202 protein-coding genes, 10 tRNA genes, 1 other RNA gene, 5 pseudogenes and 1 riboswitch (1 of these 219 running past the window's edge) are annotated in these 230,686 nt (G+C 71.1%); of the genes and pseudogenes, 76 read left to right on the forward strand and 142 right to left on the reverse strand.

Translation table 11 applies throughout. The annotated features are described in order from the left end of the window. The 5 genes and pseudogenes from L8M95_RS14125 to merA form a co-directional block, all read right to left on the reverse strand. A pseudogene (locus L8M95_RS14125) lies at nt 1–191 on the reverse strand (cytochrome c oxidase assembly protein); the annotation flags it as partial. Next, nucleotides 157–570 (reverse strand): recombinase family protein, encoded by a 414-nt coding sequence (locus L8M95_RS14130; RefSeq protein ID WP_394344343.1) that lies wholly within the window; start codon nt 568–570, stop codon nt 157–159. The gene L8M95_RS14130 and the pseudogene L8M95_RS14125, both read right to left, overlap by 35 nt. A 344-nt stretch (nt 571–914) precedes the next feature. Next, the gene (locus tag L8M95_RS14135; protein ID WP_017838449.1) at nt 915–1,511 is read right to left on the reverse strand and encodes a cadmium resistance transporter; all 597 of its coding nucleotides are present in this window, start codon (nt 1,509–1,511) and stop codon (nt 915–917) included. Then, on the reverse strand, nt 1,508–1,867 hold the full coding sequence (locus L8M95_RS14140) for a helix-turn-helix transcriptional regulator (RefSeq protein ID WP_031265333.1): 360 nt from the start codon (nt 1,865–1,867) through the stop codon (nt 1,508–1,510). Before L8M95_RS14140 ends, L8M95_RS14135 begins: the two co-directional genes overlap by 4 nt. Before the next feature lie 511 nt (nt 1,868–2,378). Beyond that, nucleotides 2,379–3,779, reverse strand: coding sequence for a mercury(II) reductase (gene merA, locus L8M95_RS14145; protein WP_017838447.1), 1,401 nt, complete (start codon nt 3,777–3,779; stop codon nt 2,379–2,381). Nucleotides 3,780–3,884: 105 nt separating this feature from the next. Between merA and L8M95_RS14150 the strand changes: the two genes are divergently transcribed. Next, nucleotides 3,885–4,274, forward strand: coding sequence for a heavy metal-responsive transcriptional regulator (locus L8M95_RS14150; protein ID WP_007928756.1), 390 nt, complete (start codon nt 3,885–3,887; stop codon nt 4,272–4,274). Nucleotides 4,275–4,607: 333 nt separating this feature from the next. Here L8M95_RS14150 and L8M95_RS14155 read toward each other — a convergent pair whose 3' ends face one another. Next, entirely contained in the window at nt 4,608–5,366 is a 759-nt protein-coding gene (locus tag L8M95_RS14155; RefSeq protein ID WP_260486739.1) for a cobalt-precorrin-4/precorrin-4 C(11)-methyltransferase, read from the reverse strand. Further along, the gene (cbiE, locus tag L8M95_RS14160; protein WP_260486740.1) at nt 5,363–6,607 is read right to left on the reverse strand and encodes a precorrin-6y C5,15-methyltransferase (decarboxylating) subunit CbiE; all 1,245 of its coding nucleotides are present in this window, start codon (nt 6,605–6,607) and stop codon (nt 5,363–5,365) included. Before cbiE ends, L8M95_RS14155 begins: the two co-directional genes overlap by 4 nt. 75 nt (nt 6,608–6,682) lie before the next feature. Then, nucleotides 6,683–6,867: riboswitch (cobalamin riboswitch) on the forward strand. A gap of 21 nt (nt 6,868–6,888) precedes the next feature. Between cbiE and L8M95_RS14165 the strand changes: the two genes are divergently transcribed. Genes L8M95_RS14165 through L8M95_RS14180 form a run of 4 tightly spaced genes read left to right on the forward strand, consistent with a single transcriptional unit; the run spans nt 6,889 to nt 11,551 of the window. Then, nucleotides 6,889–9,153, forward strand: coding sequence for a VWA domain-containing protein (locus tag L8M95_RS14165; RefSeq protein ID WP_260486741.1), 2,265 nt, complete (start codon nt 6,889–6,891; stop codon nt 9,151–9,153). Next, nucleotides 9,153–9,767, forward strand: coding sequence for a cob(I)yrinic acid a,c-diamide adenosyltransferase (gene cobO / locus L8M95_RS14170; protein ID WP_260486742.1), 615 nt, complete (start codon nt 9,153–9,155; stop codon nt 9,765–9,767). Before L8M95_RS14165 ends, cobO begins: the two co-directional genes overlap by 1 nt. Next, nucleotides 9,761–11,275, forward strand: a complete 1,515-nt coding sequence (locus L8M95_RS14175; protein WP_260486743.1) for a cobyrinate a,c-diamide synthase — start codon at nt 9,761–9,763, stop codon at nt 11,273–11,275. Before cobO ends, L8M95_RS14175 begins: the two co-directional genes overlap by 7 nt. Before the next feature lie 9 nt (nt 11,276–11,284). Next, the gene (locus tag L8M95_RS14180; RefSeq protein ID WP_260486744.1) at nt 11,285–11,551 is read left to right on the forward strand and encodes a hypothetical protein; all 267 of its coding nucleotides are present in this window, start codon (nt 11,285–11,287) and stop codon (nt 11,549–11,551) included. A 26-nt stretch (nt 11,552–11,577) separates the two neighbouring features. On the opposite strand, the gene L8M95_RS14185 is transcribed toward L8M95_RS14180, so the two are convergent. The 4 genes from L8M95_RS14185 to L8M95_RS14200 all read right to left on the reverse strand — a co-directional run bounded on the left by L8M95_RS14185 (nt 11,578) and on the right by L8M95_RS14200 (nt 15,492). Beyond that, the gene (locus tag L8M95_RS14185) at nt 11,578–12,318 is read right to left on the reverse strand and encodes a cobalt-precorrin-6A reductase (protein WP_260486745.1); all 741 of its coding nucleotides are present in this window, start codon (nt 12,316–12,318) and stop codon (nt 11,578–11,580) included. After that, nucleotides 12,315–13,865: a cobyric acid synthase gene (locus L8M95_RS14190; protein ID WP_260486746.1), complete on the reverse strand. Its 1,551-nt coding sequence runs from the start codon at nt 13,863–13,865 to the stop codon at nt 12,315–12,317. The genes L8M95_RS14185 and L8M95_RS14190 overlap by 4 nt, the downstream gene beginning before the upstream one ends. Nucleotides 13,866–13,974: 109 nt before the next feature. Beyond that, nucleotides 13,975–14,051: transfer RNA gene (locus L8M95_RS14195), tRNA-Ile, on the reverse strand. Nucleotides 14,052–14,103: 52 nt separating this feature from the next. Further along, on the reverse strand, nt 14,104–15,492 hold the full coding sequence (locus tag L8M95_RS14200) for a carboxylesterase/lipase family protein (protein WP_260486747.1): 1,389 nt from the start codon (nt 15,490–15,492) through the stop codon (nt 14,104–14,106). 59 nt (nt 15,493–15,551) lie between these two features. On the opposite strand from L8M95_RS14200, the gene L8M95_RS14205 reads away from it, so the two are divergent. The 3 genes and pseudogenes from L8M95_RS14205 to L8M95_RS14215 all read left to right on the forward strand — a co-directional run bounded on the left by L8M95_RS14205 (nt 15,552) and on the right by L8M95_RS14215 (nt 18,033). Beyond that, a complete protein-coding gene (locus L8M95_RS14205; RefSeq protein ID WP_260486748.1) occupies nt 15,552–15,974 on the forward strand; it encodes a nuclear transport factor 2 family protein in 423 nt (140 codons plus the stop codon). A 49-nt stretch (nt 15,975–16,023) separates the two neighbouring features. Beyond that, nucleotides 16,024–16,369: pseudogene (locus L8M95_RS14210) on the forward strand (dihydrofolate reductase family protein); the annotation flags it as partial. Between the two features lie 107 nt (nt 16,370–16,476). Next, nucleotides 16,477–18,033: an HNH endonuclease signature motif containing protein gene (locus tag L8M95_RS14215; RefSeq protein ID WP_260486749.1), complete on the forward strand. Its 1,557-nt coding sequence runs from the start codon at nt 16,477–16,479 to the stop codon at nt 18,031–18,033. A gap of 5 nt (nt 18,034–18,038) precedes the next feature. Here the strand turns inward: L8M95_RS14215 and L8M95_RS14220 are convergent. Next, nucleotides 18,039–18,353, reverse strand: a pseudogene (locus L8M95_RS14220) (molybdenum cofactor biosynthesis protein MoaE); the annotation flags it as partial. Between L8M95_RS14220 and L8M95_RS17615 the strand changes: the two are divergent. Beyond that, a pseudogene (locus L8M95_RS17615) lies at nt 18,328–18,423 on the forward strand (deaminase); the annotation flags it as partial. The pseudogenes L8M95_RS14220 and L8M95_RS17615 overlap by 26 nt on opposite strands. A gap of 56 nt (nt 18,424–18,479) precedes the next feature. Here the strand turns inward: L8M95_RS17615 and L8M95_RS14225 are convergent. Continuing rightward, nucleotides 18,480–18,552, reverse strand: a tRNA-Asn gene (locus L8M95_RS14225). Between the two features lie 81 nt (nt 18,553–18,633). Then, nucleotides 18,634–20,664: a DNA primase gene (gene dnaG / locus L8M95_RS14230; protein ID WP_260486750.1), complete on the reverse strand. Its 2,031-nt coding sequence runs from the start codon at nt 20,662–20,664 to the stop codon at nt 18,634–18,636. A gap of 68 nt (nt 20,665–20,732) precedes the next feature. Here dnaG and L8M95_RS14235 point away from each other — a divergent pair, with 68 nt between their 5' ends. Beyond that, complete coding sequence (locus tag L8M95_RS14235) at nt 20,733–22,796, forward strand: TPM domain-containing protein (protein WP_260486751.1); 2,064 nt, start codon at nt 20,733–20,735, stop codon at nt 22,794–22,796. Between the two features lie 4 nt (nt 22,797–22,800). Then, nucleotides 22,801–24,141 (forward strand): serine hydrolase, encoded by a 1,341-nt coding sequence (locus L8M95_RS14240; RefSeq protein WP_260486752.1) that lies wholly within the window; start codon nt 22,801–22,803, stop codon nt 24,139–24,141. Nucleotides 24,142–24,202: 61 nt separating this feature from the next. On the opposite strand, the gene L8M95_RS14245 is transcribed toward L8M95_RS14240, so the two are convergent. The 3 genes from L8M95_RS14245 to L8M95_RS14255 all read right to left on the reverse strand — a co-directional run bounded on the left by L8M95_RS14245 (nt 24,203) and on the right by L8M95_RS14255 (nt 27,608). Then, nucleotides 24,203–25,465, reverse strand: a complete 1,263-nt coding sequence (locus L8M95_RS14245) for a deoxyguanosinetriphosphate triphosphohydrolase (RefSeq protein ID WP_260486753.1) — start codon at nt 25,463–25,465, stop codon at nt 24,203–24,205. 75 nt (nt 25,466–25,540) lie between these two features. Beyond that, a complete protein-coding gene (locus L8M95_RS14250) occupies nt 25,541–26,158 on the reverse strand; it encodes a YdcF family protein (protein WP_260489268.1) in 618 nt (205 codons plus the stop codon). 55 nt (nt 26,159–26,213) lie between these two features. Next, nucleotides 26,214–27,608 (reverse strand): glycine--tRNA ligase, encoded by a 1,395-nt coding sequence (locus L8M95_RS14255; RefSeq protein WP_260486754.1) that lies wholly within the window; start codon nt 27,606–27,608, stop codon nt 26,214–26,216. A gap of 188 nt (nt 27,609–27,796) precedes the next feature. Between L8M95_RS14255 and L8M95_RS14260 the strand changes: the two genes are divergently transcribed. Both L8M95_RS14260 and L8M95_RS14265 read left to right on the forward strand, forming a co-directional pair. Next, nucleotides 27,797–28,165 (forward strand): helix-turn-helix transcriptional regulator, encoded by a 369-nt coding sequence (locus L8M95_RS14260; RefSeq protein WP_260486755.1) that lies wholly within the window; start codon nt 27,797–27,799, stop codon nt 28,163–28,165. A gap of 4 nt (nt 28,166–28,169) precedes the next feature. Next, nucleotides 28,170–28,604 (forward strand): Fur family transcriptional regulator, encoded by a 435-nt coding sequence (locus tag L8M95_RS14265; RefSeq protein ID WP_119192832.1) that lies wholly within the window; start codon nt 28,170–28,172, stop codon nt 28,602–28,604. A gap of 15 nt (nt 28,605–28,619) precedes the next feature. On the opposite strand, the gene L8M95_RS14270 is transcribed toward L8M95_RS14265, so the two are convergent. The 14 genes and pseudogenes from L8M95_RS14270 to L8M95_RS14335 form a co-directional block, all read right to left on the reverse strand. Continuing rightward, nucleotides 28,620–29,432, reverse strand: a complete 813-nt coding sequence (locus L8M95_RS14270; RefSeq protein WP_260486756.1) for an isoprenyl transferase — start codon at nt 29,430–29,432, stop codon at nt 28,620–28,622. Then, nucleotides 29,407–30,204: a DNA repair protein RecO gene (gene recO / locus L8M95_RS14275; RefSeq protein ID WP_260486757.1), complete on the reverse strand. Its 798-nt coding sequence runs from the start codon at nt 30,202–30,204 to the stop codon at nt 29,407–29,409. Before recO ends, L8M95_RS14270 begins: the two co-directional genes overlap by 26 nt. 99 nt (nt 30,205–30,303) lie before the next feature. Then, entirely contained in the window at nt 30,304–31,212 is a 909-nt protein-coding gene (era, locus tag L8M95_RS14280) for a GTPase Era (protein ID WP_260486758.1), read from the reverse strand. Then, nucleotides 31,209–32,528: a hemolysin family protein gene (locus L8M95_RS14285; RefSeq protein WP_260486759.1), complete on the reverse strand. Its 1,320-nt coding sequence runs from the start codon at nt 32,526–32,528 to the stop codon at nt 31,209–31,211. The genes era and L8M95_RS14285 overlap by 4 nt, the downstream gene beginning before the upstream one ends. A gap of 3 nt (nt 32,529–32,531) precedes the next feature. Continuing rightward, the gene (gene ybeY / locus L8M95_RS14290; RefSeq protein WP_260486760.1) at nt 32,532–33,014 is read right to left on the reverse strand and encodes an rRNA maturation RNase YbeY; all 483 of its coding nucleotides are present in this window, start codon (nt 33,012–33,014) and stop codon (nt 32,532–32,534) included. Further along, nucleotides 33,011–34,117, reverse strand: a complete 1,107-nt coding sequence (locus L8M95_RS14295) for a PhoH family protein (protein ID WP_396118937.1) — start codon at nt 34,115–34,117, stop codon at nt 33,011–33,013. Before L8M95_RS14295 ends, ybeY begins: the two co-directional genes overlap by 4 nt. Further along, nucleotides 34,063–34,860, reverse strand: a complete 798-nt coding sequence (locus L8M95_RS14300; protein WP_260486762.1) for a 16S rRNA (uracil(1498)-N(3))-methyltransferase — start codon at nt 34,858–34,860, stop codon at nt 34,063–34,065. Before L8M95_RS14300 ends, L8M95_RS14295 begins: the two co-directional genes overlap by 55 nt. A gap of 7 nt (nt 34,861–34,867) precedes the next feature. Continuing rightward, nucleotides 34,868–36,028 (reverse strand): molecular chaperone DnaJ, encoded by a 1,161-nt coding sequence (gene dnaJ / locus L8M95_RS14305; protein WP_260486763.1) that lies wholly within the window; start codon nt 36,026–36,028, stop codon nt 34,868–34,870. A gap of 53 nt (nt 36,029–36,081) precedes the next feature. Next, nucleotides 36,082–37,122 (reverse strand): heat-inducible transcriptional repressor HrcA, encoded by a 1,041-nt coding sequence (gene hrcA, locus L8M95_RS14310; protein WP_260486764.1) that lies wholly within the window; start codon nt 37,120–37,122, stop codon nt 36,082–36,084. 63 nt (nt 37,123–37,185) lie between these two features. After that, on the reverse strand, nt 37,186–38,373 hold the full coding sequence (gene hemW, locus L8M95_RS14315; protein ID WP_260489269.1) for a radical SAM family heme chaperone HemW: 1,188 nt from the start codon (nt 38,371–38,373) through the stop codon (nt 37,186–37,188). A 677-nt stretch (nt 38,374–39,050) separates the two neighbouring features. After that, nucleotides 39,051–40,439, reverse strand: a pseudogene (locus L8M95_RS14320) (wax ester/triacylglycerol synthase family O-acyltransferase); the annotation flags it as partial. 170 nt (nt 40,440–40,609) lie between these two features. Next, nucleotides 40,610–40,819 (reverse strand): hypothetical protein, encoded by a 210-nt coding sequence (locus L8M95_RS14325; protein WP_260486765.1) that lies wholly within the window; start codon nt 40,817–40,819, stop codon nt 40,610–40,612. A 9-nt stretch (nt 40,820–40,828) separates the two neighbouring features. After that, the gene (locus L8M95_RS14330) at nt 40,829–42,937 is read right to left on the reverse strand and encodes a M3 family metallopeptidase (RefSeq protein WP_260486766.1); all 2,109 of its coding nucleotides are present in this window, start codon (nt 42,935–42,937) and stop codon (nt 40,829–40,831) included. Between the two features lie 56 nt (nt 42,938–42,993). Next, the gene (locus L8M95_RS14335; RefSeq protein WP_260486767.1) at nt 42,994–43,815 is read right to left on the reverse strand and encodes a TSUP family transporter; all 822 of its coding nucleotides are present in this window, start codon (nt 43,813–43,815) and stop codon (nt 42,994–42,996) included. A 26-nt stretch (nt 43,816–43,841) separates the two neighbouring features. Between L8M95_RS14335 and L8M95_RS14340 the strand changes: the two genes are divergently transcribed. Continuing rightward, the gene (locus L8M95_RS14340; protein WP_260486768.1) at nt 43,842–44,354 is read left to right on the forward strand and encodes a CGNR zinc finger domain-containing protein; all 513 of its coding nucleotides are present in this window, start codon (nt 43,842–43,844) and stop codon (nt 44,352–44,354) included. Nucleotides 44,355–44,397: 43 nt separating this feature from the next. On the opposite strand, the gene lepA is transcribed toward L8M95_RS14340, so the two are convergent. After that, complete coding sequence (lepA, locus tag L8M95_RS14345) at nt 44,398–46,257, reverse strand: translation elongation factor 4 (protein WP_260486769.1); 1,860 nt, start codon at nt 46,255–46,257, stop codon at nt 44,398–44,400. Between the two features lie 57 nt (nt 46,258–46,314). Then, complete coding sequence (locus L8M95_RS14350) at nt 46,315–47,037, reverse strand: hypothetical protein (RefSeq protein WP_260486770.1); 723 nt, start codon at nt 47,035–47,037, stop codon at nt 46,315–46,317. A gap of 53 nt (nt 47,038–47,090) precedes the next feature. Between L8M95_RS14350 and L8M95_RS14355 the strand changes: the two genes are divergently transcribed. Further along, on the forward strand, nt 47,091–47,636 hold the full coding sequence (locus tag L8M95_RS14355) for a type II toxin-antitoxin system PemK/MazF family toxin (protein ID WP_260486771.1): 546 nt from the start codon (nt 47,091–47,093) through the stop codon (nt 47,634–47,636). Nucleotides 47,637–47,667: 31 nt separating this feature from the next. Here L8M95_RS14355 and L8M95_RS14360 read toward each other — a convergent pair whose 3' ends face one another. Beyond that, nucleotides 47,668–48,456: a helix-turn-helix domain-containing protein gene (locus L8M95_RS14360; protein WP_260486772.1), complete on the reverse strand. Its 789-nt coding sequence runs from the start codon at nt 48,454–48,456 to the stop codon at nt 47,668–47,670. A gap of 80 nt (nt 48,457–48,536) precedes the next feature. Between L8M95_RS14360 and L8M95_RS14365 the strand changes: the two genes are divergently transcribed. Next, on the forward strand, nt 48,537–49,037 hold the full coding sequence (locus L8M95_RS14365) for a glyoxalase/bleomycin resistance/extradiol dioxygenase family protein (RefSeq protein WP_260486773.1): 501 nt from the start codon (nt 48,537–48,539) through the stop codon (nt 49,035–49,037). Between the two features lie 171 nt (nt 49,038–49,208). After that, nucleotides 49,209–49,469, forward strand: coding sequence for a 30S ribosomal protein S20 (gene rpsT / locus L8M95_RS14370; RefSeq protein ID WP_260486774.1), 261 nt, complete (start codon nt 49,209–49,211; stop codon nt 49,467–49,469). 171 nt (nt 49,470–49,640) lie between these two features. Here the strand turns inward: rpsT and holA are convergent, their stop codons facing one another. Next, nucleotides 49,641–50,618, reverse strand: a complete 978-nt coding sequence (gene holA / locus L8M95_RS14375) for a DNA polymerase III subunit delta (protein WP_260486775.1) — start codon at nt 50,616–50,618, stop codon at nt 49,641–49,643. A 199-nt stretch (nt 50,619–50,817) separates the two neighbouring features. Here holA and L8M95_RS14380 point away from each other — a divergent pair, with 199 nt between their 5' ends. From L8M95_RS14380 to L8M95_RS14390, 3 genes are all read left to right on the forward strand, one after another. Continuing rightward, entirely contained in the window at nt 50,818–51,741 is a 924-nt protein-coding gene (locus tag L8M95_RS14380; RefSeq protein ID WP_260486776.1) for an SDR family oxidoreductase, read from the forward strand. Between the two features lie 115 nt (nt 51,742–51,856). Next, nucleotides 51,857–52,414, forward strand: a complete 558-nt coding sequence (locus L8M95_RS14385) for an NTP transferase domain-containing protein (protein WP_260486777.1) — start codon at nt 51,857–51,859, stop codon at nt 52,412–52,414. 132 nt (nt 52,415–52,546) lie between these two features. Continuing rightward, on the forward strand, nt 52,547–54,202 hold the full coding sequence (locus L8M95_RS14390; protein ID WP_260486778.1) for a RecQ family ATP-dependent DNA helicase: 1,656 nt from the start codon (nt 52,547–52,549) through the stop codon (nt 54,200–54,202). Here the strand turns inward: L8M95_RS14390 and L8M95_RS14395 are convergent. From L8M95_RS14395 to L8M95_RS14445, 11 genes are all read right to left on the reverse strand, one after another. Further along, nucleotides 54,189–55,634: a ComEC/Rec2 family competence protein gene (locus tag L8M95_RS14395; RefSeq protein ID WP_260486779.1), complete on the reverse strand. Its 1,446-nt coding sequence runs from the start codon at nt 55,632–55,634 to the stop codon at nt 54,189–54,191. The two genes, L8M95_RS14390 and L8M95_RS14395, sit on opposite strands and share 14 nt — an antisense overlap. Next, nucleotides 55,631–56,677, reverse strand: a complete 1,047-nt coding sequence (locus L8M95_RS14400; RefSeq protein WP_260486780.1) for a helix-hairpin-helix domain-containing protein — start codon at nt 56,675–56,677, stop codon at nt 55,631–55,633. The genes L8M95_RS14395 and L8M95_RS14400 overlap by 4 nt, the downstream gene beginning before the upstream one ends. A 50-nt stretch (nt 56,678–56,727) precedes the next feature. Then, nucleotides 56,728–57,558: a DegV family protein gene (locus L8M95_RS14405; protein ID WP_260486781.1), complete on the reverse strand. Its 831-nt coding sequence runs from the start codon at nt 57,556–57,558 to the stop codon at nt 56,728–56,730. Next, nucleotides 57,555–58,253: a histidine phosphatase family protein gene (locus tag L8M95_RS14410; RefSeq protein ID WP_260486782.1), complete on the reverse strand. Its 699-nt coding sequence runs from the start codon at nt 58,251–58,253 to the stop codon at nt 57,555–57,557. Before L8M95_RS14410 ends, L8M95_RS14405 begins: the two co-directional genes overlap by 4 nt. Before the next feature lie 8 nt (nt 58,254–58,261). Beyond that, complete coding sequence (gene rsfS / locus L8M95_RS14415) at nt 58,262–58,705, reverse strand: ribosome silencing factor (protein WP_260486783.1); 444 nt, start codon at nt 58,703–58,705, stop codon at nt 58,262–58,264. Further along, nucleotides 58,702–59,418 (reverse strand): nicotinate-nucleotide adenylyltransferase, encoded by a 717-nt coding sequence (gene nadD / locus L8M95_RS14420; RefSeq protein ID WP_260486784.1) that lies wholly within the window; start codon nt 59,416–59,418, stop codon nt 58,702–58,704. The genes rsfS and nadD overlap by 4 nt, the downstream gene beginning before the upstream one ends. A gap of 65 nt (nt 59,419–59,483) precedes the next feature. Next, nucleotides 59,484–60,938: a VWA domain-containing protein gene (locus L8M95_RS14425; RefSeq protein WP_396118946.1), complete on the reverse strand. Its 1,455-nt coding sequence runs from the start codon at nt 60,936–60,938 to the stop codon at nt 59,484–59,486. 3 nt (nt 60,939–60,941) lie between these two features. Next, the gene (locus tag L8M95_RS14430) at nt 60,942–61,823 is read right to left on the reverse strand and encodes a MoxR family ATPase (RefSeq protein ID WP_260486785.1); all 882 of its coding nucleotides are present in this window, start codon (nt 61,821–61,823) and stop codon (nt 60,942–60,944) included. A 64-nt stretch (nt 61,824–61,887) separates the two neighbouring features. Further along, nucleotides 61,888–63,192 (reverse strand): glutamate-5-semialdehyde dehydrogenase, encoded by a 1,305-nt coding sequence (locus tag L8M95_RS14435; protein ID WP_260486786.1) that lies wholly within the window; start codon nt 63,190–63,192, stop codon nt 61,888–61,890. Between the two features lie 45 nt (nt 63,193–63,237). Further along, nucleotides 63,238–64,122 carry an SDR family NAD(P)-dependent oxidoreductase gene (locus L8M95_RS14440; protein ID WP_260486787.1) on the reverse strand — a complete coding sequence of 295 codons (885 nt, stop codon included), beginning with the start codon at nt 64,120–64,122 and terminating at the stop codon, nt 63,238–63,240. After that, entirely contained in the window at nt 64,119–64,745 is a 627-nt protein-coding gene (locus tag L8M95_RS14445) for a class I SAM-dependent methyltransferase (RefSeq protein WP_260486788.1), read from the reverse strand. Before L8M95_RS14445 ends, L8M95_RS14440 begins: the two co-directional genes overlap by 4 nt. Before the next feature lie 128 nt (nt 64,746–64,873). On the opposite strand from L8M95_RS14445, the gene L8M95_RS14450 reads away from it, so the two are divergent. The 3 genes from L8M95_RS14450 to L8M95_RS14460 all read left to right on the forward strand — a co-directional run bounded on the left by L8M95_RS14450 (nt 64,874) and on the right by L8M95_RS14460 (nt 68,745). Continuing rightward, entirely contained in the window at nt 64,874–67,015 is a 2,142-nt protein-coding gene (locus L8M95_RS14450) for a RecQ family ATP-dependent DNA helicase (protein ID WP_260486789.1), read from the forward strand. A gap of 135 nt (nt 67,016–67,150) precedes the next feature. Beyond that, on the forward strand, nt 67,151–67,531 hold the full coding sequence (locus tag L8M95_RS14455; protein ID WP_260486790.1) for a YciI family protein: 381 nt from the start codon (nt 67,151–67,153) through the stop codon (nt 67,529–67,531). Continuing rightward, a complete protein-coding gene (locus L8M95_RS14460) occupies nt 67,516–68,745 on the forward strand; it encodes an RNA polymerase sigma factor (protein ID WP_260486791.1) in 1,230 nt (409 codons plus the stop codon). Before L8M95_RS14455 ends, L8M95_RS14460 begins: the two co-directional genes overlap by 16 nt. Before the next feature lie 38 nt (nt 68,746–68,783). On the opposite strand, the gene L8M95_RS14465 is transcribed toward L8M95_RS14460, so the two are convergent. Continuing rightward, complete coding sequence (locus L8M95_RS14465) at nt 68,784–70,604, reverse strand: FAD-binding dehydrogenase (protein WP_260486792.1); 1,821 nt, start codon at nt 70,602–70,604, stop codon at nt 68,784–68,786. A 20-nt stretch (nt 70,605–70,624) separates the two neighbouring features. Continuing rightward, complete coding sequence (locus L8M95_RS14470; RefSeq protein ID WP_260486793.1) at nt 70,625–71,380, reverse strand: AAA family ATPase; 756 nt, start codon at nt 71,378–71,380, stop codon at nt 70,625–70,627. A 37-nt stretch (nt 71,381–71,417) separates the two neighbouring features. On the opposite strand from L8M95_RS14470, the gene L8M95_RS14475 reads away from it, so the two are divergent. From L8M95_RS14475 to L8M95_RS14485, 3 genes are read left to right on the forward strand one after another with little or no spacing between them, the layout of a single operon-like run. Further along, nucleotides 71,418–72,194: an MBL fold metallo-hydrolase gene (locus tag L8M95_RS14475; RefSeq protein WP_260486794.1), complete on the forward strand. Its 777-nt coding sequence runs from the start codon at nt 71,418–71,420 to the stop codon at nt 72,192–72,194. Further along, the gene (locus tag L8M95_RS14480) at nt 72,195–73,088 is read left to right on the forward strand and encodes a Sir2 family NAD-dependent protein deacetylase (protein WP_260486795.1); all 894 of its coding nucleotides are present in this window, start codon (nt 72,195–72,197) and stop codon (nt 73,086–73,088) included. Between the two features lie 23 nt (nt 73,089–73,111). Continuing rightward, on the forward strand, nt 73,112–73,735 hold the full coding sequence (locus L8M95_RS14485; protein ID WP_132062032.1) for a carbonic anhydrase: 624 nt from the start codon (nt 73,112–73,114) through the stop codon (nt 73,733–73,735). Nucleotides 73,736–73,775: 40 nt separating this feature from the next. Here L8M95_RS14485 and proB read toward each other — a convergent pair whose 3' ends face one another. From proB to L8M95_RS14545, 12 genes are all read right to left on the reverse strand, one after another. Continuing rightward, nucleotides 73,776–74,891 carry a glutamate 5-kinase gene (gene proB / locus L8M95_RS14490; protein WP_260486796.1) on the reverse strand — a complete coding sequence of 372 codons (1,116 nt, stop codon included), beginning with the start codon at nt 74,889–74,891 and terminating at the stop codon, nt 73,776–73,778. Beyond that, nucleotides 74,888–76,348, reverse strand: a complete 1,461-nt coding sequence (gene obgE / locus L8M95_RS14495) for a GTPase ObgE (protein WP_260486798.1) — start codon at nt 76,346–76,348, stop codon at nt 74,888–74,890. Before obgE ends, proB begins: the two co-directional genes overlap by 4 nt. A gap of 131 nt (nt 76,349–76,479) precedes the next feature. Continuing rightward, nucleotides 76,480–76,743: a 50S ribosomal protein L27 gene (gene rpmA / locus L8M95_RS14500; RefSeq protein ID WP_007626965.1), complete on the reverse strand. Its 264-nt coding sequence runs from the start codon at nt 76,741–76,743 to the stop codon at nt 76,480–76,482. Nucleotides 76,744–76,812: 69 nt separating this feature from the next. Further along, entirely contained in the window at nt 76,813–77,118 is a 306-nt protein-coding gene (gene rplU, locus L8M95_RS14505; RefSeq protein WP_067719729.1) for a 50S ribosomal protein L21, read from the reverse strand. Between the two features lie 242 nt (nt 77,119–77,360). Then, nucleotides 77,361–81,152, reverse strand: coding sequence for an Rne/Rng family ribonuclease (locus tag L8M95_RS14510; RefSeq protein ID WP_260486799.1), 3,792 nt, complete (start codon nt 81,150–81,152; stop codon nt 77,361–77,363). A 328-nt stretch (nt 81,153–81,480) separates the two neighbouring features. Then, nucleotides 81,481–81,891 (reverse strand): nucleoside-diphosphate kinase, encoded by a 411-nt coding sequence (gene ndk / locus L8M95_RS14515; RefSeq protein WP_260486800.1) that lies wholly within the window; start codon nt 81,889–81,891, stop codon nt 81,481–81,483. A gap of 52 nt (nt 81,892–81,943) precedes the next feature. After that, nucleotides 81,944–82,357: a DUF4233 domain-containing protein gene (locus L8M95_RS14520; RefSeq protein WP_260486801.1), complete on the reverse strand. Its 414-nt coding sequence runs from the start codon at nt 82,355–82,357 to the stop codon at nt 81,944–81,946. Further along, a complete protein-coding gene (locus L8M95_RS14525) occupies nt 82,354–83,952 on the reverse strand; it encodes a folylpolyglutamate synthase/dihydrofolate synthase family protein (RefSeq protein ID WP_260486802.1) in 1,599 nt (532 codons plus the stop codon). The genes L8M95_RS14520 and L8M95_RS14525 overlap by 4 nt, the downstream gene beginning before the upstream one ends. Continuing rightward, a complete protein-coding gene (locus L8M95_RS14530) occupies nt 83,949–86,660 on the reverse strand; it encodes a valine--tRNA ligase (RefSeq protein WP_260486803.1) in 2,712 nt (903 codons plus the stop codon). Before L8M95_RS14530 ends, L8M95_RS14525 begins: the two co-directional genes overlap by 4 nt. Before the next feature lie 64 nt (nt 86,661–86,724). Next, entirely contained in the window at nt 86,725–87,717 is a 993-nt protein-coding gene (locus L8M95_RS14535) for a malate dehydrogenase (RefSeq protein WP_260486804.1), read from the reverse strand. A 112-nt stretch (nt 87,718–87,829) separates the two neighbouring features. Further along, nucleotides 87,830–88,459: a 3-oxoacid CoA-transferase subunit B gene (locus tag L8M95_RS14540; RefSeq protein WP_260486805.1), complete on the reverse strand. Its 630-nt coding sequence runs from the start codon at nt 88,457–88,459 to the stop codon at nt 87,830–87,832. Further along, entirely contained in the window at nt 88,456–89,223 is a 768-nt protein-coding gene (locus L8M95_RS14545) for a CoA transferase subunit A (protein ID WP_260486806.1), read from the reverse strand. Before L8M95_RS14545 ends, L8M95_RS14540 begins: the two co-directional genes overlap by 4 nt. Before the next feature lie 141 nt (nt 89,224–89,364). Between L8M95_RS14545 and pcaD the strand changes: the two genes are divergently transcribed. The 3 genes from pcaD to L8M95_RS14560 are packed head-to-tail and all read left to right on the forward strand — an operon-like array spanning nt 89,365 to nt 92,211. Beyond that, entirely contained in the window at nt 89,365–90,156 is a 792-nt protein-coding gene (gene pcaD, locus L8M95_RS14550; RefSeq protein ID WP_260486807.1) for a 3-oxoadipate enol-lactonase, read from the forward strand. After that, entirely contained in the window at nt 90,153–90,980 is an 828-nt protein-coding gene (locus L8M95_RS14555) for an IclR family transcriptional regulator (protein WP_260486808.1), read from the forward strand. Before pcaD ends, L8M95_RS14555 begins: the two co-directional genes overlap by 4 nt. Before the next feature lie 19 nt (nt 90,981–90,999). Continuing rightward, nucleotides 91,000–92,211: an acetyl-CoA C-acetyltransferase gene (locus tag L8M95_RS14560; protein ID WP_260486809.1), complete on the forward strand. Its 1,212-nt coding sequence runs from the start codon at nt 91,000–91,002 to the stop codon at nt 92,209–92,211. Nucleotides 92,212–92,282: 71 nt separating this feature from the next. Here the strand turns inward: L8M95_RS14560 and catC are convergent, their stop codons facing one another. From catC to catA, 3 genes are all read right to left on the reverse strand, one after another. Next, nucleotides 92,283–92,564, reverse strand: a complete 282-nt coding sequence (gene catC, locus L8M95_RS14565) for a muconolactone Delta-isomerase (RefSeq protein ID WP_260486810.1) — start codon at nt 92,562–92,564, stop codon at nt 92,283–92,285. 35 nt (nt 92,565–92,599) lie between these two features. Continuing rightward, nucleotides 92,600–93,721 (reverse strand): muconate/chloromuconate family cycloisomerase, encoded by a 1,122-nt coding sequence (locus tag L8M95_RS14570; RefSeq protein WP_260486811.1) that lies wholly within the window; start codon nt 93,719–93,721, stop codon nt 92,600–92,602. Nucleotides 93,722–93,824: 103 nt separating this feature from the next. After that, a complete protein-coding gene (catA, locus tag L8M95_RS14575; protein ID WP_260486812.1) occupies nt 93,825–94,691 on the reverse strand; it encodes a catechol 1,2-dioxygenase in 867 nt (288 codons plus the stop codon). Between the two features lie 327 nt (nt 94,692–95,018). On the opposite strand from catA, the gene benA reads away from it, so the two are divergent. From benA to L8M95_RS14610, 7 genes are all read left to right on the forward strand, one after another. Next, nucleotides 95,019–96,449 (forward strand): benzoate 1,2-dioxygenase large subunit, encoded by a 1,431-nt coding sequence (gene benA, locus L8M95_RS14580; protein WP_260486813.1) that lies wholly within the window; start codon nt 95,019–95,021, stop codon nt 96,447–96,449. 51 nt (nt 96,450–96,500) lie between these two features. Continuing rightward, entirely contained in the window at nt 96,501–97,010 is a 510-nt protein-coding gene (gene benB, locus L8M95_RS14585) for a benzoate 1,2-dioxygenase small subunit (protein WP_260486814.1), read from the forward strand. Nucleotides 97,011–97,102: 92 nt separating this feature from the next. Further along, nucleotides 97,103–99,172 (forward strand): benzoate 1,2-dioxygenase electron transfer component BenC, encoded by a 2,070-nt coding sequence (gene benC, locus L8M95_RS14590; protein WP_260486815.1) that lies wholly within the window; start codon nt 97,103–97,105, stop codon nt 99,170–99,172. Next, on the forward strand, nt 99,169–100,002 hold the full coding sequence (locus L8M95_RS14595) for a 1,6-dihydroxycyclohexa-2,4-diene-1-carboxylate dehydrogenase (RefSeq protein WP_260486817.1): 834 nt from the start codon (nt 99,169–99,171) through the stop codon (nt 100,000–100,002). Before benC ends, L8M95_RS14595 begins: the two co-directional genes overlap by 4 nt. A gap of 104 nt (nt 100,003–100,106) precedes the next feature. Next, nucleotides 100,107–101,624, forward strand: coding sequence for an MFS transporter (locus L8M95_RS14600; RefSeq protein WP_396119804.1), 1,518 nt, complete (start codon nt 100,107–100,109; stop codon nt 101,622–101,624). Between the two features lie 4 nt (nt 101,625–101,628). Continuing rightward, nucleotides 101,629–104,496: a helix-turn-helix transcriptional regulator gene (locus tag L8M95_RS14605; protein ID WP_260486819.1), complete on the forward strand. Its 2,868-nt coding sequence runs from the start codon at nt 101,629–101,631 to the stop codon at nt 104,494–104,496. Continuing rightward, complete coding sequence (locus tag L8M95_RS14610) at nt 104,493–105,764, forward strand: benzoate/H(+) symporter BenE family transporter (protein WP_260486820.1); 1,272 nt, start codon at nt 104,493–104,495, stop codon at nt 105,762–105,764. Before L8M95_RS14605 ends, L8M95_RS14610 begins: the two co-directional genes overlap by 4 nt. A 176-nt stretch (nt 105,765–105,940) precedes the next feature. Here L8M95_RS14610 and clpX read toward each other — a convergent pair whose 3' ends face one another. From clpX to L8M95_RS14635, 5 genes are all read right to left on the reverse strand, one after another. After that, complete coding sequence (gene clpX, locus L8M95_RS14615) at nt 105,941–107,209, reverse strand: ATP-dependent Clp protease ATP-binding subunit ClpX (RefSeq protein ID WP_260486821.1); 1,269 nt, start codon at nt 107,207–107,209, stop codon at nt 105,941–105,943. Nucleotides 107,210–107,356: 147 nt separating this feature from the next. After that, nucleotides 107,357–107,980 carry an ATP-dependent Clp protease proteolytic subunit gene (locus L8M95_RS14620; protein WP_260486822.1) on the reverse strand — a complete coding sequence of 208 codons (624 nt, stop codon included), beginning with the start codon at nt 107,978–107,980 and terminating at the stop codon, nt 107,357–107,359. A gap of 68 nt (nt 107,981–108,048) precedes the next feature. Then, nucleotides 108,049–108,711, reverse strand: a complete 663-nt coding sequence (locus L8M95_RS14625) for an ATP-dependent Clp protease proteolytic subunit (protein ID WP_260486823.1) — start codon at nt 108,709–108,711, stop codon at nt 108,049–108,051. A gap of 207 nt (nt 108,712–108,918) precedes the next feature. Continuing rightward, complete coding sequence (tig, locus tag L8M95_RS14630) at nt 108,919–110,322, reverse strand: trigger factor (RefSeq protein WP_260486824.1); 1,404 nt, start codon at nt 110,320–110,322, stop codon at nt 108,919–108,921. A gap of 50 nt (nt 110,323–110,372) precedes the next feature. Next, nucleotides 110,373–110,449, reverse strand: a tRNA-Pro gene (locus L8M95_RS14635). A gap of 201 nt (nt 110,450–110,650) precedes the next feature. On the opposite strand from L8M95_RS14635, the gene L8M95_RS14640 reads away from it, so the two are divergent. Then, a tRNA-Gly gene (locus tag L8M95_RS14640) sits at nt 110,651–110,724 on the forward strand. Nucleotides 110,725–110,972: 248 nt separating this feature from the next. Here the strand turns inward: L8M95_RS14640 and L8M95_RS14645 are convergent. From L8M95_RS14645 to L8M95_RS14655, 3 genes are read right to left on the reverse strand one after another with little or no spacing between them, the layout of a single operon-like run. After that, nucleotides 110,973–111,839: an Fpg/Nei family DNA glycosylase gene (locus tag L8M95_RS14645; RefSeq protein WP_260486825.1), complete on the reverse strand. Its 867-nt coding sequence runs from the start codon at nt 111,837–111,839 to the stop codon at nt 110,973–110,975. 39 nt (nt 111,840–111,878) lie between these two features. Beyond that, nucleotides 111,879–112,352: a ribose-5-phosphate isomerase gene (locus tag L8M95_RS14650; protein WP_260486826.1), complete on the reverse strand. Its 474-nt coding sequence runs from the start codon at nt 112,350–112,352 to the stop codon at nt 111,879–111,881. Between the two features lie 44 nt (nt 112,353–112,396). Further along, nucleotides 112,397–113,023, reverse strand: a complete 627-nt coding sequence (locus L8M95_RS14655) for a DsbA family protein (RefSeq protein WP_260486827.1) — start codon at nt 113,021–113,023, stop codon at nt 112,397–112,399. Nucleotides 113,024–113,134: 111 nt separating this feature from the next. Between L8M95_RS14655 and pepN the strand changes: the two genes are divergently transcribed. Continuing rightward, nucleotides 113,135–115,738 (forward strand): aminopeptidase N, encoded by a 2,604-nt coding sequence (gene pepN / locus L8M95_RS14660; RefSeq protein ID WP_260486828.1) that lies wholly within the window; start codon nt 113,135–113,137, stop codon nt 115,736–115,738. Nucleotides 115,739–115,864: 126 nt separating this feature from the next. Beyond that, nucleotides 115,865–117,301 (forward strand): hypothetical protein, encoded by a 1,437-nt coding sequence (locus L8M95_RS14665; RefSeq protein WP_260486829.1) that lies wholly within the window; start codon nt 115,865–115,867, stop codon nt 117,299–117,301. A 49-nt stretch (nt 117,302–117,350) separates the two neighbouring features. Here the strand turns inward: L8M95_RS14665 and L8M95_RS14670 are convergent, their stop codons facing one another. Continuing rightward, nucleotides 117,351–117,962 (reverse strand): HNH endonuclease, encoded by a 612-nt coding sequence (locus L8M95_RS14670; protein WP_260486830.1) that lies wholly within the window; start codon nt 117,960–117,962, stop codon nt 117,351–117,353. A gap of 350 nt (nt 117,963–118,312) precedes the next feature. On the opposite strand from L8M95_RS14670, the gene L8M95_RS14675 reads away from it, so the two are divergent. The 3 genes from L8M95_RS14675 to L8M95_RS14685 are packed head-to-tail and all read left to right on the forward strand — an operon-like array spanning nt 118,313 to nt 121,052. After that, nucleotides 118,313–118,708 (forward strand): globin, encoded by a 396-nt coding sequence (locus tag L8M95_RS14675; RefSeq protein WP_260486831.1) that lies wholly within the window; start codon nt 118,313–118,315, stop codon nt 118,706–118,708. Between the two features lie 35 nt (nt 118,709–118,743). After that, nucleotides 118,744–120,297: a glycoside hydrolase family 13 protein gene (locus L8M95_RS14680; protein WP_260489271.1), complete on the forward strand. Its 1,554-nt coding sequence runs from the start codon at nt 118,744–118,746 to the stop codon at nt 120,295–120,297. 11 nt (nt 120,298–120,308) lie between these two features. After that, complete coding sequence (locus tag L8M95_RS14685; protein ID WP_260489272.1) at nt 120,309–121,052, forward strand: SDR family NAD(P)-dependent oxidoreductase; 744 nt, start codon at nt 120,309–120,311, stop codon at nt 121,050–121,052. Here the strand turns inward: L8M95_RS14685 and L8M95_RS14690 are convergent. The 8 genes from L8M95_RS14690 to L8M95_RS14725 form a co-directional block, all read right to left on the reverse strand. Further along, complete coding sequence (locus L8M95_RS14690; RefSeq protein ID WP_260486832.1) at nt 121,049–122,299, reverse strand: site-specific DNA-methyltransferase; 1,251 nt, start codon at nt 122,297–122,299, stop codon at nt 121,049–121,051. The two genes, L8M95_RS14685 and L8M95_RS14690, sit on opposite strands and share 4 nt — an antisense overlap. Beyond that, nucleotides 122,296–122,952 carry a hypothetical protein gene (locus tag L8M95_RS14695; protein WP_260486833.1) on the reverse strand — a complete coding sequence of 219 codons (657 nt, stop codon included), beginning with the start codon at nt 122,950–122,952 and terminating at the stop codon, nt 122,296–122,298. Before L8M95_RS14695 ends, L8M95_RS14690 begins: the two co-directional genes overlap by 4 nt. Before the next feature lie 23 nt (nt 122,953–122,975). Beyond that, on the reverse strand, nt 122,976–123,461 hold the full coding sequence (locus L8M95_RS14700; protein WP_260486834.1) for a thioesterase family protein: 486 nt from the start codon (nt 123,459–123,461) through the stop codon (nt 122,976–122,978). Next, on the reverse strand, nt 123,458–123,919 hold the full coding sequence (locus tag L8M95_RS14705; protein WP_260486835.1) for a thioesterase family protein: 462 nt from the start codon (nt 123,917–123,919) through the stop codon (nt 123,458–123,460). The genes L8M95_RS14700 and L8M95_RS14705 overlap by 4 nt, the downstream gene beginning before the upstream one ends. Further along, on the reverse strand, nt 123,916–124,398 hold the full coding sequence (locus tag L8M95_RS14710) for a thioesterase family protein (RefSeq protein ID WP_260486836.1): 483 nt from the start codon (nt 124,396–124,398) through the stop codon (nt 123,916–123,918). Before L8M95_RS14710 ends, L8M95_RS14705 begins: the two co-directional genes overlap by 4 nt. Nucleotides 124,399–124,404: 6 nt before the next feature. Beyond that, nucleotides 124,405–126,078, reverse strand: coding sequence for an energy-dependent translational throttle protein EttA (gene ettA / locus L8M95_RS14715; RefSeq protein ID WP_260486837.1), 1,674 nt, complete (start codon nt 126,076–126,078; stop codon nt 124,405–124,407). Nucleotides 126,079–126,203: 125 nt separating this feature from the next. Beyond that, the gene (locus tag L8M95_RS14720; RefSeq protein WP_260486838.1) at nt 126,204–126,725 is read right to left on the reverse strand and encodes a single-stranded DNA-binding protein; all 522 of its coding nucleotides are present in this window, start codon (nt 126,723–126,725) and stop codon (nt 126,204–126,206) included. A gap of 169 nt (nt 126,726–126,894) precedes the next feature. Continuing rightward, nucleotides 126,895–128,925 (reverse strand): cytochrome c oxidase assembly protein, encoded by a 2,031-nt coding sequence (locus tag L8M95_RS14725; protein WP_260486839.1) that lies wholly within the window; start codon nt 128,923–128,925, stop codon nt 126,895–126,897. 108 nt (nt 128,926–129,033) lie between these two features. Between L8M95_RS14725 and L8M95_RS14730 the strand changes: the two genes are divergently transcribed. After that, nucleotides 129,034–129,106 (forward strand) — tRNA-Arg (locus tag L8M95_RS14730). Between the two features lie 11 nt (nt 129,107–129,117). Here L8M95_RS14730 and L8M95_RS14735 read toward each other — a convergent pair. After that, a complete protein-coding gene (locus L8M95_RS14735) occupies nt 129,118–130,107 on the reverse strand; it encodes a TIGR03557 family F420-dependent LLM class oxidoreductase (protein ID WP_260486840.1) in 990 nt (329 codons plus the stop codon). A gap of 129 nt (nt 130,108–130,236) precedes the next feature. On the opposite strand from L8M95_RS14735, the gene L8M95_RS14740 reads away from it, so the two are divergent. Further along, entirely contained in the window at nt 130,237–130,914 is a 678-nt protein-coding gene (locus tag L8M95_RS14740) for an HAD family hydrolase (RefSeq protein ID WP_260486841.1), read from the forward strand. Nucleotides 130,915–131,088: 174 nt separating this feature from the next. Here the strand turns inward: L8M95_RS14740 and L8M95_RS14745 are convergent, their stop codons facing one another. After that, the gene (locus L8M95_RS14745) at nt 131,089–132,459 is read right to left on the reverse strand and encodes an MFS transporter (protein ID WP_260489273.1); all 1,371 of its coding nucleotides are present in this window, start codon (nt 132,457–132,459) and stop codon (nt 131,089–131,091) included. A 150-nt stretch (nt 132,460–132,609) separates the two neighbouring features. Here L8M95_RS14745 and cmrA point away from each other — a divergent pair, with 150 nt between their 5' ends. From cmrA to L8M95_RS14760, 3 genes are all read left to right on the forward strand, one after another. After that, on the forward strand, nt 132,610–133,431 hold the full coding sequence (gene cmrA, locus L8M95_RS14750) for a mycolate reductase (protein WP_260486842.1): 822 nt from the start codon (nt 132,610–132,612) through the stop codon (nt 133,429–133,431). 45 nt (nt 133,432–133,476) lie between these two features. Next, nucleotides 133,477–134,145: an oligoribonuclease gene (orn, locus tag L8M95_RS14755; RefSeq protein ID WP_260486843.1), complete on the forward strand. Its 669-nt coding sequence runs from the start codon at nt 133,477–133,479 to the stop codon at nt 134,143–134,145. 97 nt (nt 134,146–134,242) lie between these two features. After that, a tRNA-His gene (locus L8M95_RS14760) sits at nt 134,243–134,315 on the forward strand. An 89-nt stretch (nt 134,316–134,404) separates the two neighbouring features. Here L8M95_RS14760 and L8M95_RS14765 read toward each other — a convergent pair. Beyond that, nucleotides 134,405–135,391: a DUF2804 domain-containing protein gene (locus tag L8M95_RS14765; protein WP_260486844.1), complete on the reverse strand. Its 987-nt coding sequence runs from the start codon at nt 135,389–135,391 to the stop codon at nt 134,405–134,407. Between the two features lie 125 nt (nt 135,392–135,516). On the opposite strand from L8M95_RS14765, the gene L8M95_RS14770 reads away from it, so the two are divergent. Next, nucleotides 135,517–136,767 (forward strand): cation:proton antiporter, encoded by a 1,251-nt coding sequence (locus L8M95_RS14770; RefSeq protein WP_260486845.1) that lies wholly within the window; start codon nt 135,517–135,519, stop codon nt 136,765–136,767. A 58-nt stretch (nt 136,768–136,825) separates the two neighbouring features. Here the strand turns inward: L8M95_RS14770 and L8M95_RS14775 are convergent, their stop codons facing one another. Then, nucleotides 136,826–137,038, reverse strand: coding sequence for a hypothetical protein (locus tag L8M95_RS14775; protein WP_260486847.1), 213 nt, complete (start codon nt 137,036–137,038; stop codon nt 136,826–136,828). Nucleotides 137,039–137,042: 4 nt separating this feature from the next. Further along, nucleotides 137,043–138,275 carry an Ig-like domain-containing protein gene (locus tag L8M95_RS14780; RefSeq protein WP_260486848.1) on the reverse strand — a complete coding sequence of 411 codons (1,233 nt, stop codon included), beginning with the start codon at nt 138,273–138,275 and terminating at the stop codon, nt 137,043–137,045. A gap of 202 nt (nt 138,276–138,477) precedes the next feature. Between L8M95_RS14780 and L8M95_RS14785 the strand changes: the two genes are divergently transcribed. After that, a tRNA-Lys gene (locus L8M95_RS14785) sits at nt 138,478–138,550 on the forward strand. A gap of 206 nt (nt 138,551–138,756) precedes the next feature. Here L8M95_RS14785 and L8M95_RS14790 read toward each other — a convergent pair. Continuing rightward, complete coding sequence (locus L8M95_RS14790) at nt 138,757–139,032, reverse strand: DUF3618 domain-containing protein (protein ID WP_260486849.1); 276 nt, start codon at nt 139,030–139,032, stop codon at nt 138,757–138,759. 152 nt (nt 139,033–139,184) lie between these two features. Between L8M95_RS14790 and L8M95_RS14795 the strand changes: the two genes are divergently transcribed. Both L8M95_RS14795 and L8M95_RS14800 read left to right on the forward strand, forming a co-directional pair. Continuing rightward, nucleotides 139,185–139,691: a peroxiredoxin gene (locus L8M95_RS14795; RefSeq protein ID WP_260486850.1), complete on the forward strand. Its 507-nt coding sequence runs from the start codon at nt 139,185–139,187 to the stop codon at nt 139,689–139,691. Between the two features lie 7 nt (nt 139,692–139,698). Beyond that, on the forward strand, nt 139,699–140,499 hold the full coding sequence (locus L8M95_RS14800; protein ID WP_260486851.1) for a TetR/AcrR family transcriptional regulator: 801 nt from the start codon (nt 139,699–139,701) through the stop codon (nt 140,497–140,499). Between the two features lie 36 nt (nt 140,500–140,535). Here the strand turns inward: L8M95_RS14800 and L8M95_RS14805 are convergent, their stop codons facing one another. The 4 genes from L8M95_RS14805 to L8M95_RS14820 form a co-directional block, all read right to left on the reverse strand. Next, on the reverse strand, nt 140,536–141,468 hold the full coding sequence (locus L8M95_RS14805; protein WP_260486852.1) for an endonuclease domain-containing protein: 933 nt from the start codon (nt 141,466–141,468) through the stop codon (nt 140,536–140,538). Nucleotides 141,469–141,979: 511 nt separating this feature from the next. Continuing rightward, nucleotides 141,980–142,543 (reverse strand): holo-ACP synthase, encoded by a 564-nt coding sequence (locus L8M95_RS14810; RefSeq protein WP_312027419.1) that lies wholly within the window; start codon nt 142,541–142,543, stop codon nt 141,980–141,982. Continuing rightward, complete coding sequence (locus tag L8M95_RS14815) at nt 142,540–152,022, reverse strand: type I polyketide synthase (protein ID WP_260486853.1); 9,483 nt, start codon at nt 152,020–152,022, stop codon at nt 142,540–142,542. The genes L8M95_RS14810 and L8M95_RS14815 overlap by 4 nt, the downstream gene beginning before the upstream one ends. Before the next feature lie 327 nt (nt 152,023–152,349). After that, nucleotides 152,350–152,901 carry a hypothetical protein gene (locus tag L8M95_RS14820; RefSeq protein WP_260486854.1) on the reverse strand — a complete coding sequence of 184 codons (552 nt, stop codon included), beginning with the start codon at nt 152,899–152,901 and terminating at the stop codon, nt 152,350–152,352. A 170-nt stretch (nt 152,902–153,071) separates the two neighbouring features. Here L8M95_RS14820 and L8M95_RS14825 point away from each other — a divergent pair, with 170 nt between their 5' ends. The 4 genes from L8M95_RS14825 (at nt 153,072) to L8M95_RS14840 (ending at nt 156,454) form a co-directional block, all read left to right on the forward strand. Beyond that, complete coding sequence (locus L8M95_RS14825) at nt 153,072–154,706, forward strand: sodium-dependent transporter (protein WP_260486855.1); 1,635 nt, start codon at nt 153,072–153,074, stop codon at nt 154,704–154,706. 3 nt (nt 154,707–154,709) lie between these two features. Beyond that, nucleotides 154,710–154,856: a methionine/alanine import family NSS transporter small subunit gene (locus L8M95_RS14830; RefSeq protein WP_260486856.1), complete on the forward strand. Its 147-nt coding sequence runs from the start codon at nt 154,710–154,712 to the stop codon at nt 154,854–154,856. 172 nt (nt 154,857–155,028) lie between these two features. Next, nucleotides 155,029–155,904, forward strand: coding sequence for a maleylpyruvate isomerase family mycothiol-dependent enzyme (locus L8M95_RS14835; RefSeq protein ID WP_260486857.1), 876 nt, complete (start codon nt 155,029–155,031; stop codon nt 155,902–155,904). Nucleotides 155,905–155,917: 13 nt separating this feature from the next. Then, nucleotides 155,918–156,454, forward strand: coding sequence for a gluconokinase (locus L8M95_RS14840; RefSeq protein ID WP_260486858.1), 537 nt, complete (start codon nt 155,918–155,920; stop codon nt 156,452–156,454). Here the strand turns inward: L8M95_RS14840 and L8M95_RS14845 are convergent. Beyond that, a tRNA-Leu gene (locus L8M95_RS14845) sits at nt 156,433–156,517 on the reverse strand. The genes L8M95_RS14840 and L8M95_RS14845 overlap by 22 nt on opposite strands. 59 nt (nt 156,518–156,576) lie before the next feature. Here L8M95_RS14845 and L8M95_RS14850 point away from each other — a divergent pair. Both L8M95_RS14850 and L8M95_RS14855 read left to right on the forward strand, forming a co-directional pair. Further along, on the forward strand, nt 156,577–157,137 hold the full coding sequence (locus L8M95_RS14850) for a hypothetical protein (RefSeq protein WP_260486859.1): 561 nt from the start codon (nt 156,577–156,579) through the stop codon (nt 157,135–157,137). Then, nucleotides 157,134–157,508 carry a DUF3817 domain-containing protein gene (locus L8M95_RS14855; protein ID WP_260486860.1) on the forward strand — a complete coding sequence of 125 codons (375 nt, stop codon included), beginning with the start codon at nt 157,134–157,136 and terminating at the stop codon, nt 157,506–157,508. Before L8M95_RS14850 ends, L8M95_RS14855 begins: the two co-directional genes overlap by 4 nt. 142 nt (nt 157,509–157,650) lie before the next feature. On the opposite strand, the gene L8M95_RS14860 is transcribed toward L8M95_RS14855, so the two are convergent. The 7 genes from L8M95_RS14860 to clpS all read right to left on the reverse strand — a co-directional run bounded on the left by L8M95_RS14860 (nt 157,651) and on the right by clpS (nt 162,484). Then, the gene (locus L8M95_RS14860; RefSeq protein WP_260486861.1) at nt 157,651–158,268 is read right to left on the reverse strand and encodes a non-canonical purine NTP pyrophosphatase; all 618 of its coding nucleotides are present in this window, start codon (nt 158,266–158,268) and stop codon (nt 157,651–157,653) included. A 2-nt stretch (nt 158,269–158,270) separates the two neighbouring features. After that, a complete protein-coding gene (rph, locus tag L8M95_RS14865) occupies nt 158,271–159,056 on the reverse strand; it encodes a ribonuclease PH (RefSeq protein ID WP_260486862.1) in 786 nt (261 codons plus the stop codon). A gap of 42 nt (nt 159,057–159,098) precedes the next feature. Continuing rightward, nucleotides 159,099–159,878 (reverse strand): MBL fold metallo-hydrolase, encoded by a 780-nt coding sequence (locus L8M95_RS14870; RefSeq protein WP_260486863.1) that lies wholly within the window; start codon nt 159,876–159,878, stop codon nt 159,099–159,101. A gap of 73 nt (nt 159,879–159,951) precedes the next feature. Then, on the reverse strand, nt 159,952–160,767 hold the full coding sequence (gene murI / locus L8M95_RS14875) for a glutamate racemase (protein ID WP_260486864.1): 816 nt from the start codon (nt 160,765–160,767) through the stop codon (nt 159,952–159,954). Next, the gene (locus L8M95_RS14880) at nt 160,764–161,447 is read right to left on the reverse strand and encodes a rhomboid family intramembrane serine protease (protein WP_260486865.1); all 684 of its coding nucleotides are present in this window, start codon (nt 161,445–161,447) and stop codon (nt 160,764–160,766) included. The genes murI and L8M95_RS14880 overlap by 4 nt, the downstream gene beginning before the upstream one ends. 70 nt (nt 161,448–161,517) lie before the next feature. Next, nucleotides 161,518–162,135, reverse strand: coding sequence for a DUF2017 domain-containing protein (locus L8M95_RS14885; protein WP_260486866.1), 618 nt, complete (start codon nt 162,133–162,135; stop codon nt 161,518–161,520). Between the two features lie 4 nt (nt 162,136–162,139). Continuing rightward, complete coding sequence (gene clpS, locus L8M95_RS14890; RefSeq protein WP_396118975.1) at nt 162,140–162,484, reverse strand: ATP-dependent Clp protease adapter ClpS; 345 nt, start codon at nt 162,482–162,484, stop codon at nt 162,140–162,142. Between the two features lie 53 nt (nt 162,485–162,537). Between clpS and L8M95_RS14895 the strand changes: the two genes are divergently transcribed. Together L8M95_RS14895 and L8M95_RS14900 are read left to right on the forward strand one after the other, a co-directional pair. After that, a complete protein-coding gene (locus tag L8M95_RS14895; protein ID WP_260486867.1) occupies nt 162,538–163,887 on the forward strand; it encodes a nicotinate phosphoribosyltransferase in 1,350 nt (449 codons plus the stop codon). 93 nt (nt 163,888–163,980) lie between these two features. Next, nucleotides 163,981–166,089, forward strand: coding sequence for an ATP-dependent DNA helicase (locus L8M95_RS14900; protein ID WP_260486868.1), 2,109 nt, complete (start codon nt 163,981–163,983; stop codon nt 166,087–166,089). Between the two features lie 24 nt (nt 166,090–166,113). Here the strand turns inward: L8M95_RS14900 and L8M95_RS14905 are convergent, their stop codons facing one another. The 3 genes from L8M95_RS14905 to ctaD all read right to left on the reverse strand — a co-directional run bounded on the left by L8M95_RS14905 (nt 166,114) and on the right by ctaD (nt 170,062). After that, on the reverse strand, nt 166,114–166,941 hold the full coding sequence (locus L8M95_RS14905; RefSeq protein ID WP_260486869.1) for a peptidyl-tRNA hydrolase: 828 nt from the start codon (nt 166,939–166,941) through the stop codon (nt 166,114–166,116). After that, nucleotides 166,938–168,167 carry a phosphoserine phosphatase SerB gene (serB, locus tag L8M95_RS14910; protein ID WP_260486870.1) on the reverse strand — a complete coding sequence of 410 codons (1,230 nt, stop codon included), beginning with the start codon at nt 168,165–168,167 and terminating at the stop codon, nt 166,938–166,940. The genes L8M95_RS14905 and serB overlap by 4 nt, the downstream gene beginning before the upstream one ends. A 134-nt stretch (nt 168,168–168,301) precedes the next feature. Further along, nucleotides 168,302–170,062, reverse strand: coding sequence for a cytochrome c oxidase subunit I (gene ctaD / locus L8M95_RS14915; RefSeq protein ID WP_260486871.1), 1,761 nt, complete (start codon nt 170,060–170,062; stop codon nt 168,302–168,304). A 254-nt stretch (nt 170,063–170,316) separates the two neighbouring features. Between ctaD and L8M95_RS14920 the strand changes: the two genes are divergently transcribed. After that, entirely contained in the window at nt 170,317–171,453 is a 1,137-nt protein-coding gene (locus L8M95_RS14920) for an ABC transporter substrate-binding protein (RefSeq protein ID WP_260486872.1), read from the forward strand. A 134-nt stretch (nt 171,454–171,587) separates the two neighbouring features. Here L8M95_RS14920 and nrdF read toward each other — a convergent pair whose 3' ends face one another. The 5 genes from nrdF to ykgO all read right to left on the reverse strand — a co-directional run bounded on the left by nrdF (nt 171,588) and on the right by ykgO (nt 176,268). Next, entirely contained in the window at nt 171,588–172,604 is a 1,017-nt protein-coding gene (nrdF, locus tag L8M95_RS14925) for a class 1b ribonucleoside-diphosphate reductase subunit beta (protein WP_260486873.1), read from the reverse strand. 55 nt (nt 172,605–172,659) lie between these two features. Continuing rightward, nucleotides 172,660–174,741 (reverse strand): class 1b ribonucleoside-diphosphate reductase subunit alpha, encoded by a 2,082-nt coding sequence (gene nrdE / locus L8M95_RS14930; RefSeq protein ID WP_260489276.1) that lies wholly within the window; start codon nt 174,739–174,741, stop codon nt 172,660–172,662. A gap of 68 nt (nt 174,742–174,809) precedes the next feature. Next, on the reverse strand, nt 174,810–175,256 hold the full coding sequence (gene nrdI / locus L8M95_RS14935) for a class Ib ribonucleoside-diphosphate reductase assembly flavoprotein NrdI (protein WP_260486874.1): 447 nt from the start codon (nt 175,254–175,256) through the stop codon (nt 174,810–174,812). A 41-nt stretch (nt 175,257–175,297) separates the two neighbouring features. Then, nucleotides 175,298–175,528: a redoxin NrdH gene (locus L8M95_RS14940; protein WP_067712419.1), complete on the reverse strand. Its 231-nt coding sequence runs from the start codon at nt 175,526–175,528 to the stop codon at nt 175,298–175,300. 617 nt (nt 175,529–176,145) lie between these two features. After that, nucleotides 176,146–176,268, reverse strand: a complete 123-nt coding sequence (gene ykgO / locus L8M95_RS14945; protein WP_010541956.1) for a type B 50S ribosomal protein L36 — start codon at nt 176,266–176,268, stop codon at nt 176,146–176,148. 275 nt (nt 176,269–176,543) lie between these two features. Between ykgO and nadE the strand changes: the two genes are divergently transcribed. After that, complete coding sequence (nadE, locus tag L8M95_RS14950; protein WP_260486875.1) at nt 176,544–177,410, forward strand: ammonia-dependent NAD(+) synthetase; 867 nt, start codon at nt 176,544–176,546, stop codon at nt 177,408–177,410. Between the two features lie 22 nt (nt 177,411–177,432). On the opposite strand, the gene L8M95_RS14955 is transcribed toward nadE, so the two are convergent. The 11 genes from L8M95_RS14955 to prfB form a co-directional block, all read right to left on the reverse strand. Next, nucleotides 177,433–178,536, reverse strand: coding sequence for a serine hydrolase (locus L8M95_RS14955; RefSeq protein ID WP_260486876.1), 1,104 nt, complete (start codon nt 178,534–178,536; stop codon nt 177,433–177,435). Nucleotides 178,537–178,630: 94 nt separating this feature from the next. Further along, nucleotides 178,631–178,703: transfer RNA gene (locus L8M95_RS14960), tRNA-Ala, on the reverse strand. A gap of 157 nt (nt 178,704–178,860) precedes the next feature. Continuing rightward, the gene (locus L8M95_RS14965) at nt 178,861–179,598 is read right to left on the reverse strand and encodes a DsbA family protein (RefSeq protein ID WP_260486877.1); all 738 of its coding nucleotides are present in this window, start codon (nt 179,596–179,598) and stop codon (nt 178,861–178,863) included. A 189-nt stretch (nt 179,599–179,787) separates the two neighbouring features. Next, nucleotides 179,788–180,161: a transfer-messenger RNA gene (ssrA, locus tag L8M95_RS14970) on the reverse strand. An 85-nt stretch (nt 180,162–180,246) separates the two neighbouring features. Next, nucleotides 180,247–181,095 carry an EamA family transporter gene (locus L8M95_RS14975; RefSeq protein WP_260486878.1) on the reverse strand — a complete coding sequence of 283 codons (849 nt, stop codon included), beginning with the start codon at nt 181,093–181,095 and terminating at the stop codon, nt 180,247–180,249. Beyond that, nucleotides 181,092–181,601 carry an SsrA-binding protein SmpB gene (gene smpB / locus L8M95_RS14980; RefSeq protein ID WP_260486879.1) on the reverse strand — a complete coding sequence of 170 codons (510 nt, stop codon included), beginning with the start codon at nt 181,599–181,601 and terminating at the stop codon, nt 181,092–181,094. The genes L8M95_RS14975 and smpB overlap by 4 nt, the downstream gene beginning before the upstream one ends. A gap of 72 nt (nt 181,602–181,673) precedes the next feature. Next, entirely contained in the window at nt 181,674–182,576 is a 903-nt protein-coding gene (gene ftsX, locus L8M95_RS14985) for a permease-like cell division protein FtsX (protein ID WP_260486881.1), read from the reverse strand. Then, nucleotides 182,576–183,265, reverse strand: a complete 690-nt coding sequence (gene ftsE / locus L8M95_RS14990; protein WP_260486882.1) for a cell division ATP-binding protein FtsE — start codon at nt 183,263–183,265, stop codon at nt 182,576–182,578. The genes ftsX and ftsE overlap by 1 nt, the downstream gene beginning before the upstream one ends. Before the next feature lie 85 nt (nt 183,266–183,350). After that, a complete protein-coding gene (locus L8M95_RS14995; protein ID WP_260486883.1) occupies nt 183,351–183,995 on the reverse strand; it encodes a hypothetical protein in 645 nt (214 codons plus the stop codon). Beyond that, a complete protein-coding gene (locus tag L8M95_RS15000) occupies nt 183,995–184,891 on the reverse strand; it encodes a mechanosensitive ion channel family protein (RefSeq protein ID WP_260486884.1) in 897 nt (298 codons plus the stop codon). The genes L8M95_RS14995 and L8M95_RS15000 overlap by 1 nt, the downstream gene beginning before the upstream one ends. Continuing rightward, nucleotides 184,888–185,997 carry a peptide chain release factor 2 gene (prfB, locus tag L8M95_RS15005; protein WP_260486885.1) on the reverse strand — a complete coding sequence of 370 codons (1,110 nt, stop codon included), beginning with the start codon at nt 185,995–185,997 and terminating at the stop codon, nt 184,888–184,890. The genes L8M95_RS15000 and prfB overlap by 4 nt, the downstream gene beginning before the upstream one ends. A gap of 172 nt (nt 185,998–186,169) precedes the next feature. Here prfB and L8M95_RS15010 point away from each other — a divergent pair, with 172 nt between their 5' ends. From L8M95_RS15010 to L8M95_RS15020, 3 genes are all read left to right on the forward strand, one after another. Beyond that, entirely contained in the window at nt 186,170–186,973 is an 804-nt protein-coding gene (locus tag L8M95_RS15010; RefSeq protein ID WP_260486886.1) for an inositol monophosphatase, read from the forward strand. A 116-nt stretch (nt 186,974–187,089) separates the two neighbouring features. Continuing rightward, nucleotides 187,090–188,496 (forward strand): acyl-CoA dehydrogenase family protein, encoded by a 1,407-nt coding sequence (locus L8M95_RS15015; RefSeq protein WP_260486887.1) that lies wholly within the window; start codon nt 187,090–187,092, stop codon nt 188,494–188,496. A gap of 49 nt (nt 188,497–188,545) precedes the next feature. Then, the gene (locus L8M95_RS15020) at nt 188,546–189,751 is read left to right on the forward strand and encodes an acyl-CoA dehydrogenase family protein (RefSeq protein WP_260486888.1); all 1,206 of its coding nucleotides are present in this window, start codon (nt 188,546–188,548) and stop codon (nt 189,749–189,751) included. A 72-nt stretch (nt 189,752–189,823) separates the two neighbouring features. Here L8M95_RS15020 and L8M95_RS15025 read toward each other — a convergent pair whose 3' ends face one another. From L8M95_RS15025 to L8M95_RS15035, 3 genes are all read right to left on the reverse strand, one after another. Continuing rightward, nucleotides 189,824–190,003: a hypothetical protein gene (locus tag L8M95_RS15025; protein ID WP_260486889.1), complete on the reverse strand. Its 180-nt coding sequence runs from the start codon at nt 190,001–190,003 to the stop codon at nt 189,824–189,826. Between the two features lie 156 nt (nt 190,004–190,159). Further along, on the reverse strand, nt 190,160–190,870 hold the full coding sequence (locus L8M95_RS15030; protein ID WP_260486890.1) for a S1 family peptidase: 711 nt from the start codon (nt 190,868–190,870) through the stop codon (nt 190,160–190,162). A gap of 142 nt (nt 190,871–191,012) precedes the next feature. Continuing rightward, nucleotides 191,013–191,627: a TetR/AcrR family transcriptional regulator gene (locus L8M95_RS15035; RefSeq protein WP_396118985.1), complete on the reverse strand. Its 615-nt coding sequence runs from the start codon at nt 191,625–191,627 to the stop codon at nt 191,013–191,015. 144 nt (nt 191,628–191,771) lie between these two features. Here L8M95_RS15035 and L8M95_RS15040 point away from each other — a divergent pair, with 144 nt between their 5' ends. After that, nucleotides 191,772–192,932, forward strand: a complete 1,161-nt coding sequence (locus tag L8M95_RS15040) for an acyl-CoA dehydrogenase family protein (protein WP_260486892.1) — start codon at nt 191,772–191,774, stop codon at nt 192,930–192,932. On the opposite strand, the gene L8M95_RS15045 is transcribed toward L8M95_RS15040, so the two are convergent. Together L8M95_RS15045 and L8M95_RS15050 are read right to left on the reverse strand one after the other, a co-directional pair. Continuing rightward, nucleotides 192,901–194,070: an NAD(P)/FAD-dependent oxidoreductase gene (locus L8M95_RS15045; protein ID WP_260486893.1), complete on the reverse strand. Its 1,170-nt coding sequence runs from the start codon at nt 194,068–194,070 to the stop codon at nt 192,901–192,903. The genes L8M95_RS15040 and L8M95_RS15045 overlap by 32 nt on opposite strands. A gap of 87 nt (nt 194,071–194,157) precedes the next feature. Further along, a complete protein-coding gene (locus L8M95_RS15050) occupies nt 194,158–194,850 on the reverse strand; it encodes a helix-turn-helix domain-containing protein (protein ID WP_260489277.1) in 693 nt (230 codons plus the stop codon). A gap of 195 nt (nt 194,851–195,045) precedes the next feature. On the opposite strand from L8M95_RS15050, the gene L8M95_RS15055 reads away from it, so the two are divergent. After that, nucleotides 195,046–195,876 (forward strand): class I SAM-dependent methyltransferase, encoded by an 831-nt coding sequence (locus L8M95_RS15055; protein ID WP_260486894.1) that lies wholly within the window; start codon nt 195,046–195,048, stop codon nt 195,874–195,876. A 21-nt stretch (nt 195,877–195,897) separates the two neighbouring features. On the opposite strand, the gene L8M95_RS15060 is transcribed toward L8M95_RS15055, so the two are convergent. The 5 genes from L8M95_RS15060 to L8M95_RS15080 form a co-directional block, all read right to left on the reverse strand. After that, entirely contained in the window at nt 195,898–196,704 is an 807-nt protein-coding gene (locus L8M95_RS15060) for an enoyl-CoA hydratase/isomerase family protein (RefSeq protein ID WP_260486895.1), read from the reverse strand. Nucleotides 196,705–196,706: 2 nt separating this feature from the next. After that, a complete protein-coding gene (locus L8M95_RS15065; protein WP_260486896.1) occupies nt 196,707–198,161 on the reverse strand; it encodes an aldehyde dehydrogenase in 1,455 nt (484 codons plus the stop codon). A gap of 237 nt (nt 198,162–198,398) precedes the next feature. Further along, nucleotides 198,399–198,475, reverse strand: a tRNA-Met gene (locus L8M95_RS15070). Between the two features lie 113 nt (nt 198,476–198,588). Beyond that, entirely contained in the window at nt 198,589–201,639 is a 3,051-nt protein-coding gene (locus L8M95_RS15075; RefSeq protein ID WP_260486897.1) for a UPF0182 family protein, read from the reverse strand. A gap of 66 nt (nt 201,640–201,705) precedes the next feature. Beyond that, nucleotides 201,706–202,767 carry a PDZ domain-containing protein gene (locus tag L8M95_RS15080; protein WP_260486898.1) on the reverse strand — a complete coding sequence of 354 codons (1,062 nt, stop codon included), beginning with the start codon at nt 202,765–202,767 and terminating at the stop codon, nt 201,706–201,708. Nucleotides 202,768–202,846: 79 nt separating this feature from the next. Between L8M95_RS15080 and L8M95_RS15085 the strand changes: the two genes are divergently transcribed. After that, complete coding sequence (locus L8M95_RS15085) at nt 202,847–204,220, forward strand: zinc-dependent metalloprotease (protein WP_260486899.1); 1,374 nt, start codon at nt 202,847–202,849, stop codon at nt 204,218–204,220. A 29-nt stretch (nt 204,221–204,249) separates the two neighbouring features. Here L8M95_RS15085 and L8M95_RS15090 read toward each other — a convergent pair whose 3' ends face one another. Further along, nucleotides 204,250–204,948 carry a M48 family metallopeptidase gene (locus L8M95_RS15090; protein ID WP_260486900.1) on the reverse strand — a complete coding sequence of 233 codons (699 nt, stop codon included), beginning with the start codon at nt 204,946–204,948 and terminating at the stop codon, nt 204,250–204,252. Between the two features lie 122 nt (nt 204,949–205,070). Between L8M95_RS15090 and L8M95_RS17540 the strand changes: the two genes are divergently transcribed. Next, nucleotides 205,071–206,177, forward strand: a complete 1,107-nt coding sequence (locus L8M95_RS17540; RefSeq protein WP_312027420.1) for a hypothetical protein — start codon at nt 205,071–205,073, stop codon at nt 206,175–206,177. Between the two features lie 8 nt (nt 206,178–206,185). After that, nucleotides 206,186–207,502: an AarF/ABC1/UbiB kinase family protein gene (locus L8M95_RS15100; protein ID WP_260486901.1), complete on the forward strand. Its 1,317-nt coding sequence runs from the start codon at nt 206,186–206,188 to the stop codon at nt 207,500–207,502. A gap of 41 nt (nt 207,503–207,543) precedes the next feature. Here the strand turns inward: L8M95_RS15100 and L8M95_RS15105 are convergent, their stop codons facing one another. Continuing rightward, nucleotides 207,544–209,631 (reverse strand): ATP-dependent DNA helicase UvrD2, encoded by a 2,088-nt coding sequence (locus L8M95_RS15105; protein ID WP_260489278.1) that lies wholly within the window; start codon nt 209,629–209,631, stop codon nt 207,544–207,546. Nucleotides 209,632–209,846: 215 nt separating this feature from the next. Here L8M95_RS15105 and L8M95_RS15110 point away from each other — a divergent pair, with 215 nt between their 5' ends. Continuing rightward, on the forward strand, nt 209,847–210,125 hold the full coding sequence (locus L8M95_RS15110; RefSeq protein WP_260486902.1) for a mycoredoxin: 279 nt from the start codon (nt 209,847–209,849) through the stop codon (nt 210,123–210,125). 54 nt (nt 210,126–210,179) lie between these two features. On the opposite strand, the gene nudC is transcribed toward L8M95_RS15110, so the two are convergent. The 8 genes from nudC to L8M95_RS15150 all read right to left on the reverse strand — a co-directional run bounded on the left by nudC (nt 210,180) and on the right by L8M95_RS15150 (nt 223,393). Further along, nucleotides 210,180–211,106, reverse strand: coding sequence for an NAD(+) diphosphatase (gene nudC, locus L8M95_RS15115; RefSeq protein ID WP_260486903.1), 927 nt, complete (start codon nt 211,104–211,106; stop codon nt 210,180–210,182). A gap of 83 nt (nt 211,107–211,189) precedes the next feature. After that, nucleotides 211,190–212,269: a TrkA family potassium uptake protein gene (locus tag L8M95_RS15120; protein ID WP_260486904.1), complete on the reverse strand. Its 1,080-nt coding sequence runs from the start codon at nt 212,267–212,269 to the stop codon at nt 211,190–211,192. Nucleotides 212,270–212,331: 62 nt separating this feature from the next. Further along, on the reverse strand, nt 212,332–215,667 hold the full coding sequence (locus L8M95_RS15125; RefSeq protein ID WP_260486905.1) for a DEAD/DEAH box helicase: 3,336 nt from the start codon (nt 215,665–215,667) through the stop codon (nt 212,332–212,334). Next, nucleotides 215,664–218,963 carry a UrvD/REP family ATP-dependent DNA helicase gene (locus L8M95_RS15130; protein ID WP_260486906.1) on the reverse strand — a complete coding sequence of 1,100 codons (3,300 nt, stop codon included), beginning with the start codon at nt 218,961–218,963 and terminating at the stop codon, nt 215,664–215,666. The genes L8M95_RS15125 and L8M95_RS15130 overlap by 4 nt, the downstream gene beginning before the upstream one ends. Nucleotides 218,964–219,008: 45 nt before the next feature. After that, nucleotides 219,009–220,235, reverse strand: a complete 1,227-nt coding sequence (locus L8M95_RS15135) for an MFS transporter (RefSeq protein WP_260486907.1) — start codon at nt 220,233–220,235, stop codon at nt 219,009–219,011. Next, nucleotides 220,232–221,122 (reverse strand): TIGR02569 family protein, encoded by an 891-nt coding sequence (locus L8M95_RS15140; protein ID WP_260486908.1) that lies wholly within the window; start codon nt 221,120–221,122, stop codon nt 220,232–220,234. The genes L8M95_RS15135 and L8M95_RS15140 overlap by 4 nt, the downstream gene beginning before the upstream one ends. A 43-nt stretch (nt 221,123–221,165) precedes the next feature. Then, nucleotides 221,166–222,386 (reverse strand): ThiF family adenylyltransferase, encoded by a 1,221-nt coding sequence (locus L8M95_RS15145; RefSeq protein ID WP_260486909.1) that lies wholly within the window; start codon nt 222,384–222,386, stop codon nt 221,166–221,168. Then, nucleotides 222,383–223,393 (reverse strand): DUF3152 domain-containing protein, encoded by a 1,011-nt coding sequence (locus L8M95_RS15150; RefSeq protein ID WP_260486910.1) that lies wholly within the window; start codon nt 223,391–223,393, stop codon nt 222,383–222,385. Before L8M95_RS15150 ends, L8M95_RS15145 begins: the two co-directional genes overlap by 4 nt. Nucleotides 223,394–223,543: 150 nt before the next feature. On the opposite strand from L8M95_RS15150, the gene L8M95_RS15155 reads away from it, so the two are divergent. After that, entirely contained in the window at nt 223,544–224,212 is a 669-nt protein-coding gene (locus tag L8M95_RS15155) for a TetR/AcrR family transcriptional regulator (RefSeq protein ID WP_260486911.1), read from the forward strand. A gap of 92 nt (nt 224,213–224,304) precedes the next feature. Here L8M95_RS15155 and L8M95_RS15160 read toward each other — a convergent pair whose 3' ends face one another. Further along, complete coding sequence (locus tag L8M95_RS15160; protein ID WP_260486912.1) at nt 224,305–224,532, reverse strand: DUF3107 domain-containing protein; 228 nt, start codon at nt 224,530–224,532, stop codon at nt 224,305–224,307. Nucleotides 224,533–224,751: 219 nt separating this feature from the next. Between L8M95_RS15160 and L8M95_RS15165 the strand changes: the two genes are divergently transcribed. Continuing rightward, nucleotides 224,752–226,365: a DEAD/DEAH box helicase gene (locus L8M95_RS15165; protein ID WP_396119808.1), complete on the forward strand. Its 1,614-nt coding sequence runs from the start codon at nt 224,752–224,754 to the stop codon at nt 226,363–226,365. 29 nt (nt 226,366–226,394) lie between these two features. Next, nucleotides 226,395–227,690, forward strand: coding sequence for a PQQ-like beta-propeller repeat protein (locus tag L8M95_RS15170; protein ID WP_260486914.1), 1,296 nt, complete (start codon nt 226,395–226,397; stop codon nt 227,688–227,690). Between the two features lie 45 nt (nt 227,691–227,735). On the opposite strand, the gene L8M95_RS15175 is transcribed toward L8M95_RS15170, so the two are convergent. Further along, a complete protein-coding gene (locus L8M95_RS15175; RefSeq protein WP_260486915.1) occupies nt 227,736–228,164 on the reverse strand; it encodes a hypothetical protein in 429 nt (142 codons plus the stop codon). Between the two features lie 388 nt (nt 228,165–228,552). Here L8M95_RS15175 and L8M95_RS15180 point away from each other — a divergent pair, with 388 nt between their 5' ends. After that, a complete protein-coding gene (locus L8M95_RS15180; RefSeq protein WP_067712327.1) occupies nt 228,553–228,801 on the forward strand; it encodes a WhiB family transcriptional regulator in 249 nt (82 codons plus the stop codon). 114 nt (nt 228,802–228,915) lie between these two features. Here L8M95_RS15180 and L8M95_RS15185 read toward each other — a convergent pair whose 3' ends face one another. Beyond that, nucleotides 228,916–229,131: a biotin/lipoyl-binding carrier protein gene (locus L8M95_RS15185; protein ID WP_260486916.1), complete on the reverse strand. Its 216-nt coding sequence runs from the start codon at nt 229,129–229,131 to the stop codon at nt 228,916–228,918. A 104-nt stretch (nt 229,132–229,235) separates the two neighbouring features. Here L8M95_RS15185 and L8M95_RS17620 point away from each other — a divergent pair, with 104 nt between their 5' ends. Continuing rightward, nucleotides 229,236–229,310, forward strand: a complete 75-nt coding sequence (locus L8M95_RS17620) for a 50S ribosomal protein bL37 (RefSeq protein WP_370452405.1) — start codon at nt 229,236–229,238, stop codon at nt 229,308–229,310. 79 nt (nt 229,311–229,389) lie between these two features. Here the strand turns inward: L8M95_RS17620 and L8M95_RS15190 are convergent, their stop codons facing one another. Beyond that, nucleotides 229,390–229,716, reverse strand: a complete 327-nt coding sequence (locus L8M95_RS15190) for a zf-HC2 domain-containing protein (protein ID WP_260486917.1) — start codon at nt 229,714–229,716, stop codon at nt 229,390–229,392. Next, complete coding sequence (locus L8M95_RS15195; RefSeq protein WP_260486918.1) at nt 229,716–230,393, reverse strand: sigma-70 family RNA polymerase sigma factor; 678 nt, start codon at nt 230,391–230,393, stop codon at nt 229,716–229,718. Before L8M95_RS15195 ends, L8M95_RS15190 begins: the two co-directional genes overlap by 1 nt. Before the next feature lie 106 nt (nt 230,394–230,499). On the opposite strand from L8M95_RS15195, the gene L8M95_RS15200 reads away from it, so the two are divergent. Then, nucleotides 230,500–230,686, forward strand: partial view of an aminoacyl-tRNA deacylase gene (locus L8M95_RS15200; RefSeq protein WP_260486919.1) — the 5' end (the start) only. It continues 347 nt past the right edge of the window; the window shows 187 of its 534 coding nt (coding positions 1–187); it begins with the start codon at nt 230,500–230,502; its stop codon lies off the right edge, out of view.

A 230,686-nucleotide genomic window follows, 5' to 3' on the forward strand; every position in this document is an offset into this window, starting at 1 on the left:
AGTAGCCCGCGTTGAGGGCTCGCTCGCGGATACCAGCCACTGAACAGCAGGATGAGCAGAGCCAAGTCGATGACCTCGCCGCCGTAGAACATCAGTTGCGCGCCAATCCGCGCGCTGGCCGGATCCACGCCGGTCGGCGGGTGTCCGTATAGCCACCTACCGAGCATCGAGTGAGCGGCGATGAACAGCACCAGCACCACCGCCGGCGGCGTAGGTGGCCCGTTCGTGGACGAACTCCACGCTCGCGCCCTTGGCGGTGATCTCACCCACGATCTGCTTGAGGTCGACCAAGGAGCGAGCGAGTCGGTCCATCGAAGCAACAACAAGCTCGTCACCGTCTCGCAGGTACCCGATGCACTCAGCGAGCTTCTCTCGGCCAGTACGCGATCGCCCCGACTCCTTTTCTACATAAATCCGGTCGCACTCCCCCACCGCTTGGAGCTGGCGAGCTTCGTTCTGGTCGGCGGCGGACACTCGCACGTACGCCACCCGCTGTCCGCGTGGCCGTGACGATCGGCGGGCCGGCTTCTGTTTCCCCTCGACGATGTTCTCCGAGTCCGTCGTCTCCACGCGCAAGCCCCAGTCCAACTCGTCTCGGCGACGGAACCGTGTCTGGACCTTCCCGCGGCTGACGATGAGGACCTCTTCGCCACCGTCACCCGACCGCCCCCGCAGCGTCCCAATCCGCTCCGCTATCAAAAGGCCCCTCCGCCGAGTCTGTGTATCAATAGACTCTAGATTGTACGGGACCGCGTGTCATAATTAGGCATACCTGTGGACTTGATCGCTTTGTGGCGGTCTTCTGTGGTTACTTCTTGGCGGCGACGTACGACGTACCAATCGGGCGTTCTGGCCGAAAGGGTTAGAGCGAGTCGGCGGCTCACGGGTGGGCGGCCGGGTTTGCGTCTGTTTTGTCAGAGTCCGAATGCTCCGCCGCTGATCAGAATGAAGGCGCCTAGGCCGATCAGGACAATCGGGAACAGGATGTGTTCCCAGCGCTCCAGGACTTCGGCGATCGGTCGGCGGGTGGCGACGAACCTTGCCAGGCCCACCAGTCCCGCCACCAGCACCAGGAACACGATGCAGTAGGCGACCACGGCTCCCGGGCCCACGTTGAGAAAGACGGGGACGTAAACGCCGATGTTGTCTCCACCGTTGGCGAAGGTTACGCCGGCCACGGTCCACACGGCGACGTTCTTGCCCTCGACCTTTGCATCGTCGTCATCATCGTCCCCGCGCCAGGCCTGCCACGCGGCCCACAGTCCCAAGCCCAGTGGGATCAGCCCGAAGTAAGGGATGGCCTGCGGGGGCAGGAAGACTCCCGCGCCCAGGGAGACGAGCACAGCCACGCCGAGGATGCCGGCGAACCCGAGATACTGGCCGGCCAGAATGCGTGCGGTGGTTCCGCGTTGGCCTGCTCCGCGGGCGAAAAACAGCGACAGGACGATGATGTCGTCGATATTGGTGGCAATGAACAGGCCGATCGCCTGCAGGGCCGAGGACAGGATCACGCCTGCACCTCCGTGGCGTGACAACCCGGCACTGAGCAGTCGGGCTCCAAGCAGGAGGCGTTTTCGTTGACCGCGAGGGTGATCTCGACCAAGGAAGATAGCGACCGGGCCAAGTGCGGGTCTGCGATCTCATACCGGGTCTGGCGACCTTCGGGCACTGCGACAACGATCCCGCAGTCGCGCAGGCATGCCAGATGGTTCGACACGTTCGACCGTGTCAGCTCCAGATCCCGGGCCAGCTCCGCCGGGTAGGCCGGCTGCTCCAGCAAGGTCAGCAGTATTCGGGACCGTGTCGGGTCGGCCATCGCCCGCCCTAACCGGTTCATCACATCGACACGAGAAGCAATAGTCAGCACTTGCTGAACTATACAGCGTCTGCTGAACTGTTGTGACAACGCCCTAAAAACCTAAAGGTTGTCAAGACACTTAATCTCGTCCAGGACTACGGCCAGTTTTGAACAGGTTTCCTGGCGCTACAGGCACCCACCGGAGTCTCACTAAGTCGTCTTGACGTAATTTGTTTCAGAGCCGGCTTCGGTAGGGATTTGTGGGGCAGAATCGGGCTATGAGGCATCTGGGGTACACCCGCGTCAGCACTGCGAGTCAGGACGCGCAGTGCTCACGCGGGTGTACCCCAAGAGCCTCATGACATGATTATGACTCACAAACCCCTACCGAGCACCACCCTGCGACAGTTCACGGTGAGACGACTTCGCGAGAGGCAGAAGGTGCCCATCGGCCCATGAAGCGGTCTCGGCGTCCGGTCCCCGCCTGGTGTCTCATAAGACTGTAGGTTTTTAAGGCACATTCACGGCGCCAGGCGGGCCGCCGCGGGAGCCCTCGTCCACCCCGCTGGGGCCGCGGGTTTCAGGCGCAGCATGACGTCGGCATCTGGTTTCGGAAGAGGCCGGCCACGATGCGCAGGCTTTCGCTCATGGTCAGGTACGGCGCCCAGGTGTCGGCCAGATCGTCGACGGTCATGCCGCTTTTGATGGCGTAGGTGGCCGCCAGCATGATCTCCCCGGCCCCGTCCGCCAGAGCGTGCACGCCCAGAACCTTGCCGCTCACGGCGTCGGCGACGAGCTTCACCGCCCCGCGGGTGTCGTGCTGGACGAGCGCCCGGGGGACATCGGACAGGTCCAGGACGCGGCAGTCGCACGCGTGCCCTCGGGTGAGGGCCTCGTCCTCGGTCAACCCCGCCGAGGCCAGCTGGGGCCGGGTGAACACGACCGCAGGAAAGCCGGCGTAGTCGACCCGAGCTGCCGGCGGGTACCTGTCCTCGGTCAGGGCGTTGAGCGCGGCGGCCCGACCGCCGGCGGCGGCGGCGTAGACGTACTGGGGAGCCCCCGAGACGTCACCGGCGGCCCAGACGCGCGGGTTGGAGGTGCGCTGGGTCTGGTCGACCACGACGAAGCCGCGCTCGTCCACGTCCACACCGGCAGCGGCCAGGTTCAGGCCGTCGGTGCGGGGCAGGCGTCCGGTGGCCACCAGGACCTGCGCGCCGCGCACCTGTTCGCCCGAGTCCGTGGTCACCACCACCTCTCCTGCGGGGCCTGGTTCGCGGGCCACAGTGGTCGCGCGCTCTTCGACCACGGTGATGCCGTCGTCGGTGAAGACTTCCCGAAGTCTCTGGGCCAGCTCCGGCTCGGCGTGCGGCGCCAGACGCCCGACCACAGAGACCCGGGTGCCGAGGTGAGCGAACAGCTGGGCCTGCTCCATCCCGACGTACCCGCCACCGATAACGACCAGGGACTCAGGCAGCTCGGTCAGCTGCATCGCGGTGGTGGACGTCAGCCGGTCCACAGAGTCGAGACCGACCACCTCCGGGATGGCGGGGGTGGCACCGGTGGCGACCAGATAGGCCCGGGCCCGCAGCGCCTGGCCGTCGACGGCCAGGGTGTCCCCGTCCAGGAAGCTGGCCTGACCTGGGCGGACCTGGAAGCCGTAGGCAGCGGCCACATCGGCGTACTTCGCATCACGCAGGCGCTCGATGAGTGCGTCCTTCTGGGCCACCAGATCGCCGAGGTTCACCGGTGCGGCTGACGTTGGGGCACCTTTGAAGGGATTGGTGAGCGCGGCGTGCCGGGCCCCGGCGGCCGCCAGGAGCGTCTTGGACGGCACGCAGCCGATGTTCACGCACGTCCCGCCCAGAACACCGCGCTCAACCAGCACGACGCTCTTACCGGCCTGGCTGGCCGCGATGGCGGCGGACATCGCCGCGCCTCCTGAGCCGATCACGGCCAGATCGACGTCGTAGTCCACACCCATTTGCCCACCTTCCTTCGCGTGACCCCTCTTCAGCGTCCATAGTGGACGTTCCAGCGCAGGGGAAGGTCAAGGCGAACATGGACGAGAGCCGAGAAAGGGGCCACTGTGCGCATCGGTGAGTTGGCCGTGGCCAGCGGCACCACAACCAAGACGCTGCGCTTCTACGAAGAAGCCGGCCTACTACCTGCGCCTGAGCGCACCGCCAACGGATACCGCGACTACACCCCTGCGGCCCTGGCGCGCCTGGACTTCGTTCGCCGCGGCCGCACCGCTGGGCTCACCCTGGCCCAGATTCGCGAGATCCTCGACATCCGCGACGCCGGAGTCGCACCCTGCCAGCACGTGCACGCCCTGCTCGAAGCCCACCTGGGCGACCTGGACCGCCAAATCGCCGACCTGCAAGCACTGCGACACACCGTCGCGCACCTTCACCACAGTGCCACCACCAGCGACCCCACCAAATGCGACACCACGACCGTCTGCCGCTATCTGTGACCAGACCGGTGCTCGCGTGTATCGCCATGAGCAGATGCCGCCACAGAGCGTCGACAGAACCCCGCCATATAACGGCGAAAGCCACAGGCATACCCACCCTGCGACACAGCGTCAATGCCCAATCCTCGACCGTATCGTAAGGGTGTACCCCACAGGGGACGTGACTACGCCTCGATGCTGGCGAGCGCAGCTGAAGCCTCTCCGATCCTCACGGGTCTCGCAGCTGGCGTTCCTGGCGAGCCACGCGGCCCTTCGCCGATACCGTTGCGTCGGTTCGGGCTTCCTGGCGGCCGGAGGACACTGTCTGTTGCCCGCTGCCTTCGGCCTATCCGTTCAGCCCCGCCGCTTCGACTCTCGCTCCGGGCTCGACGCGTACAACCACGATTCCGCTTCGCCCGGCCGCACCAGCGCCGGTCCCACGAGGATCACCGCTGCCTGGCGCAGGCCAGCCGCCTCCACCTCTGCCGCGATGTCAGCGAGAGTGCCGCGCAGCTCCACGCGGTGCGAGCGGCTCGCGTTGGCCACCACCGCCACCGGGCAGTCGGCACCGTGCGTGGGCACCAGACGCTCGGCCAGCTCACGGATCCGGGTGATCGCCAGGTGCAGCACCAGCGTGGCGCCGGTGGCGGCGAAGTTCTCCAGTGACTCCGTCGACGGCATCGCCGTCGACCGAGCCTGAACGCGGGTGAGCACCACCGACTGCACCACCTCGGGAACCGTGAGCTCCACCCCCAGCTCGGCGGCGGCCGCCGCATAGGCCGGAACACCAGGAACGACGTCCCACGGCACGCCAGCCGAGTCGAGCCGGCGAGTTTGCTCGGCGAGAGCCGAGTACAGCGACGGGTCACCCGAACACAGCCGAACCACCTCGAGCCCATCGGCGTGAGCGGCGACGATCTCGCCGATGATCCCGTCGAGGTCCAGATGCTGGGTGTCCACCAGCCGGGCCTCGGGTCGGCAGTGGTCGAGCACACCGTCGTCGAGGTACGTCCCCGCGTACAGGCAGACGTCGGCCTCGCGCAGGGACGCAGCCGCGCGCAGCGTCAGCAGATCAGCGGCGCCGGGGCCGGCTCCTACGAAGTGAACGGTCACGAGCTCTCCCCTGTTTCCGAAGTATCAGCCGCAGCGACGAATGGCTTCACGGCCGCCCACTGCACCACCGCACGGGCGGGGGCCCAGCCGGCGAACCGGCCGATCGAGTCCGCGTGCTCGACCTGGATCCTGGTCAGCTCCCCGCCGAACTCGGCGCGGGCGTCGACCACCACGCGCTCGGTCTCCAGAGTCACCGCATGCGCGACCAGCCGTCCGCCGGGACGAAGTGCGTCCCAGCACTGTCTCAGCAGGCCAGGAGCAGTGCCGCCTCCACCGATGAACACCGCGTCCGGCCGCGGCAGACCGTCCAGAGCCTGGGGCGCCCGTCCGTGGACGACCTCCAACGACGGCACCCCCAGCCGCACGGCGTTGCGCGCGACACGCGCCGCCCGCTCGGGATCGGCCTCCACCGCGATCGCCCGACATGACGGGTGGGCGCGCATCCACTCGATGCCCACCGACCCGGCGCCGGCGCCCACGTCCCACAGCAAATCACCGGCCATCGGTGCGAGCCGCGACAGGGCGGAAGCCCGCAGGTCGCGGCGGGTGAGCTGGCCGTCGTTCTCGAAGGCGTCGTCGGGCAGGCCCGGCACCAGTCCGAGCGGGTGGGCGGACGCGTCGGCCACGCACTCAACCGCCAGGACGTGCAGGGCGGGGGCCTCGTGATCGACAGCCCAGTCGCGCGCCGCGCGGGAAAACCGGGCCTCGGTCGGACTCCCCAGATCGGCGAGCACGGTCATCTCGCTCCCCCCGTATCCGGCGCCCCGGAGCGTCGCGGCGACCTCTCCCGGCGTGTTCCGATCCGCCGAGAGCACCAGCACCCGCCGCCCCGGCGCCAGCTCACGGGGCAGCGCGCGGTGGTCGCGCAGCACCGCCACGGACTCGGCCGGCCACCGCATCCTGGCGCGGGCCAGCGCGACCGAGGACACCGCCGGGAGCACCTCCACCGCGTCCGCGCCGAGCAGCTCGATCAGGGTGGTGCCGATCCCGGCGACCAGCGGATCGCCCGAGGCCAGGGCCACGATCGACCGCCCGACCCACCGCTGGAGCAGCTCCGGCAACCCGTCCCGCAGCGGCCGCGGCCACGGCACGCGTTCGGCCGTCACCTCGCCCGGAATCATCGCCAGATGACGCTCGCCGCCGAGCACCACATCGGCGCCCATGATGGCGCGACGGCGGGCCTCGTCGAGCCCCGCCCACCCGTCGCCGCCGATGCCGACGACCACCACCCGTGCATTCATGACGCGGAACCCTACCGCGACACCTGAGGCGCCCCGGGACAGGCCGTTGGGCTAGCCTCGGCACCACACAACCGAACAGACCCCACAGCACGAGGTGCCCCACGACCGCGAGAGCGGGCGGAGGGGAGAATCAGGGAAGCCGGTGAGAATCCGGCACAGGGCCCGCTACGGTAACCCGGCCTCTCAGGCGATCGCGCCCCGCGCGCACATCCGAGATGAGCCGGGAAGTCCGGAGACCGGCCTCGCGCTGACCAGCCTGGCAGACGAGAGCGGGAGCCCCCATGCCACTGCACTACCCCTTCAGCGCTGTCGTCGGTTCCGACGACATGGCGCTGGCCCTGACCCTGACCGCGGTGTCCCCGGCGGTCGGCGGCGTGCTGATCCGCGGCGAGAAGGGCACGGCCAAGTCCACGATGGTCCGCGCCCTCACCGGGATCCTGCCGGAGGTCGAGGTCGTCACCGGCGACCGCTTCTCCTCCGCACCTGACGACCGCGGCTCCGAGACCCCGGACGGGCGTATCCCCCACGACGCGCCCACCGAGCGGCGGCCCGTCCGCCTGGTCGAGCTACCAATCGGGGTGTCCGAGGACCGCATCACCGGATCACTACACCTGGAGAGTGCGCTTGCCGACGGGGTGACCGTGTTCCAACCGGGCCTACTCGCCCGCGCACACCGCGGACTGCTCTACGTGGACGAGGTCAACCTGCTCCACGACCACGTGGTGGACCTGCTGCTCGACGCCGCCGCGATGGGCCGGGTGACCGTGGAGCGCGACGGCATCTCGGTGGAGCACGCCGCGCGCTTCGTGCTGATCGGCACCATGAACCCCGAGGAGGGTGAGCTCCGGCCCCAGCTCCTGGACCGCTTCGGCCTCACCGTGGAGGTGGCCGCGCCCCGGGACCCGGAGCTGCGCGCCGAGGTGGTGCGCCGCCGGATCGCGTTCGAGGCCGACCCGGCGGGATTCGTCGCCGCCCACGCCGCCGACGAGGCCGCAGTGCGCGAGCGGATCGCCGCCGCGCGGCGCGTACTCGACCGGGTGAGACTGACCCCCTGGGCGCTGTCCACCATCGCCCGGGTGTGTGCGGGCTTCGACGTGGACGGCATGCGCGCCGACATCGTTACCGCCCGCACCGCCGCCGCCCACGCCGCATGGCAGGGCCGGACCCGGATCACCCGCGAGGACATCCGCGTCGCCGCGCGCATGGCACTGCCCCACCGCCGCCGTCGTGCCCCGTTCGATGCGCCGGGGCTCGACGAGGACCTGTTGGAACGGCTCCTGGGCGACGACGACGAGCCCGATCCCGACCCCCGGGACGAGACCGCGCCAGCCGACGACGCCGAACAGTCGGAGTCCGCAGACGAGTCCGCGTCGGCAGACACGACGGATGCCGAGTCGACCCCGGCGCGGGCCTCGGCCGAGGACGCCGGGCACGAGCACGCACCCGAGCAGACCGAGCAGACCGAGGACAGCCCCGACGCTGCCGACGCCTCCGGCACCGCGGGCACCGACCAGGCGGACGGCCACTCGGACGACGACGCCGACAGCCGAGCCGACGAGCTGCCCGGCGGACACGCCGCGGAGGACACCCCCGGCGACGGCTCGCGGTCCGACGCACCCGGGCCCATCCCGCCCGAGCCGGGCACAGTCACCGCGGCCGCGGCGCCGTACCGCACCCGCCTGCTCGCCGTCGCCGGTACCGGCCAGGGCGCGGCCGGCCGCCGGTCGAGGGCCATTACCAGCACTGGCCGCCGCATCGGCGCGGGCGCGTTCACCGGGGCCGACCTGCACCTGCCCGCCACGATCCGCTCCGCCGCGCCGCAGCAGTCCGCCCGGGGTCGCGAGGCCGGCCGCAACGGCGGTCGACTCCGGCTGGCCGCCGAGGACCTGCGCTCGGCGGTGCGCGAGGGCCGCGAGTCCAACCTCGTGCTGTTCTGCGTGGACGCCTCCGGCTCCATGGCCGCCCGCACCCGGATGGAGCAGGTCAAGACCGCGATCCTCTCCCTACTGCTGGACGCCTACCGCCGCCGCGACAAGGTGGGACTGGTGACCTTCCGCGGGTCCGCGGCCCACGTGACCCTGCCGCCCACCTCGTCGGTCGACATCGCGGCCACCCGCCTCGCGGAACTCCCAGCGGGCGGCCGGACCCCACTGGCCGAGGGACTGCTCACCGCCGCCGAGGTCCTGCGCATCGAAGGCGTCCGCGATCCGCGGCGGCGGGCCCTCCTCGTCGTCGTCACCGACGGCCGCGCCACCCACGGCCCGGACGCCCTCGCCAGGTCCCGCACCGCGGCGACCGGGCTGGCCTCCCTCGGCGTGGCCTCGGTGGTGGTGGACTGCGAGACCGGCCGCTTCCGGATGGGCCTGGCCTCCGAGCTCGCCGGGCACCTGGGCGCCGACCACGTGCCGTTGGGCGAGGTCACCGCCGAGGGACTCACCGATACCGTCCGCGCCCGCACCGCGCACCCAGGTTCCGCCGACCGCGGCCCGGCCCCGGACGACCGCATGCGACCCGGCCATCCGCGCACCGAAGGTGAGGTGGCCTGATGCCCAAGGGACAGCCGGAGATCGTGCCCGACGACGGGCTCAGCACCCGCCAACGCCGCAACCGGCCGCTGGTCATGGTCCACACCGGGCCCGGCAAGGGAAAGTCCACCGCCGCGTTCGGCCTGGCGATGCGCGCCTGGAACCAGGGCTGGGACATCGGGGTGTTCCAGTTCGTCAAGTCCGCCAAGTGGCGCATCGGCGAGCAGACCGTCATGGAACGCCTCGCCCGCCTGCACGACGAGACCGGCGAGGGCGGGCCCGTCGAGTGGCACAAGATGGGCTCGGGGTGGTCGTGGTCGCGCAAGGACGGCACCGAGGACGACCACGCCGCCGACGCCGCCGAAGGATGGGCCGAGATCAAGCGGCGCCTCGCCGACGAGCGGCACGACCTCTACCTGCTCGACGAGTTCACCTATCCCATGAAATGGGGCTGGGTGGATGTCGACGACGTGGTCGCCACCCTCGCGAACCGCCCCGGCCGGCAACACGTGGTGATCACCGGCCGCGACGCCGACCCCCGGCTGCTCGAGGTCGCCGACCTGGTCACCGAGATGGGCAAGGTCAAGCACCCGATGGACGCCGGGCAGAAGGGGCAGCGGGGCATCGAATGGTGACCGAGCTGCCGCGCATCGTGGTGGCCGCACCGGCGTCGGGGCACGGCAAGACCACCGTCGCGACCGGCCTCATGGCGGCGCTACGCCGCACCGGGCTGGAGGTCTCGGGGCACAAGGTGGGCCCCGACTACATCGACCCCGGGTACCACGCTCTGGCCACCGGGCGGGCGGGCCGCAATCTGGACCCGCACCTGGTGGGCGAGGAGCGGATCGTGCCGCTGCTGCTGCACGGCGCCGGCGCGGGAGGGGGCGCGGGCGGGACCGGGATCGGCGCCGGGCGGCCCGCCGACGTCGCGGTGATCGAGGGCGTCATGGGCCTGTACGACGGGCACATCGGCGGCGACGGGTTCGCCTCCACCGCCCACGTCGCCGCGCTCACCGGGACCCCCGTCGTGCTGGTGGTGGACATCTCCCACGCCTCGCGCAGCATCGCCGCGGTGGTGCTGGGGATGGCCTCCTTCGACCCGGCTGTGCGGATCGCCGGGGTGGTGCTCAACAAGGCTGGCTCGGTCCGCCACTCCGACGAGGTCCGACGCGCGCTGGCGCCCCTCGGCATCCCGGTGCTGGGTGTCCTCCAGCGCGACGACGACGTCACCGCCCCCTCCCGCCATCTCGGCCTGGTCCCCGCCGCCGAACGCCCGGAGGCCGCGCGCTCGCTCGACCACCTGGCCGGGAAGGTGGCCGCGTCGATCGACCTGGAGGCCGTCATGCGGATCGCGCGTGAGGCGCCGCCGCTGGCGGGCGAGGCGTGGTCGGCGGGAGCAGCGTTGGGCGGCATCGGCACTGGTGGTGTCGGCGCGGGCCGAGGCACGGCGGTGGATGACCGGGCCCACGAGGTCGACGACGACGAGGTCCGCCCGCTCATCGCCGTGGCCGGTGGCCGGGCCTTCACCTTCCGCTACGCCGAGACGGTCGAGTTGCTCGAGGCGGCCGGTTGCTCGGTCGCGCCGTTCGACCCGCTGGCCGACGAGACACTTCCCGAGACCACTGCGGGGATCTACCTCGGGGGCGGGTTCCCCGAGGTGCACGCCGCGGACCTCGCCGCCAACGCGCCGATGCTGGGGGCGCTGCGCGCGGCGACGATGGCCGGGACGCCAACGGTCGCCGAGTGCGCGGGCCTGCTCTACCTCTGTCGCACCCTCGACGGGACGCCGATGGTCGGTGCGGTCGACGCCGACGCGGCCATGGCCCCGCGGCTCACGCTGGCCTACCGCCGGTCGACCGCCGTCGCCGACAGTGTCCTGGCGACCGCCGGCACCGAGGTCACCGGCCACGAGTTCCACCGCACGGCCGTGAACCCGCCCGCCGGCGCGGCGGGCTCGCGCGCGGACGAATCGGGAGCAGCTCCCGCATGGACCAGCAGCGCCGGACCGGAGGGCTTCGTCAGCGGGTCGGTCCACGCGTCCTACCTACACACGCACTGGGCGGGGCATCCGGCGATGGCGGCCCGGTTCGCGGCGCACGCGCGGCGCTTCGCCACCGCGCGTCGGCCCGCCCGACTCGGCTAGCCGGGCCCCTTGCGGTCGCGGGCGCGTTCTGGCCGAATAGGCGTAGACCCGGCATCCGGTTCGCTGACCGCCCGGGGCGGGACGACCACCGAGGAGATCGAGATCGACGGCGACACGGCCACCGTCACGGTGGTCAACACGCTCACCGCACGCGCCGACGTGAAGGACTTCATGGGGATGTCACTGGACGAGGGGCAGACCATGACGTTGACTCTGCGCGGCCGCTACACGGTGGACGACGACCGGATCCGCGAGATCCACATCAAGTTGCTCTAACCGCGATCCTCGGGGCGCCGGCCAGGTCAGTCAGCGACGCTGGCCCACTCCGCGGCGGCAGCGGCACTGCCCACCACCGGAACGCCCGGCGCGGACCCGGGCCGCCGCACCACCACGACCGGTACGCCGAGCTCGTCGGCCACGGCCATCTTCGACCACGTGTGACCGCCGCCCGAGTCCTTGGTGACCAGCACGTCCACGCCGTGGTCGGCGAAGAGCTCGCGCTCACCCTCCACCGAGTAGGGGCCGCGGTTCAGCAGCAGTCGCCACGACGCGGGCAGCTCCACCTCCGGCGGGTCCACCACCCTGACGAGCGCGTGGTGCTCGGCGAGCGGGCCGACGAACCTGTCCAGCGACTGCCGGCCGATCGTGAGGAACGGCCGCCGGCCCACGCGGGACGCGGTAGCGGCGGCCTCGTCGTGGTCGTCCACCCAGTGCCAGCCGTCCGCACCGGGGGCGGCGACCCACCCCGGTCGCTCGAGGCGCAGCAGCGGGACCTCTGCGGCCGCGCAGGCGGCTGCGGCATTGGCCGAGATGCCGGCGGCGAAGGGGTGGGTGGCGTCCACGACCGCGGTGACGCCGGCCTCCGTGAGGTGCCGCCGGAGCCCGTCGATGCCGCCGAACCCGCCGACGCGCACCTCCCCCACCGGCAACCGGGGCCGCGCGACCCGGCCCGCCAGAGACGAGGAGAACCGCAGGCCGCCCTCCTGCAGCAGGACGGCGAGGTCGCGGGCCTCGGCGGTGCCGCCGAGGATCAGCACGCTCATCGGTCCGCCCCCGGCGGCAGCAGCGGCAGCTCCGGAGCACCCGAGCGGGCCAACTCGAGAAGCGCGTCCAGGTCGAGGTGCTCCTCGGCGAGATCGGCCAGCAGGTCGAGGCGGGCCTCGCGGGCCCGCGCGAAGCTCACCGATGACGCCGGGCGCGCACGACCCACGCCGCCACAGCCGCCGACGACCTCGGCCAGCAGCGCCGACCGGAAGCCGTCCGATTCGAGGGTTCCGTGCCACATGGTGCCGAACACGCGGCCCCGCCGGGCTCCGCCGGGGAACTCCTCGTCGTCGTCGACCCGCTCGGCCCCGCCGCCGACGCTCACCCTGCCGTGGTGGATCTCATACCCGCCCACGTCCTGACCCAGCGCACGTCCGGTGGGCAGTCGCAGGACCTTCTCGGCGCCGAAGCGAGTGGTGGCGGGAAGCAGTCCGAGGCCGGTCACCCGCGCGCCGGGCTCGCCCTCGATGCCGTCCGGGTCGGAGATCTCCCCGCCGAGCATCTGGAAGCCGCCACAAATCCCCAGCACCGCGCCGCCGCGCTCGACGTGGGAGGTGAGCGCCCGGTCGAGGCCCCGGGCGCAGAGCCAGGCGAGGTCGTCGAGGGTGGCGCGGGTCCCGGGGACGACGACGAGGTCCGCCCCCGCGAGGTCGCGGGGCTCCGTGACGTACTCCAGATCGACGTCCGCCTCCAGGCCGAGGGCGTCGACGTCGGTGAAGTTGCTGATCCGCGGCAGACGGATCACGGCCACCCGCAGGGTGGCGGCGGCGTCGGCGGCGCGGGGACCCACCGCGAGGGCGTCCTCCGAGTCCAGCCAGAGGTCGGGATTCCAGGGCAGCACCCCGTGGACCGGCCGGCCGGTGAGGTCCTCGATCTGCCGCAGCCCGGGGGCCAGCAGCGTCGGGTCGCCGCGGAACTTGTTGATGACGAACCCGGCGACCAGCCGCTGATCGGCGGGCTCGAGCAGCGCGACCGTGCCGTAGAGGGCGGCGAAAACGCCTCCGCGGTCGATGTCCCCCACCACGACGACGGGCATGTCCGCGTGACGGGCCAGCCCCATGTTGACGTAGTCGCTCGAGCGCAGGTTGATCTCGGTGGGGCTGCCGGCTCCCTCGCAGATGACGAGCTCGTGGCGGGAGGCGAGGTCGGAGTAGGCGGCGAACGCGGCGTCGGCCAGGTGGGCCCGTCCGTCGACGAAGTCGCGGGAGGACACCGACCCGGCCGGCTGTCCCATCACCACCACGTGGCTACGCCGGTCGCCACCGGGCTTGAGGAGCACAGGGTTCATCGCCGGCTCCGGGGCCACGCCCGCGGCCAGGGCCTGGATCCACTGCGCGCGCCCGATCTCGGCGGTGCCGTCCGGGCCTGTGCCGTGCGGACCTGTGCGGCGAGGGGCGGCGACCACCATCGAGTTGTTGGACATGTTCTGGGCCTTGAACGGGGCCACGTCGATGCCGCGTCGGGCGAACGCCCGACACAGCGCGGTGGCCACGACGCTCTTCCCAGAATCCGAGGTCGTACCGGCGATGAGCAGGGAGGCGACCATGGAGATCGATCCTAGTCGGGCGCTCCTGACCCGCCCGACCGGGCCGACCCGCGTCCGAGGTGGGGTCGCGGCGTGGTGGTGGGGCCAGCTGTGGTGATGAGTCGAGCGATGGTGGGGCCAGCGGGGCTCGAACCCGCGACCAGCGGATTATGAGTCCGCGGCTCTAACCAACTGAGCTATAGCCCCCCGCACGCGCCGGGTACGTCACCGGCACGCGCGGCGCAATCGTAGCAAGGCGTCAGGAGCCTCCGGCGGGCCACCAGACCGCGCGGACATCGGCCAGTCCGTCCTCGACGACAGCGGGAGGGTCATCCCACACCTGCACGCGCCTCCCGGGGGCCTCGTAGGGCGGGGACCCCGGGTCCCCGGAGCGGACGAAGTCGACCCACGACCGGTGCATCGCATCGACGAGCTCCGGCGGCGCATCCGCTCCGAGGTAGGCCCGCACGTTCGCGGCTTCCGGAACCGACCAGAAGAACGGCAGGTCCGCGCAGTGGACGGCGCCGCGGCCCTCGGCCCAGCGGAAGTCGTACACCCAGGTGGGCGCGCCGGCGGCCACCCGGGTCTCCGCCGCCCGCACGACGGTCGAGTGGATGGTCGCGGCGTCGACCACCGCCCCCACCGCCCGGCGCAGCGACTTGCCCGCCGACTGCCTGGCCAGCGCGCGCAGTCCGGTGGTGGGCAGCTCCTGGGACCGCAGGATCATCGCGGCACCCGGCACCAGCGCCGGCCCGGGGAGGGCCCGGACGACCCCCTCGAACTCCGTGGCCGTGGAGCCGATGAGCAGTGGCAGGTCGAGCCCGGGACCGCTCCCGATGCCCTCCAGGGGCGGGACCGGGACGGTGTCGTCGCCGACCGTCGGCCGGAACGGCATGAGGAAGGGATTGTCCTTGCGCAGGCGCCGGTGGAACTCGTCGACGGCACCCCGGCCGCCGGCGGCCAACTCCGCGGCGGTCGTCCCCTTGGGTGCCTGAGCGGCGGGCGATCGCAGTACCGCGGGCGACGAGGCGATCCCCCGGTGGAACAGGCCGGCCGCCAACGGCGAGGCGAGCAGGCAGAGCACCGCCCCGCCGCCCGCCGACTGACCCGACACCGTGACCTGCCCGGGGTCGCCGCCGAACGCCGCGATCTCGTCGCGGACCCACTCCAGGGCCATGATCCAATCCCGCACCCCGCGGTTGTCCGGGGCGTCGGGGAACGCGGTGAACCCCTCGACGCCCAGGCGGTAGCCCACCGAGACCACGACGATCCCGGCGCGCGCGAAGGCGGTCCCGTCGAACCAGGGCTGGTGCGACGATCCGGACTCCCAGCCGCCGCCGTGGATCCACACCAGCACCGGGTGGCCCGTGCCCTGGGCGGGAGCCCACACGTCGACGTGCAGGATGTCCGTGCCGGCGACGATCGGCTCGGGGATCGCCGGATCGGGGTCGAAGCGCAGCCGCTGCGCGGTGGCCGCCGGCCGGGTGGCGTCGCGGACGCCCGGCCACGGTTCGCGGCGGACCGGGGCGGCGAACCGCAGGTCGCCGACGGGGTCCTCGGCGTACGGAATGCCGTAGTAGCGGACCACATCCCCCAGATCGGTGCCCTTGACGCGGCCGGTGGACAGCGCGATCTCGACGTCGGTCATGGCGGCCAGATTAGCGACGACAGCTGAGATCCCCCGGCGATCACTGCTACCAAGGGGAGATGACGAGTGACAGGGACCTGATCATCGAGCGTCTGGCCGACGTGGCCGCAGCGTTGGACTCACGTGACTGGGCCGGGCTGGGCGAGCTGTTCACCGAGTCCGCGACCGGGTACGGCGCGACCGGTCGGCAGGCGATCGTCGAGAGGGTCAGGGAGCACCTCGGGGGCTGCGGACCATCCCAGCACCTGTTGGGCAACCATCGGGTGCAGCTCGCCTTCCATGGAGACGAGGACCGGGCGCGGAGCCTCACGTATGCGCGGGTCCTCCACCTCGGCGCCGGGGACCGGTCCGATCTGTCCTACGAGTGCTTCGGCGAGTACTCGGACCTGTGGACCCGGACGCCGGACGGCTGGCGGATCGACTCGAGGAGGTTCCACATCAGCTTCGACCGAGGCGATTTCCGGACACTCCAACCGGGCTGACCTCCGGGCACCTCCCATGGGAGGCGTCCACGATCTAGGACGCAACACCATGACCGCCACCTCCACGTTTGACGTCTTCGCCAGCCTCGACGGCTTCGGGTCGTACAACGACAACGGTGATTGGGGCGGCTACTGACGATTCCGGCGTGTTCGACCCCTGGGTCACCCAGATGACCACGCTGCCGACGACGGTGGTGTCAACGACCCTGGATGGTCCCCTCGACTGGCCGGACGCGGCCATCGTCAGCGGAGACGCCGTCGAGGTGGTCGCTCGCTTGAAGCAGCAATCCGACGTGTCGTTGCGCTCGCACGGCAGCTTGTCGATGAACCGGGCGCTGATGGCCGCCGGTCTGGTCGATCGGGTGCAGGTGACGGTGTTTCCCTGGCGCAGTGGGTGGGTACCCGGTTGGGATGAGCATTCGAACGTGATCGAACCCTTGTGCTAGTCCGCCTGCGTGGGTATCGTCGAATGTAAGTTCGACACCGACAGGGCGGGGGTGGAATGGTGACGACGACGAGTTCGCTGTTCGCCGTACCCGAGCCCCTCGGCATGGTCGACATGGAGGCTGTCAGCGAGGCGGCCCGTGCCGCGACGCTGGCGCAGAACCGTGCCGGGGCCACGCGGCTCGAGGCGGCACACGTCCTGGTCGACCAGTTCGCCCGGTCCGCCCAGGCCCAGGCGGACGAGGGAGGCGCCGGCGCCGGGTCGCGTCGGCCCGCGTACGCCCGGCTGGATCCGGAGGCCCGGGCCCGCGATCACCTCGTGGCGGCGTGTCAGCTCACGTGCTGGCACGCCGCGCGGTTGGTGACGGCCGGGACGCAGATCCACCGCCGGCTGCCCCGTCTGCGATCCACGGTCGACCGCGGGCTGCTGCCCGAGCAGGTGGCGGTCGATATCGCGTGTCGCCTGGCGGAGGTGCCCGACGCGATCGTGTCGGCCGTGGAGGACGAGGTGGTCGCGCGCTTCACGGACGATCTCGACGGTGGCGACCGGCCGACCCGCAACGCGGTGGACTCGGCGATCGATGACGCCGTGGAGCGACACGACCCGGCTGCCGCGCAGGACGCCGCCGCAGCGGCGGCCGCCACCCGCTCGGTCCGATTCCGCGGCGACCGGAACGGCATGGCCACGATGTGGGCCAAGCTCACCGCCGCCGATGCCGAACTCCTCCGTCGTCGCATCGAGACCGATGCGTCGGCCGCCTCGGCGGACGGACTGGACGGTTCCCTGGACCAGCTCCGCGCCGACGCCCTCGCCGCGCTCGCCGTCTATCCGCCTGCTGGTGGCCCGTCCGCGACCAGCCCCGGCCCCGGCTCCGGCTCCGGCCCCGGCTCCGGCTCCGACCCGGCCCCTGCGTCCGAGTACGACGGCATCGAACTCGGCGACGTCAGGCTCGGGGCGGACCTCCCCCGGCCCACGCTGGGCAACGCCGCGCGGGCCGGTCAGCCGATCCGCATCAGCGTGATCGCCTCCGCGGCCCGGGGCCTGCCCAACCGCGTCGAGTTCGTCCACGGCACGTACAGCAGCGTCGAATGGCTCTGCACGGAACTGCTCGAGGGCGACGACGCGAGCGTGCGGTTCGAGCTCATCGACCCCGCCCCCGGCGTGCTCGACTCCCCCGAGCACGCCCTGCGCTACGTGATCACCCCGGCGATGGCCGAGCGAATCCGCATGCGCGACGGGACCTGCCGCCACCCGGGATGCTCGGTTCCCGCCGAGGCCTGCGACGTGGACCATGTGATCGCGTTCAACACGAAGGACCCCGAGCTCGGCGGGCCGACCACCGAGTGGAACCTCGTCTGCCTGTGCCGCAAACACCACCGGGAGAAGACGTTCGGGACCAATGCCTACCGGTCCGGGCCGTTGGGTGAACTCGTCATCATCACCGACACCGGACACGAACACCGCACCAGACCCAAGGGCCCCTTGGCCCGTGCCCGTGACGCCATCTGGGAACGCGAGTGGAACGCCTTCGCCGACCGCATCGTCGCCGACGACGGCACACTCATCAATCCGCCGGGTCAGGACAGGTACGGACCCCGCAGACGGCCGGCCTGACCAACTCAGCAGTCGCCGACGCCCACCCATTCGGAGACGCCGTCGGTGAAGCGCTGCCGCTTCCAGATGGGCACCCCGTGCTTGAGCCGCTCGATGAGCTCCGAACACGCCGCGAACGCCTCGGCCCGATGCGGAGCCACAGCGACCACCACCACCGCGACCTCGCCCACCGGCAGCACGCCCACGCGGTGGACGGCGGACACGCGGACCGTGCGCCCGGAATCGGCCGCCGAGGTGTGCTCGGCCGCGACCTCGTCGCAGAGCCGGGCGAGAGTGTCCCGGGCCGTGGGGTGAGCGGAGTATGACCTCGAACTGCTCGAGAGCCGCACCCTCGACGGCCGGATCCAGGAGCTGATCTACCGGCCCACCCTGCACGCCCCACCCGGCTGACCACCCTGAAATGCAGACCAGGCCAGGGCTCGGAAGCCACTGACCTGGTTGCTGAGCTCCCCCAATTGGACTCGAACCAATAACCCTTCGATTAACAGTCGAATGCTCTGCCAATTGAGCTATGGGGGATCACTGCTGGCACCCGGCGGTGATGCCGGATACCGAGAACTCACCTTAGTGCGCCGCAGGCCGACGAACCAAATCGGCTGGTCAGGCGATATCCGGAGTAGCGCCGACCGCCTGGTTCAACAGGCCACGCCGGTACTCCTCCAGAGCCACCAGATCACCGAACAACGCCGAGTACCCCTCGGGGTCCTCGGCGGGGCTCATCCGCTGCACCTTGGACTTGAGATCCGCGATCTGACCCGAGACCCACACCTCCTGCAGACGCGCCAGGACACCGGAGATGTAGCGGGGCAACGCCTCCTCGGACACGCGCAGTGTCTCCACCGCGAGGCTCCCGACCAGTCGGCGCAGCCCGTCGTCGCCCAGCCCCTCGGAGACCTCGGCGACCCAGTTCGCGCCGCTCTTGCCGGCCGCGCACCCCCCGGCCTTCGACAGCGCCTGCGCGATCGTGGCATAGGCGGGGTGGGTGTAGCACTCCTCCGGTAGGGAGTCGAAGAGCGGACCCGCCAGGCCCGGGTACTGCAGGGCCGCCTTCACGGCCTCCCGCTGGGGCCACCGCACCGGGTCCGCCGCGGCGGGGATGGGCACGCCCGTCGGCACCTCCGGCGTCTGCGGAGCTTCGCGGCCGCCGGCCTCGTCGTCGTCGTATCCCCCACGGCCACGACCCGCGCCGCCCCCACGCTCGGCGGCGTCCCACCCCGGTCGGGCTCCCCCGCCGGGTCCACCGGGGGCACGCTTGCGCAGCCCCGGACCCGACCCGGCCGACCGCGCGCGGCCCTTCTTGCGCGCCTCCTCGCGGACGCGGCGTACCACCGTCGCAGGATCGTCCCAACCGACCCAGCCGGCGAGCTGGCGGGCGTACTCGTCACGCAGCGTCGAATCGCGGATGTCGGCCACCACCGGCACCGTGCGCCGCAGGGCCTCCACACGCCCCTCGGCGTGGTCGAGGTCGTAGTCCTCCAGCATCGACCGGATCGCGAACTCGAACATCGGCACCCGCGCGGACACGAGATCCCGCACCGCCGCATCGCCCTTGTTCTGACGCAGGTCGCACGGATCCGTCCCCGGCGGGGCCACCGCCACGAACGTCCGGCCGGAGAACTGCTGATCACCCGAGAACGCCCGGAGCGCGGCCTTCTTGCCGGCCTCGTCGCCGTCGAAGGTGTAGATGATCTCGCCGCGGAAGTAGTTGTCGTCCAACATCAGGCGCCGCAGCGTGGACAGGTGGTCCTCGCCGAACGCGGTGCCACACGCAGCCACCGCCGTCGTGACGCCGGCCGCGTGCATGGCCATGACGTCGGTGTACCCCTCGACCACGACCGCGCGGCGCTGCGAGGCGATCTCCCGCTTGGACAGGTCCAGACCGAACAGCACCTGCGACTTCTTGTAGAGCATCGTCTCGGGCGTGTTCATGTACTTGCCCAGGGTGTCGTCCTCGAACAGCTTGCGCGCGCCGAACCCGATCACCTCACCGCCGAGGTTGCGGATGGGCCACAGCAACCGGCGGTGGAAACGGTCGATGAGGGTGCCACGCGAACTCGTCTTGGACAGCCCGGCCGCCTCCAGCTCCTTGGGCTCGAACCCCTGGCGCATGAGGTGCTTGCTCATGGTGTCCCAGCCGGCGGGCGCGTACCCACAGCCGAAGTGCTGGGCCTGGGCCATGTCGAACCCGCGGTCGGTGAGGAAGGTGCGCGCCGTCTCCGCCTCCGGGTCCTGCGCCAGGCGCTCGGCGTAGAACGTCTGCGCGGCCGCGTTGGCCTGCGCCAGCCGGGACCGCGTGCCGCGATCGCGCTGGACGACCTGACCGCCACCCTCGTAGGAGATGCGATAGCCCAGCCTGTCGGCCAGCTGCTCCACCGCCTCGACGAAGCTGATGTGCTCCATCTTCATGAGGAACGCGAAGACGTCGCCGCCCTCACCCGTCGAGAAACAGTGGAAGTAGCCGTGCTGCGGACGCACGTGGAACGAGGGGGTCTTCTCGTCCTTGAACGGGGACAGCCCCTTGAGCGAGTCCGCGCCACCTGGTTTGAGCGCGACGTACTCGCCGACGATCTCCTCGATACGGGTGCGTTCGCGGATCGCGGCGATGTCCTGCTCCGGAATCCGCCCTGCCATGACGCCCAGAGTAGCCGCCTCCGGCGAGGACCGGCGTGCCCCCTGTTCGGGGCCGATACGCTGGGGCCATGATCGCCGCCCGACTCCTGCCCGCCGCCGCCCGGCGACCCCGTTCCCGGTTCAGCCAGGCCCCGGTGACAGCGCTCGCGACGGTGGTCGCGTTCCTGGCCTGCGCGCTGGTGTGGGCCGCCCCCGGCGCCTCGGCCGAGCCCCCGTCGAACCTGCAGCAGCAGCTCACCGACTCCGCGGGGGTCCTCGGCGGTGACACCCCCGAGGTGGAGAGCCGACTGGCCGAACTGCGCTCGTCCGACCAGATCCAGCTGTGGGTGACGTTCGTCGACAGCTTCGACGGGATCCCGCCCGACCAGTGGGCCCGGCAGACCGCGCAACTGTCCGACCTGGGGTCCTCGGACGTCCTTCTCGCGGTGGCCGTCGAGGACGGAAGGTACTGGTTCGAGTCCGCAGACCAGCGTTCCGATCAGCGGATCGCCGACCGCGACATCGAACCGCGCCTGGCCGTAGGCGACTGGGCGGGCGCGGTGACCGGCGCCGCCGACGGGCTCGAGCGGCAGGGCTCCGGCTCGGAGATCTCGCCGTTCGCCCTGCTGGCCACCATCGCGGTGATCATCGCCCTGGTCGTGGCAGTGGTCCTGTTCTCCCGCCGGCGCCGCACCACCCGGGCCGCCAAGCAGGCCGAGGACGCCCGCGAGATCCCCGGCGACGACACCGCGAGGATGTCCGCCCTGCCGGTGGAGGTGCTCGACGCCCGGGCCCGCTCCGGCCTCGCCGACGCCGATCAGTCGGTGGCCGCCTCCACCGAAGCACTCGAGACCGCCGCGGGCGAGTTCGGCGAGCTGCGGACCCGGCCGTTCCGCGCGGCCCTCGACTCGGCCAGGTCCGACGTCGCCGCCGCCCACGCGCTCGTCCAGCGACTCGACGACGACATCCCCGAGACACCCGACCAACGCAAGGCCATGCTGCTCGAGGTGGCCGCCCGCGCCGAACGCGCCGAACGCGGCCTGGAGGGGCAGTCCACGGCTTTCGCCGAGATGCGCGATCTGCTGATCAACGGCGCCGCCTCCGTCGACGCGCTCACCCGCCGCGCGGTCACCCTCCGCGCCCGGCTCCCCGAGGCCGAGAAGTCGATGGCGGACCTGCGCGAGCGGTTCTCGTCCGGCGTGCTCACCTCCATCTCCGACAACCTCTCCCTGGCCGCGGAGCTGCTCGACGCCGCGGAGGGTGAGACCGCACGCGCACGGGCGGCACTGGCCCGGCCCGTCGGCGAGCAGGGCGAGGCCGTGGACGCCATCACCTCCGCCGAGGGCGAGCTCTCCCGGGCCGAGAAGCTCGTCGACGGGGTGGACCACGCCGCCGACGACATCGCCACCGCGCGCCGCGACCTCGCTCCGCTGATCGAGGAGGTCGAGGACGAGCTCACGATGGCCTCGCGGCTGCTCGCCTCCACCGACGTCAGCGACACCTCCAGCCGGACCCTCACGCAGGTGGCCGCCGCCGCACGCGAGGCCGTCGACGAGGCCCGCCGTGACGGGCAGACCGACCCTCTGGGGACGTTCTCCCGACTCATCGACGTGGACCGCGACCTCGACGAGGCCCTTGCGGCCGCCGGGCACGAGGCCGAGGCGGCCAGCCGCGCCCGTGCCGCCCGCCGGGCCGCGATCACCCGCGCCGCCGGAGCAGTCCGTGAGGCCGACGACTTTATCGGCAGCCGCTCGTACGTGATCGGGCAGGCCGCCCGCACCCGCCTCGCGGCCGCGAAGAGCTCGCTGGCGACCGCCGAGGGCACGGTCGGGCCGGCCGCGTTCCCCGCCGCCGAGCGCGCCCTCAACCTCGCCCGCGAGGCCCTGCGGCTGGCGCAGAGCGACGCCTCCCGGCCCCAGTACTCCGGGGGTTACGGAGGCTACGGCGGACGGCGCGGACCCTACGGCCGCGGCGGGTCCAGCACCGGTGCGATGGTCGGCGGCATGGTCGCGGGCGCGCTGATCCAGGGAATGCTCCGCGGCGGCGGGGGCGGCTTCGGCTCCGCCCGCGGTTTCGGCGGCGGAGGCCTGGGCGGCGGCGGTGGCTTCGGTGGCGGCGGCTTCGGTGGCGGCGGCGCGGGCGGGCGGTTCTGACCCCATGACTCGTCGGCGCAGAGCCCTCATCGCGGTGGTCGCGGTGATCGTCCTCCTCGTCGCGGCCGTCGTCGCGGTGGGCGCCTGGTACCGGCCGATGCTGCTCACCGGCACCGGGTACGCCGCCCACAACGCGTGCGCCCTGCACTACCTCGCGGGCCGCGAGGACTACGGGTCAGACCTCCCGCCCAACCCGCTCGTCCCCGTCATGCGGACGTCTGTCGACGAGCAGGCCGGGACCGCGACCGCCTCGGTGCTGGGGGTGGGCTTCCGGCAGACCGCCCACGTCTCCGAGCACGGCTGCGCCCTCGGCGACCGCGCCGCGGGAGCGCAGGGCAGTGAGCCGCCCCCGCCACTGCGCGAGGACGGCGCACAGGGTGTCCGCCTGGCCGAGGCGACCGACGCCCCGGACGAGGTCTCGTCGGCACTGGATGAGGCCGCGGCGCAGGAGGGGACGCGGGGCCTCGTCGTCGTCCATCGCGGCGAGATCCTCGGCGAGCGGTACGCCGACGGTTTCGGCCCGGACACCCGCCAGCTCGGCTGGTCCATGGCCAAGAGCGTGGCCTCCACGCTCGTCGGGCGCGCACAGGTCGAGTTCCCCGACGCCGGCCTCGACCCCGCCGCCACCGGCCTGCGCCCCGAGTGGACCGACGAACGGTCGCGGATCTCGCTGGACCACCTGCTGCGCATGACGTCCGGCCTCGACTGGGACGAGGAGTACGACCTGGGCACACCCATCACCCGGATGCTCTTCCTCGAACCGGACATGGCCGCGTTCGCCGCGTCACAGCCGACCGCCCACGCCCCCGGCGAGTTCCGTCAGTACTCGTCAGGCACGAGCAACATTCTCTGCGACCTGCTGCACGAACGCACCGGACTGGGGCCGGAGATGGCCGCGGAACTGCTCTTCCGCCCGCTGGGGATGCGCAGCGCTGTCCTCGAGGCCGACGCCTCCGGCGGATCGGTGTGCAGTTCGTACCTGTGGGCGAGCCCGCGCGACTGGGCGCGGTTCGGTCGGTTCGTGCTCGACGACGGCGAGGTGGACGGACAGCGGCTGCTGCCCGCGGGATGGATGGACTACGCCACGACCGGGGTCCCGGCGGGCGGCGAACCCGAACCGTACGGCGCCCAGTGGTGGCTCAACGAGGCCGGCGACGGCTCCCCGCCCCGGTTCGCGGAAATGCCGGCGGACGCCTTCTGGGCCTCCGGGCACGACGGGCAGTACGTCGTGGTGGTCCCCTCGGCCGACCTCGTGGTGGTCCGGACCGGCTTCTCCCCCGGCTCGAGCCTCGACGCGGTGGGCGTGGAGCGACTGGTCGGCGCGGTCGTGCGCGCGGTCGGCTGACGGGGGCCCCGAGCGCGGGCGGCGGCCGGCGGCCGCGGGGTCGGGGGCGGGGGCGAGCTGCTCAGCCCCAGGCGGCCTGGATGCCCGCGCTCGCCCGGTCGACCCGCTCGAGCCGGCTCTCCGTGTACAGGGCGATCTGGTCGACGATCACCCGCATCCGAGCGGCGTCGTCCGGGGCCGAGTCCCACAGGGGCCGCAGGACCGGGTCGAGGCCCGCGGGCGCGGACTGGGCGAGGAACTCCGCCACCCGGTGGATCCGGTCCCGCTGGCGGTCCTGACGGAGGCGGTGGCCGGGGTCGCTCATGACGTAGCGCACGGCCATCGTCTTGAGCATCACCACCTCGGCCTCGACCTCCTCCGGCACCTCGAGGTCCGCGCTGTAGCGCCCGTGCGGCTTCGCGCCGTGCACCTCGCGGGTGGCGTGGATGGCGGGCATGACGAACCGGCCGACCAGCTCACTGGTCAGGGCCTTGAGCGCGACGAACCCGGTGAAACTCTCGTCGAACGGCTGCACGGCGCGCACCACCTCGAGCGAACCGAGGCGCCCGGCCGCGCGCGCCAGCTGGTCGGCGTCCGGTCCTCGGAACTCCTCGGCACCCAGTTCGGCCAGCGCCGCGACCTCCGAGCGGTCGGACAGTGAGCGCAGGTCGAGTCGGCCGGCGACGATCGCGTCCTCGACGTCGTGCACCGAGTACGCCACGTCGTCGGAGAAGTCCATGATCTGGGCCTCGAGACACCGCGTGTCCCCGGGAGCGCCCTGCCGGATCCAGGCGAGGGTGTCCGCGTCATCGGCGTACGCGCCGAACTTCCGCGTCCCCTCCCGCGGCAGCCACGGGTACTTGGTGGCGGCGTCCAGCGCCGCGCGGGTGAGGTTCAGCCCCACCCCACGGCCGGAGGCGTCGACGACCTTGGGCTCGAGCCGCGACAGGATCCGGACGGTCTGGGCGTTGCCCTCGTAACCGCCGAACCCGCGCGCGACCTCGTCCAGCGCCCGCTCGCCGTTGTGACCGTAGGGCGGATGCCCGATGTCGTGGCTCAGCCCGGCGAGGTCCGCCAGGTCCGGGTCGCAGCCCAGTCCGGCCGCGATGCTGCGGGAGATCTGGGCGACCTCGAGCGAATGGGTGAGGCGGGTCCGCGGGGTGTCGCCGTCCCCGGGGCCGACCACCTGGGTCTTGTCCGCGAGACGGCGCAACGCGGCCGAGTGCAGAACGCGAGCACGGTCACGGTCGAACGGGCTGCGCTCGCTGGCCTTCTCCCGGGCGCGGCCGGAGCCCTCGACGACCCGGCGCTCGGCGTCCGCGGCGTCGTACGCGTATCCCGTCATCCACTTCTCCTCCGGGCGTCACCGCCCCGTCATCCCTGCCGCGGCCGGGCCGGCTCATGCGACCCGTCCCGGGGCTCAGTCCGGGAAGTCCACATCGCTCCCGGCGATCCGGTGGTACTGGTACCAGAGCACCGCGCCCGTCTCACGGACGATGCCCATGATCTGGTTCTCCCGGGTCCAGACCGCCGGCCCGTGCCTGGTCGGCGAGGTCCACGCCTCCAACCCCGCGTCCCGCGCCATCATGCGCGAACGGTACGAGTGCGTGGGGTCACTGACCAGCACCACCGACTGGCCGCCCTGATCGCGCACGGTCTGAGCCACCGCTTCCAGACTGCCTTCGGTGTTGGTCCCCGTCTCCACCGCCAGGATCACCTCAGCGGGCACACCGAGCTGGGTCAGATAGGCCCGTCCGGAGCCGGCCTCGGTGTAGAGGTCCCCCGGCTGGTTACCGCCGACCGTGATGATCTGCGGTGCAACCCCCTCCTCGAAGAGCAGGGCCGCGTGCTCGAGCCGCGCCTGGAACACCGGGGTGGGGATGCCGTTGTGTTGCGCGGCGCCGAGCACCACGATCGCGTCCGCCGGCGCGCGGTCGTCGACCCGCGCGACGTGCCATACCCGGAACGAGATGAATCCGGGTATGACCAGGCACAACAGCAGTGCGATGGCCAGGAGCCAGCCGACGGCCCTGGACACCGCGCGGAGCGGGGACCGGGATCTACTCACCCGACCAGTGTGCCAGGGGACTCCGTCAGCACCCGATCAGGCGCTGCGCGAGGTACCCCTCGACCTGGTCGATCGCCACGCGCTCCTGCGCCATGGTGTCGCGCTCACGGATGGTCACGGCCTGGTCCTCGAGAGTGTCGAAGTCGACCGTGATGCAGAACGGGGTGCCGATCTCGTCGTGGCGGCGGTAGCGGCGGCCGATCGCCTGCGCGTCGTCGAAGTCCACGTTCCAGTTCTTGCGCAGCTGGGCCGCCAGGTCGCGGGCCTTCGGCGACAGGTCGGCGTTGCGCGACAGCGGAAGCACCGCGGCCTTGATCGGCGCGAGGCGACGGTCGAGCTTGAGCACGGTCCGGGTGTCCACCCCGCCCTTGGCGTTGGGGGCCTCGTCCTCGGTGTAGGCGTCGACGAGGAAGGCCATGAGCGCGCGGGTCAGACCGAAGCTCGGCTCGATGACGTACGGGATGTACTTCTCGCCCGATGCCTGGTCGAAGTACTGCAGGTCCTCCCCGGAATGGGTCTGGTGCTGCGTCAGGTCGTAGTCCGTGCGGTTGGCGATCCCCATGAGCTCGCCCCACTCGTTGCCGGAGAACCCGAACTTGTACTCGAAGTCGATGGTGCCCGCCGAGTAGTGCGCGCGCTCGTCGTCCGGGACGTCGAACCGACGCAGATTCCCCGGGTCGATGCCCAGGTCCACGAACCAGTCCCAGCAGTCCTCGACCCACGCCTTGAAGTGCTCGTCGGCCTCATCGGGCTTGACGAAGTACTCGATCTCCATCTGCTCGAACTCGCGGGTGCGGAAAATGAAGTTGCCGGGGGTGATCTCGTTGCGGAACGCCTTGCCGATCTGACCGATGCCGAACGGCGGCTTGCGACGCGCGGTGGTCATGACGTTCTTGTAGTTGACGAAGATCCCCTGCGCGGTCTCCGGGCGCAGGTAGTGCAGGCCGGTCTCGTTGTCCACCGGGCCCAGGAAGGTCTTCATCAGGCCCGAGAACAGCTGGGGCTCTGTCCACTGCCCCTTGTTCCCACAATTGGGGCAGGCGATCTCCGACATCGGGGCGTCGGACGGATGGTCCAGCTTCTTCTTGAGGGCGTAGGCCTCCTGGAGGTGGTCCTGACGCAGCCGGGTGTGGCAGGACCGGCACTCGATGAGCGGGTCGGTGAACGTCTCGACGTGGCCGGACGCCTCCCACACCTGGCGGGGCAGGATGATCGAGGAGTCCAGGCCCACCACGTCCTCGCGGCCGGTCACGAAGGTGCGCCACCACTGCTTCTTGATGTTGTCCTTGAGTTCCACGCCCAGGGGGCCGTAGTCCCACGCCGAGCGCGTGCCGCCGTAGATCTCGCCACACTGGTACACCAGTCCTCGGCGCTTGCAGAGGTTGACGACGGTGTCGATGACGGAAGCTGAGGCTGCCACGTCGGGGGTTCTCCCTTTGGTGAGTCGGTGGGCGGAGGTGTCGGGTGGACCACCTCGGCACGGGCCGGCGCCCGGGCACTTTCACCAGGGTATCCGGTCGGGGCCCCGGGTCTGGGATACTGGGGTCCCCTACCCGATACGGCGCCGGCGGCGACCGAGCCCATCAGCGAGCCCGGAAGGCGGAGACGATGCCAAGCGGACCCCGATCGACCGGATCCGACCCGGTCACGGACGTCCACGACGCCGACCACCGGGCCTCTCCCGTTCCCCTGCCACCCGAGCACGTGGTGTCCGCGGCGGGTGAACTCCTCCGCGCCCTGTCCGCCCCGCTGCGCATCGGGATCGTCCTGCAGTTGCGGGAGGGGCCGCGATGCGTGCACGAACTCGTGGACGCCCTGGGCGTCACCCAGCCACTGGTGAGCCAACACCTGCGGGTCCTCAAGTCGTCCGGGGTGGTCTCCTCCCATCGGCAGGGTCGTGAGATGCGCTACGAACTGCTGGACGGGCATCTCCTCAACATCGTCGAGGCGGCCGTCGGGCACGCCGGGGAGCAGTAGCGCGATGACCACTCCGGACAAACCCATCGGTGTGCGGTCGACGCGTCAACGCAGCGCGATCTCCGCCCTGCTCGACGAGTCCAAGGGATTCCGCTCAGCGCAGGACCTGCACGCCGAACTCCGCGAGCGCGGCGACACGATCGGGCTCACGACGGTGTACCGGACCCTCCAGTCGATGGCCGACGCTGAGGCGGTCGACGTGCTGCGGACCGACTCCGGCGAGCTCATCTTCCGGAAGTGCTCCGACTCGCACCACCATCATCTGGTGTGCCGCGTCTGCGGGTTCACCGTCGAGGTGGAGGAGCCGGGGGTCGAGGTCTGGGCCCACCGCGCGGGCCGGGCTCACGGGTTCACCGACGTCAGCCACACCGTCGAGCTGTTCGGGCTGTGCGCGGAGTGCGCGGCGGGCCAGGCGGGCGGGGCTGGCCTGGCTGACTGACCGGGCGCCCGCGAGTCAGGGGCTGGTGACGCCGCCGAAGCGCCGGTCGCGCTCGGCGTACTCCAGGCACGCCGCCCACAGGTCGCGGCGGTCGAAGTCCGGGAACAGCGTGTCCTGGAAGACGAACTCGGCGTAGGCGGCCTGCCACAGCATGAAGTTGGACGTGCGCAGCTCCCCGGACGGCCGCAGGAAGAGGTCGACGTCCGGCATGTCCGGCTCGTCGAGGAACTGGGAGAAGTTGTCCTCCGTGAGGTCCTCGGGCGAGAGTTCGCCGGCGGCCACGCGGCGGGCGAAGTCGCGGGCGGCGTCGACGATCTCGGCGCGGCCCCCGTAGTTCACGCACATGGCCAGGGTCATGACCGTGTTGTCGCGGGTGAGCTCCTCGGCCTCCTCCAGCTCCGAGATGACCGACCGCCACAGCCGGGGTCGCTGCCCCGCCCACCGCACGCGCACGCCCAGCGCGTGCATCTCATCCCGGCGCCGCCGCAGGACGTCCCGGTTGAACCCCATGAGGAACCGCACCTCCTCGGGGCTGCGCTTCCAGTTCTCGGTGGAGAAGGCGTACGCGGACAGGTACGGGATACCCATCTCGATGCAGCCCTGGACGACGTCCATGAGCACGGCCTCGCCGCGTTTGTGCCCCTCCGTGCGGGGCAGGCCGCGCTCCTGCGCCCAGCGTCCGTTGCCGTCCATGACCAGCGCGACGTGGCGGGGCACGAACTCTGCCGGGATGGCCGGCGGGCGGGCACCCGACGCGTGCGGGGTGGGTGGCCGGACCACGCTCTGCTGAGGGGCGGGACGCTTACGAAATCTGGGTAGTCCGGGCACGGGACTCCTCTGCTCGATCGACGGGGCCGACCGTGCCGCGGTCGACCAGGGGCAGGCTGCGCAGGTCTCGTTCGAGATGCCACTGCAGGTGGGCGGCGGCGATGCCGGAGGCCTGGCGCACGACGGCGGGCGAGGACATCCCCACGGCGTCCCACTCCCCCGCCAGCAGCGCGGACAGGTGTTCGGCCACGCCGGGTGAGAGCATGGCGCATCCCTGCGGGCGGCAGTGCACGCACACGGTCCCCCCGGATGCGACGTGGAAGGCCCGGTGCGGACCCACCACGCCGCAGCGCACGCAGCAGTCCAGGACGGGCTCCCACCCGGAGGCGGACATGGCGCGCAGGAGGAACGCGTCGGCGACCAGGCCCGGCTCGCGACGGTTCTCGGCCAGGGAGCGCAGGGCGTTCACGGCGAGGCCCAGCAACCGCGGGGTGGGCGCCCCCTCCTCGCCCGCGAGACGCTCGGCGGTCTCCAGGACCACGCACCCGGAGGTGTAGGCGGGGTAGTCGGCCACCAGGGGACGCGCCAGCGACTCACGGCTACTGGCCTGGCGGATCGTTCCCAGACCACTGCGGCCACGGCCCGGGGCGATCTGTACCTCCACCACCGCGAACGGCTCGAGGCTCGCGCCCATCCGGGACCGGGTGCGGCGCACGGCCCGGGCGACGGCGCGGACCAGCCCGTGCCGCTCGGTCAGCAGGGTGACGATCCGGTCGGCTTCCCCGAGGTCGTAGGTCCGCACGACGAGGCCCGTGTCGGTGAAGGGATGCATCCGGGCCTCCTTCCGGGGCGACTTCCGGGGCGGGGCGCGCACGCGGGTGCGTGCGCACTCAGGTGTCCATTGTCCCACGGGCGAAAGCCGTGGGAGAGGCTAGAAGCCCAGGCGTCCCAGCATCTTGGGGTCGCGCTGCCACTCCTTGAGGACCTTGACGTGCAGGTCGAGGTAGACCCTGGTGCCGAGCAGTTTCTCGATGCCGGCCCGGGCGGTGGTACCGACCTCGCGCATGCGCGAGCCGCCCTTGCCGAGCACGATGGACTTCTGGCTCTGCCGTTCCACGTACACGGTGGCGTGGACGTCCACCATGTCGTCGCGCCCCTCGTGCGGGAGGATCTCCTCGATGGACACGGCGATCGAGTGGGGCAGCTCGTCACGGACACCCTCGAGGGCCGCCTCGCGGATGAGCTCGGCCATCCGGCTCTCGTCGGACTCCTCGGTGATGATGTCGTCGGGGTAGAACTGCGGTCCCTCGGGCAGCAGGGTCGCGATGACGTCGGCCACCACGTCGACCTGTTCGCCCGACGCCGCCGACACCGGGACGACCTCCGAGTCCGGTCCGAGGAACTTCGACACCGCCACGAGCTGCTCCATGACCCTCTTCTTGGAGACGGTGTCGATCTTGGTCACCAACCCGAGAACCGGGGTGGTGGGGCAGAGCTTGCGGACCTGCTCGAGGATCCACCGGTCACCGGGGCCGATGCGCTCCCCGGCAGGGATGCACAGACCGATGAGGTCGACGTCGGAGTAGGTGTCCTCCACCAGCGCGTTGAGACGCTCGCCGAGCAGGGTGCGGGGGCGGTGGAGTCCGGGGGTGTCGACCAGGATGATCTGGGCGTCCGGCCGGTGCACGATCCCGCGGATCGCGTGCCGGGTGGTCTGCGGCCGGGAGGAGGTGATGGCGATCTTCTCCCCCACGAGCGCGTTGGTCAGCGTGGACTTGCCCGTGTTGGGCCGGCCCACGAAGCTGACGAACCCGCTCCGGTAGCCCTCGGGGGTGCTCATCTGTTCTCCTCGTCGTGGTCTCTGGTGTCGTCCTCATTCGTCTCGACGGGCGTCGCCACCACCGTGACCACCTTGACCCGTCCGCGCCGGTCGTGGCCGCCCTCGGCGCGCAGGTCGAGCCCGGTGGACACGACGTGTGCCCCGGGCAGCGGGACGCGCCCGAGCTCCAGGGCGAGCAGCCCGCCCAGGGTCTCGACCTCCTCGGTCACCTCGTCGGCGAACTCGACGTCGAACAGCTCGGCCACCTCGTCCAGTCCGAGCCGGGCGGACAGGCGGTAGCGCCCGTCGCCGAGGTCCTCGACGGGCGGCACCTCGGTGGTGTCGTACTCGTCGACGATCTCCCCGACGATCTCCTCGAGGATGTCCTCGATGGAGACCAGCCCGGCGGTCCCCCCGTATTCGTCGACGAGGATCGCCAGGTGGTTGTGGTCGCGCTGCATCTCGGCCAGCAGGTCGTCGATCCGTTTGGCGTCGGGCACGAACACCGCGGGGCGCATCACGTCGGCCACCGGGGCGGCGCGCCCGTCGGGGTCGTCGAGACGGGCGACGATGTCACGCAGGTAGACCACGCCCACCACGTCGTCGGAGTTGTCCCCGTCGACCACCGGGATCCGCGAGTACCCGGACTTGACGGTGAGCCGCGCGGCCTGGCCGACGGTCTTGTCCGACTCGATCCACACCATCTCGGTGCGCGGGGTCATGACCTCGCGGGCGGTGGTGTCGCCGAGCTCGAAAACCGACTGGATCATGCGGGACTCGTCGTCGGCCACCACGCCGCGCTCGCGCGCCATGTCGACGATCTCGAGCAACTCGATCTCGGAGGCGAACGGTCCGTTGCGGAAACCCCGCCCCGGGGTGACCGCGTTGCCGACCCCCACCAGGAGGGAGGCCACCGGGCCGAGGACGAACCCGACCACGGTGAGCGCGGTCGCGGAGCTCAGGGCGATCGAGTAGGCGTGTTGGCGGCCGAGGGTGCGGGGACCGACGCCGGCAACGACGTAGGCGGCGACGGTCGTCACCACGGCGGCGACGCCGAGCGCCCAGGCCGAGGAGTCGATGACGTCGTTGAACACCACGGTGAACAGCACGGCGGCCGCCACGAGGCTGAGCAGGTGCAGCAGGACGGTGACGTTGATGTACCGCGGCCGGGTGGCGAGCATCCGCGACAGTCTGGCCGCGCCGTACCGGTTCTCCTTGGCCATCTCCTCCACCCGGGCCACCGAGACGGTGCTCAGGGCGGCGTCGAGGGCGGCGAACAGTCCGGCGACGAGGATGAGCAGCACGGCGCCGACGGCCGCGGTGATGGTCTCGTTCACGAGTCAGGCGTCCACTCTCGGGGCCTCGTCGCGGTGGTCGTACCACTCACCCAGCAGCTCGTTCTGCAGGCCGAACATCTCCCGCTCCTCGGCGGGCTCGGCGTGGTCGTACCCGAGCAGGTGCAGGCACCCGTGGACGGTGAGCAACGCGAGCTCGTGCGCGAGCGGGTGGCCGGAGCTGGCTGCCTGGTCGGCGGCGAAGGCCGGGCACAGCACGATGTCGCCGAGCATCGCCGGGCCGGGCTCGGGCAGGTCGGGCCGCCCACCGGGGGTGAGCTCGTCCATGGGGAAGCTCATGACGTCGGTGGGGCCGGGCAGGTTCATCCACGTCACGTGGAGATCGGCCATCGTGTCCTTGTCGACGAGCGTGATCGACAGCTCGGCGGCGGGGTGGACGTCCATCCGGGCGATGACGAACGCGGCCACGTCGATGAGTTCTGCCTCGTCGACCTCCACGCCCGACTCGTTGGCGACCTCGATGCTCATCGGCGGCGCTGCTCCCTGTTCTTGTGGCTGGCGGGTCGGTCGCCCCGTTCGAGGCGCGCTTCGTGCTTGGCGTAGGCGTCGACGATCCGGCCCACCAGTGCGTGCCGGATGACGTCCTTCGAGGTGAGCTCGGAGAAGTGGATGTCGTCGACGCCGGTGAGGATGTCGCGGACGACCTTCAGCCCCGAGCGCTGGCCGCCGGGGAGGTCGATCTGCGTGATGTCACCGGTCACGACGATCTTCGAGCCGAAGCCGAGGCGGGTGAGGAACATCTTCATCTGTTCGGGCGTGGTGTTCTGCGCCTCGTCGAGGATGATAAACGAGTCGTTGAGGGTCCGCCCGCGCATGTACGCAAGCGGTGCCACCTCGATCACCCCGGCCGCCATGAGCTTGGGGATGGCCTCGGGGTCCATCATGTCGTGCAGCGAGTCGTACAGCGGCCGCAGGTACGGGTCGATCTTCTCGTGCAGGGTGCCGGGCAGGTACCCCAGCCGTTCGCCGGCCTCGACCGCGGGCCGGGTGAGGATGATGCGGCTGACCTCCTTGGCGCGCAGCGCGGCGACGGCCTTGGCCATCGCGAGGTAGGTCTTGCCGGTGCCGGCGGGACCCAGTCCGAACACGATCGTGTGGTCGTCGATCGCGTCGACGTACCGCTTCTGGCCGAGGGTCTTGGGCCGGATCATCCCGCCGCGGCGGGACAGGACGTCGGTGCCGAGCACCTCCTCGGGCGTGAGCGGTCCCGAGTCGGCGAGGATCTCCACGGAACGCCGCACCGAGGCGGGGGTGATCTCCACTCCCCTGCGCGCCTGGCGCAGGAGGTCGGACACGACGCGGGAGGCGCGGTCCACGTCGGGGGGATCACCGGAGATGGTCATGGTGCCGCCCCGCACGTGCAGGTCGGCGTGGAGCAGGTCCTCGAGCGCGCGGAGGTTGGCGTCGGCGGCGCCGAGCACCGCCATCGCCAGGTCGGGGTCCAGCTGGACGGCGGTGCGGGCGGTGGAGTCGCCGGAGTCCCGTCGGATGTCGTTTCCTGCGGTGCTTACGTGGATCACTTCCCGTGTCGTGGTGAGGTTGGGTCGAGTGTAGACCCCGCGGCCGACCATCTCGGAGTGAGAACGCCGAGCGCGGCGAGTGCGACGGTGGCGGCGGTGGAGGTGCGGAGCACCTCCGGGCCCAGGACGACCGGCCGGGCGCCGGCCGCCGTGAGGGCGTCGAGCTCGGCGTCGGAGACCCCGCCCTCGGGTCCGACGACGACGAGGACCCGCGCCGCCGGCGGGCCCGCGGCCACGGCGTCCGCGAAACCGGCGGCGCCGTCCTCGTGCAGGACGAGTACGCGGGCACCCGCGTCGACCTCGGAGGCGACGAGGGCGGCGAGGGCCGTGGAGTCGACGAGGTCGCCGATCTGGGGCTCCCACGCCCGCCGCGACTGCTTGGCGGCGGCGCGGGCGGCGTTGGTCCACTTGGTGCGGCCCTTGTCGACCTTGGGGCCGGTCCAACGGCTCACGCAGCGGTCGGCCTGCCACGGCACGATCCGATCGGCGCCGGCCTCGGTCGCCAACTCGACCGCCAGCTCCGACCGTTCGGACTTGGGCAGGGCCTGGACGACGGTGACCTCCGGGGTCGGGCGGGGCACGTCGACCCGGGAGACGACCTCCGCCTCGACCCTGCCGGGGCTCGTCGTCGTCACCACACAGTCCGCCACCGCACCGCGGCCGTCACCGACCCGGATGGCCTCCCCCACCCGGACCCGCAGCGCGGATCCGGCGTGCCGCCCCTCGGGCCCGTCGAGCACGATCGTCTCACCGACACCGGGGACCGTCCCGGCCCGGAACAACGACGGGGTCACGCCGCCCTCAGTGCCCGGCGACGGCGTCGCGCAGGCGGGAGAACAGGCCACCGCGGCGGGCGGTGTCCTCGTTGACGACCTCGGCGGAGTCCCCGTCGAGGCGGCGCAGCTGCTCGACGAGGTCGCGGCGCTTGCGGTCGAGCTTCTCCGGGACCACGACCTCCATGTGGACGGTGAGGTCACCGGCGCCGCCGCCGCGCACGCGGGGCATCCCGCGCCCGGTCAGCGTGACGGTGTGGCCGGGCTGGGTACCGGCCGGGATGTCGATCGTCAGCGGGTCGCCCACGACGGTCTCGAGCTCGACCTCGCCGCCGAGCATCGCGTCGACCACGGGCACGCGGACGGTGCAGTGCAGGTCCTCGCCGTCTCGGACGAACACCGGGTGGTTGCGCTCGGTGACCTCGATGTACAGGTCGCCGGCGGGACCGCCACCGGGGCCGACCTCGCCCTGCCCGGACAGGCGGATGCGCATGCCGCCGCCGACACCGGCCGGGATCTTGGCCGAGACGGTGCGGCGCTTGCGGACGCGGCCCTGGCCGGTGCACTCGCCGCACGGGTCGGTGATGATCTCCCCGGTTCCGGCGCAGGTGGGGCACGGGCGGCTTGTCATGATGTTGCCGAGCAGCGAACGCTGGACGGACTGGATCTCGCCCTGGCCCTGACACATGCCACAGGTGGCCGGCGGCGCGTCGGTGGCCGAGCCCTTGCCGTGGCACTTCTCGCACAGCACGGCGGTGTCCACCTGGATCTCCTTGGTGACGCCGGTGGCGCACTCGTCCAGTCCCAGGGTCACGCGGATGAGTGCGTCCGAGCCGGGCTGCACGCGGCTGCGGGGACCGCGGCCACCTCCGCCTCCCCCGCCGCCGCCGAAGAACGCCTCGAACACGTCGCCCAGGCCTCCGCTGCCGAAGCCACCACCGAAGCCGCCGCCGTAACCGGCGCCCGGCGAGGAATCCAGCGGGTCCCCGCCCATGTCGACGATCCGGCGCTTCTCGGGATCGGTGAGGACCTCGTAGATCGCGGTGATCTCGGTGAACTTCTCACGCGCCTCGTCCGACGGGTTGACGTCGGGGTGGAGCTCCCGGGCGAGCTTGCGGTAGGCGCGCTTGATCTCGGATTCCGAGGCACCCCTATCGACCCCGAGGGTCCCGTAGTAGTCGCGTGACACGTCTGGCCTTTCGTAGAGAGGAAGATCTGGCTCCGGCAAGGAGCGTACGGGCGTCAGCGCCCGGAGATGAGCTCGCCCACGTAGTGGGCAACAGCGGCGACCGAGGCGATTGTTCCCGGGTAGTCCATCCGTGTGGGCCCGAGCACCCCCATCCCGCCGAATGTCTGGCCCTCCGACCCGTACTGGGAGGAGACCACCGAGGCGCCGCGGATCTCGGCGGCCTGGGTCTCCGCACCGATCTGGACGGTGACGCCACCCGGCCCTCCCCGGCCCACCGAGTGGGCCGCGGTGAGCAGGCGCAGGATGACGACCTGCTCCTCGAGCGCCTCGAGGACCGAGCGCAGGGAACCGTCGAAGTCGGCTGCCGAACGGGTGAGGTTGGCCGTGCCGCCCAGAACGATCCGGTCGTCGGGGTGTTCGACGAGCGTGTCGACCAGGACCGTGACGCAGCGCTCGACCGCGTCGCGGATCTCGGGGCGGGCCCGCTCACCGGTGGCTGCCAGCGCGTCGGAGGCGTCGGGCAGACGCTTGTCGGCGACCGCCTCGGACAGCAGGGTCCGCAGCTGACCGAGGTGATCGTCGGTCAGCGGCGCGGCGAGCTCGACCGTCCGCTGGTCGACGCGACCGGTGTCGGTGATGAGGACGAGCAGCAGCCGGGTGGGGCTCAGACTCACCACCTCGAGGTGGCGCACCGTGGAGCGACCCAGGACCGGGTACTGGACGACGGCGACCTGACGGGTGAGCTGGGACAGCAACCTCGCGGCCCGCCGGAGGACGTCGTCGAGGTCGACGGCGCCCTCGAGGAAGACCTGGATCGCCCTTCGCTGCGCGCGGGACAGCGGGGTGATCTCCTCGATGGAGTCGACGAAGTGCCGGTACCCCTTCTCCGTGGGGACACGGCCGGAACTGGTGTGGGGTTGGACGATGAACCCCTCGGCCTCGAGCACGGCCATGTCGTTGCGGATGGTCGCGCTGGACACACCCAGCGAGTGGCGATCCACGAGGGCCTTGGAGCCCACCGGCTCGTGGGAGGCGATGTAGTCGGACACGATCGCGCGTAGGACATCGGTCCTACGATCGGCCGTACTCGACATGTCCGCTCCTCCCCGCCGTCGTCAGTGACTTTCGATTCTAGGTGAGTTCCCGCCGACCGCGGTTCAGACGAGGACGTCGCGGACCACACCGTCGGCCAACAACCGGCCCGCGTCGGTCAGCGCGTACCCGGGACCCGCGGGATCGCCCGCGGCCCGGCGCCGGAGGAGTCCGGCCGTCACCTGGGTGTCGGCGCGGGACCGCTCGTCGGGGGTGAAGGCGCTGTCGCCGAGCCCCTCGGCGAGGCGCAGTCCGGTCATGATGCGCTCGATGTGTCGGTCCTCGCCGGTGAGGAGTTCTCCGCCGCCCACGGGTAGCCGGCCTGCATCGCACTCGGCGGCGTAGCGGGCGGGGTGTTTGACGTTCCACCACCGCGCGCCGGCCACGTGCGAGTGCGCGCCCGGTCCGATGCCCCACCAGTCACCGCCACGCCAATACCCCATGTTGTGGCGGCAGTACCCGGACTCCGCGGTGGCGAAATTGGAGACCTCGTACCAGTGGAACCCGGCGCGGGCGAGACGCTCCGCGACCTGCTCGTAGCGGTCTGCCAGGACGTCGTCGACCGTTCCCGGCATCTCGCCGCGACGGATCCGGCGGGCCAGCGCGGTGCCGTCCTCCACGATCAGCGAGTAGGCCGAGACGTGGTCCACCCCGGCGTCGACGACGGCGTCGAGTGTCCGTGCCAGATCGTCGTCCGTCTCGCCGGGCGTGCCGTAGATGACGTCGAGGTTCACGTGCTCGAACCCGGCCCGCAGGGCCTCGGCCACCGCTTCCTGCGGACGTCCGGGGGTGTGGGTCCGGTCCAGGATGCGCAGGACGTGCGCCGCGGTCGACTGCATTCCGAGGGAGATGCGGGTGAACCCGCCCTCCCGCAGCCGGGCGAAGAACTCCGGCGAGGTGGACTCCGGATTGCTCTCCGTGGTCACCTCCGCCCCGGGTGCCAGCCCGAAGGTCGAGTCGATGCGCCCGAGCAGCCCCACGAGGACGTCCGCGCCGACCAGCGACGGGGTGCCGCCACCGATGAAGACGGTGTCGACCTGTGGGGGCGTCCCCGTCGCGGCGAGGGCCTGCGCGGCGCGGTCGATCTCGATGGCCGCGGCCCGCTCCCAGTCCACCGGGGAGGTCGCCGAGCCGAGTTCACCGGCGGTGTACGTGTTGAAGTCGCAGTAGCCGCACCGCGTGGAGCAGAACGGTACGTGGAGGTAGATACCGAAGGGGGCCCGCGGATCCCGGGCCGGGGGCGCGCTCGCCAGTGTGGCGGGGTCGTGGGGCGCGGTGGTCACACCTGACCGGTCTGGGTGTCCGATGCGGTCTCATCTCCAGTCGGATCCGGGGTGGGCAGCGTCTCGACGGGCGGGGTCGGCGTCGCCGAGAACTCGTCGTCGCCAAGGACTGTAGCGGCGGGCGCGCTGTAGGTGGGCACCCGGCCGACGTCATCGGGGGTACCCGGTCCCGCCGGCGTGGACCCCGCCGGCGCGGACCCCGTGGGCTTGGAGCCCGAGGGTGTGGAGCCAGTCGGCTTCGCCGCCCGCTTCTTCGCGGCCGCCTTCTTGGCCGGCGCCTTCGTCGCGGCCGCCTTCTTCGCCGGCGCCTTCGTCGCGGTTGTCTTCTTGGCCGGCGACTTCGTCGCGGCCGCCTTCTTGGCCGGCGCCTTCTTCGCGGCCGCCTTCTTCGCCGGAGATTTCTTCGCCGGGGCCGTTGAGCCGGACGTGGCGGCGGCGGGCTGCGGCACGACGCCCGCGACGTCGCCGGCACCGTCCTGCGCGACCACCTCCGTCGAGGTGTTCTCGCGTGTGGCCACCGCCGTGGACTTCGACCCTGACTTCGCGGCATCCTTCGAGGCCTGGCGGGCGGCACTGCGCTGGTCCTTGCGCTGCTGCGCCAACTCCCCCGCCGACTTCCGCGTGGCGGAGGGGATACCGCTCTTCTCCCGCTCCTCCGCCGCGACGACGAACTCCGCCAGCGCGTCCTCGACCGCGTTCGCCAGTGGCCAGGGATCCGGGACGAGGTCCCGGCATCCGATGAACCCGAAGTGCAGGCTGCCGTCCAACGACATCACGGTGCAGTTGAGCCCCGCGCCGTGGAAGACCGGGCCCAGGGGCAGCATCTTCTCGATCTTGGCGCCGAGGAAGTACAGCGGGAAGTTGGGGCCGGGCACGTTCGAGATGACGAGATTGTGCACCACGGGGTGGCGCTCGGAGAGCCGTAGGCGCGAGTACATCCGGACCGCGGAGCCGAACACCGACGGCGCCGCGAACTGCGCCCAGTCGGTGAGGAGGTTGGCGTCCAGTGCGTCGGTGTGGTCCTTGGCGACGGTATTGGCGTCGCGGATGGCCTCGAGCCGACCGACCGGGTCGTCGATGTCGGTGGCCAGCGACATGAACATGCCCGACACGCGGTTCGTACCCGGGCGGGACTCCGCGGCGTGTACGGACATCGGCACCATGGCGATCAACGGTTTACGCGGCAGCGCGTCCTGGTCGTCGAGGTACTTGCGCAGGGCGGTCGAGCAGACGGCGAGCACCACGTCGTTGACCGTGGTTCCGAACGCGTTCTTGACCCGCTTGATGTCCGCCAGGTCCACGCTCGCGTAGGAGATCGACCGGTGCCCGGTGATCGTGCGGTTGAACGGGGTCCGCGGGGCGGTGAACGGCGCGGGCATCGCCAGTCCCTTGCGGGCGCGGTTGATCCAGGACGGCAGCACCCCGACCGTCCCGGGCAACAGCGAGGCCAGCCTCCACGGCGTGGCCAGCCGCGACAACGCACCCCCCACTGCGAGCTCCAGGGCACCGGACCCACCGGCGGTCTCCTCGACCAGTTCCTGGTCGAGCTCCGGCTCGTCCGGGGTGAGGGTGCACAGCTGCGAGAGCATGTTGGCGCCGGTGACGCCGTCGACGGTCGAGTGGTGCATCTTGGCGAAGACCGCGACCCGGCCGTCCGGCAGTCCCTCGATGACGTACATCTGCCACAGCGGCATGGACCGGTCGATCGGCTGGCTGGCCAGATGCGCGCACAGCTCGGCGAGCTCGTGGTCCCCGCCGGGCTCCGGGATGCCGATGCGGTGGAGGTGGTGATCGATATCGAAGTCCTCGGCCTCGACCCACACCGGATGGTCCACGTTGAGAAGCGAGTCGTGCAGCTTGCGCCGGAACGGCGGCATCGCCGTGATCCGGCGATGCAGCTCGGTCCGTAGGGCGTCGTAGGAGTACCCGCCCGCCATCTCGGACACGTCCAGGACGATCAACCCGCACACGTGCAGGAGCTGGGACCTGGTCTCGAAGTAGAGGAAGCTGGCATCGAGCCCACTCAAGCGCTGCATGCCGAGGAGTGTACGTCCGGGGAGCACTCTGCGGAGGTCGTTGCACTTCCGTGGTGACCGCGGAAGAAACAGCCCGGAAAAAGGGGGTCAGAGCACCTCGACGAGGAGCCACGCGATCACGACGAGCGCGATCAGCAGGACCAGGGCGAGTGTCACACGCGACCGGGGCATCAACGGACCTCCTTCCCGGTCTCGGCGGCTCCCGGGGCGACGAGCGCCCGGAACCTGTGGACGAGTATGTCCGCGACCTTCTCGACCGCCACCGCGGCGACGAGGAACAGCGGGATCCCCATCGCCAGCAGGATGACCACCTGCAACGGGAACGGCAGGGTGGCGAGCCACAGCTCGACCCTGTCCCAGAACTGCAGGAACGCCGTCACCTGGGGATCCTACGACCGCCCGGCGGTGGCGGCGCCGCGGCCTCCCACCACCGAGGAGTCGAGCCCGCGACGACGCAGCAGCGCGGCGGAGCTCGGTTCCGCCCCCCGCATCCGACGATAGGCGTCGAGGAAGTCGATGGCCCCTCCCCTGGAGAGCACCTCCCGGCGCATCTGCTCGCCCGAGGACCGCTGCAGTCCCCCGCGTTCGACGAACCACTCGGCTGCGTCGGCGTCCAGCACCTCGGCCCAGAAGTAGGAGTAGTAGGCAGCGGAGTAGCCACCGGCGAAGATGTGCTGGAAGTACCGGGACCGGTAGCGCGGTTCGATGCCCGGCACGTCGAGCCCCGCGTCGGCGAGGACGCGGGCCTCGAACGCGTCGACGTCGGTGACGGCCTCGGCCTCCTCCGGCGACAGCGAGTGCCACGCGAGGTCCAGCAGGGCGGCGGCGAGGTACTCGACGGTGGCCTGGCCCTCACCGAAGCGCTCGGCCTCCCGCATCCGCTCGACGAGGTCCCCGGCGATCGGCTCCCCCGTCTCCACGTGGTGGGCGTAGTGCGCGAGCATCTCCGGTCGACGCGCCCACATCTCGTTGACCTGGGACGGGAACTCGACGAAGTCGCGGGGTACCGACGTGCCGGAGAACACGGGGTACTCCACGTCGGACAACAGCCCGTGCAGGGCGTGGCCGAACTCGTGGAACATCGTGGTGACCTCGTCCATCGTCAGCAGCGTGGGCTGCCCCGCGGCGGGACGGGCCAGGTTCATGACGTTGACGACGACCGGCCGCGAGTCCAGGAGACGGGACTGGTCGCGCAGTGAGCTCATCCACGCCCCGCCGCGCTTGGTCGGGCGGGCGTAGTAGTCCAGCAGCAGGAGGCCGACGCCGGCGTCGCGCTCGGCCCGCTCGTCGTCGAACACCTCGATCACCCGGACGTCCGGAAGGAACCCACTCAGGTCCGGCCGCTCGGAGAAGCGCAGCCCGTACAGCTCGGAGGCCGCGTGCATCACCCCGTCCCGCAGCACCCGCTCCAGCTCGAAGTAGGGACGGACGGTGGCGTCGTCCACCTGGAACCGCTCGGCCCGCAACTGCTCGGACGCCCACGCCCAGTCGGCCGGGTTCAGCTCACGATCGTCGCCGCCGAGCAGATCCTTGGCCTCGTTCCGGGCGTTGGTGACGGCGGCGTCGACCACGTCGAGCAGCAGCCCCCGCGCCGCCTCGGGCGACCCGGCGGTCTCCACCGCGAGGACGTGCTCCGCGTGGCACCCCAGACCGAGCAACCGTGCGCGCTCGGCGCGCAGGCGGACGATCTCCAGCACGATCGGGGTGTTGTCGTGGCCCGGCGTCGCGCCCCGGCCGAGGGAGGCCTCCATGACGCGGTGGCGCAGACCCGCGTGGCCCAGCAGCGCGGTGATCGGCTGCACGGTGGGCAGCCCCAGCGGGATCAGCCAGCCCTCACGCCCCGCCGCGGCGGCGGCCGCGGCGAGCGTGGACCGCATCGACTCCGGCAGACCCGTGAGTTCGGCCTCGTCGGTCACGGGGACGGCCAACTCGGTCGTGGAGGCCAGCAGGTTCTCGCCGAACTCCGTGGTCAGTTCGGCCAGCCGGGTGTCGATCGCGGTGAGCCGGGCGCGCCCGGCATCGTCGAGCGCGGCGCCCGCACGTAGCAGGTCGCGGTGGTGCCGGCGGACGAGTCGCTCCGTCTCGTCGTCGACGGTCAACTCCCCCGCCTCGAGCGCCGCGTGGAGGGCCTCCACGCGGCTGTACAGGACGGGGTTCGTCATCACGGCCGAGTGGTGCGCGGCCAGGAGCGGCGAGACGACCCGGTCGACGTCGAGGCGGGCGGGCGTCGCGTCCGGGCCGAGCAGCCCGTAGAACACCGACAGGACCCGGTTCAGGGCGAGTCCCGAGCGCTCGAGAGCGACCACGGTGTTATCCACCGTCGGCGGCTCCGGGTTGGCGACGATCGCGGCGACCTCGGCCGCGTGGTCGTCGATCGCGGTCCGGATGGCCGGCTCCAGATCCTCGTCCCGGACGGCCGCGAAGTCCGGCAGGCCGTACGGCAACGGCGACTCGTCGAGCAGCGGGTGTGGGGAGGTCTCGGGGCTCGGGAGGGTCATACCGGGAGTCTACGTCCGCTCTCGGAGGCGCCGACGCCCGCCGGTGCGGCCCGACGTCACAGCCACTGTGACGCGGTGTCCCACGCCAGCCGGACCGCCAGGATGCTGATGACCACGAGGAACACGGTCCGGATGAACTCGTTGCCGTGACGCATCGCCATCCGCGCCCCGATGAACCCCCCGGCCAGGTTGGCCACCGCCATGCACCCACCGATGATCCACAACAGCTCGCCGTGGATGCCGAACACCAGGATCGAGGCGATGTTCGTGGTGAGGTTGGCGAGCTTGGCCGCCACGGTGCCCTGGAGGAACCCGAACCCGAGGAACGCGACGATCGCGATGACGAAGAACGACCCCGTTCCCGGGCCCAGCACCCCGTCGTAGAAGCCGATCACCCCGCCGATGAGCGCCGAGCGCCAGGTCCGCGCCCAGCCGGTGTGACGCTCCTCGTGGACCCGCCCCATGGTCGGCTTGACGTAGGTGTAGGCGCCCACCGCCACGACGGCCACCAGGACGATCGGCGTGAGGAGCTCCTTGGGGATGAACCGGGCCACCGAGGACCCGGCCGCGGACCCCGCGAAGGCCGCCACCACCAGCGGGAGCACCATCGCCACCGGCACGCGGATCCTCCGGAGATAGGTCAGCGTCGCGACCAGGGTGCCGGCGACCGAGGAGAGCTTGTTGGTGCCGAGGATCTCCGGGGTCGAGGCGTCGGCCGGCAGCGCGATGACGAGCGCCGGCAACTGGATGAGTCCTCCCCCGCCGACCACCGAGTCCACCCAGCCGGCGACGAACGCCGCCAGGACCAGCGCGGCGAGCACCCACACGGACACACCGACCGCGGGGGACGCGGCGACGGCCGCGAATGACGAAGGCATGGCGATCACTGTGCTGTAATCGGTTTGTGTATATCAACCCTTACGGGGCCGATCCGGTCACCCTGGCCGCCGACCTGGCCAATCGCCGCCCCCGCACCACCCGCGAACTGGTGGATCGCTGCCGTGAGGCGGGGGTGACCATCGATCGGGCCGCCTCGGACGCGGACCTGGCGGAGGTCGGCGACTTCCTCGACGCATGGCTCGTCGTCGTCGACACCCCCGCTCCGCACGGGCGCGCCGACGCCCTCAACGCCCTGCTGGCCGAACACTCGGCGCCGCCGCGTCTCACCGACCACGACGGGCACTGGCACGTGCACTACCGCGCCGACGACGTCTCGTTCGCCCGCCTGCTCACCGCCATGTTCTCGGTGGGCACCGCCCTGCACCTGACCTCGCGGGGGATCGACCGGCTCGCGCGGTGCGCGGCGGACGACTGCGACGCCGTCTTCGCCGACACCACCCGAAACGGGCGCAAGACCTACTGCTCGACGCGGTGCACCAACCGCTGCGCCGTACGCCGGCACCGCGCGCGGACGTGAGCCCCCGCCGCCCGGGCGGATCGCACCCGCGCGGCGGCCGGGCCTACTTCTTGTCCGCGCTCGAATCCGCCGACAGGGCCGCGACGAAGGCCTCCTGCGGCACGTCCACCCGACCGATGGACTTCATGCGCTTCTTGCCCTCCTTCTGCTTCTCCAGCAGCTTGCGCTTACGGCTGATGTCGCCGCCGTAGCACTTGGAGAGCACGTCCTTGCGGATCGCGCGGATGTTCTCACGGGAGATGATCTTCGCGCCGATCGCCGCCTGGATCGGGACCTCGTACTGCTGGCGCGGGATGAGCTCCTTGAGCTTGCCCGTCATCTTGTTGCCGTAGGCCTGCGCGTAGTCCCGGTGCACGATCGCCGAGAACGCGTCCACCGCCTCGCCCTGGAGCAGGATGTCGACCTTGACCAGGTCCGCCGCCTGCTCGCCGGCCTCCTCGTAGTCCATCGACGCGTAGCCCTTGGTGCGGGACTTCAGCGAGTCGAAGAAGTCGAAGATGATCTCGCCCATCGGCATGACGTAGCGCAGCTCGACACGGGTCTCGGACAGGTAGTCCATGCCCTTCATCTCGCCGCGCTTGGACTGGCACAGCTCCATGACCGTGCCCACGTACTCGCTGGGGACGATGATGGTGCACTTGACGATCGGCTCGAAGATCTCGCGGTGCTTGCCCTCGGGCCAGTACGACGGGTTGGTGACCTGGTGCTCGGAGCCGTCCTCCGCGACCACGCGGTACACCACGTTCGGCGCGGTGGAGATGAGGTCGAGGTTGAACTCGCGCTCCAGCCGGTCCCGGGTGATCTCCATGTGCAGCAGTCCGAGGAAGCCGCACCGGAAGCCGAAGCCCAGCGCGACGGAGGTCTCCGGCTCGTAGTCCAACGACGCGTCGTTGAGCTGCAGCTTGTCGAGCGCGTCACGCAGCACCGGGTAGTCGGACCCGTCGATCGGGTACAGGCCGGAGAAGACCATCGGGTTGGGTTCGGCGTACCCCGCCAGCGGCTCCTCCGCCCCACCGCGGGCGCTGGTGATCGTGTCGCCGACCTTGGACTGACGGACGTCCTTGACGCCGGTGATCAGGTAGCCGACCTCGCCCGGTCCGAGCCCCTTCGTGGCCTTGGGCTCCGGCGAGATGATGCCGACCTCGAGCGCCTCGTGGGTCGAGCCGGTCGACATCATCTTGACCTTCTCACGCGGGGTGAGGGTGCCGTCGAACACGCGCACGTAGGTCACGACGCCGCGGTAGGTGTCGTACACCGAGTCGAAGATCATCGCGCGCGCCGGGGCGTCCGGATCGCCCACCGGCGCGGGGACCTTCTCGCACACCCTGTCCAGCAGCGCCTCGACGCCCATGCCGGTCTTGCCCGACACCCGCAGCACGTCGTCCGGCTCGCACCCCACGATGTGGGAGATCTCCTCGGCGAACCGGTCCGGGTCGGCGGCCGGCAGGTCGATCTTGTTGAGCACGGGGATGATCTCGAGGTCGTTCTCCATGGCCAGATAGAGGTTGGCCAGGGTTTGCGCCTCGATCCCCTGCGCGGCATCGACCAGCAGGATCGCGCCCTCACACGCCTCGAGCGCGCGGGAGACCTCGTAGGTGAAGTCCACGTGGCCCGGGGTGTCGATCATGTGCAGGACGATCTCCTCGCCCTCGTGCGCACCGGAACGGGGCACCCACGGCAGGCGCACGTTCTGCGCCTTGATGGTGATGCCGCGCTCGCGCTCGATGTCCATGCGGTCGAGGTACTGGGCGCGCATCAGCCGCTCCTCGACCACACCGGTGAGCTGCAGCATGCGGTCGGCGAGCGTCGACTTGCCGTGGTCGATGTGGGCGATGATGCAGAAGTTCCTGATCCTGGCGGGATCGGTGAACGTCGTCTCTGCGAAGTTGGGAATCTCGATCACTCCTCGGGCGGGCCCGGGCGTGGCTGGGTACGGTCCGACCGGGCGATCACCCCATTGTCACACGCTCGTGGCGCGAACACCCATCACGTACCGGCCCGTGGGGATCGCGTCCACGGCGCCCTCGTCGAGGAACCGAGCGGTGGAGGCGGTCATGGCTTGAATGTTGGCTGCCATTCGGGCGTCGTCACCGGGAGCGCCGAAGAACACCCCGAGATCGGTCGCGGCCTCGACGGGGAACACCTCCTCGACGATCGCGGCGATCTGCGGGGCGTCGTCGGTGAGCGCCCGCACCACCACGTGCTGGATGTACCCGGAAGTCGACTGGGTCTCGATCGCGACCTCGGTGTGCTCCTCGAGCCAGGTGTGCAGCCACTGCTCGCGCCCGATCCGGTCCGGTCGGCGCAGGAACGCCATCTGGGCCATGCCCTCGCACCGCTCGCCCTCCGTGGGGTCCGCGACGGGCAGCGGCTCGGACGCGGTCACCGACCACGCGGATACGGGCCCGATCGCGCGCAGGCCGTCCAGCAGGTCCGCCAGGGCCGACGCCGAGGCGACCGGTACGCGTGCCCGGACCACCGCGAGCACGGGCCGCTCCGTGACCTGCACGCTGATGAGGGCTCCCGCCACCGCCTCGTCACGCACGTTGACCACGTACCGCTGCACCCCGAGCGCGGCCAGCGGCCCCTCGACGGCCTCGCCGATCCGCGACCGCAACCGCGCCGGGTCCGCGTCGACCGCGTCCGGACCCTCTGTCCACACCACCGCGCACACCATGTCCATAAGAACCGATCTTAATCCCGGCCGGACGGGGGTACGTCGTTATCCTGATCCCCATGGCTATCGACTGGGCCCGGGTGGGTCGAACGGCGGTGCGGGTGGGCCGCAGGTACGGACCGACCGTCGCGCGCGAGGTGCGCCGACGCCTGGACGACGGTGGGGCCTCCCCCGCCCTGTCCCGGAAGATCGCCGAGGGCCGTCCCGCCACCACCGTCACGGCTCCCACCTCGAGCCGGGCCCGCAGGATCGCCTACACGCCCGACCTCGACGGCCAGGCCGACCCCGGCGAGATCGTGTGGACCTGGGTCGAGTTCGAGGAGAACGACGGCCGCGGCAAGGACCGGCCGGTCCTGGTGGTGGGACGCGACGGTGACCGTCTCCTCGGCCTCCAGCTCTCCTCGCAGGACTCCCGGGACGACGACGAGGGATGGCTCGGGCTCGGATCGGGCCCCTGGGACTCCGAGGGCCGACCGAGCTGGGTACGCCTCGACCGCGTGCTGGACGTCCCCGAGCAGGGCATCCGACGCGAGGGCGCGATCTGCCCGCGGCCGAAGTTCGACGCGGTAGCCGATCGGCTCCGCGCCGACTACGGCTGGCGCTGACCGCAGCGGAACCGACCACGGGCGGAGCCGACTAGGGCTGGAGCCGGCGCCGATAGTCACGGGCCGAGAGCCCGAGGGTGGACCGGAAGTCCGCCGCCAGGTGCGACTGGTCGGCGTACCCGAGCTCGGCGGCGACACGCGCGACGGTCAGCCCGGGGTCCTCGCGCAGGCGCAGTGCCGCCTCCTGCAGTCGGTACCGCCTGATGATCCGCAGCGGCGACAGCCCGATGTACTCCTTCGCCAGCCGCTGCAGCGCCCTGGTGGACAAGCCCATCTCGCGGGCCAGATGCTCTACCCCGACGATCCCCGGAGTGGACTCGACGATCTCGATCATCCGGTCGGCGAGCCCCGCCCCCTCGGAAATCGGCTCCGCACGGCGCGAGACCCCGGCCCACCAGTCCGACATCACCCGCGCGGCCACCCCGCTGTCGCCCGCGTTCATGCACTCGGCGACCCCTGCCGCCAGGGCGGGGTCGGGGAAGTCGACCTCGTGGTCCACGATCCCGGCGGGGGCGAACCCGAGCGCGGCCAGCCCCGCGGACCGAAGCAGCACGCCGAACGCCCACCCCCGGCCCGCCAGTTCCCGCGCGGAGGCCGCCGTGGTCGGCCCGGACAGAGTGATCCCCTCCGGCCCCACGACGAGGTTCGACGCCGGGAACGGCAGGACCGACTGCGTGGACACCATCCCGTCCGGCAGGTCCCACCGCGCGATCCAGTACCAACGCGCCAGGTGGGCCGACCCCGCCGGCACCTCCCGCCGATGGAAGCTCGGGAGCGCGTCGGGGAAGAGAATGCCCCGCGCGTCGTCGAGATCACCCATCCCGTGCCCCGATCCGTCAGGAGACCGTCCGTCGCAAATCTACAAGTCGGCACGGGGTTCACGCTCCTAATGTCGGCTCCATGACCACACCGAACGAACCGGCCGGCGCGACCGGCGAGTACACGACCGACGGGGTCCCGCACGGACGGACCAGCCTGACCCCGTTCCTGGCACTGCGTGATCCCGCCGGGGCGCTCCGCTTCTACTCCGAGGCGTTCGGGGCGACGATCTGCGGGGTGACCGAGATGGGCGGGACCGTCGTCCACGCCGAACTCGACTTCGGCCACGGCCGACTCCAGCTCGGCGGCGTCGGTGCAGCGTACGGTCTCGTCCCCATGCCCGACGGCGACGACGACTGCTACTCGCTGGGGCTCTACTGCAGCGACGTCGACGGCGTCGTGGCCAGGGCGGTCGCGCTCGGCGCGGCGATCCGCGAGGAGACCACGACGTTCGTCTCCGGTGATCGCTACGCGTCTCTCCGCGATCCGTTCGGCGTGCGCTGGTCCGTCATGACCCGGGTCGAGGATCTCTCCGACGCGGAGAGTGACCGACGGGTGGCAGAATGGGCCGCGTCGCAGTAGCAGCACCAACGTCGTCCTACGTTTTGGCCGGTGACACCCCCGCTGGTAAAGTGGGCCGTCGGTGTCCACCGGAGCACGTTGTGCACGTGTCCGCGCGGACGAGACGACAAGACATCCGATCGGCGGGATCCCCTCGTGGAGCCGTCGACACACGACAAAAAGGTGTGACGAGTGGCCAACATCAAGTCCCAGATCAAGCGGAACCTCACCAACGAGCGCAACCGCCTCCGTAACCAGTCGACCAAGTCGGGCCTGCGTTCCGCGATCCGCAACCTGCGTGAGGCCACCGCGGCCGGCGACAAGGAAAAGGCCGGCGCCCTGCTCGTCGCCACCTCGCGTCAGCTCGACAAGGCCGCCAGCAAGGGTGTCATCCACCCGAACCAGGCCGCCAACAAGAAGTCGGCGCTCACCAAGGCCGTCAACAGCCTCTGAGAACCCCGGTTCCTCCCCTGACCGGGAGGTACCCAGCCCCGCGTCCGCCGAACTGACGTGATGTGGCTCCGAGGGCCCACCCGCACCGCGTGCGAGGTGGGCCCTCGTCGTATGTGCGGCCCGCGCGGCCCGACGTGGTCCCCGCCTCCGGCGGTAGACGGACGGGCCCGGTCAGCCGGCCGACGCCAGTGACCCGACCGCGCGGACGGCCCGCTCGAGCGCGTAGGACGTGTCCTCCGCCTGTCCCTTGACCTCGCCGTTGAGCCGGGCGACGATCTGCAACGCGCTGCCGAGAGTATCGATCGACCAGAACCGGGTCTGGGCGGTCACCTTCTTGACCTTCCAGGGCGGCAGGCCCTGTCGGGCCAGATCCGCCGGCGGCACTCCCCGCTGGGTGCCGACCAGGGCGACGGAGTTCACCGCGTCCGCCAGGGCATCGGCGAGCACGACGTGCGGGACCCCGGTGTGCATGGCCCACTCCAGCGCCTCGATCGCACCGGCCACGTCCCCGGTGACCGCGCGTTCGGCCACGGTGAAGCCGCTGACCCCCACGACTCCCGAGTGGTAGCGCCGCACCGCCTCGACGTCGACCTTGCCGCCGGTGTCGGCCACGAGTTGACCGCACGCCGACGCCAATTGCCGCAGGTCGGTTCCCACCGCCTCCACCAGGGCTTCACACGCCTCGGGGGCGACCCGCACGCCGAGAGTCCGGAACTCTGCGCGGACGAACCCGACCACGTCCATGTGTCGGGTGAGCTTGCCCGCCGCGTGCTCCTCGGCCCCCGCCTTGCGCAGGTCCGCCACCAGCGCCTTGGCCCGGCCACCACCCGTGTGCTGGACGACCAGGACCGTCTCGGGGGGCAGATCGCGGGCCGCGCCGAGGACCGCGGACTGGGCGTCCTTGCCCAGTTCCGCCGCACCCGTGATCACCACGACGCGGGCCTCACCGAACAGGGACGGCGAGAGCAACTCGAACAGCTGCGGAGCGGTGACCTCGGGCCCACCGAGCCTGGAGACCACCGGCGGGTCCTGCCCGGTGGGGGTCGAGGCCCGCACCGTCGAGACGATGCCCGTGGTGGCGCGTTCGGTGAGAAACTCGTCCTCGCCCAACACCAGATGCAACACAGCCGGTGCGGACCCCGATGCCATGGGCGCTCCTCGTCGTCGTCGTTCTCGTCCCCGTCATCGTGCCACGTCGCACCGACAGGCCCGCACCACCACCGCACGCCGACCGGTCGACCTGGCCCGGCCCGCGTCGTATCTTCGTGGCCACGACGCAGTCCGACCGCGCGGTACCCGCTCGGGCCCACCCCGGTGCGCGGTGTCGCAACAGACGCGAAGGGAAGTCATGAGCGAGAACCAGGACACCAACACCGAGACGACGGACCAGCTGACGTTCCAGAACCCGGCCACCCGCTACCCCTCCATCGAACCGCCGGTCCAGCACCAGGACGAGCCTGGGCTGGACGCGCACCTCGAGCCCAAGGCGGACCTCGGCGAACACTCCTACCGCGGAACCGGCAGGCTCACCGGCCGCAAGGCGCTCATCACCGGCGGCGACTCCGGGATCGGCGCGGCCGTGGCGATCGCCTTCGCGCGCGAGGGCGCCGACGTGGCCATCCACCATCTGCCCGACGAGGAACCCGACGCCCGGGCGGTCGCCGAGATCATCGAACGCGAGGGCCGCACCGCCGCGCTCATCCCCGGAGACCTCACCGACCGCGCGTTCTGCGACGGCCTCGCGGACACCGCCGTCGAGCGGCTCGGCGGCCTCGACATCCTCGTCAACAACGCTGGCAAGCAGGTCGTCGCCCCCGCGCTCGAAGATCTGCCCGACGACCAGCTCACCGACACCTTCGAGGTCAACATCGTAGGGATGTTCAGGGTGACCAGGGCCGCGCTGCGCCATCTCCGGCCAGGGTCCACGATCATCAACACCACCTCGGTGGTGGCCTACATGGCGCCGCCGAACCTGCTGGACTATGCGTCCACCAAGGCGGCGATCAACAACTTCACCAAGGGGCTGGCCCAACAGCTCGCCCCCAAGGGCATCCGCGTCAACGCCGTGGCGCCCGGCCCGATCTGGACGCCTCTACAGGTGTCCGACGGGCAGCCCAAGGACGAACTGCCCGAGTTCGGCAAGTCCACCCCGCTCGGTCGCGCCGGGCAGCCCACCGAACTCGCGCCCGCCTACGTGTTCCTGGCCTCGCCCGAGTCCAGCTACGTTCTCGGCGAGACGCTCGCGGTCACCGGCGGGATGCCCACCCCGTAGCGGGGATACGGTGCCGCCGGCGGGATACTGGACGCGTGGACCTGTCACCCGACGCCGTGCGCCCCCGGCTCGGGAACGTGGTGTCCGGAGCCGCCCCCGACGTGTCGCTCCGACGATGACCGGAGTGGTCCTCGCCGCGGGCGCCGGCCGACGATTCGGCGGCCCCAAGGCACTCGTCGACTTCCGCGGCGCCCGGTTGATCGACCGCGCCGTGCGGCTCCTCCACGCGGGCGGGTGCGAGCGGGTCGTGGTGGTCAGTGGCGCCGTCGAACTCGCCGTTCCGGACGCGGAGGTGGTGCACAACCCGGACTGGGAGACCGGCATGGGCTCCTCGCTCCGTGTCGGGCTCACGGCGGTCGGGGGTGAGGACGCGGTGGTCGTGCCCGTCGACATGCCGTGGCTGGGCCCGGAGTCGATCCGTCGGGTCCTCGCCGCCGACGCATCGCTGGCGATCGCCACCTACGGCGGGGTCCGCGCCCACCCAGTCCTCCTCGGCGCGCCCCACCACCCAGGGATCATCGCCTCGGCGGTCGGGGACGCGGGCGCCCGCCACTACCTGCGAGAACACTCCCACCTCGTCGCCGAGGTGCCGTGCGACGACACGGGCTCGCCCCGCGATGTCGATCATCCCCGCGACCTGGAATCGGACGGCGACCCGCCGCGTGGTCACTGATCGACCGACCGGCGCCACCGCGGGCCGCCGGGGGCCCGTGCGGTGGGATCACCCGGTCGGGTGCGCCTACTCTCGATCACCCGGGACCTTCCCACCGCGGGCCGCCCGACCGTGGATCGAGAGGACGCACACGTGACGACGACTCAGGCCGACGCCACCGATCCCCACGAGGTGGCGCGTCGCGTCTTCGGCTGGGACGATCTGCGCCCACTGCAGGCCGAGGCCATCCAGGCGGCGGTCGGCGCCCGTGACGTGGTGGCGGTGCTTCCGACCGGGTACGGGAAATCGGCGATCTACCAGCTCGCCGGGATCATGGCGGGCGGGCCGTGCATCGTGGTCTCGCCCCTCATCGCGCTGCAGTCCGACCAGTGCGAGGGGCTGAACTCGTACGCGGACTCCGCACCCACCCGATCGCTGGCGATCAACTCCTCGATGGGCGCTCGACAGCAGGCGGAGGCCTGGGACGAGGTCGTCGCCGGGCGCGTCCACTTCGTGTTCCTCACCCCCGAGCAGCTGGCCAAACGGGAGGTCCTCGACCGGATCCGCGAGGCCGGCCCGAGCTTCCTGGTGGTCGACGAGGCGCACTGCGTCTCCGCCTGGGGCCATGACTTCCGACCCGACTACCTGCGACTCGACGTGGCCCGCCACCGAATGGGGTCGCCCACCGTCATCGCACTCACCGCCACCGCCTCGACCCCGGTGCGGGAGGAGATCGTCGAGCGGCTCGCCATGACCGATGCCCTGGTACTGGCCGGCGGGTTCGATCGCCCGGAGCTGCACCTCGCGGTGCGACGGCACGTCGAGGACGCGACCAAGCAGGACGCGGTCGTGGACAGGGCCGTCGAACTCCACGGCCCCGGGTTGGTCTACACCGCCACCCGCCGGTCCACCGAGGAGTACGCGGAACGGATCGCCGCACGAGCGGCCGACGCAGATCGCCCGCTGAGGGTCCGTGCCTACCACGCCGGGCAGAAGTCGGCAGAGCGAGAGGACACCCTGGGCGCCTTTCTCGCCGGCGAACTCGACGTGGTGGTGGCGACGAGCGCGTTCGGGATGGGAATCGACAAGGAGGACGTGCGCTTCGTCCTCCACGCCGACATCCCCGATTCGCTCGACACCTACTACCAGGAGACCGGCCGGGCGGGCCGCGACCGCGAGTCGGCGACGATCGAGCTGCACTACCGCAGCGAGGACCTGGGGTTGCGCAGCTTCTTCTCGTCCCACAGCGCGGACGAGGAGGTCATCCGGGCCGTCGTCAAGCACCTGCGACGGGCGGAGGGCCCGGTGCGGCTGAGCCAGTTGAAGAAGTCCCTCGACGTCGGCGCGAAACGCGTCACGGGCGCGGTCAACCTCCTCGAGGCCGCGGCCGTCGTGGGGTCGGGGCGCAAGGGATTGGAACTCGTAGACGACCTGCGGCCCAAGGAGGCGGTCGAGCGGGCCGAGGTGACGTCGGAGATGTTCGAGCGGATCGACCGGTCGCGGATCGAGATGATGCGCGGATACGCCGAGACCGACGGGTGCCGCCGCCAGTTCCTGCTCGGTTACTTCGGTGACGAGCTCGCGGACCCGTGCGGCAACTGCGACACCTGCGACGCCGGCACCGCGGTCGACCTCACCCACGACGCGGCGGACTTCCCCCTACAGTCCGCCGTGGTGCACCGTGAGTGGGGGTCGGGGATCGTCATGAGCGTCGAGGACGACCGACTCACCGTGTTCTTCGAGGAACAGGGCTACCGGACGCTGTCGCTCGACCTCGTGCGCGACCAGGAGCTGCTCACCCGGGCGTGACCGGCGGTGAGCCCGGTAGTCCGGCCACGAAGCCGGCGACCGTGTCGAGCCACCACAGCGCCGGCGCGCACGCCGCGGCGAGCAGGACCGCCCCGCTCTCCCACACCGGGCCGAGTGCAGCGGCCGCCGTACCGAGCACCGTGACCAGAGGAACCGCGGGGGCCACGGCGATGTTCGCCGGCAGGGCCCAGGGACCCGCGCCGAGGCCCGAGGCCGCCAAGACCGGCAGCGTCGCCAGGTGTGCCACGACGCAGACCGCCAGGACGTCGGCGACCGTGTCCGGCATCCACTCTCGACGCATCCGCAGCGCCACGGGCCTGGCCGCGACCACCAGCGCAGCGGTCGCGGAGACCGACAGGACGAAGCCCGCACCCGTCGCCGTGGAAGGGTCGAGCAGCGCGACGAGCAGGACCACCGCGCCCAGCGCGGCCAGCGGACGGCCGGTGCGGTGCGCACCCATCGCCGCCAGACCGATGGCCCCGGTTCCGGCGGCGCGGAGAACAGCCGGCTCCGGACCGACCACGGCCACGAACCCGGCCAGTCCGACCCCCGCGGCCACGATGCGCCCGCGGCGACCGACCCCCAGGGCGGCAGCCGCGAGCAATACCGCCCCCACGACGTAGGTGGTGTTCGCGCCCGAGACCGCCGCGAGGTGAGCCAGACCGGAGGCCCGGAACTCGTCCCGGGTCTCGGTGGACACCCCTCCCTCGTCGCCGAGGACGAACGAGGGCAGCAAGCCCGCGGCCTCTCCCTCGAGCGCCCGGTCCGATACGGTCCGGAGCTTCTCCCGCACCGCCGCCGGAACCCGGCCGGTCCACCCCGGTGGACCCGTCACCCGGGGAGCCGACAGCGCCCGGAGTGCGGGCGGTTCCCCGGCGGAGCGGGGCTCGAGGACCGCCACCGAGGCCTGCACCCGGGTGCCCGGCGGGAGCCCGCTCCACCCGTTCCGGGCGAGCAGCACCACGTCCAGCTGTGCTTCCCGGGCGGAGGTTCCCGACCCCGTGACCTCCACGCGGACCGGCACCATCACGCCTCCGGTGCGGACCGGCCGGTCGAAACCCGTCACCACCGCCCGTACCCCGGTCCGGCCGCCCACCGACTCGATCAGAGGGTGCGCGGCGAGGGCGTGGACCCGTGCCGCCTGGACCCCCGCTGCAACCGCGCCCACCGCACACGCCAGCGCCAGCACGGCCAGCGCGGTGCGGTCGAGCTGCGCACGCGTACCGGGGCCGGGGCGGGTTCCGATCGCGACCGACCACAGCACGGCCACCCCGGCGGCCACCGCCAGCACCACGCCGACAGCGGCGGCCTCGGCGGGGCGAACGGCCCCTGCCACCCAGGTCGCCGCGAACACCGCCAGGGTCGGGATGACCAGCCTGAGATCCCGCGCCGCCGGGGTCCTCCGCTCGGACGATCCATCCCGGTCCGTCACACCGTGACCAGTGGCCGGAGCCGCGCGAGGGTCGCCGGGCCGATGCCGTCGACCTCGACCAGCTGGTCCACGCTGGTGAACGATCCGTTCGCGGCTCGCCACGCGAGGATCGATGACGCGGTCACCGGCCCCACTCCCGGCAGCGATTCGAGCGCTGCGGCGTCAGCGGTGTTCAGGTCGACCAAACCGCCACCCGGCGCCGGGCCCGAGCCGCCTCCCCCGGGCGCGCCGGCCCCCGGCGCTCCCGGGCCCGGACCTGGGCCTGGGCCTGCGCCTGGGCCCGGGCCGATGATGTCACTGCGCGGGCCTCTCGGCCCGTCCGGCCCGGGGGCCGACCCGACGAGGATCTGTTCCCCGTCGGCGACCTTGCGTGCCAGGTTGAGCCCGTCGCGATCCCCGCCGTCCAGGACCCCGCCCGCACTGTCGAGCGCGTCGGCGACGCGCGCGCCCGGCGCGAGGGTGACGAGCCCGCTGCGCCCGACCAGTCCGACGACGGAGACGACGACGGGTTCGTCAGCGGACACCGGATCCGCACCAGCGCGCCCCGGGGGCTGCGACGGGCCCCGGGGGGTGGTGCCGTCCTCGGCGACCGTCTCCCCCACCGTGGCCATCGGCAGGTCGGGAACCGGTGGCCCGTCCGGGACCGACGAGAGCAGCCGGTGCACGGAGAATGCGCCGAGCCCCAGCACGAGCACGACCAGCACCACCCCGGCGAGCCGGTCGGGCGCCCACCGGATGCGCCCCCACCATGGCGGGTCGGCCCAGGCGGCCGCATCGACACTCCGGGGCGGGAGCCGCTCGGGCCTGTCCCCGGCAGGGTCGGGATCAGCCCAGGGCACGGCCGCCGACCGGTCGGGCCGGTCGGATTCGCCACCCGCCGACGGAAGACCGCCACCGGGGGCCGGTCGTCGATCCTCCGGGGGGTCGCGGTGCGCGCCCTGCGTCGAGAGCGCACTGGTCAGCCGATGCAGGGCGGCTGCCCGCGCCGGGTCCCGGTGGGAGTCGACGGGGCCGTCGGACCGGGCCCGGGTCTGGGTTCGCATGGCGCGAAGCTAGCCCGGAACATCCTCCGCGACGCCCCGGAATGCGGCCGTCAGTCCGGTACCTGTGGAGAGGGGGGAGGGATGGGGAATGCGGTGTCGACCAGGTCCGTCACCGAGACCCCCACTGTTCCCGGACCCAGGTGCCAGGCGAGGACCTCGTCGAACTCGACGATCATGACCCGCTCCGGGAACTGGGTCTCCTTGCGGATCTCGGTGGCCATCTCCTCGGCCCGTTCTCGAGCCTCGTGGTGGTGGACCACCACCAGCACGTCACCGCGGGCCACGTCGTCACGCAGGAGGGTCCGCAGTCGCGCGTGCGCCTTGGAGGTGGTGCGGGCCTTGGCTGCCAGGTCGACCGAGCCGGACCGCAACACGATCACCGGGCGCATGGACAAGGCGCTACCGAAGAGCGCGGCGAGCGCACTGATCCGGCCGCCTCTGCGCAGGTTCTCGAGTGACTCCAGGGCGGCGTATGTCGAGGCGCCCCGGCAGAGCCGCTCGGCGAGTTCGTAGGTCGCGGACAGTCCGAGGCCGTTCTGCGCCGCCCAGGCGCACTGCGCGACGGCCGCACCGAACGCCATGCCGGCTCCGCGGGAATCGGAGACCAGGACCCTGCCCCCGAACCTGGTCGCGGCATCGGCGGCCGACTGCCAGGTGCGCGAGAGCCCGCGGGACAGGTGCACCGACACCACGCCGGTGCAGTCGGGATCCGCGAGCAGTTCCTCGTAGATCTCCGCCAGTTCGTCGGGTGTGACCGCGGCCGTGGACACCGCCCGGTCGTTCTCCTCCACGACGTGCAGACCCACCACCGTGATGCCGAACTCGCGGACCCACCCGGCCGGCAGGTCCGCGCTGGAGTCGGTGACCAGTAGGATCGTCATGACACGTCCACCGGAGGTGTGATCCCGGCGTTCCACTGATCCAGGCGCCACAGGACACCTCGGGCGGCCTCGGTGGTGGGTCCGATCCCGGGTTCCGCTACCCGCCCCGCCCCACCCTCGGGGCGGACGTGGGCGGACAGCTGCACCCAGCACGTGTTGCCCAGTCCGTTGAACACCGGGTACTGCTCCACCGGCAGTTCGAGCAGCGACGCGGTCAGGGCCGCGATCGCGCCGCCGTGGGCGACGATCACGGCGGGATGCTCGCTCCAGTCGGGCGACGACTCGACCAGCTCGTCGACGACCGCACGGGTCCGCCGGGCCACGTCCAGACGGCTCTCCCCCTCCGGCGGTGACCACTGGGGGTCGCTGCGCCAGTGGACCCGGGCGTCAGGCCACTGCGCGTCGACCTCGGAGTGACTCATCCCCTGCCAGGTGCCCAGGTGCGTCTCGCGCAGCCTCGGGTCGGTCCGGACGTCCACCCCCACCTCGGAGGCCAGTGCCCTCGCCGTCTCGTGCGCCCGCTGCAGGTCCGAGGACAGGATCGTCCACGGACGACGGGACGCCAACACGCGACCGACGGCGTGCGCCTGCCGCACCCCCAGCTCACTGAGCTCGGTGTCCAGCTGACCCTGCATCCGCAGGGACGCGTTGTAGTGCGTCTGGCCGTGACGCAGGAGGATGAGACGTCGGGTCACCGAGTAGGTCAGAGCTCCTGATCCCGCTGGGGCTCCTCCGGCGCGAGCGAATCGTCGGCGCGACCGGCGGCGTCATCGGACCGGCGCGACGTCTCGACGCCCTCGATCTCGACGAGCGGGCAGTCCTTCCACAGGCGGTCGAGCGAGTAGTAGTCGCGCTCGTCGACATGCTGGACGTGCACGACCAGCTCGTTGTAGTCGAGCAGCGCCCAGCGTCCCTCGCGCGTGCCCTCACGACGCAGCGGCTTGTGGCCGGCCTCGCGCAGCTTGTCCTCGATCTCGTCGACGACGGAGTTGACCTGCCGCTCCGTATCGGCGGACGCCAGGACGAAGCAGTCGGTGATGATGAGCTGGCCGGAGACGTCGATGACGGCGATGTCGGTCGCCAGCTTGTCGTCGGCGGCGCGGGCCGCGATGGCGGCCATCTCAAGGGCCTCGGGGCTTGCGGTCACTTGGGGTTCTCCTCGGGGTGGGGATCGGTGGGGACGGGCACCCGGTGTACCGGGGCCGTCGCTGCGGGGGTGCCGTCCAGGCGGGTGGAGCCCTCGGGCCGGTAGAGATTACGTTTCGCTATGTACTGCACGACACCGTCCGGCACGAGGTACCACACGGGCGCGTCCTCGGCCGCGCGGCGTCGGCACTCCGTGGAAGAGATGGCCAGGGCGGGGATCTCGAGCAGGTGGACGCGCCCGTCCCTGATCTCGGTGAGGTGCGTGTCCGACAGTTCGAACCCGGGCCGGGAGACCCCGACGAAGGTGGCGAAGTCGAACATCTCCTCCCAGCCGCGCCACGTGAGGATCTTCTCCAGCGCGTCGGCTCCCGTGATGAAGTACAGATCGGTGTCCGGGTGCTGGCGCAGCAGGTCCTTGAGCGTATCGAGCGTGTAGGTCGGTCCGTCTCGGTCGATGTCGACGCGACTGACCGAGAAGCGCGGGTTGGAGGCCGTGGCGATGACGGTCATCAGGTAGCGGTCCTCGGCCGGGGACACCTCGCGGCCCCGCTTCTGCCACGGCTCGCCGGTGGGGACGAACACCACGTCGTCGAGATCGAACCGGTGTGCCACCTCACTGGCCGCGACGAGGTGACCGTGATGGATGGGATCGAAGGTCCCGCCCATCACTCCGACGCGGCGCCGTGCGCCGCCGGTGGTCCCCGTCGTGGTCATGGTCGGTGAGTCTATCGGTCGGGGGTGAGGCTCAGTCGTCTGCCGCGCCCCGCCGCCTCTATCCCTCACACGGGGAGCAGGCTCGCGACGACCGCCGTGAGCTGCTCCACGTTGCGGCACTCGTGCATGGGCACGTACTGGGAGTAGAGCGTGGCCGCCGAGTCACCGGTCCCCCACTGCCGCTTGGGTTCCGGGTTGAGCCAGTGGGTGTGACCAACGCGCTCGCTGACGAACTCGAGCGACTCGACGGACGGATCGCGGTAATTGTTGCGACCGTCGCCCAGGATGAGCAGCGACCCCGTCCGGGTGAGGGTGTGCGCGTACCTGTCGGCGAATCCCTCCAGCGCGTGGCCGTAGTCGGAGTGGCCGTCGTAGGTGACGATCTCGGCCTCGCGGACCATCCGGCTCATCGCGGAGCCGAGGTCCGACCCTGTCTCGAAGAACGAGGTCACCTCGTCGGTGGTGTCGACAAAGGCGAACACCCGCACGCGGGAGAACTGCTCCCGGAGCGAGTGCACCAGCTGCAGGGTGAAGTGGCTGAACCCGGCCACCGAACCCGACACGTCGCACAACACGACCAGTTCCGGCCGCGCCGGCCTCGGCTTGCGCAGGACCAGCTCCACCGGCACACCGCCCGTGGACATGGACCGGCGCATGGTCTTGCGCATATCGATCGCACCGTGCCGGTGGCGACGTCGTCGGGCCGCCAGGCGACTGCCCAGTTGCCTGGCCAGGGGTCCCACCCTGCGGCGCAGCGCCTGCAGGTCCTGGTCGTTGGCGCGCAGGAAGTCGACCTGCTCGGCCGCGGGCCCCACCGCGTACTGGGCGACACGGTCGCGACCGACCGTCTCGGCGGTGCGGCGGCGCGTCTCGTCCGCGACCTCCCGCAGGAAGCCGCGGACCAGGTCCGCGGCCGAGTTGGCCGCGGCGGTCTTCTCCGCGTGTCGTTTGGAGCCGTCCGGGTCGAAGGGGTCGGCGCCGAGCAGCCCGTCGAGGATCCGCTGCATGATCGCCTTGGTGTCGAGCGGGCTCAGTGCCTGGTAGGCGGAGTAGCGCGGTCCGTTCACCGAGTCGTACGAGCCGAGCTGCTCGACCAGGAGTTCCGCCAGCGCCCGGGCCCTGGCCCGCGACTCCTCGGTGTCCTCGAGCAGGAGCGAGGCGATGAGCTCGTTCAGGGCCTCGGGATCCACCTTGCCGTCGTCGTCGGTCGGGATCTCCACCTCCAGCATCACCGCGTCGCCCCGGGCGTGAGTCCCGATGGCGGCCGGGAACCACAGATCGAAGAGCTGGTCGAACACACCACGGTGGGTGGGTTTGTGCAGGATCGTCGAGGCCAGCGCCTCGCGCAGCGCGGCGCGGTCCAGCAGGTCGATGAGCACCATCGCCGCGGCGGCGTCCACCGCCTCGCTCGGGCCGACGGGGATGCCCTTGCGCCGCAGGGCGTCGACGAAGTCCACGAGGTGGCCGGGCATCCCGCCCGGGGTCCCCTTGGTCACTGCGCCCACCTCCTGATCACCCATGAGCTAGTTGAGCCGCAGCTCGGCGGCCGCGCGCAGCTGGTCGGTCTGGTGCTTGAGCACCACGCCGAGCGTCTGTAGGACGGTTTCGTCGTCGATCGTGTCCAGCCCCAGCGCGACGAGGGTGCGGCCCCAGTCGATCGTCTCGGACACACTCGGCACCTTCTTCAGCGCCATCGCGCGCAGCACTCCCACCACGCGCACGAGCTGCTCGGCCAGCTGGTCGTCCAGCTCGGGCACCCGCGATGCGAGGATCTTCCGCTCCAGCTCGGGAGTCGGGAAATCAAGGTGCAGGTACAGGCACCGGCGCTTGAGGGCCTCGGAGAGCTCGCGCGCAGCGTTGGAGGTGAGGACGACGAACGGTTTGCGGGTGGCCTCGATGGTCCCGAGTTCGGGGATCGTGACCGCGAAGTCGCTGAGAACCTCGAGCAGCAGGCCCTCGATCTCGATGTCGGCCTTGTCCACCTCGTCGACCAGCAGCACGGTGGGCTCACTGCGCCGGATCGCGGTGAGCAACGGCCGTGACAGGAGGAACTCCTCGGAGAACACGTCGTCGCGCGTGGAGTCCCACCCCTCGCCCTGACCTGCCTGGATCCGCAGGATCTGCTTGGCGTGGTTCCACTCGTAGAGAGCACGGGCCTCGTCCACGCCCTCGTAGCACTGCAGGCGGATGAGCTCGGCCTCGGTGGCCGCGGCCACGGCCTTGGCGAGCTCCGTCTTGCCGACACCGGCCGGCCCCTCGATGAGCAGCGGCTTGCCCAACCGGTCGGCGAGGTAGACCACGGTCGCGGTCGACCGGTCGGCCAGGTAGCCCTGACCGCCGAGTGCCTCGATGACGTGGTCGATGCTCTCGAAGGCGGGGCGCTGGGCGGTGCGGGCTCGGTCCATCGGATGGGTCCCTTTCGGTTCGGGGTCGTCGGTGGCGGGCCGGCGGGGCCCGGGCGCGTCTGCCTTACGGCCGCACATGCCCCTTGCCGTGGGCGATCCACTTCGTACTGGTGAGTTCCTCGAGGCCCATCGGGCCGCGGGCGTGGAGTTTCTGGGTGGAGATACCGATCTCGGCGCCGAAGCCGAACATCTCGCCGTCCGTCCAGGCGGTGGAGGCGTTGACCATCACCGCCGCGGCGTCGACGCGGGCGCAGAACTGATCCGCCACGTCGATGCTGCGGGTGGAGATGGCCTCGGTGTGGCCCGAGGACCAGCGGTCGATGTGCTCGATCGCCTCGTCCACCCCGTCGACCACCTTGAGTGCGATGTCCATGCTGAGGTACTCCTCGCCCCAGTCGACGTCGTCGGCGGGGACGAGCCCCTCGCGGTCGCCGTGGACGGTGACGCCGGCGGACTTCAGCGCACCCACGACGCGGTCCACGGCCGCGTCGCCGAGTGCGGCGTCGAGCAGCACGGTCTCGGTGGCGTTGCAGACGCTGCAGCGGCGGGTCTTGCCGTTGAGCAGCAGGCTGATCGCCTCGTCGAGATCCGCGTCACCGTGGATGTAGAGGTGGCAGTTCCCGGTGCCGGTCTCGATGGCCGGGACCTTGGCGTTCTCCACCACGGTCTGGATCAGGCCCGCACCACCTCGGGGGATGACGACGTCGACCAACCCGCGAGCCTGGATCAGGTGGGTCACCGACGACCGGTCCTCGGAGGGCAGGAGCTGGGCCGCGTCCACGGGCAGGCCGTGCTCGGCGAGCACCCCCCGCAGGACCTCGACCAGCGCCTCGTTGGAGTTGCGGGCCGACCGCGACCCCCGCAGTAGGGCGGCGTTGCCGGACTTGAACGCCAGACCGAACGCGTCCACCGTGACGTTGGGGCGCCCCTCGTAGATCATTCCGACGACGCCCAGCGGCACGCGGACCTGCCGTAGTTGCAGCCCGTTGGGCCGGGTCGACCCACGGGTGACCGTCCCGACGGGGTCGGCCAGCCCCGCCACCTGCCGCAGGCCGCCGGCGATGCCCTCGATGCGCTCCGCGGTGAGCCGCAACCGGTCGAGCATGGCCTCACCCGTGCCTGCCTCTGCCTGCTCGGCGATGTCCCGGGCGTTGGCCTGGAGGATCGTCGACTCTGCGACCACCAGTGCGTCGGCAGCCGCCAGCAGGAGTGCGTTCTTGCGATCCGCGGTGAGCAGGGCCAACTCACGCGAGGCGGACCGGGCGCGGCGGGCGGCGTCGTGGACGGCGTCGCGGGTCGGGTCCGCGGCGGGCCCGTCGGCGTCCGTCCGGCCGGTGATCTCAGGAGCGTCGAGGTGGCTGGCTGTCATGGGTTCCAGCTTACCGATGCGGCCCGTGGGACCACCTCCGGCGAGTCAGACCGCCGGGACGACTCCGACCTCGCGCACGGCGAACTCCCGGAACCGGCGGGCGAGCCCGGAGTCGCCGGCCGGGCCCGAACGCTCACCGGGCCCGGGCGGGCCCGCGATCTGCCGAAAGCCGGTCGGACCGGTGTACGACGCCGGCGGCAGTTCCTCCGTCGCCGCGTACAGCAGTGGGCGGGCCCCGTCGGCCGCCGTGGGGACGATCCGCCGGCCGAGCAGGTTGAGTACGGCGTTGACCGGCGGGAACGGGGTCGGGTCGAGGATCGAGGTGGCGGCGAACCCGGGGTGGGCGAGCTGTACGTCCACCGGGGAGCCCGCGGCGGTGAGCCGGTTCTGCAGGTCGAGTCCCCAGAGCATGCACGCGAGTTTCGACTGCGCGTACGCCGCCGCCATCGAGTAGGGGCGCCGGCGGAAGTGGGGGTCGGCGAAGTCGATCCGCCCCTTGGCGTGGGCCATCGAGGCCGTGATCACCACCCGCTCCCGGATCCGGGGCAGCAGGAGTTCGGTGAGCAGGAACGGCGCGAGGACGTTGACCCCCAGGTGCAGTTCGAAGCCGTCCGCGGTCTCCCGCCGGGTCTTGCTCATCAGACCGGCGTTGTCCAGCAGGATGTCGACGGGGTCCGTGTTCGAGGTCGCGAACTCCCGCACGGCGTGCAGGTCGCTCAGGTCCAGCTCGTGGACCTCGGTGGACCCGCCGATCTCCGCGGCCGCCGCCTCACCCTCGGCGCGGGTGATGGACGGGAGCACGACGTGGGCGCCCCGGTGCGCGAGTTCACGCGCGGCTTCCTTCCCGATGCCGCTGGTGCCGCCCGTGATCATGACGGCCTTCCCGGTCAGGTCGGGCAGGTTGTCGACGATCCACGCCGCGGAGCTCATGAGGCGACCCCGTCGCTGCGCACGAGGACCGTGACCATGAAGCCGCTGTCGTCCTCGAACGGCAGCAGATCCCAGGTCGACCATCGCTGCTGCACCCGCAGCCCGGCGAGTTCGGCGTCGCGGTCGAACTCCTCCCGGGTCCAGCCCCGGTCGAGCCCGAAGCCCACGACCAGCCGTCCGGGGCGGCCCTCGGTTCCCTCGCCCGCGGTGGCGAGCCGCGCGGCGAGGTTGGTGAGCACGGTGCCGCGGTCGGCGGGGTCGACGAAGGCTAGGACGTTGCCCGCCGAGACGGCGAGGTCGAACGGTCCGCGGGCCCAGCCGTCGTCGGCCAGGTCCGAGACCTCCCAGGTGGCATCCGGGCACAGCTCCCGCGCCCGCTCGATCAGGTGGGGGTCGAGGTCGACGCCGGTGACGCGGTGTCCACGCGAGTGCAGGTAGGCGCCGGTGCGCCCCTGGCCGCAGCCCACGTCGAGGATGCGGGCGCCGCGCGGGGCCATCGCGTCGATCAGCCGCGCCTCGCCGTCGATGTCCACGCCCTCGGCCACCATGTCGTCCCACCGTCGGGCGTACCGACGGGAGTGCTCGGGGTCGGCCTCCACGATCTGCTTCCATGTCTGAGCCATGCGGCCCAGTATGGCCGCCGGGAGCGACATGCGTCGCGGAGGAGGCCGATGGCCCGGGTAAGCGGAAGGTCGGCGGATCGACTCCGCGCCGACGGTGACCTGTCGGAGCGGTGGGGCACCATGGGGCCATGACCTCGACAGCGGACCGTCCCACTTCCGACGACCCGGCCACCGGGGGCCGGGCCGGGCTCCGAGCCCGCGCCGACGAACTGCTCAGCGCGCTCGCCGGTCCGGGCGCGGTCCTGCGCGAGGACCAGTGGGTCGCCATCGAGGCGTTGGTGGCGGACCGGCGGCGCGCCCTGGTCGTCCAACGGACCGGCTGGGGCAAATCCGCGGTGTACTTCATCGCGGCCCGGCTGCTCCGCGAACTGGGGTCCGGTCCCACCGTGATCGTCTCGCCGCTGCTGGCGCTCATGCGCAACCAGGTCGAGGCCGCGGCCCGGGCCGGGGTGCGGGCGGCCACCATCAACTCCGCCAACATGACCGAGTGGGACGAGGTCCGCGAGTCGGTGCGCGGCGGCGAGGTGGACGTGCTGCTGGTGAGTCCAGAGCGGCTCAACAACCCCGACTTCCGCGACACCGTCCTGCCCGCCCTGGCCGCGGATGCGGGCCTGGTGGTGGTGGACGAGGCGCACTGCGTGTCGGACTGGGGCCACGACTTCCGCCCCGACTACCGGCGCATCCGCACGCTGTTGGCCGACCTGCCGGAGGGTGTTCCGGTGCTCGCAACCACCGCCACCGCCAACGACCGCGTGGTTCGGGACGTGGCGCAGCAGCTCGGCGTGGGCGAATCGGTGGAGTCGGACACCCTCGTCCTGCGGGGCGGCCTGGACCGCGAGTCCCTACGCCTGTCGGTCGTGACGATCGACGACTCAGAGAAGCGCGCGGCATGGCTGGTGGAGAACCTCGAGTCCCTGCCGGGCAGCGGGATCATCTACACCCTCACCGTCGCCGCGGCGCAGGACATGGCCGAGCTGCTCACGTCCGCCGGACACCGCGTCAGCGCCTACACCGGGCGCACCGACGCGGGCGAGCGGGAGGAACTCGAGCGGGCGCTGCTGGACAACGAGGTCAAGGCGCTTGTCGCCACGTCCGCGCTGGGGATGGGGTTCGACAAGCCCGACCTGGGGTTCGTGGTGCACCTTGGCGCGCCGCCGTCCCCCATCTCCTACTACCAGCAGATCGGTCGCGCCGGCCGTGCCGCCGACCGCGCCGAGGTCGTCCTGCTTCCGGGGCCCGAAGACCGGGCGATCTGGAACCACTTCGCCTCACTGGCCTTTCCCCCCGAGGACGTGGTCCGGCGGGTGCTGGATGCCCTCGAGCCCGGCCGGCCGCAGTCCACGCAGGCACTCGAGCCGGCCGTGAACCTCGGCCGGACCCGCCTCGAGATGGTGCTCAAGGTGCTCGATGTGGACGGCGCGGTCCAGCGCGTGCGGGGCGGGTGGATCTCCACCGGGCAACCGTGGCACTACGACGCCGAGCGGTACGCGGGTCTGGCCCAGGCCCGGCAGTCCGAGCAGAAGACGATGATCGAGTACGAGCGCACCGGTGCGTGCCGGATGGAGTTCCTGCGCGCCCAGCTCGACGACCCGACGCTCGAACCCGCCTCCGGCGGCTGCGGGCGCTGCGACAACTGCACCGGTGAGCGCCGCACCACCTCGGTCGACTCCGGCGCGCTCACCCGCGCCCGTGAGGCCCTGGAGCGGCCCGGTGTCGTGCTCCCGCCGCGGAAGCAGTGGCCCACGGGCCTGACCAAGCTCGACGTGCCGCTCAAGGGCAAGATCGCCGACGGTCCCGGCGAGGGCCGGGCGCTGGCGCGGGTGACCGACCTCGGGCTGGGCCAGAAGCTCCGTGGCCTCTTGGCGGAACCAGATCAGGAGGCGCCCGAGTGGATGGTCCGCGCCTGCGTGCCGGTACTGCGCGAGTGGGGATGGGACGAGCGGCCCACCGGGGTCGTGGCGCTACTCAGCGGTGATCACCCGGTGCTCGTGGAGAGCCTGGCGCGCGCGCTGTCGCAGATGGGGCGCATGGACTATCTCGGTGAACTCACCCGCGCCGACGCACTCCCGCCGGTGACCGCCCAGAACTCGGCCTACCGGGTGGCCCAGCTGTGGGGCACGTTCACCGGCCCCGCCACCACCCCGGAGGGGCCGGTCCTGCTGGTCACGGACTTGTTCGGGACCGGCTGGACGGCCACGGAGGCCGCCCGTCACCTGCGTGCGGCCGGAGCGCCGGCCGTCCTGCCACTGGCGGTCGCCTCCGCGGGCTGACCGCACCACCCGCCCGAGAGAATCGATCCCCGCTTCGTCATACAAGACCGACAGATGATGTCGATTCGGGCGCCGGTGGGACGTCATTACTCGAACCGGTCGGCACGCGGCCGGATCTCGAGGAAGGATCAGACGATGCGCTATGCACTGATGTTCCACGCGCCCGAACCCGACAGTGATGGTCCGCAGCCCACGGATGAGCAGATCGCGGAGATGCAGCAGCTCATGACGGACTACGTCTCCGCTCTGCACGCGGCGGGAGTGCTCGTCTCCGCCGAGATGCTGCAGCCGTCCACGGCCGCGACCACCGTGTCCCGACGCAGTGGTGGGACCGTCATCGAGGACGGCCCGTTCGCCGAGGCGAAGGAGGCGCTGGCAGGGGTCTTCATCTTGGATGTGCCGGGCCCCGACGCCGCGCTGGCGTGGGCTGAAAAATTCCCGGGCGCGACATACGGGGTCGTCGAGGTGCGGCCGGTGGGTGTCTACGTCAGCGACGGCTCATGGATGACCGCCTGACCGGAAGGACGATCGAGGACGTCGTCCGCACCGCACGGCCGCGCCTCGTGGCTTTCCTCGCGGCGCCGGACGGCGACCTCGCCGGCGCCGAGGACGCCGTCTCAGACGCGGTCGAACGGGCGCTTCTGACCTGGCGCCGCGACGGTGTCCCCGACCGCCCCGAGGCGTGGCTCCTCACTGTGGCCCGCAATCGACGCCGCGACGGCTGGAGGGCTTCCGGGCGCCTCGATCCATTCCCTGGAGACCACCCCTCGCCGGGCGCCGCGGCGGTCGACCGCAGTGCTCTCGAGATTCCCGACCGGCGGCTCGCGCTGATGGCGGTGGCCGCCCATCCCGCCATCCACCCCGCGGCCAGGACGCCGCTCATGCTCAACACCGTCCTCGGCTTGACGGCCCAGCAGATCGGCGCGGTGATGCTCGTCCCCCGGGTGACGATGGCGGCCCGGCTCACCCGGGCGAAGAAGCGGATCCGCCAGAGCGACATCGCCTTCGAGGTGCCCGGTGTGGACGAGTTGCCGGCCCGGCTCACATCGATCCGCGACGCCGTCTACGGCGCGTACTCAGTCGAATGGGAGTTCTCGGCGTCCGAGCCACGATCAGACCTCGCCGGGGAGGCGTTGTTCCTCGCCGAACTGCTCGCTGAGCTCGTCCCCGCCGACGCGGAATCGCACGGGCTCGCCGCCCTGCTCTGTCTCTCGGCCGCCCGCTCGGGCGCACGTCGGGACGAGCGCGGCGAGTTGGTCCCGCTCGCCGAGCAGGACACCGGCCGATGGGACGACCCGCTTCTCGAGCGGGGACGCGAACACCTGCGCCGGGCCGGGACGGCTGAGTCCCCCGGCCCGTACAGATTGCAGGCGGCCGTTCAGGCCGTGCACTGCGCCCGGCGGGACACCGGGGTCACCGAATGGGACTCGATCCGGCGCCTCCTCAGCGCCCCCCGGCGACTCGCCCCGACCGTCGGCGGGTCGGTGGCCCTGGCCGTCGCGACCGCCGAGTGCGACGGCCCCAACGCCGGGCTGTCCGTGCTCGACGAGATCGGGCCCCGGGCGGAGCGGTTCCAACCGGCGCTCGCCGCCCGCGCCCGGCTGCTCGCGGACGCCGGCAGGGTCGACAGTTCGCTGGTCGCCTACGACCGCGCGCTCGCGCTCACGACCGAACCTGCCGAGCGCCGGTTCCTCGAGCGCGCCCGCGAAGCCGCCCGGCGTACCTCCTGACACTCACTCGCCCTTTCCGCGAGGATTCAGTAAACGTCTCAGACCTCGCGGGCCATCGCGCGGCCGGCCTTCATTCCGGAGAAGATGCAGCCACCGAGGAAGGTGCCCTCGAGCGAGTTGTACCCGTGCACGCCGCCCCCTCCGAACCCGGCCGCCTCGCCCGCCGCGTACAGCCCCGGGAAGACCTCGCCGCCGGGGGTCAGGCACTGGGAGTCGAGGTTCGTCTCGATGCCGCCGAGCGTCTTGCGGGTCATGAGGTGAACCTTCACGCCGATGAGCGGGCCTCCCGACCCGGCCGCCGAGCCCTTGCCCTGTCCCGAGTGCTCGAGCAGCCGGTGTGGCTTGGCCATCCGGGTGAGCTTGTCGGTGAGGACACGCCGCGCGTTGTGGATGGCCTGCACCTGGGCGTCCTTGGCGAACGGGTTGTCCATCTGCCCGTCCATGGCCAGCACGATCCCGCGGACCTTCTCGACGTCCAGTTCGGGCTCGCCCTCGCGGAGCGTGCCGTTCAGCCCGGCGACGAGCTCCTCGATCGTGTCGGCCACAACCCAGTCGACGCCCTTCTCCGTGAACTCGGAGATCGACGGTGGCAGACCGCTGCCCGCCTTGGAGGCGAACTTCTTGATGCTCTTGTCCGTGAGCTCTGGATTCTGTTCGGAGCCCGAGAGGATGAACTCCTTGCCGGCGATGGCGGAGTCGAGGATGAACCAGGAGTAGTCCCGGCCGGTGCGGCGGATGGCCTCGATGGAGGCGGTCGTGTGGAAGCCGGGGAACAGCGGCACCGGCATGCGGTCGCCGTTCGCGTCCAACCACAGGGTGGACGGCCCCGGGATGATGCGGATCGCGTGCGAGGGCCACACGGGCGCGTAGTGGGCGACACCCTCGGTGTAGTGCCACATCCTGTCCCGGTTGATGAGATTCGCCCCGGCCACCGCGGAGATCTCCAGCATCCGGCCGTCCACGTGCTCCGGCACCCCCACGATCAGGTGCTCAGGCGCGGCTCCGAGCCGGTCGGTGGGCCAGTACTCGCGGACCAGGTCGGGGTTGCCGCCGATGCCGCCGGACGAGAGCAGCACCGCCCCGGCGCGGAACTCGAACTCCCCGGTCCCCTCGCGTGGGGATGCCACACCCCGGTCGTGGTCGCACGGGGTGAGGGTGGCGCCGCGTACGCCCACGGCCCGGCCGTCCTCCACGACGATCTCGTCCACCCGGTGACGTACGGCGAACCGGACGAGCCCGGAGCGGGCCGCATCGAGGACGGGCTCCTCGAAGACCCGCACCACCTCGGGCCCGGTCCCCCACGTCACGTGGAAGCGCGGAACCGAGTTGCCGTGGCCGGCCACGTCGCCGCCGCCGCGCTCGGCCCAGCCGACGGTGGGGACGATCCGCAGTCCCAGGTCATGCAGGTACCGACGCTTCTCCCCGGCCGCGAACTCGACGTAGGCCCGCGCCCACTTCTGCGGCCAGTGGTCCTCGGGGCGGTCGAACCCCGCGGAGCCGAGCCAGTCCCGCCAGGCGAGTTCGAGCGAGTCGGAGATCCCGATCCGTCGTTGCTCGGGGGTGTCGACGAGGAAGAGACCGCCGAGCGACCAATAGGCCTGACCGCCGAGGTTCTTCTCGTTCTCCTGGTCCACCACGAGCACCTTCTTGCCGGCGCGGCTGGCCTCGTAGGTGGCGACGAGTCCGGAGAGTCCGTGCCCCACGACGATCACGTCCGGGGTGAAGCCCTGTTCGGGCGCCGGCAGCGGGCCGGTGTTGGCGGCGCGGGAGGTCGACGGCGGCTGCCAGGCCGGGTAGACGGGGTGTACCGGCCGGGCCTCGCCGGTGGTGCGCTGGGAATGGGACGCGGAACTGGTCATGGGGTCAGTGTGCCCGGTCACTACAGCAGGTGGCGCAGATACCGTTCGGGCGCGTCGAGATAGCGCCGGTAGTGGTCGACCATCGCGAGATCCTCCCAGCGGGTCCGGTGCATCCCGGCGTCCGAGAGCTCGTACAGCGCGGCCCCGGGCACGGACGCCAGGATCGGCGAGTGGGTCGCCATGAGCACCTGCGCCCCACGCCGGTCGGCCAACTCGAGCAGCAGGGCGACCAGCCGGAGCTGGGCGTCGAAGGACAGGCCCGCCTCGGGCTCGTCCAGAACGAACAGTCCGCCGTCCGAGAACCGTGACGTGCTGACGAGGTCCCAGAACGCCTCGCCGTGGCTGCGAGAGTGGAAGTCCTGCTCCGGGCCGGAGGACTGCAGGTAGGTGAACATCCCGTGCATCGTCTCGGCACGCAGGAAGTACCCCCACTTCGAGGCGCCGCCGCCGCGCACCAGGGTGACCGACTCGTGCAGCGGGGACTCCGACTCCCAGGTGACGTCCCGGCCGTTGACCGACCCGCCCTCCGCGCCGAGCCCGTACGCCATCGCGACGGCTTCGACGATCGTCGACTTGCCGGTGCCGTTCTCTCCCACGAGCACGGTGAGGTCGTCGAGCTCGAGCCCGTCGCGCAGCAGCTGGGCCACCGCCGGGATGGAGTACGGCCACCCCGCGTCCGACGACGCGGGCGGCGACCCGGCCGCGGCCCCGCCCCCGTCGCGCTGCCGCTCGACGCGCACCACCGGCCTCGGATCGAGCACTCCACCTGCGGCCATGCCACGCACCCTACCGACGGTCGGTACCGTTTCTCCCATGCGGATCCACCAGCTCAACTGCGGCACGATGGGGGGCCTGGTCCCCACGCGCGTCCTGCTCGTGGAGACCCCGGACGCGCTCGTGCTGGTGGACTCCGGGATCGGGGTGCAGGACATCGCCGACCCGGCAGGCCGCCTCGGCGCGATGCGCCACGCGCTGCGCCCGGCACTGCGCACCGACGAGACCGCCGTCCGGCGGATCCAGGCGCTGGGTCTGGATCCCCGGGACGTTCGGCACATCGTCCTGACCCACATGGACGCCGACCACATCGGGGGGCTCGCGGATTTCCCGGAGGCGCAGGTGCACGTCGCAGCCCAGGCGCTGACGTGGGCGGTGCGCACGCCGCGGTTCGTCGAGCGCCGCCGCTACCGCCGCCCCCAGTGGTCGCACGGGCCGCGGTTCGTCGAGTACGCCTACGGGACCGACCGGTGGGAGGGCTTCCGGGCGCATCCCCTGGACAACGTCGCCGAGGGGATGATCCTGGTGGATCTGCCGGGCCACGCGATGGGGCACGCCGGGGTGTTGGTGCCCGGTGGCGGTGACGACGACGACGACAAGGACCTCCTCCACGCCGGGGACGCCTTCTACCACCGGGGGCAGATCAGTCCGAAAGGTCGGGTACCCCGGCCGATCCCCGTCCTGGAACGCGCCCTGGCCCTGGAACCCGGTGCCGTCTCCCTCACCCACGCCAGGCTCGCCGGGCTGGCCCGGCGCCGCCGGGACACCCTCGACGTGGTGTGCGCACACGACCCCTCGGGACCCGGGGGCCTCTAGATGGTCCGGATCCGCGAGACCGCCTGGACGCCGGCCGAACGCACGGAGGCGGACCCGGACCTGCCCGACCGGGCGGCGGCACTCGCCGAACTCCTGCGGGGGCGGCGGGCGGTGGTGCTCACCGGCGCCGGGATCTCGACCCCGTCGGGCATCCCCGACTATCGCGGGCCCGATTCGCCCGGCCGGACCCCGATGACCTTCCAACAGTTCGTCGGCGACCCCACGTTCCGCCGGCACTACTGGGCCCGCAACCATCTCGGCTGGCGGCACATGGAGGCGGCGCGTCCCAACACCGCGCACCTCCTGCTCGCCGACTGGGAGCGGCGTGGTCTGGTCACCGGGGTGATCACGCAGAACGTGGACCTGCTGCACCTCAAGGCGGGCAGCCGCCGCCTCGTGGACCTGCACGGCACCTACGCGGTGGTCACCTGCCTGGACTGCGGCCTGCGGCTGAGCAGGTGGGCGCTGCACGAGGAGCTCGAGCGCCTCAACCCGGGCTTCACCGAACGCGTGGCGTCCCGGGGCGCGATCGAGGTGGCCCCGGACGCGGATGCCGTCCTGGGCGACACCTCGGACTTCCGCATGGCCGACTGTCGGGCCTGCTCGGGAGTCCTCAAACCGGACATCGTCTACTTCGGCGAGAATGTCCCCGCCTCCCGTGTCCACGCGGCTAACGACCTCGTGGACTCCTCTGACGTCCTCGTCGTCGTCGGCTCCTCTCTCACCGTCCGCTCCGGATACCGGTTCGTGCGACGTGCGGTGACCACCGGTACGCCCGTCGCGGTGGTCAACCGCGGCCGCACCCGCGCGCACGGCGAGGCCACCCTGACGATCGACGGCGACTGCGTGGAGGTCCTCGAGCTGACAGAGGCGGCCCTGCCGCACCACCGGTGAGCGTCGAGGAGCAAAATGGGGCCATGCAGATCGCAAAGACACCGGAGACCGCACTGGCCCGACTACTCCGCGGCAACGCCCGCTACGTGGCCGGGGAGAACCTCAACGAGCACAAAGACCCCTCTCGGCGCACCGAGCTCGCCGGCCAGCAGAATCCGTTCGCGCAGGTGTTCGGCTGCGCGGACTCCCGAGTCCCCGCCGAGGTCGTCTTCGACCAGGGGCTCGGCGACCTGTTCGTGATCCGCAACGCCGGCCACATCGTGGACTCATCGGTGCTCGGGTCGATCGAGTTCGGGATCGAGGCCCTGAACATCCCGCTGACCCTCGTGCTGGGGCACACCTCGTGCGGCGCGGTGGGCGCCACGATCACCGCCATCGACACGCACTCCACCCCGTCCGGTTACCTGCGCGACGTGGTCGAGCGGATCTCGCCGGCGGTGTTCGAGGCGCGGCGCGACCCCGACGCCGGGTACGACGACGTCGTGGTCGAGAACGTTCGCCACACCGTCACCGCGATCCGGCAGAAGTCGGCGGCCGTCGACCGCGCGATCACCGAGGGCCGCACCGCGATCGTCGGCGCGATCTACAACCTCGAGGAGGGCACCGTCACCCCGGTCCACACCGAGGGGACCGTCACCGAGGGCTGAGCGCGGGCCGACCGGGGTCGGTGGTGGGCCGTGGCCGGTGTCAGACCGCCACGAGGTCGTCGGCGTGCACCAGTGGGCGACCCTGGCCGACGGCGCCGGTGCCCGCCTGGCGTTCCGCCAACCGCGCCCGGACCTCGATCGAGTCGTACTGGGCGATCCCGCGGGCGACCACCCGGCCGTCGACGTCGTGCATCTCGATGACGTCGCCGAAGTGGAACAGGCCGTCCACCCCCGTCACCCCGGCGAGCAGCAGTGATCGCCGCGAACCGGTCACCGCGCGGACCGCGCCGTCGTCCAGCAGGACCGCGCCGCGCGAGTCGGCGGCGTGGCGGACCCAGAAGCGCCGGGCGGTCATCCGCTCCGGCCGGGCCGCGAATACGGTGCCCACGGACGGGTCGGGAGCGAGGGCCTGCGGCGCGAGCTCGGCCGCGGTGAGCAGGACGGGGATACCCGCGTCGGCGGCCAGGCGGGCGGCGGCGAGCTTCGAGGCCATCCCGCCGGTCCCCAGTGCCCCGCCGGCGCCGGCGACCACGCCGTCGAGGTCGTCCTGCCCAGCGACCATCGTCACCGCGGTGGCGCCGCCCTTGCGCGGGTCCGAGTCGTACAGGGCGTCGACGTCCGAGAGCAGGATGAGGGCGTCGGCGCTGATGAGGTGCGCGACCAGGGCCGCGAGCCGGTCGTTGTCGCCGAACCGGATCTCGTTGGTCGCCACGGTGTCGTTCTCGTTGATCACCGGCACGGCGTGCAGGGTGCGGAGACGGTCGAGGGTCCGCTGGGCGTTGGCGGCGCTGTCGCGGCGGCCGATGTCACCGGCGGTGAGCAGCACCTGGCCCACCACCCGGTCGAAGCGGGCGAAGGAGTCGCCCCACGCGCGGGCCAGCTCGAGCTGACCGACACTGGCGGCGGCCTGCTTGGCGGACAGCGTCCCGGGCCGGGTGGTCATCCCCAGGGGCGCCATGCCGGCGCCGATCGCGCCGGAGGAGACCACGAACACGTCGGACCCGGCGGTCATGCGCGACTGGCAGACGTCGGCGAGGGCGTCGAGCTCCGCCCGCCGGATCCCGCCGTGGAAACTGGTGATGGCCGACGAGCCGATCTTGACCACCACGCGGCGGGCCGCGCCGATCCGACGTCGCAGCTCCCGCTCCGTGGTCACTCCAGGATCTCCTCGTCCGGGTCGATCAGACCGCGACGCACGCGCTTGCGGTACTTGCGCTCGGTGGCCCCGATCCGCTCGTCGGACTCGAGCCTGATGTCCGTGCCGCGGCCGGTCCGCATGAGGTCGACGCCCGCCGGGGTCTGCGGCTCCCACTCGAACGAGACGTCACCGATGGTGACGGTGCAACCCTCCGTGGCCCCGGCCTTGATGAGCGCCTCCTCGACGCCGATCCGGGCCAGGCGGTCGGCGAGGAAGCCGACGGCCTCGTCGTTGTCGAACTCCGTCTGACGGATCCACCGCTCGGGCTTGGCACCGGTGACGATGAACGCTCCGGGGTCGGCCGGGTCCGGGCGTACGCGGAACTCCTCCACGTCCACGGCCTTGGGGCGGATGACGATCCGCTCGGGCGCGGCCGGCGGGTTGGCCTTGCGGTGCGCCTTGATCAGCTCGTAGAGGCCGTACCGCAGCTCGTCCAGGCCCTTGTGGGCGACCGCGGAGATGGCGTAGACCGGCCACCCCTTGGCCTCGAAGTGTTCGCGCACCATCTCCGCCATGTCGGCGGCGTCGGGCACGTCGATCTTGTTGAGCACCACCACGCGGGGCCGGTCGGCCAGGTCACCGATCCCGGCGTCGGCGAGCTCGGACCGGTAGGCGGCGAGCTCGGCCTCTAGTGCGTCCACGTCGGAGATCGGGTCCCGGTCCGACTCGAGGTTCGCGCAGTCCACCACGTGCGCCAGGACGGCCGTGCGCTCGATGTGACGCAGGAAGTCCAGGCCCAGTCCGCGGCCCTCGCTCGCGCCGGGGATGAGGCCGGGAACGTCGGCGATGGTGAAGGTGTCGTCGCCCACCGAGACCACTCCGAGGTTCGGCGCGAGGGTCGTGAAGGGGTAGTCGGCGATCTTGGGCTTGGCCGCCGAGAGCACCGAGACGAGGGAGGACTTCCCGGCGGACGGGAAACCCACCAGGCCGACGTCGGCCATGGACTTGAGCTCGAGCGTGAGGTCGCGGACCTCGCCGGGCTCACCGAGCAGGGCGAATCCGGGGGCCTTGCGCGCCCGGGAGGCCAGCGCGGCGTTGCCCAGTCCACCCTTGCCGCCCTCGGCTGCGACGAAACGGGTGCCGACGCCGGTGAGGTCGGCGAGTACCTCGCCGTCCTCGTCCAGGACGACGGTGCCGGGCGGCACCGACAGTACGAGGTCGGCACCCTGGGCGCCGTTGCGGTTGGCGCCCATGCCGGGCTGGCCCCTGCCTGCGCGGGCGTGGGGCCGGAAGTGGAAGTCGAGCAGGGTGTGGACCTGGGGGTCAACGACGAGTACGACGTCGCCGCCGTGTCCCCCGTTACCGCCGTCGGGGCCGCCGAGCGGCTTGAACTTCTCGCGGTGCACGGAGGTGCAGCCGCGGCCTCCGTCCCCGGCCGCGAGGTGGAGGACTACGCGGTCGATGAATCTCGACATGGTGGGGGCTCCTCCTGGTGACGGGCGATGACGGCGGGGTCGTACAAATGCTCTCGGGGGCCGGGTGTGGAGTCGTGATGACCCCGCCCGGCCCCCGAGGGCGAATCCTGAAAAGTGGTCGGCTGGGAGGCTCAGGCCTCGGCGCCGGCCGGCACGATGTTCACGGTCTTGCGACCGCGCTTGGTGCCGAACTCCACCGCACCGGCGGAGAGGGCGAACAGGGTGTCGTCGCCACCACGGCCGACGTTGACGCCCGGGTGGAACTTGGTGCCGCGCTGGCGCACCAGGATCTCACCGGCGTTGACCTCCTGGCCGCCGAAGCGCTTGACGCCGAGGCGCTGCGCGTTGGAGTCACGACCGTTACGGGTGCTGGATGCGCCCTTCTTACTTGCCATGTCCGAGTCCCTCCTTCAGGGAGCACGCCCGAGGGCGCTGAGCTGGTGGCCTGATCGGCCGGAGATGGATTACTTGATACCGGTGATCTTGACGACCGTCAGCTTCTGACGGTGGCCCTGACGCTTGTGGTACCCGGTCTTGTTCTTGAACTTGTGGATCCGGATCTTCGGTCCCTTGGTCTGCTCGACGATCTCGCCGGAGACGGTGACCTTGGCCAGGGCGTCGGCGTCGGAGGTGACGGCAGAACCGTCGACCACGAGGATCGGGGACAGCGACACGGAGGTTCCGGCCTCGCCCTCGATCTTCTCGACCTTGACGTGGTCCCCTTCGGCGACCTTGTACTGCTTGCCGCCGGTCTTGACGATCGCGTACATCGAGGGCTTCCCCTTGCTTCTCGGGTGTGCGGCCGCCTGGGGCGACCACACCTGGTGTGCGGTGTTCTCTCTTGCTCGCCGACTCGCATCGGTCGAGGGTCGCTGGCCCCGGGACCGCGTACGGTCCCGTTGCGCGACTCCTCGCGCCACGACATAGCGCCGCGACGAGCGACCTGTCAAGGTTACGGTCCGGCGGCACAGCAGGTCAAACCGACCGTGCCGCCGGCCCGCGGCCCGGCGCGTCAGTCGCCGGCGGGAGCCGTCGTCGACCTGGTGGCCCGCCGCCTCGCCGGGCGCTTGCGCGGCTCGGCGACCACGGCGGTCGGAGCCTCCGCCAGGGCTGCGGCCTCGACCTTCGCCACGGTCTCGCCCTGCGCGCCCTGCGCGCCCTGCGGCGCGGTGTCGCCCTGCGCGGCCTGCTGCGCGGTGTCGACCCCGGCGGCGCCGGCCTCACGGCGGGTGGACCGCCGACGGGGGCGACGACCGCCCGTGCCCGTGGACCCGGAGTCCGATCCCGCCGTACCCGGGGCCGCCGCGGCGACCTCGTCCACGACGGTCTCCGCCTCGGCCACCACCTCGGCCTCGGAGCGCGGGGTCTCGACCACCTCCGCCGCGGCGCGGTCCTCGGCGGCGGTCGTCGGCGCCGGCGCAGTGGTGGCAGGGCGCCTCGACGCCCGGCGACGTCGCGCGGGCCGCGACGTCCCTGCGGCGTCCGCGGAGTCGGCCACGGCCTTCTCCTGCGTCGCCTCTGCCCCGCGGTCGATGGCGGGCGCCGCCGTCTCGGCCACGTCCGTCTCCGCCGTCGTCACGGTCTCCGCCTTCGCCGGCGTCTCGGTCGCCGCGTCGACCACCGTCGTCACGGTCTCCGCCTTCGCCGCCGTCTCGGTCGCCGGCGTCTCGGACGTCGCGTCGCGGCCCCCGCGGTCGCCGCTGCCGCTGGCGGCGGCGGCCTCGTCGGTGTCCGTCTCGCCGTCGGAATCGGCGCTCCGGTGGGCGATCGCGAGCGCGGCCGGGTGCGCGGCCGGCGCCGGGCCGTCCTTGCGCGGGGCCTGCTTGGGCACGGACGCGTCGGACTCCCCCGCCCCCTTGCCGTTGCCGCCCTTGCGCCGCCCACGCCGTGCGCCGGGCTCGTCGGCGTTGTGCGACTCGGTGTGCAGCGGGTCGGCGTGCACGATCAGCCCACGGCCCTGGCAGTGCTCACACGGGGTCGAGAAGGCCTCGACCAGCCCGGTACCGAGCTTCTTGCGGGTGAGCTGCACGAGCCCCAGAGACGTGACCTCGGAGACCTGGTGACGGGTGCGGTCACGCCCCAGCGCCTCGGTGAGCCGCCTCAGGACCAGGTCGCGGTTGGACTCGAGCACCATGTCGATGAAGTCGATGATCACCATGCCGCCGACATCGCGGAGGCGCAGCTGCCGGACGATCTCCTCGGCGGCCTCGAGGTTGTTCTTGGTGACGGTCTCCTCGAGGTTGCCGCCGGAGCCGGTGTACTTGCCGGTGTTGACGTCGATGACGGTCATCGCCTCGGTGCGGTCGATCACCAGGGAGCCGCCGGACGGCAGCCACACCTTGCGGTCGAGCGCCTTGGCGAGCTGCTCGTCGACGCGGTGCGTGGCGAACACGTCCACGTCGGGGTTGTCGTGGCGTTCGAGCCGCTCGACCATCTCCGGCGCGACCCGGGAGACGTAGTCGTGGACCGTGTCCCAGGACGTCTCGCCCTGGATGACGAGCTTGGAGAAGTCCTCGTTGAACAGGTCGCGGACGACCTTCACCAGCAGGTCCGGCTCCTCGTACAGGGCCACGGGGGTGCCGGCTCCGGAGTCGGTGCGCTTGGCGGCCGCCTCGGAGATGTCGGACCACTGACCCGCGAGACGCTCGACGTCGCGGCCGATCTCCTCGGCGCTGACCCCCTCGGCGGCGGTGCGGATGATCACGCCGGACCCCTCGGGGACGACGTCCTTGAGGATCGCCTTGAGGCGACGACGCTCGGTGTCCGGCAGCTTGCGGGAGATGCCCGTGGAGTTGCCGTCCGGCACGTACACGAGGAAGCGCCCGGCCAGCGAGATCTGCGTCGACAGGCGGGCACCCTTCTGCCCGATGGGGTCCTTGGTGACCTGGACCAGGACCATGTCGCCGGACTTGAGCGCCTGCTCGATGCGCCGGGCCTTGCCCCCGAGCCCGGCGGCCTCCCAGTTCACCTCGCCGGCGTACAGGACGCCGTTGCGGCCGCGCCCGATGTCGACGAACGCCGCCTCCATGCTGGGCAGCACGTTCTGCACGCGGCCGAGGTAGACGTTGCCCACCATCGACCGGGCGGATTCGGTGGTGACGAAGTGCTCCACGAGCACCTTGTCCTCGAGGACACCGACCTGGGTCATGACGCCCTTGCCGTCGCCCCGCTGCTTCTCGCGCACGACCATGACGCGGTCCACGGCCTCGCGGCGGGCGAGGAACTCGGACTCGGACAGGATGGGCTGACGACGGCGTCCGGCCTCGCGACCGTCGCGACGCCGCTGACGCTTGGCCTCGAGGCGGGTGGAGCCGGTGATGCCCTGCACCTCGTCGGACGACGTGCTGGCGCCCTGTCCCCCGCGTCCGGACCGGCGACGCGCCTCGCGCTCGTGGACCTCGGTGTCGGCCGGGTCGTCGCCCGTGGTCTGGGTCTCGTCGGAGCCGGAACCCCCACTGCGACGACGACGACGGCGACGCCGCCTCGAACCCGACGGGGCGTTCCCGGAATCGTCCGAATCGTCACCGTCGGCGTCACCGGAGTCGGCCTGCCCGTCGGAGTCATCCGCCGTGCGGCCGTCGGTGTCGTCGGAGCCGTCGCGGCCGGTCCCACGGTCGTCGGAACCCGACTCGCGGGAGTCCCCGGAATCACCGGCGGACCCGGAGCGGGCGTCGGAGCGCTCCTCGTCGCGCCCGGAGGCGTCGTCGGAGGCATCTGCGCGCGAGTCGTCGTCGGCGGTACCGGTGTTCTCACCGTTCTGCTCGTCGCCGCCCTCGCCCCGCCCGCGACCACGTCCGCGGCGACCCCGCCGCCGCCGACGCGCCCCACCGTCACCGGAGTCCGACTGGTCGGACTGGTCGGGGCCGCGGCCCTCGTCGGAACCCTCGTCCTGCGTGTCCTGGTCGGCCTGCTCACCCTCGGGCGCGCGGGCAGCCCCGGCGGCCACCTCCGCGCGGGCCCGGTCCTGGCCCCGGCGGCCGCGCGGCTCGTCTCCCGAGCGGGATTCCGCCGGCGGCTGCGCAGGAGTGTCGTCGGGAGAGAGGAACAGGGGTGAGAACGTCGGGGTCGCGGTGGACCGGCGTCGCCGGTTGCCCGACTCCTCCGAACCCACCTCGCCGGTGACGATAGCGATCTCCGGCAGCGCCGGACGATTACGGCCTCCCGTGGTGCCACGCCCGGTTGCGGCCGAATCGTCCGAAGTCCCGCGGGCGGTCTTCCCGGCGGTCCTCGAGCCGGACTTCTCCGCTGCCCCGGAGGCGGACTTCTCGTCGGCCGTGGCCTTCTCCGCGGTCTTCTCCGCAGTGGTCTTGCGCGCCGGGCTCTTCCTGGCCGGCGCCTTCTTCGCGGGAAGGGCGTCGGTCGACGCGGCCTCGCCGGCGGGCGCCTCCGCGGATGCGCCCTCGGCGGGGGCCTTCCCGGCGGAGATCTTCTCTGCCGGGGCCTTCTCTGCGGGGGTCTTATCTGCGGGGGCCTTCTCCGCGGGGGTCTTGGCGGCCTTCTTGGCGGGAGCCTTCCGCACGGGGGCCTTCCGCACGGGGGCCTCGGCCGCCGGCGTCTGCACGTCGGAGCCTCCGGCCACGGCGGCATCCGTCGCCGTCCCGGCGTCCTGCCCCCGCGAGGTGAACCAGTTCAGCAGCACGTCGCGGGTCACCCCGGACTGGGCGCTCTTGATCTCCACGCCGATCCCGGCCATGGCGACCAGGAACTCCTTGCTGCTCATGCCCACGGCTCTCGCGGCCGCGTGCGCGCGCATCCTCTCGGGAAGCGCGGTGATGTCGTCGATGGTCAGGTTCGGATCCGACACGTGTCTCCTCCGGCCGGACTCCGGGCGCGATCACGTCACCGGTTATCGGTGACCCACGCCGCCGCACGGGGTCGGGCGTCTTCTCTGTCTGGGCCCCACCGGGGTGGGGCTACGTCTTGTGGTCCGCGGGACCGGGACGAACCGGGCCACGGGTGGCGGGCGCCCGTTCCGGGGCGGACTGGTGATCCACTCGCCAGGATGAGCTCCCGCCATTCTCCCACATCCGTCACCGAAACGTCGTCGCCCGGCGCCACCAATGCGAACGCGCCCGCCGGGCAGGGGCCGACGGGCGCGCGTGCAGCGCGATCGCTGCGGGACGAGTGGTGGTCTACAGGCCGGGGAACCAGAGCGCGATCTCCCGGGCCGCGGACTCCTCGGAGTCCGAGCCGTGGACGAGGTTGAACTGGGTCTCGAGGCCGAAGTCCCCGCGGATGGAACCGGGGGCGGCCTTCTCCACGGGGTCGGTCCCGCCGGCGAGCTGACGCCAGGCGGCGATGGCCCGCGGCCCCTCGAGGACGCCCGTGACGACCGGACCGGAGGTGATGAACTCGAGCAGGGAGCCGTAGAACGGACGCTCCGCGTGCTCGGCGTAGTGCTCGGCTGCGGTCTCCTGCGGCACCCGGCGCATGTCCATGGCGACGATCCTGAGGCCCTTGGCCTCGATGCGGGCGAGGATGGTGCCGGTCAGGCCGCGCTCGACGCCGTCGGGCTTGATGAGGAAGAAGGTTCTCTCGGTCACGACGGCGATCCTACAAGCCCGATGTCCACCCCGGTCGCGCGGAGCGTCGCGCTCAGTCGTGCTGGCTGGGCAGGTATCCACCGGCCATCCGGCGCGACAGGTCGCGGCGTAGGTACAGGATGTACGCCCAGACCGCGGCGAACATCAGTCCGCACACCCCCATCGACCAGTGCACGGCCCACCCGGCGACGGCCAGTCCCGCGAGCGAGAGGTTCAGCGGGATCGCCCAGGGCTTGCGTTGGAGTCCACTGGCCACCAGCATCGCGATCGCGAGCAGGCTGACGAACCACACCTTCCACGACTGGAAGTGGGCACCGTCGTCGAGCCGGGCGATCACCGTGAGCACCAGGCCGATCACGATCGCCTCGAGGACCAGGGTGCCGGCCATGATGCCCCGCAGCCCCTTCCACGGGTCCACCGAGGGGGCGTGTGCGGCTTCCCGGGGACCGGGGGTCGGTACGGTCACGTCGCGTCCTTTCCGAACAGGCTGCGGGCGGCTCCGGCGGTGACCACGGAGCCCGTGACGAGAACGCCCACGCCCGACACGTCGTCGTCCGCGGTCGGATCCGGGACCCCGACCAGGTCGAGGGCGGCGCTGACCGCGTCGGGAAGGGTGTCCACCACGTGGACCCGCTGGGCGGTGAACCGCTCCTCGGCGATGCGGGCGAGGTCACCCGGGTCCATCGCGCGCGGCGAGGCGGCCCGGGTCACGACGACCTCCTCCACGACGGGTTCGAGTGCGGCGAGGAACGCGTCGGCGTCCTTACCGTCGAGCATCGCGACCACGGCCACCAGTCGTCTGAAGTCGAACTCGGAGGTGACGGCTTCGGCGAGCGCGCGCCCCCCGTGCCCGTTGTGGGCCGCGTCCACCAGAACGGTGGGGCTCGAACTGAGCCGCTCCAGACGCCCGGGGTTGTCCACCGCGGCGAAACCCGCGCGGATGAGTTCCGGGTCCAGGCCCCTGTCCGGACCGGCGCCGAAGAAGGCCTCCACGGCGGCGAGTGCGGTCGCCGCGTTCTCGGCCTGATGCTCACCGAAGAGCGGGAGGAACACCTCCGGGTACTCGCCACCGAGTCCCCTCAGGGTGAGCTGCTGGCCGCCGACGGCGACGCGCCGCTCGACCACATCGAACTCCGAGCCGAGGCGGGCGACGACCGCGCCCACCTCCACGACACGTCTCAGCAGGACGTCCATGGCCTCGGGCTCCTGGCGACCGATCACGGCGATCGGGTCGCGCGGGAGCAGGTCGTCCTCCGGACCGGGTTGGATGATCCCGGCCTTCTCCCCCGCGATCGTCGCGAGGTCCTCACCCAGGTAGTCGGTGTGGTCCAGGCCGACGGGGGTGATCACGGCGACGGCGGGCCGGACCACGTTGGTGGCGTCCCAGGTGCCGCCCATCCCCGTCTCCACGACGGCCACCTCGACCGGTGCGTCGGCGAACGCGGCGAAGGCCATCGCGGTGAGCACCTCGAAGTAACTCATGCGCGGGCCGCCGGTCTCCTCGGACCGCTGGTCGACGAGCTCGAGGTAGGGCTGTAGTTCGCGGTAGGTGTCCACGAAGGCGCGCGCGGTGATCGGCTCACCGTCGAGTGCGATGCGTTCGGTGACACTCTGCAGATGGGGGCTGGTGTTGCGCCCGGTGCGCTGGTGCAGCGCGCGCAGCAGCGCGTCGATCATCCGGGTGACCGAGGTCTTGCCGTTGGTGCCCGCCACGTGGAGCACGGGGTAGGCGTGCTGAGGGTCCCCCAACACCGACATCAGCTCCGCGATGCGGTCCAGACTCGGCTCGAGCCGGGACTCCGGCCAGCGGGTGGCCAACTCCTCCTCGACCGCCGCCAGATCTGCCGTGTCGGCCTGCCACTCGGGGCTGCCCACCTCCGGGATCGGGCGGGGCGGCAGGTGGTCGTCACCGTCGCTCTCCTCGTCACCCGGGATAGGTCCGCCGAGCGGGACGCCCGAGACGAGGCCGTCCTCGCCGAGCATCTCGGCGACGTCCTCCTCCGTGGGGGTGTCCCACCCCTCGGCCGGGTCGTGCGGCGGGAGCCACTCGCGGCCGCTCACGCGGGATCACTCCCCGCGGGCATCGCCTCGAGGCGGGTGGTGATCCGGGTGACCTCGGCCTCGGCGAGGTCACGGCGGGCGCGGATCTTGTCGACGACGTGGTCGGGCGCCTTGCCGAGGAACGCCTCGTTGCCGAGCTTGGCGCCGGTCGTCTCGAGCTCCTTGCGGGCGGCGGCGAGGTCCTTCTCCAGCCGGCGTCGTTCGGCGGCGAGGTCGATCGTCCCGGAGGTGTCGATCTCCACGTCCACCGTCGACAACCCGAGCCGGACCTCGAGCGAGGCCGTGGCGGTGAAGTCCTCGGCTGCCGGGGTCAACCGGGCCAGCGCGGACACCTGGGCGAGCAGGTCCTCGGGCAGGTCCGCGGCGTCCACGCCGGAGATCCGCGCGGGTACCCGCTGGCCGGGCTTGAGCCCCTGGTCGGAGCGGAAGCGCCGGATCTCGGTGACGAGGGTCTGGGCGTCGGCCACCCGGCGGACCGGGTCCGCGGCGTCACCGGCCGGCACCACGTCGGACGGCCAGTCCGCGACCACCACGGACTCTCGACCGGTCAGCGCGGTCCACAGCGTCTCGGTGACGAACGGGATCACCGGGTGCAGCATCCGGAGCAGCACGTCCAGCACGTGGCCGAGTACGAGTCGGGTGTTCTCGGCGCGCTCGGAGGCGCGGGCGGCGTCGTCACCTCCGAACTGGACCTTGGCGAGCTCGAGGTACCAGTCGCACACCTCGTCCCACGCGAAGTGGTAGAGCGCCTCGCACGCCTTGGAGAACTCGTAGCGGTCCAGCGCGTCGTCGACGGACACCCGCACCTCACCGAGACGGTGAAGGATCCACCTGTCGGCGTCGGAGAGTTCGGACGCGTCGGGGAGCCGGCCCACCTTCGCGCCGTTCATCAGGGCGAAGCGGGTGGCGTTGAACAACTTGGTGGCGAAGTTGCGGGACGCCTGGGCGGCGTCGTCCCCGACGGAGAGGTCGCCGCCCGGGTTGGCTCCGCGGGCCAGGGTGAAGCGCAGTGCATCGGCACCGAAGCGGTCGACCCAGTCCAGGGGATCGATCCCGTTGCCCTTGGACTTGGACATCTTCTGGCCGTGCTCGTCACGCACGAGGCCGTGGAGGAACACGTCGGTGAAGGGGACCTTGCCCGGTGCGGCCTCGTCGCCGGTGAGGGTGCGGCCCACGAAGGTGCCGAACATCATCATGCGGGCCACCCAGAAGAACAGGATGTCGTACCCGGTGACCAGCACGGACGTGGGGTAGAAGCGTTCGAGGTCGACGGTGCGATCGGGCCAGCCCATGGTCGAGAACGGCCACAGGCCGGACGAGAACCACGTGTCGAGGACGTCGGTGTCCTGGGTGTATCCGGCTGGCGGCTCCTCGTCGGGGCCCACACAGACGACCTCTCCGTCGGGCCCGTACCAGATCGGGATCCGGTGACCCCACCACAGCTGGCGCGAGATGCACCAGTCGTGCATGTCGTCGACCCAGTCGAACCAGCGGGGCTCCTGGCTCTTGGGGTGGATGACGGTGTCGCCGTCGCGGACGGCGTCCCCCGCCATCGCGGCCAACTCCTCGACCCTGACCCACCACTGCAGTGACAGGCGCGGCTCGATCGGCTCGCCGGAGCGCTCGGAGTGGCCCACCGAGTGCAGGTACGGACGCACCTCCTTGACGATGCGCCCCTGCTCGGCGAGGTCCTCGCGCACGGCCCTCCGTGCCTCGAACCGGTCCATCCCGTCGTAGCGGGTCCCGGTGCCGGCGATGTGGCCGGTGGCGTCCATGATCGTGGGCATCTCGAGCCCGTGACGCTGGCCGATCGCGAAGTCGTTGGGGTCGTGCGCGGGCGTGACCTTGACCGCGCCGGTCCCGAACTCGGGGTCGACGTAGTCGTCCGCCACCACGCGCATGGTCCACCCCTCGCGGAACGGATGCGGGATCTCAGTACCCACCAGATGGGCGTACCGCTCGTCGGAGGGATGGACGGCAATCGCGGTGTCTCCGAGCATCGTCTCGAGGCGGGTCGTGGCCACCACCAGGTGCGGCTCGGAGTCGTCCATCGACCCGTAGCGGAAACTGACCAGCTCGCCCTCGACGTCGGCGTACTTGACCTCGATGTCGGAGATGGCGGTCTGAAGGGTGGGCGACCAGTTGACCAGCCGCTCGGCGCGGTAGATCAGTCCGTGGTCGTAGAGCTTCTTGAAGATGGTCTGGACCGCTCGCGAGAGTCCGTCGTCGAGGGTGAACCGCTCGCGCGACCAGTCGACGCCGTCGCCGAGGCGACGCATCTGATCGCCGATGGTGCCGCCGGACTCACGCTTCCACTCCCAGACCTTCTCGATGAACGCCTCGCGGCCGATCTCGTGGCGGTCGATCCCCTCGTCGCGGAGTCTGCGGTCCACCAGGGTCTGTGTGGCGATGCCGGCGTGGTCCATGCCGGGCAGCCACAGCACCTCGTACCCCTGCATGCGCTTGCGCCGCGTGAGCACGTCCATGAGCGTGTGGTCGAGCGCGTGCCCCATGTGCAGGCTGCCGGTCACGTTCGGGGGCGGCAGCACCACCGAGTAGGCGGGCTTGTCGCTCGACGGGTCGGCCTCGAAATACCCGGCCTCCACCCAGCGCTCATACAGCCCGTTCTCCACCTCACCTGGATTCCAGGAAGCGGGCAGGGCGTCCGCACGGTCGGTGTTCGGGGAGGCAGCGGCTGGAGTCGTCACCCGACCATCCTAGGCCGTGGGCGCCGGGGTCCGGCACACGCCGTCGACCCCGGCACACCCGAGGTCAGTCGGCCAGGCCGAGCCCGTGAACGGCGTCACGCTCCGAGACCAGCTCCGCCACCGAGGCGTCGATGCGGGAGCGTTGGAAATCGCCGATCTCCAGGCCCTCGACGACCTCCCAGCCGGCGCCCCGGCTGCGGCAGGGCAGCCCCGTCACCACGCCCGGCTCGGTGCCGTACTGCCCCTCGGAGGGCAACGCGACCGTCGTCCAGCTCTCACCCGGCGTACCGTGCACCCAGTCGCGCATCTGGTCGACCGCCGCGCCGGCGGCGGACGCCGCCGACGAGGATCCGCGAACCGCGATGATCTCGGCTCCCCGACCGGCGACCCGCGGAATGAACGTGTCGGCCAGCCACGCCTCGTCGAGTCCGGCGGTGACCGGTTCACCCCGCAGCGTCAGATAGGACACGTCGGGAAACTGGGTGGCCGAGTGATTGCCCCAGACGACGACGCCGTCCAGGTCCGCGACCGGTGCGCCCAGTCGGGTGGCGAGCTGGCTCAACGCACGGTTGTGGTCGAGACGCATCAGGGCGGTGAACCGCTCGGCGGGGACGTCGGGCGCATGCCGGTGGGCGATGTAGGCGTTGGTGTTGGCGGGATTGCCCACCACGACCACCCGCACGTCGTCGGCGGCGTGGGCGTTGATGGCCCGCCCCTGCTCGCGGAAGATCGCCCCGTTGGCGGTGAGCAGGTCGGCGCGCTCCATCCCCTTCCCGCGCGGCCTGGCACCCACGAGGAACGCCGCGTTGGCGCCCTCGAACGCCGAGTCCACGTCATCGGTGATCTCGATGGAGTCCACCAGCGGGAGCGCGCAGTCCTCGATCTCCATGGCCACGCCCTCCGCCGCGACCACGGCCGACGGGATGTCGAGCAGCCGCAGGCGGACCGGGGTCCCGGGGCCGAAGACCAGCCCGGAGGCGAGACGGAACAACAATGAGTAGGCGATCTTTCCGGCGGCGCCGGTGACGGTCACGGTGACCGGGGTGGAGGTGCTCATGGAGGCGAACCTTCCGGGACGACGACGGGGTCGGTTCCCACAGTAGTGAGAATCCGACCCCGCAACCCGCGTCCGCGGGCGGAGTACACCTGACGTTCGCCCGGGCGCCGCCTCAGGCGTGGATCTCGGCCCCGGTCTTGAGCCGGACCTCGTCGATCGTGACGCCCGGTGCCAGTTCGACCAGACGGAAGCCCTCCGGTGCGATGTCGAGGACGCACAGGTCGGTGACGACGCGCTGGACGCAGCCGCGGCCCGTGTAGGGCAGGGAGTTCTCCGCGAGGAGCTTGAGGTCCCCCTTGCGCGTGATGTGGTCCATCATCACGATCACCCTGCCGGCACCGTGGACGAGGTCCATCGCACCGCCCATGCCCTTGACCATGGCGCCGGGGATCATCCAGTTGGACAGGTCTCCGGCCTGGGAGACCTGCATCGCACCCAGGACCGCCACGTCGACGTTCCCACCGCGGATCATCGCGAAGGACTCCGAGGACGAGAAGTACGCGGCCCCCGGAGCGGCGGTGATCGTCTCCTTGCCGGCGTTGATCATCTCCGGGTCCAGCTGCTCGCGCGTGGGGTACGGGCCCACGCCCAGGATCCCGTTCTCCGAGTGGAGCGTGACGTGCACCCCGGCCGGGAGATAGTCGGGGATCAGGGTCGGCATGCCGATACCCAGGTTCACGTACTGTCCGTCGACGAAGTCGGCGGCGATGCGGGCCGCCATCTGCTCATGGGTCCAGCTCATGACCGATCCCCTCCCTTGCTGCTGAGCTTCTCGATCTCCACTCCGGTCTCCTGGCGTCCGACCTCGACCAGGCGCTGGACGAAGATCCCGGGCACGTGGACGTCGGCGGGGTCGATCTCGCCGGCGGCGACGATCTCCTCGGCCTGCACGATCGTCACCCGGCCCGACATCGCCGCATCGGGGTTGAAGTTGCGGGCCGTTCCGTAGAACTGCAGGTTGCCCGCAGTATCCGCACGGTGGGCGTGGACGAGGGCGTAGTCCGTGACGATCGAGCGCTCCAGGACGTACGGGATCCCGTCGAACTCGCGGACCTCCTTGGGCTCGGAGGCCAGGGCGACCCCGCCGTCACCGTCGTAGCGCAGCGGCAGGCCGCCCTCGGCGACCATCGTGCCGACGCCCGCGGGGGTGTAGAACGCGGGGATGCCCGCGCCACCGGCCCGCATGCGCTCGGCGAGCGTGCCCTGCGGGGTGAGTTCCACCTCGAGCTCGCCCGAGAGGTACTGACGGGCGAACTCCTTGTTGGCGCCCACGTACGAGGCGGTGGTCCGCGTGATGCGGCGGGCCTCGAGCAGTTTGCCCAGGCCGAAGCCGTCGGTCCCGCAGTTGTTGCTCACCGTCTGCAGATCGGTGGCCCCCTGGTCGAGGAGCGCGTCGATGAGGACGGCGGGGATGCCGACCAGACCGAAACCCCCCACGGCGAGGGAGGCGCCGTCCGGGATGTCCGCGACCGCGTCGGCAGCCGAGGAGAAGATCTTGTTGGTCATGTCACGCACCATATCCCTTGTTCGCATCTTGTACAACTGTTCGCCCTTCGCACGATTCCCGCGTATCGTGGACCGCACACCACGCCGCGCCCCGCCCGCGACCAGACACCCCGCGACCAGACACACGGAAGGACCGACACCATGCCCGCCACCCTGTCCCACGAGGTCAGTGGACCCCGGTCCGCCGACACCCCCGTCCTCGTCCTCCTCGGATCGCTCGGGTCCGACCGCTCCATGTGGGACGCCCAGGTCCGCGATCTGTCCCGCGATCACACCGTGGTCGCCGTGGACCACCGGGGGCACGGCACGTCCGAGGTCATCCCCGGTCCGTGCACGATCGCCGACCTGTCCGCGGACGTGGTGGCCCTGCTCGACTCACTGGAGATCGATCGGTTCCACATCGCCGGGCTGTCGCTCGGCGGCGCGGTGGCCCAGTGGCTCGCCGTCCACGAGCCCGCCCGTGTCCTCTCCGTCGCCCTGCTGTGCACCGCCGCGAGGTTCGGCGAACCGGCCGGGTGGGCCGATCGCGCCGCCGCGGTCCGCGAGGGCGGGACCGCCGCTGTCGCCGACGCCGTCGTCGCACGGTGGATCACCGCCGCACGAGCCGAGGCCGAGCCCGACCTCGTCGCGGGCCTGCGCGAGATGGTCCTGGCCACCCCGGCCGAGGGATACGCCTCCTGTTGTGACGCACTGGCCGGGTGGGACAACCGGGCCGAGCTGGGTCGGATCTCCTGTCCCACCCTCGTGCTCGCCGGGGACGAGGACCCGTCCACGCCCCCGGATGTGGTCCGGGAGATCGCAGACGGTGTACCCGGGTCCGACTTCGTCGTCGTCACCCCCGCCGCCCACGTCCCCACCGTCGAGATCCCGGAGCGCATCAACGAGATCCTCCGCCGCCACCTCGAGACCGCCCGGAACACGGGCGCGGCATGACCCGCCCCGACGTGGTGTCGACCCCGGCGCGCCCCGGGGGCGACGGCGGGGACCGCTCCGCCTCCCCCGACTTCGTCCAGTCACTCGCACGCGGACTGTCGGTCATCCGGGCGTTCGACGCCCGCCAGCCGCGCCAGACCCTCAGTGACGTCGCGCGCAACACCGGCCTGACCCGGGCGACCGCCCGCCGCTTCCTCCACACCCTCGTCGAACTGGGGTACGTGGACACGGCGGACTCGGTCTTCTGGCTCACCCCCCGCGTCCTGGACCTCGGGTACAGCTACCTGTCCTCCCTGCCGCTGACCGACCTCGCCCAGCCGCACCTGGAGAAGCTCAGCTCGCGGCTCGGCGAGTCGTCCTCGGTGGCGGTGCTCGACGGTTCCGACATCGTCTACGTGGGTCGCGTCCAGGTGCGTCGCATCATGACGATCGGCATCACCATCGGCACCAGGTTCCCCGCCTACGCCACGTCGATGGGTCGGGTCCTGCTGGCGTCGCTGCCGGCGGAGGACCTCGACGCCTACCTCGCCGCGACCGACCTGCGGGCCCTCACCCCACACGGACTGGCCGACGAGGCCGCGCTCCGCGCGGAGTTGTCGCGGGTGGCCGAGCGCGGCTGGTGCGTGGTCGACCAGGAACTCGAACCGGGCCTGCGTTCCGTGGCCGCCCCGGTCCACGACCGCCACGGCGCGGTCCGCGCAGCCCTCAACGTCTCCACCCACGCCGCCCGCTACTCCCCCGACCAGCTCCACGACGAGGTCATCCCCGAGCTGCTGGCCACCACCCGCGCGCTGTCGGCCGACCTCGCCATCGTCAACCGCTGAACCCGAACGAAGGAACCCCATGCGTGACGTCGTCATCTGCCAACCCCTCCGCACCCCGGTCGGGCGATTCGGCGGGGTGTTCCGCGACCTGGACGCGAACACCCTCGCCACCGACCTGCTCGCCGCCCTCGTCGAGCGGACCGGCCTGACCGGAGCCGACGTCGACGACGTCGTGCTGGGGCAGGGCTCGCCGAGCGGTGAGGGACCGGCCATCGGCCGCATCGCCGCACTCGACTCCCCGCTCGGGATCGACGTACCGGGCATGCAGCTCGACCGGCGTTGCGGCTCCGGCCTCCAGGCGGTCATCACCGGCGCGCTCCAGGTGGCCTCCGGCGGTATGGACCTCGTCGTGGCCGGCGGCGTCGAGTCGATGAGCCAGGTGGAGTTCTACGCCTCACCCAGCCCCCGCTGGGGCATCCGCGGGGACGGGATCTCGCTGGTCGACCGCCTCGGACGGGCCCGCACCACGGTCGGCGGTCGCTCGCACGTCATCGACGGCGGGATGATCGAGACCGCCGAGAACCTCCGGCGCGAGTACGGCATCGGGCGGGACGAGCAGGACCGGCTGGCCGTGCAGTCCCACCAGCGCGCCGTGGCCGCGCAGGAGTCCGGGGTGTTCGCCGAGGAGATCGTCCCGGTGACCGTCCCACAGCGTAAGGGTGAGGACCTCGTCGTCGACACCGACGAGCACCCCCGGGCCGACAGCACCGTGGAGGCGCTGGCGCGCCTGCGACCCATCATGGGCCGCACCGACCCCGAGGCCACCGTCACCGCCGGCAACGCCTCCGGCCAGAACGACGGCGCCGCGATGTGCATCGTCACCACCGCGGACAAGGCCTCCGCCCTCGGCCTCACCCCGCTCGTCCGCCTCGCCTCGTGGGCCGTCGCGGGGGTGGCCCCCGAGACGATGGGCATCGGGCCGGTCCCCGCCGCGGCCAAGGCCCTCGGCCGGCTCGGGCTGACGCTGTCGGACATGGGCGTCATCGAACTCAACGAGGCGTTCGCCGCGCAGGCGCTGTCCGTCATGCGCGAATGGGACATCGATCCGTCCTCCGAGCACCTCAACCCCCACGGCTCCGGCATCTCCCTGGGCCATCCCGTCGGGGCGACCGGTGCCCGCATGCTGGCGACGCTGTCCCGCGAGATGGTGCGTCGAGACGTGCAGTGGGGACTGGAGACCATGTGCATCGGCGGCGGTCAGGGCCTGGCCGCGGTGTTCGAGCGGGTCTGACCCACTCCGCTCCCGACGCAGAAAGGGGCCGAGCCGATCTCCGGCTCGGCCCCTTTCCACGCGTGGGGGCGTCAGTCGACGCGCGAGGGGTGCCGGGTAAGGGCCATGACCTGCATGTCCATGTACGGGAACAGCGGCAGACCCTGGAGGATCTCGTGCAGCTCGTCAGCCGACTCGACGTCGAAGATGCTGATGTTCGAGTACTGGCCGACGATCCGCCAGAGCTCACGCCACTTGCCCGACCGCTGCAGGTCCTGGCTGTAGGCCTTCTCGCGGGCCAGGGTGTCGGCGCGGACCTCGGGGTCCAGGTCGTGCGGGATGTGGACGTCCATGCGGACGTGGAACAGTGCCATCGTCTGACTCTCCTTCTGGGATGGTGGTGCCGCGGTCAGCGGCGCGTGAACTTCTCGACGGCGTCGTGGTCGATCTCGACGCCCAGGCCCGGCCCGGCCGGCAGGTGAACCCGGCCGGCCTCGTAACGGATCGGGGTGGTCACGTAGGTCTCGGCCAACAGCAGCGGGCCGAACAGCTCCGAGCCGTAGTTGAAACCGGGCTCCGCGCACGCGAGGTGCAGCGAGGCGACCGTCCCGATCGGCCCCTCGAGAGACGTGGCGGCGTGGCACGCGATCCCGGCCGCGCGGGCGATCGCCACGACCTCCTTGCCACGGGTCAGGCCGCCGAGCTTGGTGGTCTTCACCGCGATCACCCCGGCCGCGTCCCGACGCGCCACCTCGAGGGCGTCATGCGGGGACTGGACCGACTCGTCGGCCATGAACTGCACCGGCAGCGAGCGGTTGAGCTCGGCCAACACCTCGATCTGCTCCGTGGGGGTCGGCTGCTCGATCAGCTCGATGCCGGCGTCCACGAGCGCCGGGAGGTGGACGTTCGCGGTGAACCGGTCCCAGCGGGCGTTGATGTCCACCCGCAGGCCGGCCCGCCCGTCGAGGCGCTCGGCCAGCGCGGCGATGCGGGCGACGTCCTCGGCCGGGTCCAGGGCGCCCATCTTCAGCTTGAACGTACGGTGACGGTCCGCCGCCAGCAGCTCGTCGATCTCGTCGACCATCTCCTCGAGCGGCATGGCACCGAGGGCCCAGGTGCACTCGATCGAATCCCGGACCGCGCCGCCGAGCAGCGAACGCACCGGCACGTCCAGCGACCGGGCCCACGCGTCGAACATGGCGATCTCGAGGGAGGCCTTGGCGAAGCGGCCGCGGGCCACGACGCCCTCCATCGCCTCGAGGACGGCGGGGATCTCGTCGACGCGCCGGCCGATGGCGACCGGGGCGAGGTACTTCTCCACCAGGACCTGCATGGTCTCGGCGGATTCACCGCCCCACCACGGTCCGCCCGGGGTCACGCCCTCCCCGTAGCCGATGACCCCGGACTCGGTGGTGACCGAGACGAGCAGGATCGACTGGGCGGTGGCGGTGGTCGTGGCGAACTTGTGCGGTCTGATGAGCGGCACGTCGAGGATCCGTGTCTCCACGGAACGGATGGTCAGGTCAGACATCTTTCAGCCCTTCGTGTTGGTGGTCCGGCCGGGTCGATCGCCGACGCCCCGGCCGCTCGTGGCGGCCGGGGCGGGCGGGGACTCCAGATGGGTTCGTCGCCGGTCAGGCCACGAAACGCTTCTCGGAGACGGGGTCCAGGACGAAGTCGTAGACGACCTCGTCGATCCCATCGCTATTGGGCTTCGGGTCCAGGATCAGCTCGGGCTTGACGGCACCGGCCACGTCGTCCTCGACCCACTTGCCACCCTGGAAGTACAGCTGGGTGGTGATGAGGCGCTTGCCGGGGGCGGTGACCTTCAGGTGCAGGTGCGCCGGACGCCACGGGTGGCCACCGTAGCTGGCGATGAACTCACCGGTCGGGCCGTCGTGCGGGATCTGGTACGGGGCCGGCTGGACCGTGGTGATGTGGAAGTTGCCCTCCGAGTCCGTGGTGAAGGTGCCGCGCAGGTTCCACTCGGGGATGCCCAGGCCGTCGTCGAACTGCGAGTAGTAGCCGTCGGCGTCGGCGTGCCACAGCTCGACGGACGCGCCCTCGATGCCCGTGCCGTCGAGGTCGCGGACCTGGCCCTTGAACACGAACTGTGTGCCCTTCTCGTCCTCACGCATGGGCATGACGCCCTTGGCGCCGAGGTCCGGGGCGTTCGGCACGTAGTAGGGGCCCTCGATGGAGCCCTTGGTGCCGTTGAAGATGCGGCTGTTGGAGTCCTCGATGAAGTGCTCCAGGAACACGTCGAGCCACAGCGGCCACTCGCCGCCCTCGCCGACCTCGATGAGCCACTGCTTGAGGACGCGGTACTCGTCGTAGGTGACCTCGTGCTCGAAGATCACCTCGGACAGCTTGGTGAGCACGTCCTTGTAGATGGCGGCGGCGCGCTCGGTGCTCGTGTCGGCCGTGAAGCGGCTGCCCTTGAACTTGTCCGTCGCGGCGGAGCCGGAGCCGGCGGCGGTGGGCACTGCGGTGCTGGTCATGACGCTCCCTCAGGTGGGGTCGGGATGGGGGTGGATCGGACCGGTGGGGCCGGTCGATGTCCCCACTGTGCGCGGGATTCGCTGTGTCGTCAATCACCGTGCACTACAGTCGTAGAGGCCAAATCGTCCGCGGAGCGAACACCAACCCCCCATCGGCGCAGGTCCCGCCGCCCGAGGCACGAATCTGTTCGCCATGCGAACGCCGGACACCTAGGTATGACTAGGAGGTGCCCTAGTGTGATCGGACGCACACTAGGGCACCGTGGAGGCACACCGGCAGCAGGCCGCATCGTCGCGGCCGGAACCGAACCACGCTAGGAGCCCTCGATGTCAGATCGACTCGACCACGTCCAGGCCACCCTCGAGACCGCACTCGAGGACCGGCCCGAGGACGGCATCATCCGCGCCAACCGCCGCATCTTCACCGACGAGGAGATCTTCGAACTCGAGATGAAGCACATCTTCGAGGGCAACTGGGTCTACCTGGCGCACGAGAGCCAAGTCCCCGAGGTCGGCGACTACTTCACCACCGACATCGGTCGCCAGCCCGTCGTGATCACCCGCGGCAAGGACGGGCAGCTCAACTGCCTCATCAACGCCTGCTCGCACCGCGGCGCGATGCTGTGCCGGCGCAAGACCGACAACCGCACCACCCTGACGTGCCCGTTCCACGGCTGGACGTTCTCCAACTCGGGCGAGCTGCTCAAGGTCAAGGACCCGCGTGACGCCGGCTACCCCGAGCAGTTCAACACCGACGGCTCCCACGACCTGCGACGCGTGGCCCGCTTCGAGAGCTACCGCGGTTTCCTGTTCGGCAGCCTCAACCCGGACGTCCTCCCGCTGGAGGAGCACCTGGGCGACAGCCGGACCGTCATCGACATGCTGGTCGACCAGTCCCCCGAGGGACTCGAGGTCCTGCGCGGCTCGTCGACCTACACGTTCGACGGCAACTGGAAGCTCCAGGCCGAGAACGGCGCCGACGGATATCACGTGTCGGCCACCCACTGGAACTACGCGGCCACCACCGCACGCCGCTCGTCCGGCGAGTCCAAGAACGAGACCAAGGCCATGGACGCCGGTACCTGGGGCAAGCAGGGCGGCGGCTACTGGTCGTTCGAGCACGGGCACCTGCTGCTGTGGATGTGGTGGGGCAACCCCGAGGACCGGCCGCTGTGGGACCGTCGCCAGGAGCTCGCCGACCAGATCGGCACCAAGAAGGCCGAGTTCATGGTGGGCGCCTCGCGCAACCTGTGCCTGTACCCGAACGTCTACCTGATGGACCAGTTCTCCAGCCAGATCCGGCACTTCAAGCCCATCTCGGTCGACAAGACCGAGGTGACGATCTACTGCATCGCACCCAAGGGTGAGAGCGCCGAGAACCGCGCGGCGCGGATCCGCCAGTACGAGGACTTCTTCAACGCCACCGGCATGGCGACCCCGGACGACCTGGAGGAGTTCCGCTCCTGCCAGAAGACGTACCTCGCCGACGCCGCGCCGTGGAACGACATGACCCGCGGCAGCACCCACCAGCTCACCGGTCCGGACGAGACCGCCCGTGGCCTGGGGATGGAGAACGTGCTGTCCTCCGGCGCCAAGACCGAGGACGAGGGCCTCTACCCGATCCAGCACGCCTACTGGCTCGAGACCATGCAGCGTGCCCTCGAGGCCGAGTCCGCCGCCCGCGACGAGGCCGAGCGCCGGGCCCGCGAGGACGCCGGGGCCCGGGTGCATCGCACGACCGTCGCGGCCGACGCCTGACCCGGCCCGAGTCGACCGCACGCCCATCCCCGCCCCACGAAAGGCCTGATCATGACCGCACCCGCCGTGGCGTCGATCTCCGTCGACGAGATCTCCGCTTTCCTGTTCCGCGAGGCACGACTGCTCGACGACCGCCAGTTCGAGCAGTGGATCGAGTGCTATCGCGAGGACGCGATGTACTGGATGCCCGCCTGGGACGACGACGGTGAGCTCACGACCGATCCGTACTCGGAGATCTCGTTGATCTTCTACCCCAACCGGGCCGGTATCGAGGACCGGGTGTTCCGCATCCGGACCGAGCGTTCCTCCTCGACGTCGCTTCCCGAACCGCGGACCAACCACCTCATCAGCAACGTCGAGGTGCTCGACCGCCGTCCCGGCGAGGTCGACATCCGCTTCAACTGGTTGTCGTCGTACTTCCGTTACAACACCACCGACCAGTACTTCGGGACGTCCTTCTACACCCTCGACGTCACCGGCGAGTCGCCGCTGATCACCTACAAGAAGGTGGTCCTGAAGAACGACTACATCCACCACATCGTGGACGTCTACATGGTGTGATCCCACACCCCGGCCGGCGCCCGACCAGGGCGCCGGCACACCCCCGGTCGCCGTGCGCGGCCGACACCGCCAGCGACCTGGAGTGAGACCCCATGAGCTATTCAGTGGCCCTGGCCTTCGAGGACGGCGTGACGCGCTTCGTCAACTGCGGTCCGACGGAGACCGTCGCCGACGCCTCGTACAAGGCCCGGATCAACATCCCCCTCGACTGCCGTGACGGAGCGTGCGGGACGTGCAAGTCCCTGTGCGAGTCCGGCGAGTTCGACGGCGGCGACTACATCGACGACGCCCTCACCGAGGACGAGGCCGCGGCCGGCTACTGCCTGCCGTGCCAGATGGTCCCGCGGTCCGACCTGGTCGTGCAGATCCCCACCACCTCCGATGTGGCCAAGACGGCCGCCGCGGCGCACCCCGCGACGGTCACGGCCGTCGAGCGGCTGGCCGAGGGCGCGTTCGCGCTGTCCGTCGAACTGGACGACCGCGACGCCCTGGCGTTCCTGCCCGGCCAGTACGTCAACATCTCGGTCCCGGGCACCGACCAGACACGGTCGTACTCGTTCTCCACCGGTGCGGACTCCCGGAACCTGTCATTCCTCATCAAGTACGCCGCCGGCGGCGCGATGTCGGAGTACCTGGCCCAGCGCTGCGCCGTGGGCGACCGCCTCGAGCTGACCGGCCCGATGGGCAGCTTCTTCCTCCGCGAGTCCACCCGTCCACTGCTGCTGCTGGCGGGCGGTACCGGCCTGGCGCCCGTGCTGTCCATCCTCGAGACCCTCGCCGCCGCGGGCACCTCCGACCGCCCGGTCCACCTCATCTACGGCACCTCGTTCGACACCGACGTGGTCTACACGGACCTGCTCGACGAGTTCACCACCCGGATCCCGGGCATGACCTGGGATCTGGTCGTCTCCGACCCGGCGACGACCCACCCGAACAGCGGATACGTCACCGGTCTGATCCGGCCGGAGCACCTCCACGACGGGACGACCGACATCTACCTGTGCGGGCCACCACCGATGGTCGAGGCGGTGCGCGGATTCCTCGACGACGAGGGCCTGCAGGTGACGCACTTCTACTACGAGAAGTTCACCCCCGCGACCGCGGTGCCCGACCAGTCCGCCGAGCGCGCCACGGAATCGGCGGAGCCGACTGAGGAGGCCGCCCTCGCCGTCGACCCGTCCCCCACCACGCCGGAAACGACGACGACGACGACGACGACAACGGCAGCAGCAACGGCAACGGACATTCCCGTCGCCGCGCCCGCACCCGTGGCCGAGCCCGCGGCACCCGCCGCGGCCACCACGGCCCCGGCCGCACCACACGGGCCGGCCCGGATCCTCTCGCGCCGCCCCGGGGACCCCGTGCCGGCCATCGAGGCCCGACCGGTCGGCTACACCCCGCCCGCCCCCGGCGGCCACACGGCGCCCGTCACCCGGACCGCCGAGCCGGTGGCGAACATCGCCGCGCGCCCGGTCGGGTACACCCCGCCGGCCCCGGGCGGACACGCCGCACCAGGCGTCCCCGCGACCGAATCTCCCGCGCCCATCGCCGCGCGCCCGGTCGGTTACGTCCCGCCGCAGGTCACCCTGACGCGGGCGTCGACCGCGCCCACCGCGGGGACCACGACCACGGTGTCCCTGGCCGGCGGAGGCCGTTCCGAGACCATCACCTCGGCCCCCGGCGTCGTCAGCGGCGAGGTGCACCCGGCGATCCGGCACTCCGACGCCCAGTTCGACGCCCGCATGGCGCTCGAGCTCGGCGTGATCGAGCTGACCATGGGACGCCTCGACGACGCCCGGCTCGCCGAGTTCCGGTTGCTCGCCGAGTCGGCCAACCAGTACATCGAGCGCGACAGGTTCCTCGATCCCGAGCGGTTCACCGCCGCGAACGCGCAGTTCCACGAGTTCCTGTTCCGCTGCACCGGCAATGACTCGCTGCTGCAGGCCTACCGCATGCTGGAGGTGACCCAGGTGATGAACCGCGTCCTGCCCGACGCCCGCTGGGTGTCCGAGGACATCGTCCCCGAGCACCTTGAGATCGTCGCGGCCTTCGAGACCGGTGACCGCGACGCCGCGCGATACCTCATCCGTCGGCACAGCGAGCACGCCAAGGCCACCATGCGCACCGCGCTGGACCAGAACGCCGTGGAGGCCGCGTCGTGAGCGCGCCCGTCGGCGAGTACGACGCCGTCCCGCCCGTCGTCTCCCCCGGCCGCTTCGCCGGCCGGTCGGTACTCATCACCGGCGCCGTGCAGGGGATCGGCCGCGCCGTAGCCGACCGGGTGGTCCGCGAGGGCGGGCTGGTCACGGTGGTGGACCGGGCCGACCTCATCACCACGGTCGCCGACGAGCTGACCGCGGTGTCCCCGGACGGTCACCGGGTCGTGCCCGTCGAGGCGGACCTGGAGACGTTCGAGGGGGCCGAGGCCTCGGCCCGTGCGGCTCTCGACGCCCACGGCCGGATCGACGTGCTCATCAACAACGTCGGCGGCACCATCTGGGCCCGGCCGTACCACGAGTACTCTGCCGACCAGATCGAGGCCGAGGTCCGCCGGTCCCTGTTCCCGACGCTGTGGATGTGCCGGGCTGTCCTGCCGTCCATGGTCGCGGCGGGCGCGGGCACGATCGTCAACGTCTCCTCCGTGGCGACCCGCGGGGTCAATCGCGTCCCCTACGCCGCGTCCAAGGGCGGGGTCAACGGCCTCACCTCGGCGCTCGCGCTGGAGGCCGCCCCGCACGGGGTCCGGGTGGTGGCCACCGCCCCCGGCGGCACCCTCGCCCCCGAGCGGCGGATCTCCCGTGGCGGCGACGCCCGCACGGACCAGGAGAAGACCTGGTACTCGCAGATCGTCGAGCAGACCGTCGACTCCACCGTGATGGGCCGCTACGGCACGCTCCACGAGCAGGCCGCCCCGATCTGCTTCCTCGCCTCCGACGAGGCCTCCTACATCACCGGTTCGGTCCTCCCCGTCGCCGGCGGCGATCAGGGCTGACCGGCCCGTCGACCAGGGCAGGCCGGCCTGTCGACCAGGTCAGGCCGGCCCGGTTCCTCCCCACCCCCACCGAACGGAGCCCTTCCGTGTCCCCGAGCACTCCCGTGCCCTCCAGCCGACCCGTCCCCTCCAGCCCTCCCGGGACGTCCGGCCCCGCCGCCGGCGTCTGGGAGTCCCCCGCCCACCGCCGCACCGTCTACGGAGTCCTCGCCGTCGTCGCCGCCGCCATCCTCTTCGACGGCTACGACCTCGTCGTCTACGGCGCCGTCCTGCCCACCCTCATGGCGGACCCCGGCCAGATCGGCGCCCTCGGCGCGGCCCAGGCCGGTGCGCTCGGTTCCTACGCCCTCGTCGGCGTGATGATCGGTGCCCTCAGCGCGGGGGCAGTCGGCGACCGCATCGGCCGCCGCCGGATCATGCTCGGTGCCATCGCCTGGTTCTCGATCGGCATGGCCGCCACCGCATTCGCCCGCGACATCACCACGTTCGGTGTCCTCCGCCTGCTCACCGGACTGGGGATCGGCGCCATCGTCGCCACGGCCGGGGCGATCATCGCCGAGTTCGCCCCCGCCGGCCGACGCAACCTGTTCAACGCCATCGTCTACAGCGGCATCCCCGCCGGCGGCGTCCTGGCCTCCGCGCTGGCGATGGTCCTGCGGGAGCACATCGGCTGGCGCGGCCTGTTCCTCATCGGCGCCGTCCCGCTGGTACTGGTCCTGCCGTACGCCTGGTTCGCCCTCCCCGAGTCCCCGCGGTGGCTGGCCTCCCGCGGCCGGACCGGGCGGGCCGCCGAGGTCTGCGCGACCAGGGGCCTGCCGCTCGAGATGGCCGGCGCGCCGGGCGCGCCCCTCACCGCCGGCACGACGCCCCGACGCGGTGACGACGACAACCACGACGACGACAAGGTGGTCGCCCGCACCGGCTTCGCCGCCCTGCTGTCCCCCGGATACCGCCTCGGCACCCTGCTCCTGGGGTTCATGAGCTTCGCGGGCCTGCTGCTCACCTACGGACTCAACACCTGGCTGCCCACGATCATGGAGAACTACGGTATCAACGCCAAGAGCTCCCTCGGCTTCCTGCTCGTCCTCAACGGTGGAGCGATCGTGGGTGGACTCGCGGCCTCCTGGCTCGCCGACCGACACGGGCCGCGCGTGATCGTCGCCTGCTCGTTCGTGCTGGCCACGCTGGCGCTGGTCGCGATCACCGTCTCCCCGCCGTTCGTCCTGGTCGTGGCGCTGGTCGCCGCCGCCGGCATGGGGACGATCGGCACACAGGTCCTGCTGTACGGCTTCGTGTCCAACTACTACGAGACGGGCGCCAGGGCCGCGGGCGTGGCGTGGTGCGCGGGCTTCGGACGCCTGGGCGGCATCCTCGGCCCGGTGATCGGCGGCCTCCTCGTGGCGGCCGGGCTGGAGGCGGACACGTCCTTCCTGGTGTTCGGGGGAATCGCCCTGGTCGGCGCCGCGCTGACGTTGGCCGTGCCCCGGTCGCCCGCGCGGGAGGAGCCCACGGACGTGCCGGAGGAGATCGCTCCGCTGGACTTCGAACCACAGGCCACCGCGGGTACCGCGACCCTCGTCACCGCGGAACCGGTCGGGCACGCCGGGTCGGATCTACGCTGACCGCATGACCTTCGCCCACCCCGTCCCCCGTTACGGTCACCACCGCGCCGCGGATCGCCTCCACGCGATCCACGGCGCGGTGGCGGGCAAGCGATCGACGATCGTGCTGGTCACCGCCGCCGACGGCGGGGGCAAGAGCCACCTCGTCGATTCCGTGGTCGCCGAACTCACCGGGGTCACCTCGGTTCTCGTCCGCGCCCTGCCGTGGGAGAAGGACACGAGGTGGGTGGTGGCCGCCAGGGTCCTCGAGCGGCTGCCCCGGCCCGACACCGAGCCCCCCCGTCGCGCCGGGGCCGCGGAGCCGGTGGGCGCAGCGTCGACCGAACCGGTCGGCGACGCGGTCCTCGTCGACGCACTGGCCCCGGCGTTCGTCACCGCCGGCCCCGGCGCCGTGGTGGTCGTCGACGACGCGGAGTACTCGGACCCCGACTCCCTGCGGGTCCTCGCCTCCGCGGTGGAGGCCGCGGGCCGGGCCTCCGTCCTGGTCGTGCTCACCCTCGGCAGCCCCGCCCACGGACCCTCCGCCGATCTGTGCGCGGAGCTCGCCCGCGAGACGGTGCGGCTGGGCTCCCTCGACCAGTCCGAGATCCGGACCCTCGTGGCGACCCGGACCGGGCGCGAGCCGTCGGCCGCGGCGGCCCGACGGCTGCTGGACTACACGGGCGGCGAGGCGGGGGCGGTGGCGACAGTGGCCGACCAGGCGCCCGACTCGTGGTGGATCGCCCCCTTCTCCGTCCCTCCGCTGCCCGCGTCCGTCGAACGGGAGACGGCGGCACGGCTGGCGGCGATGGATCCCGAGCAACGCGAGGTCATCGAGGCCGCCGCCGTCCTGACGCCCCCGGTCACGCTCGAATCACTCACGGCGCTCATCTCCGCGCGCAGCGGGGCCACGCCCGGCACGGCGCTCGTCACCGCCGCCCTGGACGCCGCCCATGCCGCGGACCTGGCGCAGGTGGACCTCTCCCCCGGCGCCGCGACCCTCCGATTCCGCTCCCCCCTGCTGCGGACGGCGGTCCTGCGCGGGATACCACCCAGCGAACTGCTGCACCTGCACTCACTGGCCGGCCTCGTCGCCGAGGCCGCCGACGACCTCGACGCCGCACTCGATCACCGAGCGTCGGCGTCCACCGGTCCCGACGCCGACCTGTCCGAGACCCTGCGGGCCCGCGCCCTCGTCCACGCCCGCGCCGGCCGCTGGAGTGCGGCCGGGCACGCCTACCTCACCGCGGCGGCCCTCACCCCGGACACCGACCGCGCCCGCGATCTCCACATCGACGGGGTCGACGGTCTGATCAACGCCGGTCGGATCAGCGAGGCCCGATCGCTCGCGCAGGGGCTGGAGCGGGTGCGGTCCGATCCCCGCCGGGACGCGGTGCTCGGGTCCCTCGCCGTCCACCTCGGGCACGCCGGGGAGGCCCGGGTCCTGCTCGATCGCGCGCTCGCCGCGCGCGAGGACGGCGTACCGGGATCACCCGCCGCGGACCCGGTCGCCCTGGCCCAGAAGTTCGTCGTCCACTCCCTGTGCGAGTGGCGGCCGGCCCGCATCCGACACTGGGCGCGGGTGGTCACCAGCAGCGGACGCCCGGATCAGCCCGAGGTCGAGGAGGCCCGGGCGATCGAGATGCTGGGGCGCGCGATCGAGGGAGGCCCCGACGCGGCCCCTCCCGTCGAGGACCGACTCCCCGGCCTCGCGCCGGCCGTGGCGCAACGTTTCGAGATGGCGTCGGGATGGATCGCCCTCGCCCACGACGACCTGGAGACCGCCCGCCGCCACCTGGGGTCCGCGGTCCCCACCGCGGACGTCTCCGGCTCCGCGCGGATCTCCATCTGGGCCCAGGCGTGGCTCGCCCGCACCCTCCTGCTGCGCGGCGACTGGGACGACGCGTTGCGCGTGGTGGACACCGCGGCCCGCCGGGTGGACGACCTCGAACTGGACCTGCTCGCCCCGGTCGTCCACTGGCCCGGCGCCGTCATCCGGTCGATGCGCGGGGACCACCTCGGTGCCGCCGCGCATCTGCGCAACCTCACCACCAGCGCCGATGCCTACCCGATCCAGGTCATCCCCTCCGCCATGGCCCGGATGCAGGTGGCGGCCTCCTCCGGCGACTACACCTCCGTGCGCCTGGCCGCGGAGCCCGTCGTCGCCCTCTCCCGCGAGATCGACATCGACCAGCCCGGCTACTGGCCGTGGCACGACCTGTACTCCCACGCCCTCGTCCTCGCGGGCCGGATCGACGAGGCGGAAGAGCTCATCGGCCCCGCCGAGGCCCGGGCCGAACGCCAGGGCCACCGTTCCACCCTGGCCCGCCTCGGGGCGGTCCGGGCCCGCATCGCGGCCGTGCGCGGGGACGTCGACGAGTGCAACCGGATCTTCCGCCGCAGTCTCGACCACCTCGACGGACTGGCCATGCCCTATTACTCGGCACGCATGCACTTCGGCTACGGGCAGACGCTGCGCCGGGCCGGCCGGCGCCGTGAGGCGCACCTCGCGCTGGGCACCGCTCGTGACATCTACGAGCAGCTGGGCGCCCGGGCCTACGTGGAGCGGTGCGACCGCGAACGCCGTGCAGGCGGTGTGGACGTGACCCGGACCGGGGGCAACAGCACCCTCACACCCCAGGAGACCGCGGTCGCGACCCTCGTCGCCGCGGGCCGCACCAACGCCCAGGCGGCCGAGGAGTTGTTCCTGTCCATCAAGACCGTCCAGTACCACCTGACCCGCATCTACTCGAAGCTCGGGGTCAGTGGCCGCACGGAGTTGGCCGCCCACGTCTCCCGCGGCAGCGAACCCTTCCGCACCGACCCCTTCCGTACCGACTCACCCCGTATCGACTCACCGCGTACCGACCCCGACCCGACGGGAGACCTGTGACCACCGGACCCCCGAACCCCGCCGCCGTCCGCTCGGCCGGCCCGCCCACGACCGGCCACCCACCCGCTCCTGCCCCGGCCGGGCGACCCTCACCCCGCCGGGTCCTCACCGACCTCGGCCCCCGCGAGTTCGCCAACGCGCTGATCGCCCTGGTGTTCTCGGCCACCGGCCCCGTCGCCGTCATCCTCGCCGCCGGCGGGCAGGGGGACCTGTCCCCCGCCCAGCTGTCCTCGTGGATCTTCGGCGTGTTCTTCGCCAACGGGCTGCTCACCATCATCATGAGCTGGGCCTACCGGACGCCGCTCGCGTTCTTCTGGACCATCCCGGGCACCGTGATCGTCGGGAACTCGCTCAGTCACCTGCGGTGGTCGGAGGTCCTGGGCGCCTACGTCGTCACCGGCGTGGTGATCCTGCTCGTCGGTCTGTCCGGCCTGGCCCGCCGACTCATGGACTGGATCCCCATGCCGATCATCATGGCGATGGTCGCCGGGGTGTTCCTCCGGTTCGGGTTGGGGTTGGTCGAGGCCGTGTGGGCCTCCGCCGCGGTGGCGCTGCCGATGGCGATCGCGTTCCTCGTCGTCGGCGCCGTCCCCCGCCTGGCCCGGGTCGTACCGCCCATCCTCGCCGCCATGATCGTCGGGATCCTCGCCGTGGTCCTGACCGGCGGGTTGTCGCGGGGGGTCCTCGACGACGGGCTCATCGCGGCCCCGATGATGCAGGCCCCGGAGTTCACGCTCCGGGCGATGGCCGAACTCGTCGTGCCGCTGGCGATCACCGTCCTGGTGGTGCAGAACGGTCAGGGCATCGCGGTGCTGCGGGCGAAGGGGCACCATCCGCCGGTGTCGGCGTGCGCGGTCGCGTGCGGCATCTGGTCCCTGCTGGTCTCGGCGGTCGGCGCCGTCTCGACGTGCCTGACCGGGCCGACCAATGCTCTGCTCGTCTCCTCCGGTGAGCGCGATCGTCACTACGCCGCCGCGATCGGCAACGGCGCGCTGGCCCTGGTCGTCGGCATCTTCTCCCCCGCCTTCGTGGGCCTCATCCTCGGCACCCCCGCGGCGTTCATCGCGGCGCTGGGCGGGCTGGCGATGCTCGCGCCCCTCCAATCGGCGTTCGTCACGGCGTTCCGGACGGACAGGGCACTCGGCCCGCTCGTGTGCCTGCTCGTCACCGTCGCGGACGTCTCGCTGCTCGGCATCTCCGCGCCGTTCTGGGGCATCGTTCTGGGCATGGCCGTGTCGGCCCTGCTCGAGCGCCGGCTCGCGGCCTGAAACGCGGCACCGGGCCGTGGCGGCCGGCACGCGACACCGGGCCCGTGGCGCGGTCCGGACGCGGGCCCGCGGCGAGGTCCGCCCCTCTCGCCGATAGGAGAAGGCCCCCGCCGTGGGCGGGGGCCTTCTGCTGTCGGTCCCTGGAGTGGACGGACCCGGGTCACCCGGGTCCGGGGTCAGGCGGAGCGCTCGCGGGGCTCTTCGTCCGAGAACGGGACGATCGTCGGCAGGACGTTGTCGCGCACCGTCTCCCCGGTGACCACAACGCGGGCGACGTCATCACGTCCCGGGATGTCGTACATGACCGGCAGGAGGACCTCCTCCATGATGGCGCGCAGGCCACGGGCGCCGGTTCCACGCAGGATCGCCTGGTCGGCGACGGCCTCGAGGGCGTCGTCGGTGAACTCGAGCTCGACACCGTCCATCTCGAACAGCTTGGCGTACTGCTTGACCAGTGCGTTCTTCGGCTCGGCGAGGATGTTGACCAGGGCCTCGCGGTCCAGGCTCGTCACGGTGGCCACGACCGGCAGGCGGCCGATGAACTCGGGGATGAGACCGTACTTCACCAGGTCCTCGGGCATGACCTCGCTGAAGTTCTCGGTGGTGTCGAGGTCCTTCTTGCTCGCGACCTCGGATCCGAAACCCATTCCCTTGCGACCCACGCGGTCGCCGACGATCTTCTCCAGACCCTGGAAGGCGCCGGCCACGATGAACAGCACGTTGGACGTGTCGATCTGGATGAACTCCTGGTGCGGATGCTTGCGACCACCCTGCGGCGGCACCGACGCCTGGGTGCCCTCGAGGATCTTCAGCAGCGCCTGCTGGACACCCTCGCCGGAGACGTCGCGGGTGATCGAGGGGTTCTCGGCCTTGCGGGCGATCTTGTCGACCTCGTCGATGTAGATGATGCCCATCTCGGCGCGCTTGGTGTCGAAGTCCGCGGCCTGGATGAGCTTGAGGAGGATGTTCTCCACGTCCTCGCCCACGTACCCGGCCTCGGTCAGTGCTGTGGCGTCCGCGATCGCGAACGGCACGTTGAGCATCTTCGCGAGGGTCTGGGCGAGGTAGGTCTTGCCGCAGCCGGTGGGGCCGAGCATGAGGATGTTCGACTTGGCCAGCTCGACCCCGTCACCGCGGCCGAGCGAGGCACCCACCCGGATGCGCTTGTAGTGGTTGTAGACGGCCACCGCCAGGTTCCGCTTGGCTGCGTCCTGACCCACCACGTACTCGTCGAGGAACGCATGGATCTCCGACGGCTTGGGCAGCTCGTCCAGGCCCTTCTCCTGCGAGTCGTCGACCTCGGACTCGATGATCTCGTTGCACAGCTCGATGCACTCGTCACAGATGTAGACCCCGGGACCGGCGATCAGCTTCTTGACCTGCTTCTGGCTCTTCCCACAGAAGGAACACTTCAACAGGTCGCCGCTCTCACCTACACGCGCCATGAGTTCTACGTCCTCGCATTCCGGGGGCGCCGATGTCACGCCCCGTAGTCGACGGTACGCGGTGGCGGCCGTAAAGCCGACCCCCGCGTGATCAGTTCATTGCACCCGACAGCGCGCCGCTCCCCTGAGCGGCGCGCCGCCGTCGCCTCAGTTGCCCGTCGACAGCTTGCGGTAGTCGAACACGGTGTCGATGATCCCGTATTCCTGGGCCTCCGCGGCGGTGAGGATCTTGTCGCGGTCGGTGTCCTTGCGGACCTGCTCGGCGGAGCGACCGGTGTGCTGGGCCAGCGTGGTCTCCATCAGGCGACGCATCCGCTCGATCTCCGCGGCCTGGATCTCGAGGTCCGAGACCTGGCCCTGGATGCCACCCGTGGCGGGCTGGTGGATGAGGACGCGAGCATTGGGCAGCGCCGCGCGCTTGCCCTTGGTGCCCGCCGCGAGCAGCACGGCGGCGGCCGACGCGGCCTGACCGAGGCACACCGTCACGACGTCCGGCCGGACGTACTGCATGGTGTCGTAGATCGCCATCAGCGAGGTGAACGAGCCACCCGGCGAGTTGATGTACATGGTGATGTCACGGTCCGGGTCCTGACCCTCGAGGACCAGCAGCTGGGCCATGATGTCGTTCGCCGAGGCGTCGTCGACCTGGGTGCCCAGGAAGATGATGCGCTCCTCGAAGAGCTTGTTGTAGGGGTTGGACTCCTTGACGCCGTAGCTGGAGTGCTCGACGAAGGACGGCAGAATGTACCGGGAGGAAGGCAGTGAGGTCATCGGTGACTCCGTGGTGGTGGTCGAGGCTGGGTGGGCTGCGGGAGCGCTCCCGTGGGCGGAGGACTGGATCACGACGGCGCGGTACCGCCGGTCTGGGACGCACGCGAGATCACGTGGTCGACGAACCCGTACTCCTTGGCCTCCTCGGCCGAGAACCAGCGGTCACGGTCGGAGTCCTCGGTGACCTGCTCGAAGGTCTGGCCCGTGTGGAAGGCGATCAGCTCGGCCATCTCACGCTTGGTGGCGGCGTACTGCTCCGCCTGGATGGCGATGTCGGCGGCGGAACCACCGACGCCGGCCGACGGCTGGTGCATCATGATCTTGGCGTGCGGGAGGGCGTAGCGCTTGCCCTTCGTGCCCGCGGTCAGCAGGAACTGGCCCATGGAGGCGGCCAGGCCCATACCGTAGGTCGCCACGTCGCACTCGACGAACTGCATCGTGTCGTAGATCGCCATGCCGGCGGTCACCGAACCACCGGGCGAGTTGATGTACAGCGCGATGTCGCGGGTGGGGTCCTCCGCCGCGAGCAGGAGGATCTGCGCGCAGAGGCGGTTGGAGATGTCGTCGTCCACCTGGGAACCCAGGAAGATGATCCGCTCCTGCAGGAGGCGCTCGTACACCGAGTCGCCGAGGGTGAGTCCGTGCGACCCCGGCGAGCTGAGTGCGGGCTGCGTCGAACCGGGCTGAGCCGCTGAACCGTTCTGGGCCACGGGGAACCTACCTTCGCTCATCGTCTTCACCGCTAGTGCGGCGCCCGGCCGACCGGTGGCCGGGGAACCGTTACGTCAAACACTAACCAACACCGACGACGGAACCGTCCCGCCGGGGCGGGTGTTCGCTCTCAGCGTCGGGCCACCAGCACCGTCCCCGGGGGCCGGAACGACAGGGCCGGGACCACGTGACGCGGTCCCGGCCCTTTCAGGGGTCTGAGCTGACGGTCAGGCGTCGGCGTCCTTCTCGTCCGCGGTCGCCTCGGCGGCGGTGTCGGACTCGACGGCGTCGGCGTCGGCGTCGGCGGCCTCAACGGTGCCGAAGAACTCGCTGGTGTCGACCACGTTGCCCTCGGTGTCCTTGACGGTGACCTTCTGGATCACGTCGGCCAGGGCCTTGGACCGGCGGACGTCGGAGAACAGCGAGCCGAGCTGGCCGGCCTGCTGGATCTGCTGCACGAACTGGTTGGGGTCCATGCCGTAGCGCTGGGCCTGGAACAGGATGTGCTGCGTGAGCTCCTCCTGCGAGACGTCGGTCGAGTTCTGCTCGGCGACGGCGTCCAGCAGGAGCTGGCTGCGGATGGCGCGGGCGGCGCCCTCGCGGGTCTCGGCCTCGAACGTCTCGCGGTCGGTGCCCTCGGCGGCCAGCGCCTGGTCCAGGATCGACGCGTCGCCACCGAACTGGTCGATGAGCTGGTGCATCTGGGCGTGGGCCTCGGACTCGACGACCGCCTCCGGCGTCGGCACGTCGGTTGCCTCCATCAGGGCGTCGAGGACCTTGTCGCGGATCTCGCCCGCGAGGCCGGCCCTGGCCTGCTGCGCGACCTTCTCCGACAGGTCGGCCTTGAGCTCGTCCAGGGTGTCGAACTCGCTGGCCATCTGCGCGAACTCGTCGTCGGCCTCGGGGAGCTCGCGCTCCTTGACGGACTGCACGGTGACGGTGATGACCGCCTCCTTGCCGGCGTGGTCGCCGGCGACGAGCGAGGAGGTGAACTCCTTGGACTCGCCGGCCTTCAGACCCTCCGCCGCGTCGTCCAGGCCCTCGACGAGGGTTCCGGAGCCGAGCTCGTAGGACAGGCCCTCGGTGGAGGCCTCATCGACGGGCTCACCGTCGACGGTCGCAGCGAGGTCCACCGACAGGAAGTCACCCTTGGTGGCGCCACGCTCGACGCCCTTGAGCGTGCCGAAGCGGGCACGCAGGTTGTCGAGCTCGGCGTCGACCGCCGCCTCGTCGGTCTCCGGGGCCTCCACGGTGACCTCGAGGTCCTCGTAGGTCGGGAGGGTGATCTCCGGACGGACGTCGACCTCGGCGGTGAACTCGACGACGTCGTTGTCCTCGAGCTTGGTCACCTCGATCTCGGGCTGCGCCAGCACCACGAGCTCGTGCTCGTCGACGGCCTGGCTGTAGCGCGACGGGATCATGTCGTTGATGACCTGCTCGAGGACGGCCGGCCGGCCGATCCGCGACTCGAGGAGCTTGGCCGGAGCCTTACCCGGGCGGAAGCCCGGGATGTTGACCTGGCCGGCGAGCGACTTGTAGGCCTTGGCGAAATCCGGCTCGAGCTCCGCGAACGGCACCTCCACGGTGATCTTGACCCGGGTCGGGTTGAGCTGCTCGACAGTGCTCTTCACGGTGATGTTCTCCTAGGAAGTTTCTCGGGGTTCGTGTCTTTCGGCTCCGCTGGTCGGGATGACAGGATTCGAACCTGCGACCCTCCGCTCCCAAAGCGGATGCGCTACCAAGCTGCGCCACATCCCGGTGAGTCGCGCGGCCGACCATCCCGCGATCGAGCACGGGACATCTGCCGGGCCGCCAAACCAACTCGCCCAGTGTACGACAGGCCCATCGGGGCGCCGATTCCGCGTTCTCGGGCCGGGAGTTGGGAGCACCGGCACGGTCCGGTAGTGTTATCCGGGCGTGAGCGTGACCCGGCGGAAAAGCCCAGGTCAGCGCTTCGATGCGGGTGTAGCTTAATGGTAAAGCCCCTGCCTTCCAAGCAGGCTACGCGGGTTCGATTCCCGTCACCCGCTCCACTGGATGCCCCGCCCCGTCAGACACTGACGAAGCGGGGCATCGTCGATTTCCCGGCCGGAGTTCCCACGCAGTGCCTCCCGCCCGCGACATCCCCACCTCCGCCCCGCAGGCGCTCCCGCGGATGGCGTCTCGCGCGAGCGCCTGTTCGATCAGCTCGCAGCCGCCCCTCGGCCTGGCGTCGCGCGCGCACTTCGGTGCAGGCCAGACGACATGGCGGCGGGCGGCTACGATAAACGTGCCCGCGGCTTCAGCGCGGTCGGCCCGCCTGACACGTCGGGCACCAGAAGAGGGTCCGGGCCTCCATCGTCTGCAGGGCGATCTCGTCGCCGCACACCCGGCACTCCCAGCCGTCGCGTTGGTAGACGTAGTTGCGAGGTCGATCGGCCCCCCGGCGGGGTACGTCGCCGTGGTCGTGCTCGGGGCGGATCGTATGGATGGCGCCGGTCTCCACACCGATCTCCATCAACTCCACGAGGTCGTCCCAGAGGGCTCGGAACTCCTGCTCACGCAGTTCGACCCCGGGGAGGAACGGGGTGATCCCGTGCCGGAAGAGCACCTCGGCGCGGTAGACGTTGCCGACGCCGGCCAGGACCTTCTGGTCCATCAGCAGGGCACCGATCGTCCGCGCACTGCGACTGATCCGTGCCCACGCGCGGGCGGGGTCGGCGTCGGGGTCCAACGGGTCCGGGCCCAGGCGTTCGCGCACTCCGGCGACCGCCTCGTCGGCGATCACCTCGCAGCGGGTCGGGCCCCGCAGGTCGACGTAGTGGACGGACCCGTCCCCCGCCACCCCGTCCCTCGTCACCCGGTCCCCCGGCGCGGCGCCCACCCGCATCCGGACCTGCCCGACCGGGGTGGGCGGGTCCTGCCCCTCGGGGACCAGGTGGGTGTCGAAGAAGCCGTACAGGCCCAGGTGGACGTGAACGGCGAGGCCGCCCTCGTAGTGGTGGAAGAGGTGCTTGCCCACCGCCGTGGCGCGGTCGAAGTACCGGCCGTCGACGGCGGTGGCCTGGTCGGCGAACCTCCCCTGGGGACTGGACACACGGACGGGCCCGCCTGCGAAATACTCGGTGTGCAGGCGGGCCAGCCGGTGGAGGGTGTGCCCCTCGGGCACGGGTACTCAGGCTCCGGGTGTCGTCGGACTCAGGTGTCGTCAGGCCCCGGGGACGGCGGGGGCCTCGCCGGTGCGCTCGTACTCGGCGAGGATGTCGATGCGCCGCTGGTGCCGCTCGGCTTCCGACCACTCCTGATCGAGGAACGCGTCGACGATCGCGAGCGCCTCCTCGCGCGAATGCATCCGACCGCCGATGCCGATGAGCTGGGCGTTGTTGTGCTCACGCGCCAGCCGCGCGGTCTCGACGCTCCACGCCAGGGCGCAGCGCGCGCCGGGCACCTTGTTCGCGGCGATCTGTTCGCCGTTGCCGGAGCCGCCCAGGACGATGCCGAGACTGCCCGGATCGGCAACGACCTTGGCGGCCGCGTCGATGCAGAAGGCCGGGTAGTCGTCCTCGGCGTCGTAGGTGTGGGCGCCGCAGTCGACCACTTCGTGCCCGGAGGCCTTCAGGTGCTCGGCGATGGCGTTCTTGGTCTCGAAGCCGGCGTGGTCCGCCCCCAGGTAGATGCGCATGGCGCCGATTCTGCCACGCGCGACCGCAACCCCACCCCCGGGCGTCAGTCGAACTGCGGCGCCTCGGTGCGGCTGCGCTTGAGCTCGAAGAAGTACGGGTAGTCGGCCAGCAGCGCGGCACCGTCGAAGACCTTGCCGGCGTCCTCACCACGCGGGATGCGGGTCAGGACCGGCCCGAAGAACGCGGTGCCGTCGACGTGGAGGACCGGGGTCCCGACCTCGTCGCCCACCGGGTCCATGCCACGGTGGTGCGAGGCGCGCAGCTCGTCGTCGTACTCATCGGTCCCCGCGGCGGCCGCGAGGCCGGCGTCCAGACCGGCCGCCTCGAGCGCCTCGGTGATGACGGTGGGGTCCTCGATGCCGCGCCCCTGGTCGTGGATCCGGGTCCCCAGCTCGGTGTAGAGCGCGCCGAGGACCTCCTGGCCGTGGCGCTGCGCGGCGGCGATGGCCACGCGCACCGGACCCCAGCCGCGCTGCATGAGCGCCGTGTAGTCCTCGGGCAGGTCACGGCCCTCGTTGAGCACGGACAGGCTCATGACGTTCCACGTCACGGAGATGTCGCGGACCTTCTCGACCTCGAGGATCCACCGGCTGGTGACCCACGCGAACGGGCACAGCGGGTCGAACCAGAAGTCGACGGAACGGGTGGCGGACCGGGCATTCGATGTCATGACCCCATACTCCCTGCCCGCGGCGGCTGCCGCCACTGTGGCCGACTCGGTGCCCGCCGGGTGGTAGGACTGGTGCGGTATCCGACACCCACCGAACCGAGGTCCTCACCGATGCGCTCGCTCAATCTCACCCGCGCCGACGCCGCCGCCCGGTCGGAACTGCTCACCGTCGAGTCGTACGACGTGGAGATCGATCTCACCGACGGCCGCGGTGGGCCCGGGACCGACACGTTCCGTTCACGCACCGTGGTGCGCTTCTCCTGTACGCGCCCGGGCGCGGAGACGTTCATCGACCTCCGCGCCGCGGTGATCCGGTCCGCGACCCTGAACGGCCGGGAGCTGTTCCCGGCCGCCGGAGAAGAGCGGTACGACGACGAGGACGGCATCACCCTGACCGACCTGCAGGCGACCAACGAGCTGATCGTGGACGCCGATCTCGCTTACACCACGACCGGTGAGGGCCTGCACCGGATGGTCGACCCGGCCGACGGGGAGGTCTATCTCTATTCGCAGTTCGAGACCGCGGACGCCAAACGGGTCTTCGCCTGTTTCGACCAGCCCGACCTCAAGGCGCGCTACACCCTGACGGTGACCGCTCCGGAGAAATGGGTGGTGGTGGCCAACACTCCGGCCGAGGAGGCCCCGGCTGACGGGGGCGGCGTGGTGCACCACTTCGCGCCGACCGAGATCATGTCGACCTACCTGGTCGCCCTCATCGCGGGGCCGTACCACGTCGTGGAGGACACCTACACCGACGAGCACGGCACGATCCCTCTACGTCTGCTGTGCCGGGCATCGCTGGCCGAGTTCCTCGACGCCGACCGCCTGTTCGCCGAGACCAAGGAGGGTTTCGGCTTCTACCACCGGGAGTTCGGCCTGCCGTACGCGTTCGGCAAGTACGACCAGATCTTCGTCCCCGAGTTCAACGCCGGTGCCATGGAGAACGCCGGGGCCGTGACGTTCCTCGAGGACTACGTCTTCCGCTCCCGGGCCACCGGCTACCGCTACGAGCGGCGCAACGAGACGATCCTGCACGAGATGGCCCACATGTGGTTCGGCGACCTGGTGACCATGCGCTGGTGGGACGATCTGTGGCTCAACGAGTCGTTCGCCACCTTCGCCTCGGTGTTGGCCCAGGTGGACGCGACGCAGTACACCGACGCGTGGACCACCTTCGCGATCGTCGAGAAGGCGTGGGCGTACCGCCAGGACCAGCTGCCGTCCACCCATCCGGTCGCTGCGGACATGACCGACCTCGAGACGGTGGAGGCGAACTTCGACGGGATCACCTACGCCAAGGGCGCCTCGGTGCTCAAGCAGCTCGTGGCCTACGTCGGGCGCGAGCCGTTCCTGGCCGGGCTGCGCGCCTACTTCGCCGAGCACGCCTTCGGCAACGCCCAGTTCGACGACCTGCTGTCGGCGCTCGAGAAGTCGTCGGGCCGCGACCTGTCGGGCTGGGCCGACCAGTGGCTGCGCACGACCGGCATCAACCCGATCACCGTCGACATCACGACCGGCGGCGACTCCCGCACGATCTCGGAGCTGACCGTCGTCCAGGGCCCGGCCGCCCCGGGGGCCGGCGAGCTGCGCACGCACCGGCTCGGGGTGGGCCTGTACAGCCGCGACGCCTCCGGGGCCATCGTGCGCACCGAGCGGGCCGAGCTGGACATCTCCGGCGAACGGACGGAGGTGGCCGAACTGGCCGGCCGACCCGTGCCCGATCTGGTCCTGCCCAACGACGAGGACCTGACCTACTGCTCGGTCCGGCTCGACGAGCGGTCACTGACCACCGTCCTGGACTCGCTCGAGGACGTCGCGGATCCGCTGGCGCGCACGTTGTGCTGGTCCGCGCTCTGGGAGATGACGCGGGAGGCGAGGCTGCCCGCCCGCAGGTTCGTGGAGGTCGTCTCCCGGGCGGCCCCGCGCGAGACCCACATCGGCGTGGTGCAGCGGGTGCTCACCCAGGCGCAGACCGCGCTGGCCCGCTACGCCGACCCGGACTGGGCCGCCGCCACCGGGTGGAGGACGTTCTCCGGTGCGATGCTCACCGCGGCGCGGGAGGCCGAGCCGGGGTCGGACCACCAGCTGGCCTTCCTCACCGCGCTCTGCGCCTGCCCGATCGGCTTCGACCAGGGGCGGGTGCTCGGCACTCTCCTCGACGCGGGTGCGGACGAGGCGGGGCTGCCCGGTCTCGTCGTCGACACCGACCTGAGGTGGACCGTCCTTACCGCACTGGTCGCCGCCGGCGCCGCGGACACCGACCGCATCGACGCCGAACTCGCGGTCGACGACACCGCCGGCGGCGCCCGTCGCGCCGCCACCGCGCGTGCCGCCCGCCCCTTCGTCGGGGCCAAGGACGAGGCGGAGCAGCTGTTGCTCGCGACCGGGGCCGACGCCCCGAGCAACGCGATCGTGCGCGCCACGCTCCTCGGTCTCGACCTCCCCGGCCAGGAGCACCTGCTCACCGGCCTGTGTGAGCGCTACCTGGACAACGTCACGGCCCTGTGGACCGCACGCCCCGGTGACCTTGCCCAGACCGTCGCCGAGGGCACCTTCCCGTCGTGGGCGGTGGACCGCGAGACCGTGGAGCGCTTCGAGCAGGTCCTCTCCGACGAGTCGCGACCGGCGTCTCTGCGCCGGATCATCGCCGAGCAGACCGCTGACATGATCCGGGCGCTGGACGCCCGCGCCGTCGACACCGCCGAGTCGGACTGACCGTCGGGGTCGGGACGAAAGGCGGGTTCCAACTGCCCCGATAAGCGGACTCACATCCCGCTCGTGGCAGAATTCCAGGCCTGATGGTCGGCGCAGCGGTGCGGGCCCGAAGTGACGGGATGGCCTGTGACCGACAACCGACCTGCGGGGCGCACCCGCCGGGGACCAGGCGCGGCGGTGGCCGCCGCCGCCGCGCTCGTCCTGCTGGTGAGCGGATGCTCCGCCGACGCCGAGCCCGCCGACGGCGCCGGGGGCCGCGGGGCACCGGGTCCCGAGCCGGTGCTGGTGGGCGGACTGCTCGCCGATCCGAGTTCGATCGCCGTGCGGCCCGGCACGGCGGAACTGTGGATCACCAACGCCGGTGACGACTCGCTGACCGTGGTGGACCCGGCCGACCCCTCCTCGGCCCGCACGCTGCGGGACGGGTACGGGGAGCACTTCACGGCCAGGCCCTCGGGAATCGCCTTCAACGAGGACGGGTCGTTCTTCGCCGTGTCCAACGACTCCACCAACGAGGTCAGGGACATGGAGTTCGTGCTCAACCCCGAGCGCGATGCACATTTCCGCAACAACAACTTCATGGGGCCCTCGCTCTTCTCGCCGGAGACCTTCGCCCTCGCGGGCCAGAACAAGCCCTACCTCGCCGACTGGCCGCAGCCGGGCCTGAGTCACGACCCGCCGGACGACATCCCCGAGCACCAGTGCCCGGCCGAGTACTGGTCGGACACCATCGCGCGGTGCGTGTGGCCCCGCCAGGGCAGCCACCTGGACATGCTGCACGGCAACCCGCTGAGCACCGGGATCCTCCACGACGCCGTCAACGCGTACTACGTCCTCGACGGCTGCGGGGTCGGTGACACCGAGGGGCGGTGCAGCGGGCCGGGGCACGTGGCCCGCGTCGACTTCAACCGCGACCACCAGGAGGGCAACGGTTTCCACGGGGACGGCACCACCCGGCGCTACATCGACCTGCCCTACGAGCGCGTCGACGGCGTCCCGAGCGGGATGATGGCCCACGACGGCTGGATCTACTACGCCGACACCGGCGCGGGCGTGGTCCGCCGTTTCCAGCCGGACAGCGGGCGCACCGAGGTCATGGTCTCCAACTGGAACGACTCCCCCGCCGGCCACGGCGAACACGGCCCCGGCGTGATCGACTGGAGCCACCTCCCCGACGGCCCCGGCGACGGTGACGACCCGGACACCGTCCGGACGTGGGTCGACGAGCACGGAGATCGCGACGCCATCGACGCCGCCGGGGACCGCTGGATCATGCCGCGCGAGACCCTCGCCGAGTACTCCTACGTGTGGGACGCCACCGTCGAGGCCGCGGGCCCGGCCACCGCGGAGCGACCGTCGGGGCTGGCGGCAGGCACCGACTCGTGGTTCGTCGCCGACAATGCCACCGGCCGGATCCTCGAGTTCGCCTGGGACGGTTCCCCCGGCCGGGTCATCGAGACCGGCATGGCCGGTGTCACCGGGCTGGCGGTGTCCGAGGACGGGCGCACCCTGTACTTCGCCGACACGGACTCCGACGGGGTCTACAGCCTGACGCTCGGCTGACCCCGGCGGCAGGCGCCCGGACTGTCGGTCAGGCGGGCACCCGATCGCCTCAGGCGGCGTCGAGGTAGAGGTAGTCCTCCCAGTGCGGGCCGATCTCGCGCAGTTGGGAGACCAGCCGCCACGTCCTGCCTCGCGGGGCGGCGAGGGGAACCCGCAGCTCCCACCCCAGCTCCGAGAGCAGCTTGTCGGCCTTGCGGTGGTTACACGGGGCACAGGAGGCCACGCAGTTCTCCCAACCGTGCGCTCCCCCGCGACTGCGCGGGATGACGTGGTCCACGGTCGTGGCCCTGGCGCTGCAGTATCCGCACCGGTGGCCGTCGCGGTGCATGAGCGCGGCGCGGGTCATCGGGACCTGCGAGCGGTACGGGATCCGGACGTACTCGCGAAGTCGGATCACCGACGGCACGCGAATCGCGGTGTCCACCGAGCGGACGAGGACCTCCACCGGGTGGTCGTGGACCACGTCGGCCTTACCGCCGATCAACATCACCACCGCGCGACGGGCGGGCAGCGCCGTGAGTGCCTCGTAACTGGCGTTGAGCAGCAGGACGCGTGGGGCCGACGCGAGCGGGACATGCCGGTCCGGGACCGGCTCCAGCCGGGAGGGGGCTCGTGAACCCCGTTGTCGGTACTCCGTGTTCTCGCGCACTGCAGCGCCCATGGTCGGTCTCCGCTCGTCTGCCCCGAGCCCAGTGCATCAGCCGCGTCCGGGCTCGTCGTGAACCTCGCCTGCCACGATGATGCACCTTCGATGAACACTTCGTGCGGCTAACGCATAGCAGAAGGTGACCAACCCGGCCGATTCGGCCCGTCAGGCGGGCGGATCCGGGGTCCCGCCGCCGATCCATCCGCGCGCTCCAGAGTCATCCGGCCGGGATATATCGCGTCCGTATGACTCTGGAGCGCGCGGCTGCGGAGGAACGCAGGCAACCGAGGCGACGGAACAGTCGGGGTTGGCGGCACCTCCTACCCGGAGACCCCGCAGGCACCCGCACAGGCATGATGGAAGGCATGAGCAGCAGCACTTTCTATGACGAGATCGGTGGAGCGGAGACGTTCCGGAAGATCGTCCACGAGTTCTACCGCCGGGTGGCGGACGACCCCGTGCTGCGCCCGATGTACCCGGAGGCGGACCTGGGGCCGGCCGAGGACCGCCTGCGGATGTTCCTCGAGCAGTACTGGGGAGGGCCCACCACGTACTCCGAGCAGCGCGGGCACCCGCGGCTGCGGATGCGGCACAACCCGTACGTCGTCGACCGCGCCGCCCACGACGCCTGGCTCACCCACATGCTGGCCGCGGTCGACACGATCGACGGCGAGACCCTGGACGACGAGCACCGGGCGGCCCTGATCGACTACCTCACCCGCGCCGCCGCGATGATGGTCAACACCGCGGAGATCGGGTGAGACCTCCCTCCGACGCGGCGCGCCCGTGGGAGGACATGATCCTCTACCAGATCTACCCGCGGTCGTTCGCCGACTCCGACGGCGACGGCGTCGGTGACCTGCGTGGCGTGATCGACCGCCTCGACCATCTGGACGACTTGGGCGTCGACGGGGTGTGGTTCTCCCCGATCATGCGCTCGCCCGGCGCCGACCACGGGTACGACGTGTCCGACCCGCGGGATGTCGACCCGCTCTTCGGCGACGTCGACACCCTGCGCGAGCTTCTCGAGCGGCTCCACGCCGTCGGCAAGGTGCTCATCATGGACCTGGTGCCCAACCACACCAGCGTCGAGCACCCCTGGTTCCCCGCCGCGGTCGCCGCCGGGCCGGGCAGCCCGGAACGCGCGCGCTACCTGTTCCGGGACGGCCGCGGCGACGACGGTTCCGAACCTCCGAACAACTGGCCGTCGGTGTTCGGCGGTCCCGCCTGGACCCGGGTCACCGAGCCCGACGGCACGCCCGGCCAGTGGTACCTCCACCTGTTCGCCCCCGAACAGCCGGACCTGGACTGGACGAATCCCGAGGTCGCCGACGATCTCGAGCGGACCCTGCGGTTCTGGCTCGACCTGGGAGTGGACGGCTTCCGGATCGATGTGGCCCACGGACTCGCCAAACCCGACGACCTCGCCGACCTGCCCGACGATGTGGAGATCGCCCAGCTCATCGTCGACCCCCGCGATGCACGCTGGGACCGGCCGGGCGTCCACGACATCCACCGACGGATCCGGCGAGTTCTCGACGACTATCCGGGCGCGGCCACCTTCGGCGAGGTGTGGGTGGGGCCGATCGAGCGGTTCGCCCGCTACCTCCGACCCGACGAGCTGCACTTCGCCTTCCACTTCGCCCTCACCGGCGCCCCATTCGACGCTGCGGCGATCCGCGAGGCCATCAACTCCACGCTCGAGGCCGCGCGGGTCTCGGGCGCGGCGCCCACGTGGGCCCTGTCCAACCACGACGTCGTCCGCGAGGTGACCCGCTACGGCAACGGCGCCGTCGGCACCGCCCGCGCCCGCGCCATGCTCCTGGTGACCCTCGCGCTGCCGGGGATCGCGTTCGTCTACAACGGTGCCGAGCTCGGACTGCCCAGCGACTTCGCGATCCCCCACGACCGGCTCACCGACCCCACCTGGGAACGCACCGGCCACGCCGAGGTGGGCCGTGACCACTGCCGGGTGCCCATTCCATGGGAGGGCGACCGACCTCCGTACGGGTTCTCGACGGCAGCCGACACCTGGCTTCCGATGCCGGAGGGGTGGCCCCACCTCACGGTCGCCGCCCAGCAGGAGGACCCCGACTCCGTGTTGTCGCTGTACCGGGCGGCGATCGGGATGAGGCGTTCATGGCCGTCCGCGGACACGGCGGCGATCGTCTGGGAGAGCGAACTTGACGAGTGTCAGGCGTTTCGGCGCGAGGGCGGCGGGGTCCTATGCATGATCAACACATCCCCTCGGTCGGTGCCTCTGCCTCACGGCGAGGTCCTTCTCGCCTCCGGCCCGCTCGACGGGAGGGATCTGCCACCGGACACCTCCGTGTGGCTGCAGGACTCCTGAAGGGCTTCGACGTGCGACTGAACGACAAGACCTCGATCATCACCGGCGGCGCCGGCGGGATCGGCCGCGGCATCACCCGTGCGTTCGTCAAGGAGGGCGCCAACGTCCTCGTGGTGGACATCAACGACGAGGCCGGGGACGCGCTGGCGGCCGAACTCGGCGGGAAGGTGCGCTACCTCCACTGCGACATCTCGGTCGAGGCCAACGCCGCCATGATCGTCGCGGCCGCCGTCGAGGCGTTCGGACACCTGGACATCCTGGTCAACAACGCCCACGCTTCCCGCCAGGCCCCGCTGCTCGAGACCACCGGCGACATGATGAACCTGTCCTTCGGCACCGGCTTCTACCCCACCTTCTGGCTGATGAAGGCCGCTCACCCCCGTCTGGCGGAGCGGGACGGATCGGTCATCAACTTCGCCTCCGGCGCCGGTATCGACGGCAGCCCCACCCAGGCGTCCTACGCCGCGGCGAAGGAGGCGATCCGAGCCATCAGCCGGGTGGCCGCCAACGAGTGGGCGCGCGACGGGATCAACGTCAACGTCATCTCCCCCCTCGCGCTCACCGAGGGCGTGGAGGCCTACATCGAAGCGAACCCGGGGATCGAGAAGAAATTGCTGGCCGGCACCCCGATGCGCCGCTTCGGCGACCCGGAGTCGGACATCGGCCGGGTCGCGGTCTTCCTCGCCAGTGACGACGCGTCCTACATGACCGGGCAGACGATGATGGTCGACGGCGGCGGGCTCATGCTCCGCTAACCGTCGCCGGAGCCGACACGCAACCTCGGCACCAGCACGTCGCGGACCGTCTCGGGGTTGCGTTCGACCACCACCCAGCGCCGGCCCAGCGCACCGGCCGCGACCGCCGTGGTCCCGGACCCGGCGAACAGGTCCACGACCAGCTCGCCGGGCTCGGTGGCCAGCTCGACGATCCGCCGCATCAGGGCCTCCGGTTTGGGGGTGCGGAATCCGTCGACCCCGGCCGCCCGCAGTTCGGCGCGAGCGGTGTCGGTCGACCCGACCTCCTGGGACAGCCAGATAGTCTTGAGCTTCTTGATCCGCCCGGCCTCGAACCGGTCCCGCTGGTAGATGTCCACCCGGGGACCCGAACGGCCCTTCACCGTGCGGCACACCAGGTCGCCGACGCGCTCCCTCGCCCTCTCGCGCGACCACCGCCACACCGCCGGGGTGAGATCGCCGAACACCGGGAGGATCTCCTGCAGACCGGGAATCGCGTCCACCGACACCTCGCCGGTGTCCGGGTCGCCGTAGAGCGCATACGTCATGGTGGGTGTGGTCCGCGGGTTGAAGCGCTTGTTGGTGTTACGCAGGGGCAGGAGCCGGAAGCTGACACCGTCCATGCCGCGGTGCGGGAAGTCCGCCGGGTCGACCGCCGAGGCGACCCCCCCGGCCAACCGCACCTGCTCGGGGTCGCGGGCGTACACCATCAGGCGGTCGTGGGAGCCCGCGAAGAAGCGGTCCAGCTGTCGCCCCTTGGGATTGCTCTCCACCGTGAGGTCCGCGATGAACGCCTCGGCGCCGAAGATCTCGTCGAGCAGGCAGCGCACGCGGTGGGCTTCGGCGTCGTCGAGGTGCACCCACACGGTTCCCGTCTCCGCGAGCAGGTCACGGGCCACGGCGAGCCGGGTCTCGATGTAGTCGAGCCACTCGTGACGCGGCATGTTGTCGTGATACCCGTCGAACCGGCCCCCGCGGTTGTACGGCGGGTCGAGATAGACCAGCTGCGCGGTGCCGGACGGTGCGAGGCCGTGTTCCGCGAGGGCGTCGTGGGCGTCGGCGATGCGTGCGCCGTCGCCGACCAGCACGGCCCCGTCGACGGGGTTCGTGCCGCCTGCTCCGCCGGGAACGACGGTTCGATCGGGCTCGTGGGCGACGTCCGCGCGGCGCGCGAACAGTGCGGCGACCCGGGGAACCGGCCCGTCCGCGCCCGAGGACCCGGCGCCACCCCGCCCGGGCCAGGAGATCGAGAAGTCGGGAGAGGTCACCGCAGCGGTTCGAGGGTCAGGGAATCGGTCCGGCGGAACACCGTGCCGTAGCGGGCGTCCAGTCGGATCCAGGCGCCGCGTTCGCTCACCCGGACCGGCTCACCCTCCGGGGCGCGGCCGGCCTTCTCCGGCACGAAACCGCACATCACCACCGAGAACACCGTGCGCATGTCCACCCCGACGGGGTGGGACGTGTCCGCCCGGACCGTGAGCGCGACCTGGTCGAGCAGGGACGGTGGCAGACCCGCGGGGCCGGCGTTCTCCCGCGCGGCCTCCCGTCCCGACCGCGTGAGGTCGAGCAGGACCTGCGCCGGTACGTCCTCGACGCGCTGGAACCCGTCGGTGGGCGGCAGCAGTCCCTGCCAGGCGGACAGGAGCGGCATCCCGGGGTCGATCAGCCCCTCGCCGTCCCCGCGCGGCAGGACGTCGAGCTCGGTGAGGAGGTGGTCCGCCCCGGCCACGACGTCGCCACCGGGGCACGTTCCCCCGAGCACGCGGACGACCAGCGCCCCGAAGGGGGTTCGGGCCCAGACGCGCATCCGGCCGTCTCCCCCGGAGGTCAATCGCACGACGGCGGCCTCGTCCAGGCGGAGAATGCGGCGGAGCAGGGTGCGCAGGTCGTCGCGGTCGGCGGGGTCGGGCACACGGATCATCCCGGTATCAGACCCCGGTCCGATCACGCCGGGTCCTCGTGCCGGAACTCCAGCAGGTAGTCGCGCTCGGCGCGGGAGAAGCGCCGGGGGCGTTGGGTGGTCAGGTCGAACGCGGCGATGGTGGCCGCGCAGTCCACGGCCGGCGGCGCCGAGTCCGGGGTGGTGCGGCCGCGGACCTCGTGGCGGGCCACGAACATCGCGCCACCCACCTTCTCGCACCACATCCGAATGCGGACGGGACCGTCGGCGTGCTTGACCTGGCCGCGGTACTTCACCGAGAGGTCGGTCATCACCGCTCCGGCGGTGAGCGTCGCGGTGGGCGTGCCCTCGGAGAAGAGCCACGGGATCCGCGCCTCCTCGATGAGCGTGATCATCCGGGCGTGGTTGACGTGGTGGTAGAGGTCCTGGTCCGACCACCGGACCGGCATCGCCGAGGTGAACACCCGACGACCCGGCTCCCCCGACACCCCGAGCGGCCCCCCGGCCTCCAGGACGAGCTGTTCGGTCACGTGGCGGGCCCCTGGTCGGTGATGGCCGCCCGCTGCTGCGCCGCCTCGAGTACGTGGCGCACCCCGGACGGGATCTCCACAGCCGTCGAGGTGGAGGTGTCGTAGGCCACCATGACCACCCGCAGCGCGCAGCAGATCTCGCCCGCCGCATCCAGGATGGTCTGGCGGATCTGGTACGACGTCGTACCGACGTGCTCGACCTCGATCTCGACCTCGACGGTGGTCGAGTCACGCAGGACCGGCCGCAGATGGTCGATCTCCACCCGCCGCACCACCTGCGGCAGGTTACCCAGTCCGAACGGGCCGAAGCGGCTGCGGATGAACAGGATCCGCGCCTCCTGGGCGTATTCGATGTACTTGACGTTGTTGACGTGCCCGTACTGGTCGAAGTCCGCCCACCGCACCTGCAGAGTGCAACGGAACGTGTCGGCGTCCGTCGCGTCGTGAAGTGAACTCATCCCGCCTCCTCCCGGTCCCCCAGCAGCGCGGCTCGCTCCTCGGGGGTGATCTCCAGTGTCGTGGTCTCGTCATCCGCCGTCACGACCATCACCGTGTCGACCACCGCGCACGGTTCGGCGCCGGTCGACTCGGAGCCGATCGAGGTCCGCATGGTGAACGAGGTACGACCCACCCGCAGGACCTGCACGTCCACCCACACCTCGGCCACACCCATGGCGATGGTGCGGCGGAAGTCGATCTCCATCCACCGCGCCAGTGCGATCGGCACCCGCGAGCCCGGCACCCCGAACTTCTCGCGGAACCACATCAGCCGGGCGTCCTGGGAGAACTCCTGGAACCGCACGTTGTTGACGTGCATGCCCACGAAGTCGGAGATCCGCAGCGGGATCCGCACCCGGTGCACGGCTCCCGCCGACTCGGTGACGGTCGTGGCGCCCGCGGCCGGGGTGCCCGCGCTCTGGGTGGTCGGTGTGGCCATGTGCGGTCAGTCCCTGGTGAGCTTGCGGTGGGTGACCCGGTGCGGGCGCGCCGCGTCGGGTCCGAGACGCTCGACCTTGTTCTTCTCGTAGCCCTCGAAGTTGCCCTCGAACCAGTACCACTGCCCCTCGGCGACGTTGCCCTCCCAGGCGAGGATGTGGGTACAGGTCCGGTCCAGGAACCAGCGGTCGTGCGAGATGACCACGGCGCAACCCGGGAAGTCCTCGAGCGCGTTCTCCAGGCTGCCCAGCGTCTCGGTGTCGAGGTCGTTGGTGGGCTCATCCAGGAGGATCAGGTTGCCGCCGACCTTGAGGGTCAGGGCCAGGTTGAGGCGGTTGCGCTCACCACCGGACAGGACACCGGACTTCTTCTGCTGGTCCGGTCCCTTGAAACCGAAGGCGCTGACGTAGGCCCGCGACGGCATCTCGTTCTGGCCGACCTCGATGAAGTCGTTGCCCTCGGAGACGACCTCCCACACCGACTTCTCCGGGTCGATATTGGCGCGGTTCTGGTCGACGTAGCTCAACTTGACGGTGTCGCCGACCTTGACGGTGCCGGAGTCCGGCTCCTCGAGCCCGACGATGGTCTTGAACAGGGTCGTCTTACCGACACCGTTGGGGCCGATCACACCGACGATGCCGTTGCGGGGCAGGGTGAAGCTGAGGTCCTTGATGAGGATCCGGTCGTCGAAGCCCTTGTGCAGGCCGTCGACCTCCACCACCACGTTGCCGAGGCGCGGCGGCGTCGGGATCTGGATCTCCTCGAAGTCGAGCTTGCGGTGCTTCTCGGCCTCCGCTGCCATCTCCTCGTACTTCGCCAGACGAGCCTTCGACTTGGTCTGCCGGGCCTTGGCGCCGGAGCGGACCCACTCGAGTTCCGCCTTGAGCCGCTTCTGCAGCTTCTGGTCCTTCTTGCCCTGGACCTCGAGCCGCTCCGCCTTCTTCTCCAGGTAGGTGGAGTAGTTGCCCTCGTAGGGGTGCAGCTGGCCGCGGTCGACCTCACAGATCCACTGTGCGACGTGGTCGAGGAAGTACCGGTCGTGTGTGACGGCCAGGACGGCGCCGGGGTAGGCGGCCAGGTGCTGCTCCAGCCAGAGGACGGACTCGGCGTCCAGGTGGTTGGTGGGCTCGTCGAGCAGCAGCAGGTCGGGCTTGCTCAGCAGCAGCTTGCACAGCGCCACGCGGCGCATCTCGCCACCGGACAGGTTGGTCACCGGCGAATCGCCCGGCGGGCAGCGCAGTGCGTCCATGGCCTGCTCGATTTGGGAGTCCACGTCCCAGGCGTCGACGGCGTCGAGCTGCTCCTGCAGCTGACCCATCTCCTCCATGAGCTCGTCGGTGTAGTTGGTCGCCATCTCCTCGGCGACCTCGTTGTACCGACGCAGCTGCACCATCGTCTCGCCGAGACCGTCCTCGACGTTCTCCTTGACGGTCTTGGACTGGTCGAGCTCCGGCTCCTGCAACAGGATGCCGACGCTGGCCTCGGGGTCGAGGAACGCCTCGCCGTTGGAGGGCTGGTCGATCCCGGCCATGATCTTGAGGATGGAGGACTTGCCGGCGCCGTTGGGGCCCACGACGCCGATCTTCGCACCGGGGTAGAAGGACATCGTGACGTCGTCGAGGATCACCTTGTCCCCGTGCGCCTTGCGTACCTTCTTCATCGTATAGATAAACTCGGCCATTCTACCCTCTCACCTGCGCAAATAGTTCACATCGCCGCGGGTGGGCCGCGGGCACGACCCCCATGTTACGTGTCCACCCGCGGCCCCGGCGTCCGCAGCGGACGCCGGCCCCACCCCCTGCCGCTTCAGGCGCCGGCCGCCCCCACGAACTCGTCCGCCCCGCTCGGGTCGGGCTCCGGCGCGTCGACGTCCAGCGACCCGATCGCCATGGCGTCCGGGTCCTCGGCCACGCCCTGCGGTTCGCCCTCGTCGCCGTCGGCGCCGGCGCCAGTGCCGTCGACGGGCGCGTCCGTCCTGGCGCGGCGCACGGTGACGTCCATCCGGGACAGATCGGGCCCCACCGCGCTGACCCGCATCTCCAGGTCACGCATGATGCGGCCGTCACGCTCGTACTCGTTGGTGAGCAGCCGGCCGTGGAGGATCACGCCGTCGCCCTTGCAGAGCGCACCGGACGCCCGTTGCCCCAGCCTGCCCCAGCAGTTGGCCGAGAAGTACAGTGTGCCGCCGGTCTTCCACTCCCCCGTGAGCCGGTCCTGGTAGCGGCTGTTGCTCGCCACCCGGAAGGTGAACACCTGGTCGTCGCCCACCCGTCGAGTGGTGGGGTCGGTGATCACCGTGCCGCGGACTGTCGTGTGGGTCTCGTTCATGGGCTGGACTCCTGTCACGTTCGGCCGACCGTGCATCGGCCTCGTGACCCTCAGCGTGCCCCACCTCGTCGTCGTCACCCCGTGTTCCCACCGCCCGCGGCGGCGGCCCTGTGGAGGGGGAACGGGGTGTGGAGAACGGTCGGTCGTGACGACGACGAGGTTCGCGGTCTCAGTGCCGGCGGTCGGTGCGGGACATCTCCCGGAGCATCTCGTTGTAGGCCTTGAGCTCGGCGTCGTCGTCGCGGTCGGCCTGCCGTTCCCCGCGCCGCGCCTCGCGCATGTCGCTCTGGTACCACTGCCATGCCAGGGCCAGCATGACGATCACCAGGGGGACCTCCCCCGCCGCCCACGCGACACCGCCGCCGACCTGCTGACTCTGCAGCAGATCCGGGATCCACGGCAGGCCGATGCCCGAGTACCACGACTCCGCCAGCACGGTCTTGGTGTTCATCAGGAGGATGCCGAAGAACGCGTGGAAGGGCAGCGAACTCAACAGCACCATGAGCTTGTACATCGGCGAGAAGTGCCGCGGCGCGGCGTCCACGCCGATGATCACCCAGTAGAAGAGGTAGCCACTGATGAGGAAGTGCACGTTCATGAACATGTGGCCCAGGTGCTCCGAGGCCAACATCTGATAGAAGCCGCCGAAGTAGATGAGGTAGAAACCTGCAACGAACTGGACCGACGCCACGATCGGGTGGGTGAGGAAGTGCGAGAGCGGGTTGTTGATGAACTCGACCAGCCACTCGCGTGGACCGGGCGGGTTGCCGCGGCCGGCGGCCGGGAGCGCGCGCAGCGCCAGAGTGAACGGGCCGCCGAGGGCCAACAGGACGGGCACCAACATCGAGATGAGCATGTGGCCCACCATGTGGCTCGCGAAGTCGGCCATCATGTACATCCCCATGCCGGAGCTGGTGGTGAAGAAGAGGATCACGCAACCCGACACCCAGAAGGCGGTACGGCTCGCGGGCCACGAATCGCCGCGGCGGAGCAGGCGCAGGATGCCCCAGACGTACAGGCCCAGGAGGACCACCGCGGCCAGGCCGAGGACCAGGTCGAACCGCCAGGTCCCGAACACCGTGCCGAACGAGAACGGGCCGGGCAACTCGAAGCCCAGCAGCGCCTCCTGCCGCGTGGGGACGTACAGGGGCGCGGGCGGCGGGGTGCGGCCGAGCGAGACCGACAGGCCCAGCGTGCCGGCCATGACCACGGCTTCCACCACGATGATCCGCAGCAGCGTGGGCCGGTCGACCGGAGCGTTGGCCCCCGTCGACTCGATCGTGGCGATGATCCGACGGCGGATCGCCAGGCCGAACATCGCCAGCAGGCACAGTACGAGCGCCTTGGACACCACCAGCAGCCCGTAGGTCGAGGTGAGCAGGTCGCCCGGGTGCAGGCGGACCAGCGCGTTGATCACGCCCGTGAGGCCGAGCGCGACGATCGCGACCGTCGCCACCACCGAGTAGCGACGCAGGGCCAGTGCGACTCGGGAGCCGCCTCGCCAGGTGTGGACGATGAGCGCGACGAGTCCGCCCACGTAGAACGCCGCACCGAACAGATGGATGATCAGCGAGTTGGTGGCGATGTCATGGGCCGTGTTCCCCGACGCGTGGCCCGTGGCCGCCACCGGCAGCAGCGACATCACCGAGACTGCCAGCCAGATGACAGACCAGCGCCAGCTCAGCGTCAGCCGCTGCCCGATGCCGGCGACCAGGGCGATGACCGCGGCCCAGCGCCACGAGGACGCGACGTCGATCTGGTTGATCGCGACCAGCCACTGGTCCGGCGGCAGGGTCTGGAAGAAGGTTCGACCGGAGACGTCCGACAGGGTCAGCGGGATGAGCAACGCCGCGGCGACCGCCCAGGCGATATTCGCCCACGATGAGATCTGCTGCATCCGGTAGCCGTCGACGTCGAGGGTCTTGTCCTTCTGCGGCGGGGTGAAGAACGCCGCGAACAGCGCTGCACCCACCGCGACGGAGGCGAGGAGTTCGCCGATCGACCGGAGCGCCGGCAGGCCGGACGTGGTGAGCGCGCCGGGGTCGGGCACACCCACCAGCTCGAGCGCGACATCGGCGGACATGGCCGAGAGCGGGATGACCACCGCGGCCGCGACCGCCGCGAGGAGTAGCACCAGGGCCACGATGTTGCGGGCTCCGAACCGCCCGGCGGTGGCGGGGGCGGTCTTCGACGACGTCATGGGCTCCATCGTAGGAACTCCGACGCCCCCGGGCCGATTCGCCACTGTCGGACGCACCCCCCGGATCGGCTACCATTCTCCCGGCGACGCCGCACGCGGGCGTCGCAGGCCTCCGTAGCTCAGTGGATAGAGCATCCGGTTTCTACCCGGCTGGTCAGGGGTTCGAATCCTCTCGGGGGCGCCGCAGCGCGGTCAGCCCGCGGCTTCGCGCAGCCGCGCCAGCAGCGGCTCGGCGGCCTCCTCGAGGAACCGGTCGAGGGTGGAGTCGCCGATCTGGATCAGCGCGATGTCGGTGTACCCGGCCTCCCAGTAGGGCCGGACCTTTTCCACGATCGCGTCGAGATCGGGCCCGCACGCCAACTGCTCCCCCACGTCCTCGGTCCGGACGAACTGGGTGGCGGCGGCGAACCCGGCGGTGGTGGGCAGGTCGGAGTTCATGGCCCACCCGCCAGCGAACCACCGGAACTGGTCGTGCGCGCGTTCGACGGCGGCCGACTCCGAGTCGGGGTCCCAGCTGATGGGGATCTGCGCGATCGCGCGGGCGCCGTCACCGATCCGGGTCTGCCCCTCGAGCCCGTTCCACTCCTCGATGTAGCTGCTCTCGGGCTCGGTGGCGATGAGGTGGTCGCCCAGCGGCCCCAGGTGCGCCAGGGCCTTCTCGCCGCCGGCGGCCACGCCGATCGGGACGCGCTTCTCGGGCAGGTCCCACAGGCGGGCGGAGTCCACGCGGAAGTGTTCGCCGGAGTAGGTGACGAGCCCGCCGTCGAACAGGTCGCGGATGATCTCGAGCGCCTCGACGGTCATCTCGTGGCGCTCGTCGACCGACGGCCAGCGCTGCCCCACCACGTGTTCGTTGAGGTTCTCCCCCGCGCCGATGCCGAGCATGAACCGACCGTCGGACATGATCTGCATCGTCGCGGCCTTCTGCGCCACCACCGCCGGGTGGTACCGCAGGATCGGGCAGGTGACATAGGTGCACAGGTCGACCCGTTCGGTGACGTGCGCGACCGCCCCGAGCACGCTCCACACGTACGGAGCGTGCCCCTGCGAACTCAGCCATGGGAAATAATGGTCCGAGGCCACCTCGAAGTCGAAGCCCGCCTGTTCGGCCTTGGCGGCGTAGCGCACGAGCTCCTTGGGTCCGGACTGTTCGGTCATGAGGGTGTATCCGAAGCGCGTCATGCCTACCGATCGTGCGCGCGGCCGGGCCGCGACGCCACCGGTCCGAGCGTCGGGCACGCGGGCCCGCGTGCCCGACGCCACACCGGCAATCGGTTGCCGCCCGGCGCGGGGCGCGGCACCGTCGAGGGCATGACCACCCAGCGCGCTCTCCTCCTCGACGTCGACGGCACCCTCGTGGATTCGACCTACGTCCATGTCTGGACCTGGGTCCGCGCTCTCGCGGAGGCGGGAGCGCCGGTGCCGTTCGTGGAGGTGCACCGCCGGATCGGCAAGGACGGCTCGACGATCGTGGAGGAGTTACTCGATATAGCGGGAGTCGACGACGACGAGGAGCGCGAGAGCATCGCGGGCCGGGCCAAGGACCTGCACGGTGAGTACTACGCCGAACAGGCCGGGTCTCTGCGGGTGCTCCCCGGAGCCCGCGACCTCGTGCGCGGCGCCAAGGAGCAGGGGTGGATCACGGTGCTGGCCACGTCCGCGCCGCCGTCGGAGTTCGCCGAGGCCCGCAAGTTGCTCGACATCGACGCCCACGTGGACGCCGCGACCACCGGTGAGGACGTCGACCGGGCCAAGCCCGATCCCACGATCGTGGCTATCGCCCTCGAACGCTCGGGCGTCGACGCCGCGGATGCGGTGATGGTCGGCGACGCGACCTGGGACGCCATCGCCGCGACCAAGCTGGGCATCCGCTCGGTGGCGGTGCGTACCGGCGGAATCGGCGATTCGGAGCTCCGAGACGCCGGATTCTCGCAGATCGCCGACGACGCCGCCGCGGTGCTGGAGCTGCTGACCTCGGGCACGCTCTGACCTGCCGGGCCCCGCCACGCGCTCCCCACTGCTGCGCACCACGCCTCCCGGCCCAGGCGCCTCCCGGCCCCGCCCCGTTCCCGGTCACGTGCCCTCTATGGACCGTTCCGGGCTCGCACCCCTACCCGACACGCGCATTCCGGGCGCGCATACCGGGGAGTGCCCGCCACGCGGTCAGACGGCGGGCTCCGCGTCCTCCCAGGTGCTCTCCGCCTCGGCGCGGCTCGGCGTGCGCACCGGCAACAACAGCGCCAGGCCGATCAGCAGCACCAGGCCGATGCCCGCGATGCCCGCACGGTCGGCGGCGAACGCCCAGGTGAACAGCCCGAACAGTGCCGGCGCGAGGAACGAGACCGCGCGCCCGGTGGTGGCGTAGAGCCCGAACATCTGGCCGTCGCCGCCGGGCGGGGCCAGCCGCGCCAGGAACGACCGGGACGCGGACTGCGCCGGCCCCACGAACAGGCACATCAGCAGCCCGAAGACCCAGAACATGCCGGTACCGTCCACGAACAGCAGGACGGTCATCGTCGCGATCATCGCCACCAGCGACCCGACGATCACCGCCTTGGGACCCACCGTGTCGTCGACCAGTCCCGCGACCGCCGCCCCGAGAGCCGCGACGACGTTGGCCGCCACACCGAAGATCAGGACGTCCCCCGGCGCGAGCCCGTAGACCGTCACGGCCAAAATCGCCCCGAAGGTGAACACGCCGGCCAGCCCGTCCCGGAAGATTGCGCTCGCGAGGAGGAACCTCACCGTCCGCGGATCCCGCCGCCAGAGGGCCTTGAGGTCACGCCAGAGGATGCGGTACGACTCGCCGAAGCCCACCTTGCCGTTGTCGTCGCTCCTCCCCGCCCCCGGGCGGTGCTCGGGTACCGCCCGCAGCACCGGCAGCGCGAAGAGCGCGAACCACACGGCGGCGACGAGGCAGACCAGCCGCACGTTGAGGCCACCGTCGGTGGTGATGCCGAACACCCCGCGCACGGGGCCGTCGCCGTAGATGAAGCCGACGAACGCCGCGAGCAGCAGGAAGATCCCGCCGAAGTAGCCCATCGCCCACCCGAACCCGGACACGCGGCCGACGGTGGACGGCGTGGAGACCTGGCGCAGCATCGCGAAGTAGGCGACCTCGGCGAATTCGAACGTGATCGACCCGACCGCCAGCAGCACCAGGCCGACGAAGAACCACGGGTAGGGCGCGTCGGAGTCGACGAGGAACATCAGCGCCGTGAGCAGGACCGTCGCATATGTCCAGAGGCCCAGCGCGCGGCGGCGCCGGCCCCCGCGGTCGGCGCGTTGGCCCATCACCGGCGCGGTGAGCGCGATGACCAGCCCGGCCACGGCGATGGAGATCGACAGCCACGTGGCCGCCGAGAACGGCCCGTCGAGGTCCGCGCCCACCGAGTCGGTCAGGTAGACGGAGAAGACGAAGGTGACGATCACCGCGTTGAACGCCGCCGACCCCCAGTCCCACATCCCCCACGCGAGGACCTGACCGCGGGCGACGCCACGACGCGATGGTGACGACGAGGTGGTCGCCGACATGGTGGACCCTGACGGGTGCGGTGTTCCGATGCTGCTCACGCCGATCAGGCTAGGACCTCCACCACGCTCCGGAAGGCGGCACGCGGGTAAGGTCAGCGCTGCCACACCCGCCGTACGCGGGCGAACCGAGTGGAAGAACCGAGGAGCCCCATGTCCCTGCCCACGCCCACCGCGTCGAACCGAGCAGTCGTCACCGGCGCCTCCTCGGGGATCGGCATGGCCCTGGCCACCGAACTCGCCCGGCGTGGGCACTCGCTGATCGTGGTGGCCCGGCGTGAGTCCGTGTTGGAGGAGCTGCGGGCCCGGCTCGAGGCCGGGTTCGGCGTGACCGTGGAGGTCCGCGCGTGTGACCTCGCCGACCCCGCCGCGCGGCAGCCGCTGCTGGACGAGCTGGCAGGGCGCGAGATCTCGGTCCTGTGCAACAACGCCGGCATCGCCACGTTCGGCCCGGTCGCCACGCTGGACCCGCAGTACGAGAAGCACCAGGTGCAGGTCAACGCGGTGGCGTGTCACGACCTGGTCCTGGCGGTGTTGCCCGGGATGGTCGAGCGGCGCTCGGGGGCGATCCTCAACGTCGGCTCCGCGGCCGGCAACATGCCGATCCCCAACAACGCCACCTACGCCGCGTCCAAGGCGTTCCTCAACACCTTCTCCGAGTCGCTGCGGGGCGAGCTCAAGGGCTCCGGCGTCAACGTCACGCTGCTGGCCCCCGGTCCGGTGCGCACCGAGGAGATCGCCGAGGAGGAGAAGACCTTCGTCGACCGGCTCGTCCCCGACCGCCTCTGGGTGGACACCGAGTACACCGCCCGTGTGTCGCTGGACGCGCTCGCCCGCAACAAGATGCGGATCGTGCCCGGGCCGCTGAGCCAGGCGATGTCCGTGGCCGGGAACTACACCCCGCGCGGCATCATGGCGCCGATCGTCGGAAAGTTCTACGCCAAGCTCGGCGAGGGGCAGCAGGGCGGGGCCTGATCGGCCGGGGCGGGCGCGGGGGACCACCGGCGATATAGTCGAACAATGTCAGAGCCGACCTCCGCCGAGACCCCTTCCCCAGCGTCCTCACGGACGCCGCACCAGGAGTCCAAGAACGACCGAATCGTCTGGATCGACTGCGAGATGACCGGCCTCGACACCTCGTCGGATGCGCTCGTGGAGATCGCCGCCCTAGTGACCGACTCTGAACTCAACGTCCTCGGCGAGGGGATCGACATCGTCATCCACGCCCCCGACGCCAAGCTCGACGCGATGGTCCCGGTCGTGCGCGACATGCACGCCTCCTCCGGACTGACCGAGGAGATCCGCCGGTCCACCGTGACAGTCGCCGAGGCCGAGGAGCAGGTCCTCGCCTACATCCGCGAATGGGTCCCCGTGGCCGGATCCGCTCCCCTGGCGGGCAACTCGATCGGCACCGACCGCGGCTTCCTCGCCCGGGACATGCCCGAGCTCAACTCCTACCTGCACTACCGGATGATCGACGTCAGCTCCATCAAGGAACTGTGCCGTCGTTGGTACCCCCGCATCTACTTCGGCCAGCCGGAGAAGGGCATGTCGCACCGGGCCCTGGCGGACATCAAGGAATCCATCCGCGAGCTGGCGTACTACCGGGCCACCGCGTTCGTGCCGCAGCCCGGACCGACCAGCGACGAGGTCAAGCAGGCCGCCGCGGACCTGCCCGCGGTCGACTGACCACCACCCGGGCCCTTCGACCGGCCCCACCTGCGGATTTCTCGGGGGCGGGGGCCACGGGGTAAAGTCGTCAGCGCTGTCCGCGAGGACGGCGGTGGTGGCTGTAGTTCAGCTGGTAGAGCACCAGATTGTGATTCTGGATGTCGCGGGTTCGAGCCCCGTCAGCCACCCCGAGCGCAGGGCCCGGACCTCACGGTCCGGGCCCTGCCCCTTTCTCCCGATTCGCCTCGAGTTCTCGCGAGCATCGCCCCGCCGCCGGCTACCAGCGGTTGCGGGACTGCTCCGCCCAGCCGACCAGTCCGTCGAGCGAGACCTCCGACCCGTCGTCCAGCACCCCGGTCCCGTGCCACAGCCCGAAGGCCTGGTGCGTCTTTACCGCCAGCACACCGAGTTCGGTGACGTCGCGGCGCAGATGGAACGGCGTGAGCGTGGCGTCGAGGCGCTCACCCCGCACCCGCCACGGTCCCCCCGGCTCGGACAGGTCGTAGGTCCACCGCAGGTCCTCACCGAGTTTGTGCATCCGGCCGTCGACCAGGATCCCGTTCTCGGTCGAGCCGGTGCCGTCGGTCCACTTCCCGCCGACCTGGATCGCGCGGGTCGACCCGTCCACGACGCCGCTGCCGGCGCCCCAGTTCCACGTGGTGGCGTAGCGCCAGCGGCCCCGCCCACGATCCAGCACCGCCCACCCCGTGCCGAGGTCGTGTGTCGTGCCGTCCAAAGTCACCGTGCCGGTGACGGGATTGGCGAGATCCTTGAGCGTGTACTGGAACCGGCGCTCACTCCACGGCACCACCACCGCGAGGCCGTCATGCCCCGGCCGGGAGACGTCCAGGCTCACCTGCAGTCCCCGCGCCTGCACACTGATGGAGGTGCGGCCCTCGTCGTCGTCGATCCCGATCCCCACGCGCCCCGCACCCACGCCGGCCGACGCGTGGAGGGTCCCGTCACCGGGGTCGTCGCCGAAGCGGGGCCGGTGCAGGGGCCGGATGCCGCCTCGGGTCGTCTCCTGGCCCGTCCGGCGGTCCAGGACGTAGACCGCGCAGTTGGCCAGGTAGTCCAGACCCGCCACCGTCAGTCCCACTACGAACCGGTCGGTGACGATCCCCCAGTACTCCCAGCGCTTGGTTCGACCCCAGCCAGCGATCCGTGTGCGGTGCACGGGCGAACGGGACCAGCCGACCGCCTCCGGGTTCAGTCGGCGGCCGTGGGCCAGGTCGACGGGCCGGGTGATCTCGCGCTCGGTCATGGGATCACTCTTGCAGGTGCCTACGCCGCGGCGGGCGAGGGGCCGCGGCGGGCGGAGGGCACGGATGCGAGAGCGCCCGGGCTCTCCTATGGTGCGGGTGATCCGACTGACCCGGGGAGGAACCGTTGTCCACGCTCGATGTGTTGCTGGCGATCGTCGGGGCGCTCGGGGTGGTGATCGTGGCCTTCTCCGCGCGACTGCGTCACTGGCCCGTGACGGAGCCGCTCCTCGCTCTCGCCGCCGGGATCGTCCTGGGGCCGGCGGTCCTCGGCGTGTTCGATGTGCCCGACATCGTCGCCGAGCATTCGACCCTCCACCACGGGGCGGAGATCCTCCTGGCGATCTCGGTGATGGGCGTGGCCCTGCGCTACCCCTTCGCGGCGATCAGGACCCACTGGCGGCGGCTGGCGCTGCTGCTGGTGCTCGTCCTGCCCGGGATGGCGCTCATCTCGACCGGGTTGGCGATGTGGGCCCTCGGCATCCCCTTTGCGCTGGCGTTGCTGTTCGGAACCGCCATCTGCCCCACCGACCCCGTCCTCGCGTCGAGTGTGGTCACCGGACAGGAGGCCGAGGAGGACCTGCCGGAGTACGACCGCGAGCTCCTGTCGCTCGAATCGGGCGCCAACGACGGGCTCGCCCTTCCCCTCGTCCTGGTCGCCCTGGCGGTCGCCACCCCGCTCACCGCCGGGCAGGCTGCCGGAGAGGCCGCCTGGCAGATCGCGGGCGCCCTCGTCGTGGGGATAGTCGCGGGCGTGACGGCCGCCAAGGCGCTGCACTTCTCGGAACGACACCACGACACCGAGACCGGGCCGATGCTGCTGTACACGCTCCTCCTGGCATTGCTCGTCCTGGGAGTTTCGGGCATCACCGGGGTCAACGGCGTCTTCGGCGCATTCGTCGCCGGCCTGGCGTTCAACGTCACCAGCTCCGGCAGCGAACGGCGGACCGAGGTGGAGATCGACGAGGCGGTCAACCAGTTCGCGGTGATCCCCTTCTTCGTCGCCCTCGGCGCGATGATCCCCTGGGAGGCGTGGGGCGATCTCGGTTGGGGCGCGGTATGGCTCTCAGTCGCGGTGCTGCTGTTGCGCAGGCCGCCGCTGATCCTCGCGGCGACGAGACCGCTGGGTCTCAAGATGCGGGGCGCCGCCTACCTCGGCTGGTTCGGGCCCGTCGGCGTCGCGGCCGTGTTCTACCTGACGGAGGAGGCCTCCCGCGCGAGTGCGGACCCGGTACTTCTCGGAGCGGGCACGCTGATCGTCGTGGCCAGTACCGTCGCGCACGGCCTCACCGCAGCACCCGGACGCGCGCTGTACCGGGCGGCCGCAGAACGCGACCCGCAGTCGCGCACCTCGTCGTCGTCGCCGTCACCGACCTGAGCGCCGTCCCCGGGGGTACTCACCCTCGCCCCGGGGCACCACTGGTCGCCCCGGGGTCCTAGTCGAGGTCCCGACCGTCGTCGGTCCCCGCGTCGAGCTCGTCACCACCGGGGCCGCGCGATTCGCGATGGGCGGCCTCCACGGCCCAGATCATGACGCCGACCGACGGGCCCAGGGCCACGCCCAACCCGATGTTGTCCAGCGCGGCACCGAACGCCACGCCGATCCCCATACCGATCCCGATCCAGAGCCCCAGACGGGAGGAATCCATCGGCTCAGGCCGCGCCCTGATCGGCGTTGCCGGCCTTCCAGGTCTCCCACGGGACGTTCCAGTCGCCCAGGCCGTCCCAGCCCGGGAGCGTGTCGCCCACCGTGCCGGTGACCTCGAAGATGTCGCCCCGCTTGGCGTTGTCGTAGAACCACTTCGCGTCCGCGGTGGTGACGTTGAGGCAGCCGTGGCTGGTGTTCTGACTGCCCTGCGCCCAGACCGACCACGGGGCCGCGTGGACGAAGATCCCGCTGTAGGACATCCGGGTCGCGTACTGCACCGGGGTGCGGTAGCCCTCGGCGGAGTCCACGGCCACTCCGTAGGTCGAGGAATCCATGATCATCGAGGCGTGCTTCTCACCGATGACGTAGACCCCGTTGGGGGTCGGGGTGGCGGCCTTGCCCATCGAGGTGGGCATTGTCTTGACCACCTCGCCATTGCGCTCGATCACGATCTGCTTAGTGGAGTCGTCGACGCGGGAGATCACGGCATCGCCGATCTCGAAGCTGCTCTGGGAGTCCTGCTGGCCGTACATCCCGCCGCCGAGGTCCTTGCCGTAGATGTCGACGTGGACGTCGATCTTGGTGCCGGGGGCCCAGTACTCCGCCGGCCGCCAGCGGACCTCCTGGTCGGAGACCCAGTAGAACGCGCCCTCGACCGCGGGCTCGGTCTTGATGTGGATGTTGTCCTGCGCCGCGCGACGATCCGCGATCGGCTCGTCGAACATCACCGCGACCGGTTGCCCGATCCCCACCACGGACCCCTCGCCCGTCGTCAGATAGGCGGCCGTCATGATGTTCGGCGTCAACGTGGTGAAGGTGGTGTTCTTGCGGGTGACCAGGCCGGCCTCGTCCGTGGCGGTCGATTCCACCGTGTACTGCCGCCCGTAGCCGAGCTCCTCGGTGGTACGCCACTCGGTGAGCTCGGTGTTGAACTCGCCCCGGACCTGCTGCCCCTCCGGGTTGCGGACCACGACCGAATCGAATCGACCGTCCGCGGCGGTGAGCACGATGGGCTCGACCGGGTTGGCATCCGTGGAGCCGTCCGCCACCGACACGTCGATCGCGGCCGAGGGGCCGGCCGGCTCCTCCGCGACCTGGGCGTTCTGGGCGCCCCCGTCACCGATGGTGCAGCCGGTGAGGACGAGGGCTCCGGTGAGCACCGCGGCCAGGCCGAGTCGGGCCTTCGACCGGATCCCGGTCGCTCGCCGCCCCGTCCGATCCCTCGTGCTCACGTTCACTGATGGCCCCTTCCGACTGCCGCTTCCCCCCGGACGTGGCCACGGCCGGGAGGACGTCTCCCCCAGTATGCCTGGTCACATGCCCTCCCTCCATATCGAAACGCCGGGGGAGACAGCGACCTCAACCCCGGTTCACCCCTTCTGAACAGGCGATTTCGTGATCCGACTCGGCTGCTGTTACTGTTTCTCTCGCACCAAGCAAGCGCCATTAGCTCAATTGGCAGAGCAGCTGACTCTTAATCAGCGGGTTCGGGGTTCGAGTCCCTGATGGCGCACAACACAGAAAGCCCCGGGTCCATGACCCGGGGCTTTTTGGTGCGCCCGCGTGGACGAGCGTCCGGGTGGACACACTGGAAATGACGAAAGCGTCCCGCTCACGCCCCGGTCTCGGGGGTGCGCGGAACGCTCTCAGACGCCAGGCGACGGCGTCTCCGGACGGTTCCCGCCGCGACAGGGAGCCGCCGGGGACGGACCGGTCGCCTCAGAGGGCCCGACGAGCCGCCAGGTATGCCTCGATGCGCTGACGCTCCTTGCGCTTGTTCACCATTGACACGGTGATCCCGCCCACGACCAGCGTCGCGATACCCCCGAGCACCGCCAGAACGCGCGGGTCCTTGAGCGCCGCGGTGGCGCGCTCCTTGCCCTCGGTCGCGAGGTTCTTCGGGTTGACCCGGTCGATGATCTCGTCCAGGGTCGTCGCGAGATCGTCACGCGCCTTGGCGATGTCGCCTTCGATGCTGTCGTAACTCCTGGACACGAGACCTCCGTCGATCGCTCGTCCGCGAGGGCGCCCCGCGGGTTCTTGACCCCGCCCACGCTACTGCACCCGGCGTGGATCCGCGCCCGTCCGCCGGACCATCGGATAGGTTGGGATGGTCCGACGCCCCGACTCGACCCCCAGGAGCACCGGTGACCGCACCACGGCTCGAGGTGGGCCAGACGGCCCCCGCCTTCACCCTCCCCGACGCCGACGGCACACCCACGTCGCTCCGGGAGCTCCTCGCCGAGCACGGGAAGGTCCTCGTGTACGTCTATCCGGCCGCCATGACGCCGGGCTGCACCACGGAGACGGTGGATTTCGAGAACGCCCTGCAGCAGCTGAAGGACGCCGGTCTCGCGGTCGTCGGCGTCTCCCCCGACGCGCCCGAGAAGCTGGCGCGGTTCCGCGACAAGTACGGCATCACTTTTCCGCTCCTGTCAGACCCGGACAAGTCCATGCTCACCGAGTGGGGCGCCTACGGCGAGAAGAAGAACTACGGCAAGACCGTGATGGGAGTGATCCGCTCCACCTTCGTCGTGGAGTCCGACGGCACCGTGTCGATGGCCCGGTACAACGTCCGGGCAAAGGGTCACGTGGCGATGGTCGCCAAGCTGCTCGAGATCGAGCTGCCCGAGTCCGAACCCGCGGAGGGCTGACCCACCCATGACCACCGACTCGTCCGAACGTCCACAGGAGCCGACGCGGGACTCCGCCGACGAGGCCGTCCAGGACGAGCCGAACATCCTCGTCCCCCGCCGCCGACCCATCCAGGAACGTAGCCGCAAGAAGTTCCAGGCACTGCTGTCCTCGGCCCGGGAAGTGTTGGTCGAGGTGGGTTTCGACTCGTTCACCTGCGAGGAAGTCGCCTCGCGCGCGGGCGTGCCGATCGGAACCCTCTACCAGTTCTTCGCCAACAAGTACGTGCTGGTCTGCGAGCTCGACCGCCAGGACGCCCACGGGGTGATCGAGGAGGTCGAGCGGTTCGCCCAGAAGATCCCCGCGCTGGACTGGCCCGAGCTGCTCAACGACTTCCTGGACCACCTCGCCGACCTGTGGCTGCGCGACCCCTCCCGTAGGGCGGTCTGGCTGGCAACGCAGGCCACCCCCGCCACCCGGGCCACGGCGGCGGTGAACGAACGCGAGATCGCCCGGATGATCGCCAGCGTGCTGGCCCCGCTCATGCCCGCCACCGAACGTGAGCGTCGCGCGTTCATGGCCGAGGTACTGGTGCACGTGGCGTACTCGATGCTCAACTTCTCGGTCAGCGCCGGCCACGTGACCCCCGGCGCCGCCTCCGGCACCGGCATCGGCACCAGCACCGGCGACAGCGGCGGCGTCTCCCCCGGCGGGAGCAGCGCCTCGGCGGGCGGCGAGGACATTCACGACGCCACCGTCACCGAACTCAAGCGGATGCTCACCGCCTACCTCTGGCTAGCGGAGAAGGAAGCAGCCCAGAGCGACTGACCCGAAACCCGCCCCCGGTTGTGGACGGCGACCAGTTCAGGCAGCTTCTGCCGCCAGCAGGACGGCCCGGATCCTCTGAACAAGTAACCAGGGTCGCTCGAAGTCGGCCCATCGCCAATGGATCACCCGGTACCCGAGGGCAGTCAGGATCGCATCGCGGTCCTTCTCCACGCCGAGCCTGCGGCGGGTCTCCATCTCGTCGGCGCCGTCGAAGTACTTCCCGAACCCGTCACATTCTCCTACGACCCCGAGCTCCCGCCACAGGAAGTCCACCCGACCGATGAAGCGGCCGTCGTCGTCGTAGATCTCGACCTGTGTCTCGGGCTCCGGCAGCCCGTACTCGGCGAAGTAGAGACGACTCCGCGTCTCAGCGATGCTCTCACTTCTCCGGTCGGTCATCCCGATCGCAGTACGAGCCCTCCCCACACCGGCCCGTCCCGAGGCACGGTCCAGCGCCTCCCGCAAGGAGACCTCCGTGACGAGTTCCCGCTGCAGCCCGGCATCAGCCACCGCGACGCCCGGAACCGGATCACAGACCCTGGCGATGTCGATGATCGTCCGGTCCGCAGACGTGACGGAGATGCCTTCGATATTCACGATCTCATCCGGGGCGATCGGGCACAGGTCGTGCCGCAGGAGTCTGGTGGTCCTGGACCGCTGCGCATGTCCGTGCCGGGAGACCGCGACTTTGCGAAGTGGGAGCCCCCAATTCGGCAGCGAGTGGACCATGGCGGCCGACCAGTGAGTGAACACTGGGCCGTGCAGTGCAGCGTCCGTGGCGAGAACCGACAGCAGATGACGTGCTCCCCTGTCGAGTTCGCGGGCGCTGCCCTCTACGTAGAAGCCCGGCCGCAGCCGCACGAGCTCTCTTGTCGCCACCGCCCGGGCGAGCGATTGGGTGCTGTGCCCGGCGGCGATCAACCCTTCGGCGGTCAGGAGTCGGGAACGTAGTTCATCGATGCTGATCATGCAGCGATACTCTCGCGCGACACCGCCGGGTCCGCCGGATCGCGTATGCGGAGCCGGCCCGCTGTGGACGCGCCGAGCCCTGTGGACAACAGCGCGCCTCCCACCGACCTCGGCTCGAACCGGTGAGGTCGACGAGCGAAGCGGGATGTGTCCGGCGGCGGCCCCGATTCACATTGAGAACGTCTCGCACCCGGTAGATCGGGCGTGCGGAGGAATCCGGTCCGTCTGGGCCACCGGAACGAGGCACCCCTCAGAGTTCGATCCGCGCTCCGGCCCCCGCGGGCGTACGAGATCCCGAGGGGCGGATCGGGTCACGGGCCCTCTGAGCGACGCTTCCCGCGGGCGTATGAGATTCCGAAGGGCGGATCGGGCGGCAGGGCCGCAGGGCGGCGGGTCGGTGGCCGAGCGCAGGCAGTGCGCCGGTGGTGGGCCCAGCGGTGGCTGGGCCCAGCGGTGGCCAGGCGCGGACGGGCGGACGGGCGGCTGGGCGACTGGGCGGCTGGCGACCGCGCTACTGCCCGCCCGGGCCCTCGAGCACCACGAACGCGATCGCCGATCCGCCATCGTGGCTGAGCGAGACGTTCCAGCGCGCGCCCTCGCCGACGGTCGCGGCCACCTGCCGGGCCACCTCTCCCCCGAGTCGCACCGAAGGCCGACCCCAGTTGTCGCACACGGTCTCGATCTCCGACCACCGCAGCAGGTCCGGCGGGATGGGCGGAGGTGCACCGTACAGCGCGGCCGACCATGCCTTGACCACGGCTTCCTTCGCCGCCCAGCGGGCAGCGAGGTGACGCGCCATCGGGTCCTCCCGGCGGGCGGGCGCCGGCCCCGAGCTCCCAGGTCCCGAGGTCCCAAGCCCCGAGGTCCCAGGCGCCGAGGTCCCCGACGCACCTGATGACGACGACACCGCGGCCTCGCCCTGCACTGCGCCCCGGGCCTCGGCGCGTTCGCGACACTGCCTCCGCTCGAGGGGGGAGAACGCCCGGGTGAGCCGCGTCCCCGGCTCTGCCAGAGACGCGGCGAAGGCGCCGAGGTCGACGATGTCGACCCCGACGCCTCTCACCCCTGTCGTCACTTCGCGATGATCTCCGCGGTCCGGGCGTCAGCGCTCACGTGGTCCGGGTACCCGGCAGCCGCGAGGATGCCGTCTGCGTCGAGTCGCGCGGCCGGGTCGAGCAGGACCGCGGCCTCGCGCTCCTTGACCTCGTCGGCCGAGCCCTCGCCCAGTCGACGCGCCTCGGGACGGGCGTAGAGCGCCTCGCCACCGTAGATGGCGTCGGTCAGGCGACGGGCGCCCGCACGCTCGCGCTGCAGTCCGGCTTCGCGGATGCGCTCGGCCTCGTCGTCGCCGTACTCCGCGGCGACCGCCCGGTGGAAGGCCTCCGGGTGGGCGACGGCGATGAGGCCCGAGACGTGTCCGAAGCCCAGCGAGGTGAGCAGACCGGCCTTGAGCGGCAGGTCACCGCCCAGCTGCAGGGTCTCCCGCAGCCACACCAGGTGCCGGTGCCGGTCGAGCACGTCGTCGACACAGTCCAGCGCCCGGTTCGGCGGCAGGGTGCCCGACCGCAGCATCTGGGTCAGCCCGATGAGTTGGAACGCCGCGGCGCCACCCTTGGCGTGCCCGGTGAGCGACTTCTGCGACACCACGAACAGCGGGTTGCCCTCCGACCGACCGATCGCGGCGGCGAGCCGCTCGTGCAGGTCGGACTCGTTGGGGTCGTTGGCCTTGGTCGAGGTGTCGTGCTTGCTCACCACGGCCACGTCGTCGGCGGTCAGGCCGAGCTGCGCCAGCCCGCGGGCCAGCGGCGAGCGCCGCCCGCCGCGACCGGCACCCAGCGCACCCAGGCCGGGGGCCGGGATGGAGGTGTGCGCGCCGTCCGCGTACGACCCGGCCCAGGCCACGACACCGGTGACCGGCAGGCCCATGCGGGCCGCGACGTCGCCGCGCGCCAGCAGGATCGTGCCGCCGCCCTGCGACTCGACGAACCCGCCGCGCCGCCGGTCGTTGGCCCGGCTGTAGTGCCGCTCGTCGATCCCCTTGGCCGCCATGGCCGCGGAGTCAGCGGTGGCCGACATGTCGGCGAAGCCCTGGATGCCCTCGGTGGACAGGTCGTCGAACCCGCCGGCCACCACGAACTCGGCCTTGCCGGCGCGGATCTTGTCGAAGCCCTCCTCGACGCTCACCGCGGTGGTGGCACAGGCCGCCACCGGGTGGACCATCGAGCCGTAGCCGCCGACGTAGGACTGCATGACGTGCGCGGCCACGACGTTCGGCAGCGCCTCCTGCAGCGTGTCGTTGGCGCGGCTGCGGCCGAGGATGCCGTCGATGTACAGCGAGCGCATGCTCGTCATGCCGCCCATGCCGGTGCCCTGGGTGTTGGCGACATCGGCGGGGTGGACGTGGGCCAGCAGCTCCGCCGGGGTGAAGCCCGAGGAGATGAAGGCGTCCACGGTGGCCACGAGGTTCCACGCCGCCACCCGGTCGATACCGGAGACCATGTCGGCGGGGATGCCCCACGCCGTGGGATCGAAGCCGGTGGGGATCTGCCCACCGACCACGCGGGTGAGGGTCGCGCGGCGCGGCACCCGGATCTCGGTGCCGGCCTTGCGGGTGACCGTCCACTCGCCGTCCTCGCTGCGGGTGACGACGGTATTCTCCGGGTCATCGGACTGGTAGGCGCGGGCCTGCGCCTCGTCGTCCACCACGAAGGACAGGTCCTCCGGCAGGAACACCGAGGTGAGCTGCGGGGAGGTGCCCGCGAACATCTCCGCGCGCGAATCGTCGGCGTAGGTGCGCACGCCCACCCGGGCGAGGACCTCGTCGTGGAAGCGCTCGGCGATGTCGGCCTCGTCGATCGGGTCACCAGACTCGGTGACGGTCCAGCCGGCGCGCGGCGAGTCCTCCCAGGTGATGAGCCCGGTCGACCAGGCCAGCTCGACCACGCCGGCGGCGGTGAGGTCGCCGGTGGTCTCCACCTCGAAGCGGGTGCGGGCGCTGCCGTAGGGGCCGACCTCGCCGGCGCCCACCATCACGACCATGTCCTCGAGCTGCTGGGTGACCTCGCCCCACTCGGGGCGCTCGTCGGCGGTGACCGTCGGCAGCGAGGGCAGCGCGGCGATCGTGCCCGCGGCGTCCTCTGTCGAGGTCTCGGTGGTGACGGCCGGGCGGTCCGCCGCGAGGGCGGACATGTCCAGGTCGGCCGTGCCGAGTCCGCCGGTGAGGTCGACGGTGACGGGGGCGTCACCGGCCGCGGAGCGGAAGTCCGGGGTGCACCAGCGCATCAGCTCGGCGGCCATCTCGGCCGTCGACCAGGTGGACACGCCCGCGGCCTCGACGGCCTCGACGAGCGGGTCGTTGTGGCCCATGAGCCCGGTGCCGCGGACCCAGCCGATGATCGCGTGGACGAACGTCACGCGCTCGGACCAGGACTTCTCCGAGCCCCACTTGGCGATCATCGCGTCGAGCGCGGCCTTCGCCTCGCCGTAGGCGCCGTCGCCGCCGAACATGCCCCGGTTGGGCGAGCCCGGCAGGACCACGTGCAGGCGGGAGTCGACGTCGGTGTCGGCGCCGATCGCTCCGAGACCGGCGACAAGCTTCTCCACGCCCCACAGCAGGACGCGCATCTCGGTCTCGGCGCGGGGGCCGGCGTCGGCCATCGAGCCCTGGACGCGGGGGGCCGCGAACGGGAACAGCAGCGTCGGGGTGAGCGGCGCCTTGAGCACGGTGGTCTGGCCACCGGCCGACTCGGCGTGCTCGGTTCCGACCCACTCGACCAGCGCGTCGACGTCCGAGTAGGAGGTCAGGTTGGCCGGCAGGACCCACAGCGCCGCGCCACCGCGGGCGTTGGTGCGGTAGAGGTCCTTGAAGAAGGCCAGCTTGGACTGGTCCAGGTTGGAGGTGGTGGCCACCACGGTGGCCCCGCCCGCCAGGAGGCGTCCGGTGACGGCGGCGGCGATGGAGCCCTTGCCGGCACCGGTGACGACGGCGACGTCGTTCGCGTACTCGCCGACGAACTCCTCGACGGCGACCTCGGAGATCTCCCGGTAGGCCGTGGCCAGGGCGTCGCGGCGGGCATCGGTCGCCCGGGCCGCCCACCAGCGGGCCTGCTCGGCGACGATCTCACCCGCGCCGCGGAAGGCCTCCGCCACGTCGGCGGGGACGTCGGACCGGGTCCACAGGCGGGCCAGGTCCTCGCGGGCCGAGGCCCAGCGGTCGTCCATCAGCACGGCGCGGCCGGCGTCGAAGGCCGGGGCCACCACGCGGCGCCAGTCGGCGCCGAGCTCGGCGGCCACGAGATCGGCCAGCTCGGAGTCCGGGTCGGCCTCGGCGAGCAGATCGACGGTCTCGGGCTCGAGGTGTCCGAGGCGGGTGAGCACGCCGCGGGCGGCGCGGGCCAGGACACCGTCGGCGCCAGTGATCTCGTCGGCGAACTCGGTCAGCGCGGCGGAGTCGACGACTCCCCCGCCTCCGGCTCCGGACGACGGCATCGCCACGGCCACGCCGTGTGCGGCACCGACGGCCGACACGGCCGCGTCGATGAGCGAGTCCAGTCCGGCCACGTCCTTGACTCCCGAGGCATCGAGCGTGGCCAGGTCGCCACCGCGGATCGAGGCGCCGTCACGGGTGCCCAGCGCGATCTCGGCGATCACGTGCTGCGCCCAGCCGGAGCCGAGCTCCCACGGGCCGGTCACGCGCTCGGTGATGTAGGCGGCCCGCTTTCCGGTGCGGCCGAGGACCGCGCGCAGCGCCTCGCCGACCGCGTCGGACAGGACGGGGCCGAACGGGGCGTACCCGCGCGCCAGTCGTGAGACCTGGTCGGCCAGGGTCGGGAAGTCCGCCTCGGCGGCGCCGTCGATGGCGCCCAGGCTCAGCTCGGTACCCAGGTCCAGCAGCAGCTGGTTGCGGCGCGAGGACACGCCGTCGCACAGCGTCTCGATGGAGTCGCCGGACGCGATCTGCTCGGGACGGACCTTGGTGCGCAGCGCCACCAGCATGCGGGTGGCGGCGGGCGCGCCGAACTCGAGGTCGTCCGGGCGGGGTGCACCGGGGGCGGCGGTCGCGGCCGGAGCCGCGTCTGATCGGTCCGCACCGGCCGTGCCGGGGGTGTTGACGGCCGGTGCGGGGTCTGTGGGGGCCGCCTGGTCGGCGGCCGCGGTGTTGGTCGAACCAGTGGTGGTCGATCCGGTGGAGGCGGAGCCGTCGCCGGCGTCCAGCTCGTCGTCGTCGACCTCCACGCTGGGCGGCAGGGTGCCGTACAACGTCGCCGAGTCGCGCTCGACGTTGATCACCTGGGCCCGGGGGCCGCGGTGCGTGGGCAGGTCGAGGGTCTTGGAGGCGAGGTTCGCGACGGTCGGGGCGTTGGAGACACCGACCTCGATGAACTGCTCGATACCGAGTCCGCCACGCTCTACGGGCGTGAAGAACAGCTCCTGGGTCTCGATCCAGCGGACCGGGCTGGCGAACTGCCAGGCCAGCAACTCCACGAGCAGCAGGCGACCCAGTCGCGTGGGGGTGGCGGCCCACTCGTCCCAGTTCGCGAGGACCTCGGCCAGGGACTCGGCCGGCACGAGGTCGGCGATCTCCTGCACGAAGTCGCGCTCGAGACTGAACAGGCGCGGCACGAGGTTCGGCACGTACCGGCCGACGAGCACCGAGATGTCGATGTCGTGCGGGATCAGCGCGTCGAGGGTGGCCCGGAAGTCCGGGACCCCGCCACGCAGGACGGTGGAGTGGAACGGCACGTCGATGCCGGGCACCAGGATGAAGGCGTTCTTGCCACCCGACCGCTCGAGCTCGCGCTCGACGGCCTTCTCCAGTGCCTTGCATCCGGCGACGGTGCCGGCGAGCGCGTACTGCGAGCCCGCCAGGTTGTAGTTGACGATCTCGATGAACTCGCCGGACTCGCGGGCGACGCCGGCCACCCAGTCGGCGACCTCGTCGTCCGAGATCCCCATCTGGGACGGACGGATCGCGGCCATGCGGTAGTCCGAACGGCCGTGGGCGTCGCGTGGCACCAGCTGGTGCATGGTCGACCCGCGCTGGAAGACGATCTCCAGCAGCGGCTCGAGCGCGAGCACGCCGGAGATGGCGGCCAGGGCGTCGTACTCGCCGATCGAGTGACCGGCGAAGTACGCGTCCTCGATGAGCAGGCCGTCGGCCTCGAGCTCGGCGCGCTGCGCCACCGCCAGGCAGGCCATGGCGACCTGGGTGAACTGCGTCAGGTAGAGCACGCCGTCCGGATGCCGGTGGACCTCACCGCGGACGGTGACCTCGGTGGGGTTCTCGCGGACGAGCGCCAGGATCGAGAAGCCGAGCGCGGAGCGGGTGTGCTTGTCGGCGCGGTCCCAGATCTCGCGGGCCGCGGGGCAGCGGGTGCGGCCCTCCATGCCCATCCCCTTGGCCTGGATGCCCTGGCCGGGGAAGGCGTAGACGGTGCGCGGGGCCTCGGTCAGCGCGGTGGCGGCCATGACGGTGGCGCCGTCGACCGTGCACGTGACCTCGAGGACCTGGCCGCCGGCGTGGCGGCCGGTCTGCACGGCGCGGACCCTGATGTGGTCGCCCGGGCGGACCGGGGCGAGCATACGGGCGGTCCAGCCGGCGAGCCGGAGGGCGGGGGTCTTGCCGTCGGAGGCCTGCACCGCGTGCTGCGCGGCGGCCGAGAGCCACATGCCGTGGACGATCACTCCGCCCAGTCCGGCCAGCTCGGCCGCGGTGTCGGAGACGTGGATCGGGTTGTGGTCGCCGGAGACCAGCGCGAACGCGGTCATGTCGTGCGGTGCCGTGAGCGTGGTGGACACGCGCAGCTGGCGGGAGGTCTCGGCGGGCTCCGCGACGCCACCGGACGGGGTGACCAGGGCGCCGCCGGCGGGGCGGGGGTCGCCCACCTCGGCGCGACCGGTGCGGCCGCGGATCGCGAACCGCTCGGACAGGGTGCACAGCGGGGTGCGGGCGCCGTCGGAGTCCTCCGTGGCCACCTCGACCGACACCTCGACCACGCGGCCGAGGTCGGTGTCGCGGACACCGCCGGACCGGGCGACGACGACGAGGTCGGTCTCCTGCTGGGGCAGCGCCGCGTGCATGCGGACACCGTGGTCCAGGTGGACCAGATCGAGCAGCCCCTCGACGACCGTGCCGGTGCCGCGCGGGCGGCGCGTCTCACCGAGTACGGCGAACACGGCCGGCCACGCGGCGCCCACGAGGGCGTCCGGGACGCCGGCGGACGGCACGAGCGAGGTGGGCAGGCTGCCCGCGGTGACGCCCGTGTGGTCGATGGCGAGGGTGGGCTCGAAGGTGAAGCGGGCCGTGGCGACGTTGCCGTCGACCTCGGGGAGGGCGTCGATCGTGGCACCCCCCGCACCGCCGCGGCCGACGCCGGCGGCGGTGGCGAGCAGGGTACGCATGGCCGCCTCGGCGGCGGCGTCTGTGACGACCGGCGCGGCGCCGGTGGCCACGGCGTCGCCGAGGGTGATGGTGATGGTCATCTCGGTCGGGCCGATGGGCAGCGTCAGGTCGACGGTCTGCCCGTCGGCGGCCGGGGTGAGCACGGCGCCGGAGACCGGGTGGCGCCCGATGCCGTCGGCGTCGATCTCCCAGGCGTGGAGCACGCCGAGACGGTGGACGGGGCTGATGACGAGGCGACCGGCCCAGGTGACGTCGGGGCTGTTGAGCACGTCGGCGACGGGCCCGCTGGCGGTGGTGACGATCCCGCGGCGGCGGCTGCTCACGGCCTCGGTGGAGGGCAGGTAGCCGGACACCCGGTCGGCGGTCGCGGCCTCGAAGCGGTCGAGGAGGTCGCCCACCGGCTCGTCGACGCGGGTGATGCCCGCGACGGCGGTCGTGCCGGGGATGATGCACACGGCGTCGGCGTCGTAGCGCGGGTCGTGGGCCTGCCACAGCGAGTCCGAGCGCCACCAGCGGCGCACGTCACCGTCGATGACGGGCACGAACGGCACGGGCTTGCCGGGCATGCGGCAGATGTCGAGGAACTCGGCGGCGTCGGCGGGGTGCAGCACGGCGTCGGCGAGCCCGGGGTACCGGGCGGCGAGGGTGGCGATCACCTCGGCCGGGCGCTCCATGGCCTTCTCGCGCGGGAACGCCGAGACGATCCGGCCGGTGTCGACGGCATCGAGGCGGGCCTCGGTGCGCTGCACCATGCGGTGGAAGCGCTCGCGGATGGTGGGGTCGAGCCACACCGAGCGGGTGCAGTCGGCCACGTCGCCACCGAAGTCGGCGCCCAGGTCGAAGTCGCCCGAGATGTGGGTGATCGACCCGTCGACGGACGCACCGGAGGCGAGCGAGAGCTCGACGAAACGGCGCAACCACTGCTCGTAGGTCATGGAGTCGAGGTCGCCGAAGTAGGGCTTCGCGGTGCCGTTGATCGCCGCGATGATCTCGTCGCGTCGGGCGGCCACGGCCTCGGCGTCACCGGCGACCTCGTCGAGGAGGCGCCCGGTGCGCGCGGCGGTGTTGTCGATCTCGTGGATGTCCGCGCCGAGCTGGCTGCGGCCGGATGCCATGCCGCCGTCGGCCTGGCCGGCACCGACCCAGGCGTCGACGCCCACGGTGTCGACGAGCATCTGCTTGACCTGGGGGCTGGTGGTGGCCTCGAGGGTGGCCATCGCGGCGGTGCCGACGAGGATGCCGTCGACGGGCATGGCCGGGTAGCCGTGGGCGTTGGCCCAGGAGCCGGTGAGGTAGTCGGCCGCACGCTCGGGCGTGCCGATGCCGCCGCCGACGCACAGGACGACGTTGGGCCGGTCACGGAGCATGGCGTAGGTGGCCAGCAGGAGGGCGTCGAGGTCCTCCCACGAGTGGTGGCCGCCGGCGCGGCCGCCCTCGACCTGGACGATCACCGGCATGTGCGGGACCTCGGCGGCGATGCGCACGACCTGGCGGATCTGGGCGACGGTGCCGGGCTTGAAGCTCACGTGCCGCAGGCCGGCCTCGGTCAGCTCCTCGATGAGGGCCACCGACTCGTCGAGTTCGGGGATGCCCGCGGTGACGATCACGCCGTCGAACGGCACGCCGGCGGCGCGGGCGCGCTGCACCAGACGCTTGCCGCCGACCTGCAGCTTCCACAGGTACGGGTCGAGGAACAGTGAGTTGAACTGGGCGCTGCGGCCGGGCTCCAGGAGCTCGGCCAGGCGCTGGGTGTTCTCGGCGAAGATCGCCTCGGTGACCTGCCCGCCGCCGGCGAGCTCGGCCCAGTGGCCGGCGTTGGCCGCGGCGGCGACGATCGCGGGATCGACCGTGGTCGGCGTCATGCCGGCCAGGAGGATCGGCGAGCAGCCGGTGAGGCGGGTGAAGGAGGTCTCGACGTGGACGCTGCCGTCGGGCAGGGTGACCAGCTGCGGCTGGAACGCGGTCCACGGCCGCTCGATCGGCGGGGTCGCACCCGGGGTGAACAGGTTGCGCAGTCCGCCGCGGGTGGCGGCGGCGACCACACCGACGCCCTGGCCGCGGATGACCGACCGGTTGAGGCGGGTCAGCGCCTCGCCGGGGCCCATGTCGAGGACCCACTGCGCACCTGCGTGCAGGGTCTCGGCCATCTCCTCGACCCAGTCGACCGGCTCGGCGAAGACCTGGCGGGCGAGGTGGGCGGCGCGATCGGCGTCCAGGCCACAGCGCTCCGCCCAGCGGGAGACGACGTCGATGGCCGGGGCCATCGCCGGGTGGTGGAACCCGACCTCCACCTCGAGCGGGTCGAAGACGGGGGCGAAGATCTCGCCACCGGTGAGCTTGGCCTCGCGCCGACGACGCGATTCGGCCTCGAGGTCGGCGCAGTGGCGACGCAGCTCCTCGAGATCGTCGGGTCGGCCGACCACGACGTGGCGACGCTGCGCGTTGCGGATGGAGACGACGGGACGGATCGAGGCGTCGACGCCGGCGAACAGCTCGTCGACCAGCGTGCGCAGGTCCTCGCCGTCGATCCCCGAGACGCCCACCATGGGGCTCGCCTCACCGCGGCGGAACAGGCCGACGCGCCGCCCGATCAGGGTTGCGGCGGCACCGATGAGCTCGGCGACGGCCAGCAGCCGGTCGTCGATGGACCCGAAGGTCTCCACCGACTCGACGGCGAGGATGCCCTGGGAGTGGCCGACCACGGCCGCAGGGGCCGTGTCGTTGACGTCGAATCCCTCGGCGGCGAGGGCGCGCAGGGCGCCCATCTGGGTGAGCAGCACCGCGGGCAGCGACACGGCCGCGGCGGAGAGCGAGGCGTCGTCGGGCAGGTCCGCGCCGTCCTCGTCCTCGCCGGTGGTGGTGTTGGCCCATTCGATGGGCCGGAAGCCGTGCGTGCGGACCACGGCGATCTCATCGTGGACGGGCTCGGTCAACGCGACGGAGGCGTCCACGAGGTCCTGGAGCTCCGGGCCGATGCCGGTGCCGTCGATGAGGTCGCTCAGCGCGTCCCGCCAGGCGATCCCCTGTCCACCGAAGGCGAGAGCGTAGGCCGTCCCCTCACGGAGCTCGTCCGCGAGGGCGCGGGCGCCGCGGCGGGCGGCGAAACCGGTCTCGAGCGGACGGGGGGTGAGGTCGCGGTCGTCGATCGTCACGTGTGGAACTCCTTGGGCACTGCGTCAGGGGCATCGCGTCAACCGGCCAGCGGTCTCGGCGCAGGCCACAGATTGCCACACGAACTTGAGGGGTTCCTCAGATTGACGGGGTACACCCGACCGAAACGGGGGGCTCGGCCACCCGGCCCCGAGTGATCCACCCCACAGGAGGACATGACGCGAGCCTCATATATACAGGTGAGGACACCCTCAGGTTTTAGAAATCGTCCGTTATCGAATCGTTACGCTGCTCTCAGGGCTCTCCGGCCCCGTCGCGGCGTGTCGCGGGCACCCCGAGCGGCGGGTAGCGGGCCGGGCCCGATCGCGTCAGGCGCCGCAGCGCAGGATCGCCATGGCGACCGCGTCCAGGCCTTCCGTCGGACAAAGATCCGCGGTGAGGCGTCGCGGCCCCGACGTCCACTCGACATGCGCGGTCCGCACCGGAGCACCGAATGCGATGGTCACCAGTCCCCCGACGCCCGGTGTCCCGTCCGACTCCAGGGCGCCGACGCCGACCGTCTCGACACCCACCACCTCTGCGACGGTGGCAGGCCCCGGAGCGGGGATGAGCCTCACGTCGATCCGGGTCCCGTCGAAGGCGCCGACCCATACCGCGAACGTTCCCGTCCCGTCCGCGCGGAGATCCAGGGTGTATCCGTGCGCGAACCACGACCCCGTCTCCTCCACGAGGTTCGCCGGCACCGGGACCGGCGTCACCACGGGGGCCGGCGAACCGACCGGGCGTGCCGGGCTCGGAGCGGACGCGGTTGCCGGATTCACCGCCCCCACCGCGAGCACACCGGCGACGAACAACGACGCCACCGCGCGGAATACAGACGTACGGCTCTCCGCGCTTTGTGTGCCGATATCGGTCCTCATGGGCTTACCGTATTCCCACGAGTCACACATCTCGATGCAGAGATTGCGTCGATCCGGTCACTAACGCGCAACGACCGGGCTAGAAGTTGGTACACGCCGGGGACGCACGCACCGTCCCATGACAGGACCGCGCGGGCCCGCGGACCCGCCCGTCGACAAGGAGTCGTCCCATGACACGACCAACAACCCGAAGCGGGGTGAAGCCCCGGGAGACGTTCTCCCGTCGCTCCGTCTTCGTCTTCGCCGCCATCGGCTCCGCCGTCGGCCTGGGCAACATCTGGCGATTCCCCTTCGTCGCCTACGACAACGGTGGCGGCGCCTTCCTGCTGCCCTACCTGGTGGCGCTTCTCACCGCAGGTCTCCCCTTGCTGTTCTTCGACTACGCCATCGGTCACCGCTTCCGCGGATCCGCCCCGCTGAGCTTCCGACGGATGAACCGGTTCGCCGAACCCATCGGGTGGATCCAGGTCCTGGTCTCCTTCGTCATCGCCGTCTACTACGCGGTCATCATCGCCTGGGCTGCCAGCTATGCCTGGTTCTCGCTCGATGAGCGGTGGGGCTCCACCTACGAGGAGTCCGCGACCTTCTTCGCCGAGGACTTCCTCCGCGCGGGCAGTGGGTTCGGCATCGATTTCGTACCGGGAATCGCGATGGTCCTGGTCGTGGTCTGGGCCGTGACGCTCGGCGTCCTCCTCGCCGGCGTCCAGAAGGGCATCGGACGCACCGCGATGTTCTTCGTCCCGCTCCTCGTGGCACTGTTCGCAGCCCTGGTGGTCCGCTCCCTCTTCCTCGAGGGGGCGCTGGACGGGCTCAACAACTTCTTCACGCCCGACTGGGGAGTGCTCACCGAGCCGTCCGTGTGGATCGCCGCCTACGGTCAGATCTTCTTCTCCCTCTCGGTCGGCTTCGGCATCATGCTGACCTACTCGTCCTACCTCAAGCGCAAGACCAACCTCACCAGCTCGGGCCTGGTCGTCGGGTTCTCCAACTCGGCGTTCGAGGTCCTCGCCGGCATCGGCGTCTTCGCCACGCTCGGCTTCCTGGTGACCACGTCGGCGGGAGCCGGCTGGGATGACGTCGGAGGCGGCCCGGGCCTGGCCTTCATCGCCTTCCCCGCCCTCATCTCGCAGATGCCGGGCGGCCCGATCTGGGGCGTCGTCTTCTTCGTCTGCCTCATTCTGGCCGGGCTCACCTCGCTCATCTCGATCGTCGAGGTGGTCATCTCCTCCTTCCAGGACAAGATCGGGTCCTCGCGCACCGCGGCCACGCTGGCGGTGGGCGTCCCGATGGCGGCCGTCTCCCTGCTGCTCATGCCCACCGAGACCGGACTGCAGAACCTCGACATCCTCGACAAGTTCGTCAACAGTCTGGGCATCGTCGGTATCTCGCTCATCGCGTTGGTCGTGGTGATCTTCGGCATGCGACTCGCCCCGCAGTTGCGCGACCACCTCAACTCGGTGTCCTCGTGGAGGGTGGGCACGTTCTGGATCGTGTGCCTGGCCGTCATCACGCCGCTCGTACTCGGTTACTCCCTCATCCGCGAGATCATGACCCTGATATCCGAGCCCTACGAGGGGTACGAGGCGTCCGTCCTCGGAGTCTGGGGTTGGGGCATGATCGCCACGATCCTCGTCCTCTCGGTGGTCCTGTCCGTCCTGCCCTGGCGCGGGTCCCGTCAGCTCGACGGACCCCCGCCGGTCGACGACGATCCCAGCGACTTCGCCTACGAGGAGGGCCTCACCCCTCCCGCCGCCGACCGCCCGTCCGGTGCTACGGCGTCCCCGCGCAAGACCAAGGAGGCCTGAGCCATGGATGCTCCCGCGATCATCATGATGGTCCTGTTCCTGCTCGTGATCTGGGGCGGTCTCGTCGCCAGCATCGTCCACTACGTGGGCCACCCTGACGGGGTCGACGAGGGTGCCGTCCGAGAAGCGGCGGAACGCGAGCGGGGCTGACCCCACCCGTCTGCTCCCCCGGCCCCGGTTCCGCCCACGGACCCGGGGCCGGGCTCGTAGACGCCGGGCTCGTTGACGCCAGGCTCGTTAACTACGTCCCCATCTCACGGCCGGACGGTGGGAAACCGCCTGGCACTCCTCGTGCGGGGCGGCGCCGCAGTAGCGTGTGGCCATGGACACCGACAACCCCGCCACCGCGACCGACTCCCCCGCAGCCGACCCCGCCGGACAGGCTCCCGAGGAGATCCGTCACCTCATCCAGCAGTGGAATCGTCTCGACGAGCTGCTCGCCGGGCTGAAGAGGGGCGACTGGACCGCGCCGACCGCTCTCCCGGGGTGGACGGTCCGCGACGTGGTGGCGCACGTGGCGGGCACCGAACACATGCTCGCCGGTGAGTCAGTCCCCGACGTCGAGCTGCCCGCGTCGACGAGCGGGTACGTCCGCAATCCCATCGGGGAACTCAACGAGAAGTTCGTGCAGGAGGCCCGGCCGCTGGCGATCGAGGACGCCTTCGAGGACTTCCGCGACGTCGTCGCCGAGCGTACGGAGCAGCTCTCCGAGATGACCGCCGCAGACCTCGAGGCCGACACCGACTCTCCCGTCGGCCGCGTACCGTACCGGCGCTTCATGGGAGTGCGGGTCTTCGACTGCTGGATCCACGAGGACGACATCCGGCAGGCCATCGGAATGCAGCACGGCCTCGGCGGCGACACGGGTCGGTTCGCGGTCGGGGAGATCCTGCGGGCCCTCCCCCGGATCGTCGGCAAGAAGGCCGGCGCGCCGGACGGCGCCCGCGTCCGGTTCCGCGTCACGGGCGACGGCGGGAACGATCTGCCACTGGCCACCGACGTCGTCGTGGACGGACGCGCGGCCCTCGTCGACGTCGACGACACGGTGCAGCCCACCGTCGAGCTGGTCTTCGACACCCCGACCTTCGTCCGCGCGACGACCGGCCGGATCACCGCCGAACCGGGCAGCGGCGTGGGGATCAGCGGCGACGAGACCCTGGGCCGCGCGATACTCGGGTCGTTGGCCTTCACCATCTGACCGGCGGTCTCCCTTGCCCTCACCGCACATCGTGGTCATGGGCGTCTCCGGTGCCGGGAAGACGACCGTCGCCCGTGCTATCGCCGAACGCGCGGGTTCGCCGTTCCTCGACGCCGACGATCTGCATCCGCCCACGAACCGTCGGAAACTGGGCGCCGGCGAACCACTCGGCGACGATGACCGCGCGCCCTGGCTGGCCGCGGTCCGCGACCGCATGCGGGATCGCGACCATCCGGCGGATTTCGGCTCCGGGCTCGTCGTCGCGTGTTCGGCGCTGCGCCGTACCTATCGGGATGTGCTGCGGGATGTCGGCCGTCCGGTGTTCTTCGTCGAACTCGGCGCCGATCCGGAGCTCATCGCGGCCCGCCTCGCCGCCCGCCGTGGGCATTTCGCCTCCCGCCGGATCCTGGCGTCCCAGCTGGACGACCTGGAACCGCTCGAGCCCGACGAGAACGGGATCGTCTGCCCGATCTCCCTGCCCGCCGCCGAGATCGCCGAGGAGTGCCTGGCTGCGCTCCGGAAACGCCGTGGTGCGCCCGGGGAGACTTGAACTCCCACGTCCGTAGACACTGGAACCTAAATCCAGCGCGTCTGCCAATTCCGCCACGGGCGCGTCACCCGGGGGTACCGGGCGAGATGAGTTTACCCGGTGGTCAGCGGTACCGTGGAGGCGTGTCCGACACCCTGGGTTCCCACGCGACCGGAAGTGCAGCCGCTTCCGTGGATCCGGCGCCGACCAAGGTCAGGCACCGCCCGGCGTGGATCGCGTTCGTGGTCCTGGGCGCGATCTTCTGCATGGGGATGGGTCTGTGGCAGCTCGCCCGCTACCAGGAGGCCAGCGGCACCGTCCAGAACCTCGGCTACACGTTCATGTGGCCGTTCCTTGCCGGCTTCCTCGTCTACGCCTACCTGAAGTACGTTCGGATGGAGGCCCGTGAGGACGACTGGGCCTCCGCGTCGGCGGGTGCCGCAAACGGACCGGGTTCCGACGACGAGGACGACGACGAGGTCGACCACCGCGCGGCCGACCTGCCGGCCGCCGGGAAGGACCGAACGGGCCGGGACCGCTTCGGTGTCATGACGGAGATCCCCGCAGACCTGCTCCCGACGCGTCGGCCCGCCCGCGACGAGGGGGCCCGGGACGAGGGCCTGGACGCCTACAACGCCTATCTCGCCGAGCTCGCCCGGAAGGACCGGGCCGACGGTACCCACCAGGAGAAGCCTGCTTCATGACCGCCTCGACCACCACGCCGACCGACAACCGCAAGCCGGACCCGGGCGGGAAGATCGCGGGCGCCCTCAAGCGCTACCGCGTGCTCGCCTGGATCACCGGTGTATGGCTGCTGGTGCTCACGGTGGAGATGATCTACAAGTACCTCATCCTGGACAGCTCGTCGGACGCCCCGGAGTGGTTCACCTACATCGGCCAGGCGCACGGCGTGTTCTACATCCTGTACCTGTTCATGACGCTCGACCTGGCGATCAAGGCCCGCTGGCCCGCGGTTCGGACCCTGCTCACCGCTCTGGCGGGGACGATCCCGTTCCTGTCGTTCTGGTTCGAGCACAAGCGCACCCGCGACGTCCACGCCGAGTACGCGGTCTGACCCTCCCCTCATCGACAAGGACGTTCCGCACACTCCCCTCTCGGACGACGTGTGCGGAACGTCCTTCTCGTCGGGGTGCGGTGCCGAGGGGCTGTAGCGCTGTATCTCTGTCAGGCTGTGTTGCTGGCGGGCCGCGGAGACCTCAGCCGCGTTCGGCCAGCGCGCGCAGCGCCGGGACCAGTGCACGCAGGGCGCGGCCGCGGTGCGAGTCCGCGTCCTTCTCCTGCGGGCTGAGCTCGGCGGCCGCGCGGTCGGACCCCTCGGGCAGGAACAGGGGGTCGTATCCGAACCCGCCCTCCCCTCTCGGCTCCCGCAGCACGCGGCCCGGCCAGCGGCCCTCCTCGACGACCTCGCCGGGCAGGCCCGGACCGACCAGGGCGCACGCCGAGACGAACGCCGCTCCCCGGCGCTCGTCCGGGACGTCGGACAGCTGCGCGAGCAGGAGAGCGTTGTTGGCGGCGTCGTCACCGTGGCGCCCCGACCAGCGTGCAGAGAGCACCCCGGGCATCCCGCCCAGTGCATCCACCGCCAGGCCGGAGTCGTCCGCCAGGCACGGCAGGCCTGTGGCCCGGGCGCCGGAGCGGGCCTTGATCAATGCGTTGTCCGCAAAGGTGGCGCCGTCCTCGGGCTCCTCCGGGAAATCCGGCACCTCATCCAGCCCCACCGGCTCGATGCCGACGATCCCCGCCGATTCCAGCACCCGGCGCAGCTCGGCCAACTTCTTGGCGTTGCGGCTCGCGACCAACAGACGGACGGTCACGACTACCGCCCCCGGTTCCGCGCGGCCGGCGGCGAGGGCAACTCGCCCGGGTACGGCGCCGCGAGGGCCTCACGCTGCATCTCGAACAGTCGCTCGCAGCCGGCCTGCGCCGAGTCGAGCATCGCGTCCAGCACGTCACGGCCGAACGCCGCCCCCTCGGCTGTGCCCTGGACCTCGATGAGCTTGCCGCCGTCGGTGCACACCACGTTCATGTCCACCTCGGCCCGCGAGTCCTCCTCGTACGGCAGGTCGCACAGCACCCGGCCGTCGACCACGCCGACGCTCACCGCGGCGACGGCCCCGGTGAGCGGGTTACCGGTGACCGCGCCCTTGGACTGAAGCCACGTGACCGCGTCCGCCAGCGCCACGTACGCGCCGGTGATCGCCGCGGTCCGTGTCCCACCGTCTGCCTGCAGCACGTCGCAGTCCAAGGCGATCGTGTTCTCCCCCAGCGCGGACAAGTCGATGCAGGCGCGCAGCGAGCGGCCCACCAACCGGCTGATCTCGTGGGTGCGTCCGCCCACCTTGCCGCGGACCGACTCCCGGCCCGAACGCTCATGGGTCGCGGCCGGCAGCATCGCGTACTCCGCCGTCAGCCATCCCAGGCCCGAACCCTTGCGCCACCGCGGCACGCCCTCGGTGACGCTGGCCGTACACATGACGCGGGTCTGCCCGAAGGTGACGAGGACCGACCCCGCCGGGTGCGAGGTGAACCCCCGCGTGATGGTCACGTCCCGCAGGTCGGCGTCGCCGCGTCCGTCTGCTCTGCTGCTGTTCGATGAGGTCACGACCGCCGATCCTAGCCGCGCCGCGCCCCCGTCGACCGACTGCTAGACGGTGATCCGCAGATCCGGCTCCGCCAGCAGGATCTCACCGGCGAACTCGACGGCCGCCTCAGCGCGTACCGCCTCACGGTCCACCCACGGAGGGATGTGGGTCAGCACGAGTCGACCCACGCCGGCGCGGTGCGCTGTCAGCCCCGCCTCGGCCCCCGACATGTGGATGCCCGGCGGGCGTCCCTCCTCGTGCGTCCAGGACGCCTCACAGAGTAGGACGTCCGCGCCACCGGCGAGCTCGACCAGGGCGTCGCAATAGGCGGTGTCCCCGCTGTACGCAAGGACCCGGCCGCTACGGGAGGTCAGGCGCATCCCGTACGACTCCGGCGGATGCTCCACCCGGTCGGCCCGCACGCGCAGGGCCACCTCGTCGTCGTCGCCCCTCATCGCCACCTCGGGGGTGACATCCCACGTGGCCACCTCGAACGTGTCCGACAGGTCATCGACCGTCCCCGGTTCCTCCGCCGACGCCACACCGATCCGGTAGGCCGTCCCGGACGGCCCGACCAGCGGCACCCTGCCCGCGCCCTTCGCGCCGGGGCCGAAGCGCCGCAGCACCAACAGGCTCGGGACGTCCAGGCAGTGGTCGGCGTGGAGATGGGACAGCAGGACCGTCGCGTCCTCAGGGGCCACGTGCCGCTGCAGCGCTCCGAGGACACCGGGACCCATGTCGATCACCACGGGAGCCAGCCCGTCGACCTCCACCAGATACCCGGACGCCGGCGAGGTGGGTCCGCCGATACTTCCCGAGCACCCGAGGACAGTCAGAAACATGGGCACCATCGTGCCACGCCGCCCCACGCGTCGTGGGGTTCGTGCCCCTGCGCGCGACGCGCGTCACCGCCCATCAGGACGTTCCCGCCCGCCCGACGGACACCATGCCGGGTCCCAGGAACCGGGACGCCACCCTCCGGAAGGCGTCGGGATCGCCGGTGACGAGGTATTCGTGGGTCGCCGGGTCCGCCGGGTCGTGGGGCCGCAGCAGGTCCTCCGCGGTGAGGACGCGCAGCACGTCCTTGGCGGTCTCCTCCGCGCTCGAGACCAGCGTGACGTGATCCCCCGCCGCCAGCTGCACCACCCCGGACAGCAACGGGTAATGGGTGCAGCCCAGCACCAGGGTGTCGACGTCGGCGTCGCGTATCGGGGCGAGATACGCCTCCGCCAACCCGAGTACCTGACGGCCACTGGTGATGCCGCGCTCGACGAACTCCACGAACTTCGGACACGCCACCGAGGTGAGCTCGATCCCGGCGGCCGCGGCCACCGCGTCGTCGTACGCCCGGGACGCGACCGTCGCGCGCGTGGCGATGACCCCGATCCGGCCCGACCTGGTGGTGGCCACCGCGCGTCGGGCGGCCGGCTGGATGACCTCCACCACCGGCACCGGGTAGCGCTCGCGGGCGTCCCGGAGCATCGCCGCCGACGCGGTGTTGCACGCGATCACCAACGCCTTCACCCCGCGGTCGACGAGCTGGTCCGCCACCGCCAGGGCATGGGCACGGACCTGAGCCAACGGCAGCGGGCCGTACGGTCCGTTGGCGGTGTCACCGACGTAGACGACCGACTCGTCGGGCAGTTGGTCGACGATCGCCCGGGCCACCGTCAGTCCACCGGCGCCCGAGTCGAACACCCCGATGGGAGCCTGCGGGTCGCGGTGCGTCACCTCCGCGGCCCGGCGGACCACCGCGGCTGCGCGGCGGGTTGCGGCTGCGGCCTCCGGTCACGCTTGAGCCCGTACGCCGACGCCACGCCGCCGATCGCGCCACCGAGATGCCCCTGCCAGGACACGCCGTCCAGCATCGGCGACAGGCCCGCCAGCGCCTCGAGCCCGTAGTAGAAACCGATGACCAGGCCGATCACCAGGTGCAGGATGCGCCGGGAGAAGAAGCCCCGGACGATGACGTAGAAGATGTAACCGAACACGATTCCGGAGGCCCCGATGTGGACGGTGCCGGCGCCGCCCAGGAGCCAGGACACCACCCCCGAGATCAGCCACGAGACGAGCGTGACGCTCACCAGCGGTCGGATCCCGGACAGCGCGATGATCGAGCCCAGGACGAGCAGGGCGATCGAGTTGCCGATCAGGTGCGCCCAGTCCCCGTGCAGCAACGGCTGGAACACAATGCCGAGCAGCCCGTCCGTCGCCAGCGGCTGGACTCCGTACCCGTCGAGGGTCTGCTGGGGTCCGACCGCCGCTATGAGCACCTGGTCCGCCGCCTCGACCACCCACATCAGGGCGACGAACGACCACAGCAGGACCAGAGCGGGCCACCGCCGCGGTCCCGGGGCGGCCGGCCGGGTCGAGTCGGTGCCCGGCCACGGGGAACGGGGGTCTCGGTTCACGGTGTTCTCCTCATCGCCCGTCGTCTCACTGCCCGTCGTCTCGCTGCCCCTCGTCCCGCTGCCCGGTCCATCACCCGTCCAGAGCCGTGCACAGGGAGTCCTGCATGAAGGTCAGCCAGTGGTACACATCCAGCTGGGCGGACCGGGGATCGTCGTCAGGAACGTACTCGGGGATGTCGGTGGCGGCGGTCCCGTCGGACGAGCCCGCCTCCAGCAGAACAGCGCCCAGTCCCAGTCGCACGTCGTTGAGGCAGCGCATCCAGGAATTCGCCTGCTCGAGGGTCAGCGACACGGTCCCGCCGCGCGAGGGCAACGAGCGCAGCACCGCGCCCGCGCAGTCGAGCTTGGCGTCGATGATCGCCGGCTCGTGGATCATCCGCATGCCCGAGTTGTGGGCCCGCGCCACGGCTGCCCGGTCCGCGTCGGAGCCGTCCACCCGGTCGGCGGCCTCGGGGCGGTGGAAGTCCGGCAACAACCGCGCCAGTGGCGCCTCGGCGGGGACCTGCGAGTGACCACTGCGCATCCCGGTGATCTCGGCCAACTCGTCGCGGGGCGCGGAATCCCGGCGCTGCTCCAACATGTCCACCACGTTGGAGACCAGGGCGTGCAGAATCTGCACCTCGTGGCTCTCCATGACCGACTTGATTCGGGCCCCGCCCAGGGACGACTTGCGCTGCCAGGCCTTCACCGCCTCACGCCTCCCGCTGCATCGTGGCCCACAGTCCGGCCTCCTGCAGCTTGCGGACGTCGCTCTCCACCTTGTCGCGGCTACCGGACGACACCACGGCCCGACCGTCGTTATGGACCTTGAGCATCAGGTCATGCGCCTTCTCCCTGCTGTAGCCGAACACCCGCTGGAACACGTACGTCACGTAGCTCATCAGGTTGACCGGGTCGTCCCAGACCACGGTGAGCCAGGGGTTGTCCACCCCGCCGTCGAGGTCCGCGTCCGCGGACTCCACGGGCGCGGCCGACGGCATCGCCATCACGGGGGCGGTGCTCCGGACGGCCGCAAGCGGTGTCGTCACAGGGTGCATGGAACCCAGGATACGGATTCCGGCCGGGTCGGCCACGCCGTAGAGTCGGCCCGGTGACCCCGCCGACACCCTCCCACGTCACGCCCCCCGCGGGGCGGCCGTCCACCGCCCTGCTCACGGACAAGTACGAGCTCACCATGATCCGGGCGGCCCTCGCGGACGGCACCGCCGACCGGCCCTGTGTATTCGAGGTCTTCGCCCGACGCCTGCCCTCGGGCCGGAGGTACGGGGTGATCGGCGGCACCGGACGACTCCTCGAGCGAGTGGCGGACTTCCGGTTCGGCGACGAGGAGATCGAGGCGCTCGCGGACTCGCTCGACGAGCGCACCACCGCCTGGCTCCGCGACTTCCGATTCACCGGTGACGTCGACGGCTACCCCGAGGGAGAGCTGTTCTTCCCGGGCTCGCCCGTGCTGAGTATCCGGGGCGGGTTCGCCGAGTGTGTGGTGCTCGAGACCCTCGTCCTGTCCGTCCTCAACCACGACAGTGCGATCGCCTCCGCCGCCGCACGGATGACCTCGGCCTCCGGCGGCCGCCCGATCATCGAGATGGGGTCCCGTCGCACGCACGAGGAGGCGGCGGTCGCCGCCGCACGCGCCGCGTATCTCACCGGGTTCGACTCCACCTCCAACGTGGAGGCGACGCGCCGGCACGGGGTGCCGTCCGCCGGGACGTCCGCCCACTCCTTCACTCTGCTGCACACCGGCCCGGAGGGCCCAGACGAGGCGGCGGCGTTCCGTTCGCAGGTGAAGACCCTCGGTGTGGACACCACCCTGCTCGTGGACACCTACGACATCACCCGCGGCGTGGATACGGCGATCGAGGTGGCCGGGCCCGGACTCGGCGGCGTCCGTATCGACTCCGGGGACCTGGGCGTGCTCGCCCGGCAGGTCCGGGGGCAGCTGGACGCCCTGGGCGCCCGCAACACCCGGATCGTGGTCTCGGGCGACCTCGACGAGTACGCGATCGCCGCGCTGCGCGCGGAGCCGGTCGACGTGTACGGCGTCGGGACACGGCTCGTGACCGGCTCCGGCGCCCCGACCGCCGGCATGGTCTACAAACTCGTGGAGGTCGACGGGATACCGGTGGCCAAGCGCTCCGCGCAGAAGGAGTCCCTGCCCGGCGCCAAGCGGGCGGTCCGCCTCCACCGCCGCACCGGCACCGCTGTCGAGGAGGTACTGATGCCGTGGTCCGGTAGCGCTCCCGACGAGCCGGGCCTCGAGAAGCGCGACCTCGTGATCCCGCTCATCCGGGGCGGCGAGCCCGTCCCCGGGTTGCCCACCCTCGAGCAATCACGCGCCCACCACGCCACCGTGATGGTGTCCCTGCCGTGGGAGGGGCTCGCACTGAGCGAGGGCGACCCCGCCATCCCCGTGAGGGTCATCCCCCCGGCCGCCCGCTGAGCGGCCGGGCGCAGTGTCCGGCCGGGCGCACTGTCCGGTCGGGCGCACTGTCCGGCCGGGCGCAATGTCCGGCCGGGCCGCTAGGGTATCCGCGTGACCGACTCGCTTCCCCCCGTCTCCGAGCTGCTCTCCACCGCGGTGGAGAGCCTGGGCGGGAGCGAACGCACGGGCCAGGTGACGATGGCCGAGGCCGTCGGCAATGCGCTCGCCACCGGTGAACACCTCGCCGTCCAGGCCGGCACGGGTACCGGCAAGTCCCTGGCCTACCTGGTCCCGGCACTACGCCACGCTGTGGCCACCGGCAATACCGTGGTGGTCTCCACGGCCACCATCGCACTGCAGAACCAACTGGTCGACCGCGACCTGCCGCGGTTGTCCAAGGCGCTCCGCCCGGAACTCGGTGTCAGCCCCTCCCACGCGATCCTCAAGGGCCGGGGCAACTACCTGTGCCTGCACCGGGTGAGCACCGGACCGGTCGACGAGGCCGATCCCGAGGAGATCGAGACCGAGGAACTGTTCGACCTCCCCCTCGGAGGTGAGTCCACGGCTGCGCGCACCCCGCGCGAGACCTCGCCCCGGGACACCGGTCCGAGCTCATGGCTGGGTCGTGAGATCGCACGACTGCACGACTGGGCACAGGAGACCGACACGGGCGACCGTGACGACCTGCCCCGTGGCGTCTCCGACGCGGCGTGGCGGCAGGTGTCGGTGACGAGCCGGGAATGCCTGGGGCAGGTCTGCCCCGAGTTCTCCGAGTGCTTCGCTGAACTGGCACGCCAGGAGGCCGGCCGCGCCGACGTGGTGGTGACCAACCACGCCCTGCTCGCGATCGACGCGATGACGGACGTCTCCGTCCTGCCCGAGCACGACGCGGTGGTGATCGACGAGGCCCACGAGCTCTCCGACCGGGTCACCGGCGTGACCACCGCAGAGCTGACCGGCGCCGCGGTTATCCAGGCCGCGCGCCGGGCCGCCAAGCTCGTCGACCAGCAGACGGCGGACCGTATGGTCGCTGCCGGGGAAGGCCTCGCGACGCTGCTGGAGATCTGCCCCGAGGCACGGTGGGACCTCATGCCCGAGGGTGCCGACCTCGCACTGGCCGCCGTCCGCCACACCGCCGAGAACTGTCGCAGCGCGGTGCCCGGCCCGAAACCGGGCGAGGCCGCCGGAGACCCACAGGGTGCGTCCGACCGCCAGAAGACCCTCGCGGCGTTGGACGAGATCACCGACGCCGCGGACCGCATCCTCTCGTCCTTCGAGAGGCCGGTCACCGAACGGCTGGAGATCGTGTGGATGAGCGTGGAGGAACGGCGGGGACGGATCCTGCGCGTCGCTCCCCTGTCGGTCGCCGGACTCCTCCGAGCCCGACTGTTCGCCGAGTCCACGGTGATCCTCACCTCCGCGACCCTCACCACGGGCGGGAAATTCGACGGCCTCGCCGCGACGTGGGGACTGCCGCCCGCCTCGTCGGCGCGCCCGGACACCGCGAGCGCGGTGGCGCTCGAGCCCCCCTCCGACGACGACGCCGGCTCGTTGCGCTGGACGGGCCTCGACGCGGGATCTCCGTTCGACTACCGCCGCAACGGCATCCTCTACGTGGCATCGCACCTGCCCGCGCCGGGCCGGGAGGGCCCGTCACCCGCGGCGGAGGAGGAACTGGTCGACCTCATCACCGCAGCCGGGGGCCGCACGCTCGGGTTGTTCTCGTCGATGCGGGCCGCGAAGGCCGCGGCCGAACTCCTCCGCGACGCACTCGACACCCCCGTCCTCTGCCAGGGAGAGGACTCGACGGCCAACCTCGTCGCGAAGTTCGCCGAGGACGAGGAGACGACGCTGGTCGGCACCCTCTCGTTGTGGCAGGGCGTCGACGTCCCCGGGCGGACCCTGTCACTGGTCGTGATCGACCGCATCCCGTTCCCCCGTCCGGACGACCCGCTGCTCTCGGCGCGTCAGCGTGCGGTGGCGGCCCGCGGGGGGAACGGATTCCTCGCCGTCGCCGGTAACCACGCCGCCCTCCTGCTCGCCCAGGGCGTGGGCCGACTCCTGCGGCGCACCGAGGACCGTGGCGTGGTGGCGGTGCTCGACTCCCGCCTGGTCACCGCCCGGTACGGCGGATACCTCCGCGCCTCCCTGCCGCCCTTCTGGCAGACCACCGACAAGGACGTCGTGATCGGCGCTCTGGAGCGCCTGCGCGACGCCTGAACGACTCGGGCCGGTGGTCGTCTGTCAGTGGCCGTCGACCGCGATGACCGTGAGCGACCCCGGTGCCACCTCGGTGTACCCGGCGTCCACGACCGCGGCAACTCCCGGAGCCCGCGAGGCCACCGCGTCCGAGAGCTCCCGCCACCGCGCGGGATCGGCCTCCCGGACGGCGAGCGGCATCCCGTCCGCGAGCCACTGGTCGAGGCGATCGCGCCCCATCTCGGCGATGAGCAGCATCACCCCGTGGCCCACCTGGGCCGCGGCCTTGCCCGTCGACATCTCCAGCGCCCCGTCGATCCACACGACAGGTCTCCCCACGGGCGGTGTGCCGGGCTCGTCGCGGGCGAGGTCGGTGCCGCCGATCTGCAGTCGGGCCAACCGCGGGTCCACCTCGTCCACCGGGCCGGGGACGAACGCCCGGGCGCTCGCCCCGCCGATCTCCCACGTGACCCCGGGAACCTCCAGCGAGGCCCTCCACTGCGCGCCGCGGGCACGACGGGCGATCTTGCGCATCCGGGCGTCCAGCCACGCCGAGTACGCCTCGTGCCACTGCCCTCCCGGCGCCACCCGCTCGTCCAGGCAGAGGGCAGCGACCGCGCCGGCCACCGACTCCAGGAGTGGCGTCCGGTCCGGCGGGTCCGTCTTGGGCAGGTGCAGCACGATCGGCATTGATCGCACCGTCGCGCGATCGTCGGGGTCCTCGGCACCAGCCGACCCCGCGCGCAGTCTGGCGTGGCACCAGTCGAGCGCCGCGCCGGACGCCGGACCACCACTGATGGGCGCATCGGTCCCGGACGCGCCCGGCCCCGGGGCATCCGACTCGGACCCGTCCGGTCCGGGCGCCCCGGTCACGTCAGTGGGACGCGACGGTACGTACCGGCGGCGGTGTCCGCGGCCTCGATCTCGTCGCGCGTGATCCCCAGTACGAACAGCACGGTGTCGAGGAACGGCTTGGACAGCGACGCATCCGCCACCTCGCGCAGGGCGGGCTTGGCGCAGAACGCGATCCCCAGACCGGCCGTGGTGAGCATGTCGATGTCGTTGGCGCCGTCGCCGACCGCGACGGTCTGGCTCAGCGAGATCCCGAGTTCCTCGGCGAACTCGCGGAGATAGGCCGCCTTGGCTTCCCTGTCGACCACCTCCCCGACCACCCGGCCGGTGAGTGTGCCGTCCACGATCTCGAGAGTGTTGGCACGGGCGAAGTCGAGTCCCAGCTCCTCTGCGAGGCCCGAGATCACCTGGATGAAGCCTCCGGAGACCACACCGCAGCGGATCCCCAGCCGCTTGAGCGTGCGGATCGTCGTGCGGGCGCCGGGCGTGAGCACGATGTTCGACGCGACCTCGTCCAACACTGTGGCCGGCAGCCCGGCCAGGGTCGCGACACGCTCGTGAAGGGACTGCGCGAAGTCGAGCTCGCCACGCATGGCCCGTTCCGTCACGGCCCGGACCTCGTCCTCCTTGCCCGCGTGCGCGGCGAGCATCTCGATGACCTCGCCCTGGACGAGGGTGGAGTCCACGTCGAAGACCACGAGTCGCTTCGACCGGCGGCCGAGACCGGCCCGGTCCACCGAGATGTCGACGCCGTGGGCGTCCGAGAGCGGGGCGAGGGTCTCGCGCAGACGCGAATCGTCGGCCGAGTCCCGGCCGGCCGTCGACACGTGCAACTCGATACCCGTGACCGGGTAGTCGGCGATGCCACGGATGGTGTCGATGTTCGCGCCGATGGAGGCCAGCGAACCGGCGACGGCGGAGAACGCGGACGCCGGGACCGGACTGCCGAGGATCACGACCGCGTGCGTGGAGGGCGGGGCCGCGGGGGCGATGTCGTCGAACTGGACCTCCAGTTGCATCCCGAGGTCGTGGACCTGTTCGGTGAGCTCCCGGACGACCGTGACGACATCGGCACCGTCGTCCACCCTGACCATGAGGCCCAGGGACAGGTGTCCGTTGACGACGACCTGCTCCACGTCGACGAGGTCCGCGTGGTGGGATGCGAGAACGGACATGACGCGCGCGGTCACGCCCGGGCGGTCGGGTCCGGTGACGGTGAGGAGAGCCGGGGTGCCGGTGGTGCTCACATGTACTCCTGACAGGGGAATCGGAAAAGGCGCTGCTGTGGTTGCGGGGCCCGACAAGCGGAAACCCCGCCGGTGGACGAGCCAGCCGACGGGGTTCCCGGGACCTACGCCCGTGGGTGAGTACGGGCGGGCGGTCAGCCCTTCTGCGGAGACGGTCCCCGGTCGGCGACGTCCTTGGCCGAGTCCGGGTCCTGCGCCTTGGTCCGGCCACCGACGTGTGCCTCGCTGCGCATCCGCTCGCTCATGTGCGGGTAGTGCAGCTCGAACGCGGGGCGCTCGGAGCGGATGCGGGGCAGCGTCACGAAGTTGTGGCGCGGCGGCGGGCAGGACGTGGCCCACTCGAGGGAGTTGCCCGCGCCCCACGGGTCGTCGACCGTGACGATCTCGCCGTAGCGCCAGCTCTTGATGATGTTCCAGATGAACGGGAGCATCGCGATGCCGAGGATGAACGAACCGACCGTGGAGATCTGGTTGAGGACGGTGAAGTTGTCCGAATCCAGGTAGTCGGCGTACCGGCGGGGCATGCCCTGGTTACCCAGCCAGTGCTGGACGAGGAACGTGGTGTGGAAGCCGATGAAGATCAGCCAGAAGTGCAGCTTCCCGAGTCGCTCGTCGTACATCCGACCCGTCATCTTGGGGAACCAGAAGTACACGCCGGCGAACGTGGCGAACACGATGGTGCCGAAGAGCGTGTAGTGGAAGTGCGCCACGATGAAGTACGTGTCGGAGATGTGGAAGTCGATCGGCGCCGAGGCCATCATGACGCCCGTCAGACCACCGAAGAGGAAGGTGACGATGAAGCCGAGGGCGAACATCATCGGCGTCTCGAAAGTCATCTTGCCGCGCCACATCGTGCCGATCCAGTTGAAGAACTTCACGCCGGTGGGAACGGCGATGAGGAACGTCATGAAGGAGAAGAACGGCAGCAGCACCGCACCGGTGACGTACATGTGGTGCGCCCAGACGGCCATGGACAGTGCGGCGATGGCCAGGGTCGCGAAGACCAGGCCGGCATAGCCGAACAGCGGCTTCCGGGAAAAGACCGGGAAGACCTCGGAGACGATGCCGAAGAACGGCAGCGCGAGGACGTACACCTCAGGGTGTCCGAAGAACCAGAACAGGTGCTGCCACAGGATGGCGCCACCGTTGCCCGGATCGTAGATACGGCCACCGAAGGTGCGGTCGTAGAAGACGCCGAGCGCGGCGGCGGTGAGCAGCGGGAAGATCAGCAGGATGAGCACCGACGCCACGAGGATGTTCCACGTGAAGATCGGCATCCGGAACATGGTCATTCCCGGTGCGCGAAGGCAGATGATGGTGGTGACGAAGTTGACGGCACCGAGGATGGTGCCGATGCCGCCGATGCCGACGCCGAGGATCCAGAGGTCCGCGCCCACGTTCGGCGAGTGGATCTTGTCCGCCAGCGGCATGTACATGGTCCAGCCGAAGGACGCCGCGCCACCGGGGGTCAGGAAGCCCGACAGCATGATGACGCCGCCGGCGGTGAACAGCCAGAAGCCGAACGCGTTGAGCCGCGGGAACGCCACATCGGGGGCACCGATCTGCAGCGGCATGATGTAGTTCGCGAACCCGACCACGATCGGGGTTCCGTAGAGCAGCAGCATCACCGTGCCGTGCATGGTGAACAGCTGGTTGAACTGCTCATTCGACAGGAACTGCATGCCCGGGAAGAAGAGCTCCGCCCGGATGAGCAGCGCCATGAGGCCGCCGATGAAGAAGAAGATGAAGCAGGAGACGATGTACATGATGCCGAGCATCTTGTGGTCAGTCGTCGTCAGCATCTTCCACACGAACGAGCCCGGCCGGGCATTACCCGTGGGTTCACCCGGCGGGTGGTCGAGTTCGTGGACCGGCTTGGGGGCCACTGCGGTCATAAGGGTCCTCCTGAACGCCTCACCCGACGTCGTGGGTCGAACCACCGACCCCACGTCGAACGCATAGGAATAGTGCGTGACCGCAATCCTAACCCCCGCCTGAGAGGAAGGCCCACCCACCCCGCCGAACTCGTCACCGGTGGTCACCCCCGATAATCGCGCGGCGGTCCGGCCCGCCCGGACAGGCGTGCATCACCCACCCACGACCTCCGCGGGAGCGACCCCTCGGGGCCGATCTCCTAGGCTGTTGACCCATGACCGATTCCGTGACCGTGCCCCGCCGTGACCCCGCGCGGGGGTATGCGCGGCGCGCCTCGTGGGCCGCGGTTCCGCTGGCGGCAGGTCTTGCTCTCGTCGCCTGCGGCCCCTCCCCCGTCGACATGGTGGAGAGCCCGATGACGACCACGCCGTCGCGGATGGCCGGCGAGGAGCTCCAACGCTCGGCCGAGCCGGAGGAGTCGTGCGCCCCCACCCCGGTCTCTGCGGAGTTCGCGGGGACCGGCGACCGGAGGGTCCCCACCGAGGGCCCGGGCACGAGCACGGTGTCGGTCCCGCGGGCACCGGAACGGGTCCTCGCGCTCGGTGCGGGCGCGGTGGACACCGCCTGTGCGCTCGGACTTCAGGACCTCGTCGTCGGCACCTCCGGGCTGCCCCGTGACGCGGACGTCTACCTGCCGGCCTCCCTGGTCGGACTGCCGACGGTGGGGCTCGAATCCGGCGCGGATGCCGACGAGGTCGCGCGGGCCGCGCGGGAGCTGCGACCGGACCTCATCGTCCTCGCGGGATCGGACGACCTGGAGCCGGGTGTGGTCGACGCCCTGACGGGCGTGGCCCCCACCGTCGTCTACGACGCCGACATCCTCGCGTGGGCTGATGCCACCGAGGCGATCGCCGACGCCTACGGCCGACCGCGCGCCGGTGGGGATCTCCTGTTGGACGTGATCGACCGAGCGCGGCGCGCAGCAGACGCGGCCACGCCGTCGGACACCCAGGTCTCCCTGCTCTCGGTGACCGGTGGTGACGGCGATGGTGTGGTTGTGCAGAGACCGGACACGCTGGGCTCCCTGATGTTGGAAGCCGTGGGCGCCGGGCGACCTCCCGCTCAGCGCACCCGGGACGGCGAGCGTGTCCCGCCACTGCCCGAGTCTCCCCCGCTGGGCGACGAGCTCGACGGTGACGTGATCTTCGCTGTCGTCGGAGGCGAGCCCGGCTCCGAGGACGCGGCCCGCGAGGTCTTCTCGTCGGACCGGTGGACGGAGCTGGACGCCGTGGGGTCCCGCCGTGTGTTCGTGATGGACCGGGCGGTGTGGGAGGGTGCCGGTCCGGTGGCTGCGCGGGCGGTGTTGGACGACATCCGGAGTTCGATCAACGGGATCGCCCCCGACGGCTAGTCGCACACACCGCCCCCCGGACGGCTAGTCGCACACACCGCCCCCGACGGCTAGTCGCACACACCGCCCCCAACTACGACGACGCCCCTGCGACCGGTTCGGTCGCAGGGGCGTCTCGGGTCAGAACCGGCGGGTCAGAAGTCCCAGTCCTCGTCCTCGGTGGCCTCGGCCTTGCCCATGACGTAGGAGCTGCCGGAGCCGGAGAAGAAGTCGTGGTTCTCGTCGGCGTTGGGGCTCAGTGCCGACAGGATGGCCGGGTCGACGTCGGTCTCGTCCTTGGGGAACATCCCCTCGTAGCCCATGTTCATCAACGCCTTGTTGGCGTTGTAGCGCAGGAACTTCTTGACGTCCTCGGTCCAGCCCACCGGATCGTAGAGATCCTCGGTGTAGTCCGCCTCGTTGTCGTACAGCTCGAACAGCAGCTCGAAGGTGTAGTCCTTGAGCTCGTCCCGCTCGGCCTGGGTGACGTGCTCGAGGGCGCGCTGGTACTTGTACCCGATGTAGTAGCCGTGCACCGCCTCATCGCGGATGATGAGCCGGATGACGTCGGCGGTGTTGGTGAGCTTGGCCCGCGAGGACCACCGCATGGGGAGGTAGAAGCCCGAATAGAACATGAACGACTCGAGCATCACCGAAGCGATCTTGCGCTTGAGCGGATCGTCCCCCGAGTAGTACCCGAGCACGATCTTGGCCTTCTTCTGGAGGAAGGGGTTCTCCTCCGCCCAGCGGAACGCATCGTCCACCTGCGGGGTCGAGCACAGGGTGGAGAAGATCGTCGAGTAGCTCTTGGCGTGCACCGACTCCATGAACGCGATGTTGGTGAGCACCGCCTCCTCGTGCGGTGTCGACGCATCGGGGATCATGCTGACCGCGCCGACGGTGCCCTGGAGGGTGTCCAGCAGGGTCAGGCCCGTGAAGACGCGGGTGGTCAGCTGCTGCTCGTACTCGGTCAGGGTCTGCCACGACGGGATGTCGTTGGAGACCGGCACCTTCTCCGGAAGCCAGAAGTTGGTGGTGAGGCGGCCCCAGACCTGATCGTCGACCTCGTCGGGGATGCGGTTCCAGTTGATGGCCGACACCCGGTCGACGAGCTTGGGCTGGATGCCGGCGGCGGGACTGTGGGATCCCGGAGCGTGCAGCTCGGCGGTCATCGGATCTCCTCCTGGTGGCGTGTGGGGTTCGGGGCGCAGGCCTGCGGCCGGGCGGTCAGAGCATGCACGAGACGCAGCCCTCGACCTCGGTGCCCTCGAGCGCGAGCTGACGCACGCGGATGTAGTACAGGGTCTTGATGCCCTTGCGCCACGCGTAGATCTGGGCGCGGTTGACCTCACGGGTGGTGGCCGTGTCCTTGAAGAACAGGGTCAGCGACAATCCCTGGTCGACGTGCTGGGTGGCCGCCGCGTAGGTGTCGATGATCTTCTCGTAGCCGATCTCGTACGCGTCCTGGTAGTAGTCCAGGTTGTCGTTGGTCAGGTAGGGCGCCGGGTAGTAGACGCGCCCGATCTTGCCCTCCTTGCGGATCTCGATCTTCGAGGCCACCGGGTGGATCGACGACGTGGAGTTGTTGATGTAGCTGATCGATCCCGTCGGCGGCACCGCCTGCAGGTTCTGGTTGTAGATGCCGTACTTCTGCACGTCGGCCTTCAGCGCGTGCCAGTCCTCCTGCGTGGGGATGGTCACCTCGGCCTCGGAGAAGAGCTGGCGGACCCGGTCGGTCGCCGGCTCCCACACCTGATCGGTGTACTTGTCGAAGAACTCACCCGAGGCGTACTTCGACTCCGGGAACCCGGCGAACCAGGTCCCGCGCTCGCGTGCGATCGCGTTCGACGACCGGAGTGCGTGGTAGAGCACCGTGTAGAAGTAGATGTTCGTGAAGTCGATGCCCTCCTCGGATCCGTAGTGGATCCGCTCGCGCGCGAGGTAGCCGTGGAGGTTCATCTGCCCCAGGCCGATCGCGTGCGACTCCGAGTTGCCCCGCTCGATCGACGGCACCGAGTTGATGTGGGTCTGGTCGGAGACCGCGGTCAGTCCCCGGATCGCCGTCTCGATGGTCTGACCGAAGTCCGGGGAGTCCATGGCCTTGGCGATGTTGAGCGAGCCCAGGTTGCAGGAGATGTCCTTGCCCACCTCCGAGTAGCTCAGGTCCTCGTTGAACTCCGACGCCGTGGAGACCTGCAGGATCTCGGAGCACAGGTTGGAGTGCGTGATCTTGCCGGCGATCGGGTTGGCCCGGTTCACGGTGTCCTCGTACATGATGTACGGGTAACCGGACTCGAACTGCAGCTCGGCGACGGTCTGGAAGAAGTGCCGGGCGTTGATCTTGGTCTTCTTGATCCGGCTGTCCTCGACCATCTCGTGGTAATGCTCCGAGATGTCGACATCGGCGAAGGGCTTGCCGTAGATCCGCTCGACGTCGTACGGCGAGAAGAGGTACATGTCGTCGTTGCGCTTGGCGAGCTCGAAGGTGATGTCCGGGATCACCACGCCCAGCGACAGCGTCTTGATACGGATCTTCTCGTCGGCGTTCTCGCGCTTGGTGTCGAGGAACTTGAAGATGTCCGGGTGGTGGGCGTGCAGGTACACGGCGCCGGCACCTTGGCGGGCTCCGAGCTGGTTGGCGTAGGAGAACGAGTCCTCCAGCAGCTTCATCACGGGGATGACGCCGGAGGACTGGTTCTCGATGTGCTTGATGGGCGCGCCGTGCTCACGGAGGTTCGACAGCAGCAGTGCCACGCCGCCGCCCCGCTTGGACAGCTGCAGCGCGGAGTTGATGCTGCGGCCGATGGACTCCATGTTGTCCTCGATGCGCAGCAGGAAGCACGAGACGGGCTCTCCACGCTGCTTCTTGCCCGAGTTGAGGAACGTCGGCGTGGCCGGCTGGAACCGGCCGTCGATGATCTCGTCCACCAGCCGGCGGGCCAGCACCTGGTCACCGGCGGCGAGGGTGAGCGCCACCATGCACACGCGGTCCTCGTAGCGTTCGAGGTAGCGCTTACCGTCGAAGGTCTTGAGCGTGTACGACGTGTAGTACTTGAACGCACCAAGGAACGTCGGGAAGCGGAACTTCTTGGCGTACGCGTGGTCGAACAGTTCGCGCACGAAGTTGCGCGCGTACTGGTCCAGCACGTCACGCTCGTAGTAGTCCTTCTCGACCAGGTAGTCGAGCTTCTCGTCGAGGTTGTGGAAGAAGACGGTGTTCTGGTTGACGTGCTGGAGGAAGTACTCCCGCGCCGCACGGCGGTCCGCGTCGAACTGGATCTTCCCGTCCGCGTCGTAGAGGTTGAGCATCGCGTTGAGGGCGTGGTAGTCGAGGCGCTGACCCTCGCCCGCCTCTCCCGCGGCGATGATCTCGGGGTTCACGGTTGGTGCTGCCAAAACTCTTCCAATCCCTCTCGGACGCGGATGACGTCCTCGTGTGTGCCCATCAACTCGAAGCGGTAGAGGTACGGGACCCCCAGCTTCTTTGCGATCACGTCGCCGGAGCGACCGAAATCCCGTCCGAAGTTGGTGTTACCGCCGGCGATGACTCCCCGGCAGAGACTTCTGTTGTGCGCGTTGTTGAGAAACGCGACCACCTGCCTCGGGACCGCGGCCCCGTTCTTGCCTGTGATCTCGAGGCTTCCCCCGTAGGTCGGAACGATCAGAACATACGGGTCCGACACCACGGGGACGAGCTCGGTCCTCCGCACCGGTATGCGCAGTGCTGGGAGACCGAGCCGGTCGACGAATCGTTTGGTGTTCTCGGAGATGTTGGAGAAGTAGACGATCCTCACCGGCATCTCGGCCGGCATCGGAGCCGCCATCGCCGCCCCCTTGTCGAAGGAACTCTGGAGTGACCGCGCTGTCAGGCAGCCACGGTGGCGAGCGCCTTGATGCGGTCCGGGCGGAAGCCGGACCAGTGATCGGAACCCGCGACCACGACGGGCGCCTGGAGGTATCCGAGGGCCATGACGTACTCCCGAGCCTCGTCGTCCATCGAGATGTCGATGATCTCGTACTCGATGCCCTGCTTGTCGAGCGCCTTGTAGGTGGCGTTGCACTGGACGCAGGCGGGCTTGGTGTAGACGGTGACCATGAGTCTCAGGACCTCTTTCGGCACGGCGCCCGGTCGGCGCGAGGGGCTCTTCTCGTTACGGCTTCCCGGAGCCGGGCTCTCGCCCGGCCTGTGGATGACCGCGGTGTCTGTCGGGGGTCACGGACCGGATCCCACGTGTGGCATTCCTTGGTCCCGCAACACCTCTAGACACTACCCCTAGTGGCCGACGAGTCAATCGACCACAACATTTTGGTCTTACATGGGTGGTATTCCCAGGTCGCGATCCCGCCTTGTGGACACTGCGGACCCCCGGTGGGAACCCCGCTCTCCGACCGTCGATCCGGGGCAGTGCACACCCACGGTCGCACGCCGACGACCGTCCCGGAGAGGCGGGTCGGCATCCCACAGGACCTCCCCAGAAGCCCCACAGATTGTCCCCACCCCCTCCACAAGGACGTGGACGTGGAGCGTCCGGAGCCGCCGGGGAGCGTCGTGGTCGGAGGGAGGTCACCGTGCGGTGGGGAAGGTCACCGCGGGGTGGCGAGAGTCACCGCCGGCCCGTGGGCGCCGAGGTAGGGGTACGACGACGACGAGGGCCCGCCGCCGGCGAACCGGAGGCGGGCCCTCGTGGGTGCGTGAGAACTCACGCGGACGCGTCAGCCCTGGCGGGCCTTGAAACGGGGGTCCTTGCGGTTGATCACGTAGACCTTGCCGCGACGACGGACAACCTGGGCGCCCGGCTTGTTCTTCAGCGACCGAAGGGACTTGCGGACCTTCATCTGGCGCTCCTTAGGCTCTCGGGGCGACCGCTGTGGCCGCCGACACGACTGGGAATCACTGTGCGACACGTCCGTCCCGGAGGTCGGATGCACGACACACAACTGGTCCATCGTAACGGACGGTCCGGCCAGAACTCCAACCGGCGCCGGACGGCGGAACGGCGTGGATCGGCGCCCCCGGGATGAATCGAGCGAACTCCGGCCCTCGGGCTCCCGCCCGGGCACACCCATCGGGATGTCACGTGGACGTCACACGCGGTTCCTATGCTGGCGACATGACCGAGACCCCCACCGACCACGCCGCGCTGCGCACCGCGATCATCGCCGAACTCGGCGTCCGTCCCGACATCGATCCCGCGGACGAGGTCGAGGCGCGGGTCGCGTTCCTGGCGGAGTACCTCCGCTCGACCCCCGCCACGGGCTTCGTCCTCGGAATCAGCGGCGGCCAGGACTCCACCCTCGCCGGCCGACTGTGCCAGCTCGCCGCGGAGCGCCTCCGGGACGAGGGGATGACGCAGGCCGCGTTCGTGGCGATGCGCCTGCCGTACGGCGAACAGGCCGACGAGGCGGACGCGCAGGCGGCCCTCGAGTTCATCCGCCCGGACCACTCCCTCACGGTGGACGTCCGCGCCGCCTCCGACGCCGCCTCCGCTGCCGCTTCCGCCGCCCTCGCGACCCTCCCCGGCGAGGCGGGGTCGCTCCGTGACCTCGTCCGCGGCAACGTCAAGGCGCGTGAGCGGATGATCGCCCAGTACGCCGTGGCCGGGCAGCTGAACCTCCTCGTCGTCGGCACCGACCACGCCGCCGAGGCGGTCACCGGCTTCTTCACCAAGTACGGCGACGGCGGGGTCGACCTGACCCCCCTGACCGGTCTCACGAAACGCCAGGGCGCGGCGCTGCTGCGCCACCTCGGCGCGCCGGACTCGACCTGGCGCAAGGTCCCCACCGCCGACCTCGAGGACGACCGGCCGGGACTGCCCGACGAGGTCGCGCTGGGCGTGACCTACGCCCAGATCGACGACTACCTGGAGGGGCGCGACGGCGTCCCACCCGAGGCGTCCGACCGGATCGACCGACTGTTCCTGGGCTCGCGACACAAGCGCACCGTGCCCGCGACCCCGCTGGACACGTGGTGGCGGTGACCCGACCACCGGGGGCGGCCCCTCAGCGCAGTAGCGGCCAGACCGTCTCGAGCGCCTCGGCGGTGCCGGGGACGTCATAGGACTGGGTGGTGAACACCGCCGCCGCCCGCCCACTGACGCGATCGACGTAGCCGCTGGTCCCCAGCCCCCCGGCCCAACCGACCACGCCGCCGGGACGGACCTCGACCTGGAACCCGTAGCCGCAGCCGGGCCCGAGGAAGCCCTCACCGCTCGCCCGCTGCGGCTCCGTCAGGTGATCGGTGGTCATCAGCCGCGCGCTCTCCGCGTCGAGCACCGGTCCGCCGTCGACGAGCACGCCCAGCAACTCCAGATAGTCGCCCACCGTCGCGGCGAGTCCGCAGGCGAGTGACTCGAAGACGGGCGGGGCGGCGAACCTGGCCGCGGTGTCCAGGGGCTGCAGCCGGCCGTCGGGGCGGAGCCCGTACGAGGTGGGCAGGCGGGAGAGGTCGGCCGTGAACCCCGTATCGGTCAATCCCAGGGGGCCCGTGACGTGCTCGGCCAGCAGGGCGCCCACCGTCGACCCGGTCGCGCGGGCCAGGAGGACCCCGAGGATGTCACTGCTGGTGTGGTACCACCACCCGCGACCCGGCTGCCCCGCGAAGGGCAGTTCCGTGAGGCGCCGGAGGTACTCGTCCGGACCGACGGTCGGCGCGTAGGGGCCCGGGCCGACCCCACGGGCGGACATGGCCTCCGACAGCGCGGGGTTCTCCCCCGCCCATCCGACGCCCGCGGTCATGGTGAGCAGATGCCGCAGGGTGACGGGCCGCTCGGCCGGGACCGTCTCGCCCAGCGGGCCGTCCGGCTCGGTCAGCACACGCGGCGCGGCCAGTTCGGGCAGGTGGGTGTCGACCGCGTCGTCGAGTGTCAGCACTCCGCGTTCGACCAGTCGCATCGCCAGGAGCCCACCGATCGGCTTGGTGTTGGACGACAGTGGGAACACCGCGTCCTCCGCCAGGGCCGGGCCGCCCACGTGGCGGGTACCACCGGCCACGATCCGCGCACTCCCGCCCTCCCGGACGCCACAGACGTACCCGCCCAGCCGACCGTCGTCGACGAGTGCGTCGAGTACGTCGACCGCGCGGGACAGCTCCATCGATCGCGCCATGCACTGACACTACGGTCGGGGAGTGCATGGCGGAAGACGCCAAATGGCGAGATCCCGGGACATCGTTTCCGATATCCCGGGATCTCGTCCTCGGTGGAGCTAAGGGGACTCGAACCCCTGACCCCCACACTGCCAGTGTGGTGCGCTACCAGCTGCGCCATAGCCCCGTATCCATTTGTCCGCCGCTCACCTCTCGGTCACCGGCCCGACCTAAGTTACACCACCACTGTTCGGGCATCCAAATCGGCCCCGGCCCCGCCGTGAAGGGCGGGGCCGGGGCCGGGAGTCCGCACCGGCACGACGGCCGGGCACCTCTGGGACGGACTACGCGATGATGTCCTGGAGCCACGCGGCGTTGCCGATCTCGACGACCTCGCCCTCGTACGCGACCGTCGGGGTGGACACCCGATCGGTGATCTCGCGGATGGTCTTCTGGGCGTTGTCCGCACTGTCCGAGGCCTTGTCCATGCCACCGTTGGACTCGACGTTGCCGATGCACTCGACCGTGTCCGCGTTCGCACCGGCCGCCTCGGCGGTGCTCGCGAGCTCGCGGGCCGAGCGGTCGCCGCCGCCCTCACCCGGCTGCTCGGCGAAGAACGCGTTCTTGACGTCGAAGAACACGGGCAGGGAGTCCTTGGCCGCGACACACTGGACGGCCGCCAGGGCGCGCGTGGAGTACTCCCCGGAACCGGACTGGCCGTTGAGGAAGTTCAGCGTGTGGAACTCGACCCGCAGGTCCCCGGCCTCCACGGCCTCGGAGATCGACTCGCCGTACTGCGCCTCGAACGAGCCGCACGCGGGACACATGTAGTCCTCCCAGATCTGCACGGTGGGCGCGTCCTCGGGGCCGACGACGACGACGCCGGTCTCGGTGATGTCGATCAGCTCGTCGCTGGTCTCGCCGAACGTGATGGGGTTGGCCTCGCCACCCCGCTGCGCCATCCAGACGACCCCGCCGAGGACCACGACGGCGATCGCGATGAGCGCGACGACGGTGATGATCATCCCGTTGTTGGATTTGGTCTGGAGCACCTTGGTGTTCTTGTTGGGCTTGGCGTTCACGTGTACGCGGGCCTTTCTCTACTGGGAGACCGTCGACCTCTCGCGGGTGACCGGCACTACGCCAGAGGGTACCGAAGCTGCGGAGGAGACCCCGCGTGCGCACCGCTCGGGTTCTAGCGGCTTGGGTTCTAGCGGTCGTCGCAAATGCACCACACCCCCGGTCGGTGTCGACCGGGGGTGTGGCCCGAATGGTGGAGCTGCCGGGAATTGAACCCGGGTCCTCCGCAGCATCGGCAGGGCTTCTCCGTGCGCAGTCCGCGTTGGCCTCTACTCGGATCTCGCCCTCATGCGGACATGTCGGCGATGACGATCCCAGTCACTGTGTGATGTCCCGACCCACCCCGTGACCGGGTGAGCCGGTGATCTCTCTAGATGATGCCGGTGACCGGGGCGAGAGCGACCCCGGGCCGACAGACTACGGGCTCGCTATCAGGCAGCGAGGGCGTAGTCGCGCTGATTGGTATCGGCGCGTAATTGGTTGCCACGACGCTTACGGTGGTCTCTGGCCTGCACCGGCACGCTTCCCCTGCGTCAACTCACGTAGTCGAAACCAAGTCAGCCCCGTCAGGACCGCCGACTTCCGTCGACGGACTCCCCACACTACCCCGGCGGCACACCGCCCGCCAGGGTGATCCCGCTCTCCGTAGCTCAGCCGAGCGCGAGCAGGACAATCGCCGCCCCGGCCAGGGCGAGACCGGCCGTCTGCACCGTCCGCATCCTCTCGCCGCCGTGCGTGATCGCCAGCGCCACCGTGCAGGCGGGGTACAGGGCGGCGATCACGCTGACCAGGGAGAGCATCCCCGCCTGGGAGGCGAAGTAGAACGCCCCGTTGGCCACGGCGTCGAAGACGGCGATCACCACGCCGATGGCGAGCAGACGACGAGGGAACCGGAATGACTCGCGGGCCGCGACGGCGGCGGTGAGCAGCATCGCCGTCGCCCCGATGCGCGAGGCCGCGACCGGCCACAGGCCCTGACCGGCCGGAACCTGCGCCAAGAGTACGAAGAACGCGGCGAACGCCAGCCCCGAGAAGACCGTGAGCGCGAGCAACCGCCGGGTGAGCCGACCGTGCTGTGCGGACGAGCCGTCCCGGCCCTCCATCGACACCAACACGGTCGCCACGAGGGCGAGCGCCATGCCGGCCGTCGCCCCGGCCCCGGGCCGCTCCCCCGCGGCCAGCCCGAACGTCAGCGGTATGGCCGCCGCCAGGACCGCCGTGATCGGCGAGATCACGCTCATCGGCCCACGGGACAGGGCCAGGTAGAACGTCCACACCGCGATGCCCGAGGCCACCCCGGAGGCCAGACCCCATCCGAGACCGACAGGTGTCGGCGAGCCACCGGCGAGGAGGGCCGCCCCTCCCACCATGAGGATCGACAGCGGGTAGGAGACGCTGACCACGCGCAGCACCCGGGCGCGGCGGGAGGCCACGCCGCCGAGGTAGTCGCTGATGCCGTACGCCACCGCCGATGTCGACGCCAGCGCGACCGGCATCATGCCCGCATGCCCTTGATCTTCCTGCCGAGTTCACGCACGGCCTCGCGCTCGGCCGTCCGGCGGGCGAGGTCCTGGCGTTTGTCGTGGGCCTGCTTGCCGCGGGCGACGGCCAGCTCGACCTTCACGCGGCCGTTCACGAAGTAGAGCGACAACGGGACGAGGGTGGCGTTGCCGTCACGTACCTTGCCCATGAGCGAGTCGATCTCGCGGCGGTGCAGCAGGAGTTTCCGGGCGCGCTTCGGGGCGTGGTTGGTCCAGCTCCCGTGCGAGTACTCGGGGATGTGGAGCCCGCGGAGCCACACCTCGCCGTCGTCGACCGTCGCGAACGCGTCGACCAGCGAGGTCTTGCCCTCGCGCATGCTCTTGATCTCGGTGCCCACCAGCGCGATGCCGGCCTCGTGGGTGTCCAGGATCTGATAGTCGTGCCGGGCCTTGCGGTTGCTCGCGACGATGCTCCCGTCGGAACCGAGGGACGACGCACCCTTCTTCTTGTTCTTCTTGGCCACGTCGGTTCACCTCCTCGTCATCGTGCCCGTGCCGCCGTTCTACAGCCCCCAGAGTCTAGATGGACGGGGCGTTCAGTGCCGAACCGTGAGCCTCAGGGTGATCCAGGCTGTCAGCGCGGAGACCACCGCGCCGGCCACGACGAGCCCGGGCGCGAGCAGGAGGATGTCCGAGGTGGTGATCCGCTCGACCAGGTTCGCTCGGTAGGCCTCGACCAACACCCTGTCGAGGAAGACGTTCTTGGCCACCAGGAGCCCGCCCACCGCCAGGAGGGCGCCCGTCACCGCCGCGATCACCGCCTCCAGCACGAACGGCAGTTCCGTGTACCAGCGACTCGCTCCGACCAGTCGCATGATCCCCAGGGCAGTCCGCCGGGTGAACGCCGCGATCTGGGTCATGTTGGCGATGAGCAGGACGGTGGCCAGCAACTGGACGACCGCTATCGCGAAGGCCGCGTTGCGGACCCCGTCGAGGACCGAGAAGACCCGCTCGACCAGTTCGCCCTGCCCCTGGACGATCTCGATCCCCGCCACCTCGGCCAGGTCCTGCGCCACCACCTCGGCCCGGGTGGGATCGGTCAGCGTGAGGGTGAACCGTGAGCCGAGGGCATCCGGCGAGGTGGACTCCACCAACACCGGGTCGGTCGACGCGAAGAGCTCGACGAACTCGGCGTATGTCTCCCGGGGGTTCTTGTACTCCACCGATGCCACGCCCGGCGTCGCCTCGAGCTGCTCGCGGATCTCACCGCACTCCCCCGTGCAGTCGGGATCCGACGTCGAGATGGAACGGTCCACGTAGACGCGGAACTCGTTGAGGTAGTCGTACTTGGCCTGGCTCGCGGACGCGGTCATGGCCACGAGCAGTCCCGCCCCCAGCATGCCCAGTGCCACCGCGGTGGTGATGATCATCGCCAGCGTCATGGACAGGTTGCGGCGCAGTCCCTGCGCGACCTCGGACGCGATGAACGGAGCAGCCATCAGCGGTCCACCCCGTAGGTCCCGCGGGCGTCGTCTCGCACGACCGCGCCGTCCACCAACTCCACGACGCGGCGCCGTGAGCGGTCCACGATGTGCCGGTCGTGGGTGGCCATGAGCACCGTCGTCCCCGTCCTGTTGATCCGGTCGAGCAGGAGCATGATGTCCTCGCTGGTCTCGGGGTCGAGGTTGCCCGTGGGCTCGTCCGCGAGCAGCAGCACCGGACGGTTGACGAACGCCCGCGCGATCGCGACCCGCTGCTGCTCCCCGCCGGAGAGTTCGTGCGGCCGGCGATCGGCCTTACCGCCCAGCCCGACCATGTCGAGCGTCTCCGGCACGACCTTGTCGATCGTGCGCCGCGACTTGCCGATCACCTGCAGGGCGAAGGCGACGTTCTCCGCGACCGTCTTGTTCTCCAACAGCCGGAAGTCCTGGAACACGCACCCGAGGGTGCGCCGCAGCGCGGGGACGTCGGAGCCCTTCATTCGTGTGAGATCGTGTCCTGCCACCGTGAGATCGCCCGAATCCGGCCGGTCTTCACGGAGGACGAGCCGGAGAAACGTCGACTTGCCCGATCCGGACGCCCCGATGAGGAACGCGAACTCGCCGTCACCGATCTCCACGCTCACGTCGGCCAGCGCCGGACGCGTCGAGGACGGGTATGACTTCGTCACACGAGTAGCACTGATCACAGTAGTAGCCTAGCGCCACACGGGAACCATGAGGGCGGGCGCGGTCACTCCGCGGGTCGGACGGCGATCGAACCCGTCCGCAGGACTACCCCTCGAGTGCGCCCCCGTCGGGCACCGCGGTCTCTCCGGCCTCCGGAGCCTCCTGTCGCCCCTGCGGCTGCGACTGCTGGTCGGGCTCCTGCTGCGGCAACCGGGTCTGCGGCGTCTGCTGCGGCGCGGGCTGCTGCTGTGGGGTCTGCCGGACTGTGCCACCGAACCGCCCGTCGGACCCCGGGCTCGACGTGGCGGTTCCCTCCGGAACGGACGTCCCCGTGGTGAGCGAGTCCGTTTCCGAGGGTTCGGTCGCCGACGTGGAGGTCGGATCGGTGGTCTCGGTGGCCGACTCGGTGGGGGCGGACGTCTGCTCGTCGGGCACTGCCGGCGCGCTGGTCGGCGGTGGGGCGGGTGGGCCGAAGGCGACCACGGGCTCATCGCGGACGAGGAGATACAGCGCCCCCGCCAGGACGAACGCCCCCAGAAGGATCGCGGTGGTCCGCGACATCCTGAAGAACTCCCCGAGCAGCGCGAGGAACCTCGGCTTCGGGCGCCGCGAGGGCGCATCCGGCGGGGGCGTCCCCCCCAGGCCGAGCGGATCGGGCAGGTCGCTGGTCGGGTCGTCGTCGCGGATCACCGGGGCCCCCGCGGGTGTGGCGCCGGCCCCGGTGGTGTCGTCCTCCCTGTGTCGGGCCATCAGACGCTCCCCTCTCCGGTCTGGGGGCGCAGCATCCCCGCGCGGATCGCGGCCAGCGCCTCGGGCTCGAGGACGATGCCCTCCTGCCGGAAGCGGCGCAGGATCACGGCGCGCATCCGGCGCCCCACCTCCCACTGCATCCCCGGCTGGGTGCGGGCGAGCAGCCGGATCACGGTCTGCTCGAGCTTGATCGACTGCACACCCATGACCGACGGCTCGTCGAGCACGTACTCACCCACCCGATCGTCGTGGACGATGTCGCGACAGACCTCGGCGAGCACCTCGTGCGCCTTGTCCATGTCGGCGTTGTTGGGTACGGGGACGTCGATGATCGCCCGGGCCCAGTCCTGGGACTGGTTGATGGCGGTGACGATCTGGCCGTTGGGGACGATGACCGCCTCCCCGTCCAGGGTGCGAAGCCGGGTGACGCGGAGCGTGACGTCCTCGATCGTCCCGGCCGCGACGCCGGTCGCGGTGGTGAGTTCGACGATGTCGCCGTAGCCGTACTGCCGCTCGGCCAGCACGAAGAAACCGGCGAGGAAGTCCTGGACGATCTTCTGGGCACCGAAGCCCAGCGCCGCACCCAGCACGGTCGCCGGCGCCACCAGCGTGACGAGGTTGACGCCGAAACGCAGCAGGACCTGGATGCCGAACAGGATGTACAGCATTCCCACCGCGACGTAGGAGATGACCTGGACCAGTGAGTGGAGGTGCTTGGACTCCTCGGACCACAGTTCCTTGTCGGCGTTCCGCGCGTCGATCCGACCGGTCCACATCCGGGCGACCTTGCCGATCATCCGGGTCAACAGGGCGGCGCCCAGGACGAGGAGCAGGACCTCCAGGCCGTCGTTTCGCAGCCAGGTCAGTATCCCGTCGAAGTTGGTCGCAAGTGTCACTCGGCGTGTGCCCCCTCCCGCATCCGCCACCGGATGCCGGCTTCGATGAACCCGTCGATGTCACCGTCGAGGACCGCCGACGGGTTGTTCACCTCGTACTCGGTGCGCAGGTCCTTGACCATCTGGTACGGGTGCAGGACGTAGGAGCGCATCTGGTTGCCCCACGAGGCGTTGCCGCCGGCACCGAGGGCGTCCATGGCGGCCCGCTCCTCCTGCCGCTTGCGCTCGAGTAGCTTGGCCTGCAGCACCTTCATGGCCGCGACCTTGTTCTGCAGCTGGGACTTCTCGTTCTGACACGTCACCACGATCCCGGTCGGGACGTGGGTGAGGCGGACGGCGGAGTCCGTGGTGTTGACGGACTGACCACCCGGGCCGGAGGAGCGGTAGACGTCCACCCGGACCTCGTTCTCCGGCACCTCGATGGAGTCGACGGTCTCCACGACGGGCAGGACCTCGACCTCCGCGAACGAGGTCTGACGGCGCCCCTGGTTGTCGAACGGGGAGATCCGTACCAGCCGGTGCGCGCCCTGCTCGACGGACAGGGTCCCGTACATGTACGGGTCCTTGACTACGAAGGTGGCGGACTTGATTCCGGCTTCCTCCGCGTACGAGGTGTCGTACACCTCGACCTTGTGGCCGGCCTTCTCGGCCCACCGGATGTACATACGCATGAGCATCTCGGCGAAATCCGCGGCATCGACGCCACCGGCGCCGGCGCGGATGTTGACCACGGCGTCACGCTGGTCGTACTCGCCGCTGAGCATCGTCTTGACCTCGATGGCCTCGACGTCCTCACGGAGGCTGGCGCGCTCGGTGTCCGCCTCCTCCACGGCGCCGTCGCCCTCCTCCTCCGCCAGCTCGTACATCAGTGGCAGGTCCTCGATACGCTGCCGCAGTTCGCGGCAGCGGCGCAGGTCGGCCTGGATGTAGGACAGCTCGCTGGTGACCTGCTGCGCCCGGTCCTGGTCGTTCCACAGGTCCGGGTCGGCGGCCATCTGCTCGAGCTCGTCGACGCGGCGGGCGAGCTCCTCGATGTCGAGGACCTTCTCGACCGTGGTCATGGTCGCGTCGAGGGCTGAGATGTCGGCGGAAACGTCAGGGTGCACGGTATCCAACTCTACGCGGCCCGCCCGCCTCCCACCGTTCGCCCACCCGTCCCCCACACGTGGCCTGGCGCACCTCCGGCCGTCGCGCGCCGGGGTAGCGTCGGATGCCGCGGACCCGCCACCGCCCCGTGGTCAGCGGGCCGCGACGCCCACGTGGAGGAAGTGAACGTCCATGGACACCCGCCACCCTGGTCACCCGCTCGAGAAGCCCATCGCGGAGATGACCGACGTCGATCTCGCCGCCCGCCTCGTCGTCGACGCCGGGACCCTGGCCCGACGCCTACGCGAGGACGGCCTCGACGTCCGGCGCAAGACCTCGATCTCCGATGTCGTCACCGAGGCCGACGACGCCGCGGAGCGACACATCACCGCGCTCCTGGCCGCCCACCGCCCGGCCGACGGCATCCTGGGCGAGGAGGGCACCCTCGTCTCCGGCGATTCCGAGCGGCGATGGGTCGTGGACCCCGTCGACGGCACCTTCAACTTCATCTCCGGCTCCGACTACTGGTGCTCGGCGGTCGCGGTCACCGACGGCGACGATCACCTGCTCGGGGCGGTCCACCGACCCGTCACCGGGGAGACCTTCGTCGGCGGATCGGACGTGCCCACGCGCCGCAACGGGGTCCCCGTCGCCCGGTTGACCCCCGGGGACCTGGCGGCCGGCAGCCTCGCCACCTACCTCCACCCCCCCTTCTTCGACGACCCACATCTGGCCGAGCCCTTCCACCGGGTCAGTCGTGGCGCTGCGACCATCCGGATGCTCGGGTCCGGATCCGTGGACCTGGCGTCCGTCGCGTGTGGGATCCACACGGTCTGGTGCCAGCACTCCTGCCCCGAATGGGACTGGCTCCCCGGCCGCGCGCTCGTCGAGGGGGCGGGCGGGGTGTGCGCGACCGTCGAGGTGAACGGCTACGACTGGTTCGTGGCCGGCCGCCCCGGCGCGGTCGAGCAGGCGGTCGACCTCCTGCGCGGCTGACACGCGCCCGCCCGGTGACGAGAACATGTTCGGGAAAGGTCTGGCGCTCGGAACTTACTCCGAAGTAAGGTGGCGGGGACAGCACCGTCCACCGTCCGTCACGAGAACAGCTGGTGATGATGAGTAAGAACCCCACAGCCCCGTCCACGACCGGACGCGCGGAGACCTCGACACCGGGCAAGAACCCCGCGCGGATCGACGCCATCGGCGCGGCCATGCGCGCGCTGACCACCATTACCGGGTCGGAGTTCGCCGAGCGTTTCGGCCTACGCCAGAAGGTCGACCGGGTCACCTACGAGGCCACCAAGACCGGCTTCAAGACCCTCGGTGCCGCGACCAAGTCGTTCAAGAAGGTCTCCGGCGGCGGCGCACCCAAGCGACTGCCCGACGCCGACGCCGAGGCACGACCCGACCTGTTCGACCTCACGCTGGACGAGGACCAGCAGATGATCTCGCAGACCGTGCGCGAGTTCGCCGCCGAGGTCATCCGGCCGGCAGCGCACGACGCCGACGCCGCCGCCCAGGCACCCGCGTCGCTGCTCGCGCGCTCGGCCGAGATCGGCGCCACCATGCTCAACGTGCCCGAGGAGTTCGAGGGCATCGCCGCCGAGCGCGGCGTGGTCACCAACTCGCTGGTCGCCGAGGCCCTGGCCTACGGCGACATGGGCCTGGCCCTGCCCATCCTGGCCCCGTCCGGCGTGGCCACGACCCTGACGCAGTTCGGCTCGGACACCCAGCAGAAGTCGTACCTGCCGGCGTTCGCCTCCGAACAGGTCCCCGCCGCCGCCGTCGTGGTGGCCGAGCCGCGGCCGCTCTTCGACCCGTTCACCCTCGAGACCACCGCCACCCGCACCGCCGGCGGATTCACGCTGAGCGGCGTCAAGTCGATGGTGCCCACGGCCGGCAGCGCAGAACTCTTCGTCGTCGCCGCCTCGCTCGACGGCGCGCCGACCTTCTTCGTGGTGGAGTCGGACACCGACGGACTCGTGGTGGAGGCCGATCCGTCCATGGGTCTGCGCGCCGCCGGCCTCGGCCGACTCGTCCTCACCGACGTCTCCCTGCCCGCCGACGCGATCCTCGGCGGTCCCGACGCCTCGCCGGACGACCGGTCCTCGGCCTACGCCGACGTCATCCGCCTGTCGCGCCTGGGCTGGGCCTCCCTCGCCGTGGGCACCTCCCACGCCGTCCTGGACTACGTGACCCCGTACGTCAAGGAGCGTCACGCCTTCGGCGAGCCCATCGCCCACCGCCAGGCGGTCGCGTTCGCCGTGGCCGACATGGCCACCGAACTCGACGGCATGCGCCTGGTCACCTGGCGCGGCGCCGCCCGCGCCGAACAGGGCCTGTCCTTCGCCCGCGAGGCCGCCCTGGCCCGCAAGATCGCCGCGGACAAGGGCATGAGGATCGGCCTCGACGGTGTCCAGCTCCTCGGTGGCCACGGGTTCACCAAGGAACACCCGGTCGAGCGGTGGTACCGCGACCTGCGTGCCGTGGGAGTGGCGGAGGGCGTGGTGGTCCTGTGACCCACGCCCGCTCCGCCACCCTCCCGAACCGGACCAAGGACCTGAAGCGATGATCAACCTCGAACTCCCCAAGAAGCTGCAGGCGGGTGCGAACCAGGCCCGCCAGGTGGCCACGCAGATCTTCCGACCCGTCTCGCGTAAGTACGACCTCGCCGAGCACGAGTACCCCGTCGAGCTGGACACCCTCAAGGCCATGATGGAGGCCATGGAGGACGCCGGCCAGGCCGCCTCCGGCGCCACCATGGGATCCGGTGGCGCACCCCGGCGCGAGGGCGTGGCCAACGGCGGCAACATGAAGTCGTTGCTCAACATCATCGAGACCTGCTGGGGTGACGTCGGCCTCACGCTCTCGATCCCCCGCCAGGGGCTGGGCAACTCCGCGATCGCCGCCGTGGCGAACGACGAGCAGATGGAGAAGTTCGGCCGGGTGTGGGCCTCGATGGCCATCACCGAGCCCGACTTCGGATCCGACTCGGCGGCCGTCTCGGCCACCGCGCGGCTCGACGGTGACGAATACGTCCTCAACGGCACCAAGATCTTCGTCACCTCCGGCGAGCGCGCGGACCACATCGTGGTGTGGGCGACCCTGGACAAGAGCAAGGGCCGCGCCGCGATCAAGTCCTTCGTCGTGCCGCGGGACCACCCCGGTGTGTCCGTGGACCGGCTCGAACACAAGCTGGGCATCCGTGCCTCCGACACCGCGCAGATCAGCTTCACCGACTGCCGCGTGCCGAAGGAGAACCTCCTGGGCGACCCGGAGATCCGCGTGGACAAGGGCTTCGCCGGCGCCATGCAGACCTTCGACAACACCCGCCCGCTGGTCGCCGGCATGGCCGTGGGCGTGGCGCGGGCCGCGCTCGAGGAGATCCGCACCCTCCTCGAGGAGGCCGGGTTGGAGATCGATTACGACCGGCCCGCCACCAGCCAGCCCGCCGCCGTGGCCAAGTACCTCGAGCTCGAGGCCGACTGGGAGGCGTCCTACCTGCTCACACTGCGCGCGGCGTGGATGGCGGACAACAAGATGCCCAACACCAAGGAGGCATCGATGTGCAAGGCCAAGGCCGGGCGCACCGGTTCCGCCGTGACCCTGGGTGCGGTCGAGCTGGCGGGCAGCTACGGCTACTCCGAGCGCAGTTTCCTGGAGAAGTGGTCACGCGACTCCAAGATCCTCGACATCTTCGAGGGCACCCAGCAGATCCAGCAGCTGGTGATCGCGCGCCGGATCCTGGACCTGTCCAGCGCCGAGCTCAAGTGAGCTGACCGGAGCACCACCCACAGCACCCCCGCGGACACCCGTTCCGCGGGGGCGCTGCTCGTCGCACCCCGCTCATTCCAGTCGACTGCGCGGGGTCCACGCCATGATGGTCCCGCACTGTCTGCAGATATGGACGCGGTGACCGTGGTCGAGGCTGCCGCTGCGGCCGGCGTCCCATCCGACGAGGACGCGGTCGGGGCCGAGTTCGTGCCCGTAGGGACAGTGGGTGGGCGCGTCCTCGGTCCAGAGCATGGAGCGGACGGTAGCGACGGGGTCGGACACCTCCCGCCTCCACGGACACCCTCGTCGGCACATACGAGTGCCGACACGGACGAGGGGCCCGGTACCGACTGTTCCGGTACCGGGCCCCTCGTCGGCCCCCTCGCACGCGGGAGGCGCGGCAGACGATCAGGCCATCTGGAATCCGCGACCGGGCCAGTTGCGCGCGGTGGCGTCGGCGACGATCGCGTCGAAGGAGTACCCCAGCGCGGGCAGGAAGAACGGCGACTGCGCCGCGTGGATGCACGAGGGCAGGACGGGGCCGAGGCTGCCGGCGGACCCGGCGGCCGGCGGCATGTGCCCACCGGAGATCAGTCCGACCAGGCGGCCGTCCCGCGTGATGGGCCCGCCGGAGTCGCCGTAACCGGCGCACGCGTGGCTCCAGAACCGGTCACCCTCGCGCTGCCAGGTGATGCCGCAGGTGTGCCCGGTGGACAAGCCGTCCTTGCAGACGACGTCGCCGAACTCGGGCGCGGGCGCGCGGCCCACGACGCCCGCCTGCCGGACGGGGACGGCGACGCCCGGATCCAGTCGGATCACGGAGTAGTCGAGGATCTCGTTCCGGGTGGCGATGGTGCCGATGGCACCGGCTCTCGGGTTGTCCCGGAGGTAGACCGGGGCGTTGATCCGGTCACTGCAGTGGGCGGCGGTGAACGCGACCGGCGCTCCCGCGGCGTCGTACCCCGCGGCGGTGATGGTGCATCCGGCCACTCCCCCGACCATGACGGGGGTCGCGCCTCCGACCGGCACGGCGGCCTGGGCGGCTGCGGGCACCATCAGTGTGGCGGCACCGGCCATCACGGCCGTCGCGGCGAGCTTCGCCAGACGGGTGAACCTCATGTACGTGTCCTTCCCATCCCGGGCGGAATGCCCGGGTATACGCCCTCGACAGCGTAGCGGCGATCAGCGACTCGCGCACTACGCCCGGGTTCGGTGAATCCTCACCGCCCCTGTGGCACTCGACCCGTCAGCCCGGATCCGGTCAGCGCCCCTCGACCGTGATGCGGATGGAGGGTCGCTCGTCCGGGTCGCCGCCGATCTGCGCCCAGACGGCGGCCACGACGGGTTCCAGGAACAATTCCCCCACCTGGCCCATGAGTGTGCGCACCACCTGGACCTTGTCCGAGACCCGCGTCGAGGCGTGGCCGCCGCGCCGTAGGCTGTCGACCTCCCTGGTGGTGAGCTCGACGATCGACTCGAGTAGCGGGGCGCCCCGGCCATCGGGTTCGAGGAGCGCCCGGTTGATGTACTTCACCAGCATCGGGTTGCGTTCGAGCATCTCCCGCACCGCGGCGTCGCGGGCCGCCACGACCTCGGCCGCCGATCCGGTGTGCTCGACGGTCGCCAGCGCCGCGACCACCTGCTCCACGACGAGTTCGTCGACGGCGCGCCGCAGGCCCTCCTTGGTGCCGAAGTGGTGCTGGATCAACCCGATCGTGACGCCGACCTCGGCGGCGACGCGCCGCATCGAGACCCGGTCCTCACCGTGGTCGGAGTACAACTCCAGCGCGGCGTAGCGGATCCGCGCGCGGGCGGTGAGGTCACCGTCGGCGGACCGTGGGGCGCCGTCCACCGTGCCGGGTTCCGTTGCGCTCACTCGCCCCACCTCGTCTCGCCGCGACGCGCGACGCCCGAGGGCACCGCCGGAACGTCGACCATACACATGCATGCCACACAATGCAGTTGTATGGTGGGGTCGTCATGGCCGCCACCGGCCCTCACCTCATCGCTGGAGTCCCCCGTGCTAGAGACCGCCCCGTTCCGTTCCCCGTGGATGACCGACGATCTGGACGCGCTGCGCGCCCACACGCGCGCGTTCCTCGAGAAGGAGACCGCCCCGAACCTCGAGCGCTGGGCCGAACAGGGCGCCGTGGACCGCCAATTCTGGAACAAGGCCGGCGACGCGGGCCTGCTGTGCATCTCGATCCCGGAGGAGTACGGCGGCGGGGGTGGCACGTTCGCCCACGAGGCCGTGATCGCCGAGGAGCAGACCCGAGCCCTCGATGACGGCTGGGGCAATTCGGTGCACAGCACGATCGTGGCGCACTACATCCTCCAGTACGGCACGGAGGAGCAGAAGCAGCGCTGGCTGCCGAAGCTGGCGACCGGTGAGATGGTGGGTGCCATCGCGATGACCGAGCCGGGCGCCGGGTCGGATCTGCAGGCACTGCGCACCTCGGCGGTGCGTGACGGTGACGACTTCGTGGTCAACGGCGCCAAGACCTTCATCTCCAACGGCATGCACTGCGACCTGCTCATCATCGTCACCCGCACGGGCGGCGAGGGCGCGCAGGGCCTGTCCCTGCTGGTCGCGGAGACCACCGACCTGCCCGGCTTCGACCGCGGCCGCAAGCTCGACAAGATCGGCCTGAAGTACCAGGACACGATGGAGCTGTTCTTCGACGACATGCGCGTGCCCGCCGGGAACATCCTGGGCGGGGAGGAGGGAGTGGACCAGGGGTTCATCCAGCTCATGCAGCAGCTGCCCCAGGAACGCCTCATCATCGCGGTGACCGCGGTCGCCGCCGCCGAGACCGCCGTGCGGTTGGCGACGGACTACGCCAAGGAGCGCGAGGCGTTCGGCAAGCCCATCCTCAAGTTCCAGAACCTGCGTTTCGAGCTGGCCGAGTGCAAGACCGAGGCGCTGGCCTCGCGCACCCTGCTGGACCACTGCATCGGCCTGCATCTCACGGGTGAACTGGACCCGTCGACGGCGTCTATGGCCAAGTACTACTGCACCGACAAGCAGTGCGAGATCATCGACCGCTGCCTGCAGGTCTTCGGCGGCTACGGCTTCATGACGGAGTACCCGATCGCCCGCATGTACGCCTCGGCCCGCGTGCAGAAGATCTACGGCGGCACCAACGAGATCATGAAGGAGCTGATCTCGCGGACCCTCTAGGGGGCGGTGCCGTCCCGAGCTCGGCGACGATCGCCCGGACGGCGTCACGGCCCGCCCGGTTGGCCCCCACGGTCGACTGGGACGGGCCGTAGCCGATGAGGAACAACCGCGGTTCGTCGATCGCCCGCCCCTCGGCCACCCGGATGCCGCCCTCCGGGGTACGCAACCCCAGGGGCGCGAGGTGGGCGATCGCGGGCCGGAACCCGGTCGCCCAGAGGATGACGTCCGCGGGTTCGAGTCGCCCGTCGGGCATCCGCACCCCGTCGGGCTCGATGCGGGTGAACATGGGGTGGCGGACCAGGACACCGCGCTCGTCGGCGCGCTCGATCCACGGTGCGCGGTACATTCCGGTGACGCGGATGACGCTCTGCGGGGGCAGTCCCTGCGCGGTGCGTTCGGCGACCCGGTCGATCGCGGCGGAGAAGTTCTCCGGCGCCGGGTCCGTCTCCCACTCGATCTCCCGCCTGGTCACCCACAGTGTCCGGGCCACTCGCGAGATCTCCTCGAGCAGCTGCGTGGCGGAGATCCCCGCGCCCACGATCACCACGCGCTGCCCGGCGAACTCCTCGGCGGCGACGTAGTCGTGGACGTGGAGCTGCCGCCCGCGGAACGTCTCCTGGCCGGGGTAGTACGGCCAGAACGGCCGGGTCCAGGTGCCAGTGGCGTTGATGACGTAGCGCGCCGCCCAGGCCTCAGGGCGGGTGTCACCGCCTGGATCGGTGACGACGACGAGGTGGTCGGACCCCGGCCCGTCCAGCCCCGGCGTGGGTCTGCGGACCGAGCGCACGCGGACCGGCCGCCGGACATCGAGTCCGAACCGGTCCTCGTAGTCGGCGAAGTAGGGCGGCAGGACGTCCCGACTCGGGGCGGCACTGTCCACTACCGGGACGGGGTGGCCCGGGAGTTCGAAGATGCCGTTGACCGTGCTCATGGTGAGCGATTCCCACCGGTGTCGCCATGCTCCGCCGGCGGCGACCTCGGCGTCGAACATGACGAAGGTGCGCTCCCCCACCTCGGCACGGTCGACCGGCGCGAACCCCCGCCGCCGGAGGTGGTGGCCGGCCGACAACCCGGCCTGGCCGGCACCGATCACCGCCACGTCGACCCGGCGTGCCGGGAGCTGCTGCGCGGGTGTCACCACACCATGATCGGGTACTCCCACGAACCGGTGACCACCGGCCGGTGTCTGTGAGCGGTATCTGTGGGCGGTATCTGTGGGCGGTGACTACGGGCGTCTACGGTCGGCGACCGCGGGCGGGGCGACCGCGGATGGGGCGGCCGTCTGACGGGGGCGCGGCACGGACGCGAGTGTCATCGCGCCGATCCAGCCGGGGACCCGGGTGGTGACATCACCCGACCCGCTGAGCACCACCGCCGACGTCCGGATCGCGTCCCCCCACGACCGGTCCCCTCTCCAGATCTCCACCATGGTGCGCAGGGTCGACTCGACCGTGGCGTCGATCCCGTGCCCCGGATCCGCATCGCACACGTCGACGTCGTCGCCGTTCACGACGAGCCACCAACGGGCGGTGGCCGCAGGGACGTCCGCCAGGATGAAGAGGAGCACGGTGCGGCCCCGGGGCCAGCGGTCCACCCGGACAGTGCGGCGGATGTCCCAGAAGAGCAGGTGCGGGTCGAGGTCGCGATCGCCGAGTTCACCCACCCAGCGCACCCCCCACGCCCCCAGCGCCTCCACGACCGGGCGCAGTTCCTCACCGCGTTCGGTGAGCCGATAGCTGCTGCGACCGGCGCACTCGTCTCGGCGGACCACACCCGCGTGTTCGAGCGTCTGCAGCCGCTTGGACAGCAGCGCCGGCGACATCCTGGGATTCCCGCGGCGCAGCTCGTTGAAGTGGGTGCTGCCCGACAGCAGCTCGCGGACGACGAGCAGGGTCCACCGCTCGTCCAGCAGCTCCATCGCCTTGGCGACGGGGCAGAACTGTCCGTATCCGGTCTTGACGACTCCTCGGCGTCCCACTCTAGACCCCCGATCGCGCCGGATACCGGTACAGATCGTGAACCGTGCCCGCTTCAGATCCGGGACTGGAGCCCACCGCCACCGCGGCGCAGGATCGAACTGTCCCACTCCCGCACATCCATCCGGAGGCTTCCCATGACACCCACGACCGTGCCCGCCACCGCCGACTCCCGACTCAAGGCCATGCACCGGCAGATGTGGGCGTCGGGTGACTACACCCGGGTCGCCGACGTCGTGATCCCGACCCTGGGTCGGAACCTGGTCGAGGCGTCAGGCATCTGCCCTGGCGACCGGGTGATCGACATCGGCGCAGGAGCCTGCAACGCCTCTCTCCCGGCCGCCCGTGCCGGCGCGGTGGTCGTCGCCACCGATCTCACCCCGGAGCTGCTGGACTCCGGGCGGGCCCGGGCGGAGGCAGAGGGTCTCGACCTCACCTGGCAGGTCGCCGACGCCGAGGCGCTCCCGTTCGGTGACGGGGAGTTCGACGTCGCCATCTCCACCGTCGGCGTCATGTTCGCACCCCACCATCAGATCGCCGCCGACGAGCCGCTGCGGGTGGTCCGGCCCGGCGGCCGCATACCCATGGCGAACTGGACTCCGGCGGGCTTCATCGGTCGGATGTTCGCCATGATGAAGCCCTACGCGCCCCCGCCCCCGCCCGGCGCACAGCCCCCGCCTCTGTGGGGCGATGCCGACCACGTCGCCGGACTGTTCGGGGAACGGGTCCGCGACGTCTCCGCGGCCACGGCCCTGCTGGCCGTCGACTGCTTCGGCAGCGGAGAGGACTTCCGGGACTTCTTCAAGGCCCACTACGGCCCGACGATCGCGATCTACAGGGCGATCGCCGACGACCCCGACGCGGTCGCGGCCCTGGACTCGGCGCTGGCCGGACTCGGCCGGTCCCAGGACACCGGGGACGGCCGGATGGACTGGGAGTACCTGCTCTGGACGGGGACGCGACTCTGATCCGCCCCGGTGCGGTCGCCGTCAGGACCCGTCGGGCAGCGACGTGAAGTCCGGCTTCCGCCCCTGGGCGAACGCGGCCAGAGCCTCCGAGTTGGCCGGCCCGCCCATGAGCTCGGCGAAGGCCCGGTTCTCCCGCTCGCGGGCCTGCGCTATCTGACGCGCCAGGGGCTCGGTCATCGTCTGCTTGACCGCCCGCAGACTCGAGATCGGGAGCCGCGCCAACCGTGCCGCGTGGTCGCCCGCCACCTGCTGCAGGTCGGCGGGAGCGCACAGCCGCCAGACGAGGCCCATCTCGTGCGCCTCGCGGGCGGTGATCCACTCCGAGGACAGCAGGGCCCACGCTGCGTTCTGCCGACCCACGAGCCTGGGCAGCAGGTAACTGGAGGCCGCTTCGGGCGCCACACCCAGGCTGGTGAACGGGCACTTGAGGCGGGCGTCATCGGCCATGAACACCAGGTCCGCGAACCCGATGATCGTCATACCGATCCCCAGCCCGAGGCCGTTGATCGCGAGGACCAGGGGTTTGTCGAACCCGGCGAGCGCGTCCACGAGACCCAGGAACCCGTGTTCACCGGGGACGAAGTCGGGGTTGGTGATCCGCTCGCCCATCTCCAGCAGATCGGTGCCGGCGCTGAACGCCCGCCCCTCGCCGGTGAGCAGCACCACCGCGACCGTCGGGTCGGCCGCCGCGTCGTGCAGTGCCTCGGTGACCGCGTCGTACAGCGCCTCGTTAAAGGCGTTGAGGGCATCGGGGCGTGCCAGCGTCAGGGTCCGGACACGGTCGGCGTCGGCGACGGACAGTCCCGGAGTCTTCTGGGCTCCCGCCACGATCAGCTCTGCTCCAGGTAGACGGACTTGAGTTCGGTGTACTGGGCCAGCCCCTCGGGACCGAATTCACGGCCCACCCCGGAGGCCTTGAAGCCGCCGAACGGCGCGGCGAAATCCATCGTGTAGGTGTTCACTCCATAGGTGCCGGTCCGGACCCGCCGTGCCACGCCCAGCCCCGCTTCACGGTCGGCCGTCCACACGGTGCCCGCCAGTCCGTACTCGGAGTCGTTGGCGATGCGCACCGCATCGTCGACGCCGTCGTAGGCGATCACGGAGATGACGGGTCCGAAGATCTCCTCCTGCGCGATGCGCATCGAATTGTCCACCCCGGCGAAAACGGTGGGCCGCACATACCAGCCCGTGTCCAGCCCGTCGGGGCGGTCGGATCCCCCGGCCAGCAACGTCGCACCCTCCTGCTGCCCGATCTCGATGTAGGAGTTCACCCGCTCCTGCTGGCGGCGGGCGACCATCGGCCCGATCTCCGTGGCCGGGTCGAGCGGGTCCCCCACCACCATGGATCCGATGCCGTCGGCCAATGCCTGTGCGACCTCGTCGTGGCGGTCACGGCTGACCAGGACGCGGGTCTGTGCGACACATGCCTGGCCGGAGTTCATCACGCCCACGAACTTCAGTCCCTCGACCACTGTCGTGAGGTCCGCGTCGTCGAGCACGATGGCCGCGGACTTGCCGCCGAGCTCCAGGGAGCAGCGCTTGAGCTGCTCGCCGCAGATCGCGCCGATCTTCCGTCCCGCCGCGGTCGATCCGGTGAACGCCACCTTGTTGATCGCGGGGTGGCGCACCAGGTGCTCCCCCACCTCGCGGCCGCCGGCGACGATGCTGACGACGCCCTCGGGCACGCCCGCCTCGATGAGCAGTTCGCCCAGCAGGTAGGTGTCCAGCGGCGTCTCCGGCGCGGGCTTGATCACGATCGTGCACCCCGTCAGCAGCGCGGGGATCAGCTTGGACAGCACCGTGAACTGCGGGACGTTCCACGGCGGGATCGCCGCGACGACGCCGACGGGCTCATGGCGTACGAGCACGTCCCCGCCGAGGACGCCGGGTCGGGTCTCCTCCCACGGGAACTCTCGCGCGATGGTGAGGAAGGCCTCGATCTGCATCCACGGCGCGGGCGCCTGCGCGAGCTTGCTGAACGAGATCGGAGAACCCATCTCCGTGGAGATGATCGTCGCCATGTCGTCGAGCCGCGCCGCGTACAGCGCGGACAGCCGGGCGACGACGTCGATCCGCTCGTCAGGGCTCATGCGGGGCCACGGCCCGTGGTCGAAGGCCTCGCGCGCGGCGGCCACCGCCGCGTCCATGTCCGCCACCGAGCCCTCGGGAACCCGGGCGACGACCTCCTCGGTGTGCGGGCTGATCACCTCGATAACGTCATCGGTGGCGGGCGAACGCCACTGGGTACCGATCAGCAGGGCGTCGCGGTCGAGAGAGGTGGTCATGGAGCGATCTCCTCGGGAGATGGTGGACGAAGGCGCGCGGACGGCTGCCTAGACAGTTGTCCACTCTAGGTCGCCCCACGTCTCCCCACCCGGAAAACGCCGTAACCGAGACGACGGGACGCGGACTCCGGACCCGCTCGAGGGTGTCGAATCGCAGCCCGGGGCGGACCCGTGGACACACTCCACCCCGAAATGACCTCAGGCCCGGCTCCCCTGAGGGGAACCGGGCCTGGTGCGTGGTAGCGGGGACAGGATTTGAACCTGCGACCTCTGGGTTATGAGCCCAGCGAGCTACCGAGCTGCTCCACCCCGCGTCGTTTGCGTCTATGACACTACGTGCCACTCGCCGGGCAATGCAAATCGGCGGACGCGAAACGACCGGAAGATGGCCTAACTCACACCCCTGGCCACATCGTCGCAGGTCACATCAATTTCCCAGCCCTTGATAGGCGTCGACGGCGGCCTGCAGGTCCTCTAGAGCCCGACCCAGATCCGAGAGGTCTCCCCCACTCTGGGCGGAGCGGACCGCGTTCAGGGCCGAGTTGAGTTCGCGCACGGCGGCCGCCCGCTCGGAGTCGCCGGCGCCTCCACCGGTGGCCGGCGCCGACGGCCGCGCCGCGGTGCCCTGTGCGGGCCGGGAGGTGCTCTCCTCGGCCTCCGCCTCGGCCTCCCCGCTCTCGTCGATTCGCACCACGTCCGGGTCCGCCTCGATACCCACCTGCCGCAACGCCTCGTACAGCGTGGGCGCGTAGCCCACGGCACGGTCGTACGAGACCATCACACGCAGCAACCTCGGAAACGCCGAGTCCTGGTCCTTGCGCTGCGTGTAGATCGGCTCGACGTAGAGGACGGAGTCGTCCGCCAACGGCAGCGCCAGAAGGTTGCCTTCGGTGATCTCGGCGGTCTCGCCCCACAGGCGCCGGTCCTCGGCGATCGCCGGGGAGGCGATCATGATGTCCTGAGCCTGGTTGGGGCCCTGGGAGAGCGGCTCGGTGGGCCGCTGGACACGCACCGTGATCTGCCCGTAGGTCTCGGGGTCCGAGCTGGCCGTCATGTGTGCGGCCAGGAACTCGCGCTCATAGCCGCGGAAGGCCGAGATGAGCTGGAACGACGGCTTGTCGGCATCCGGGTTCGTCGGGTCGGAGGCCACCACGTAGTACGGCGGCTGGGCCGGCCCGTCACGGTCGACGGTCTGGGCACCCGCAGGGCCCCCGGCCGGCCCGCCCGCGGGACCGCCGACGGGCGGGGTCTGCGGGTTCTGGATCGACGAGGTCACCGTGGGATCGGACGGCACCGACCAGAACGCGTCATTGGTGAAGAACTGACCCGGGTCGTCGACCTGGTATTTCGCCAACAGCTCGCGCTGCACCTTGAACAGGTCCTCCGGGTAGCGCAGGTGCTCCTCCAGCTCCTCGGAGATCGCGTCGCGGGGCTGCACGATGCCCGGCAGCGCCTTCATCCACGTCTGCAGCACCGGGTCCGACTCGTCGAACGCGTACAGGTCCACGGTGCCGTCGTACGCGTCGACGGTCGCCTTGACCGAGTTCCGGATATACGAGACCTCCTCGTCCGGCAGGACCCGCCCGCTCGCGTCGTTGAGCGAGTCCGAGGTCATGGCCTCCAGCGAGCTGAGCTCCGCGTACGGGTAGGTCTTGAGCGTCGTGTACCCGTCGACGATCCACTTGATACGGCCGTCGATCACCGCCGGGTACGTGTTGGTGTCCGTAGTCAGCCACGGAGCCACCTTCTGCACGCGGTCCCGCGGATCGCGATCGTAGACGATCTTGGAGTCGTCGCCGATGATGCTGGACAGCAGGATGTTGCGCTCGGCGAACTTGAGCGCGTACGCGACCCGGTTGACCCAACCACCGACCGGCACGCCGCCCTCGCCCGTGTAGGTGTACTGCTCGGTGTCGGTGTCGTATTCGCGGGGGCCGTCGCCGTTGTCCCCCACGATCGCGTAATCGGGGTCCGACTGGGCGATGAGCGGACCGAAGTAGGTCCGCGGCTGGGTCACCGGGATCATCATCTCCTGACCGCTGGAGATGGCCTCCAGGTCCGAGACCTGGAAGTTGGGCAGCCCGCCGCGGTCCGAGCCCGCGTCGTCGGCGATCTCGTTGACCCGGTTGGCCGGTGCCGCGACGAACCCGTTGCCGTGTGTGTACACCGTGTGCCGGTTGATCCAGTCCCGCTGGTTGGCCTGGAGGGACTCGGGGTTGAGTTCACGAGCGGCCACGAGGAAGTCCCGCATCTCGCCGTCGATCGTGTACCGGTCGATCCCCAGCGTCTCGGGGAAACCGTAGAAGTTGCGCAGCTGGTGCAGCTGGGTGAACGTCGGCGCCAGGACGTTCGGGTCGAGCACGCGGACGTTGGACAGTGTCGTCAGGTCCGTGGCCGCCTCCCGGGGGTTCGGATCAACGGCCCCCCAGTTGTCGATGTAGGTGACCCGCTCCTCGCCGATGTCGTACGCGGCGCGAGTCGCCGCGATGTTGCGGGCGATGTACTCCCGTTCCTTCTCGGCACGGTTGGGCTTCACCGAGAACTGTTCGACGGCCAGCGGCCACGCCGACCCCACCACGAGCGCCGAGAAGAGCAGCAGGACGGTCGCCAGTGCCGGGATCCGCAGGTCCCGGATGACGATCGCGGAGAAGAACGCGACAGCGCACACCAGCGCCACCGCGAACATGAAGATCTTGGCCGGCATCAGGGCGTTGACGTCGGTGTAGCTGGCGCCCGTGAACGTGCTGTTCTCGCTGAACAGCAGCTCGTAGCGGTCGAGCCAGTAGGCCGCCGCCTTGGCCAGCACGAACAACCCGGCCAGGGACACCAGCTGGATCCGCGCGGCGCGGGTGAGCGCGCCCTCGCGCGCGCCGGGTCGCAGCCCACCGAAGAGGTAGTGGGTGAACAGGTTCGCCAGGAAGGCCAGGACGACGGCCACCATCAGCCAGGTGACTAGCGCGCGCCACATCGGGAGCTCGAAGGCGTAGAACGAGATGTCGAGGCCGAACTGGGGATCGGTCTCACCGAACGGCGTCGAGTTGAAGAACGCCAGCACCGTCTGCCACCCGGTCTGGGCGATCGACCCGGCCAGGATGGCCAGGACCACCGGGATCCAGATGACGGTCTTGCCGGGCGAGTCCCCCATGGCCGCCCGATAGCGGGACAGTGCGTCCGGCACCCCCGGCTGCGCAAGGAACACCGGGCGGTACCGGAAGGCCAGCAGGATGCCGACGCCCACCGCGAGGCCGACCAGCAGCGCCACCACCACGAACAGACCGAGCCGCGTCAGCAGCTCGGTCCGGAACACGCTGGTGGCGTCGACACTGCCGAACCACAGCCAGTCCGTGTAGGCGGTGTTCAGCCTGGGAAGGACCTGGATGAGGAGGATGAGGACGACGACGGCGACTGCGACGGCGCGACCGCGACGGGAGATCGCGATCGGCCGACCGGGGGAATTGCCGGGTGGGCGGACGGACACCTGGAATGCTCCTGCACTGCTGGGGCGGACATGCTCGTGGGTCCCACCTTACGGAAAACCCGCGCCTCAGCCGCAGGTCGGTGGCTGCCCCCCGGAAGCGGCCGTCTCCAGCGCCTCCAGTGCGCCCCCCAACGTCTCCACCTCGATCAGCCGGATGCCCTCCGGCGGGCTCTGCACAGCCTCCGCACAGTTGGCGGACGGGACCAGGAACTCGCTCACCCCGGCCTCGTGAGCCGCTCGGATCTTGTGCCGGATCCCGCCGATCGGCCCCACCGTGCCGTCGGGCCGGATCGTGCCGGACCCCGCGATCCGCGACCCCCCGGTGGCCTCACCGGGCGACAGCTTGTCGACGATCGCGATGGCCAGCACCAGGCCGGCCGACGGACCGCCGACCGCCGGGTCCACCGTGATGTCGACGTCGGTACCGTCCGCCGGCGTGTCTCCGACCAGGATGCCCAGTCGGCCCTGCTCGGGATCGCCGTCCGGTCCCGCGGACCGCAGCGTCGCCGTCGTCGTCCCCTCACGCCCGTCACGGGTGTACCCGATGCGGACCTCGTCGCCCGCGCGGCGCGCGCCGACCCGCTCCACGACGGACGTCGCGTCGTCGACGGGCTCCCCGTCGACGGAGGTCAACACGTCACCGGGCCGCAACCGTCCGTCGGCGGCCCCGTCCGGCTCCACCCCCTCGACGCGAGGTTGCATGGGGATCCCGAGGAAGCGGTACGCGGCAGCCTCGGCGGAGTTCTCCGAGCCGACCATCTCGGCGGCGTTGGACTCGCGCACCTCGTCCCGTGACCGGTCCGGCGGGAACACCTGGTCCCGCGGTACCACCACCTGCGCCGGATCAACCCAGAACCGCATCGCGTCGAGCAGGGTCAGTCGGTCACGCACCGCGACCGTCGTCATGAACAGGGATCCGACGGTGTCGTCCGCCTCACGGCCCACCACGTCGACCACGGGGACCCGTTCCGTGTCACCGTCCTCCGTCTCCACTTCAGCCGTCCCGAACGTGTCGTAGGTGGGGCCCGGCCCCATCGACACCAGGGGGACGGTGGCCGACGTCGCCAGGACGAGCAGCAGCACCGCCGGGACCAGCGCGGCGAGAACGGTGAACAGGCGACGACTCACGGGGGCAAGGGTAGACCGCACCCGCCGCCGGCCGCGTCGCGGCCGGACCCCGCACCCCTGCACGCTGTACCGTTGTGGCATGAACCAGCCCTTCGGTTTCTCCGCTTCCGACGACGACGGGCGCGACGACGACCGCGACCGCGGCCAGGGCGGTCCCGGCGGTCCCGGCGGCTTCGATCCCTCGCAGTTCGGCAACTTCGGCCAGATGCTCTCCCAGTTCGGGCAGATGCTCGGCTCCATGGGTTCGGCCATGTCCGGGCCCGGTAGTTCGGGCCCCGTGAACTACCAACTGGCGCGGACGGTCGCCCTCCAGTCGCTCGGCCGCACGCCCGTGATCACCGACTCCTCGCGCACCGCCGCGCAGGAATCGGTCCGACTGGCCGAGCTGTGGCTCGACGAGACCACCCTGTTCCCCTCCGGAGTGCACCGCACCGAGGTGTGGACGCCGCAACAATGGGTCGAGCACTCCCTGCCCACCTGGGAGAAGATCTGCACCCCCGTCGCCGAGCAGATGAACTCGGCCACGAAGGGCGCCATGCCCGAGGAGGCCCGTCAGCTCGCCGGCCCGCTGCTCGGCATGCTCGACCAGATGGGCGGCATGGGCTTCGGCATGCAGCTCGGACAGGGGCTGGGCAAGCTCGCGCCGGCGGTCCTGTTCTCCTCCGAGGTCGGGATCCCGTTCGGCGACGACGGGGTGGCCGCACTCAGCCCGGCTGCGATCGACGCGTTCGCCGACGAGTTGGAACTGCCCCGCCAGGAGGTCGTCGTCTTCCTCGCCGCTCGCGAGGCCGCGCACCTGCGACTGTTCTCCGGCGCGCCCTGGCTGCGCGCCCGGTTCCTGGCCACCGTCGAGGAGTACGCGCGGGGCATCCGCGTGGACACATCCGGGCTCGACGACCTCGCCTCCGGCCTGGACCCGTCGATCCTGCAGGACCCGGCCAAGCTCCAGGAGTTGCTCTCCGGCGGTGCCGGGGCCATCGGTCCCAAGGTGACCAACGTCAACGAGGCCGCCCTCGGCCGACTCGAGACGCTGCTGGCGCTGGTCGAGGGCTGGGTCGACGCCGTCGTCGCCGCCGCGGTCGCCGACCGGCTGCCCAGCGCCGACAAGCTGCGGGAGATGTGGCTGCGGCGCCGGGCGACCGGTGGCGCCGCCGAGCAGGCCTTCGCCTCCCTCGTGGGGCTCGAACTGCGTCCGCGGAAGGCACGCGAGGCCTCCGAACTGTGGCGCCGGGTCGGCGAGGCCGTGGGCACCGAACGCCGCGACGGCCTGTGGAGCCACCCCGACCTGCTGCCGGTCGGCGAGGACCTCGAGAACCCCGCCGCCGTCATCGACCGTCTCCTCGACGAGACGACCGGGGACTCCAGTGGCGTCGACGAGATCGAGCGGTTCCTCCGCGAGTCCGGCGGTGGGACCGACGGTTCCGGCCCCGAGGGGCCGGGCGACCGGGCCTGATCGGCGGACCCGGTGACGGGCGGGCCCGCCTAGATTGGGCCGGACTCGTCGTCGTCGTCGCCCTCGACGAGGTCACCCACGCCCTCGTCGCCACCGGTCGGCCCTCCCCCGTCGTCGGCGACGTCCGGTCCGGACCCGCCACGAAGGACCCGCGAATACGCTTCCAGGTATCCCATCGCCCGCTCGGTGCGCGGATACCGACGGACGACCTCCCAGAACCCGGGCGGATGCCCGCCGGGGACGATGAGGTGGACCAGCTCGTGCACCACGACGTAGTCGAGCACATAGGCCGGCACGTCCCGCAGGGTCTCGCTGATCCGGATCTCCCCGGAGTCCGGAGAACAGGACGCCCAGCGGGTGGTCATCGGCGGTACCCACCGCACCGACGCCGGCCGCGCGCGGCCCTCCAGCCACCTCGCCGACAGGTCCGTGGCACGCCGCATCAGGTCCCCGTCGGAGGCCCTGGGGCCTCTGCGGCGGCCGGACCGGGCCAACCGGGCGAGCATGTCGGTGATCAACCGCCGCTCCTCGGCCCGGCGAAGCCCCGCCGGCATGAGCACCACGACGGTCTCGCCCTCCACCCGCGCTGACACCGTCCTCTTCCGACGCGCGGAGCGGCGGATCTCGATCCTCGGGTCATCAGGGTCGGTGGGCAGCGCCGACACCGCACCCGGACCCGCCGACGTCGGGCCGGGGGTCCTGTCGGCGGAGCGCGGGGCGGGTGACACGCGGACAACGGTAGACCACCACGACCACCGGGGTTATCCACAGGCATCCCGGGCGCGAGCGCCTGTGGATAACCGCGACCGCGTGGGGCCGGACACGACCGGCCCGTGCCACGATGTGCCCCGTGACCACCGTGACCGCTCCCGCTGACGATCCGGCTCGCGCCGCTGCCGGTACCCGAACAGCTGCGCCCGTCTCCCGTCGCACCGTCTCCCGCGACAGCGACCCCCGAGACACCGCCTCCCCCGTTGTCGCCGCACCGGCCGAGGCGACGTCGGTCGGTGCGGCGTCGGCCGAGGCGACGTCGGCCCGGGTCCGGGCCACGCTGCGTCCCGGGACCGTCGTGGTCGCCCGGGACCGCCACTGCGTGCAGGTGGGTCTGGCACCGGACCGTGCGGTGGTGATCGACGCCCCCGCCACCGTCGGCGCTCGTCGCCTCGCGGCACTGCTCGCCGGCCTCGAGGGCGGTGCCCACCTCGACGAGGTGGCCACTCGCGTAGGGATCGGCACGTCCGGGCTGGCCGCCGTCGCCCGGATCCTCGTCAATCTGGCCGACCTCGGTCACCTGCGACTCGACCCCCCGGGTGCGGGTCGCAACGCGGGCCCGGGCACGGCGGCGGAGGACCCCCTGCTGCGCCCCGCACCGGTGCGGCGGGTGCACCTCCTGGGTGTCGGCCAGATATCGGAGGTGCTCCGGGGCCCGCTGGCGGTCAACGGCTGTCGGGTGACGACCGGCCCCAGCCCGGGGCTGACCCTGGATGCCGACAAACCGCCCTGGTACCGGCGCGGCATGGTTCCTGACCTGGTCATCCTCACCGGGACGGTCTCGGTCGACCCGGTGGTCACCTCCGCTCTCACCCGATCCGGTCAGGCGCACATGCACGTGTACAGCCGCGACGGCCGGGTGGTGGTCGGCCCGACCGTGGTGCCGGGGGCCAGCCCGTGCCTGCGCTGCACCGACCTGTACCGCGCCCGACGGGACCCGAGGTGGCCGTTCGTCGCGGCCCAGCTCATCGGGCACAGCCCCGAGGCCGCGGTGCCCGCCCTCACCGCCGCTGCCGCGCTCGTGCTGGCGGAGGTCGCCGCCACCCGCGAGCCCTGGGCCGAGCTCCAGACCGTCGGCGCCACCGTGGAGATCAACCCGGCCGAGGGCCTCTGGCGCCGGCTCGAGTGGCAGGCCGACGAGGGCTGCGACTGTGGCGCCGCGCCGCATGCCCGTCCTCTGTCATGATTGGAGGCGTGTCCGACCTACCCCGTACCTCGTCCCGCCGCGCCGCGCGCCTCGCGGGACTCCCACTGGGCATCGCCGGTCGCGCCGCCGGGTCGCTCGGTCGTCGCGCTCTGGGGCGGGGGGACGGGGACCTGAGCGAAGAGCTGGCCGATCAGGCCGCCGAGCAGGTCTTCGCCGTCCTCGGCGAACTCAAGGGCGGCGCCATGAAGGTGGGTCAGGCCCTCAGCGTGTTCGAGGCCGGGATGCCCGACAAGTACGCCGAGCCGTTCCGCGAGGCCCTGACCAAACTCCAGGCCGAGGCACCGCCCCTGCCCGCCGCCGAGGTGGAGAAGGTCCTCGACACCCAGCTCGGTCTGCGCTGGCGGGAACGGTTCGCCGAATTCGACGGCCAGGCCACCGCCGCCGCCTCCATCGGCCAGGTCCACCGCGCGACCTGGTCCGACGGTCGCGAGGTCGCGGTCAAGATCCAGTACCCCGGTGCCGACGAGGCCCTCCGCTCGGACCTGCGCCAGCTGCGGCGACTGGCTCCCCTGCTGCGCCCGCTGAACCCGGGCACGGACATCAAGGGGATCATCGACGAGCTGTACGACAGCACGGTGAGCGAACTCGACTACCGCACGGAGGCCGACACCCAGCGGGTGTTCGCCGCCGCATACCGCGACGACCGCCTGTTCCGGGTGCCCTCCGTCCTCGCCTCATCGCCGAAGGTCCTGGTCACCGAATGGGCAGACGGGCGGGCCCTCAGCCGGATCTCCCGGGACGGCACCACCGAGGAGCGCAACCGGGCCGGTGAGCTCCTCACCGAGTTCCAGTTCAGCTCCCCCGTCCGCGCCCGACTGATGCACGGCGACCCCCATCCCGGGAATTTCCTGCTGGCCGACGACGGCCGCCTGGTGATTCTGGACTTCGGGGCGTCGATCCCCCTGCCCGAGGGTGTGCCCGAGGTGCTGAGTTCGATGATGCGGCTCGCACTGGCGGACGAGCCGGAGAAGCTCGTCGAACTGATGACCGCTGCCGGTTACGTCGGCCGGAACGGCCTCGACCCCGCCGACGCGATGGCGTTCCTCAACCCGTTCATCGAGCCGATGCGTGAGCCCGTCTTCCACTTCAGCCGCGCGTGGATGCAGCGCATCATGTCCGTCTACGGCGACGTGTCGGGACGGGAGTTCCGCACCTCCCGCTCGTTCACCCTGCCCCGCGAGTACGTCCTGATCCACCGGGTGCTGTCGGCTTCTGTGGGCATGCTCTGCCAGCTCGAGGCATCCGCCCCGTATCGCGATATCGTTCAGCGCTGGATGCCGGAGATCTTCGCCGACGAGGACTGATCCGGCCCGGGTGGCCGACCCCCCTACCGAGCGGAGCGGGGTCAGGTGGCGCGGATCAACTTCAGCACGTCGTCACCGTACTCACTCAGCTTGTGCGCCCCGATCCCGCCGATCCGGCCCAGTGCCCGGGTGTCGGTGGGCCGCTCGCGCGCGATCTGGGCGAGCGTGTCATTGGTGAACACCGTGTAGGCGGGCTTACCGATCCGCTCCGAGGTCTCCTTGCGCCAGTCGCGCAGTCGCTCGAACAACCCGGTATCGACCTCCACGGAGCATTCCGGGCACAGGCCCAGAGCACGGTGCATGGGTCCGGTCAGTTTCTCCCCGCACCCGCGGCACCGTCCCTTGTCCGAGGTGTCGCCGGACCCCCGGGGTCCGACGGGGGTCTGCGCCGGACGGACGGGGTCGAGGAAGCGGCTGGGCCGACGGGTGGCCCGTCCCCCGGCGCGGCGACTTCGACTCCAGGACACCGTCAGGTGCTCGCGGGCACGGGTGACGCCGACGTAGAGGAGGCGCCGTTCCTCCTCGATGGCGTCCGGCCCCGCGTTGATCGCATGGCTGATCGGCAGACTCCCCTCGTGCACACCGATGAGGAACACGGCGTCCCACTCCAGCCCCTTGGCGGCGTGGAACGACGCCAGTGTCACCCCCCGCTCGTCCGGGGCGTGGCGCGCCGCCGCCCGCTCACGAAGTCCCGCGACCACCGGGAGCAACCCCTCGCGGGCCTCGACGGTGGCGATCTCCTCCGCGAGACCCACCAGCGAGTTCAGTGAGTTCCAGGTCTCCCGGGCCTGTGCACCGGACGGCTCGGCGGCCGTGAGGCCCAGGGGCTCCAGGGCCTGCCTGATGACAGCGACGATCTCCGTGGGGTCGGTCAGCTGCGCGTACGCCTGCGACCGGGCCTCGTCCGAGCCGTCGATCAGTCGGTCGATCGCCGACATCGCCCGGCGCACGACCGGCCGCTCGAAGAAGCCCTCGCCACCCTTGAGCCGGTATCCGATCCCCGCTTCGTCCAGGGCCGCCTCGACCCGCTCGGACTGGGCGTTGATGCGGTACAGCACCGCGATCTCCGCGGGGTCCATCCCCCCGTGGACGAGATCGGCGACAGCTCCCGCCACCGCCTCGGCCTCGGCGTCCTCGTCGGGATACTCGGCGAGAACCGGATCCGGACCCGGCGGCCGCATGCCGCGCAGGGTCAGCCCGGCGCTGCGGAAGCGTCCACTTCCGGCCCCGATCACCGCGTTGGCCAGGTCCACGACCTGTGGGGTCGAGCGGTAGTCGGACTCCAGGCGTACGACGGCCGCCCCCGGGTAGCGGTCGGCGAAACCGAGCAGGAAATCCGGTTCGGCACCGGCGAACGAGTAGATGGTCTGGTTGACGTCACCGACCACCGTGAGGTCGTCCCGGTTGCCCAGCCACGCGGTGAGCAACCGTTGCTGGGCCGGGGTGACGTCCTGGAACTCGTCGACGACGAAGCAGCGATACCGATCCCGGAACTCCTCCGCGATCGCGGGAACGTCCTCCACGAGCTCGGCCATGTGGCTCAGGAGGTCGTCGAAGTCGAGCATCCGGACCGGTCCGGACACCTTGAGGTCCTCGTACGCGCGGAACGCGCGCGCGACCTCGGGGGCCGGGACCGGCAGATCGCGGCCCAGCGCGACCGCCTGCTCCGCATAGGTGTCCGGGGTGAGGAGGCTGGACTTGGCCCAGCCGATCTCGGTCAGGACGTCGCGGATGGTCTCGGTGGCGGGGTCCAGACCGGCCCGTCGCACGGCCTGGGCGACCGCGCGGAACTGCCCGTCCAGGAGTTGCCAGGGCTCCTCCCCGTACACCCGGGGCCAGAAGTACGACAGGTTGCGAAGGGCGGCCGAGTGGAAGGTCCGCGCCTGGACGGGTCCGGTCCCGGCGTCCGCGACTCCCAACCCCGCCAACCGCATCCGCAGCTCCCCGGCGGCGCGGGCGGTGAACGTCACCGCCAGCACCTGGTCGCCGCGGACGTGCCCGGTGGTCACCAGGTGGGCGATCCGACGGGTGATCGTGCGGGTCTTCCCCGTCCCGGCGCCGGCGAGGATGCAGACGGGTCCACGTGGCGCCAGCACGGCGTGCCGCTGCTGCGGGTCGAGGCCCTCCAGTGCGGACGTCGCACCGCCCCCCCGTCCGACAGCCCGACCGGAACCCGGGCCCGCTGTCGCGCCTGTTGTCGCGCCTGTTGTCGGGCCTGTTGTCGGGCCTGACCCCGCGCCGCGCCGCATGTCACTCACGCCCCCATCGTGGCATCCGGCTCCGACATCGCGCCGGAGGCCTCCCCCCGGGATGATTCCCACGGTCGCGCGCGTTACACCCCGTCATGAGCGATGAGACGACGAACGACGATGCCGGCGCCCTGACCCTGTACACCACCACGTGGTGTCCCTTCTGCACGCGGCTCAAGAAGCTGCTCGACGAGAAGGAGATCGGCTACACCGAGATCGATGTGGAGGCCGATGTCGAGGCCGCTGCCTTCGTCGAGAGCGTGAACGGCGGCAACCGGGTCGTCCCGACGGCGCTGTACTCCGACGGGACCACCGCCACCAATCCCCCGGCGTCGCAGGTGCGCGCCAAGCTGGCGGAGCTCGCCGGGGCCTGACACGCGGACCGTCCCGCCCACCCGGGCCCGACGGCGACGCCGGAGACCCTGGTCTCAGGCGTCGCCGTCCCCGTCGACCGCCGCGACCCAGGAGCGCAGCATCACGTGCGCGATGGAGACCGCCGGCGCCACCATGAGGTCGCCACGGCCGGCCAGCGCGTCACGCACCCGGTCGACGTCGAACCAGGCGGCCTCGCTGATCTCCTCGTCCTCGAGCACGATGGGCGCATCCGGGTCCGCGATGGCGTGGAAGCCGACCATGAGGGACCGGGGGAACGGCCAGGGTTGACTGCCCAGGTAGCGCACGCGGTCGACGACCACGCCCACCTCCTCGGCGACTTCGCGGCGGACGCAGCCCTCGAGGGATTCGCCCGCCTCCACGAACCCGGCGACGTGGGAGTACATGCCCGCGGGCCAGATCGGCTGGCGGGCCAGCAGGACGCGGCGCCCCCCGTCATGGACGAGGCAGATCACGGCCGGGTCAGTGCGTGGGTACTCGAGGCCGCCGTGGAACGGGTCCTCGATCGCCCATCCCGCGTCCACCCTGCGCGGGTGGTGGGTGCGTTCGCGCCCACGCACGTTGTCGCGATGCCATCCGAGCAGGGCCATGGCCTGGGCGGCCAGAGACCCGTCACCCTCGACCAGGTCCGCCCCGCAGGATCGGAGCGAGGTCACCGCGGGGTCGGCGGGGAGCTCCTCGACCGGGACCGCCCAGATGTGCCGCGCGTCCTCGGTCCGCCCGAGGAAGACGGCCTCCTCGGGGAGCGCGTCGGCGAGATGTACGGCCGGCTCCAGGCGGATCCGCTGCCGGTCACCGGGCGCCGGCTCGACGGCGAACCTGTTGCGTCGGTCCACCTTCATGACGCGGGCCGTCGCCCATCCCCTGGTCAGTTCGTCGGTGTCCTGCCGTAGGGGCGCAGCCCTGTCGGGTGCCGCCACCGCGAGCACCGGGTCGGAGTCGAGGGTGAAGTCCAGCGGCATCGTGTGGGGTCCTTTTCGCGGGGGCGTGACGGGCGCCACCGAGCGTAGCCCGGTCCCCTCGGCATCCTCGCGCTGCCCGTGCCTCAGCCGGAGACCATCCGGATGTAGAGCAACCGGTCGCCGCTCTCGAGTGCGTCCGCCTCGGACTCGTTGACCTTGATGAGCTGCCCCTTGCGCACCACCCCGAGCACGAGTTCGGCGAGGTGTCGGGGCGAGCCGCCCACCTCGGACTCCTCGACCCGCCGTTCCGCGATGGAGAAGCCCTCGTCGGGGGTCAGCAGGTCCTCCATCATCCCCACGACGGTCGGGGTGATGGTGGCCAGGCCGAGGAGCCGTCCCGTGGTCTCGGCGGAGACGACCACGGAGTCCGCGCCGGACTGCTTGAGCAGGTGTTTGTTGTCGCTCTCGCGGACCGTCGCGACGATCTTGGCGTTGGGCGCGAGTTCCCGCGCGGTGAGGGTGACCAGCACGGCCGTGTCGTCCGAGTTGGTGGCGACCACGACCGCGGAGGCCCGCGTGAGTCCCGCCAGTTTGAGTACATCGGATCGGGTGGCCGAGCCGTGGACGGTGACCAGTCCGTGGGCGGCCGCGGCCTTGAGCGCCTGGGGGTCGGTGTCGACGACGACGATGTCGTCCGGGGCTGTGTCGTCGGCGAGCATCGCCGCGATGGCGGACCTGCCCTTGGTGCCGTACCCGACGACGACGGTGTGATTGCGCACGTGACTCCTCCATCGCTGGATCTTGAAGGCCTGACGGGACTGCTCTGTCAGCACGGCCAGTGTGGTGCCGACGAGCAGGATGAGGAACACGAGGCGCAGCGGCGTGACGACGATGGTGTTGATCAACCGCGCCTGCTGGGTGATCGGGGTGATGTCGCCGTACCCGGTGGTGGAGAGGGAGACGGTGGCGTAGTAGAAGCAGTCGACGAGCGTCATCTCACCGCCCGGGCCGCCGCCGCCCGTGTAACCACCGCGGTCGAGCCACACCACGAGGACCCCGAGACACAGTGCCGTGAGCGCCATCGCGACGCGTTTCCCGATCAGCCGCCAGGGCGTCTCACTGTGTTCCGGGATGCTCACCACGCCCACGAGGGCGTGGTCGGGGCTCTCGTCCAGCGGATCGTGACCACGGAATCGCGACGCCAGTGCGCGCTTGTTGACCATGGAACTCCGTTTCCGCGACGTGTCCCTCGGGGGACCCTGCCGTCTTCGACATGAATAGTCGCCTATCGCACGCCCCGGGACAACAACCGGCCCCGCCCGGGGCCCTCCGAGAGGATACGGAGCAGCTCATCGGCGTCCGGCAGATCGGCTGGTTCGATCGTGCGCCCGGATCGCACATAGTGGAACGCGGCGCGCACGCTCTCGAGCTCCACGGGTCGTCCCAGGCGGGCGGTGGCGATATTGGCCCAGGCGTAGCGGTAGACCGCCAACTGAAGGGCCACGGCGGGCATGTCGCGTTCGGCGGGCACTCGTCCGGTCTTCCAGTCCACGATGATCCACCCGTCGCCGTCCCCGGCGGCCCCGAACACGGCGTCCATCCTGCCGCGCAGCAGGTGGTCGCCGAGTCCCACCTCGAAGGGCACCTCGACCGCTTCGGGGGTCATCCGTGCCCACGGGGACGACTCGAACGCCTCCTGCAGTGCGGTCAGGTCCGCCTCGGACAGCCCGTCGACGGCACCCTGGTCGCCGGCGCCGGGCAGGTCGTCGATGTCCAACAGGTGGGTGGCACCGAAGCGGTGCTCCAGCCAGAGGTGGAACCGGGTGCCGCGCCGCGCGAAGCGGTCGGGGCGGAAGGGGACCGGTCTGCGCAGACGGTCCGCGAACTCCCGGGGATCCGACGCCAGGGCGACGATCTGGCCCGCGGTGAGCCGGCGGGGCAACACCACCTCGTCCCGCTCTTCGGCCGCCCGCCGCGCGTCGGCGAGCAACGGCGCCGCGGCCAGGTGCCAGCGACGTGCGGCGCCCGCTTCCGGGGGGTCCTCGTTCTCGGGGTCCACCGGCACGGCCGCGTCGACCGCACGGGCCACGGTGACGCGGTCCGGCGCGGCCGGGCGTGGCCACGTCGCCTCCACGATGGTCGCCGTGGCGGGATTGGTGGGAGTCGGTGTGACGACGAGGTGGTCGACCTCACCCGGCGGGTCTTCTCCCCCGCACGCCTCGACGACCTCCTCGAGGAACTCGGAGGGCCCCTTGGGTTTCGCGGTCGCTCCGATCCAGTGCGACCCGGAGAGCAGCAGTGTCCGCTCCGCTCGTGTCACCGCCACGTAGAACAACCTGCGGTCCTCGTCCAGGGAGCGTCGCTTGACCCGCTTGATGTGGCTCTCCAGGGCGTTCTGGAGGAGTTTCCGGTCGGTCACGTCGTCGAGCCGGGGCACCGGGACGCCGCCCGGGTTGTCCTCTGACTCGCGGTCCCCCCGCAACTGCTCGGGCAACTGGGTCGCCGTGCGTACCGACGTCTCGGGCGCCTGGTCGGAGGGGAACACCCCGTGTACCAGGTGCGGAACGGCCACGATCTCCCACTCGAGCCCCTTGGCGGAGTGGACGGTGAGGATCTGCACCCGCCCCGGGGTGGCGGCGACCTCTCCGCGGGGGAGTCCGCTGTCGACAGTGCGAGCGAGGTCGAGGTAGGCCAGGAACGCGTCCAGCCCGGTTCCCCGGTCGGGTCGGAATCCCGCCGCCACCTCCTGCAGCGCGTCGAGTTGTTCGCGAGCCTCCCCGGCCCCGGCGCGTTGGCGGAGACGCACCTCCGCGTCGAGTCCCAGTGCCTGCTCGGCGGCAGCGACCAGGCGGGCGGGGGGTGCGGAGGATCGGGCGCGCAGACCCGAGATGATCCCCGCCAGTTCGCTGATGCGCGCCGCGCCGGCCGGGCTGTAGTCGCGCGCCGGACCCGGGTCGGCGAGGGCGTCGGCCAGCCCGGCCGAGTCGGTCTCCTCTCCCCTGGCGATCGCGTCGAGGATGTCCTCCAACTGGTCGAGGCCGGTCACCGCCCCGCCCGGGGTCGCCGCCCGACGGAGCGACAGGTGCGAGGCACGCCGGGCGAGCGCGGCGAGGTCGGCGGCTCCCAGTGCGAAGCGTGAGCCGGTGAGCAGGCGCAACAGCGCGGCTCCGGCCCCCGGGCGTGCGATCACCGTGAGCAGTGAGACCACATCTGCGACCTCGGGGACGTCGAGCAGTCCCCCCACGCCCACGACCTCGACGGCCAGTCCGCGCGCTTCGAGTGCGTCGGCGATCGCCGCCGAGTCCCCGTTGCGCCTGACCAGGACCGCGGCGGTCGGTGTGTGCCCGTCCCGGGCGGCCGCACGGTATCGCTCGGCAATCGCGTCCGCCAGCCATTCGCGTTCGTCCGCCGCGGTGTCGAGGACCGCGACCTTGAGGTCGGCGGGCTCGGCACCGGGCCGGGCTCGCAACTCGGGGACGGGGATCGACCCCGGTCGGCCCCGCAGCGGCCCGGTGATCCTGTTGGCCAGTGTGAGTACCTCCGGGGGGTTCCGCCACGAGGTGGTGAGTTCGCGCAGGTGCGAGCGCTGACCGCCGGCCAGGGGGAAGTCCTCACGGAACCGGTCGAGGTTCGAGGCCGAGGCCCCGCGCCAACCGTAGATGGACTGCATGGGGTCCCCGACTGCGGTGACCGCCGGCACCGGCCCCGCCCCGCCTCCGAACAGGGACGCGAGCAGGACGCGCTGCGAGTGCCCGGTGTCCTGGTACTCGTCCAGCAGGACCACCCGGAACGCCCGGCGCTCGGCCTGTCCGACCTGGGGGTGGTCGCGGGCGACCGCGGCCGACAGGGCCATCTGCGAACCGTGGTCGAGAGCCGACTCGGCGCGCATGCGTTCCGCTACCGCGTCCACCAGGTCCGCGAGTTCGTCGCGATGCCCCTGCACGTCGGCCGTCTCCCGGAGCCACTTCGTGGGGGTCTGGTGTTGCCGCGGGCCGGGGGGCAGGGTTGCGATGAGGGTGGTCACCAGGTCCGGGTGTGTGCGCAGATCGTCTGTGGTGACGAGGTGGTCGGACAGTTGGCCCGCCAACGCCAGGACATCCCGTGTCACCTTGCCGGGGTTCGATCCGGTCATCAGGGGGCTCTCCCACCTCGACACCACGTCGTGCGCGAGCTGGAAGGCGGCGGTGGGGGTGAGCAGCCGCGAGTCCGGTTCGACGGGGACGAGCAGTCCGTACGTCCCGAGCAGTGTCCCGGCGAACGCGTGGTAGGTCGAGATCTGTGGGTCCTCGGTGCGGATGGCCTCGGCGACCCCGGGGGCGGCTCCCGGGCCCGTGCACAGAGGACTGCGTGCGAGCGCGTCGAGTCGCCGGCGGATCCGGCGGGACAACTGCTGCGCGGCCTTACGGGTGAAGGTCAGGCCGAGGATCTCCCCCGGTCGTGCGTACCCGTTGGCCACCAGCCACACCACGCGGGCGGCCATCGTCTCGGTCTTTCCGGCACCCGCTCCCGCCAGGACCAACGTCGGTTCCGCCGGACCCGCGATCACCTCGGCCTGCTCGCGGGTCGGCCGGTGGATTCCGAGCGCGTCGGCGATGGCATCGGGCTCGATCGTCGCGGTCATCCGATCACCTGTTCTCCCTCGGGCTGCGCGGGGCAGCTGGATCTGACGTCGCAGTGGTCGCACCAGCGGCCCGCTCTCGCCGAGTAGGACGGCCCGACGGTCGCGCGGCCCGCCTCCGTCACCCGCCGGGTGAGCGCCTCGGCCGCCTCGGCCCCGAGCGGGTCCTGGGTCCGTTCGGCCGGCATGCGACCCTCCCGAGCCGCCAGATAGAGCAGGAGGCCTCCGCCCGGGTCCCGCCCCGCGGCGGAGTCGACCGCCCCGTTGGCCAGGGCGAGTTGGTAGAGGGCGAGCTGCGGGTGGACGGCTGCATCGGCCTGGCTCGCCACGGCACCGCCGGTCTTCACGTCGACCGGGATCACCTGCCCCGCCGTGGTCGCCTCGAGCCGGTCGATCCGACCCCGGACGCGCACGGGGCCCTCGACCTCGAACTCGAACGGCTCCTCGACCCCGGCGGTGGTGTACTCGCCGCGGGTCGAGGAGCGCCACAGTCGGAACGTCTCTGCCATCTCGACCATCGATTCCGCTCCCCGCTCGGCGAACCACCCGCGGGCCATCGTGAGCGCCTCGGCTCGGCGCAGGACGGCCGCGCGTACCGCGTCCTCGGAGATCCCTCCCTCCACCGCCTGTGTGAGCGCGTGGACCGCCGAGCCCCGGATGAGCGGCGCCGCCGATCCGGCGTCCGACGAGTCGCCACGCATCTTCTGGAGAAACCACCGGAGGGGGCACTCCTCCAGGGCGCCGAAACCGGACGGCGAGAGGACCGCGAGGGGCACGCCGGGCGTCGCGGTGACCACCGGCTCGGCCGTGGACGGCTCGGCGGCGCCGAACCAGGTCCGCGGATCGGCGACCCCCACCCCGGCGTCGCGGAGGCCGGCGAGGAGCCCGGCCGCGTGACGGGCGTCTTCCGGGTCGGTCGCCGGGTCGTGCAGAGCCGCCCGCAGATCGACGGCCAGGTGCGGCAGGGTGAACACGGTGGGCGCGTGCGGGGGTGGGCCCGTCACCTGCCCGGTCGGGGCTGTGGTGGGGGCCACGGTGGCCAGGTCGGAGATCTCGTCGATGAACCGGGACGGGGCCACATCCCCCTGCTCCGGTGACTCGACCGCGGTCACCAGGAGATGATCGCTCGCGCGGGAACAGGCGACGTAGAACAGGCGACGTTCCTCGGCCGAGCGGGCGGCGGCGGAGGACACGGCCCGCTCGGCCTCGGACGGCACGGGACCGTCGCCGGCGATCTCGGTCAGATCCACCAGTTCGTCGACCCCGAGCAGCCCGGACCGCCGGCGGGGTGCGGGCCACACCCCGTCCTGCACGCCACACACGGCCACGGCCCGCCACTGTCTGCCCACCGCGGCGTGCGCGGACAGCACGCTGACCGCCCCGCCGCGGGCCCTGGTGTCCGCGCGACCGGGCGCGGGCAGGTCCTCGCCGGAGACGATGTCGCAGAAGAGCGCCACGGATCCGCCGGGCACCCGGTCGACGAAGTCGGCCGCGTGGTCGAACAGCGACACGACCGCGTCGAGTGAGCGGTCCGCGGACCGGGACCACGGGTCGGCGGCCACTGCCTGACGGACGAGCCGCCGCTCCAGCCGGGACGCCGACCACGCCGCCCAGAGGGTCTCCTCCGCGGTCCCGCCCGCCTCGAGCTCCGCCAGGACGGCCGCCCGGGCCCGTCGGATCCTCGTCACCGGCGCGAGCTCCACGGCGGTGAGGCCCGGCGGGATCTGGTCCTCCGCCGCGAGGACCAGCCGACGCAGTGTGTCCGCGCTCGGTTCGGTGCCGCCTATCCCGGAGCGCCGCAGGCCGCGCCGGAGGCGACGCATCGCGACCGCGTCGGCGCGACCGATCGGGCCCGAGAGCATGGCCAGGGTCCGCTCGGCGTCGGTCCCGGCCTCGCCCTCCACCGCGGACCGCACCAGGAGAAGCAGCCCGGACGCCACGGGATCGTGGGCCGGCGGGATCTCCGCACCCGCGTCGACGACGGGGACGTCCGCGGCGTCGAGGGCCGCCAGGAGCGCATCCGCCACCCGCGGCAGGGAGCGGGTCACCACGGCCATCTCCCCGTAGTCGATACCGTCCAGGACGTGGCGGCGACGGAGGAAATCCGCGATGACGGCCGCCTCCCCCGCGGCCGAGCCCGCGACGGTCACCCCCACCGAGCCCTCGGCACCGCCGGTCGATTCGCGGGGGCGGTGGCGCGCGGCCCCGGGGAGCCGCGACGCGACACGCGCCGCGACCGCCGTGATCGCCGGCGACATGCGGTGTCCGGCGTGGAGGTCGACGGCGCGGCCGCCCTGGTCCACCACGGCGCGCGCGAGCCCGCCGTCCGCCCCGCGGAACCGGAACACCGACTGGTCGCCGTCCTCGACCACCAGCAGCACATCCGCGCCGCCACCGACCGTCGCCACGAACTCGGCGGCGAGGGGATCGAGATGGTGCGCGTCGTCCACCGCGACGAGCCGGCGTGACCGGAAGATCTCACGGAGATCGGGATCCGCGGTGAGTGCGTCGAGGGCGGCCCCCACCAGTTCCGCGGCGTTGAGCGCCTCCGGGATGTCGGACTGCCCGGAACGCACACCGGAGCGTAGTGCCATCTGCTCCTCGTGGCGGCGGAAGAACCCGGCGGCGGCGACCCACGCGGGCCGACCCGCGGTCCGTCCCAACCGGGCGAGTTCGCGTGGTCCGATGCCCCTCTCCAGCGAGCGCAGGAGCAGGTCGCGCAGTTCGCGGGCGAACCCGACCGTGGCCAGGGCCGGACGCATCTGCTCCGGCCAGTGCGGCGCCCCGTCCGCCAGTTCGCCCGACAGGGTCTCCCGCACCACCGCGTCGTGCTCGGCCCCGGTGCGCAACCGCGGGGGCGGTGCATCGGCCCGCGCGGCCGCCAACCGGACGACCGCGTGGGCCAGGGAGTGGACGGTGCGGACCGGCGCATCGGTGCCCACCACGAGCTCCGGAGGCAGGCCGCGGGTGGACTGTTCGAGCAGGGCGGCCGCCGCCGTCGCCGAACCCGTGAGGACCAGGACGCCGTCCATGCCCACCCCACCGGCCACCGCCGAACGCACCACGTCGACGATCAGCGAGGTCTTCCCGCTACCCGGGCCCCCGCGGACCACCCACCGATCCTGCCGACCGGTCCGGGCGCCCGACCAGTCACGGCCGAGGAGATCGTCGAGATCTGCCGGCCAGGATGTCCCCGGATGGCCGACCGCGCGGTCGGCGCGGGCGGCGCGGGCGGCGCGGTCGGCGCGGTCGGCGCGGGCGGCGCGGCTGGCGGTCGGGGTGTCGACGGGCTCTGTCACGGGTCGATGAGACCACACGCCTACGACATCGCCCCGCCGCGAGGGTCAGCGCAGGGTGTCCTCGAGCATGTTCGGGCGGCAGGCGGTCCGCGAGACGACCGTCATGATCACCAGGACCACCGTGAGGAACGCCAGGCCGGCACCGAGCCCGGGTCCGTCGAACAGCATGCCGAACACGAGCGGCCCCAGGGACGCGGCCGTGTACCCGACGCCCTGGGAGAACCCCGAGAGCGCAGCGGAACCCGCCTGTGTGCGCGTGCGGAGGTTGATCAACGTCAGGCAGAGGGGGAACGTGCTGGGCCCCACCCCGAGCAGGCAGATCCACACCCACGCCGCGCCGGGCGCCCAGAGCAGGCCGGCGAACCCGGCCAGATAGGACACGACGGAGACGACGACGACGGCGTACGGGTCCTCGAAACGGCCCGCGGCCCACGGCACCACCAGGGCTGCGACGAGCCCGATCGCCGAGTAGACGGCCAGCGCCAACCCGCCCTCGGCGCGGGTCATCCCGATCGACTCGGCCACGGCCGGGAGCCAGGTGAAGAACGCGTACGTGCACAGGGAGTTGGTGCCGAAGAACAGGGCCAGGGCCACGCCGACCGGCGAGCGCCACGGGCGGATGCGCCGGGCCGGGGCGTCGGTGGCACCGTCGACGTGGCGGGGCGGGGCGGTGGGCACCCCCGGGTTCAGGATCTCGACGATCCACGGGATCGCGGCGACGACGGCGAGGACCGCCCACCAGCCGATCGAGACCCGCCACCCCGCGGCCTCCTCGACGGGCACGGCGACCAGCGCGGGAACGACGGTGCCCAGCTGCAGGCCGGTGATGTAGGCCATGCTGACCGCGGCCACGTGCCGCGGGAAGTACTTCTTGACCAGGGGCGGGGCGACGACGTTGCCGATACCCATCCCGGCCAGTGCGATGAGGGACCCGACCCCCATCACTACCGGGTCGTGGGCGAGGGCCCGGATGATCTGACCCGCGGCCGCCGCGACCATCGCGAGGACCGTCAGCAGCTCCAGGCCCATCCGACGCAGGACCATCGGGGTGAGGACACCCCACACCGCGAACATGGCGGTGGGGACCATGCCCAGCAGTCCCATCCCGGCGGCGCCGAGACCGATCTCGGCGTCGATCACCCCGAGCAGCGGGCTGAGGGAGGTCACGGCCGTCCGGAGGTTCAGCGAGACGAGGATGACACCGACCAGAGCAACGAGCGGGAACGCGAGGGCGCCCCGGCGGGTCGACCCCCGCGGGGAGTCGGGGCTCATTCGGCGGTGTCCCCGACGAACTCGCCGACCTCACGGGCCATCGACTGCAAGCCGTCCATCGCGTGCGGCCGCGAACCCGGGTGGAGAGCGTGCACCGCCAGGCGGAACACGGCGGCGCGCAGGACCATCTGGGGCCAGTGCTCGAGATGGCGCCACCTGCGGAGGACCCCGGAGTCCACCGTGCCCCACGACAGGTGGTCCACGGCGACGACCGCGGCCGACCACGAGGCGGGCCGGGCGTAGGGGACGACGTCGGTCAGCGCCGGCTCGGCGGAGGAATCGAAGAGCAGTCCCCGGGCGAGGTCCCCGTGGACCACGCCGGCCACTGTCGTCCCGACCGGCCGGCGATGTCGGATCAGGCCCGTCGCACCGAGCAGGGCGGCTGCGCGGTGGGTCGCGAACGGGGTGCCCCGGTCCTCCATCCCGGGGGCGAGGTCGTGCTCGGGATCACCGTCCCAGGCGGCCGCCTCGGCGAACGAGAACAGGTCGGTCTCGGCCCACGGCCTCGTCGCCGGGCGGGTGGCCGGGCGCGGTCGCTCGACGCCGGCGAGCGCCGCGTTGATCCGGGCCGACCACGCGATGGTCTCGTCGGCGCGCGCCTCTGGCCGACCGGTGACGACCCTGTCGGCGCGCCATCCGCTCACGACGTGCCGACCGTCGCGGGAGCGGACCGGCAGCGCGACCCGCAGTCCCGTCACATCGAGTTCCTCGCGGACCCGGGCGGACCAGTTCGCCAGTGCGGTGTCCGCGACGGGCCGGAGTACGAGGGCGGCCCCGGACGTCGACACCAGCCAGCCGGTACCGGAGCCGGCGATCACGGGGACGGCAGGGCCGTCCGCCACGCCGAACGCGCCGCGGACGTGTTCGGGGACGCTCACGTCGTTCACTCCGCCCACGCTACCCATCCGCCCACGCTACCCATCCCCACGGTCAATACCCGGGCAGGGACGGGTCGACGTCGCGTGTCCAGGCCTCGATCCCGCCCGCCAACGATCGGACCCCGGCGAAACCGGCCCCGGCCAGGGTCGTGGCGGCGCGGGCGGACCGCACACCCGACTTGCAGTACAGGACCAACGGCCCGCGGGCGGCGGCGCGACCGAGGACACCGGTCGGATCACCCGCGTCCTCGGCTACGGAGTCCAACGGCACCCACACCGACGGGTCGATCCGGGCGATGGACCGCTCCCCCGCCCCGCGGACGTCCACGAGGACCGGGGCGGGGGCACCGGAGGGCCCGGCCCCGCCCAACTCCTCCGCGAGCTCGGCGGCGGTGACGGTCGGCGACCCGGGTGTCGGCACCTCGCAGGAGACGTCGTCGGCGCCGTCGGGCAACCGGGTGACCGGTTCCCTCGACGGGTCCGGGCGGATCGTCACCGTCCGGTGGGTGGACTCGAGCAGATCCATGAGGACGAGGCGCCCGAGCAGCGGCTGGCCGGCACCGGTCACGAGCTTGACGGCCTCCATGGCCATCATCGACCCGACCGTGCCGCACAGGGCGCCCACGACACCGGCCTCGGCACAGCTGGGCACCGACCCCGGTGGTGGCGGCGACGGGTAGAGGTCCCGCAGCGTCACCGGGTCCGCGGGTGCGGGCGGGCGCGACCAGAACACGGCGAGCTGCGCCCGGAACCGGTCGATGGTCCCCCAGATGAGCGGGATCCCGGCGATCTCGCACGCGTCGGAGACCAGATACCGGGTGGCGAAGTTGTCACTGCCGTCGATCACCAGATGATGGCCCTCGAGCAGGGCACCGATGTTCAGTGCGTCGAGTCGCGTGTGGAGAGCCTCGACCTCGACCCCGGGGGCCAACTCGGCCAGCCGGTCCCGGGCCGAATCCACCTTCGGTCGGCCCACCGCTCCCACGGAGTGGATCACCTGCCGGTGCAGATTGCCGAGGTCCACCTCGTCGTCGTCGACGACCGTGATCCGACCGACCCCCGCCGCGGCGAGGTACATGAGCACGGGGGCGCCCAGGCCGCCGGCGCCCACGACGAACACGGACGCGGCGCGCAGGCGACGCTGCCCCTCGTCACCGATCGCGCCGAGCAACAGGTGCCGCGAGTACAGTTCCCGCTCGTCCCTGGTCAGCTCCGGCACCGGGTCGACCAGGGGTGGGAGTACGCGCTCCGCCGCCCCGCCCACGGCACTCATCTCGTCACCGGGGGTCCGTCGGGGAACGGCCAGGCGTTGTATCGACACGTGTCGTCGTTGTCCGGGACGACACCCTCGGGATCCAGCTTGTGGATGTCGCCGTTGTTCACCCCGAACGTCTGCTGCATCATGATCGGCGCCAGTGCGCCGTCGGCCGGGCAGGGGTCGTGCGCCGGGTAGCCGATCGCGTGGCCCACCTCGTGGTTGACCAGATACTGCCGGTAGGACCCGATGTCCCCCTGGAAGGACCTCGCCCCACGCACCCAGCGGGCCAGGTTGAGGTAGACGCGTCCCGTGGCGGAGTTGTAGCAACTCGCCTCGAGTTCGATGTCGTACCCGCAGTTCTCACGAACCGTGATGGGGCTGGCCAACGAGACCCGGAAGGCCGGCTCGGCCCCGGTGACCCGCTGGAACGCGACGGCCCCGTCCGCCGTCCAGCTCTTGGGGTTGGCGAGCGTCGCGTCGACCATCCGGGCGACCGACTCGTCCCCTCCGAAGTCGGTGGTGTCGATCCCGTCCTCGATCTCCACCGTGTAGGTGTACCGCTCGGCCGACGGACTCCCCACCGGATCGGTGTCCCCGGGCACGGTCCTGAACCCGCCGCCCGCGGCCTCGACGAAGGGGCCGCCCTCCGGCAACTCCCCGCTGGGCGGGACCTCGCCCGTCGCGGGAACCCCGACGACGGCCGGTGTCTCCTCGGCGCGGACGACCCGCTCCTCGTCCGACGTCCCCGGCGAGACGATCGCGTCCCCGATCACCAGTGCGGTGAGGACCAGCAGGACCGGGATCGCGTACGCCCGCCAGCCCCACGTGGAGAAGAACCGGCCGATCGCGGTCTGCCGGGGCAGGTGATCCCGTGACCCGGGCACCGACCGGCGACGACCCGGGGTCGACTCCTGCGGGTCCCACGGCGCGCGCAGCGGCTCACCGTGCGGAGGGTAGTACGGCGCCCGCTGACGGCCCCCGGTGTCCACACCGTCGGGCGTCCGGCGACGGCCGTCGCTCATCGGTACACCTCCACGTCCGCTCCTGAAGTCAAGGCCTACACGATCCCACATGCGGGGTGAGGCGCCTCCTCCCGCACTCCGCCGGTGCAGGTATTGTCCGTCTGGCCCGGACGCCTGTCGACTCCCGCCCGGGCGGACAGGAGCCAGCACATGCCGAGCCCGGACGGACCCTTCCCGGCCGCCCCGGGCCGCGCGAGGGCTGCCCGCCTCCCCCGGGGGGCCCGCCGCAGCCAGCTGATCGACGCCGCCGGGACCGTGTTCGTGGACCAGGGCTTCCACTCCTCCGGGATGGACGACATCGCCGTCCTGGCCGGCGTCTCCAAACCTGTGCTCTACCAGCACTTCGACTCCAAGCGGGACCTGTACATCGAGGTACTGCGCCACCATGTGGACGAACTGCTCGGGCGCATCCGCGCCGCGCTGGACTCGACCTCGGACAACCGTCGCCGGGTCGAGGCCGCCGTCGACACGTTCTTCGCGTACGCCGACTCCGACACCCGCGGCTTCCGCCTGGTGTTCTACTCCGAGTCCGGCGATGAGGATGTCCGGCGGGAACTCGACCGGGCCACCGACGGCTGTATCGAGGCGGTCCACGACCTCGTCCGCGGGGATTCCGGTCTCGACGCCCACCGGTCGCGGTTGTTGGCCGTCGGACTGGTCGGCGCCAGCCGCGTCAGCGCGGGGCACTGGCTCGACGCCGGCCGACCGATCCCCCGCGCGGACGCGGTCTCCACGACGGTCACCCTCTGTTGGGGTGGCCTGTCGAAGATCCCGCGACACGGAGGGGACCGCCCCGGTCCGGGCGATCAGCCGACCTAGGTCCCGGTTCCCGGTCCGGACCCGGTCCGGACCGGGAACCGACCCCGGGGCCGCGGGGACCGTCACCGCGGACCCCGCGGGGTCTCCAGCCCCTAGGAGAGGAACCCGACCGCGCGGCGCGCGGTCTCCCCGATCTCGACGTACGCCACCCGATCCGTGGAGACGAGGTAGCGGCGCCCCTTCTCGTCCTCGAGCTCGAGGACGGACTTGGCCTCGGCGGTCAGGGCCGCCTCGACGCGCTTGTAGACGTCCTCCGGCGCCATCCCGGTCTTGAACACGAGCTCACGGTTGCTGTCGGCGATGCCGATCTTGACCTCCACGGTGCCTGCCCTTCTCGTCGTAGGCGCCTGTCACGCCGTCTTCGGTGATACGTGCGATCCAGGCTAGCCCGACGTGCTCGGAAGGCGGCGGCACGGGATAGGATGTGTGCACGTGGATCACTCCCCGGATCCGGATCGCTCCGGTGTCGGGCGCGACAGGTCCGCGTGGAAATGTGCGCGCGCCCCGCTCGCGAGGCCGGACCTTGTGCGGCCCGAACCATCCGCGCGCGAGACGAGAAAGGCACCGCCCTGTCCACCACAGATGTCACCACCGAAGAAGTCGACGGCATGGCCACGACGACAGCCGTCGTCGACGCCCCGTCCTCCGACTCCTCCCCCAGCTTCGCCGAGCTCGGCGTGCGACCCGAGATCGTCACCGCGCTCGCCGAGCGCGGGATCACCCACACGTTCGCCATCCAGGAGCTCACCCTCCCCCTGGCGCTGGCGGGATCCGACCTGATCGGTCAGGCCCGCACCGGAATGGGCAAGACCTACGGGTTCGGTGTCCCGCTCCTGCACCGCATCGCCACCGGCGAGGCGACCAGGGAGCTAGACGGGACCCCGCGGGCACTGATCATCGTCCCCACCCGTGAGTTGTGCGTCCAGGTCACCCAGGACCTCAAGATCGCCGCCACCGGACTCACCGCACCCTCCGGCTCGGGCACCCGCCCGCTCAAGGTCCTCGCGATCTACGGCGGCACGCCGTACGAGCAGCAGACCGAGGCCCTGGAGAAGGGCGTCGACGTGGTCGTGGGCACGCCCGGGCGCCTGCTCGACCTCGCGAACCAGTCGAAGCTCGTCCTGGGCAAGGTCGAGGCGCTCGTCCTGGACGAGGCCGACGAGATGCTCGACCTGGGGTTCCTGCCCGACATCGAGAAGCTGCTGCGCATGGTCCCGGACAAGCGCCAGACCATGCTCTTCTCGGCCACGATGCCGGGGCCGATCATCACCCTGGCGCGGACGTTCCTCACCAAGCCGACGCACATCCGGGCCGAGGCCGCCGACTCCGGTGCCACGCACGAGAACACCACCCAGTACGTCTACCGGGCCCATTCACTCGACAAGCCCGAGGTGGTCTCGCGGATCCTGCAGGCCGAGGGCCGGGGCGCGACGATGATCTTCTGCCGCACCAAGCGCACCGCCCAGAAGCTGGCCGACGATCTCGCCGAACGTGGCTTCCGGGTGGGGGCGATCCACGGCGATCTCGGCCAGGGTGCCCGCGAGAAGTCGCTCAGGGCGTTCCGTTCCGGTGACGTCGACGTGCTGGTCGCAACCGATGTCGCGGCTCGCGGGATCGACGTCGACGACGTCACCCACGTCATCAACTACCAGTGCCCCGAGGACGAGAAGACCTACGTGCACCGGATCGGCCGCACCGGCCGTGCAGGGCGCACGGGTGTCGCCGTCACCCTCGTGGACTGGGACGACCTGCCCCGGTGGGGTCTGATCGACAAGGCGCTCGGGCTCGAGTCCGGCGAACCCGCCGAGACCTACTCGACGTCCCCGCACCTGCGGTCCGACCTCGGGATCCCCGAGGGCGCGGGCGGGCGTGTCGGCGCCGCCACCGGAACCGGTTCCGGCCGCCGCCCGGCCGACCGGGAGTCCCGCGGATCCACGCGGGAGACCGGGACCGGATCGCGGCCCCGCCGACGACGTACCCGGACCGACGCCTCCGGCGCTGACGGGTCCCCGGCGCCCACCTCGTCCGGTGACCCCGCTCCCGGGACGGCGACCGGGGATGATTCGGCCGGCTCCGGGGATGCACCCGCGCGGCGCCGCCGTCGCCGTCGGCGCCCCTCGTCGTCGTCGTCCGATCAGTCCGGTCAGGACTGACCAGGCCACCACGTCCCCACCCACGGCACGTGCGCGCAGACAGTCACGCCTCCGGCGGCCGGGGCCGCCGGGTCCTCGGCGTGCCCTCCGAACGGGCGACACGCCGTGACCTGGTGGCCGCGGCCGTCATCGTCGTCGTCATGGCCGTGGTCGCCGCCACCGTTCTGCTGTCGGGCAGCGCGGCGCGATCTCAGTTCGGTCCTGCTGACGACGAGCAGCCCGTCTACGGTCCCGCCGTCGAGCGACCCGCCTCGCTCCGCCCCCTGTGGTCCCACGCCTCGGAGGGCACGGGAGCCCCGCTGACCACCAAGGGCAACCTCGTCACCCTCGACGCCGACGGGACCCTGGTGGGTCGCGACGCCGGCTCCGGGGAGCAGCGGTGGACGTACTCGCACGCCGGCCGCTTCTGCGCGGCCACCTTCTACGCCGACGTCCTGGCCGCCGCCTTCCAGGGCGCCGCCGGCTGCAGCGACGTCACCGCCCTCGACCCGACGACGCAGCAGTACACGAGCACCCGGCAGAGCGCCTTCTCCGACGGGATGGAGTTAACCTCGACGTGGCGGCACGCGCTCGCCTCCGGCCCCGACCGGCTCGAGATCTGGCGCGACGACCTGGTCCGCACCGTCGAGTACGGCTCCGTCGAGGCACCCCAGGAGGCGGACATGCAACCGCGCGCCGGGTGCACGCTCGGAACGGCGGACCTCACCGACGACCGGTTCGCGGTCGCCGAACGCTGCCCCGGTGACGACTCCGCACGCCTCACCCTGGCCGAGACCGTCCCCGAGGACAGTCGCAAGCCCGAGGAGATCGCCTCGGACACCACCGGAGCCGACGACCTCTGGATCATCGATGTCAGCGACGACGGCGTCCTCGCCCTGACCAGCCGCGACGGTGCCTGGGCGGTGGAATGGTTCACCGCCCCTCGGCAGTACTCCCCCGTCCTGCGGCTGGACTCCGAACCCGCGATGAAGCCCGGCGTCCCGACCCTGTCCGCCGACGAGACGCAGGCGCGGTGGTACGACGGCGCCTCCACCCACGCCTTCCGGACCGACACCGGCCAGCACTCGTGGACTGCCGGAGGGACCACCGGCCCGGGTATGACCGGCGGGTGGTCACCCGACCCCGAGGTCCGGACCGCGCGGGACTGGGTGCTCATCCCCGTCGCCGGCGGATTCGGGCTCCTGGACCACGACACCGGATTCGAGACCCTGCGGCTGGGCGCCACCGGCACATCAGGCGGCGGCGTCACCGGGCTGGCACAGATCGGCGACATCCTCTACGAACGCCGGGCCGGGCAGATCCACGCCTACAAACTGCTGACCTGACCGCGCCCCGGGAGATCTCCCCGGCGCGCAGGCCGACGCGGTCGGTCAGGTGGCATACCACTCGACGGCGTCACGCCGGAACAGCGCCACCAACGCCGTCGCACACACCGCCGCGAGGATGATCCCGGCCAGGTACTGGTGCGACCCCACCCCGACGTACCACGCGACGAAGAGCAGCAGCAGCTCGGCGATCACCACCAGACCACGCCCCCACCTCCGACCGCGCAGCAGCCCCAGGCCCGCCGCCAACAACCCGCCCCCGAGGATCGCGAACCACACAGCGGTCCCGTACCCGCTGATGACCACGGTCTCCTCACGATGGCCCCCGATCGCGCGGACGAGGAGGACCACGGCGACTCCGACCCCGATGAGCCCCTGAGCAGAGGCGATCCAGCCGGCGAGGCGGACCGGACCGGGGATCGCGACCCGGGGGTCGGCCTGGAAACGGGGCTCATCCCGTCGACTCACGTTCACCTCTCAAGAGTATGCGGAGCCGGATCCGGCAGGCCCCACACCCCGGGCGGAGCACACTTCGCTTAGGCCATAACAGCCTCTGGTGTGCGGTTTCGCACCGATTTGACAAAGCGCGTGACGTTTAACACATAGTCGCTCGAGAGGGTTGACTTGTCCCAGAATCGTGGGACGATCATTTGTAACAGCGCAGACACACCGTGTTTGCCTAGCCTTAACCGGGAGCCACTCCGCCAGGAGCGAGCCCGCGGAGCGGGTACTACCCCCACCACCCCGCCGGGTGTCACCGAACACGCGCGTTCTTTCGTCGATCCTACAGGTCCACGCCTGAACGGCGCCTTTTCGTGCTGTCCGGCGCACCCGATCACGGCCTCACACCGAAGGAGCTCCCATGGACTGGCGCCACAAGGCCATCTGTCGCGACGAGGATCCCGAGCTGTTCTTCCCCGTCGGCAATTCCGGACCCGCCCTCGCGCAGATCGCCGAGGCGAAGATCGTCTGCAACCGTTGCCCCGTCACCGCCGAGTGCCTGACCTGGGCCCTCGAGTCCGGCCAGGACGCCGGCGTGTGGGGTGGCATGAGCGAGGACGAGCGACGCGCCCTCAAGCGTCGCCGGGCCCGCACCCGCACCACGGTCTGACCCCGACCGTCTGACGCGGCCGTCGTCCGAACCCCAGACGGCCAGCGCACGAGAGGCCGGTCCCCAACCCGATCAGGGTGGGGGCCGGCCTCTCGCCTCTGTGGCGAACCCGCGTCAGTCGATGACTGCGATGAGATCGCCCGCCTGGATGACGTCCCCGGGCTTCACCGCGATCTCGGTGACGGTGCCCGAGCCCTCACACAGCACCGGGATCTCCATCTTCATCGACTCCAGGAGCACGATGGTGTCGCCCTCGGCGACCTCGGTGCCGGCCGCCGCGACAACCTCCAAGACGTTCGCGACCATCTCGGCACGGACCTGTTCAGTCATATGGATAATTCCTCTGCTTCCTCGACAACGGCCCCCGGACACCTCCAATGCAACCACACGGGCCCGCGCATGGAAGACTTGTACACCGACGAAAGGAGGCGACCATGAGCAAGCGTGGCCGCAAGAGGCGGGATCGCCGTAAGAAGAACGCCAACCACGGCAAGCGTCCGAACAGCTGAGTCCGGACACCGTGGACGACGAGGGGGCGGGCACCTGACCGGTGCCCGCCCCCTCGTCGTCCGTCGCCGCATCCGCGGATCAGTTGATGTCGCGCCTCTCGACGGTCGTGCGCCTGTGGACCACGGTCGTGCCGTCCACATCCGTCGTGGTCACCGTGGTGCGTCGGATCTCGACCATCAGACGTTCCCGCAGCCCGGTGGGCGCCTTCTCGCAGCACGAACTGGAGAGCTTCGCCTTGAGACGACGCTCCGACAGGAACATCTCCCGGCAGTCCGGGCAGCCGGCGAGATGGTGTTCGAGACGAGAGCGGCAGGCGTCATCGCACTCGAGGTCCACCAGCAGCGACAGATCGCGCAACGCCGACTGACAGTCGATCTCGTCGAGTCGCGGGTCGTGCTCCCTCATCACTTCGCCCCCTCCTCACGGCCGCGGCCGAAGCCCCGCTCGGTGGCGACGTCGCGCAACAACTCCCGCAGCTGCTTGCGACCGCGGTGCAGACGCGACATCACGGTCCCCAGCGGGGTGTCCATGATCTCCGCGATCTCCTTGTACGGCAGGCCCTGCACGTCGGCGTAGTACACCGCCATCCGGAACTCCTCCGGGAGTTCGGCCAACGCCGCCCGGATCTCGTCGTCCGGCAGCAACTCCATCGCCTCGACCTCCGCCGAGCGCAGGCCCGTCGAGGTGTGCTCGGCCGCGGCGGCCAGCTGCCAGTCGGTGATCTCGTCGGTCGGGTACTGCGCGGGCTGGCGCTGTCGCTTGCGGTAGTGGTTGATGTACGCGTTGGTGAGGATGCGGTGCATCCACGCGCGGAAGTTCGTCCCCGGCTTGAACGAGTGGAACCCGGCGAAGGCCTTGGCGTAGGCCTCCTGCACCAGGTCCTCCGCATCGGCGGGGTTCCGGGTCATCCGCAGGGCCGCGCCGTAGAGCTGGTCGAGGAGTGGCATGGCCAGCTCCTCGAACCTCTCCGCGCGCTGGTCGGCCTCGTCGGGCCGCAACTCGGTCGGCAACCGGAACTCCTCACCTGTCGATGTCCCGGAGTCTAACGGCACGCCCGGGGCGTCGAGGACCGCGGTCCGCATCGCACCCTCCCTTCCTACCCGGGACCGACCCCGGGTACCTGCTCAGAATCAACGCGGAGGTCCACCTCGCTATTCCGCGGTGCCCCGGACGCTAGGCTCCCCTCCCGTGAGCAGTAAGAGGGGACGGAGCGGAGCCGCGGCGACGCCGGCGATCGCCGCACTACGTGAGGCCGGCGTCGACCACGTCGTGCACACCTATGACCCGACCGGCGAGACCGCCTACGGCGACGAGGCGGCCCGCGTGATGGGTGAGCGACTGGGCGTGGACCCCGGCCGCGTGTTCAAGACACTGG

It is taken from the genome of Dietzia sp. B32 (assembly GCF_024732245.1).
Taxonomy (GTDB): Bacteria; Actinomycetota; Actinomycetes; order Mycobacteriales; family Mycobacteriaceae; genus Dietzia.

Excerpts from the sequence above, each read along its gene's own strand:
- merA (WP_017838447.1), bottom strand. The coding sequence starts at position 3,779 with ATGGGTGTGGACTACGACGTCGATCTGGCCGTGATCGGCTCAGGAGGC.
- cbiE (WP_260486740.1), bottom strand. The coding sequence starts at position 6,607 with ATGAATGCACGGGTGGTGGTCGTCGGCATCGGCGGCGACGGGTGGGCG.
- L8M95_RS14165 (WP_260486741.1), top strand. The coding sequence starts at position 6,889 with ATGCCACTGCACTACCCCTTCAGCGCTGTCGTCGGTTCCGACGACATG.
- cobO (WP_260486742.1), top strand. The coding sequence starts at position 9,153 with ATGCCCAAGGGACAGCCGGAGATCGTGCCCGACGACGGGCTCAGCACC.
- L8M95_RS14175 (WP_260486743.1), top strand. The coding sequence starts at position 9,761 with ATGGTGACCGAGCTGCCGCGCATCGTGGTGGCCGCACCGGCGTCGGGG.
- L8M95_RS14185 (WP_260486745.1), bottom strand. The coding sequence starts at position 12,318 with ATGAGCGTGCTGATCCTCGGCGGCACCGCCGAGGCCCGCGACCTCGCC.
- L8M95_RS14190 (WP_260486746.1), bottom strand. The coding sequence starts at position 13,865 with ATGGTCGCCTCCCTGCTCATCGCCGGTACGACCTCGGATTCTGGGAAG.
- L8M95_RS14200 (WP_260486747.1), bottom strand. The coding sequence starts at position 15,492 with ATGACCGACGTCGAGATCGCGCTGTCCACCGGCCGCGTCAAGGGCACC.
- L8M95_RS14205 (WP_260486748.1), top strand. The coding sequence starts at position 15,552 with ATGACGAGTGACAGGGACCTGATCATCGAGCGTCTGGCCGACGTGGCC.
- L8M95_RS14215 (WP_260486749.1), top strand. The coding sequence starts at position 16,477 with ATGGTGACGACGACGAGTTCGCTGTTCGCCGTACCCGAGCCCCTCGGC.
- dnaG (WP_260486750.1), bottom strand. The coding sequence starts at position 20,664 with ATGGCAGGGCGGATTCCGGAGCAGGACATCGCCGCGATCCGCGAACGC.
- L8M95_RS14235 (WP_260486751.1), top strand. The coding sequence starts at position 20,733 with ATGATCGCCGCCCGACTCCTGCCCGCCGCCGCCCGGCGACCCCGTTCC.
- L8M95_RS14240 (WP_260486752.1), top strand. The coding sequence starts at position 22,801 with ATGACTCGTCGGCGCAGAGCCCTCATCGCGGTGGTCGCGGTGATCGTC.
- L8M95_RS14245 (WP_260486753.1), bottom strand. The coding sequence starts at position 25,465 with ATGACGGGATACGCGTACGACGCCGCGGACGCCGAGCGCCGGGTCGTC.
- L8M95_RS14260 (WP_260486755.1), top strand. The coding sequence starts at position 27,797 with ATGCCAAGCGGACCCCGATCGACCGGATCCGACCCGGTCACGGACGTC.
- L8M95_RS14265 (WP_119192832.1), top strand. The coding sequence starts at position 28,170 with ATGACCACTCCGGACAAACCCATCGGTGTGCGGTCGACGCGTCAACGC.
- recO (WP_260486757.1), bottom strand. The coding sequence starts at position 30,204 with ATGCATCCCTTCACCGACACGGGCCTCGTCGTGCGGACCTACGACCTC.
- era (WP_260486758.1), bottom strand. The coding sequence starts at position 31,212 with ATGAGCACCCCCGAGGGCTACCGGAGCGGGTTCGTCAGCTTCGTGGGC.
- ybeY (WP_260486760.1), bottom strand. The coding sequence starts at position 33,014 with ATGAGCATCGAGGTCGCCAACGAGTCGGGCGTGGAGGTCGACGAGGCA.
- L8M95_RS14295 (WP_396118937.1), bottom strand. The coding sequence starts at position 34,117 with ATGGTCGGCCGCGGGGTCTACACTCGACCCAACCTCACCACGACACGG.
- hrcA (WP_260486764.1), bottom strand. The coding sequence starts at position 37,122 with ATGTCGAGTACGGCCGATCGTAGGACCGATGTCCTACGCGCGATCGTG.
- L8M95_RS14330 (WP_260486766.1), bottom strand. The coding sequence starts at position 42,937 with ATGACCCTCCCGAGCCCCGAGACCTCCCCACACCCGCTGCTCGACGAG.
- L8M95_RS14335 (WP_260486767.1), bottom strand. The coding sequence starts at position 43,815 with ATGCCTTCGTCATTCGCGGCCGTCGCCGCGTCCCCCGCGGTCGGTGTG.
- L8M95_RS14350 (WP_260486770.1), bottom strand. The coding sequence starts at position 47,037 with ATGGACATGGTGTGCGCGGTGGTGTGGACAGAGGGTCCGGACGCGGTC.
- L8M95_RS14355 (WP_260486771.1), top strand. The coding sequence starts at position 47,091 with ATGGCTATCGACTGGGCCCGGGTGGGTCGAACGGCGGTGCGGGTGGGC.
- L8M95_RS14360 (WP_260486772.1), bottom strand. The coding sequence starts at position 48,456 with ATGGGTGATCTCGACGACGCGCGGGGCATTCTCTTCCCCGACGCGCTC.
- L8M95_RS14365 (WP_260486773.1), top strand. The coding sequence starts at position 48,537 with ATGACCACACCGAACGAACCGGCCGGCGCGACCGGCGAGTACACGACC.
- holA (WP_260486775.1), bottom strand. The coding sequence starts at position 50,618 with ATGGCATCGGGGTCCGCACCGGCTGTGTTGCATCTGGTGTTGGGCGAG.
- L8M95_RS14380 (WP_260486776.1), top strand. The coding sequence starts at position 50,818 with ATGAGCGAGAACCAGGACACCAACACCGAGACGACGGACCAGCTGACG.
- L8M95_RS14385 (WP_260486777.1), top strand. The coding sequence starts at position 51,857 with ATGACCGGAGTGGTCCTCGCCGCGGGCGCCGGCCGACGATTCGGCGGC.
- L8M95_RS14400 (WP_260486780.1), bottom strand. The coding sequence starts at position 56,677 with ATGCGAACCCAGACCCGGGCCCGGTCCGACGGCCCCGTCGACTCCCAC.
- L8M95_RS14405 (WP_260486781.1), bottom strand. The coding sequence starts at position 57,558 with ATGACGATCCTACTGGTCACCGACTCCAGCGCGGACCTGCCGGCCGGG.
- nadD (WP_260486784.1), bottom strand. The coding sequence starts at position 59,418 with ATGACCACGACGGGGACCACCGGCGGCGCACGGCGCCGCGTCGGAGTG.
- L8M95_RS14425 (WP_396118946.1), bottom strand. The coding sequence starts at position 60,938 with ATGGGTGATCAGGAGGTGGGCGCAGTGACCAAGGGGACCCCGGGCGGG.
- L8M95_RS14430 (WP_260486785.1), bottom strand. The coding sequence starts at position 61,823 with ATGGACCGAGCCCGCACCGCCCAGCGCCCCGCCTTCGAGAGCATCGAC.
- L8M95_RS14435 (WP_260486786.1), bottom strand. The coding sequence starts at position 63,192 with ATGACAGCCAGCCACCTCGACGCTCCTGAGATCACCGGCCGGACGGAC.
- L8M95_RS14440 (WP_260486787.1), bottom strand. The coding sequence starts at position 64,122 with ATGAGCTCCGCGGCGTGGATCGTCGACAACCTGCCCGACCTGACCGGG.
- L8M95_RS14445 (WP_260486788.1), bottom strand. The coding sequence starts at position 64,745 with ATGGCTCAGACATGGAAGCAGATCGTGGAGGCCGACCCCGAGCACTCC.
- L8M95_RS14450 (WP_260486789.1), top strand. The coding sequence starts at position 64,874 with ATGACCTCGACAGCGGACCGTCCCACTTCCGACGACCCGGCCACCGGG.
- L8M95_RS14455 (WP_260486790.1), top strand. The coding sequence starts at position 67,151 with ATGCGCTATGCACTGATGTTCCACGCGCCCGAACCCGACAGTGATGGT.
- L8M95_RS14460 (WP_260486791.1), top strand. The coding sequence starts at position 67,516 with ATGGATGACCGCCTGACCGGAAGGACGATCGAGGACGTCGTCCGCACC.
- L8M95_RS14465 (WP_260486792.1), bottom strand. The coding sequence starts at position 70,604 with ATGACCAGTTCCGCGTCCCATTCCCAGCGCACCACCGGCGAGGCCCGG.
- L8M95_RS14470 (WP_260486793.1), bottom strand. The coding sequence starts at position 71,380 with ATGGCCGCAGGTGGAGTGCTCGATCCGAGGCCGGTGGTGCGCGTCGAG.
- L8M95_RS14475 (WP_260486794.1), top strand. The coding sequence starts at position 71,418 with ATGCGGATCCACCAGCTCAACTGCGGCACGATGGGGGGCCTGGTCCCC.
- L8M95_RS14480 (WP_260486795.1), top strand. The coding sequence starts at position 72,195 with ATGGTCCGGATCCGCGAGACCGCCTGGACGCCGGCCGAACGCACGGAG.
- L8M95_RS14485 (WP_132062032.1), top strand. The coding sequence starts at position 73,112 with ATGCAGATCGCAAAGACACCGGAGACCGCACTGGCCCGACTACTCCGC.
- obgE (WP_260486798.1), bottom strand. The coding sequence starts at position 76,348 with ATGTCGAGATTCATCGACCGCGTAGTCCTCCACCTCGCGGCCGGGGAC.
- rpmA (WP_007626965.1), bottom strand. The coding sequence starts at position 76,743 with ATGGCAAGTAAGAAGGGCGCATCCAGCACCCGTAACGGTCGTGACTCC.
- rplU (WP_067719729.1), bottom strand. The coding sequence starts at position 77,118 with ATGTACGCGATCGTCAAGACCGGCGGCAAGCAGTACAAGGTCGCCGAA.
- L8M95_RS14535 (WP_260486804.1), bottom strand. The coding sequence starts at position 87,717 with ATGAGCACCTCCACCCCGGTCACCGTGACCGTCACCGGCGCCGCCGGA.
- L8M95_RS14540 (WP_260486805.1), bottom strand. The coding sequence starts at position 88,459 with ATGAGCTGGACCCATGAGCAGATGGCGGCCCGCATCGCCGCCGACTTC.
- L8M95_RS14545 (WP_260486806.1), bottom strand. The coding sequence starts at position 89,223 with ATGACCAACAAGATCTTCTCCTCGGCTGCCGACGCGGTCGCGGACATC.
- pcaD (WP_260486807.1), top strand. The coding sequence starts at position 89,365 with ATGCCCGCCACCCTGTCCCACGAGGTCAGTGGACCCCGGTCCGCCGAC.
- L8M95_RS14555 (WP_260486808.1), top strand. The coding sequence starts at position 90,153 with ATGACCCGCCCCGACGTGGTGTCGACCCCGGCGCGCCCCGGGGGCGAC.
- L8M95_RS14560 (WP_260486809.1), top strand. The coding sequence starts at position 91,000 with ATGCGTGACGTCGTCATCTGCCAACCCCTCCGCACCCCGGTCGGGCGA.
- catC (WP_260486810.1), bottom strand. The coding sequence starts at position 92,564 with ATGGCACTGTTCCACGTCCGCATGGACGTCCACATCCCGCACGACCTG.
- L8M95_RS14570 (WP_260486811.1), bottom strand. The coding sequence starts at position 93,721 with ATGTCTGACCTGACCATCCGTTCCGTGGAGACACGGATCCTCGACGTG.
- catA (WP_260486812.1), bottom strand. The coding sequence starts at position 94,691 with ATGACCAGCACCGCAGTGCCCACCGCCGCCGGCTCCGGCTCCGCCGCG.
- benA (WP_260486813.1), top strand. The coding sequence starts at position 95,019 with ATGTCAGATCGACTCGACCACGTCCAGGCCACCCTCGAGACCGCACTC.
- benB (WP_260486814.1), top strand. The coding sequence starts at position 96,501 with ATGACCGCACCCGCCGTGGCGTCGATCTCCGTCGACGAGATCTCCGCT.
- benC (WP_260486815.1), top strand. The coding sequence starts at position 97,103 with ATGAGCTATTCAGTGGCCCTGGCCTTCGAGGACGGCGTGACGCGCTTC.
- L8M95_RS14605 (WP_260486819.1), top strand. The coding sequence starts at position 101,629 with ATGACCTTCGCCCACCCCGTCCCCCGTTACGGTCACCACCGCGCCGCG.
- clpX (WP_260486821.1), bottom strand. The coding sequence starts at position 107,209 with ATGGCGCGTGTAGGTGAGAGCGGCGACCTGTTGAAGTGTTCCTTCTGT.
- L8M95_RS14620 (WP_260486822.1), bottom strand. The coding sequence starts at position 107,980 with ATGACCTCACTGCCTTCCTCCCGGTACATTCTGCCGTCCTTCGTCGAG.
- L8M95_RS14625 (WP_260486823.1), bottom strand. The coding sequence starts at position 108,711 with ATGAGCGAAGGTAGGTTCCCCGTGGCCCAGAACGGTTCAGCGGCTCAG.
- L8M95_RS14650 (WP_260486826.1), bottom strand. The coding sequence starts at position 112,352 with ATGCGCATCTACCTGGGGGCGGACCACGCCGGCTTCGAGACCAAGAAC.
- L8M95_RS14655 (WP_260486827.1), bottom strand. The coding sequence starts at position 113,023 with ATGACATCGAATGCCCGGTCCGCCACCCGTTCCGTCGACTTCTGGTTC.
- pepN (WP_260486828.1), top strand. The coding sequence starts at position 113,135 with ATGCGCTCGCTCAATCTCACCCGCGCCGACGCCGCCGCCCGGTCGGAA.
- L8M95_RS14670 (WP_260486830.1), bottom strand. The coding sequence starts at position 117,962 with ATGGGCGCTGCAGTGCGCGAGAACACGGAGTACCGACAACGGGGTTCA.
- L8M95_RS14675 (WP_260486831.1), top strand. The coding sequence starts at position 118,313 with ATGAGCAGCAGCACTTTCTATGACGAGATCGGTGGAGCGGAGACGTTC.
- L8M95_RS14680 (WP_260489271.1), top strand. The coding sequence starts at position 118,744 with ATGATCCTCTACCAGATCTACCCGCGGTCGTTCGCCGACTCCGACGGC.
- L8M95_RS14695 (WP_260486833.1), bottom strand. The coding sequence starts at position 122,952 with ATGATCCGTGTGCCCGACCCCGCCGACCGCGACGACCTGCGCACCCTG.
- L8M95_RS14705 (WP_260486835.1), bottom strand. The coding sequence starts at position 123,919 with ATGAGTTCACTTCACGACGCGACGGACGCCGACACGTTCCGTTGCACT.
- L8M95_RS14710 (WP_260486836.1), bottom strand. The coding sequence starts at position 124,398 with ATGGCCACACCGACCACCCAGAGCGCGGGCACCCCGGCCGCGGGCGCC.
- ettA (WP_260486837.1), bottom strand. The coding sequence starts at position 126,078 with ATGGCCGAGTTTATCTATACGATGAAGAAGGTACGCAAGGCGCACGGG.
- L8M95_RS14720 (WP_260486838.1), bottom strand. The coding sequence starts at position 126,725 with ATGAACGAGACCCACACGACAGTCCGCGGCACGGTGATCACCGACCCC.
- L8M95_RS14725 (WP_260486839.1), bottom strand. The coding sequence starts at position 128,925 with ATGACGTCGTCGAAGACCGCCCCCGCCACCGCCGGGCGGTTCGGAGCC.
- L8M95_RS14735 (WP_260486840.1), bottom strand. The coding sequence starts at position 130,107 with ATGACGCGCTTCGGATACACCCTCATGACCGAACAGTCCGGACCCAAG.
- L8M95_RS14740 (WP_260486841.1), top strand. The coding sequence starts at position 130,237 with ATGACCACCCAGCGCGCTCTCCTCCTCGACGTCGACGGCACCCTCGTG.
- L8M95_RS14745 (WP_260489273.1), bottom strand. The coding sequence starts at position 132,459 with ATGTCGGCGACCACCTCGTCGTCACCATCGCGTCGTGGCGTCGCCCGC.
- cmrA (WP_260486842.1), top strand. The coding sequence starts at position 132,610 with ATGTCCCTGCCCACGCCCACCGCGTCGAACCGAGCAGTCGTCACCGGC.
- orn (WP_260486843.1), top strand. The coding sequence starts at position 133,477 with ATGTCAGAGCCGACCTCCGCCGAGACCCCTTCCCCAGCGTCCTCACGG.
- L8M95_RS14765 (WP_260486844.1), bottom strand. The coding sequence starts at position 135,391 with ATGACCGAGCGCGAGATCACCCGGCCCGTCGACCTGGCCCACGGCCGC.
- L8M95_RS14775 (WP_260486847.1), bottom strand. The coding sequence starts at position 137,038 with ATGGATTCCTCCCGTCTGGGGCTCTGGATCGGGATCGGTATGGGGATC.
- L8M95_RS14800 (WP_260486851.1), top strand. The coding sequence starts at position 139,699 with ATGACCACCGACTCGTCCGAACGTCCACAGGAGCCGACGCGGGACTCC.
- L8M95_RS14805 (WP_260486852.1), bottom strand. The coding sequence starts at position 141,468 with ATGATCAGCATCGATGAACTACGTTCCCGACTCCTGACCGCCGAAGGG.
- L8M95_RS14820 (WP_260486854.1), bottom strand. The coding sequence starts at position 152,901 with ATGAGGACCGATATCGGCACACAAAGCGCGGAGAGCCGTACGTCTGTA.
- L8M95_RS14825 (WP_260486855.1), top strand. The coding sequence starts at position 153,072 with ATGACACGACCAACAACCCGAAGCGGGGTGAAGCCCCGGGAGACGTTC.
- L8M95_RS14830 (WP_260486856.1), top strand. The coding sequence starts at position 154,710 with ATGGATGCTCCCGCGATCATCATGATGGTCCTGTTCCTGCTCGTGATC.
- L8M95_RS14835 (WP_260486857.1), top strand. The coding sequence starts at position 155,029 with ATGGACACCGACAACCCCGCCACCGCGACCGACTCCCCCGCAGCCGAC.
- L8M95_RS14855 (WP_260486860.1), top strand. The coding sequence starts at position 157,134 with ATGACCGCCTCGACCACCACGCCGACCGACAACCGCAAGCCGGACCCG.
- L8M95_RS14870 (WP_260486863.1), bottom strand. The coding sequence starts at position 159,878 with ATGTTTCTGACTGTCCTCGGGTGCTCGGGAAGTATCGGCGGACCCACC.
- clpS (WP_396118975.1), bottom strand. The coding sequence starts at position 162,484 with ATGCACCCTGTGACGACACCGCTTGCGGCCGTCCGGAGCACCGCCCCC.
- ctaD (WP_260486871.1), bottom strand. The coding sequence starts at position 170,062 with ATGACCGCAGTGGCCCCCAAGCCGGTCCACGAACTCGACCACCCGCCG.
- L8M95_RS14920 (WP_260486872.1), top strand. The coding sequence starts at position 170,317 with ATGACCGATTCCGTGACCGTGCCCCGCCGTGACCCCGCGCGGGGGTAT.
- nrdF (WP_260486873.1), bottom strand. The coding sequence starts at position 172,604 with ATGACCGCCGAGCTGCACGCTCCGGGATCCCACAGTCCCGCCGCCGGC.
- nrdE (WP_260489276.1), bottom strand. The coding sequence starts at position 174,741 with ATGCTCAACCTCTACGACGCGGACGGGAAGATCCAGTTCGACGCGGAC.
- nrdI (WP_260486874.1), bottom strand. The coding sequence starts at position 175,256 with ATGGCGGCTCCGATGCCGGCCGAGATGCCGGTGAGGATCGTCTACTTC.
- L8M95_RS14940 (WP_067712419.1), bottom strand. The coding sequence starts at position 175,528 with ATGGTCACCGTCTACACCAAGCCCGCCTGCGTCCAGTGCAACGCCACC.
- ykgO (WP_010541956.1), bottom strand. The coding sequence starts at position 176,268 with ATGAAGGTCCGCAAGTCCCTTCGGTCGCTGAAGAACAAGCCGGGCGCC.
- nadE (WP_260486875.1), top strand. The coding sequence starts at position 176,544 with ATGACCGAGACCCCCACCGACCACGCCGCGCTGCGCACCGCGATCATC.
- L8M95_RS14955 (WP_260486876.1), bottom strand. The coding sequence starts at position 178,536 with ATGGCGCGATCGATGGAGCTGTCCCGCGCGGTCGACGTACTCGACGCA.
- L8M95_RS14975 (WP_260486878.1), bottom strand. The coding sequence starts at position 181,095 with ATGATGCCGGTCGCGCTGGCGTCGACATCGGCGGTGGCGTACGGCATC.
- ftsX (WP_260486881.1), bottom strand. The coding sequence starts at position 182,576 with ATGGCTGCTCCGTTCATCGCGTCCGAGGTCGCGCAGGGACTGCGCCGC.
- L8M95_RS14995 (WP_260486883.1), bottom strand. The coding sequence starts at position 183,995 with ATGGCCCGACACAGGGAGGACGACACCACCGGGGCCGGCGCCACACCC.
- L8M95_RS15010 (WP_260486886.1), top strand. The coding sequence starts at position 186,170 with ATGGACACCCGCCACCCTGGTCACCCGCTCGAGAAGCCCATCGCGGAG.
- L8M95_RS15015 (WP_260486887.1), top strand. The coding sequence starts at position 187,090 with ATGATGAGTAAGAACCCCACAGCCCCGTCCACGACCGGACGCGCGGAG.
- L8M95_RS15020 (WP_260486888.1), top strand. The coding sequence starts at position 188,546 with ATGATCAACCTCGAACTCCCCAAGAAGCTGCAGGCGGGTGCGAACCAG.
- L8M95_RS15025 (WP_260486889.1), bottom strand. The coding sequence starts at position 190,003 with ATGCTCTGGACCGAGGACGCGCCCACCCACTGTCCCTACGGGCACGAA.
- L8M95_RS15030 (WP_260486890.1), bottom strand. The coding sequence starts at position 190,870 with ATGAGGTTCACCCGTCTGGCGAAGCTCGCCGCGACGGCCGTGATGGCC.
- L8M95_RS15050 (WP_260489277.1), bottom strand. The coding sequence starts at position 194,850 with ATGGAGCTGCTGGACGAGCGGTGGACCCTGCTCGTCGTCCGCGAGCTG.
- L8M95_RS15055 (WP_260486894.1), top strand. The coding sequence starts at position 195,046 with ATGACACCCACGACCGTGCCCGCCACCGCCGACTCCCGACTCAAGGCC.
- L8M95_RS15065 (WP_260486896.1), bottom strand. The coding sequence starts at position 198,161 with ATGACCACCTCTCTCGACCGCGACGCCCTGCTGATCGGTACCCAGTGG.
- L8M95_RS15085 (WP_260486899.1), top strand. The coding sequence starts at position 202,847 with ATGAACCAGCCCTTCGGTTTCTCCGCTTCCGACGACGACGGGCGCGAC.
- L8M95_RS15110 (WP_260486902.1), top strand. The coding sequence starts at position 209,847 with ATGAGCGATGAGACGACGAACGACGATGCCGGCGCCCTGACCCTGTAC.
- nudC (WP_260486903.1), bottom strand. The coding sequence starts at position 211,106 with ATGCCGCTGGACTTCACCCTCGACTCCGACCCGGTGCTCGCGGTGGCG.
- L8M95_RS15120 (WP_260486904.1), bottom strand. The coding sequence starts at position 212,269 with ATGGTCAACAAGCGCGCACTGGCGTCGCGATTCCGTGGTCACGATCCG.
- L8M95_RS15125 (WP_260486905.1), bottom strand. The coding sequence starts at position 215,667 with ATGACCGCGACGATCGAGCCCGATGCCATCGCCGACGCGCTCGGAATC.
- L8M95_RS15135 (WP_260486907.1), bottom strand. The coding sequence starts at position 220,235 with ATGAGCCCCGACTCCCCGCGGGGGTCGACCCGCCGGGGCGCCCTCGCG.
- L8M95_RS15145 (WP_260486909.1), bottom strand. The coding sequence starts at position 222,386 with ATGAGTGCCGTGGGCGGGGCGGCGGAGCGCGTACTCCCACCCCTGGTC.
- L8M95_RS15150 (WP_260486910.1), bottom strand. The coding sequence starts at position 223,393 with ATGAGCGACGGCCGTCGCCGGACGCCCGACGGTGTGGACACCGGGGGC.
- L8M95_RS15155 (WP_260486911.1), top strand. The coding sequence starts at position 223,544 with ATGCCGAGCCCGGACGGACCCTTCCCGGCCGCCCCGGGCCGCGCGAGG.
- L8M95_RS15180 (WP_067712327.1), top strand. The coding sequence starts at position 228,553 with ATGGACTGGCGCCACAAGGCCATCTGTCGCGACGAGGATCCCGAGCTG.
- L8M95_RS15185 (WP_260486916.1), bottom strand. The coding sequence starts at position 229,131 with ATGACTGAACAGGTCCGTGCCGAGATGGTCGCGAACGTCTTGGAGGTT.
- L8M95_RS15190 (WP_260486917.1), bottom strand. The coding sequence starts at position 229,716 with ATGAGGGAGCACGACCCGCGACTCGACGAGATCGACTGTCAGTCGGCG.
- L8M95_RS15195 (WP_260486918.1), bottom strand. The coding sequence starts at position 230,393 with ATGCGGACCGCGGTCCTCGACGCCCCGGGCGTGCCGTTAGACTCCGGG.